General features: G+C 75.1%; 209 protein-coding genes, 1 tRNA gene and 2 pseudogenes (2 of these 212 only partly in view). 80 read left to right on the forward strand and 132 right to left on the reverse strand.

What is annotated here, in order from left to right; all coding sequences use genetic code 11:
- Positions 1-252: pseudogene (locus tag DMP15_RS19870) on the reverse strand (response regulator) (it extends 407 nt beyond the left edge of the window).
- Positions 253-524: 272 nt separating this feature from the next.
- Here DMP15_RS19870 and DMP15_RS19875 point away from each other — a divergent pair.
- The 4 genes from DMP15_RS19875 to DMP15_RS19890 all read left to right on the forward strand — a co-directional run bounded on the left by DMP15_RS19875 (position 525) and on the right by DMP15_RS19890 (position 4046).
- Entirely contained in the window at positions 525-1205 is a 681-nt protein-coding gene (locus DMP15_RS19875) for a GntR family transcriptional regulator (protein WP_073573879.1), read from the forward strand.
- Positions 1206-1240: 35 nt separating this feature from the next.
- Positions 1241-1558, forward strand: a complete 318-nt coding sequence (locus DMP15_RS19880; protein ID WP_083658011.1) for a hypothetical protein — start codon at positions 1241-1243, stop codon at positions 1556-1558.
- Positions 1555-3033: a sodium:solute symporter family protein gene (locus DMP15_RS19885; RefSeq protein ID WP_073573880.1), complete on the forward strand. Its 1479-nt coding sequence runs from the start codon at positions 1555-1557 to the stop codon at positions 3031-3033. Before DMP15_RS19880 ends, DMP15_RS19885 begins: the two co-directional genes overlap by 4 nt.
- Positions 3034-3128: 95 nt before the next feature.
- Positions 3129-4046: an oxygenase MpaB family protein gene (locus DMP15_RS19890; RefSeq protein WP_073573881.1), complete on the forward strand. Its 918-nt coding sequence runs from the start codon at positions 3129-3131 to the stop codon at positions 4044-4046.
- A 4-nt stretch (positions 4047-4050) separates the two neighbouring features.
- Here the strand turns inward: DMP15_RS19890 and DMP15_RS19895 are convergent, their stop codons facing one another.
- The 4 genes from DMP15_RS19895 to priA form a co-directional block, all read right to left on the reverse strand.
- Positions 4051-4254: a hypothetical protein gene (locus DMP15_RS19895; RefSeq protein WP_179760327.1), complete on the reverse strand. Its 204-nt coding sequence runs from the start codon at positions 4252-4254 to the stop codon at positions 4051-4053.
- Positions 4255-4338: 84 nt separating this feature from the next.
- Positions 4339-4722 carry a phosphoribosyl-AMP cyclohydrolase gene (hisI, locus tag DMP15_RS19900; protein ID WP_179760328.1) on the reverse strand — a complete coding sequence of 128 codons (384 nt, stop codon included), beginning with the start codon at positions 4720-4722 and terminating at the stop codon, positions 4339-4341.
- Positions 4719-5492: an imidazole glycerol phosphate synthase subunit HisF gene (gene hisF / locus DMP15_RS19905; RefSeq protein WP_100880268.1), complete on the reverse strand. Its 774-nt coding sequence runs from the start codon at positions 5490-5492 to the stop codon at positions 4719-4721. The genes hisI and hisF overlap by 4 nt, the downstream gene beginning before the upstream one ends.
- On the reverse strand, positions 5492-6241 hold the full coding sequence (gene priA, locus DMP15_RS19910; RefSeq protein WP_337826287.1) for a bifunctional 1-(5-phosphoribosyl)-5-((5-phosphoribosylamino)methylideneamino)imidazole-4-carboxamide isomerase/phosphoribosylanthranilate isomerase PriA: 750 nt from the start codon (positions 6239-6241) through the stop codon (positions 5492-5494). Before priA ends, hisF begins: the two co-directional genes overlap by 1 nt.
- Positions 6242-6278: 37 nt before the next feature.
- On the opposite strand from priA, the gene DMP15_RS19915 reads away from it, so the two are divergent.
- The 3 genes from DMP15_RS19915 to DMP15_RS19925 are packed head-to-tail and all read left to right on the forward strand — an operon-like array spanning position 6279 to position 8713.
- On the forward strand, positions 6279-7061 hold the full coding sequence (locus DMP15_RS19915; protein ID WP_073573886.1) for a DNA-formamidopyrimidine glycosylase family protein: 783 nt from the start codon (positions 6279-6281) through the stop codon (positions 7059-7061).
- A 37-nt stretch (positions 7062-7098) separates the two neighbouring features.
- Positions 7099-7785, forward strand: a complete 687-nt coding sequence (locus DMP15_RS19920; RefSeq protein ID WP_073573887.1) for an SDR family NAD(P)-dependent oxidoreductase — start codon at positions 7099-7101, stop codon at positions 7783-7785.
- 55 nt (positions 7786-7840) lie between these two features.
- On the forward strand, positions 7841-8713 hold the full coding sequence (locus DMP15_RS19925) for a DUF1707 SHOCT-like domain-containing protein (RefSeq protein WP_073573888.1): 873 nt from the start codon (positions 7841-7843) through the stop codon (positions 8711-8713).
- A gap of 13 nt (positions 8714-8726) precedes the next feature.
- Here DMP15_RS19925 and hisH read toward each other — a convergent pair whose 3' ends face one another.
- Positions 8727-9362, reverse strand: a complete 636-nt coding sequence (gene hisH, locus DMP15_RS19930; protein ID WP_073573889.1) for an imidazole glycerol phosphate synthase subunit HisH — start codon at positions 9360-9362, stop codon at positions 8727-8729.
- A gap of 61 nt (positions 9363-9423) precedes the next feature.
- A complete protein-coding gene (locus DMP15_RS19935; protein WP_337826288.1) occupies positions 9424-10317 on the reverse strand; it encodes an FtsX-like permease family protein in 894 nt (297 codons plus the stop codon).
- On the opposite strand from DMP15_RS19935, the gene DMP15_RS19940 reads away from it, so the two are divergent.
- Entirely contained in the window at positions 10301-10540 is a 240-nt protein-coding gene (locus DMP15_RS19940; protein ID WP_167379028.1) for a hypothetical protein, read from the forward strand. The two genes, DMP15_RS19935 and DMP15_RS19940, sit on opposite strands and share 17 nt — an antisense overlap.
- On the opposite strand, the gene DMP15_RS19945 is transcribed toward DMP15_RS19940, so the two are convergent.
- From DMP15_RS19945 to hisD, 4 genes are read right to left on the reverse strand one after another with little or no spacing between them, the layout of a single operon-like run.
- Positions 10507-11559, reverse strand: coding sequence for an LLM class flavin-dependent oxidoreductase (locus tag DMP15_RS19945; protein ID WP_253068972.1), 1053 nt, complete (start codon positions 11557-11559; stop codon positions 10507-10509). The two genes, DMP15_RS19940 and DMP15_RS19945, sit on opposite strands and share 34 nt — an antisense overlap.
- Before the next feature lie 36 nt (positions 11560-11595).
- Positions 11596-12195: an imidazoleglycerol-phosphate dehydratase HisB gene (gene hisB / locus DMP15_RS19950; protein ID WP_208623216.1), complete on the reverse strand. Its 600-nt coding sequence runs from the start codon at positions 12193-12195 to the stop codon at positions 11596-11598.
- Positions 12196-12206: 11 nt separating this feature from the next.
- Positions 12207-13328: a histidinol-phosphate transaminase gene (locus DMP15_RS19955; protein ID WP_073573894.1), complete on the reverse strand. Its 1122-nt coding sequence runs from the start codon at positions 13326-13328 to the stop codon at positions 12207-12209.
- Complete coding sequence (hisD, locus tag DMP15_RS19960) at positions 13325-14653, reverse strand: histidinol dehydrogenase (RefSeq protein WP_337826289.1); 1329 nt, start codon at positions 14651-14653, stop codon at positions 13325-13327. Before hisD ends, DMP15_RS19955 begins: the two co-directional genes overlap by 4 nt.
- Before the next feature lie 93 nt (positions 14654-14746).
- On the opposite strand from hisD, the gene DMP15_RS19965 reads away from it, so the two are divergent.
- On the forward strand, positions 14747-15949 hold the full coding sequence (locus tag DMP15_RS19965; protein ID WP_337826290.1) for a winged helix DNA-binding domain-containing protein: 1203 nt from the start codon (positions 14747-14749) through the stop codon (positions 15947-15949).
- 9 nt (positions 15950-15958) lie between these two features.
- Here DMP15_RS19965 and DMP15_RS19970 read toward each other — a convergent pair whose 3' ends face one another.
- The 4 genes from DMP15_RS19970 to nadA all read right to left on the reverse strand — a co-directional run bounded on the left by DMP15_RS19970 (position 15959) and on the right by nadA (position 21101).
- Positions 15959-17485 (reverse strand): hypothetical protein, encoded by a 1527-nt coding sequence (locus DMP15_RS19970; RefSeq protein ID WP_179760342.1) that lies wholly within the window; start codon positions 17483-17485, stop codon positions 15959-15961.
- A 120-nt stretch (positions 17486-17605) separates the two neighbouring features.
- A complete protein-coding gene (gene nadC / locus DMP15_RS19975; RefSeq protein ID WP_337826291.1) occupies positions 17606-18502 on the reverse strand; it encodes a carboxylating nicotinate-nucleotide diphosphorylase in 897 nt (298 codons plus the stop codon).
- The gene (locus tag DMP15_RS19980; RefSeq protein ID WP_337826292.1) at positions 18499-20106 is read right to left on the reverse strand and encodes an L-aspartate oxidase; all 1608 of its coding nucleotides are present in this window, start codon (positions 20104-20106) and stop codon (positions 18499-18501) included. The genes nadC and DMP15_RS19980 overlap by 4 nt, the downstream gene beginning before the upstream one ends.
- Entirely contained in the window at positions 20103-21101 is a 999-nt protein-coding gene (gene nadA / locus DMP15_RS19985) for a quinolinate synthase NadA (protein WP_073573899.1), read from the reverse strand. The genes DMP15_RS19980 and nadA overlap by 4 nt, the downstream gene beginning before the upstream one ends.
- 166 nt (positions 21102-21267) lie before the next feature.
- On the opposite strand from nadA, the gene DMP15_RS19990 reads away from it, so the two are divergent.
- A complete protein-coding gene (locus DMP15_RS19990; protein WP_073573900.1) occupies positions 21268-21978 on the forward strand; it encodes an NUDIX hydrolase in 711 nt (236 codons plus the stop codon).
- Positions 21979-21991: 13 nt separating this feature from the next.
- Positions 21992-22663: an LON peptidase substrate-binding domain-containing protein gene (locus DMP15_RS19995; protein ID WP_073574069.1), complete on the forward strand. Its 672-nt coding sequence runs from the start codon at positions 21992-21994 to the stop codon at positions 22661-22663.
- A gap of 2 nt (positions 22664-22665) precedes the next feature.
- Here the strand turns inward: DMP15_RS19995 and DMP15_RS20000 are convergent, their stop codons facing one another.
- Positions 22666-24294 carry an ABC-F family ATP-binding cassette domain-containing protein gene (locus tag DMP15_RS20000; protein ID WP_083658013.1) on the reverse strand — a complete coding sequence of 543 codons (1629 nt, stop codon included), beginning with the start codon at positions 24292-24294 and terminating at the stop codon, positions 22666-22668.
- A gap of 127 nt (positions 24295-24421) precedes the next feature.
- Positions 24422-24958 (reverse strand): type II toxin-antitoxin system PemK/MazF family toxin, encoded by a 537-nt coding sequence (locus DMP15_RS20005; protein WP_073573901.1) that lies wholly within the window; start codon positions 24956-24958, stop codon positions 24422-24424.
- An 81-nt stretch (positions 24959-25039) separates the two neighbouring features.
- Here DMP15_RS20005 and DMP15_RS20010 point away from each other — a divergent pair, with 81 nt between their 5' ends.
- A complete protein-coding gene (locus DMP15_RS20010) occupies positions 25040-26077 on the forward strand; it encodes a zinc-dependent alcohol dehydrogenase family protein (RefSeq protein ID WP_073573902.1) in 1038 nt (345 codons plus the stop codon).
- Between the two features lie 56 nt (positions 26078-26133).
- On the opposite strand, the gene bsaP is transcribed toward DMP15_RS20010, so the two are convergent.
- From bsaP to DMP15_RS20045, 7 genes are all read right to left on the reverse strand, one after another.
- Complete coding sequence (gene bsaP / locus DMP15_RS20015; RefSeq protein ID WP_073573903.1) at positions 26134-26355, reverse strand: biotin synthase auxiliary protein BsaP; 222 nt, start codon at positions 26353-26355, stop codon at positions 26134-26136.
- Positions 26352-27359, reverse strand: a complete 1008-nt coding sequence (gene bioB / locus DMP15_RS20020; RefSeq protein ID WP_073573904.1) for a biotin synthase BioB — start codon at positions 27357-27359, stop codon at positions 26352-26354. The genes bsaP and bioB overlap by 4 nt, the downstream gene beginning before the upstream one ends.
- Complete coding sequence (bioD, locus tag DMP15_RS20025) at positions 27356-28060, reverse strand: dethiobiotin synthase (protein WP_304580015.1); 705 nt, start codon at positions 28058-28060, stop codon at positions 27356-27358. The genes bioB and bioD overlap by 4 nt, the downstream gene beginning before the upstream one ends.
- On the reverse strand, positions 28057-29238 hold the full coding sequence (locus DMP15_RS20030; protein ID WP_073574072.1) for an 8-amino-7-oxononanoate synthase: 1182 nt from the start codon (positions 29236-29238) through the stop codon (positions 28057-28059). The genes bioD and DMP15_RS20030 overlap by 4 nt, the downstream gene beginning before the upstream one ends.
- A gap of 75 nt (positions 29239-29313) precedes the next feature.
- Positions 29314-29703: a thioredoxin family protein gene (locus tag DMP15_RS20035; protein ID WP_020623876.1), complete on the reverse strand. Its 390-nt coding sequence runs from the start codon at positions 29701-29703 to the stop codon at positions 29314-29316.
- Positions 29704-29752: 49 nt separating this feature from the next.
- Positions 29753-32062 carry a bifunctional SulP family inorganic anion transporter/carbonic anhydrase gene (locus DMP15_RS20040; RefSeq protein WP_337826293.1) on the reverse strand — a complete coding sequence of 770 codons (2310 nt, stop codon included), beginning with the start codon at positions 32060-32062 and terminating at the stop codon, positions 29753-29755.
- A 279-nt stretch (positions 32063-32341) separates the two neighbouring features.
- Positions 32342-33610, reverse strand: a complete 1269-nt coding sequence (locus tag DMP15_RS20045; RefSeq protein ID WP_161152359.1) for an adenosylmethionine--8-amino-7-oxononanoate transaminase — start codon at positions 33608-33610, stop codon at positions 32342-32344.
- Positions 33611-33720: 110 nt separating this feature from the next.
- Between DMP15_RS20045 and DMP15_RS20050 the strand changes: the two genes are divergently transcribed.
- Entirely contained in the window at positions 33721-34656 is a 936-nt protein-coding gene (locus DMP15_RS20050) for a PaaX family transcriptional regulator (protein WP_073573906.1), read from the forward strand.
- A gap of 145 nt (positions 34657-34801) precedes the next feature.
- On the opposite strand, the gene dnaE is transcribed toward DMP15_RS20050, so the two are convergent.
- Entirely contained in the window at positions 34802-38350 is a 3549-nt protein-coding gene (gene dnaE, locus DMP15_RS20055) for a DNA polymerase III subunit alpha (RefSeq protein WP_161152357.1), read from the reverse strand.
- 344 nt (positions 38351-38694) lie between these two features.
- Here dnaE and DMP15_RS20060 point away from each other — a divergent pair, with 344 nt between their 5' ends.
- Complete coding sequence (locus DMP15_RS20060) at positions 38695-39321, forward strand: HAD-IA family hydrolase (protein ID WP_161152358.1); 627 nt, start codon at positions 38695-38697, stop codon at positions 39319-39321.
- A gap of 466 nt (positions 39322-39787) precedes the next feature.
- Here DMP15_RS20060 and DMP15_RS20065 read toward each other — a convergent pair whose 3' ends face one another.
- Genes DMP15_RS20065 through DMP15_RS20085 form a run of 5 tightly spaced genes read right to left on the reverse strand, consistent with a single transcriptional unit; the run spans position 39788 to position 44346 of the window.
- Positions 39788-40510, reverse strand: a complete 723-nt coding sequence (locus tag DMP15_RS20065) for a hypothetical protein (RefSeq protein ID WP_083658015.1) — start codon at positions 40508-40510, stop codon at positions 39788-39790.
- Positions 40511-40515: 5 nt separating this feature from the next.
- On the reverse strand, positions 40516-41427 hold the full coding sequence (locus tag DMP15_RS20070; RefSeq protein ID WP_062404557.1) for an RluA family pseudouridine synthase: 912 nt from the start codon (positions 41425-41427) through the stop codon (positions 40516-40518).
- A gap of 10 nt (positions 41428-41437) precedes the next feature.
- Positions 41438-41986 carry a signal peptidase II gene (gene lspA / locus DMP15_RS20075; RefSeq protein ID WP_073573910.1) on the reverse strand — a complete coding sequence of 183 codons (549 nt, stop codon included), beginning with the start codon at positions 41984-41986 and terminating at the stop codon, positions 41438-41440.
- Positions 41987-42029: 43 nt separating this feature from the next.
- On the reverse strand, positions 42030-43508 hold the full coding sequence (locus tag DMP15_RS20080) for a potassium/proton antiporter (protein WP_073573911.1): 1479 nt from the start codon (positions 43506-43508) through the stop codon (positions 42030-42032).
- Positions 43509-43536: 28 nt separating this feature from the next.
- Entirely contained in the window at positions 43537-44346 is an 810-nt protein-coding gene (locus tag DMP15_RS20085; RefSeq protein ID WP_179760353.1) for a class I SAM-dependent methyltransferase, read from the reverse strand.
- Between the two features lie 277 nt (positions 44347-44623).
- Between DMP15_RS20085 and DMP15_RS20090 the strand changes: the two genes are divergently transcribed.
- Positions 44624-45013 (forward strand): hypothetical protein, encoded by a 390-nt coding sequence (locus tag DMP15_RS20090; RefSeq protein WP_073573913.1) that lies wholly within the window; start codon positions 44624-44626, stop codon positions 45011-45013.
- A gap of 23 nt (positions 45014-45036) precedes the next feature.
- Here DMP15_RS20090 and ileS read toward each other — a convergent pair whose 3' ends face one another.
- The 20 genes from ileS to mraZ all read right to left on the reverse strand — a co-directional run bounded on the left by ileS (position 45037) and on the right by mraZ (position 73017).
- The gene (gene ileS, locus DMP15_RS20095) at positions 45037-48222 is read right to left on the reverse strand and encodes an isoleucine--tRNA ligase (RefSeq protein ID WP_337826294.1); all 3186 of its coding nucleotides are present in this window, start codon (positions 48220-48222) and stop codon (positions 45037-45039) included.
- Positions 48223-48488: 266 nt separating this feature from the next.
- Positions 48489-50045 (reverse strand): hypothetical protein, encoded by a 1557-nt coding sequence (locus tag DMP15_RS20100; protein ID WP_337826295.1) that lies wholly within the window; start codon positions 50043-50045, stop codon positions 48489-48491.
- 88 nt (positions 50046-50133) lie between these two features.
- Entirely contained in the window at positions 50134-50988 is an 855-nt protein-coding gene (gene wag31 / locus DMP15_RS20105) for a DivIVA-like cell division protein Wag31 (RefSeq protein WP_073573917.1), read from the reverse strand.
- A gap of 47 nt (positions 50989-51035) precedes the next feature.
- Entirely contained in the window at positions 51036-51332 is a 297-nt protein-coding gene (locus DMP15_RS20110; protein WP_373324230.1) for a YggT family protein, read from the reverse strand.
- A gap of 3 nt (positions 51333-51335) precedes the next feature.
- Complete coding sequence (locus DMP15_RS20115; RefSeq protein WP_073573918.1) at positions 51336-52085, reverse strand: cell division protein SepF; 750 nt, start codon at positions 52083-52085, stop codon at positions 51336-51338.
- A 128-nt stretch (positions 52086-52213) separates the two neighbouring features.
- Positions 52214-52972 carry a YggS family pyridoxal phosphate-dependent enzyme gene (locus DMP15_RS20120; protein WP_073573919.1) on the reverse strand — a complete coding sequence of 253 codons (759 nt, stop codon included), beginning with the start codon at positions 52970-52972 and terminating at the stop codon, positions 52214-52216.
- A gap of 64 nt (positions 52973-53036) precedes the next feature.
- Positions 53037-53819: a peptidoglycan editing factor PgeF gene (pgeF, locus tag DMP15_RS20125; RefSeq protein WP_253069186.1), complete on the reverse strand. Its 783-nt coding sequence runs from the start codon at positions 53817-53819 to the stop codon at positions 53037-53039.
- 5 nt (positions 53820-53824) lie between these two features.
- On the reverse strand, positions 53825-55252 hold the full coding sequence (gene ftsZ / locus DMP15_RS20130) for a cell division protein FtsZ (RefSeq protein ID WP_337826296.1): 1428 nt from the start codon (positions 55250-55252) through the stop codon (positions 53825-53827).
- A 224-nt stretch (positions 55253-55476) separates the two neighbouring features.
- Positions 55477-56490: a cell division protein FtsQ/DivIB gene (locus tag DMP15_RS20135; protein WP_073573920.1), complete on the reverse strand. Its 1014-nt coding sequence runs from the start codon at positions 56488-56490 to the stop codon at positions 55477-55479.
- A gap of 34 nt (positions 56491-56524) precedes the next feature.
- Positions 56525-57889 (reverse strand): UDP-N-acetylmuramate--L-alanine ligase, encoded by a 1365-nt coding sequence (murC, locus tag DMP15_RS20140; RefSeq protein ID WP_202417275.1) that lies wholly within the window; start codon positions 57887-57889, stop codon positions 56525-56527.
- Between the two features lie 47 nt (positions 57890-57936).
- On the reverse strand, positions 57937-59013 hold the full coding sequence (locus DMP15_RS20145) for a UDP-N-acetylglucosamine--N-acetylmuramyl-(pentapeptide) pyrophosphoryl-undecaprenol N-acetylglucosamine transferase (protein ID WP_208623214.1): 1077 nt from the start codon (positions 59011-59013) through the stop codon (positions 57937-57939).
- A 2346-nt stretch (positions 59014-61359) separates the two neighbouring features.
- Positions 61360-62640: a putative lipid II flippase FtsW gene (ftsW, locus tag DMP15_RS20150; protein WP_100880234.1), complete on the reverse strand. Its 1281-nt coding sequence runs from the start codon at positions 62638-62640 to the stop codon at positions 61360-61362.
- Complete coding sequence (gene murD / locus DMP15_RS20155; protein WP_337826297.1) at positions 62637-64055, reverse strand: UDP-N-acetylmuramoyl-L-alanine--D-glutamate ligase; 1419 nt, start codon at positions 64053-64055, stop codon at positions 62637-62639. The genes ftsW and murD overlap by 4 nt, the downstream gene beginning before the upstream one ends.
- Entirely contained in the window at positions 64052-65122 is a 1071-nt protein-coding gene (gene mraY / locus DMP15_RS20160; RefSeq protein WP_062404548.1) for a phospho-N-acetylmuramoyl-pentapeptide-transferase, read from the reverse strand. The genes murD and mraY overlap by 4 nt, the downstream gene beginning before the upstream one ends.
- Positions 65119-66564 (reverse strand): UDP-N-acetylmuramoyl-tripeptide--D-alanyl-D-alanine ligase, encoded by a 1446-nt coding sequence (locus DMP15_RS20165; protein WP_337826298.1) that lies wholly within the window; start codon positions 66562-66564, stop codon positions 65119-65121. Before DMP15_RS20165 ends, mraY begins: the two co-directional genes overlap by 4 nt.
- Before the next feature lie 94 nt (positions 66565-66658).
- Entirely contained in the window at positions 66659-68269 is a 1611-nt protein-coding gene (locus DMP15_RS20170) for a UDP-N-acetylmuramoyl-L-alanyl-D-glutamate--2,6-diaminopimelate ligase (RefSeq protein WP_167410107.1), read from the reverse strand.
- A gap of 367 nt (positions 68270-68636) precedes the next feature.
- Entirely contained in the window at positions 68637-70463 is a 1827-nt protein-coding gene (locus DMP15_RS20175; RefSeq protein ID WP_100880231.1) for a peptidoglycan D,D-transpeptidase FtsI family protein, read from the reverse strand.
- Positions 70463-71128: a septum formation initiator gene (locus DMP15_RS20180; RefSeq protein ID WP_337826299.1), complete on the reverse strand. Its 666-nt coding sequence runs from the start codon at positions 71126-71128 to the stop codon at positions 70463-70465. The genes DMP15_RS20175 and DMP15_RS20180 overlap by 1 nt, the downstream gene beginning before the upstream one ends.
- 64 nt (positions 71129-71192) lie before the next feature.
- Entirely contained in the window at positions 71193-72191 is a 999-nt protein-coding gene (rsmH, locus tag DMP15_RS20185) for a 16S rRNA (cytosine(1402)-N(4))-methyltransferase RsmH (RefSeq protein ID WP_073574078.1), read from the reverse strand.
- 394 nt (positions 72192-72585) lie between these two features.
- On the reverse strand, positions 72586-73017 hold the full coding sequence (gene mraZ / locus DMP15_RS20190) for a division/cell wall cluster transcriptional repressor MraZ (protein ID WP_043276508.1): 432 nt from the start codon (positions 73015-73017) through the stop codon (positions 72586-72588).
- Positions 73018-73688: 671 nt separating this feature from the next.
- Between mraZ and DMP15_RS20195 the strand changes: the two genes are divergently transcribed.
- The 3 genes from DMP15_RS20195 to DMP15_RS20205 are packed head-to-tail and all read left to right on the forward strand — an operon-like array spanning position 73689 to position 78350.
- On the forward strand, positions 73689-74642 hold the full coding sequence (locus DMP15_RS20195; protein ID WP_073574079.1) for an AAA family ATPase: 954 nt from the start codon (positions 73689-73691) through the stop codon (positions 74640-74642).
- 1 nt (position 74643) lies between these two features.
- A complete protein-coding gene (locus tag DMP15_RS20200) occupies positions 74644-76002 on the forward strand; it encodes a DUF58 domain-containing protein (RefSeq protein WP_337826300.1) in 1359 nt (452 codons plus the stop codon).
- Positions 75999-78350 (forward strand): DUF3488 and transglutaminase-like domain-containing protein, encoded by a 2352-nt coding sequence (locus DMP15_RS20205; RefSeq protein WP_337826301.1) that lies wholly within the window; start codon positions 75999-76001, stop codon positions 78348-78350. Before DMP15_RS20200 ends, DMP15_RS20205 begins: the two co-directional genes overlap by 4 nt.
- Before the next feature lie 342 nt (positions 78351-78692).
- On the opposite strand, the gene DMP15_RS20210 is transcribed toward DMP15_RS20205, so the two are convergent.
- Positions 78693-79103, reverse strand: coding sequence for a DUF3040 domain-containing protein (locus DMP15_RS20210; protein WP_100880227.1), 411 nt, complete (start codon positions 79101-79103; stop codon positions 78693-78695).
- A 314-nt stretch (positions 79104-79417) separates the two neighbouring features.
- Entirely contained in the window at positions 79418-80176 is a 759-nt protein-coding gene (locus tag DMP15_RS20215; RefSeq protein WP_337826302.1) for a class I SAM-dependent methyltransferase, read from the reverse strand.
- Between the two features lie 128 nt (positions 80177-80304).
- Here DMP15_RS20215 and DMP15_RS20220 point away from each other — a divergent pair, with 128 nt between their 5' ends.
- Entirely contained in the window at positions 80305-81135 is an 831-nt protein-coding gene (locus DMP15_RS20220) for a ParA family protein (RefSeq protein WP_073573930.1), read from the forward strand.
- Between the two features lie 100 nt (positions 81136-81235).
- On the opposite strand, the gene DMP15_RS20225 is transcribed toward DMP15_RS20220, so the two are convergent.
- Together DMP15_RS20225 and DMP15_RS20230 are read right to left on the reverse strand one after the other, a co-directional pair.
- Positions 81236-82111, reverse strand: coding sequence for an SAV_6107 family HEPN domain-containing protein (locus tag DMP15_RS20225; RefSeq protein ID WP_337826303.1), 876 nt, complete (start codon positions 82109-82111; stop codon positions 81236-81238).
- 42 nt (positions 82112-82153) lie between these two features.
- Positions 82154-82474, reverse strand: a complete 321-nt coding sequence (locus DMP15_RS20230) for a hypothetical protein (RefSeq protein WP_051050348.1) — start codon at positions 82472-82474, stop codon at positions 82154-82156.
- Positions 82475-82799: 325 nt separating this feature from the next.
- On the opposite strand from DMP15_RS20230, the gene DMP15_RS20235 reads away from it, so the two are divergent.
- Positions 82800-83411 (forward strand): GNAT family N-acetyltransferase, encoded by a 612-nt coding sequence (locus DMP15_RS20235; RefSeq protein ID WP_073574082.1) that lies wholly within the window; start codon positions 82800-82802, stop codon positions 83409-83411.
- A 37-nt stretch (positions 83412-83448) separates the two neighbouring features.
- The gene (locus DMP15_RS20240; RefSeq protein WP_179760368.1) at positions 83449-84129 is read left to right on the forward strand and encodes an LppM family (lipo)protein; all 681 of its coding nucleotides are present in this window, start codon (positions 83449-83451) and stop codon (positions 84127-84129) included.
- A gap of 39 nt (positions 84130-84168) precedes the next feature.
- On the opposite strand, the gene DMP15_RS20245 is transcribed toward DMP15_RS20240, so the two are convergent.
- From DMP15_RS20245 to DMP15_RS20260, 4 genes are all read right to left on the reverse strand, one after another.
- Positions 84169-85158: an NADPH:quinone reductase gene (locus DMP15_RS20245; protein WP_179760369.1), complete on the reverse strand. Its 990-nt coding sequence runs from the start codon at positions 85156-85158 to the stop codon at positions 84169-84171.
- A gap of 56 nt (positions 85159-85214) precedes the next feature.
- Positions 85215-85835: a DedA family protein gene (locus tag DMP15_RS20250; protein WP_337826304.1), complete on the reverse strand. Its 621-nt coding sequence runs from the start codon at positions 85833-85835 to the stop codon at positions 85215-85217.
- A 78-nt stretch (positions 85836-85913) separates the two neighbouring features.
- The gene (locus DMP15_RS20255; RefSeq protein ID WP_337826305.1) at positions 85914-87323 is read right to left on the reverse strand and encodes an LCP family protein; all 1410 of its coding nucleotides are present in this window, start codon (positions 87321-87323) and stop codon (positions 85914-85916) included.
- 143 nt (positions 87324-87466) lie between these two features.
- A complete protein-coding gene (locus DMP15_RS20260; RefSeq protein ID WP_301549196.1) occupies positions 87467-87817 on the reverse strand; it encodes an ArsR/SmtB family transcription factor in 351 nt (116 codons plus the stop codon).
- An 86-nt stretch (positions 87818-87903) separates the two neighbouring features.
- On the opposite strand from DMP15_RS20260, the gene mgtA reads away from it, so the two are divergent.
- Positions 87904-90639, forward strand: a complete 2736-nt coding sequence (gene mgtA / locus DMP15_RS20265; RefSeq protein ID WP_337826306.1) for a magnesium-translocating P-type ATPase — start codon at positions 87904-87906, stop codon at positions 90637-90639.
- A complete protein-coding gene (gene tatA / locus DMP15_RS20270; protein WP_073573933.1) occupies positions 90636-90884 on the forward strand; it encodes a twin-arginine translocase TatA/TatE family subunit in 249 nt (82 codons plus the stop codon). Before mgtA ends, tatA begins: the two co-directional genes overlap by 4 nt.
- Before the next feature lie 45 nt (positions 90885-90929).
- Here tatA and DMP15_RS20275 read toward each other — a convergent pair whose 3' ends face one another.
- The 3 genes from DMP15_RS20275 to DMP15_RS20285 all read right to left on the reverse strand — a co-directional run bounded on the left by DMP15_RS20275 (position 90930) and on the right by DMP15_RS20285 (position 92630).
- A complete protein-coding gene (locus DMP15_RS20275) occupies positions 90930-91574 on the reverse strand; it encodes a vitamin K epoxide reductase family protein (protein ID WP_337826307.1) in 645 nt (214 codons plus the stop codon).
- Positions 91571-92218, reverse strand: a complete 648-nt coding sequence (locus DMP15_RS20280; RefSeq protein ID WP_062402120.1) for a DsbA family protein — start codon at positions 92216-92218, stop codon at positions 91571-91573. Before DMP15_RS20280 ends, DMP15_RS20275 begins: the two co-directional genes overlap by 4 nt.
- 82 nt (positions 92219-92300) lie before the next feature.
- Positions 92301-92630 carry a hypothetical protein gene (locus DMP15_RS20285; RefSeq protein ID WP_073573934.1) on the reverse strand — a complete coding sequence of 110 codons (330 nt, stop codon included), beginning with the start codon at positions 92628-92630 and terminating at the stop codon, positions 92301-92303.
- A gap of 164 nt (positions 92631-92794) precedes the next feature.
- Between DMP15_RS20285 and DMP15_RS20290 the strand changes: the two genes are divergently transcribed.
- On the forward strand, positions 92795-93295 hold the full coding sequence (locus DMP15_RS20290; RefSeq protein WP_073573935.1) for a cupin domain-containing protein: 501 nt from the start codon (positions 92795-92797) through the stop codon (positions 93293-93295).
- Here the strand turns inward: DMP15_RS20290 and DMP15_RS20295 are convergent.
- The 4 genes from DMP15_RS20295 to DMP15_RS20310 form a co-directional block, all read right to left on the reverse strand.
- Positions 93288-93965, reverse strand: a complete 678-nt coding sequence (locus tag DMP15_RS20295) for a response regulator transcription factor (RefSeq protein ID WP_304580018.1) — start codon at positions 93963-93965, stop codon at positions 93288-93290. The two genes, DMP15_RS20290 and DMP15_RS20295, sit on opposite strands and share 8 nt — an antisense overlap.
- Complete coding sequence (locus DMP15_RS20300) at positions 93962-95269, reverse strand: sensor histidine kinase (protein WP_202417238.1); 1308 nt, start codon at positions 95267-95269, stop codon at positions 93962-93964. The genes DMP15_RS20295 and DMP15_RS20300 overlap by 4 nt, the downstream gene beginning before the upstream one ends.
- Positions 95266-96678: a heparan-alpha-glucosaminide N-acetyltransferase domain-containing protein gene (locus tag DMP15_RS20305; RefSeq protein ID WP_139282670.1), complete on the reverse strand. Its 1413-nt coding sequence runs from the start codon at positions 96676-96678 to the stop codon at positions 95266-95268. Before DMP15_RS20305 ends, DMP15_RS20300 begins: the two co-directional genes overlap by 4 nt.
- A 249-nt stretch (positions 96679-96927) precedes the next feature.
- Positions 96928-98058 carry a hypothetical protein gene (locus tag DMP15_RS20310; protein WP_139282671.1) on the reverse strand — a complete coding sequence of 377 codons (1131 nt, stop codon included), beginning with the start codon at positions 98056-98058 and terminating at the stop codon, positions 96928-96930.
- A gap of 1065 nt (positions 98059-99123) precedes the next feature.
- Here DMP15_RS20310 and DMP15_RS20315 point away from each other — a divergent pair.
- The 11 genes from DMP15_RS20315 (at position 99124) to DMP15_RS20365 (ending at position 111076) form a co-directional block, all read left to right on the forward strand.
- Positions 99124-100104, forward strand: coding sequence for a tetratricopeptide repeat protein (locus DMP15_RS20315; protein WP_337826308.1), 981 nt, complete (start codon positions 99124-99126; stop codon positions 100102-100104).
- 118 nt (positions 100105-100222) lie between these two features.
- Positions 100223-100960, forward strand: a complete 738-nt coding sequence (locus DMP15_RS20320) for an SDR family NAD(P)-dependent oxidoreductase (RefSeq protein ID WP_100880943.1) — start codon at positions 100223-100225, stop codon at positions 100958-100960.
- A 23-nt stretch (positions 100961-100983) separates the two neighbouring features.
- The gene (locus DMP15_RS20325; protein WP_100880219.1) at positions 100984-101790 is read left to right on the forward strand and encodes an enoyl-CoA hydratase/isomerase family protein; all 807 of its coding nucleotides are present in this window, start codon (positions 100984-100986) and stop codon (positions 101788-101790) included.
- A 53-nt stretch (positions 101791-101843) separates the two neighbouring features.
- A complete protein-coding gene (locus tag DMP15_RS20330) occupies positions 101844-104705 on the forward strand; it encodes an FAD-binding and (Fe-S)-binding domain-containing protein (protein WP_337826309.1) in 2862 nt (953 codons plus the stop codon).
- A 121-nt stretch (positions 104706-104826) separates the two neighbouring features.
- On the forward strand, positions 104827-105231 hold the full coding sequence (locus tag DMP15_RS20335) for a hypothetical protein (RefSeq protein WP_073573941.1): 405 nt from the start codon (positions 104827-104829) through the stop codon (positions 105229-105231).
- Between the two features lie 181 nt (positions 105232-105412).
- On the forward strand, positions 105413-106915 hold the full coding sequence (locus DMP15_RS20340; protein ID WP_301549194.1) for an APC family permease: 1503 nt from the start codon (positions 105413-105415) through the stop codon (positions 106913-106915).
- Positions 106916-106962: 47 nt separating this feature from the next.
- Positions 106963-107661: a response regulator transcription factor gene (locus DMP15_RS20345; RefSeq protein ID WP_374210246.1), complete on the forward strand. Its 699-nt coding sequence runs from the start codon at positions 106963-106965 to the stop codon at positions 107659-107661.
- On the forward strand, positions 107658-108953 hold the full coding sequence (locus DMP15_RS20350) for a sensor histidine kinase (RefSeq protein WP_100880217.1): 1296 nt from the start codon (positions 107658-107660) through the stop codon (positions 108951-108953). The genes DMP15_RS20345 and DMP15_RS20350 overlap by 4 nt, the downstream gene beginning before the upstream one ends.
- 84 nt (positions 108954-109037) lie before the next feature.
- Positions 109038-109406, forward strand: coding sequence for a hypothetical protein (locus tag DMP15_RS20355; RefSeq protein WP_139282673.1), 369 nt, complete (start codon positions 109038-109040; stop codon positions 109404-109406).
- 111 nt (positions 109407-109517) lie between these two features.
- Positions 109518-110279, forward strand: coding sequence for a hypothetical protein (locus DMP15_RS20360; protein ID WP_157818531.1), 762 nt, complete (start codon positions 109518-109520; stop codon positions 110277-110279).
- Positions 110280-110461: 182 nt separating this feature from the next.
- Positions 110462-111076 (forward strand): C40 family peptidase, encoded by a 615-nt coding sequence (locus DMP15_RS20365; RefSeq protein WP_073573946.1) that lies wholly within the window; start codon positions 110462-110464, stop codon positions 111074-111076.
- 51 nt (positions 111077-111127) lie between these two features.
- Here the strand turns inward: DMP15_RS20365 and DMP15_RS20370 are convergent, their stop codons facing one another.
- Complete coding sequence (locus tag DMP15_RS20370; protein WP_073573947.1) at positions 111128-111532, reverse strand: STAS domain-containing protein; 405 nt, start codon at positions 111530-111532, stop codon at positions 111128-111130.
- A 313-nt stretch (positions 111533-111845) separates the two neighbouring features.
- Here DMP15_RS20370 and DMP15_RS20375 point away from each other — a divergent pair, with 313 nt between their 5' ends.
- Entirely contained in the window at positions 111846-112535 is a 690-nt protein-coding gene (locus tag DMP15_RS20375; RefSeq protein WP_157818530.1) for a TVP38/TMEM64 family protein, read from the forward strand.
- A 4-nt stretch (positions 112536-112539) separates the two neighbouring features.
- Here the strand turns inward: DMP15_RS20375 and DMP15_RS20380 are convergent, their stop codons facing one another.
- From DMP15_RS20380 to DMP15_RS20390, 3 genes are read right to left on the reverse strand one after another with little or no spacing between them, the layout of a single operon-like run.
- A complete protein-coding gene (locus DMP15_RS20380) occupies positions 112540-113331 on the reverse strand; it encodes an endonuclease/exonuclease/phosphatase family protein (protein ID WP_100880215.1) in 792 nt (263 codons plus the stop codon).
- 8 nt (positions 113332-113339) lie between these two features.
- Entirely contained in the window at positions 113340-114905 is a 1566-nt protein-coding gene (locus DMP15_RS20385; protein WP_337826310.1) for an FAD-dependent oxidoreductase, read from the reverse strand.
- The gene (locus DMP15_RS20390) at positions 114902-115831 is read right to left on the reverse strand and encodes a carotenoid biosynthesis protein (RefSeq protein WP_337826311.1); all 930 of its coding nucleotides are present in this window, start codon (positions 115829-115831) and stop codon (positions 114902-114904) included. The genes DMP15_RS20385 and DMP15_RS20390 overlap by 4 nt, the downstream gene beginning before the upstream one ends.
- Positions 115832-115957: 126 nt before the next feature.
- On the opposite strand from DMP15_RS20390, the gene DMP15_RS20395 reads away from it, so the two are divergent.
- On the forward strand, positions 115958-117097 hold the full coding sequence (locus DMP15_RS20395; RefSeq protein WP_301549193.1) for a glycosyltransferase: 1140 nt from the start codon (positions 115958-115960) through the stop codon (positions 117095-117097).
- The gene (locus DMP15_RS20400; protein WP_083658024.1) at positions 117094-118647 is read left to right on the forward strand and encodes a phytoene desaturase family protein; all 1554 of its coding nucleotides are present in this window, start codon (positions 117094-117096) and stop codon (positions 118645-118647) included. Before DMP15_RS20395 ends, DMP15_RS20400 begins: the two co-directional genes overlap by 4 nt.
- Here the strand turns inward: DMP15_RS20400 and DMP15_RS20405 are convergent.
- Positions 118547-119227 (reverse strand): CDP-alcohol phosphatidyltransferase family protein, encoded by a 681-nt coding sequence (locus DMP15_RS20405; RefSeq protein ID WP_073573950.1) that lies wholly within the window; start codon positions 119225-119227, stop codon positions 118547-118549. The genes DMP15_RS20400 and DMP15_RS20405 overlap by 101 nt on opposite strands.
- Before the next feature lie 36 nt (positions 119228-119263).
- Here DMP15_RS20405 and DMP15_RS20410 point away from each other — a divergent pair, with 36 nt between their 5' ends.
- Complete coding sequence (locus tag DMP15_RS20410; protein ID WP_157818529.1) at positions 119264-120076, forward strand: YhjD/YihY/BrkB family envelope integrity protein; 813 nt, start codon at positions 119264-119266, stop codon at positions 120074-120076.
- A gap of 24 nt (positions 120077-120100) precedes the next feature.
- On the opposite strand, the gene DMP15_RS20415 is transcribed toward DMP15_RS20410, so the two are convergent.
- Positions 120101-120895 (reverse strand): SDR family NAD(P)-dependent oxidoreductase, encoded by a 795-nt coding sequence (locus DMP15_RS20415; RefSeq protein WP_073573952.1) that lies wholly within the window; start codon positions 120893-120895, stop codon positions 120101-120103.
- Between the two features lie 154 nt (positions 120896-121049).
- Between DMP15_RS20415 and DMP15_RS20420 the strand changes: the two genes are divergently transcribed.
- On the forward strand, positions 121050-121682 hold the full coding sequence (locus DMP15_RS20420; protein ID WP_073573953.1) for a TetR/AcrR family transcriptional regulator: 633 nt from the start codon (positions 121050-121052) through the stop codon (positions 121680-121682).
- A gap of 9 nt (positions 121683-121691) precedes the next feature.
- On the opposite strand, the gene DMP15_RS20425 is transcribed toward DMP15_RS20420, so the two are convergent.
- The 6 genes from DMP15_RS20425 to DMP15_RS20450 all read right to left on the reverse strand — a co-directional run bounded on the left by DMP15_RS20425 (position 121692) and on the right by DMP15_RS20450 (position 128138).
- Entirely contained in the window at positions 121692-122447 is a 756-nt protein-coding gene (locus tag DMP15_RS20425) for an IclR family transcriptional regulator (protein WP_073573954.1), read from the reverse strand.
- Positions 122448-122590: 143 nt separating this feature from the next.
- The gene (locus DMP15_RS20430) at positions 122591-123364 is read right to left on the reverse strand and encodes an SDR family NAD(P)-dependent oxidoreductase (RefSeq protein WP_073573955.1); all 774 of its coding nucleotides are present in this window, start codon (positions 123362-123364) and stop codon (positions 122591-122593) included.
- A complete protein-coding gene (locus DMP15_RS20435) occupies positions 123361-124134 on the reverse strand; it encodes an SDR family NAD(P)-dependent oxidoreductase (protein WP_100880211.1) in 774 nt (257 codons plus the stop codon). The genes DMP15_RS20430 and DMP15_RS20435 overlap by 4 nt, the downstream gene beginning before the upstream one ends.
- Positions 124131-125441, reverse strand: coding sequence for an MFS transporter (locus DMP15_RS20440; protein ID WP_208623071.1), 1311 nt, complete (start codon positions 125439-125441; stop codon positions 124131-124133). Before DMP15_RS20440 ends, DMP15_RS20435 begins: the two co-directional genes overlap by 4 nt.
- A gap of 41 nt (positions 125442-125482) precedes the next feature.
- Complete coding sequence (locus DMP15_RS20445; protein ID WP_100880210.1) at positions 125483-127219, reverse strand: oxidoreductase; 1737 nt, start codon at positions 127217-127219, stop codon at positions 125483-125485.
- Positions 127212-128138 carry a dihydrodipicolinate synthase family protein gene (locus DMP15_RS20450; protein WP_073573959.1) on the reverse strand — a complete coding sequence of 309 codons (927 nt, stop codon included), beginning with the start codon at positions 128136-128138 and terminating at the stop codon, positions 127212-127214. The genes DMP15_RS20445 and DMP15_RS20450 overlap by 8 nt, the downstream gene beginning before the upstream one ends.
- 126 nt (positions 128139-128264) lie before the next feature.
- Between DMP15_RS20450 and DMP15_RS20455 the strand changes: the two genes are divergently transcribed.
- On the forward strand, positions 128265-129158 hold the full coding sequence (locus DMP15_RS20455) for a LysR family transcriptional regulator (RefSeq protein ID WP_167410052.1): 894 nt from the start codon (positions 128265-128267) through the stop codon (positions 129156-129158).
- On the opposite strand, the gene DMP15_RS20460 is transcribed toward DMP15_RS20455, so the two are convergent.
- From DMP15_RS20460 to DMP15_RS20475, 4 genes are all read right to left on the reverse strand, one after another.
- The gene (locus tag DMP15_RS20460; protein WP_073573961.1) at positions 129155-130360 is read right to left on the reverse strand and encodes a cytochrome P450; all 1206 of its coding nucleotides are present in this window, start codon (positions 130358-130360) and stop codon (positions 129155-129157) included. The genes DMP15_RS20455 and DMP15_RS20460 overlap by 4 nt on opposite strands.
- A 38-nt stretch (positions 130361-130398) precedes the next feature.
- Positions 130399-131346, reverse strand: coding sequence for a PDR/VanB family oxidoreductase (locus DMP15_RS20465; RefSeq protein ID WP_301549192.1), 948 nt, complete (start codon positions 131344-131346; stop codon positions 130399-130401).
- An 87-nt stretch (positions 131347-131433) separates the two neighbouring features.
- The gene (locus tag DMP15_RS20470; RefSeq protein ID WP_073573963.1) at positions 131434-133104 is read right to left on the reverse strand and encodes an FAD-binding dehydrogenase; all 1671 of its coding nucleotides are present in this window, start codon (positions 133102-133104) and stop codon (positions 131434-131436) included.
- A gap of 141 nt (positions 133105-133245) precedes the next feature.
- Positions 133246-134691: a CARDB domain-containing protein gene (locus tag DMP15_RS20475; RefSeq protein WP_100880208.1), complete on the reverse strand. Its 1446-nt coding sequence runs from the start codon at positions 134689-134691 to the stop codon at positions 133246-133248.
- A gap of 356 nt (positions 134692-135047) precedes the next feature.
- On the opposite strand from DMP15_RS20475, the gene DMP15_RS20480 reads away from it, so the two are divergent.
- Together DMP15_RS20480 and DMP15_RS20485 are read left to right on the forward strand one after the other, a co-directional pair.
- Entirely contained in the window at positions 135048-135509 is a 462-nt protein-coding gene (locus tag DMP15_RS20480; protein ID WP_073573965.1) for a hypothetical protein, read from the forward strand.
- Positions 135510-135562: 53 nt separating this feature from the next.
- Positions 135563-136474: an arsenic resistance protein gene (locus DMP15_RS20485; RefSeq protein WP_337826711.1), complete on the forward strand. Its 912-nt coding sequence runs from the start codon at positions 135563-135565 to the stop codon at positions 136472-136474.
- Between the two features lie 13 nt (positions 136475-136487).
- On the opposite strand, the gene DMP15_RS20490 is transcribed toward DMP15_RS20485, so the two are convergent.
- From DMP15_RS20490 to DMP15_RS20505, 4 genes are all read right to left on the reverse strand, one after another.
- Positions 136488-137687, reverse strand: coding sequence for a homogentisate 1,2-dioxygenase (locus tag DMP15_RS20490; RefSeq protein WP_073573966.1), 1200 nt, complete (start codon positions 137685-137687; stop codon positions 136488-136490).
- Positions 137662-139404, reverse strand: coding sequence for an FAD-dependent monooxygenase (locus DMP15_RS20495; RefSeq protein ID WP_073573967.1), 1743 nt, complete (start codon positions 139402-139404; stop codon positions 137662-137664). Before DMP15_RS20495 ends, DMP15_RS20490 begins: the two co-directional genes overlap by 26 nt.
- A 24-nt stretch (positions 139405-139428) precedes the next feature.
- Positions 139429-140388, reverse strand: a complete 960-nt coding sequence (locus tag DMP15_RS20500) for an MBL fold metallo-hydrolase (RefSeq protein WP_073573968.1) — start codon at positions 140386-140388, stop codon at positions 139429-139431.
- 175 nt (positions 140389-140563) lie between these two features.
- On the reverse strand, positions 140564-141811 hold the full coding sequence (locus DMP15_RS20505) for a TetR family transcriptional regulator (protein ID WP_337826312.1): 1248 nt from the start codon (positions 141809-141811) through the stop codon (positions 140564-140566).
- A gap of 383 nt (positions 141812-142194) precedes the next feature.
- Here DMP15_RS20505 and DMP15_RS20510 point away from each other — a divergent pair, with 383 nt between their 5' ends.
- Positions 142195-142797 carry a hypothetical protein gene (locus DMP15_RS20510; RefSeq protein WP_337826313.1) on the forward strand — a complete coding sequence of 201 codons (603 nt, stop codon included), beginning with the start codon at positions 142195-142197 and terminating at the stop codon, positions 142795-142797.
- 279 nt (positions 142798-143076) lie between these two features.
- On the opposite strand, the pseudogene DMP15_RS30360 reads toward DMP15_RS20510, so the two are convergent.
- Positions 143077-143619, reverse strand: a pseudogene (locus DMP15_RS30360) (alpha/beta fold hydrolase); the annotation flags it as partial.
- A gap of 166 nt (positions 143620-143785) precedes the next feature.
- On the opposite strand from DMP15_RS30360, the gene DMP15_RS20525 reads away from it, so the two are divergent.
- From DMP15_RS20525 to DMP15_RS20550, 6 genes are all read left to right on the forward strand, one after another.
- Complete coding sequence (locus DMP15_RS20525; protein ID WP_073573970.1) at positions 143786-144976, forward strand: FAD-dependent monooxygenase; 1191 nt, start codon at positions 143786-143788, stop codon at positions 144974-144976.
- A 110-nt stretch (positions 144977-145086) separates the two neighbouring features.
- Positions 145087-146007: a LysR family transcriptional regulator gene (locus tag DMP15_RS20530; protein ID WP_062401995.1), complete on the forward strand. Its 921-nt coding sequence runs from the start codon at positions 145087-145089 to the stop codon at positions 146005-146007.
- The gene (locus DMP15_RS20535) at positions 146004-147107 is read left to right on the forward strand and encodes a mandelate racemase/muconate lactonizing enzyme family protein (RefSeq protein ID WP_073573971.1); all 1104 of its coding nucleotides are present in this window, start codon (positions 146004-146006) and stop codon (positions 147105-147107) included. Before DMP15_RS20530 ends, DMP15_RS20535 begins: the two co-directional genes overlap by 4 nt.
- Before the next feature lie 26 nt (positions 147108-147133).
- A complete protein-coding gene (gene catA, locus DMP15_RS20540) occupies positions 147134-147973 on the forward strand; it encodes a catechol 1,2-dioxygenase (protein ID WP_073573972.1) in 840 nt (279 codons plus the stop codon).
- Complete coding sequence (locus tag DMP15_RS20545; RefSeq protein WP_073573973.1) at positions 147973-148257, forward strand: muconolactone Delta-isomerase family protein; 285 nt, start codon at positions 147973-147975, stop codon at positions 148255-148257. The genes catA and DMP15_RS20545 overlap by 1 nt, the downstream gene beginning before the upstream one ends.
- 214 nt (positions 148258-148471) lie before the next feature.
- Positions 148472-148906 carry a hypothetical protein gene (locus tag DMP15_RS20550; RefSeq protein ID WP_073573974.1) on the forward strand — a complete coding sequence of 145 codons (435 nt, stop codon included), beginning with the start codon at positions 148472-148474 and terminating at the stop codon, positions 148904-148906.
- Here DMP15_RS20550 and DMP15_RS20555 read toward each other — a convergent pair.
- Positions 148893-149525 (reverse strand): TetR/AcrR family transcriptional regulator, encoded by a 633-nt coding sequence (locus DMP15_RS20555; protein ID WP_073573975.1) that lies wholly within the window; start codon positions 149523-149525, stop codon positions 148893-148895. The genes DMP15_RS20550 and DMP15_RS20555 overlap by 14 nt on opposite strands.
- A gap of 117 nt (positions 149526-149642) precedes the next feature.
- Between DMP15_RS20555 and DMP15_RS20560 the strand changes: the two genes are divergently transcribed.
- Positions 149643-151685, forward strand: a complete 2043-nt coding sequence (locus DMP15_RS20560; RefSeq protein WP_083658030.1) for a fatty acid desaturase — start codon at positions 149643-149645, stop codon at positions 151683-151685.
- A gap of 90 nt (positions 151686-151775) precedes the next feature.
- On the opposite strand, the gene DMP15_RS20565 is transcribed toward DMP15_RS20560, so the two are convergent.
- The gene (locus DMP15_RS20565) at positions 151776-151979 is read right to left on the reverse strand and encodes a hypothetical protein (protein WP_139282678.1); all 204 of its coding nucleotides are present in this window, start codon (positions 151977-151979) and stop codon (positions 151776-151778) included.
- A 1052-nt stretch (positions 151980-153031) separates the two neighbouring features.
- Here DMP15_RS20565 and DMP15_RS20570 point away from each other — a divergent pair.
- Positions 153032-153724 (forward strand): ATP-binding protein, encoded by a 693-nt coding sequence (locus tag DMP15_RS20570; RefSeq protein ID WP_139282679.1) that lies wholly within the window; start codon positions 153032-153034, stop codon positions 153722-153724.
- 50 nt (positions 153725-153774) lie between these two features.
- On the opposite strand, the gene DMP15_RS20575 is transcribed toward DMP15_RS20570, so the two are convergent.
- Positions 153775-155265: an alpha/beta hydrolase gene (locus tag DMP15_RS20575; RefSeq protein WP_337826314.1), complete on the reverse strand. Its 1491-nt coding sequence runs from the start codon at positions 155263-155265 to the stop codon at positions 153775-153777.
- A gap of 193 nt (positions 155266-155458) precedes the next feature.
- On the opposite strand from DMP15_RS20575, the gene DMP15_RS20580 reads away from it, so the two are divergent.
- The 3 genes from DMP15_RS20580 to DMP15_RS20590 all read left to right on the forward strand — a co-directional run bounded on the left by DMP15_RS20580 (position 155459) and on the right by DMP15_RS20590 (position 157662).
- The gene (locus tag DMP15_RS20580; RefSeq protein WP_337826315.1) at positions 155459-155875 is read left to right on the forward strand and encodes a hypothetical protein; all 417 of its coding nucleotides are present in this window, start codon (positions 155459-155461) and stop codon (positions 155873-155875) included.
- Positions 155872-156855: an Acg family FMN-binding oxidoreductase gene (locus tag DMP15_RS20585; RefSeq protein ID WP_337826316.1), complete on the forward strand. Its 984-nt coding sequence runs from the start codon at positions 155872-155874 to the stop codon at positions 156853-156855. Before DMP15_RS20580 ends, DMP15_RS20585 begins: the two co-directional genes overlap by 4 nt.
- A 156-nt stretch (positions 156856-157011) precedes the next feature.
- On the forward strand, positions 157012-157662 hold the full coding sequence (locus DMP15_RS20590) for a response regulator (protein ID WP_179760412.1): 651 nt from the start codon (positions 157012-157014) through the stop codon (positions 157660-157662).
- A gap of 5 nt (positions 157663-157667) precedes the next feature.
- On the opposite strand, the gene DMP15_RS20595 is transcribed toward DMP15_RS20590, so the two are convergent.
- On the reverse strand, positions 157668-159365 hold the full coding sequence (locus DMP15_RS20595; RefSeq protein WP_337826317.1) for a sensor histidine kinase: 1698 nt from the start codon (positions 159363-159365) through the stop codon (positions 157668-157670).
- 161 nt (positions 159366-159526) lie between these two features.
- On the opposite strand from DMP15_RS20595, the gene DMP15_RS20600 reads away from it, so the two are divergent.
- The 3 genes from DMP15_RS20600 to cydB all read left to right on the forward strand — a co-directional run bounded on the left by DMP15_RS20600 (position 159527) and on the right by cydB (position 163092).
- Positions 159527-160531 (forward strand): Acg family FMN-binding oxidoreductase, encoded by a 1005-nt coding sequence (locus DMP15_RS20600; RefSeq protein ID WP_073573982.1) that lies wholly within the window; start codon positions 159527-159529, stop codon positions 160529-160531.
- 148 nt (positions 160532-160679) lie between these two features.
- A complete protein-coding gene (locus tag DMP15_RS20605) occupies positions 160680-162080 on the forward strand; it encodes a cytochrome ubiquinol oxidase subunit I (protein WP_073573983.1) in 1401 nt (466 codons plus the stop codon).
- A gap of 13 nt (positions 162081-162093) precedes the next feature.
- Positions 162094-163092, forward strand: a complete 999-nt coding sequence (cydB, locus tag DMP15_RS20610; protein ID WP_337826318.1) for a cytochrome d ubiquinol oxidase subunit II — start codon at positions 162094-162096, stop codon at positions 163090-163092.
- On the opposite strand, the gene DMP15_RS20615 is transcribed toward cydB, so the two are convergent.
- Positions 163020-163928 carry a helix-turn-helix domain-containing protein gene (locus DMP15_RS20615; protein ID WP_337826319.1) on the reverse strand — a complete coding sequence of 303 codons (909 nt, stop codon included), beginning with the start codon at positions 163926-163928 and terminating at the stop codon, positions 163020-163022. The two genes, cydB and DMP15_RS20615, sit on opposite strands and share 73 nt — an antisense overlap.
- 102 nt (positions 163929-164030) lie before the next feature.
- Here DMP15_RS20615 and DMP15_RS20620 point away from each other — a divergent pair, with 102 nt between their 5' ends.
- The 5 genes from DMP15_RS20620 to DMP15_RS20640 all read left to right on the forward strand — a co-directional run bounded on the left by DMP15_RS20620 (position 164031) and on the right by DMP15_RS20640 (position 168155).
- Entirely contained in the window at positions 164031-164756 is a 726-nt protein-coding gene (locus DMP15_RS20620) for an SDR family oxidoreductase (protein WP_073573985.1), read from the forward strand.
- 366 nt (positions 164757-165122) lie between these two features.
- Positions 165123-165878 (forward strand): GAF domain-containing protein, encoded by a 756-nt coding sequence (locus DMP15_RS20625; protein WP_083658031.1) that lies wholly within the window; start codon positions 165123-165125, stop codon positions 165876-165878.
- 31 nt (positions 165879-165909) lie between these two features.
- Complete coding sequence (locus DMP15_RS20630) at positions 165910-166680, forward strand: GAF and ANTAR domain-containing protein (protein WP_073573986.1); 771 nt, start codon at positions 165910-165912, stop codon at positions 166678-166680.
- A 199-nt stretch (positions 166681-166879) separates the two neighbouring features.
- Entirely contained in the window at positions 166880-167938 is a 1059-nt protein-coding gene (locus tag DMP15_RS20635) for a fatty acid desaturase family protein (RefSeq protein ID WP_337826320.1), read from the forward strand.
- A gap of 49 nt (positions 167939-167987) precedes the next feature.
- Complete coding sequence (locus tag DMP15_RS20640) at positions 167988-168155, forward strand: RGCVC family protein (RefSeq protein WP_202417104.1); 168 nt, start codon at positions 167988-167990, stop codon at positions 168153-168155.
- A 245-nt stretch (positions 168156-168400) separates the two neighbouring features.
- Here DMP15_RS20640 and DMP15_RS20645 read toward each other — a convergent pair whose 3' ends face one another.
- From DMP15_RS20645 to DMP15_RS20655, 3 genes are all read right to left on the reverse strand, one after another.
- Complete coding sequence (locus tag DMP15_RS20645; RefSeq protein WP_337826321.1) at positions 168401-168883, reverse strand: hypothetical protein; 483 nt, start codon at positions 168881-168883, stop codon at positions 168401-168403.
- Positions 168884-168939: 56 nt separating this feature from the next.
- A complete protein-coding gene (locus DMP15_RS20650) occupies positions 168940-169314 on the reverse strand; it encodes a hypothetical protein (protein ID WP_337826322.1) in 375 nt (124 codons plus the stop codon).
- A gap of 103 nt (positions 169315-169417) precedes the next feature.
- Positions 169418-170173: a WhiB family transcriptional regulator gene (locus DMP15_RS20655; protein ID WP_337826323.1), complete on the reverse strand. Its 756-nt coding sequence runs from the start codon at positions 170171-170173 to the stop codon at positions 169418-169420.
- Positions 170174-170951: 778 nt separating this feature from the next.
- On the opposite strand from DMP15_RS20655, the gene DMP15_RS20660 reads away from it, so the two are divergent.
- The 3 genes from DMP15_RS20660 (at position 170952) to DMP15_RS20670 (ending at position 172992) form a co-directional block, all read left to right on the forward strand.
- Positions 170952-171437, forward strand: a complete 486-nt coding sequence (locus DMP15_RS20660; RefSeq protein ID WP_139282680.1) for a CBS domain-containing protein — start codon at positions 170952-170954, stop codon at positions 171435-171437.
- Positions 171438-171586: 149 nt separating this feature from the next.
- Positions 171587-172375 carry a DedA family protein gene (locus DMP15_RS20665; protein WP_073573991.1) on the forward strand — a complete coding sequence of 263 codons (789 nt, stop codon included), beginning with the start codon at positions 171587-171589 and terminating at the stop codon, positions 172373-172375.
- Positions 172376-172719: 344 nt separating this feature from the next.
- On the forward strand, positions 172720-172992 hold the full coding sequence (locus DMP15_RS20670) for a hypothetical protein (protein ID WP_337826324.1): 273 nt from the start codon (positions 172720-172722) through the stop codon (positions 172990-172992).
- Between the two features lie 16 nt (positions 172993-173008).
- Here DMP15_RS20670 and DMP15_RS20675 read toward each other — a convergent pair whose 3' ends face one another.
- The 13 genes from DMP15_RS20675 to DMP15_RS20735 all read right to left on the reverse strand — a co-directional run bounded on the left by DMP15_RS20675 (position 173009) and on the right by DMP15_RS20735 (position 186670).
- Entirely contained in the window at positions 173009-173821 is an 813-nt protein-coding gene (locus DMP15_RS20675) for a mycofactocin-coupled SDR family oxidoreductase (RefSeq protein WP_073573993.1), read from the reverse strand.
- Between the two features lies 1 nt (position 173822).
- Entirely contained in the window at positions 173823-174914 is a 1092-nt protein-coding gene (locus tag DMP15_RS20680) for an agarase (protein WP_073573994.1), read from the reverse strand.
- A complete protein-coding gene (locus DMP15_RS20685; protein ID WP_237453857.1) occupies positions 174911-175828 on the reverse strand; it encodes an alpha/beta fold hydrolase in 918 nt (305 codons plus the stop codon). The genes DMP15_RS20680 and DMP15_RS20685 overlap by 4 nt, the downstream gene beginning before the upstream one ends.
- 13 nt (positions 175829-175841) lie before the next feature.
- Positions 175842-176711: a sugar phosphate isomerase/epimerase family protein gene (locus DMP15_RS20690; RefSeq protein WP_337826325.1), complete on the reverse strand. Its 870-nt coding sequence runs from the start codon at positions 176709-176711 to the stop codon at positions 175842-175844.
- Positions 176708-177550 carry a sugar phosphate isomerase/epimerase family protein gene (locus DMP15_RS20695; RefSeq protein WP_337826326.1) on the reverse strand — a complete coding sequence of 281 codons (843 nt, stop codon included), beginning with the start codon at positions 177548-177550 and terminating at the stop codon, positions 176708-176710. Before DMP15_RS20695 ends, DMP15_RS20690 begins: the two co-directional genes overlap by 4 nt.
- A gap of 10 nt (positions 177551-177560) precedes the next feature.
- On the reverse strand, positions 177561-178601 hold the full coding sequence (locus DMP15_RS20700) for a substrate-binding domain-containing protein (RefSeq protein WP_167379033.1): 1041 nt from the start codon (positions 178599-178601) through the stop codon (positions 177561-177563).
- Positions 178598-179629 (reverse strand): ABC transporter permease, encoded by a 1032-nt coding sequence (locus DMP15_RS20705; RefSeq protein ID WP_073573998.1) that lies wholly within the window; start codon positions 179627-179629, stop codon positions 178598-178600. Before DMP15_RS20705 ends, DMP15_RS20700 begins: the two co-directional genes overlap by 4 nt.
- A complete protein-coding gene (locus DMP15_RS20710; RefSeq protein WP_337826327.1) occupies positions 179626-180639 on the reverse strand; it encodes an ABC transporter permease in 1014 nt (337 codons plus the stop codon). Before DMP15_RS20710 ends, DMP15_RS20705 begins: the two co-directional genes overlap by 4 nt.
- The gene (locus DMP15_RS20715) at positions 180626-182134 is read right to left on the reverse strand and encodes a sugar ABC transporter ATP-binding protein (protein ID WP_337826328.1); all 1509 of its coding nucleotides are present in this window, start codon (positions 182132-182134) and stop codon (positions 180626-180628) included. Before DMP15_RS20715 ends, DMP15_RS20710 begins: the two co-directional genes overlap by 14 nt.
- A complete protein-coding gene (locus DMP15_RS20720; protein ID WP_337826329.1) occupies positions 182131-183708 on the reverse strand; it encodes a GMC family oxidoreductase in 1578 nt (525 codons plus the stop codon). Before DMP15_RS20720 ends, DMP15_RS20715 begins: the two co-directional genes overlap by 4 nt.
- A 129-nt stretch (positions 183709-183837) precedes the next feature.
- Positions 183838-184758 (reverse strand): sugar phosphate isomerase/epimerase family protein, encoded by a 921-nt coding sequence (locus tag DMP15_RS20725; RefSeq protein WP_337826330.1) that lies wholly within the window; start codon positions 184756-184758, stop codon positions 183838-183840.
- Entirely contained in the window at positions 184755-185798 is a 1044-nt protein-coding gene (locus DMP15_RS20730; RefSeq protein WP_161152089.1) for a Gfo/Idh/MocA family protein, read from the reverse strand. The genes DMP15_RS20725 and DMP15_RS20730 overlap by 4 nt, the downstream gene beginning before the upstream one ends.
- Before the next feature lie 14 nt (positions 185799-185812).
- Complete coding sequence (locus DMP15_RS20735) at positions 185813-186670, reverse strand: sugar phosphate isomerase/epimerase family protein (protein WP_337826331.1); 858 nt, start codon at positions 186668-186670, stop codon at positions 185813-185815.
- 130 nt (positions 186671-186800) lie between these two features.
- On the opposite strand from DMP15_RS20735, the gene DMP15_RS20740 reads away from it, so the two are divergent.
- Positions 186801-188093, forward strand: a complete 1293-nt coding sequence (locus DMP15_RS20740) for an ROK family transcriptional regulator (RefSeq protein WP_253067187.1) — start codon at positions 186801-186803, stop codon at positions 188091-188093.
- Between the two features lie 175 nt (positions 188094-188268).
- Here the strand turns inward: DMP15_RS20740 and DMP15_RS20745 are convergent, their stop codons facing one another.
- The 6 genes from DMP15_RS20745 to DMP15_RS20770 are packed head-to-tail and all read right to left on the reverse strand — an operon-like array spanning position 188269 to position 194788.
- Positions 188269-189426 carry an acyl-CoA dehydrogenase family protein gene (locus DMP15_RS20745; protein WP_073574004.1) on the reverse strand — a complete coding sequence of 386 codons (1158 nt, stop codon included), beginning with the start codon at positions 189424-189426 and terminating at the stop codon, positions 188269-188271.
- Entirely contained in the window at positions 189423-190217 is a 795-nt protein-coding gene (locus DMP15_RS20750; protein WP_161152090.1) for an NAD(P)H-dependent oxidoreductase, read from the reverse strand. The genes DMP15_RS20745 and DMP15_RS20750 overlap by 4 nt, the downstream gene beginning before the upstream one ends.
- Positions 190214-191434 (reverse strand): acetyl-CoA C-acetyltransferase, encoded by a 1221-nt coding sequence (locus tag DMP15_RS20755; RefSeq protein WP_337826332.1) that lies wholly within the window; start codon positions 191432-191434, stop codon positions 190214-190216. The genes DMP15_RS20750 and DMP15_RS20755 overlap by 4 nt, the downstream gene beginning before the upstream one ends.
- The gene (locus tag DMP15_RS20760) at positions 191431-193077 is read right to left on the reverse strand and encodes an AMP-binding protein (RefSeq protein WP_337826333.1); all 1647 of its coding nucleotides are present in this window, start codon (positions 193075-193077) and stop codon (positions 191431-191433) included. Before DMP15_RS20760 ends, DMP15_RS20755 begins: the two co-directional genes overlap by 4 nt.
- On the reverse strand, positions 193074-193895 hold the full coding sequence (locus tag DMP15_RS20765; RefSeq protein WP_073574008.1) for an alpha/beta fold hydrolase: 822 nt from the start codon (positions 193893-193895) through the stop codon (positions 193074-193076). The genes DMP15_RS20760 and DMP15_RS20765 overlap by 4 nt, the downstream gene beginning before the upstream one ends.
- The gene (locus DMP15_RS20770) at positions 193892-194788 is read right to left on the reverse strand and encodes a hypothetical protein (RefSeq protein WP_337826334.1); all 897 of its coding nucleotides are present in this window, start codon (positions 194786-194788) and stop codon (positions 193892-193894) included. The genes DMP15_RS20765 and DMP15_RS20770 overlap by 4 nt, the downstream gene beginning before the upstream one ends.
- Before the next feature lie 150 nt (positions 194789-194938).
- Here DMP15_RS20770 and DMP15_RS20775 point away from each other — a divergent pair, with 150 nt between their 5' ends.
- Positions 194939-195556 carry a TetR/AcrR family transcriptional regulator gene (locus DMP15_RS20775; protein WP_100880164.1) on the forward strand — a complete coding sequence of 206 codons (618 nt, stop codon included), beginning with the start codon at positions 194939-194941 and terminating at the stop codon, positions 195554-195556.
- Positions 195557-195709: 153 nt separating this feature from the next.
- A complete protein-coding gene (locus tag DMP15_RS20780) occupies positions 195710-197062 on the forward strand; it encodes an MFS transporter (protein ID WP_337826335.1) in 1353 nt (450 codons plus the stop codon).
- A 118-nt stretch (positions 197063-197180) separates the two neighbouring features.
- Here the strand turns inward: DMP15_RS20780 and DMP15_RS20785 are convergent, their stop codons facing one another.
- The 5 genes from DMP15_RS20785 to DMP15_RS20805 form a co-directional block, all read right to left on the reverse strand.
- Positions 197181-198461: an MFS transporter gene (locus tag DMP15_RS20785; RefSeq protein WP_174565840.1), complete on the reverse strand. Its 1281-nt coding sequence runs from the start codon at positions 198459-198461 to the stop codon at positions 197181-197183.
- Between the two features lie 75 nt (positions 198462-198536).
- Entirely contained in the window at positions 198537-199511 is a 975-nt protein-coding gene (locus tag DMP15_RS20790) for a PDR/VanB family oxidoreductase (protein WP_337826336.1), read from the reverse strand.
- Entirely contained in the window at positions 199508-200005 is a 498-nt protein-coding gene (locus tag DMP15_RS20795) for a hypothetical protein (RefSeq protein WP_139282683.1), read from the reverse strand. The genes DMP15_RS20790 and DMP15_RS20795 overlap by 4 nt, the downstream gene beginning before the upstream one ends.
- Positions 200006-200033: 28 nt before the next feature.
- The gene (locus DMP15_RS20800) at positions 200034-201323 is read right to left on the reverse strand and encodes a Rieske 2Fe-2S domain-containing protein (protein WP_073574015.1); all 1290 of its coding nucleotides are present in this window, start codon (positions 201321-201323) and stop codon (positions 200034-200036) included.
- 25 nt (positions 201324-201348) lie between these two features.
- Complete coding sequence (locus DMP15_RS20805) at positions 201349-202368, reverse strand: alcohol dehydrogenase catalytic domain-containing protein (RefSeq protein WP_161151469.1); 1020 nt, start codon at positions 202366-202368, stop codon at positions 201349-201351.
- Positions 202369-202555: 187 nt separating this feature from the next.
- Between DMP15_RS20805 and DMP15_RS20810 the strand changes: the two genes are divergently transcribed.
- Positions 202556-203308, forward strand: coding sequence for an IclR family transcriptional regulator (locus tag DMP15_RS20810; RefSeq protein WP_073574016.1), 753 nt, complete (start codon positions 202556-202558; stop codon positions 203306-203308).
- Between the two features lie 142 nt (positions 203309-203450).
- On the opposite strand, the gene DMP15_RS20815 is transcribed toward DMP15_RS20810, so the two are convergent.
- The 4 genes from DMP15_RS20815 to DMP15_RS20830 form a co-directional block, all read right to left on the reverse strand.
- A complete protein-coding gene (locus tag DMP15_RS20815) occupies positions 203451-204374 on the reverse strand; it encodes a universal stress protein (RefSeq protein WP_073574017.1) in 924 nt (307 codons plus the stop codon).
- Positions 204371-205261, reverse strand: a complete 891-nt coding sequence (locus DMP15_RS20820) for a universal stress protein (protein WP_073574018.1) — start codon at positions 205259-205261, stop codon at positions 204371-204373. The genes DMP15_RS20815 and DMP15_RS20820 overlap by 4 nt, the downstream gene beginning before the upstream one ends.
- Positions 205262-206028: 767 nt before the next feature.
- Positions 206029-206811: a phosphatase PAP2 family protein gene (locus tag DMP15_RS20825; protein ID WP_083658036.1), complete on the reverse strand. Its 783-nt coding sequence runs from the start codon at positions 206809-206811 to the stop codon at positions 206029-206031.
- Positions 206812-206897: 86 nt separating this feature from the next.
- Positions 206898-207809 carry a LysR family transcriptional regulator gene (locus DMP15_RS20830; protein WP_100880161.1) on the reverse strand — a complete coding sequence of 304 codons (912 nt, stop codon included), beginning with the start codon at positions 207807-207809 and terminating at the stop codon, positions 206898-206900.
- 273 nt (positions 207810-208082) lie between these two features.
- Here DMP15_RS20830 and DMP15_RS20835 point away from each other — a divergent pair, with 273 nt between their 5' ends.
- Positions 208083-209183 (forward strand): PrpF domain-containing protein, encoded by a 1101-nt coding sequence (locus DMP15_RS20835; protein WP_100880160.1) that lies wholly within the window; start codon positions 208083-208085, stop codon positions 209181-209183.
- Positions 209184-209256: 73 nt separating this feature from the next.
- Positions 209257-210546 (forward strand): SLC13 family permease, encoded by a 1290-nt coding sequence (locus tag DMP15_RS20840; RefSeq protein WP_100880159.1) that lies wholly within the window; start codon positions 209257-209259, stop codon positions 210544-210546.
- Positions 210547-210803: 257 nt separating this feature from the next.
- Here the strand turns inward: DMP15_RS20840 and DMP15_RS20845 are convergent.
- Positions 210804-210878 (reverse strand) — tRNA-Ile (locus tag DMP15_RS20845).
- A 96-nt stretch (positions 210879-210974) separates the two neighbouring features.
- On the opposite strand from DMP15_RS20845, the gene DMP15_RS20850 reads away from it, so the two are divergent.
- Positions 210975-211844 (forward strand): LLM class flavin-dependent oxidoreductase, encoded by an 870-nt coding sequence (locus DMP15_RS20850; RefSeq protein WP_100880158.1) that lies wholly within the window; start codon positions 210975-210977, stop codon positions 211842-211844.
- Between the two features lie 14 nt (positions 211845-211858).
- Here the strand turns inward: DMP15_RS20850 and DMP15_RS20855 are convergent, their stop codons facing one another.
- From DMP15_RS20855 to DMP15_RS20865, 3 genes are all read right to left on the reverse strand, one after another.
- Positions 211859-212560 (reverse strand): TetR/AcrR family transcriptional regulator, encoded by a 702-nt coding sequence (locus DMP15_RS20855; protein ID WP_100880157.1) that lies wholly within the window; start codon positions 212558-212560, stop codon positions 211859-211861.
- Positions 212561-212645: 85 nt separating this feature from the next.
- Entirely contained in the window at positions 212646-213401 is a 756-nt protein-coding gene (locus tag DMP15_RS20860) for an SDR family oxidoreductase (protein WP_100880156.1), read from the reverse strand.
- 76 nt (positions 213402-213477) lie between these two features.
- Positions 213478-214014, reverse strand: a complete 537-nt coding sequence (locus tag DMP15_RS20865) for a metal-dependent hydrolase (RefSeq protein ID WP_157818520.1) — start codon at positions 214012-214014, stop codon at positions 213478-213480.
- A gap of 120 nt (positions 214015-214134) precedes the next feature.
- On the opposite strand from DMP15_RS20865, the gene DMP15_RS20870 reads away from it, so the two are divergent.
- Together DMP15_RS20870 and DMP15_RS20875 are read left to right on the forward strand one after the other, a co-directional pair.
- Positions 214135-215445 carry a D-arabinono-1,4-lactone oxidase gene (locus tag DMP15_RS20870; RefSeq protein WP_100880155.1) on the forward strand — a complete coding sequence of 437 codons (1311 nt, stop codon included), beginning with the start codon at positions 214135-214137 and terminating at the stop codon, positions 215443-215445.
- Positions 215427-216437 carry an alanine racemase gene (locus tag DMP15_RS20875; protein ID WP_073574027.1) on the forward strand — a complete coding sequence of 337 codons (1011 nt, stop codon included), beginning with the start codon at positions 215427-215429 and terminating at the stop codon, positions 216435-216437. Before DMP15_RS20870 ends, DMP15_RS20875 begins: the two co-directional genes overlap by 19 nt.
- A 3-nt stretch (positions 216438-216440) precedes the next feature.
- On the opposite strand, the gene DMP15_RS20880 is transcribed toward DMP15_RS20875, so the two are convergent.
- The 4 genes from DMP15_RS20880 to DMP15_RS20895 are packed head-to-tail and all read right to left on the reverse strand — an operon-like array spanning position 216441 to position 219679.
- Complete coding sequence (locus DMP15_RS20880) at positions 216441-216881, reverse strand: SRPBCC family protein (RefSeq protein ID WP_073574028.1); 441 nt, start codon at positions 216879-216881, stop codon at positions 216441-216443.
- A gap of 22 nt (positions 216882-216903) precedes the next feature.
- Positions 216904-217659: a hypothetical protein gene (locus DMP15_RS20885; RefSeq protein ID WP_337826337.1), complete on the reverse strand. Its 756-nt coding sequence runs from the start codon at positions 217657-217659 to the stop codon at positions 216904-216906.
- Positions 217659-218492: a phosphoenolpyruvate hydrolase family protein gene (locus DMP15_RS20890; protein WP_073574030.1), complete on the reverse strand. Its 834-nt coding sequence runs from the start codon at positions 218490-218492 to the stop codon at positions 217659-217661. Before DMP15_RS20890 ends, DMP15_RS20885 begins: the two co-directional genes overlap by 1 nt.
- Positions 218489-219679 (reverse strand): Tm-1-like ATP-binding domain-containing protein, encoded by a 1191-nt coding sequence (locus tag DMP15_RS20895; RefSeq protein WP_073574031.1) that lies wholly within the window; start codon positions 219677-219679, stop codon positions 218489-218491. The genes DMP15_RS20890 and DMP15_RS20895 overlap by 4 nt, the downstream gene beginning before the upstream one ends.
- A gap of 126 nt (positions 219680-219805) precedes the next feature.
- On the opposite strand from DMP15_RS20895, the gene DMP15_RS20900 reads away from it, so the two are divergent.
- Entirely contained in the window at positions 219806-221002 is a 1197-nt protein-coding gene (locus DMP15_RS20900) for a hypothetical protein (protein ID WP_073574032.1), read from the forward strand.
- 73 nt (positions 221003-221075) lie between these two features.
- On the opposite strand, the gene DMP15_RS20905 is transcribed toward DMP15_RS20900, so the two are convergent.
- Positions 221076-222206 carry a DoxX family protein gene (locus DMP15_RS20905; RefSeq protein WP_100880152.1) on the reverse strand — a complete coding sequence of 377 codons (1131 nt, stop codon included), beginning with the start codon at positions 222204-222206 and terminating at the stop codon, positions 221076-221078.
- 81 nt (positions 222207-222287) lie between these two features.
- Between DMP15_RS20905 and DMP15_RS20910 the strand changes: the two genes are divergently transcribed.
- A complete protein-coding gene (locus tag DMP15_RS20910; protein ID WP_083658039.1) occupies positions 222288-223250 on the forward strand; it encodes an ROK family protein in 963 nt (320 codons plus the stop codon).
- Positions 223251-223293: 43 nt separating this feature from the next.
- On the forward strand, positions 223294-225015 hold the full coding sequence (locus tag DMP15_RS20915; protein WP_073574034.1) for an alkaline phosphatase D family protein: 1722 nt from the start codon (positions 223294-223296) through the stop codon (positions 225013-225015).
- A gap of 22 nt (positions 225016-225037) precedes the next feature.
- Here the strand turns inward: DMP15_RS20915 and DMP15_RS20920 are convergent, their stop codons facing one another.
- Positions 225038-225907 carry a maleylpyruvate isomerase family mycothiol-dependent enzyme gene (locus DMP15_RS20920; RefSeq protein ID WP_237453597.1) on the reverse strand — a complete coding sequence of 290 codons (870 nt, stop codon included), beginning with the start codon at positions 225905-225907 and terminating at the stop codon, positions 225038-225040.
- A 76-nt stretch (positions 225908-225983) separates the two neighbouring features.
- On the opposite strand from DMP15_RS20920, the gene DMP15_RS20925 reads away from it, so the two are divergent.
- Together DMP15_RS20925 and icmF are read left to right on the forward strand one after the other, a co-directional pair.
- Complete coding sequence (locus DMP15_RS20925) at positions 225984-226289, forward strand: hypothetical protein (RefSeq protein WP_073574035.1); 306 nt, start codon at positions 225984-225986, stop codon at positions 226287-226289.
- A gap of 113 nt (positions 226290-226402) precedes the next feature.
- Positions 226403-227942 carry the beginning of a fused isobutyryl-CoA mutase/GTPase IcmF gene (icmF, locus tag DMP15_RS20930; protein ID WP_073574036.1) on the forward strand. The gene runs 1724 nt beyond the window's last position, so only the first 1540 of its 3264 coding nucleotides appear in the window; it begins with the start codon at positions 226403-226405; its stop codon lies off the right edge, out of view.

Consider the following 227942-nt stretch of genomic DNA (forward strand, 5'->3'; position numbering starts at 1 on the left):
CAGCACCCGGGGCGGGCCGGGGCGGCGCAGCAGCGCCCGGGCCGCGGTGCCGCCGCCGACGGCGGGCATGCGGACGTCCATCACCACGACGTCCGGCGCCAGCCGACCGGCCAGGCCCGGCACCTCGGCGCCGTCGGCGCTCTCGCCGAGGACGGTGATGCCGGGGTCGGCATCGAGCACCGCGCGCAGACCGGTACGGATCGGCGCATCGTCGTCGACCAGCAGGACGCCGATGCTCGCGTCACCCGTCATCGCTCCCCCCGGGGCCCGTCCCCGCCCTACCGCGCCCGTCGGTGTGTCCCCGTCCCGCCACGCCGACGTGCCGGCGACGGGTCCGCCCCACATCCACGGCGACGATCGTCGCAGATCGAGACGGTCCCGGGACCCGCCGCGGAAGCGCGGCGGGCGGGAGCGACCGACGTCTCGTACACAATCGACGCCGCCGGCGCGGCGAAAGCGGCACCAGTCCCTTGATAAGGATCTTCCGCCCTCCTACTTTGTACACAATCACGAAGGGGTGGGTGATGACGGCGAACCACGGAGCACCCGCGGTCGACCGCGTGCACACCGCTCTGCGGGCCGAGATCCTCGACGGTGTGCGCCCCGCGGGGTCCCGGTTGCGGGAGGAGGAGATCGCCGAGGCCCACGGCACCAGTCGCACCCCCACCCGGGAGGCGATCCGTCGCCTCGCCGCCGACGGTCTGGCCGAGCTGACCCCACGACGCGGCGCCGTCGTACTGGCGTGGGACGACGACGACCTCGACGAGCTGTTCGACCTGCGCGTGCTGCTCGAGGGCCACGCGGCGGCCCGCGCGGCAGTCTCCGGGCGGGCCGACCTCGCGCGGATGCGGGATCTGTGCGCGGCGATGGAGGCCGTCGAGGACCCGCCCGATCACGCCGAGATCACCCGTCTCAATCTGGCGCTCCACCACGAGATCCACCGGGCAGGCGGGCGGCGCGCCCTGCGTGAGCTGGTCGGACGAGTGGTCGAGGCCCCGCTGGTACGGACGACCTTCCGCCGCTACACCGCCGAGCGGCTGGCCCGCAGTTTCGCCCAGCATCGCGAGCTCGTGGCAGCCCTCGCCGCCCGCGACCCCGAGTGGGCCCGCGCCGTCATGACCGCGCACCTCCGCGCGGCCCGCGAGGTCGTCCGCGACCGCGCAGGCCCTCCCGACCGGACCGCGGCCGCCGACCGGCGGCCGTGACCACCGACTCTCCGCCGACGACGACGAGGAGCACCGTGGACCAGCACCACCCCACCGCCGACAGTGCCGAGACCACACCACCCGATCCCGTCATCGTCCCCGGCGGCCGCGAACCGGTGCGCCGACCGTGGCTGTTCGCCGTGCTGCTGGTGATCGTGCTGGCCGGTACCCCGCTCTGGTACCCGACCGGGACGATCCGGCCCGTCGTTCTCGGGGTGCCGCTCTGGTTCGCGATCTCCGTGGCGAGCACGTTCGCCTTCGCGGCGTTCGTCTCCTGGATCTGCTTGCGGCAGTGGAACCTGGTCGAACCGGCCGAAGAGGCGGCCCTGCGGAGCGGGGAGGCCGACCGGTGACCGAGCTCGTCTTCGCCGGCCCGAGCGGGGTGGCCATCCTCTGCGTCTACGCCGTCGTGATGCTGCTGATCGGGTGGTACGCGGGCCGCGGCGGATCCACCGGCACAGCACGCGGCTACTTCACCGCGGGTGGCGGCCTCGGCATGGTGACGCTGTTCTTCACCCTCTACGCGACCCAGTACAGCGGGAACTCCGTCGTCGGGTACCCGCCCCAGGCGTACCGGTCGGGCTTCCTGTGGTGGCAGTCGGTCCCTTTCATGATCGCCGTCATCGCGGTGTACCTGCTGTTCGCACCCCGTCTGTACGTCGTGGCGAAGCAGAGGGGTTTCGTCACGCCGACCGACTTCGTGCGGGACCGGTTCGGCTCGACGAAGCTGTCACTGCTCACCGTGGCCCTGATGCTGTGGGGACTCGGCAACTACGTGCTGGAGCAGCTGGTCGCCATGGGCCACGGCATCGCCGGGCTGACCGGCGAGACGATCCCCTACGAGGTCGGCGTGATCGGCTTCATCGTCATCATGCTGGTCTACTCGTGGACCGGTGGGATGCGTGCCGTGGCCATGACCGACGTCCTCCAGGGCATCGCCATGCTGGTCGGGATCGGCGCCCTCCTGACCGGGGTGGTGACGCTGACCGGCGGGCTCGGCACCCTCACCACGTACCTGACCGAGACCTCACCGGAGCTGGTCGGCGTCCCGGGCACCACGGACGCCGTCAACTGGCTCGCGATGATCGTGATGATCGGTTTCGGGGCTGCGGTCTACCCGCACGCGATCCAGCGGGTGTACTCCGCCCGCAGCGAGCGGACGCTGAAGCGGTCCCTGGCGCTGATGGCCTGGATGCCGCTGGCCACGACCGGGGTCGTGTTCGTCGTCGGCATCGCCGGCCTGCAGCTGTTCCCCGGCCTGGACACCGGTGCGTCCGAACAGCTCGTCGGTCTGATCGCCAACGAGGTCGCGGCCCAGAACACGGTCTTCTACCTGCTGATGATCCTCCTGTTCGGCGGTGTCGTGTGCGCCATCGTCTCGACGGCGGACTCCGCGGTGCTGGCGTTCTCCTCGATCGTGGCGGGCGACCTCTACGGCCGCCACGTCGCACCCGGGGCCACCGACCGACGCAAGGTACTGGTCGGCAAGCTCGTCGGTGTCGCGATGGTGTTCGGCCTGCTCGCCATCGCCTGGAACCCGCCCGGCACGCTGTTCAGCATCTTCGTGCTGAAGTTCGAACTCATCGTCCAGCTCGCCCCGGTCTTCATCCTCGGGTTGTACTGGAGGCGGATGGCGCCCGGCCCCACGTTCTGGGGGATGCTCGCCGGGGCCGTCGTCGCGGGTGGCGCCACGCTGCTCGACCTCGGGCCGTTCGGGGGCGTCCCCGCCGGGCTGGTCGGGCTCGCCGCCAACGTCGTCATCTGCGTCGTCGGATCGATGGCGGTCACCCGCACCCCGCGCACCCAGCGGATGGGCGCCGTCATCTGACCGACGGTGCCGCGGCCGGCGGACGATCCGGGCACCGTCGGTCGGGTGCCGCGGGACCGGTGGCCGCCGTCCGGGCCCGGCCGCACACTGGACCCATGGTCGATCTCTCCGCCCGGCTCCCCGACGCCGTCACCGACCGGCTCGCGGCCCTGCGGTCGCGGGTCGGGTCGGCGGTGTTCAGCCGGGTCGCCGGGGACGAGGGCTCCGGCCGGCGCGCCCGCATCCTCGGCGCCGAGGGACCGCGCTGGTTCGCCGAGGACGCCGCCATCCGGACGGTGCACGGCGACGCGTCGATGTTCGTCGGCGGGCTGCGGGCGCTGCTGTTGCAGTCCCTGCACCCGCTGGCCATGGCCGGGGTCGCCGGGCACTCCGGGTTCCGCGGCGACCCGTGGGGACGACTGCAGCGCACCTCGTACTTCCTGGCCGCGACGACGTTCGGGCCGGCCGAGGAGGCCGAGCGGGTGATCGCGCGGATCAAGCGGGCCCACGTCCACGTCCGCGGGACCGCGCCGGACGGGCGCCCGTACTCGGCGTCGGACCCGCACCTGCTGCGCTGGGTGCACGTCGCCGAGATCGACAGCTTCCTCACCGCGCACGACCGCTACGGCAGCACCCCGCTCGACGCCGCGGGCCGCGACGCCTACGTGGCCGACACCGCACGCGTCGCCCGCGAGCTGGGCGTGCCGGACCCGCCCGAGTCCACCGCGGAGCTGCGGGCACAGCTCGACGGCTACCGGCCCGAGCTGGCCGGGACCCCCGCGGCCCGCGACGCCGCGCGGTTCCTGTTGTGGGAGCCGCCGCTGCCGCTCTCCGCGCGGGTGCCCTACTCGGTGCTGGCCGCCGCGTCGGTGGGACTGATGCCGCGCTGGACGCGGCTGCCGCTGCGGCTGCCGTGGCTGCCCGTCGCCGAGGCCACCGTGGTGCGGGCCGGGGGGCACGCGATCACCGCCGGGATCCGGTGGGTCACCTCGGCACCCGCCCAGCCGCCACCGATGCCGCCGGTGCACCCGTGAGCGGTCAGACCCCGCCCCCGCCTCCGAGCCGGGTCACGAGGTAGGTCCGTTCCTGCTCCTCGCGGCGTGCCTCGGCCTCGGCCAGCGACTCCGGGATCGGGTCCGTGTCGTGCTCGGCGACCCACTGCTCCGGACGGATCGGCTCGGGCATGGTCCGCCAGCGGGCACGCGGGTCGTCGCCGTCCTGCGCGTTCTCTTCGGGATCCATCTCCCGAGGGTGCCCGATCCGCCCCGTCGTCGCACCGGGGGACTCACACCCGGGCGCCGTCCCCGGCGAGCAGGACGTCGGTGCTCATGCGCCGTCCCCGGCGAGCAGGACGTCGGTGTCGAAGCAGGTCCGGGTCCCGGTGTGGCAGGCCGGGCCCTCCTGGTCGACGACCACGAGCACGGCGTCGCCGTCGCAGTCCAGCCGCACCTCGTGCACGTGCTGCACGTGCCCGGAGGTGCCGCCCTTGACCCAGTACTCCTGACGCGAGCGCGACCAGTACGTGCCCCGGCCGGTGGTCAGCGTACGGTGCAGCGCCTCGTCGTCCATCCAGCCGACCATCAGCACCTCACCGGCGCGGGACTGGACGACGGCGCAGACCAGGCCGTCGGCGTCGCGCTTGAGCCGGGCCGCGACCGCCGGGTCCAGCGCGGACTCGGCCGCGGAGACGCGCACGCTCTGTGCGGTCATCGGATCTCGACCCCCTCGCCCCGCAGCGCGTCCTTGACCTCGCCGATCCGGAGCTGTCCGAAGTGGAACACGCTGGCGGCGAGCACCGCGTCCGCCCCGGCGCGCACGGCCGGGCCGAAGTGCTCGACCGCGCCGGCACCGCCGGAGGCGATCACCGGGACGTCGACGACCTTCCGGACCGCGGTCAGCATCTCCAGGTCGAACCCGGCGCGGGTGCCGTCGGCGTCCATCGAGTTGAGCAGGATCTCCCCGACGCCGAGCTCCTGGCCGCGCCGGGCCCACTCGACGGCGTCGATCCCGGCGGAACGGCGCCCGCCGTGCGTGGTGACCTCCCAGCCCGACGGTTGCGGCTCCCCGCCCTCGGGGACGCGACGTGCGTCGACCGACAACACGATGCACTGGCTGCCGAAGCGCCGCGACATCTCGTGCAGCAACGTGGGCCGGGCGATCGCGGCGGTGTTCACCGAGACCTTGTCCGCGCCCGCGCGGAGCATCCGGTCGACGTCGTCGGGGGTGCGGATGCCGCCGCCGACGGTCAGCGGGATGAACACCTGCTCGGCGGTGCGGCGTACCACGTCGATCATGGTGCCGCGCTCCGACGACGACGCGGTGACGTCGAGGAAGGTCAGCTCGTCGGCGCCCTCGGCGTCGTAGACCCGCGCCATCTCGACCGGGTCGCCCGCGTCGCGGAGCTCCTTGAAGTTGACGCCCTTCACCACGCGCCCGGCGTCGACGTCCAGGCAGGGGATGACGCGGACCGCGACGCCCATCAGGCGCTCACCGCGTCGACGGCCTCGATCGCCTCGGGCAGGGTGAACCGGCCGGCGTAGAGCGCCTTGCCGATGATCGATCCCTCGATGTTCACCCCGGTCGCAGCGACCTCGGCCAGCCGCACCAGGTCGGCGACCTCGGAGATCCCGCCGGAGGCGATCACCGGGGCCGTGGTGGCCGTCGCGACCTCGGTCAGCAGCTCGACGTTCGGGCCCTGGAGGGTGCCGTCCTTGGAGACGTCGGTGACGATGTAGCGGGTGGCGCCGTCGGCGTCGAGGCGGGCGAGGACCTCCCAGAGGTCGCCGCCGTCGGAGGTCCAGCCGCGCCCCGCGACCCGGCGCCTGCCGTCGATCATCTTGACGTCGAGGCCGATCGCGATCTTCTCGCCGTGCTCGGCGAGGACCCTGCGGCACCACTCGGGCTGCTCCAGCGCCGCGGTGCCGAGGTTGAGCCGGGCCGCGCCGGTGGACAGCGCGCGCTCCAGGGACTCGTCGTCGCGGATGCCGCCGGACAGCTCGACCCTCAGGTCGAGCTTCCCGACCACCTCGGCCAGCAGCTCGGCGTTCGAGCCGCGGCCGAACGCCGCGTCGAGATCGACCAGATGGACCCACTCGGCGCCGCCGGACTGCCAGTTCAGGGCCGCCTCCAGGGCCGAGCCGTAGCCGGTCTCGGTGCCGGCCTCGCCCTGCACCAGCCGAACGGCCTGCCCGTCGACGACGTCCACCGCGGGAAGCAACGTGAAGCTCACCGCGCCAGGGTATCCGCGCCGCTCGTAGCCTCCGGGGGTGGCCGAGGGGGACAGCATCTTCCGGCTCGCGGCGCGGCTGGACGCGGCCACCGCGGGCGCGGTGATCGCACGCTCCGACGTGCGCCACCCCCGCTTCGCCGGCGCCGACCTCGCCGGGGAGGAGATCACCGGCTGGGCGCCGCGCGGCAAGCACCTGCTGGCCCGCACCGCGGGCGGCTGGACCGTGCACTCGCACCTGCGGATGTCCGGGCGGTGGTCGGTGCTGCGGCCCGGGAGGCGGCTCCCCCGCGCCGTCGCGGCCGACCTGCGGATCGCGCTGCACCTCGTCGACGGCCGCACCGTGGCCGGGATCGGGCTGCCGGTGCTGGCCGTACTCCCGACCCGCGACGAGCACACCGTCGTCGGGCACCTGGGCCCGGACCTGCTCGGCGGCACCTTCGACGGCGACGCGGCCCTCGCCCGGCTGCGCGCCGACCCCGGCCGGGCGGTGCTGGCGGCGCTGCTGGACCAGCGCGTCGTCGCCGGGCTGGGGAACATGTGGGCCCAGGAGCTGCTGTTCCTGGAGCGGATCTCCCCGTGGCGGGAGTGTTCCGCGGTCTCCGACCCCGGCACCCTCCTCGGGCGCGGCCGCGCGCTGCTGCGCGACGCGGTCGTCCGCAACCCCGCGCAGAACACCACCGGCCGGGTCCGGCCGCCGCACTTCGTCTACGGCCGTTACCGGCGGCCCTGTCTGCGCTGCGGGACCGCGGTGGCGTTCGCGCCGCCGGAGCGCACCCCGCACGGTCGCGAGACCTGGTGGTGCCCGCGCTGCCAGCGGTGAGCGCGCGGCCGTCGCCGGTTCGCCCTACCGTCGGATCATGGAACTCTCCGGGGCGCGGACGCTGGTGGTCGGGGCGACGGGTGTGCTGGGCGGCGCGCTCACCGAGGCGCTGCGCGACCAGGGCGCGACGCTCGCGCTGGCGGGCCGCACCGATCCCTCCGGGACCGGCGGCGAGCCCACGTTCACCGTCGACGCACTCGACCTGGAGCGCTGCGCCGCCGTCGTCGACGAGGCGGCGGACGCCCTGGGCGGGCTGGACCTGGTGCTCGTCGCGATCGGGGTGGCCGGGTTCGGGGAGGAGTCGGAGAACGACGTCGTCACCGAGCACCTGCTGACGGTCAACACACAGGCGCCGATGGCGATCGGCCGGGCCGCGCTCGCGCACCTCACCGACTCCGGTGGCACGCTCGCGATGATCTCGGCGATCCTGGCCGACGTTCCGACGCCGGGGATGGCGGCCTACTCGGCGTCCAAGGCGGCGCTGTCGGCGTGGCTGACCGCGACCCGCGGTGGCGTGCGCAAGCAGGGCGTGCGGGTGCTCGACGTACGGCCGCCGCACATCGAGACCGGGCTCGCCGACCGCGCCGTCGCCGGGACGGTGCCGTCCGGCATCAGAGCGGGTTCCGACGTCGCGACGCTCGTCGGACAGGTGCTCGAGGCGCTGCGCTCGGACAGGCGGACGGTGACCTTCGACCTGCGCTCCGGGGAGTACGCGCTGGGCTGAGGCGCGTTCCGCGGAACGGCCACGGTCGTCGTGCGCGGTCGTCACACTCGCCGCCGTGCCTTCCCTCCGTTCCCGCAAGCGGGCCCGTGACTCCGACCGGACCGCGACCTGCGACCGGCTCGACGTCGCCTTCGCCGAGGGCCAGATCGACGGCGTCGAGCACCGGACCCGGGTCGCCGCCGCGCTGCGGGCGGCGCACATCGGTGACCTCACCACGCTCACCGCTGACCTGCAGCTTCCCGGCGTCGCGCGAGTACGGCGAGGGCCGTCGCCGGCCCGGAGCGTGGCGGCCTCCCCCACACGGCCGGACCGGGACGCGCCGGGCTACTGGCCGGTGCGGATCGGGGTGGCCGTCGCGCTGGACGCGGCGATGGCCGTCGCGCACGCCGTCGTCTCCCGTCCGGTGCACCGGCCACCAGTGCCGCCTCCCACGGCGGCCGCGCCCGTCCCCGTCACCGCCCCGGTCGTCGTCGAGCCGGTCGATCTGCGGACCGACCGGGGACTGACCGAGTTGGTCGCGGCCGTCCGCCGCGTCTCGGGTGGCACCGTCGTCGACTCGCTGTCGGTACGCGGCCCCGACGACGGCGGGGTTCGGATCGCCGAGCCGGGGAACCCGCGCGCGGACCGGACCTACACCTGGACGCCGGGGGCCGGGCTCACGAGGCTCGACGTCGTGTCCGCGATCGCCCGTGACCCCGATCAGCGCACCGTCGACCTGGGCGACCTCGACACGACCGCCCTCGCGGGGCTGCTCGCCGGCGCACCTCGCGCGACCGGTGTGCCCGGCGCCCGCTCCGTGCGGCTGATGGTGTTCGACCCCGGCTCGGGCCCGGCCGTCGAGATCACCTGCACGGACGGCTCGGCACGGCGCGGCACGGTGACCGCGCGACCCGACGGCAGTGGGGTCGCGGTGTTCGCCGCGTCCTGACCGGGCGACCCGTTCAGCCCGTGACCGACCGCAGCCAGTTCTCCAGGACCGCGGCGCCGGCGTCACCGGACTTCTCCGGGTGGAACTGGGTCGCCGACAGCGGCCCGTTCTCCACCGCGGCGACGACGTCCTCGCCGTGGTGGGTCCAGGTGACCTTCGGCGGGGCGATCGCGTGCGAGGGCTCCAGGGTCCAGCGCCGGACGCCGAACGAGTGCACGAAGTAGAAGCGGGTGTCGGCGTCCATCCCCGCGAACAGGATGGACTCCTCCGGCATGCGGACGGTGTTCCAGCCCATGTGCGGCAGCACGTCGGCCTGGATCCGCTCGACCGTGCCGGGCCACTCGCCGCAGCCCTCGGTGTCCTCGTCGAACTCGACGCCACGCTCGAACATGATCTGCATGCCGACGCAGATCCCGAGGACCGGGCGGCCGCCGGCGAGCCGACGCCCGATGATCTGCGGGCCACGGACGGCGTGCAGGCCCTGCATGCACGCCGCGAAGGCGCCCACCCCGGGGACGACGAGACCGTCGGCCTCGGTCGCCGCGTCGAAGTCGGACGTCACGGTGACGTCCGCGCCGACGCGTTCGAGGGCGCGCTCGGCGGAGCGCAGGTTCCCGGAGCCGTAGTCGAGGACGACGATGCGTGCCACGCGACCAGCGTAGTCGCCGCCTCGCGCGGCTCCCCGCGGCCCGGGGGCGGCGCCGTGATCATCAGTACCTGTGCGCTGCTCGGCCCGACCGGTGACGGCGCTCAGGTACTGATGATGACGATCGGACCGCGCGCGCCGCGGTCACCGCACCGGCGAGGACGGCGACGAGCAGGCACGTTCCGGCGGCGAGGGCGGTCACGCCGACGTCGGGCACCGGGGCCACCGCGGTGCCGGTGGCCGTTGACAGCCCTGAGGCGAGGGCGGCCAGGGGCGGCACGGCCACCGCCAGGCCGAGCACGATCCCGAGCGTCGCGGCCGTACCGGTCTCGACGGCGACGGTCGCGACGATCCGGGCCCGGGTAGCCCCGGCCGCGACGAGGACGGCCAGGTCGGCCCGCCGGGTCCCGGTGGCGGCCACGACGCCCGCCGCCACGGCCAGCGCGCCGTGGCCCGCCGACACCGCGACCAGCAGCGTCGCCAGCAGGCCGGTCAGCCGGGCGTCGACGGCGTACCCGGCGGCCGCGTGGGCCGCCGCGTCCCGCACGGTGACCCCGGCCGGTGGCGGGTCGGGCACCGCGCCCGCCGGCAGGAACGCCGTGCGGGTGAGGGCCGCCGGATTGTGCGCGCGCACCTGGGAGCGGTCGACGACGAGGTCTCCGCGCTGCTCGTCGGGTGGCAGGATGCGCGCGACCCGCAGCGGAACGACACTGCCGTCGGCGAACCGGGCGTCGAGAATCGCGCCCCCGGCGAGGCCGAGCGCGGCGGCCGTCGGGCTGGACAGGACCACCTCCCCCGGCTGCACCAGGCCGGGGTCGGCGGTCCCGACCGCGTCGACGGCGGTCGGTCCCGCAGGTCCTCCGACGACGAGCACGGTCGGCAGCGGGATCCGGGCGCCGGGGACGGCGAGGGCATGGGCGACGTCGTCGGGCAGGCCGGGCGTGCCGTCGCGCTCCACGGTCACCTGCCCGGCGAGCTGTGCGGTCCGGGGGCTCGGGATGTTCGCCGCGTCGGAGGTAGCGGACCTGCCCCGGCCCGGGGCGGCCACCATCGGGCGGCACGCCGTCGACGGGCCGATGGGCCGGCTCGTCGAACCCGTGCTCCCCCTGGAGTTCGACGGCCGGCCCGCGCCGCTGCCCGGCCCGCCTCAGCTGCTGGGAACCGCCGCCGCCACCTGGTGACCGGCCGGCGCCCAGCCGATCGCCGGGGCGACCCGCTCGGCGATCGAGCGCAGCAGGTGCGCGTTGTACTCGACACCGAGCTGGTTGGGCACGGTGAACAGCACGTAGTCCGCCTCCCGCACGGCGACGTCCTCGGCGAGCTCGGCGGCGATCCGGTCCGGGTCGCCGACGTAGCTGCGGCCGAACCGGGACCGGGCGCCGTCGAGGACCCCGACCTGGTCGTCCTCGCCGCGCTCACCGAAGTAGCGGCGGTCGAGGTCGGTCGTGACCGGGATGACGCTGCGCGACACCGACACCAGCGGGGCGCGGTCGTGCCCGGCGGCGGCCCAGGCCTCGCGGTAGCGCAGGATCTGCTCGGCCTGCAGCCGGTCGAACGACTCGCCGGTGTCCTCGGTGAGCAGCGTCGAGCTCTGCAGGTTCATGCCCTGGGTCGCGGCCCACTCGGCGGTGGCCCGGGTCCCCGCGCCCCACCAGATCCGGTCGCCGAGGCCCGGGGACTGCGGCTGCACCGGCAGCGCGACGTGCCGCCCGCGGGTGCGGGACGGGTCGGCGGGTGCCACCCCGGCACCGCGGATCGCGGCGAGGAACACCTCGGCCTTGGCGCGGGCGGCGTCGGCGTGGGTCTGCCCGTCGGCGGGCCGGTACCCGAAGGCCTCGGCGCCGTTCAGCGCGATCTCGGGCGAGCCCCGGCTCACGCCGAGCTGCAGCCGCCCGCCGGAGAGCAGGTCGGTCGCGGCGGCCTCCTCGGCCATGTAGAGCGGGTTCTCGTAGCGCATGTCGATCACACCGGTGCCCATCTCGATCCGGCTGGTGGTCGCCGCGATCGCTGCGAGCAGCGGGAACGGCGCGGCCAGCTGGCGCTCGAAATGGTGCACGCGCACGAAGGCGCCGTCGATGCCGATGTCCTCCGCGGCACGCGCCAGCTCCACGGTCTGGCGCAGCGCGTCGGCGGCGGTGGGGGTCCGTGACCCGGGGACCTCTCCGTGGTGCCCGAACGACAGGAACCCGATCTTCGTCATGCCCTCTGCAACAGAAGTTGAGGGCTCAACATTCCGTCAGAGGGCGCCCTTGGTGGACGGCACCCCGGTGACCCGCGGGTCGGGCTCGGTCGCGGCCCGCAGCGCGCGGGCGACGGCCTTGAACTCGGCCTCGGTGATGTGGTGCGGGTCGCGGCCGTCGAGCACCCGGACGTGCAGGGCGAGGTGCCCGTGGAAGGCCAGGGACTCGAACACGTGCTTGTTCAGCACGGTCGGGTAGTGCCCGCCGACGACGAAGCCGCGCATCATCTCCGGCTCGCCGGTGCACACGGTGTAGGGCCGGCCGGAGACGTCGACGACGGCCTGGGCGAGGGCCTCGTCCATCGGGATCCAGGCGTCACCGAAGCGGCGGATGCCCTTCTTGTCCCCCAGCGCCTGGCGGATCGCCTGTCCCAGCACGATCGCGACGTCCTCCACGGTGTGGTGGGAGTCGATCTCGATGTCGCCCTCGGCGTGCACGGACAGGTCGAAGCTGCCGTGCTTGCCGAACGCGTCGAGCATGTGGTCGAAGAACGGGACCGTGGTGGTGATGTCGGTGCGCCCGGTGCCGTCGAGGTCGATCTCGACGACGATGCGGGTCTCCTTGGTGACGCGTTCGACGCGTCCGATGCGGCTCACCTTGTCGGTCATCACAACAGCTCCTGGGTGGCGAGGTCGGTGGCGGCGGTGAGGAAGGCGTCGTTCTCCTCCGGCGTGCCCACGGTGACCCGCAGCCGCTCGGGGATGCCGACGTCGCGGATCAGCACGCCCTGGTCGAGGAACCCCTTCCAGGCGCGGCCGGCGTCGGCGAAGCGTCCGAAGAGGATGAAGTTGGCGTCGGAGGCGACGACGTCGTAGCCGGCGGCGGCCAGCTCGCCGGAGATCCGGTCCCGCTCGGCGGCGAGCAGCGCCACCGAGCCGAGGGTGGCCTCGGCGTGGCGGAGCGCGGCCCGCGCGGCGGCCTGCGACAGCACCGACAGGTGGTAGGGCAGTCGCACGAGCTGGAGTGCGTCGATCACCGCGGGCGCGGCGGCGAGGTAGCCCAGCCGACCGCCGGCGAAGGCGAACGCCTTGCTCATCGTCCGCGACACCACGAGCTTGTGGCCGTGCGTCGCCAGCAGGGTCGTGGCGCTCGGGCGGCCGGTGGCCTCGGCGAACTCGGCGTAGGCCTCGTCGACGACGACCATGCCGGGGGCGGCGTCGACCAGCCGGGCCAGGTCGGCCGGGGCGACCGACTGCCCGGTCGGGTTGTTCGGGCTGGTCACGAACGTGACGTCCGGGGCCTTCTCGGCCAGGACGGTGACGGCCGCGTCGATGTCGAGGGTGAAGTCGTCGCGGCGCGGCACCGGGACGAACTCGGTCTGCGTACCGGAGGCGAGGATCGGGTGCATCGAGTAGCTGGGCACGAAGCCGAGCGCGGTCCGGCCGGGACCGCCGAAGGTCTGCAGGATCTGCTGGAGGATCTCGTTGGACCCGTTCGCGGCCCACAGGTTCGCCGTGGTCAGCTCGACCCCGGTCTGCCGGGACAGGTAGGCGGCGAGATCGCCCCGCAGCGCGACGAGGTCGCGGTCGGGGTACCGGTGCAGCTCACGGGCCGCCTCCTCCACCGAGGCGGCGACGTCGGCGACAAGCTCGGGCGGCGGCGGGTACGGGTTCTCGTTGGTGTTGAGCCGCACCGCGACGTCGAGCTGCGGCGCGCCGTACGGGCTCTTCCCGCGCAGGTCCTCGCGCAGCGGCAGGTCCGCGAGCCGGACCGTCGACCCGGCGGTCACGCCCCGGCCCCCTCGAACCGGGCGGTCACGGCCTCGCCGTGGGCGGGCAGGTCCTCGGCGTTCGCCAGGGTCACGACCCGGCCGGCGACCTCGGCCAGCGCCGCGCGTCCGTAGTCGACGACGTGGATGCCGCGCAGGAACGTCGCCGTCGACAGCCCGCCGGAGTGCCGCGCGCAGCCCCCGGTCGGGAGCACGTGGTTCGACCCGGCGCAGTAGTCGCCCAGCGACACCGGCGACCAGGCCCCGACGAAGACCGCACCGGCGTTGCGGACCTTCGCCGCGTCGCCCCCGGAGTCGGCGGTCTGGATCTCCAGGTGCTCGGCGGCGTAGGCGTCGACGACGGCGACCCCGTCGGCGGTCGAGGACACCAGGATGACCCCGGACTGCGGCCCGGTCAGCGCGGTGCGCACCCGCTCGGTGTGCTTGGTCGCGCCGACCCGGGTCTCCAGCTCGGCCTCGACCCGCTCCACCAGCGCGTCGGAGGTCGTGACCAGCACCGATGCGGCGTTCGGGTCGTGCTCGGCCTGCGAGATGAGGTCCGCGGCGACGTGCGCGGCGTCCGCGGTGTCGTCGGCGAGGATCGCGATCTCGGTGGTGCCGGCCTCGGCGTCGATCCCGACCAGGCCACGCAGCATCCGCTTGGCCGCGGTGACGTAGACGTTGCCGGGGCCGGTGACCATGTCGACCGGCTCCAGCTCGGCGCCGTCGGTATCGGTGCCGCCGTAGGCCAGCAGCGCGACGCACTGGGCGCCGCCGACGGCCCACACCTCCTCGACGCCGAGCAGCGCGGCCGCCGCCAGGATCGTCGGGTGCGGGCGTCCGCCGAACTCCGCCTGCGCCGGGGAGGCGACGACCAGCGACTCCACGCCGGCCGCCTGCGCCGGGACCACGTTCATGATCACGCTCGACGGGTAGACCGCCAGCCCGCCCGGGGCGTAGAGCCCGACCCGGCGGACCGGGACGAACCGCTCGGTGACGGTGCCGCCGGGGACGACCTGGGTGACCACGTCGGGCCTGCGCTGCTCGGCGTGCACGATCCGGGCGCGCTCGATCGAGGTCTCCAGTGCCGCGCGCACGTCCGGGTCGAGATCGCGCAGGGCGGCGGAGATCGCCTCGGCCGGGACGCGCACGGTCTCCGGACGGACCCGGTCGAAGCGCTCGGTGGCGTCCAGCGCGGCGGCGGCGCCGCGGTCGCGCACGTCCTCCACCAGCGGGCGGGCACGCTCCAGAGCGGCGTCGATGTCCAGCTCGGCGCGCGGCATCATGCCGCGCAGGGTGGCCGGACGGGGCAGCGGTTCGGCTCGCAGGTCGAGGCGGCGGAGCATGGCCCCCAGGATACGGCGGCGGTCCGGCACGGTCCCATCCCGGCGGGGTGAGCCACGTCCTCGCCGTCGGTGGGCCGTGGCAGTCTCCGCGGCGTGACCCGCCACGTGAGCGACGCCGAACGCCGGGCCCGGCTGGTGACCCGGCACCGGCTCGCCCCGCACACCCGCACCGACGACGTCGTCGCGATCAGCGACGACCTGGTCGCGCTGCACTCCACCGACCCGGTCTCGGTGTACCTGTCGGCGGCGGCCCGGATGGCGACGCCGTCGCTGGCGCCGGTCGCGGCGGCGCTGCACGAGGACCGGACCCTGCTGCGCCACCACGCGATGCGCCGCACGCTGTGGGTGTTCAGTCGTGCCCACGCCGCCCTGGCCCACCACGCGGCCACCGTGGACGTCGCCGCGGTGCAGCGCCGTGACCTGCTGCGGCAGCTCGCGGCGGACGGCGTCGACGACCCGCAGGCCTGGTACGCCGAGGCCGCCGACCGGGTGCTGACGCTGCTGCGCGAGCACGGCCCGACCCCGGCCCGCGCGGTCGGCGCCGCGCTGCCCGACCTCGCCGCCCGGCGGGTCACGCTGCCCGGCGGCGGGACCCAGCCCGCGCACGGCCGGGTGCTGCTGGTGCTCGGCTTCGAGGGGCGGGTGCTGCGCGGCGAGCCGGTCGGGACCTGGGTCAACGGGCAGTACCGGTGGGCCGCCGCCGACGACTGGGTGCCCGGCGGCATCGGCGCTCCCCCGCCCGCCACCGCCGACGACGGCGTGCGCCGCGCCGCGGCGGCCGGGCTGGCCCGTGCCCACCTGCGCGCGTTCGGCCCGGCCACCCGCGACGACCTGCGGTGGTGGGCCGGCTGGACGGTCGCCACCACCCGCACCGCGCTGGCCGACGTCGGCGCCGTCGAGGTCGGGCTCGACGACGGCGGCACCGGTCACCTGCTCCCCGACGACCTCGACCCGGTCGCCGACCCCGGGCCGTCGGTGGCGCTGCTGCCGAGCCTGGACCCGACGACGATGGGGTGGAAGGCCCGCGGCTGGTACCTCGACCCGGCGCACGCACCGCTGCTGTTCGACCGCAACGGCAACGGCGGCCCCGCGGTCTGGGTGGACGGCGCCGTCGCCGGGACCTGGGTGCAGCGGCCCGACGGCGCCGTCGTGACCCGGCTGTTCGGCGACGTCGACCCAGCCGCCCGCCGGGCGGTCGACGACGCCGCGGAGCGCCTGCGGGCGTTGCTGGGCGGGGCGCGGGTCTCCGCCCGCTTCCCGGCCCCGGTGCAGTCGGAGCTGCTGGCGGGGCCGTGAGCCGGGTGCTCACCGCGGGAGGACGACCAGGTTGCCGGCTCCGCTCCACGGTGTGGCGACGTCGACCCCGTCGGGAAAGGTCCCACGCCGCATCACCAGCGTGCTCGTCCCGGGGGTGTACCGAGCAGGGCGCACGAAGAGGTAGTTGACCCGCAGCACGGCGCCCAGGACAGGGCCCGAGCGGTCGATCCGGTCCCGGACCCGCCCCAGCAGGGCGGCACGTTCGGACAACGGATCGTCGATCGCGCACCGGTCCTCACAGAAGAAGGCCAGCGCCCCGACCTCCCCCGCGCTGACGACCTTGCCGTGCAGCCCGCCCGCCACCCGTGCGTACTCCTCGGACGTCGCGTGGTTGGTGGAGATCGGCGCGATCCGCCAGCGCGCCCCGTCGTGCCCCGCGTAACCCGCCGAGAGGAGCACGAGCAGGACGACCGCCCCGCACCCCGCGCGGACCACGACCGGGGCGATCTCGGGCGCGTGCGCCCAGGCCCAGCCGGACACCGCGGCGAGCGCGAACACGACCAGTACCGACAGCGCACCGACAGCGGGACCGTAGTACCAGTGGTACGGCGCCGTGCCGAGCAAGCAGAAAACCAGCAGGTGCGCGGCGGAACCCGCGCCCAGCACCAGTGCGGGAACCGCGCGCACTCCCTGCGCGAACACCCACAGCACCCCGGCGACCACCCCGGCGACCGGACCGATCAGCGCGAGCGGGGTCGCCACGGGGAACACCCGGAGATAGAGACCGAGACCGTTGAGGACGGTCGTGCCACCCCAGTCCGCCCCCACCTTCCACAGCATCGTGTCGGGCACCGCCGACCCCAGGAGGATCCAGGCCAGCACGAACCACGGCAGGGCGGTCGCCGCCGCGGCGGCGAACACGACCTGGGCCCGGCGCATCAGCGCCGGCACCGCGGCCGTCGCGGCAACGACGACCACGGCCAGATCCGGGCGGGTGAGCACGAGCAGCCCGCCCAGCACCCCGGCCGCACCGGGCCGTCCCGCGGTCGCCGCCCAGCAGAGCCCGACCAGGAGCGCGACCGCGAGGTGGGTCTCCAGCCCGACGGTGGACAGCAGCAGCGGGTTCACCAGCACGACCGCCGCGGCCACGGGCCCGGTCCACACCGGCCAGCTCCGCACGGAGGCGGTCCTCGCCGCCCACCAGCCCGTCGCCGCGACGCAGAGCGCGAACACGACTCCCGCCGCCACGACCGGTTGCCGCACCACCGCTGCCACGGCCGCGAGCAGCAGCACGTTCAACGGCGAGGTCGCGGTGTGGGCGACACCGTCGAGGTTCACCCCCCAGTGCGCGTGGAACGCGAGGTTCCGGGCGTAGGTGAGGGTGATGTAGGCGTCGTCAACCAACGCCCCGGACACCAGCGGGAACACCGCGAGCGTGGTGACGCCCGCACCCGCCGCCACGAGCAACGGCACGGACGGCACGAGCGGCCGGAACGGACGGCGACGGCGCCGTGCCGGTGCAGCTGCCGTCCGGTACCGCAACGGGTCGGCGAACTCGGGGGGAGCGATGGCCATGCGGGATTGTGACACCATCGCCCAAGATCACGGACGCGGTTCGCGACGTGTCCGCGATCCGTACCCGTCAGTGGTCCCACCTCGACGTTCCGTGACGCAGAGTCGCCGCGAGGTCGATCGTCAGGATCCGGGAACGAGGTCCAGCCCCAGATCCAGCGCGGTGACCGAGTGGGTCAGCCCGCCCACGGCCAGGAAGTCCACCCCGGTCGCCGCGTAGTCCCGCGCGACGTCGAGCGACAGCCCGCCCGAGGACTCCAGCAGCGTCGGTCCGGCGCCGCGCCGGCGCACCGCCTCGGCGGTCTGCGCGACGGTGAAGTTGTCGAGCAGGACCAGCTCGGCGCCGAGCGCGAGGACCTCGTCGAGCTGGTCGAGCGAGTCGACCTCCACCTCGCACGGCAGGTCCGGGGCCAGCTCCCGGGCCGCGGTCAGGGCGGCGGACACCGACCCCGCGGCGGCGACGTGGTTGTCCTTGACCAGCACCGCGTCGCCCAGGCCGAGCCGGTGGTTCACCCCGCCGCCGCACCGCACGGCGTACTTCTCCAGCAGCCGCAGGCCCGGCAGCGTCTTGCGGGTGTCCCGGATCCGGGCGCCGGTGCCCGCGACGGCGTCCACCCAGGCGCGGGTGGCCGTCGCGACCCCGGACAGGTGGGTGAGCAGGTTCAGCGCCGTGCGCTCGGCGGTGAGCAGCCCGTGCACGGGGGCCCGCACGGTGAGTGCCGGGGCGCCGGCGGTGAGCCGGTCACCGTCGGCGGCCTCGGCGAGCACCGCATAGCCGCCCGCCCCCAGCACCTCGTCGAGCACGGCGCGCGCGGCCGGGGCCCCGGCGAGCACGCCGTCGGCGCGCGGGGTGAACGAGGCGAGGGCCACGGCGTCGGCGGGGACGGTGGCCGCCGACGTCGCGTCCGGGCCGTAGCGCAGGTCCTCCTCCAGCGCCGTGCGCACCACGCGCCGCAGGTCCGCCGCGTCGGGGGCCCCGATGCCGGTGGCCCCGCCGACCCCGGCGGCGACCCGGGTCATGCCGCACCCACCAGGGCGTCGGCGACGACCACCGGCCGGCCGGCCGCGTCGAGGCGCACCCGCAGCGACGACGCCTGGTGCACGTCGTCGCGGTCCGGGAAATCGGTGCGCACGTGGCAGCCCCGCGACTCGCGCCGGGTCCCCGCCGCGGCCAGCACCGCCTGCGCCAGCAGGGTCAGCGCCGCGTCCTCCACCCCCGCGCGGCCCACCGGGACACCGACGACGGTGGCGGCCTCGACCGCGTCGGACGCGGCGGCCAGCCCGGTCGCGTCCCGTCCGATGGCGGCGTGGCGCGACAGGGCGCGCTGCAGGGTCGCGCGGTCCGCGACCGGCAGCGCCGGGGCGGGCTCGACCGGCGCGGTGAGCAGCGCGGGCCCGGCCGCGGCCCGGTCCTCGCAGACCGCGCGGACCACCCGCTCCCCCACGACCAGCCCCTCCAGCAGCGAGTTCGACGCGAGCCTGTTGGCCCCGTGCAGCCCGGTGCGGGCGACCTCGCCCGCCGCGTACAGCCCCGGGACGCCGGTGCGGCCCCAGGTGTCGGTGACGACGCCGCCGCAGGCGTAGTGCGCCGCCGGGTTCACCGGGATCGGCTCGGTCCGCGGGTCGATGCCCGCCTCCCGGCAGGAGGCGAACACGGTCGGGAACCGGGTGGCGAAGCCCGCCAGACCGGTCGCGTCGAGCCAGGCGCACTCGCTGCCGGTCTCGGCGGTGTGCCGGGTGATCGCCGCCGCGACGACGTCGCGCGGGGCGAGGTCGGCCAGCGGGTGCACCCCGGCCATGAACGCGTGCCCGGCCCGGTCGCGCAGGACCGCGCCCTCGCCGCGGACGGCCTCGGTGACCAGCGGGCGGCGCCCGACCGCCGGGCCGGTCCAGAGCACGGTCGGGTGGAACTGCACGAACTCCAGGTCGGCCGCCGTCGCCCCGGCACGCAGCGCGATCGCGACGCCGTCGCCGGTGGAGGTCGCCGGGTTGGTCGTCGAGGAGTAGAGCTGCCCGTACCCACCGGTGGCCAGCAGGACCGCGGGGGCGCGCAGCACGCCCGTCTCCGCACCGCCGTCCCCGGCCAGGACGGAGAGCCCGACGACCCGGCCGGTCACGTCGCGCAGCGCGTCGTCGGCCACGTGCCCGTCGAGCACGGTGACGCCCGCCTCCCGGGTCGACGCGACCAGCGCCCGCTCGACCTCGGCGCCGGTGGCGTCGCCGCCCGCATGCACCACCCGGAACGCCGAGTGCCCGCCCTCGCGGGTGCGGTCCAGGCGGGCGCCGCGCGCGTCGAACAGGGCGCCGCGCTCGCGCAGCCGCCGCACGGCGCCGGGCCCGCCGCGCACGATCACGTCGACCGCGTCGGCGTCGTTGAGCCCGCCGCCCGCGGCCCGGGTGTCCGCGACGTGCGCCCCGAGCGAGTCCCCGGCGACGTCGCCGAGCACGACGGCCACCCCGCCCTGCGCCCAGCGGGTCGAGCCCTCGCCGATGCCGTCCTTGGTGACCACCACGACGCGCAGCCCGGCCGCGGCCGCGTCGAGCGCGGCGGTCAGCCCGGCCACCCCGGACCCGACGACGACCAGGTCGGCGCCGGCCTCCCAGCTCACCCCCCGCGCCGTCACTCCCCACCTCCCGGCTGACCGATCTCGATCATCCGCTGCACGGCGGCACGGCCGCGGGCGGCGAGGTCGGGGTCGACGTGGACCTCGTCGGTGCCCTCGCGGACCGACCGCAGCAGCGCCTCGGCGGTGATCATCTTCATGTAGGGGCAGGACGCGTTCTCGTTCACCGCGCGGAACGCGATCTCCGGGGCGGCCAGGCGCAGCTGGTGCAGCATCCCGACCTCGGTCGCGACGAGCACCTCCGTCGCGCCGGTGGCGCGGGCCGCGTCGATCATCCCGCCGGTGGAGAGGATCCTGACCTGCTCGGCGGGCACCGCGCCGGTGCCCGCCAGGTAGAGCGCCGAGGTCGCGCAGCCGCACTCGGGGTGCACGAACAGGTCGGCGCCGGGGTGGGCCGCGGCCCGCTCGGTGAGCTGCTTGCCGTTGATGCCGGCGTGCACGTGGCACTCCCCGGCCCAGACGTGCATGTTCTCCCGCTCCAGGGTGCGCCGGACGTGCGCGCCGAGGAACTGGTCGGGCAGGAAGAGCACCTCGCGGTCGCGCGGGATCGAGTCGACGACCTCGACGGCGTTGGAGGAGGTACAGCAGATGTCGGTCTCGGCCTTCACCGCGGCGGTGGTGTTGACGTAGGAGACGACGACGGCGCCCGGGTGCTCGGCCTTCCACTCCCGCAGCTGGTCGGCGGTGATCGAGTCGGCCAGCGAGCAGCCGGCCCGCGCGTCGGGGATCAGCACGGTCTTGTCCGGGCTGAGGATCTTGGCGGTCTCGGCCATGAAGTGCACGCCGCAGAACACGATCGTCGACGCGTGGGACTCGGCCGCGATCCGGGACAGCGCGAGCGAGTCCCCCACGTGGTCGGCGACGTCCTGGATCTCGGGCAGCTGGTAGTTGTGCGCCAGCAGGACCGCGTCCCGCTCGCGGGCCAGCGCACGCACCTCGTCGGCCCAGCCGGGGTCGGTCCCCGTGCCGCCGGGTGCCGTCAGCGTTCCGGTCATTGCGCCCTCCCGGGCCGTGTCGGGTTTTCGCCTAGCGGGCGGAAACTGGTCGGATGGTAGCACCGCTCGCGCGCCACCGGCACCTCCGTCGTGACCGGGACCTCACCCGACGGACACCCCGCCGTCACGTCCCGGTGCCGCGGCCGGTCCGCCCTAGGCTGGCCCCGTGACACCGCCACCCGCCCTGCACGAGGTCCTCGCCGTCGTGCTCAGGATCCGGGAGGGCCGGGCGGGCGCCCTGCTCTGGCAGCGGGCCCTGGACCCGGACGCCGGACGCTGGGCACTGCCGGGCGGCACCCTGGGCCCCGACGAGGACGTCGAGACCTCCGTGCGCCGCCAGCTCGCCGAGAAGGTCGACGTCCGCGAGGTCGCCCACGTCGAGCAGCTGTCGGTCTTCTCCGACCCGGCCCGCGTGTCCGGGAAGCGCCGCATCGCCACCGCGTTCCTCGGCCTGGTCCCCTCCGACGCGGACCCCGAGCTGCCCGGGGACACCGCGTGGCACGACGTCGAGGACCTGCCCGCGACCGCGTTCGACCACGCCGCGATCGTCGCGGCGGGGCGGGACCGCCTGCGCGCCAAGCTGTCCTACACCAACCTCGGGTTCGCGCTCGCCCCCGCGGAGTTCACGATCTCGGCGCTGCGCGAGCACTACGTCGCCGCGCTGGGCCACGAGGTGTCGGCGACGAACCTGCAGCGGGTCCTCACCCGTCGCGGCCTGCTGGAGCCCACCGGGGAGGTCGTCCCGTCGGGCCGTTCCGGCGGCCGCCCGGCCGCGGTGTTCCGGTTCACCGACCGCGGGATGCGCGTCACCGACGCGTTCGCCGTGCTCCGGCCACCTGCGCGACCCGGCGGGCCCCGCGACGGCGTACTACCGTGAGCCGGTGTCCGCCATGCTTCCGCTGTTCCCGTTGGGGACGGTGCTGATGCCGGGTGCGGCGCTTCCCCTCCACATCTTCGAGCCCCGCTACCGCCAGCTCACCGTCGACCTCCTCACCGGTGCCGTCCCCGACCGCGAGTTCGGTGTCGTCGCGGTGCGCGAGGGCCATTCGCCGGACCGCTCCGGGGCCTCCGGGATGCACGCCGTCGGCTGCACGGCGGTGCTCATCGACGCCCGCCGGCTACCCGACGGCCGCTACGACGTCGTCACCCGCGGGGCCCGCCGCTTCCGGCTGCTCGACCTCGACACGGGCTCGCACTCCTACCTCAGCGGCGAGGTCGAGTTCCTGCCCGACGACACCGGCGACGAGGCCGACCCGCGGCTGGTGGCGATGCTGGAGCGTTCCGCCCGCGCGGCGCACCGCGAGTACTGCGACACCGCGTGGCGGACCGGTGACTGGTCCGAGCCCGCCGCCGACACCCCCACCGCCGACCTCGCGCACCTGCTGGCCGGGGACTGCCTGTTGCCCCTGGGCGACCGCCAGCTCCTGCTGGAGCAGACCAGCGCGGTGCAGCGGCTCCGGGAGATCCGCAGGCTGTTCGCCCGCGAGCGCGGCCTGCTGGAGACCCTGCGGGCGGTGCCCGCGCCGCTCGGGTCGTTCTCCGACGAGCACAGCCCGAACTGAGCTCACCCGCCGACGGCGAGGTGCGGCCCCTCCCAGCGCCGGCGCAGCCACCGGTCGTGCGAGGTGACGACGACGCTCCCCGGCGCAGTGCCGAGCGCCGACTCCAGCTCCCCGGCCAGCCGCAGCGAGACGTGGTTGGTCGGCTCGTCGAGCAGCAGCAGGTCCGGGGCGTCGGCGACGGCGACGGCCAGCGCCAGCCGCCGCCGCTGGCCGAGGCTGAGCTCTCCGACCGCGGTGCCGTGCTCACGCGGGTGCAGCAGCCCCAGCTCGCGCAGCGGGACGGTCTCCGCCCGCTGCACGCCGACGGCGTCGGCGTAGGCGGTCGCGGCGCTGCGGTCGGGCGGGCCGACGTCGGGGTCCTGGGCCAGCAGCCCGACCCGGCGCGCCCGCACGTCCACGGTGCCCGCGTCCGGTGCGAGGTCGGAGTGCAGGACCGCCAGCAGGGTCGACTTCCCGGCCCCGTTCGGGCCGGTGACCAGCAGCTTCTCCCCCACGGCCAGGTCGAGCAGGTCGAGCCGCAGCCGGCCGTCGACCCGCAGGTCCCGCACGCACACGGCGAGCCCGCCGGCCGCGGCGTCGCCGGTGAGGTGCCCGGCGAACTCCAGCGGCCGGGGCGGCCTGCGGACCGCCTCGCGCTCGGCGACCTCCAGGCGGCGCTGCGCGTCGTGGACCCGGCGGGCCCGGGTGCGTTCGACGCCCGCCCCCTTGAAGGCGTGGATGAACTTGTCGTTGTCGCGCGGCCCGCGCCCGGGGGCGATCGTCGACAGCCCGGCCCGCGCCTTCTCCCGCAGCGCGGCGATCTCCTCCTGCTCCGCGGCGAAGCGCTCCTCCCAGCGGCGGCGGCTCGCCGCGGCGGCGTCGAGGTACTCGGTGAACGAGCCTCCGAACCGGCGCCCGCCGTACCCGTCGGTGCCGAGCTCGCCGGCGTCGAGATCGAGCAGCTCGGTGCAGACCCGGTCGAGGAAGGTGCGGTCGTGGCTCGCTGCGACGACGACGCCGGGCAGCTCCACCAGCGAGCGTTCCAGCAGCTCCAGGGCGGCGTCGTCGAGGTGGTTGGTGGGTTCGTCGAGCAGCAGCACCGCGGGGCGGCGGACCAGGGCGGCGGCCATCGCGAGCCGGGTGCGCTCGCCCCCGGACAGGGTCGCGACCGGCCGGTCCCGCTCCAGGTCGGCGACACCGAGCGTGCCCGCGGTGACCTCGGCGCGCCGGTCGGCGTCCCACGCGTCGTGGGCGATCGCCCAGGCCAGCACCCGGTCGTAGGCGGCGGCGCCGCTGCCGTCGGCCAGACCGGCGGCCAGGCGCTCCAGCTCGGCGACGGCGTCGTGCAGCGGGCGCAGCGCCGCGTCGAGCAGGTCGCCCACGGTCCCCCCGTCGCCCAGGTCGGGTTCCTGCGGCAGGTACACCCGGTCCGCGGGAACCGTGAGCGTCCCGCCGTCCGGGGTGTCGACGCCGGCGAGCAGCCGCAGCAGTGTGGACTTGCCCGAGCCGTTCTCCCCGATCAGGCCGACCCGGGTGCCCGGCGCGGCGACGAGGTCGACGCCGTCGAGCACCGGCGGACGGCCGGCGCGGGTGGCGTGGGAACGGACCAGCCCGCGGGCGGTGACGGCGTGGACCTGCTCGGTCGATGACACGACGACGACTCCGGTGGAGACGGAGGAGGACCGCAGGGGCGTGTGCCGCGTCCGCGGTCGAGGGGGTCGTCAGTGCCTCATGATGACGGCGACGGTACCGGGTGCGCCCGTGCGGCGCACCCGGGTTTCAGCGCCAGCCGTAGCGCGCCCGCAGCTCGTCCGCGACCCGGTCGAACCGTGCCCGGTCCAGCACCGCGCCCTCCCGGCGGATGCCGTGCTCCTCGACCTCCAGCACCCGGTCGAGCCGGATGTAGGAGTCGCGGCCCTCGCGGTCCCAGGCGCCGGAGCCGATCCCGACCCAGTCCGGGTCGTGGGCCCGCTTGTCCTGGCTGGACAGCATCAGCGCGAGCAGCTCGCCGGCCGAGCGCCCGACGACCAGCAGCGGCCGGTCCTTGCCCTGGCTCGCGTCCTCCTCGTAGGGCACCCAGGTCCAGACGATCTCGCCGGGGTCCGCGGCCCCGTCGGGCTCGGGGGCGTAGGTGACCTCCCGGGCACGGTCGCCGGTGGGCGCGGTGCGTACCCGCCCGGCCGTCGGCGGCGGGCCGGGCCGGGCGCCGCCGCCGTGGCCGCGCCGCGGGGCCCGTCCGTCCTTCTGCGAGTCCTTCAGGAACTGCACCGCCAGATCCGCGGCCTTGCGCAGCACCGAGCCCCAGTTGATCGCCATGCCGCCCAGCCTGCCGCACGTGCGGCACGTCACGACCACCGGGCGCGCATGAACGGTTCCGCATACGGGAAGCCCGAGGGTATGAAGGCGACTCTGATCCACGGCACGCACGACATACGGGTCTCGTCCGACGTACCGGACCCGGTCATCCGTGACGACACCGATGCGATCGTGCGCGTGCTGCGCTCCTGCATCTGCGGCAGCGACCTGTGGCCGTACAACTCGGCCGAGGACAACCCGCAGGGCGACCGGATCGGCCACGAGTTCCTCGGCGTGATCGAGGAGGTCGGGTCCGGGGTGCGGAACCGCACTGCGGGCCAGCTCGTCGTCGCACCGTTCGTCTGGGCCGACAACACCTGCGACTTCTGCGCGCAGGGGCTGCAGACCTCGTGCCGGCACGGCGGCGGCTGGGGCTCCGACGGCACCGACGGCGGTCAGGGCGAGGCGGTGCGCGTCCCGTTCGCCGACGGCACCCTGGTCCCGATGCCGGGCGAGCCGGACGACGCGCTGCTCGCGTCGATGCTCACCCTGTCCGACGTGTTCTCCACCGGCCACCATGCCGCGGTCTCGGCGCGGGTCCGCCGCGGGGACACCGTGGCCGTCGTCGGCGACGGCGCGGTCGGGCTGTGCGCGGTGCTCGCGGCGAAGCGCCTCGGCGCCGAACGGATCATCCTGCTCGGCCGGCACACCGACCGCACCGACCTGGGCCGCGAGTTCGGCGCCACCGACGTCGTGGCAGAGCGTGGCGACGAGGCGGTCGAGAAGGTGCGCGAGCTGACCGGCGGCGACGGCGTGGACGCCGCGCTGGAGTGCGTCGGCTACGTGGAGGCGATCCGCACCGCCATCGAGGTGACCAAGGACGGCAGGCTGGTCGGTCGCGTCGGCGTCTCGCAGTACTCCGACATCCCGCTCGGCGTCGGCGAGTTCATGCGCAACGTCGGCGTGCACGGTGGCGTCGCCCCGGCGCGCGCCTACATCGAGGAGTTGCTGCCCGACGTGCTGGAGGGCCGCATCCAGCCCGGACGGGTCTTCGACCGCACCATCGGTCTCGACGAGGTCCCCGACGGCTACCGCGCGATGAACGACCGCGAGGCGCTGAAGGTCCTGATCAAGCCCTGACCTGCGCGGACACCGGCGCGGCCCCCGCCACCGCGGGGGCCGCGCGCGGCGGCGGGTCAGGACGAGGCGCGCTCGCCGTGCCGGCTGCACCGGGCCGTCCAGCCGACCGGGTGGACCTGCACCACCATCCGCCGTGCGCAGTCCGGGCAGAACCGCGGCGGCTCCAGCTCGCGGCGCGCCGCGCACCGGTCGTGCCCGGCCGCGGGGTCCGGCGACCCGCACTGGTCGCAGTACCGGTCCCCGTCCTCGCGGGTCGGCGTGCCCACCGGCGCCGTCACAGCGTCTCGTTGAGGGCCTTGATCGGCATCTCCAGCTCGCCGAGCAGGTCGATGTCGGACTCGGCCGGACGCCCCAGGGTCGTCAGGTAGTTCCCGACGATCACCGCGTTGATCCCGCCGAGCAGGCCCTTGCGGGCGCCCAGGTCGCCGAGGGTGATCTCGCGGCCACCGGCGAAGCGCAGGATCGTGCGCGGCAGCGCCAGGCGGAACGCGGCGACGGTGCGCAGGGCGTCCGGCCCGGACATCGGCTCCAGGTCCCCGAACGGGGTGCCCGGGCGCGGGTTGAGGAAGTTCAGCGGCACCTCGTCGGGCTCCAGCTCGGCGAGCTGCCCGGCGAACTCGGCGCGCTGGTCCAGGGTCTCCCCCATCCCGACGATGCCGCCGCAACACACCTCCATGCCGGCCTCACGGACCATGCGCAGGGTGTCCCAGCGCTCCTCCCAGGTGTGGGTGGTGACCACGTTCGGGAAGTGGCTGCGGGCGGTCTCAAGGTTGTGGTTGTAGCGGTGCACGCCCATCGCGGCGAGCTCGCCGACCTGCTCGGCCGTGAGCATCCCCAGTGAGCAGGCGATGTTGATGTCGACCTCGTCCCGGATCGCCGCGATGCCGGCGGCGACCTGGGACATGAGCCGCTCGTCGGGCCCGCGGACGGCGGCGACGATGCAGAACTCGGTGGCCCCGGTCTTCGCGGTCTGCTTGGCGGCCTCGACGAGCATCGGGATGTCCAGCCAGGCCGAGCGCACCGGCGAGGCGAACAGGCCCGACTGGGAGCAGAAGTGACAGTCCTCCGGGCACCCGCCGGTCTTGAGCGAGATGATCCCCTCGACCTCGACGTCCGGCCCGCACCAGCGCATCCGCACCTGGTGGGCCAGCTCGAGCAGGTCGTCGAGACGGTCGTCGGGCAGGTCGAGCACCTCGCGCACCTGGGTGACGGTGAGGCCGCGACCCTGGTCGAGGACCTGGTCACGCGCGACGGTGAGGACGTCGGTCCGGGCGGTCGTCATGCCCGTGGATCTTGCCAGTCACCCGGCTGGATCGGACCCAGTGTGTCCCGGGCCACCGCGGCGAAACGGTCCGGTGTCACCCGTCCGAGGCCCTCGGGCAGCAGGCCCCGGACCAGCACCCGGGTGATCATCGGCAGGTCCTGGAGGTTGCAGTGCTCGGCCAGGTCCGGCTCCGCCGGCCAGGACCCGATCACGATCCCCGCGCAGGTCAGGCCGCGCACCCGGAGCGCCTCGACGGTGAGCGCGGTGTGGTTGAGCGTGCCGAGCCCGGCCGCCGCGACCACCACGACCGGGGCGTCGAGCAGCCGGGCGACGTCGGCGAGGGTGCCGCCCTCGTCGGTGAACCGGACCAGCAGCCCACCCGCACCTTCGACGAGGACGAGGTCGTGGTGGTCGGCCAGCGTCCGCGCGGTCGCCGCGGCCTGCTCCGGGGTCACCGGGCGCGCCCCGCAGCGCCGGGCCGCGGTCGCCGGGGCCAGCGGGTCGGGGTAGCGGGCCAGCTCCCGGGTGGTGACCTCGGGGACGAGGCGGGCGACCTCGTCGACGTCGCCGGGGTCGTCCGGGCCGACCCCGGTCTGGGCGGGCTTGAGCACCGCCACCCGCTCCCCCGCCGCGACCGCGACGGCGGCCAGCGCGGCGGTGGCGACGGTCTTGCCGACCCCGGTGCCGGTACCGGTGACGACCACGAACCGCCCGGTCACGCCGGGGCCCCCGTCCGGGCGTCGGCGAGCACCTCGGCGAGCACGCCGGTCGCGAACGACAGCTGCGCCCCGGTCAGCCCGGCGCGGGCGGTGAGCCGCAGCCGGGACGTGCCCGGCGGGACCGACGGCGGCCGGAAGCAGCCCACCCGCAGACCGCGTCGCAGGCAGGCGGCGGCCGCGGCGACCGCGGGGCCGGGCTCGCCCAGCACCACCGGGACGACCGCGGACACCGGCACCGCCGCGTCGCAGGCGGCGGCGAGCGCACCGGCGACCCGCAGCACGTCCGCGGCCCGCTCGGGCTCGGAGGCGAGCACCCGCAGCGCGGCCAGCGCCGCGCCCGTCGCGGCGGGGGCGAGGCCGGTGTCGAAGATGAACGAGCGCGCGGAGTCGACCAGGTGCGCGGTGACCGCGGCCGGGCCGAGTACCGCACCGCCCTGGCTGCCGAGCGCCTTGGACAGGGTCACGGTGGCGACGACGTCGTCCGCCCCGGCCAGCCCGGTCTCGGCGAGCAGGCCACGCCCGCCCGGACCGCGTACCCCGAGACCGTGGGCCTCGTCGGCGAGCAGCACCGCGCCGCGGGCCCGGCAGACCCGGTGCAGCGCGGCGAGCGGGGCGAGGTCGCCGTCGGCGGACCCGACCGAGTCGGTGACGACGAGCGCGCGGGTCTCGGTGCGGGCGGCCAGCGCGGCGTCGACGGCGTCGACGTCGGCGTGCGGCACGACGACCACCCGGGCCCGGGAGAGCCGGCAGGCGTCGACCAGGGAGGCGTGCGCGGCGGCGTCGGACACGATCAGCGCGCCGGGGCCGGTGAGCGCGGTGACCACCCCGAGGTTGGCGGTGTAGCCGGAGGAGAACACCAGGGCGTCGTCGTGTCCGCAGAACGCGGCGAGCTCGGCCTCCAGCTCGGCGTGCAGCGCGGTCGAGCCGGTGACCAGCCGTGACCCGGTGGCGCCCGCACCCCAGGTACGCAGCGCCTCGGTCGCCCCGGCGACGACCCGCGGGTCGGTCGAGAGCCCGAGGTAGTCGTTGCCGGCGAGGTCGAGCGCGGGCCCGCCCGCGGGACCGGCCGGACGCGGGGACAGCCTGCGGCGCAGACCGGCCTCGGTTCGGGCGCGGGCGTGGGTGTCGAGCCAGGCCAGCGGGCGGGGTCCGGGCGGCGTCGGGTCGGGGCCGGTCACGCCCACACCCTAGGCACGACGGAGCCCCGCCCACCCTGGGGTGTGCGGGGCTCCGTGGGTCGTGCGGACGCCGGGTCAGGCCTGCGGCGCCTCGCCCTGCTGCTTCTCCTGCTCGGCGACGGCGGCACGGACCTCGTCCATGTCGACCGCCTTCACCTGACCGATGAGGTCCTCGAGGGCCTCGGCGGGCAGCGCGCCCGGCTCGGAGTAGAGCACCACGCCGTCGCGGACGGCCATCACGGTCGGGATCGAGGAGATCCCGAACGCGCCGGCCAGCGCCTGCTGGGCCTCGGTGTCGACCTTGCCGAAGGTCACGTCCTGGTGCTTCTCGGAGGCGGCGTCGTAGACGGGGGCGAACTGGGTGCACGGCCCGCACCAGGACGCCCAGAAGTCGATGAGCACGGTCGTCCCGGGCGCGCCCACGACGTCGTCGAAGTTGTCGGTGGTCAGTTCCACGGTGGCCATACGGTCCCCAACGACGTCGTGGGTGCGGATTGTTCCCGGATGCGCGGGCTCAGACCTTCAGCAGCCGGCGGGCGGCGGCGGTGGCCCCGTGCCCGTGCCCGGCGGCGATCCGGTCGAGGTCCGAGCCCCCGGCGCCGAGGTCGGCGCGGGGCTCGACGAACCGGCCCGCGGCCTCGTCGAGGACGAGCACACGGGCGCTGCGGATGTCGTAGAACAGGCCCAGCACCTCGGCGCCGGAGTCCTGCGCCCGCAGCATCTCCAGCTGCATCGTGACGTTCACCATCGCCAACTGGTCGGCCTCGCCGAAACCGTCCTGCGCGGCGGCGACAGCGACCGGGTGACCGTTCTCGTAGGCACGCAGCACCGGCCGCGCCTCGCGCAGCCACTGGCCGAGCGCGGAGTCCCCGTTCGCGCCGCCGGCGAGCAGCCCCTGCATCGCGCCGCAGCCGGAGTGGCCACAGACGGCGACGATCGGGACGTCGAGGGTGCCGGTGGCGAACTCGACGGCGGCCGCGGTGCCGGGCCCGACGACGAGATTGCCGACGTTCTGCACCGTGAACACGTCGCCCGGGCCGCTGTGGGTGATGACGTGCGGCAGCACCCGGGAGTCCGCGCAGGTGATCATCATCGCGGACGGGGACTGCCCGTCGGCGAGCCCGGTCATGGTCGGGAGGATCGCCTCGGAGGTGTTGTCGTGGTACGCGGCGACGCCCGCCATCAGCGTCCCCGACGCGTGCCCCTCGGTCTCCCCGCCCTGCCACTCGCCCCAGGTCAGAAAGCCGGCGCCGGGCGCGGCGGTGCGGCGGGCCTGCTCGGGCTCGATCACGGTCACGGTGGCGCCGGTGCCTTCGTGGCGGGCCTTCCAGGCGAGCAGGTGGTCGTAGGCGGCGTGGTCGAGGTAGTCGGTGACCAGCCGGACGGTGACGTCGCAGCCGCGCGGGACGGAGTTCAGCTCGCGGGACAGCCGCGGCACGGCCAGGAAGCTCAGCGAGCCCTCGACGACGAGCTCGCAGCTGCCGTCGTCGGCCTGCTCCAGGTGCGGGCGGGACCGGACGGCGCGCCAGAGCAGCATCAGCCCGGCCAGGACCAGCCCGAGGACGACGCCCTCGAGCAGGTTCAGGAACACGACGCCGAGCAGGGTGGCGGCGTAGATGGCCAGCTCACCGTGCTGCCGCGCGGTGCGGATCTCGGCCGGCTTGACCAGCCCGACACCCATCATGACCAGCAGACCGGCCAGCGCGGCCATCGGGATGAGCTCGATGACGCCGATCAGCACGATCGCGAACAACGCGATCCAGACGCCGTGCAGCACCGCCGACGCGCGGGTCTCGGCACCGGCCTTGACGTTCGCGGCGGACCGGACGATCACGCCGGTGATGGGCAGGCCGCCGATCATGCCGGAGACGGTGTTGGCCGCACCCTGGCCGAGCAGCTCGCGGTCGGTGTCGGTACGGGTCCCGGGCCTCATGCGCTCCACCGCGACGGCGGACAGCAGCGACTCGACGCTCGCGATCAGCGCGATGGTCAGCATGCCGAACAGCACGCCGCCCCAGTTCGACTCCGGCAGCGCTGGCAGCGACAGCGCGTCCAGGAGCGAGCCCCCCAGCTGCACCCGGACGACGTCGGCGAAGGCGAGGGAGACGACGGTGGCCGTGACGATCGCGACGAGCGCGGCCGGGACGACGGTCAGCTTCGCGGGCAGCCGGTTCCAGGTCAGCATGATCGCGATGACGATGCCGCCGAGGAGCAGTGCGGGCCAGGACAGGTTCGCGATCGCGCCGGGCAGCGCGGCGATCGAGTTGACGCCGCCGGTCTGCGCCTGACCACCGAACACGACGTTCAGCTGGCCGAGGGCGATGGTGGCGCCGATGCCCGCGAGCATGCCGTGCACGACGGCGGGCGGGATGGCCTGGGCGAACCGGGACAGCCGGGTCAGCCCGAAGACGATCTGCAGGACACCGGCGCCCGCGGTGATCAGCGTGGTGACCTGCCAGCCGAAGGTGTTGACCAGCTCGGCGACGATGACGGTCAGACCGGCGGCGGGACCGGAGACCTGGAGCCTGGAGCCGCCGAGCAGACCGGCGACGACGGCACCGACGACGGCGGCGATGAGGCCGGCCAGGATCGGGGCGCCGGAGGCGACGGCGATGCCCAGCGAGAGGGGCACCGCCACGAGGAACACGACGATCGAGGCGGAGAAATCCGCCCGGGCGTGCGGGAACGTGCGGCCGAACCAGGAGCCGCCCGGGGGCGAGTGCTCACCGCGGCCGGACTCGGCCGGGGCGTGCTCGTGGTCCTCCACACGGTGTTCGGTGTTACTGGTGGGGCTGGTGGTGCTGGAGTGACTGCGCGTGGGCACCGGATCCTCCGTGTCGGTCCGTGGGGGGCGCCGGACCGCGACGGTGCGGTCGACTGAGGCGGGTCGCGCGGTGCGCGACCGGCGGAGCGGGTGCGGCCGGCCGGACGAATGCGATCGGCCGACACCGTTTCACCCCGACCACGGAAACGGATCATGATGAGAGCGCTTCTCATCGTTTCGGACGTCCACGACGAAACGCCCGGTCAGCGCCGTTCACCTCTGCGTAACGTGAGGTGGAACACACCGAAGTCCACCGGATCGGTGGTCCGGATCACGGTCTCAGCGCTGGTCCCGCTGCCCGGCAAGGGCTGCGGCCCGCATCCCGGCGGCGATCAGCGCCACGTCGTCGCGGGTGCTGACGAACGGCGGCATCGCGTAGACGAGGTTGCGGAAGGGCCGTAGCCAGACCCCGGCGAGCACCGCGGCGGCGGTCGCGGCGGCGACGTCGACCTCCTCGGCCATCTCGACGACACCGATCGCGCCCAGGATCCGGACCTCCCGCACGCCCGGCAGCGACCGGGCGGGGGCCAGCCCGGCGCGTAGCCCGGCGGCGACCTCCTTCACCTCGCGCCGCCAGTCACGTTCGAGCAGCAGCGACACCGAGGCGTGGGCGACGGCGGCGGCGAGCGGGTTGCCCATGAACGTCGGCCCGTGCATGAGCACGCCGGCCTCGCCGTCGGTGATGCCGCGGGCCACCCGGGTGCTGCACAGGGTCGCGGCCATCGTCAGGTAGCCGCCGGTCAGCGCCTTGCCGACGCACATCACGTCCGGGGCGACGGCGGCATGGTCGGCCGCGAACAGCTCGCCGGTGCGGCCGAAGCCGGTGGCGATCTCGTCGAACACGAGCAGCACGTCGTGGGCGTGGCACAGCTCGCGCAGCACGTGCAGGTAGCGGGGGTCGTGGAAGCGCATCCCCCCGGCGCCCTGCACCACCGGCTCGACGACGACCGCGGCCAGCTCGTCGGCGTGGGTCTCGACGAGCTCGGCGAGGTGGGCGACGTAGTCGTGGGTGAAGTCCTCCGGCGGGGCGTCGGCGAACACCTGCTGCGGGAGGACGTCGGACCACAGCGAGTGCATGCCGCCGTCGGGGTCGCAGACGCTCATCGCGCCGAAGGTGTCGCCGTGGTAGCCGCGCCGCCACGTCATCAGCCGGTGCTTGCCGGGCCGGCCGCGGGACCGCCAGTACTGCAGGCACATCTTGATGGCGACCTCGACCGACACCGAACCGGAGTCGGCCAGGAACACGTGCTCCAGCCCCTCCGGGCTGACGTCCACGAGCAGCCGGGCCAGGTCGACGGCCGGGCCGTGGGTCAGGCCGCCGAACATCACATGGCTCATCCGGCCGAGCTGGTCGCGCACCGCCGCGTCGAGCCGCGGGTGACGGTAGCCGTGGATGGCCGACCACCACGACGACATCCCGTCGACGAGCTCACGGCCGTCGGGCAGCCTCAGCCGCACCCCCTGCGCGGACTCCACGACGATCGGCGCCCGGGTCGCCGGCATCGGCGCGTAGGGGTGCCAGACGTGGTCCCGGTCGGTGGCGAGCAGTGCCCCCGTGTCGAGCGGGGATCCGGAGAGGGTCGGGTCCGGGACACGCCCGGGGCCTGCGGTGGTCACGGACGCCCACGTTAGTGCCGACCCTCTACGCTGGCCCGACCATGGCCACGCCCGACTCCGTGTACGAGCCGGAGGGGCCCGACGGGTCGGCCCTGCGCCGTCGCGAGCTCGGGCAGACCTCCGCACGATCGTTGCTGCTCACCGTGCTGGGCGAGTTCGTCCTCCCGGCCGGGGAACCGGTCTGGACCCGGGCCCTGCTCGACGTGCTCGGAGCGCTCGGGGTGGAGGCCAAGTCGGCCCGCCAGGCGCTGGCCCGCACCGCGGGCGAGGGTCTGCTGACCTCCGACCGCGACGGCCGCCGGGTCCGCTGGTCGCTCACCCCCGCCGGGTCGGAGCTGCTGTCCGACGGCGCCGCCCGCATCTACGGCTTCGGCCGTCCGACGACCGGCTGGGACGGCCGCTGGCTGGTCCTGCTCGCCTCGGTCCCGGAATCCCGCCGACGCCTGCGCCACCGGCTGCGCACCCGGCTGGCCTGGGCCGGGCTGGGCTCCCCCGCCCCCGGGGTGTGGGTCAGCCCCGACCCCGGCAAGGAGGCCCGGGTCGCGGCGGTGCTCGACGAGCTCGACCTCGCCGGGTCCGGGTACTCCTTCGTCGGGCACTACGGCGGCATCGGCCGCGCCGACGACATCGTGGCCCAGGCCTGGGACCTCGACGTCGTGGAACGGGCCTACTCGGAGTTCCTCGACGAGTTCGGCCCCCACCTCGACCCGGCCTCCGACGCGTCCTCCGCAGCCGCCGCCACCTCGGCCCCGGGCGCCGCCGGGCCCGCCGCCCACGACGGCGGCGACGTCCTCGCCCGCCAGGTCCGCCTGGTCCACGCCTGGCGACGGTTCCCGTTCCTGGACCCCGAGCTGCCCGCCGAGCTGCTGCCCGAGCAGTGGGCCGGGTCCCGCGCGGCGGAGCTGTTCACCACGCTGCACGAGCGCTGGGACGCCCCCGCCCGCGCAGCCTGGGCCGACCTGGCCCGCCGGGCCTGAGCCCTGCCCACCGCGACACCCCGCCACACCCGGGCCACCCGTCGCGCGCCGGCGGCACGGACCGGTCGGCGCCGCACCCACAACCGTTGCCCGGCGCCCACACCCGTGGCAACGGGTGTGGACGCCCGGGGAGGGGTGTGGGCGGTCAGCCGCCGAGGCAGCCGGGGCCGAGCAGGGCCTTCAGGTCCCCCATCAGCGCCGAGGTGTGCATGACCTTGAGCGAGTCATCCAGCCGCAGGGCCGTCATCTTCGTGCCGTAGACCAGGGTCAGGTGCACCTCGGAGGTACCGGGGTGGTGGGTCAGCACCTCCTTGAGCTTCGCGACGCGCTCGGGGGTGCACTGGTCGGTGCGCAGGCTGACCCGGATCGGCAGCCCGGCCTCGCCGGTGGCCAGCTCGGGCACCGCGAGGTCGTTCGCGATCAGCGAGACGCGGTCGTCGCGCTTGTTGACCCGCGCCTTGACCAGCACGATCGCGTCCTCGGCGACGTCGACGCCGACCACCTGGTACGCCCGCGGGAAGAACAGCACCTCGATGCCGCCGGCGAGGTCCTCGATCTGCGCCGACGCCCACGGCTCGCCGTTCTTGTTCACCCGGCGGTTGACGTTGGCGAGGATGCCGCCGACGGTGACCTGCGCACCCTCGGCGACCGAGCCCTCGACGATGTCGGCGATCGAGGTGTCGGACTTCGCGGCGAGCGCCTGCTCGAGGCCCTGCAACGGGTGCCCGGACACGTAGAGGCCGAGCATCTCCCGCTCGACGGCGAGCTTGTGCTTGGTGTCCCACTCCTCGTCGGGCACCTTCACGTCGAAGATGCCACCGAGACCGCCGTCGTCGCCCTCGCCCGGGCCGTCCAGCGACCCGAACAGGTCGAACTGGCCCAGCGAGGCGGCCTTCTTGGTGCTCATCACCGCGTCGATGGCGTCGGCGTGCACGAGCAGCAGGCCCTTGCGGGAGTGGCCGAGCGAGTCGAACGCGCCCGCCTTGATCAGCGACTCGACGACCTTCTTGTTGCAGACGACCGCGTCGACCTTGCGCAGGAAGTCGGAGAAGTCGACGAAGTTCCCCTTCTCCCGCCGCGCGGCGACGATCGCGTCGACGACGTTGTGCCCGACGTTGCGGATGCCGCCGAGGCCGAAGCGGATGTCGTCGCCGACCGGCGCGAAGTTGCGCACCGAGTCGTTGACGTCGGGCGGGAGGACCGTGATGCCCATCCGGCGGCACTCCGCCAGGTAGACCGCGGCCTTGTCCTTGTCGTCGCGCACCGAGGTGAGCACGCCGGCCATGTACTCGGCCGGGTAGTTCGCCTTGAGGTAGGCCGTCCAGTAGGACACCACGCCGTAGGCGGCGGAGTGGGCGCGGTTGAAGGCGTAGTCGGAGAACGGGAGCAGGATGTCCCAGAGAGTCTTGACGGCGTCGGCGGAGTAGCCGTTGTCCTTCATGCCCTGGGCGAAGCCGGCGTACTCCTTGTCCAGGATCTCCTTCTTCTTCTTGCCCATCGCGCGGCGGAGCAGGTCCGCCTGGCCGAGCGTGTAGCCCGCCAGCACCTGCGCGATGGACATGACCTGTTCCTGGTACACGATCAGGCCGAAGGTCTCACCGAGGACGTCCTTGAGCGGCTCGGCCAGCTCCGGGTGGATCGGCGTGATCTCCTGCCGGCCGTTCTTGCGGTCGGCGTAGTCGTTGTGCGCGTTCGCCCCCATCGGGCCCGGGCGGTACAGCGCGCCGACCGCGGAGATGTGCTCGAACTCGCTGGGCGCCATGCGGCGCAGCAGATCCCGCATCGGGCCGCCGTCGAGCTGGAACACACCCAGGGTGTCCCCGCGGGAGAGCAGCTCGTAGGTCTTGCGGTCGTCGAGCTCGACCTCGTCCAGGTCGACGGCGGGCTTGCCGTTGAGCTCGATGTTCTCCAGGGCGTCGTCGAGGATGGTGAGGTTGCGCAGCCCCAGGAAGTCCATCTTCAGCAGGCCGATGGTCTCGCAGACGCCCATGTCGAACTGCGTGATGATCGCGCCGTCGGACTCGCGGCGCTGGATCGGGATCACGTCGATGAGCGGCGTCGAGGACATGATCACGCCCGCGGCGTGCACGCCCCACTGCCGCTTCAGTCCCTCGAGGCCCCGCGCGGTGTCGACGATCTCCTTGACCTGCGGGTCCGCCTCGTAGAGGGCGCGGACCTCGGTCGCCTCGGAGTACCGCTTGTGCGACGGGTCGAAGATGCCCGACAGCGGGATGTCCTTGCCCATCACCGCGGGCGGCATGGCCTTGGAGATGCGGTCGGCGACGGAGTAGCCGGGCTGGCCGAACAGCACCCGCGCCGAGTCCTTGATCGCGGCCTTCGCCTTGATCGTCGAGTAGGTGATGATCTGCGCGATCCGGTCCTCGCCGTACTTCTCGGTGACGTAGCGGATCATCTCGCCGCGCCGCCGCTCGTCGAAGTCCATGTCGATGTCGGGCATCGACACACGGTCCGGGTTCAGGAACCGCTCGAAGATCAGCTTGTGCCGGATCGGGTCGAGGTCGGTGATGCCCAGGACGTAGGCGACCAGCGAGCCCGCCGCCGAGCCACGGCCGGGGCCGCAGCGGATGCCGACCGACTTGGCGTGCTGGATGAGGTCCGCGGTCACCAGGAAGTAGCCGGGGTAGCCCATCTTGATGATGACGCCGACCTCGTAGTTGGCCTGCTGCCGGTACTTCTCGGTGACGCCGTCGGGGAACCGCATGTGCAGTCCCCGCTCGACCTCCTTGATCAGCCAGGACTCCTCGGTCTCCCCCTCGGGGACGGGCGCCTTGGGCTGGAGGTCCTGGCCGGTGGTGAAGTCGATGTTGCAGCGCTCGGCGACGAGCAGCGTGTTGTCGCAGGCCTCGGGGTGGATCGGGTCCCAGAGCTGGCGCATCTCGGCGGCGGACTTGAGGTAGAAGTCCTGCGCGTCGAACTTGAACCGGTTCGGGTCCGCGAGGGTCTTGCCGGTCTGGACGCAGAGGAGCACCTCGTGCGCCTTGGTGTCGTCGGGGTAGGTGTAGTGCAGGTCGTTCGTCGCGAGGCCGGGCAGGTCGAGCTTGTCCTTGAGCCGGAACAGGTCCTCCTGGACCCGCTTCTCGATCTCGATGCCGTGGTCCATCAGCTCCAGGAAGAAGTTGTCCTTCCCGAAGATGTCGCGGTAGTCGCTCGCGGCCTGGCAGGCGGCGTCGAAGTCGTGCTGCTGGAGCAGGCGCGCGACCTCGCCGGACGGGCAGCCCGTCGTCGCGATCAGGCCCTTGCCGTACTTCTCCAGCAGCTCGCGGTCCATACGCGGCTTGTAGTAGTAGCCCTCGAGGCTGGCCAGCGAGGAGAGCCGGAAGAGGTTGTGCATCCCCTCCGTGTTCTCCGCGAGCAGCGTCATGTGGGTGTACATGAGGTCGGGGTTGTTCTCGCTGCCGTTGCCCAGCGCGGTGCGCTTGCGCTCGTGCCGCGACCCGGGCGCGAGGTAGCCCTCCATGCCGATGATCGGCTTGACGTCGTGCGCCTTCGCCTTGCGCCAGAACTCGAAGGCGCCGTAGACGTTGCCGTGGTCGGTCATCGCGATGGCCGGCATCTCGTGCTTGGCGGCCTCGGAGAACAGGTCGTCGAGCCGGGCGGCACCGTCCAGCATCGAGAACTCGGTGTGCGTGTGCAGATGAACGAAGGAGCGACTCCCGGATCCGGCACTGCCCATGTGTGTCCCGCGCTCCTCTCCCGCGCCGCTGGGACGGCGCGGACCTCCGCTGGTGCGCACGCCCGTCGGGGCGGACGTGCCGACACCGGGCCGGCGGCGCGGACGGGCAGGGACATCGGCGCCGGTGCGCGGACCTGGCGGGGCCCGCTCGCCGGAGCCGGTGGACCCTGCGGGTCCGGACCGACCGGATCGGTGAGGGGCCCAGCGTAACGGTGGGGTCCGACGGTTTCGGCGACGGCGGCCGGGCACGATCGGGCTCCGCGTGTCGGGCCTGCTCACCCCCTGTCCACCCCGGACGACGGCGTGTCGCGGACGGTCCGGCGGCGGGTTAGGGTCGGGCCACGATGCCCACCGCCCCCGAGCCGACGACACCGCCGACCACGGTGGTGTTCGACCTCGGTGAGGTGCTGGTGCCGTCCGTGGGCCTGGAGCGCCGGCTGGCCGGGGTGTTCGCCGTACCCGAACCCGTGCTGCGCGAGGCGTACTGGCGCCACCGCGCCCGGCACGACCTGGGCGACCCGCCGGACCGCTACTGGACCGCCGTCTGCGCCGACCTGGGCCTGGCACCCGAGCGCGCCCGGATGGACGCCGCCGAGCGGGTGGACGTCACGTTCTGGTCGACACTGCCGCCGTCGTCGTCGATGCTGATCGCCGACCTCGCGCGGGCCCGGGTGCGCCTCGCCGTGCTGTCCAACGCGCCGCGCGGGCTGGCCTCCGCGGTGCGCGCCGCGGCCTGGAGCAGCCCGTTCGACCGGTTGCTGTTCTCCGCCGACGTGGGCGCCGCGAAACCGTCGCAGGACATCTTCCGGCGCGCCGACGTCGAGTTCGGCACCGCACCGGAGCAGGTGCTGTTCTTCGACGACCGCGTCGACAACGTCCGCGCCGCGTCCGCGCACGGCTGGGACGCCCACCGATGGGAGGGCGCCGCCCGGGCCGTGCGGGTGCTGCGCGAGCGCGGGGTGCTGGGCTGACCGGTCCCCCGGGACCCGGCGCCGGCGACCGCCGTGCACTGCGGCCAGGGGATCCGCGGACCCCGGGCACCGTCGGGCTCATGATCGCCACGCGTGCAGCGATCGGTGCCCCATCCGGCACCGATCACTTCCATCACGGCGATCATGGCCGGGCTGCCGGGCCGGGACCGGAGCAGCGACCCCGTGATCGACGTCTGTGCAGCGATCGGTGCCACGTCCGGCACCGATCGGCTCGGTCGTGCTGATCATGGGCGGGCAGCCGGGGCGACCGTGGCCGCGCGGCCGGACGGGCCCGGGCCCGGGCGGGTGGAAGCCCGGGGGGTGCCCGGAGGCCGGGGGCCGGCCGGAGACCGCGAGGCCGGACGAGGTCCGCGGCCGGCCGGGGCCCGGGTCGGACGAGGACCCGGGCCTGACGAGGGCCAGGACCTGACGAGGGCCGGGAACGCGGCCCGGGGACGAGCGCGGCTCAGGGGACGGGACCGTCGTCGGGCGGCGGGCTCGCGGTGGTGGTCTGCTCGGGCAGCAGCGGCGACAGCGCGAGTTCCGGTGCGCTGGTCCCGGCCGGCGCGGCTTGCACGCCGCGCACGCCCGGGCGCGCGGCGAGCGCCTCGAGCCCGGCCCGGTCGGCGGTCACGACCAGCGCGACCACGCAGGCGCAGCCCGGGTCGGCGAGCGCGCGTCGCTCGGCGGCGGCCACGGCGGCCCGCCGGGTCAGTGCCGCGCGGGCCTCCGGGGTGGCCGCTCCCCCACCGTCGCGGGTGGCGCGGTCGGCGTCGGCCTCGGCGGCGTAGGCGGCCCGCTCCCGGGCGACGCCGAGCGCGGCCGACGGGTCCCCGGTGCCGGTGACCGGCTCGAACCGCAGCGCGGTCTGCACCCGGTCGAACGGCACCCGGAACACCGCGGTCGTGGTCGTCGTCCCGGAGCCCGCGGCCGCGGCGTCGGACGGGGCCAGCGGGCGGGTGAACTGCACGAGCGCGGGCACGGACACCCCCGGTGCGGGCAGCGTCGCGGGCAGCCCGGCGAGGTAGCCGGCGACGTCCTGGCCGGGGTCGGGACCCAGCCGCACCGACCCCGTCGCCGCCGGGGGCCCGGCCGACGGCCCGGACCCGGCGGCCCAGACGGCGCCGAGGAACACCACCGCCATGACCGCGGCGATCCACGCGAGCGCGCGGGTGCTCAGCCCCCTCACGCCGCTCAGTCCCGCAGGACGTCCAGCGCCGCGTCGAGGTCGGCCGGGTAGGGGCTGGTGAACTCGACGTGCCGACCGTCGGCGGGGTGGGCGAACCCGAGCGTGCGGGCGTGCAGCCACTGCCGGGACAGCCCGACCCGCTTGGCCAGCGTCGGGTCGGCGCCGTAGGTGATGTCGCCGACGCAGGGGTGGCGGAGTGCGGAGAAGTGCACCCGGATCTGGTGGGTGCGCCCGGTCTCCAGGTGCACGTCGAGCAGGCTCGCCGAACGGAACGCCTCGATGGTGTCGTAGTGGGTGACGCTGGGCTTGCCGCTCTGCATCACCGCGAACCGGTAGTCGTGGCGCGGGTGCCGGTCGATCGGGGCGTCGATCGTGCCCGACGACGGGTCCGGGTGCCCCTGCACGACGGCGTGGTAGCGCTTGTCGACGGTGCGTTCCTTGAAGGCCCGCTTGAGCTCGGTGTAGGCGTGCTCGGAGGTGGCGACGACCATCACCCCGGTGGTGCCGACGTCGAGCCGGTGCACGATGCCCTGCCGCTCGGCGGCGCCGGAGGTGGACAGCCGGAACCCGAGCGCGGCGAGCCCGCCGGTCACGGTCGGCCCGGTCCAGCCCGGGGAGGCGTGCGCGGCCACCCCGACCGGCTTGTCGACGACGACGATGTCGTCGTCGGAGTGCAGCACCGTCAGGCCCGCGACGACCTCCGCCGGACCCTCGATGACCGCGGGCGCCGGGGCGTCGGGCAGCTCGACCTCCAGCCAGGACCCGCCGGGCAGCCGGTCGGACTTGCCGGCCTCGCGGCCGTCGACCGAGATCCGGCCGGACTCGGCCAGGGTCGCGACGACGGTCCGGGACAGGCCCAGCAGCCGGGACAGCCCGGCGTCGATCCGCATGCCGTCCAGCCCGTCGGGCACCGGCATGCTGCGTACCTCACCCACGTTCGCGGCTCCCGTCGATCTCGATGCCGCGCACGGCCATCAGCACCAGCAGGATGCCGCCGCACACGATGCCGGTGTCGGCGATGTTGAACACGGGGAAGACGCTCCCGTCCGGGGAGAAGAAGGCCAGCATGTCCACGACGTGCCCGCGCATCGGCCCGGGCGCGCGGAAGAACCGGTCGACCAGGTTGCCCAGCGCACCGCCGAGGACCAGGCCGAGGCCGATCGCCCAGCCGGTCGAGGCGAGCCGCCGCGCGATCCGGATGATCACGCCGACGACGACCACGGCGACGATCGTCAGCACCCAGGTGTAGCCGGTGGCCATGGACCAGGCGGCGCCCGGGTTGCGCAGCAGCGTGAGGTAGAAGAACCCGTCGATCACGGTGACCGGCCGCTGCCCCTCCAGCGTGGCGACGGCGGCGATCTTGGTGACGAGGTCGAGCGCCAGCCACACCGCGGCGATGCCCGCCAGCAGCGCCACACCGCGCCGTCGTACGGCGGGGTCGATCGGCGCGGTGGGGGGTGGGGGGTCGGCACTCACACCCGTGATTATGCGGGTCGCCCCGACACCGCCGACCGGCCGGTCAGCCGGCCCGCCCGCTCGGCCGGCCCCGGCCCTCGTGCCAGCGGACCAGTTTGCCGCCGCGGTCGACGTCGCGGATCCGCCGCTCGGTGTCCTCCCGGTTCTCCCGGGTGCTGACGACGAGGAACTGGTCCCCCTCGCGCAGCCGGGTGTCCCCGCCCGGGGAGAACGCCTCGGCGTCGCGTACGACCAGGCTGACCGTGGCCCCGCGGGGCAGCCGCAGCTCGCGCAGGTAGACGCCGTGCAGCCGGGACCCGGGGGGCACCTTCACCTGCAGGAGTTCGGCGTCGACCTCGTCGAGCGGGGCGGCGTCGACCTCGACGCCGCGGGTGTCGGTGCGCGAGACCACCCCGAGCAGCCGCGCCACCCAGGGCAGGCTGGTGCCCTGGACCAGGGTGAGCAGCACGACCAGCACGAACACGACGTCGACCAGCCGTTGGTTCTGGCCGCCGCCCTCGGTGACCGCGACGAGGGCGAGCACGATCGGCACGGCTCCGCGCAGCCCCGCCCAGGACAGGAACGCCTGTTCGCGCCAGGGCACCCGGAACGGCAGTGCGGCGGCGGCCACCGACAGCGGCCGCGCGGCGAGCAGGACGACCGCCGCGCAGATCAGCGCGGGCACCACGGCGGCGGGCAGCCGCTCGGGCACCGCGTACAGGCCGAGCAGCACGAACAGCCCGATCTGGGCGATCCACCCGGTGCCCTCGGCGAAGGAGACGACGCCGCTGCGGTGCGGCAGCCGGGAGTTGCCCAGCACCAGCGCGGCGCAGTAGGTGGCGAGCAACCCCGAGGCGTGCACACCCTGCCCGGCGGCGAAAGCCAGCAGGCAGGACGCGATCGCCGCGAGCGGGTACAGGCCGGTCGACGGCAGCGCGGCGCGGCGCAGCGCCCAGGCCGCGCCCAGCCCGAGCAGCACACCGACGACGGCGCCCGCGACGAGCTCGTAGACGACCAGCAGCGGCGTCGTCCAGCTGATGGCCTCGGTCCCGGCCAGGACGACGACGGCGATCACCACCGGCGCGTCGTTCATCCCGGACTCGAGCTCCAGGGTCCCGGCGAGCCGTTGCGGGACGGCGACCCCGCGCAGCACGGAGAACACCGCTGCGGCGTCGGTGGAGGACAGCACCGCGCCCCACAGCAGCGCGGTGCGCCACTCCAGGTCGAGCAGCAGGTGCAGCAGCCCGCCCGCGACGGCGATCGACACCAGCACCGACAGCGTCGACAGCAGCAGCCCGAGCCCGAGCGCGGGCCGCACCGCCGACCAGCGGGTGGTGAGCCCGCCCTCGGTGAGGATCAGCACGAGCGCGGTGAGGCCGAGGGACTCGGTGAGGCCGGTGTCGTCGAACCGGATGCCCAGCACGGACTCGCCGAGCAGCACGCCGATGCCCAGGTAGAGCAGCAGCGACGGCAGGCCGAGCCGCACCGAGACGCGCACCGCGAGCACGCCGAGCAGCAGCACCCCCGCGGAGATGCCGAGCATCAGTTCCAGACTCACCGGGGCCCCCCGCTCAGGGCGACCAGGTCAGGGTGACGGCGTCGGTGCGCCGCGGCGGGAGGTCCACCAGCGCGGCGGCGACCTCCTCGACGCGGTCGGCGGGCAGGCAGAGCCGACGGGTGACCCAGGCGGCGTCGTGCGGCAGGCGGGCCGCACGGGTCCAGGTCAGGACCTCCGGCGCGACGCCCTGCTGTTCGCGCAGCACCGCGACGGCGTCGTCGTGGGTCGCCGACGGCGGCCGGACCACGTCGTGGAAGCGCTCCCACAGCGGGTCCAGCCAGGCCAGCGGGTGCTCGGTCAGCATCTCGACCACGACGCCGCCGATCCCGCCGCGGGTGCGGACGGCGCCGGTCAGCGCGGCGAGGAACGGGGGCAGGTCGACGACGTTGTGCAGCACGTGGTGGCAGACGACGACGTCGTGCCGCCCGGCGTCCCCGGCCGCGTCGGGCCAGCTGCCGTGCACGGTGCCGTGGGGCAGGCCCCGGGCGCGAGCCGCCGCGGCGAACACCGCCAGCATGTCGGCCTGCCGGTCGACGCCGACCACCCGCGCCACCGGCGACGGCTCGGGCCACGCCGCTCCGAACACGGCGTCCCCGCCCCCGCAGCCGACGTCGAGCACCGACGCCCCGGCGCAGGTCCACGCGGCGGCACGCTCGGCGATCGCCCGCGCCGCCCGGTGCGACGGCGTGTCGGCCGGCTCCGCGGGCGGGGTGAAGTCGGCGGGGTCGTGGGTCCACGGGTCGGCGGGGGCGTACCGGAGGACGTGGTCGGGGATCCCGCGGCCGAGCTGGCGTTCCCGCCACCGTTCCGCCGCGTCACCCATGAGGTGAGGATAGGGCCCGGTGGTTCTGTGGAGTTCCGGCCGGTCCCGGTCGGCCGGACAGGCCGTCCCCGTGCACCATCGACCCCGCCCACCCCGGTGGTGGCTGCCGCTCACCGTCCTCGTCGTGGTCTCCCGACCGCGCTGGTGCTGTGGGCGCAGCGCGAACCGCTGCCGTCGCCGGCCGAGGGCGCGGCGCTGCCGGTCGAGGCGGCGACGGGCCGGGAGCACTCCGGCGGCACCGCCGACTGCCCGGTCCTGGACGGTCCTCGGCTGCCGGATGCACGACGACGAGGACCGCCACGGTTGGCGCACCGTGCGCGTCGACGGGACGTGGGTGGAGGGCTACCGCGGGCGCACCCCGCAGGAGGTCGTGCGGACCCGCTGGGACGTCCCGGTGTCCGCCGACGGCGTCGCGGAGCTGGACGTGGTCGTCCCCGGCCCCGGCCCGACCGGGACCGACACGTCGGCCGGGGTCCTGATGTCCGCCGTGCGCGACCCGCTGCGCGCTGCGGGCCAGGACGCGGTGCTCCTGTCCCCGCGCTGCCCGCCGGTGCCCGAGGGCGCGACGGTCGCGTGCCGGATCGACGGGGTCCCGGCGACCGTCGAGGTCACCCCGGTCTCCGGCGCCGACCACCGCGTCCGTCTCACGGTGGCACCCCGCCCCTGAGCGGTGGTCGGCGCCGGTACCGGTCAGGCCCGGGCGACCGCGGCCGACAGCGTGACCGACGCGCCGTCGGGGCCGACGACCTGCCCGCTCGACCCGCCGTCCCCGGCGGCGCCGTAGGCGACCGAGGTCGCCAGCACCTCCCCGGCGACGAACGCCTCGTGGGTCCGGACGGCGTCGAGCACCGCGTCCGGCCCGTCGAGGGTCAGCGCGATCCGGTCGGACACGTCCAGACCCGCGTCACGGCGGGCCTGCTGCACGACGCGCACGACGTCGCGGGCGGTGCCCTCCGCGGCCAGCTCCGGCGTCACCGTGGTGTCGAGGACGACGAGCCCCGCGTTCCCGGGCAGGGCCTGGGTCCGCTCCGGGTCGGCGGCGACGAGCTTCTCGGTGAACTCGCCCGGCTGCAGCGCGATCCCCGCGGCCACGACGGTGTCGCCCTCCTGGGACCATTCCCCCGCCTTGACCGCGCGGATGCAGGTCTGGACGTCCTTGCCCAGGCGCGGTCCGGCGACCCGGGCGTTGACGGCGATCTCGAACCGGCCGTGCGTGGCGACGTCGTCGGTCAGCTCGACCGAGCGGACGTTGACCTCGTCGGCGAGCAGCCCGGTGAAGTCCTCCAGCGCCGTGGCGTCGCTCGCGGCGACGGTCAGCGCGGGCAGCGGCTGGCGCACCCGCACCTTCGCGGACTTGCGCAGCGACAGCGCCGCGCTCGCGACCTGCCGGATCCGGTCCATCCCGGCGACGAGGTCGGCGTCGTGCGGCAGCCCGGCTCCGGCCTCGCGCTGCGAGACCGACGGGTCGGACCCGGCGGGCCAGTCGGTGAGGTGCACCGACCGCTCCCCCGTGAGACCGCGCCAGATGGCCTCGGTGGTCAGCGGCAGCAGCGGCGCCGCGACCCGGCAGGTCACCTCCAGCACGGTGTGCAGGGTGTCGACGGCGTCCTGCCGCACGGCCGCGTCCCCGGACCAGAACCGCTCCCGGGACCGCCGGACGTACCAGTTGGTGAGGGTCTCGGCGTGGTCGCGGATGCGGTCGCAGGCCCCGGCGATGTCGTAGGCGTCCATCGCCGCGGTGACGCCGTCGACGAGGTCGGCGGTCTTGGCCAGCACGTACCGGTCGAGGACGTGCGGGCTGTCGGTGCGGAACGTGCCGCGCTCCCCGCCGGCGTAGAGCGACAGGAAGTACCAGGTGTTCCACAGCGGCAGGATCGCCTGGCGGACGCCCTCGCGGATGCCCTGCTCGGTGACGACGAGGTTGCCGCCGCGCAGGATCGGGCTCGCCATGAGGAACCACCGCATGGCGTCGCTGCCGTCGCGGTCGAATACCTCGTTGACGTCGGGATAGTTCTTGCGCGACTTGGACATCTTCGCGCCGTCGTCGCCCAGGACGATGCCGTGCGCGACGCAGTTGCGGAACGCGGGCCGGTCGAACAGGGCGGTGGCCAGCACGTGCAGCGTGTAGAACCAGCCGCGGGTCTGGCCGTTGTACTCGACGATGAAGTCGCCCGGGTAGTGGTGCTCGAACCAGTCGCGGTTCTCGAACGGGTAGTGGACCTGCGCGAACGGCATCGAGCCGGACTCGAACCAGCAGTCGAGCACCTCCGGCACCCGGCGCATGGTCGAGCGCCCGGTCGGGTCGTCCGGGTTGGGCCGGGTCAGCTGGTCGACGTAGGGCCGGTGCAGGTCGGTCGGGCGCACGCCGAAGTCGCGCTCGATCTCGTCGAGCGAGCCGTAGACGTCGGTGCGCGGGTAGCGCGGGTCGTCGGACTGCCACACCGGGATCGGGCTGCCCCAGTAGCGGTTGCGGGAGATGCCCCAGTCGCGGGCGCCCTCGAGCCACTTGCCGAACTGGCCGTCGCGCACGTGCGCGGGCGTCCAGTCGATCTCCTGATTGAGCTCGACCATCCGGTCCCGGAACTGGGTGACGCGCACGAACCAGGAGTCGACGGCGCGCTGGATCAACGCGTTGCCGCAGCGCCAGCAGTGCGGGTACGGGTGGTCGTAGGTCTCGTGGCGCAGCAGGACGCCCTGCGCGTGCGCGTTGCCGTCCTTGAGGTCGCGGATGACCTGCGGGTTCGCGTCGAACACCTGCATGCCGGCGTACGGCGGGACCTCGGTGGTGAACTCGCCGCGGGAGTCGACCGGGTTGACGACCTCGATGCCGGCCGCGTCGGTGACCTCCTTGTCCTCCTCACCGAAGGCGGGGGCGATGTGGACCAGCCCGGTGCCGTCCTCGGTGGTGACGTAGTCCGCGGCGAGCACGCGGTGGGCGTTCTCGCGGCCGGTGAAGAAGTCGAACGGCGGGGTGTAGCTCGCGCCGAGCAGGTCCGACCCCGTCACCCGCGCCAGGACCGGCGGCTCCTCCCCCAGCTCGCGGGCGTACGCGGCGACCCGGGCCTCCGCGAGCAGCCAGCGCTCGGAGTTCGCCTCCACGACCACGTAGTCGACGTCGGGGTGCACGGCCACGGCGAGGTTCGACGGCAGGGTCCACGGAGTGGTCGTCCAGACCAGGGCGAGGGCGCCGTCGGTCTCCGGGCGGTCCGGCGTCGACAGGCGCAGCCCGACGGTGACGGCCGGGTCCTGCCGCTCGGTGTAGACGTCGTCCATCTTGGTCTCGGTGGCGCTCAGCGGCGTCTCGCAGCGCCAGCAGTACCAGAGCACCCGGAAGCCGGAGTAGACGAGACCCTTGTCCCACAGCGACTTGAACGCCCAGAGGACGGACTCCATGTAGTCCAGGTCCAGGGTCTTGTAGTCGTTGTCGAAGTCGACCCAGCGGGCCTGGCGGGTCACGTAGTCGCGCCACTCGCCGGTGTAGCGCAGCACGGACGTACGGCACGCCTCGTTGAACGCGGCGACGCCCATCTCGTCGATCTCGGACTTGTGCTTGATGCCGAGCTGGTTCTCGGTCTCGACCTCGGCGGGCAGGCCGTGGGTGTCCCAGCCGAAGCGGCGCTCGACCCGGTGACCGCGCATGGTGCGGTACCGCGGGACGACGTCCTTGACGTAACCGGTCAGCAGGTGGCCGTAGTGCGGGAGGCCGTTGGCGAAGGGCGGACCGTCGTAGAAGACGTACTCGTCGGCCCCGTTCTCGCCGGCGGGGCGCCGGTCGACCGACGCGCGGAAGGTCTCGTCGGTGTCCCACGACGCGAGCACGTCCTGCTCGAGCGTCGGGAACGACGGGTGCGCCGGGACGTCGGGATAGCCGCTCACGTGTGTCGCTCCTCGTGCGTGCTCTCGCTTCGCACGGGGACGACGACGGCTCTGGAGAGCCGGGCCGCGGTACCACCCCGCTTGCCCGTGCACGGGTGCACGGGCCTCTCTTTCGACGGCGATGACGGGCCGCACCCGTCCGGTTCTACTCCGGCCCGGGGCCGTTTCTTCCGGAGGCTCCCCGGTGATGGCCGGATCGGTGCCTGTGGAACCAGGGTAGCGCGCGGTCGCGCCCCGTTATTCCGTGGGGCGCGCCGCGCTGCTGGTCAGCGGGCCTGGGCGGGGTGGCGGTCGCCGAGGGTCCGGTTCGGTGCGCACCAGCCGCACGGCGTGAACCCGAGCTCGACGGCCTCGCTGACCGGCAGCGGGATCACCGGGCGACCGGTGAGGGCCCGGCAGGTCTGCACGTGGTACCGGGGGTGTTCGTCGATGACGAGCACCTCGTCGGGCAGGCGCGCGGCGAGTGCGGCGAGGGTCGGGTCACGCGGCTCCTCCGGGGAGTCGCCGTCGGTCCCGGTGGGCGCGTCGGCGCCGACGGCGTCGGCCGGGGTGCCGTTCGTGTCCACGCCGGCTCCGGCGGGCGTGCCCGCCGGTGTCCCGGCCCGGTCGTCGTCGGCCGGGGCCCCGGATCCGGCGGCCGCGGCGCCCACGGGGCCAGCGGCGTCGGGAAGGCCTGCGCCGGACGGGCCGCCCGCTCCGACCGGTCCGCCGGGGCTGCCCGCGTCCGGACCGCCGGCTGCGCCCGCGGCGCGGGTCGCCGTGGTGGCGTCGGCCGCTCCGGGGGTGCGGGTCGCAATGGTCGCGTCCGCCGCCCCCGGGACGTGGTCCGCCGTGGTGACGTCCGCCGCTCCCGGAGCGCCGTTCGCGGTGGTCGTGTCTGCCGTTCCCGGGGTACGGGTCGCGGTGGTCGCGTCGGAGGGGCCGGACCGGCCCTCCGGGCTGTCCGGCCGGTCGGATCCGGCGGCGGGCGGGGTGCCCGTGCCGGCACCTCCCGTGCCGTCGGCGCCCGAGCCGGTGCCCGACCCCGAGCCGAAGCCCGGGTCGTCGGCACCGGAACGTGCTGCCGGGTCGGAGCCCGACCCGCCGTCGCGGCCGGCTGCCACGGCACCGGCCGTCCCGGCGGCGACCGCGCCTGCGGCTGCCGCCGTCACGGCCGACGTCGTGCCGGCGGCGCCGGTTCCGGTCGGCCGCGAGTCCGTCGCCCGCGTCGTCGCCTCGGCGGGCGGTTCCGCGGTGCCGGGTTCGCCGGGGCCGGACCGTGCCGGGTCGCCGCCACGACCCGCACCGTCCTCCCCGTCCGGTCCCGCCGGGGCGCCCGCGTGCGACGCGGCCACCCCACTCGGGTCGGCCGCGTCCTCGGCACCGGATTCAGTCACCGTGCGTGACGAAAGTCCACCCGATCGAGATGCGCCGGGCGGTCCCTCCGCAGAGCCGGACGGCCTGACAACCGGCATCTGGATGGTCTGGTCGGTCGCGTTCTGCGCCGCCTCGGGCGTACCCGAGGCCGCGCCGCTGTCCGGCCGGACGACCGGCAGGACCTGCGTCGCGGGCTCCATGTCGGCGCCGTAGCGCGCCTCCATGTCGGCCCGGTCGGCCCGGTCCGGCGCCGCGGGGGCACCGGTGCCACGACCGGAGGCGTCGGCCTCCGCCCGGTCACCGGCCTTCACCGCGGCACGGGTCTGCCACCAGTCGTAGGCGAGCACCAGGCCCGCGATCAGGCTGATGACCACCGATGTCCACGCCAGTGCCACCACGTGCAGGAACCATCCTGCGAGCAGCAGCACCAGCGCGATGACCACGAGGATCAGGACCAGCACCAGCATCGGCGAACTCCGTCGGTCGGCAGCGGCACCTGTCCGCTACCCGGTCGTCGTCGGTCGTCCCCGGCACCTCGGAGGCGCCGTGGGGCGGTCAGCTCCCGGTGTCGGCCCGCTGGCCGTACCCGGAGGCGGCGTACCCGCCGTTCGAGCCCGACCTGGTGGCACCGGTGCCGTCCGACGGGGCAGCCGAACCGCGACCCTCCAGGTCACGCAGCTGCGACTCCAGGTAGGTCTTCAGACGGGTGCGGTACTCCCGCTCGAAGGTCCGGAGCTCGTCGATCTTCTTCTCCAGAACGGACTTGTCGCGCTGGATGGCGCCCATGATCTCGTTCTGCTTGCGCTCGGCCTCACTGACCAGGCCGGACGCCTTCTCGCGCGACTGGCGCTCGAGCGTCTCGGCCCGCGTGCGGGCGTCGTTGAGCATGGTCTCGGCACGCGAGCGCGCGTCGTTGACCAGGCCGTCGGCCTTCGTCCGGGCGTCCGACAGGAGCTGCTCGGACTTGTTCCGGGCGTCCGACAGCATCGTGTCGGCCTCGTTCTTGGCCTCCGCGGTCAGGCGGTCCGCCATCTCCTGGGCGAGGCCCAGGACCTTGGCGGCCTGCACGTGGTGGTCACCGCCGTCGGCATCGGCGGGGCCGGCACCGGCCAGCTGCGGAGCGGGAGCACCCGCACCACGGCCCATCGGCGACGGGGAGGCGGCCAGGGCCTGGGTCTGCGCCGGAGCCGGCTGGCTCCGTGCCTCCTCCAGGTCGGCCTCGGCATCGCCGAGACGCTGCTCCAGCTGCGCGACCTGGTCGCGCAGGTCGTCGTTCTCCCCGATCAGCCGGGCCAGTTCGGCCTCGACCAGATCGAGGAAGGCGTCGACCTCGTCCTCGTTGTAACCCCGCTTCCCGATCGGGGGTTTGCTGAACGCGACGTTATGAACGTCGGCGGGCGTCAGCGGCATCGGATCACCTCATGCGGTCCTCGGCGGCACTCCCGGGTGACTGGGGCTCATCCCAGGAGCTGTGATCTGACGGCGCTCATCGAGATGAACACCACCAGCAACAGAACCATAATCGACAGGTCCAGTCCTACGCCTCCGATACGGACCACAGGGATCACTCTCCGCAGCAACTTGACCGGAGGGTCGGTCACGGTGAAGACGACCTCGAGCGCCACGGCGGGCGCTCCGGCGGGTCGCCACTGGCGCGCGAACGACCGGACCATCTCGACGACGATGCGGGCCGCGAGCAGCAGCCAGAAGAAGAACAGGACGTAATAGATCAGCGTCAGGATCGGGTCGGCCACGACTCAATCCTGTCGGAAAGCTCCGCGCTCGGCGAGCCTCCGCGCGTCGTCCGCGGAGACCTCGACGTCGGCCGGCGTGAGAAGGAACACCCGATCGGTGACCTTGTCGATGCTCCCGCGCAGGGCGAACGCCAGGCCCGCGGCGAAGTCCACCAGGCGTTTCGCTGCCGCGCCGTCCAGATCCGTGAGGTTCATGATGACGGGCACACCGTCGCGGTAGCGCTCACCGATGGTGCGGGCCTCGTTGTAGCTGCGGGGGTGCAGCGTCGTGATCGACGCCGGTCCCGCGGCCGCCCGGTCGCGCTGCTCCGGCACCGGCGCGGGGGCCACGACGGGCTCGTTCCGCTCCTCGCGTGCCGGACCCCGGAGGGTCTCCGGGTCCATCGCCAGCGCCCCGCGGACGGCCGCTCCGGGGCCGCCTCCGAGGGGAGTGGGAAGGTTCCCGCGCTCCGGGACCAGCCCGAGCGTCTCCCGCTCGCCGCGCGGATCCTGCCGCACGGCGCGCGCCGGACGGAGTGCCTCCCGCGCCGGGCGGGCGCCCCATCCGTCCTCGTAGCGGACCGCGGTCTCGTAGCGGTCGCCGTCGTAGGACGCCTGGTCGGCGAACCGACCGGCCCCGGCGGACCAACGGTCACCGCGCGGGCCGGCGTGGTGCTCGTGGCCGCCCCGGTAGTGATCCGGTTCGTCCACATAGTCCATCTCGTCGGCCGGGACCATGCCGAAGTACGCCTTCAGCCGGTACATCGCGCTCATCCGCTGTCCCCTCGCAGTACTGCTCGACTCCGTACGCGTCCCAACCGCACGCGCACCCCGCGTTCTGGCGACGGTCTCGCCGACGGTGCGGTCTCCGCCACCTGCTCAGTACCCACACCCACCAGCGATTACTCGGAGGCTATCCGCCGATCCCCCACAAGGGCCGTACCGACACGCACCACCGTCGATCCGTGACCGATCGCCGACTCCAGGTCCCCGCTCATCCCGGCGGACAGGACCGTCGCCCCGGGGTGCCGCCCGACGGTCTCCCGGTGCGCCTCGGCGATCCGCTCGAACGCCGCATCGGGCTCCCAGCCCAGCGGCGCGACGGCCATCAGCCCGGCCAGTTCCAGCCCCGGCAGCTCCGTGACCAGGTCCGTCAGCTCGACGAGCCCCTCCGGGGCGACGCCGCCGCGGTCGGCGTCGCCGTCGACGCTGTACTGCACGAGCACCGGCAGCGGGCCGCCGCGCTCCCCCGCGTCGCGGGCCTTCGCGACCTCCTTGTCGATCGCGCGGGCCAGCCGGGGCGAGTCGACGGAGTCGATCCGTGTCACCCACGGGAGCACCGTCCGTACCTTGTTCCGCTGCAGCCCGCCGACGAAGAACCAGTCCGGGGAGGCGTCCGGGCGCAGCGCCCGGACCTCGTCCACCTTGGACGCCGCCTCCTGCGCGCGGTTCTCGGCGAAGGCGTCCAGCCCGAGGTCGACCAGCGCGGCCACGTCGGCGGCCGGGATCGTCTTGGTGACGGCGAGCAGCCCGACCTCGGAGGGGTCGCGGCCGGCGGCGCGGCAGGCCTCGGCCACCCGCTCGCGGACGGCGGCCAGTCGGTCGGTCAGTTCGCCGACACGGTCGGCGGTGGGGGTGCGGGGATCGGACACGGCGTCCATCGTTCCCGCCCGCGGGGGCGCCCGCGAGCCCCGCGTGGCGTGGATCGCCGGACCGGGCCGCCGGTCAGCGCGGGTCGAGCCAGGTGATCCCGGCCTGGCGGCCGCAGCGGCCGTCGCGGCGGTGGCTGAACAGGTCCGGGTCCTCGACGGTGCAGCGCGGGTCGGTCGCGACCTTCGTGACGCCGAGGTCGGCGAGGCGGCGGGTGAGCCCGGCGCGCAGGTCCAGGCCGGCGGTGCCGGTGCGGGTGGTGGACGCGCTGCCCGGCAGCGCGGCGTCGACCTCGGCGCGCATGGCCGGGGGCACCTCGTAGCAGCGGCCGCAGACCGACGGCCCGAGCAGGACCTCCAGCCGTGCGGGCTGCGCGCCCAGTGCGGTCATCTCGGTCACGACGGCGTCGACGACGCCCGCGGCCGCGCCGACGCGGCCCGCGTGGGCGGCCCCGACGACGCCGGCGACCGGGTCGCCGAGCAGCACCGGTACGCAGTCGGCCGCGAGCACCGCGATGCCGAGCAGCGGCACGTCGGTGACGACGGCGTCGACGTCGGCGATGTCCGGGGCGACACCACCGGTGCCGGGGCGGGCCCGCGGGGGCTCGCGCAGCACGGCGACGTCGCGGCCGTGGACCTGGTTCAGGAACACCAGTCCGGACAGGCCGAGCTCACGCACGACGCGAGCCCGGTTCCCGGTCACCGCGGCCGGGTCGTCCCCGACCCCCGACGACAGGTTGAACGAGGTGAACGGGCCCTCGGACCGGCCACCGGCCCGGGTGGTGGTGACCCGGCGGATCCGCGCGCGGCGGGTGCCGTCCGCGCGGGCCGCCGTGGCCGGTGTCGGTGAGTCCGGCACGCGGGTCAGCGCCGCATGAACGGCGGGACGTCCACCTCGTCCTCGACCGGCTCGGCCGGACGCGCCGCGGGGTTCCCGCCGACGGTCCCGTGCTGGGCCGGGGCCGACGTCGGCGAGGCCGGCGCGGACATCGGGCCGCTCGGAACGGCCACGCCGTCGCCGCCGTGGTGCTGGGTGTCGCCCTGGCGCGGGGCCGGGGCGGTGGGCTGCGCGGGCGGCAGCGTCCCGGTGCGCTCGGGGGCGTGCGCCGTGGCGGGCAGGTGCGGCGCCGACGGGGTGGTAGCAGTCGTCGCGGCCCAGCGGGACTGGCCCTGCGGCTGCTGGCCCTGGTGCTGCTGGGTCTGGTGCTGCTGGGTCTGGTGCTGCTGGGTCTGGTGCTGCTGGGTCTGCTCGGCCTGCTGCGGCGGCGCGGCCTGCGGGGCGGGCTCGGCGGACTTCTGGGTGCCGCGGGAGAACACGGCGGGCTCGAGCTTCTTGTGGGTCGGTGTGCCGCCCTCGAAGCCGGCCGCTATCACGGTGACCCGCACCTCGTCACCGAGCGAGTCGTCGATCACGGTGCCGAAGATGATGTTCGCCTCGGGGTGCGCGGCCTCCTGGACCAGCGACGCCGCCTCGTGGATCTCGAACAGACCGAGGTCCGAGCCGCCCGCGATCGACAGCAGCACGCCCTGCGCGCCGTCCATCGACGCCTCGAGCAGCGGCGAGTTGATCGCCTTCTCGGCGGCCTGCACGGCGCGGCCCTCGCCGCGTGCGGACCCTATTCCCATCAGCGCCGACCCGGCCCCGGACATGACCGACTTGACGTCGGCGAAGTCGAGGTTGATCAGTCCGGGGGTGGTGATCAGGTTGGTGATCCCCTGGACACCGGAGAGGAGCACCTCGTCGGCGGAGCGGAAGGCGTCCATCAGCGAGACGCCGACGTCGCCGAGCTGCAGGAGCCGGTCGTTCGGGATGACGATGAGGGTGTCGCACTCGTTGCGGAGCGCCTGGATGCCCTCCTCGGCCTGCCCCGCGCGACGGCGCCCCTCGAAGGTGAACGGGCGGGTGACGACACCGATGGTCAGCGCGCCGAGCTTGCGGGCGATCGAGGCGACGACGGGTGCGCCGCCGGTGCCGGTGCCGCCGCCCTCGCCCGCGGTGACGAAGACCATGTCGGCCCCCTTGAGGACCTCCTCGATCTCCTCGGCGTGGTCCTCGGCGGCCTTGCCCCCGACCTCGGGGTTGGCGCCGGCACCGAGGCCGCGGGTCAGCTCACGACCGATGTCGAGCTTCACGTCGGCGTCGGACATGAGGAGGGCCTGGGCGTCGGTGTTCACCGCGATGAACTCGACGCCCTTGAGGCCGACCTCGATCATCCGGTTGACGGCGTTGACGCCGCCGCCACCGATGCCGACCACCTTGATCACTGCCAGGTAGTTGTGCGGGGGCGTCATGCGCGGCACCTTCCAGTCGCTCGGGGTCCGGGGTTCGGGTGGGTCAAGCTCCGGGTGCCCCGGGCCTTCGGGTGCGCACGCTAAGTGGAGTGCGGTGCCCGGGTCCAGCAGGCGCGCCGCACGACGACAACACCCCGCCCGGGTGGTTCGACCTCGCTGCCGGTGGAAACCCGTACGGTCGTCGTACGGTCACCCGCCGCGACCATCGGGTCGGGTGCGGCGGGTCAGCGCTGCCGGACGGTGACCAGCGACGGGCTGGAGACGTCGTAGACGGCGCCCTCGCGCTGCAGCACCGGTCCGAGGACCCGGGCCCGGGCGGCGGTCCGGTCGGTGTCCGGCCACGGGCCCCACAGGACCCGCCGGTCCTCGGTGAGCCCCAGCTCGAAAGTGGATCCGCCCCCGCCGAGCGACAGCGACTGCACCTGGTCGCGGACCGGGACCGGCAGTGCCTGCAGGACACCGACCGCGGCGAGGGTGGCGGGGTCGTCCGGGGCGACGCGCGGCAGCTGGAGCCGGGGCAGCCGCACGTCGGGCGGGGCGTCGCGGTAGACGAATCCCGTGACGTCGACGAGCTTCGGTCCGTCCGGGGTGTCGAGCAGCGCGGCCGGGGTGCGTTCGGTCACGGCCACCACCAGGGTGTCCGGCCAGGACCGGTCGACCTCCACCGCGGCGACGCCGGGGATGGCCGACACGCGGGCGGCGACGCCGTCGGTGTCGACCGCGGCGAGCGGGACACCGGTCTGGTCGCCCGCGGCGGCCTCGACGTCGCGGACGGGGATCTGGCGGGTGCCGTCGACCCGCACGGTGGCCACCGGGGGGCCGTACCGGCCCAGCGCCCACCAGCCGGCCGCGGACACCCCGAGGAGCACGACGGCGGCGGTGGCCAGCAGAGCGACGAGGCGACGGCGCCGGTAGCGCGGGTCGCGGCTGCGGGACCGTTCGGCCGCGCGGGCCGCCGTGCGCTCCCGGACCGCGGCAGCCGCGCCGCGTCCGCTCCCCCGGTCCGCCGGCTCGGCCACCTCGCCGGTGTCGGCGGCCCGGTCGCCGGCGTCCTCGGGCTCGTCGGGGCCGTCGGCGGCGGGGGTCCCGGCGGCGGCACGGCGTTCGGCGGCGCGGCGCTCCCGGATGCGACGGGCGCGCTCGGCGGCGCGCCGCTCCTGCTCGGGATCACGGCGGCCCGGCGAGCGGGCACCGTCCCGGGCCCGGTCGTCGCCGGTGTCCTGCTCGTCGCTGCTCATCGTGCCCCCGCTGTGCCGCCGCCGTGTCGCGCGCTCACCCCTCGCCGGCGAGCTCCCGCAGGATCTCCGGCCCGAGCGCGGTGACGTCACCGGCGCCCATGGTGAGCACAACGTCGCCGTCGGTCGCGAGCGCGGCGATCGCCGCGGGTGTCCGCTCCCACGAGGGGGCTCGGTGCACCCGCCCGGCCGGCAACGTCACCGCGTCGGTGATGAGCGCCGGACCGACGCCGGGTTCGGGATCCTCCCGGGCACCGTAGACGTCGAGCACCATCACCTCGTCCGCCAGCGACAGCGACGCGCCGAACTCGGCGGCGAACAGCCGGGTGCGGGAGTACAGGTGCGGCTGGAACGCGACCAGGACGCGGCCGCGTCGCCCCTCGCGGACCGGCGCGGCCTCGCGGGCGGCGCGCAGGGTGGCGGCGACCTCGGTGGGGTGGTGGGCGTAGTCGTCGTAGACCGACACGCCGCGGGCGCGGCCCTTGAACTCGAACCGGCGCTGCACCCCGCCGAACCCGGCGAGGCCCTCCAGCAGCACGGCCGGGTCGGTCCCGACGGCGACGCCGGCGAGGAACGCACCGAGCGCGTTGAGGACCATGTGCTCGCCCGGGACGCCGAGGGTGAGCTCGTGCTCGGCGTCGCCGGTGCGGAACCGCGCACGGCAGCCGGTGCCGTCCGGGGTGAACTCGAGCAGCCGGGCGTCGTGCGGGCCGGTCGCGGTGCGGCCGTAGCGCAGCACGGTGACGCCCGACTCCTCCGCTCGCACCGCGACCTCGGCGGACCCCGGGTCGTCGGCGCAGGCGACCAGCGTCGCGCCGGGAACCAGCCGGTCCAGGAACCGCTCGAACACCGCCCGGTAGGCGGCCTCGTCGCCGTGGTGGTCGAGGTGGTCGGGCTCGACGTTGGTGACGATCGCGACCGACGGGGCGAACGCGGTGAACGAGCCGTCGCTCTCGTCGGCCTCGACGACGAACACGTCGCCGCTCCCGTGGTGGGCGCCCGACCCGGACACCGACAGGTCGCCGCCGATCGCGAACGACGGGTCGGCCCCGGCGTGCTGCAGGGCGACGGTGACCATCGACGTCGTCGAGGTCTTGCCGTGCGTCCCGGCGACGGCGACCAGCCGCCGTCCCTCGGTGAGCGCGGCCAGTGCGACCGCCCGGTGGACGACGTCGTAGCCGCGCTCGCGGGCGGCGGCCAGCTCCGGGTTGGTCTCCCGGATCGCGGTGGAGACGACCACGGTCGGCGGGGTCTCGCCGTCGTGGCGCAGGTGGCCGGCGTCGTGCCCGGTCTCGACGCGTGCGCCGAGCGCGCGCAGCGCGGTGACCGTGCGGGAGTCCCGCGCGTCGGACCCGGAGACGGTCGCTCCGCGGGCGAGCAGGATCCGCGCGATCCCGCTCATCCCGGCGCCGCCGATCCCGATGAGGTGGACGTGGTCGGAGAGCACGCTCACCGGCCCGCCACCTCCATGACGATGCGGGCGATCTTCTCGTCGGCCTCGCCGTGCCCGGCGGCGCGGGCGCGGCGGCCCATCGCGAGGGCCAGGTCGGGGTCGGTGAGCATCGGCATCAGCTCGTCGATCGCGCGTTCGCCGTTCATGTCCTCGTCCTGCACGAGCTTGCCGCCCCCGGCCTCGACGACCGGGCGGGCGTTGAGCGCCTGCTCACCGTTGCCGTGCGGCAGCGGCACGTACACCGCGGGCAGCCCGACGGCGGTGAGCTCGGCGACGGTGGTCATGCCGGACCGGCCGAGGACGACGTCCGCGGCGGCGTAGGCGAGGTCCATCCGCTCGATGTAGGGCACCGGCACGTAGCCGGGCCGCGGGTCGGCGGGGGTGCCGTTCTTCCCGTACGCGTGCAGGACCGAGATGCCCCGCTCGGTGAAGGCGGGCAGGGCCCCGGCGACCGCGTCGTTCAGGGTCCGGGAGCCCTGGGAGCCGCCGAAGACCAGCAGCACAGGGCCGTGCGGGGGGAGGTTGAAGTACGTCCGGGCCTCCGGCCGCAGCGACGCCCGGTCCAGGGTGGTGATCGAGCGGCGCAGCGGCATCCCGACCACCTCCTCGTTCGCGAGTCCGGTGCCGGGCACCGCGACGCAGACGGCGGAGGCGAACCGCGCACCGACCTTGTTGGCGAGCCCGGCGCGGGCGTTGGCCTCGTGCACGACGATCGGCACCCGGCCGCGGGCGCCGAGGTAGGCGGGCAGCGAGACGAACCCGCCGAACCCGACGACGACGTCGGCCTCCGCCGCCTCCAGCACCTCCCGGACCCGCTTCACCGCGCCCCGGACGTTGCCGGGGAGCTTGAACAGGTCGGCGGTGGGCTTGCGGGGCAGCGGCACCGGCGGGATCAGCTCGAGCGGGTAGCCGCGGGCCGGGATCAACTGGGTGTCGAGGCCCTTCTCGGTGCCGAGCGCGGTGACCCGGGCTCCCGGCACGAGCCGCCGGATCGCGTCGGCGACGGCCAGCGCGGGCTCGATGTGCCCGGCCGACCCACCCCCGGCGACGACGACCGACAGGCCGCCCCGCACCGGCGCCGGCGCCTGCTCCCCCGCGGGTCGCGTGGTGGCGGGGCCGAAGGTGCGGGTCGCGTCGGGGCCGGTGGGTCCGGGCACGCCGGGCCCGGGCACGCCATCGCCCTGCGGGATCTGCTGCGGGCCGTTCGGCTGAGGGCCGGGTCCCTGGGGGCCGGGTCCCTGAAGGCCGTGGGGCTGCGGACCGCCGGGCCCCTGGGGGGCAACCGGGCTCTGCGGTCCGGGTGCGACCGGGCCACCGGGGCCCTGCCACCCCGGTGCACCGGGCCCGCCGGGGCCGTACGGCGCGGGGGTGCCGGGGGCGGCCGGACCGAACCCGCCGGGGCCGACCGGGCGGAACGGGCCGGTTCCCGCCGGCCCCGGTCGGCCGGGGCCCGCGTACCCGGGCCCCTGACGTGCGGGGCCCTGCGGACCCGGCGCCTGCGGACCGGGACCCTGCGGACCCGGGCGGGCGGTGCCGGGGCCCTGCTGTCCGGGGCCCTGCTGTCCGGGGCCCTGCCGTCCGGGGGCGGCGGGGTGGTACGGGCCGGTGCCGGTCAGGGCGTTCGGGCCCGCCGGGCCGGGACGCCCGAACTGCTGCGGGCCGGGGCCACCGGGGACGGGGCCGTGGGGACCGGCGCCGGGACGTCCGGGCGCGTACGGACCGGGGGCGGACCTGCCGTGCGGCGGGACCGGGCCACGGGGACCGGTCGCTGCCAGCGCGCCCGGCTCGGGCCCGCTCTGCGGACCGGTGGCGGTGACGCCGGCGTGCTCACGCTCGCCGGGCTGCGCCGGGCGCTGCTGCGGGGCCGACGGGGTCCGGGCCTGCTGCCACCCGGTGCCCGACGGCGCGTCCGCCGAGGCGGCGGCCGGGAGCGCGGCGGCGTCGCCCGCGGGGTGCGCGACGGTCGGCGGCTCGCCGGCCGACTGTTCCCGGCGGGCCGGGGTGGATCCGGTGGAGTCCGGACCCGGGGTCGCCGGGCCGGTCTGCCGGGGCTCCTGCGGGCCGGTCCGCTGCGGGGTGCTCCCACCGGGGTCGGTCGCCGTGGGGTCCTCGGCCCCTGCGGTGCCCCGGCCGTCGGCGACGGGCTGCTGCGGGCCCGTCCCGGCGTCCGGTCCGGTCGTGTCGACCGTGTCCGGGCCGGTGGCGGCGTCGCTGCGGCCGCCGGGGGTCCGGGTGCCGTCGGTACCGGCGCCGGAGGGCGCAGCACCGTTCAGGGCGGCACCGTTCACGCCGGCGCCGTGCGGGGCCGCCGCGTGTGGTCCGGTGGTGTGCGGCGTGGTGACGGTGGGTCCGGTGTCCGTCGTCGGGGCGCCGGGGACGTGTGGCCCCGGACCGGCGGGGGCGGGGCCGACGGCGGGGCCGTCCTCCCCCGGGCCGGTGCGCGGCACGCCGTCCGCCGGGGCACCCGACCGGGTCGGGTCCGGGCCCCTGCGTCCGGTGCTCCCGCGAGGGGTGAACAGGTCGTCGGCCGCGCGGGGACGCGACGGCATCGCTCCGGGCGGCACCGGCCCCCCGGGCCGGCGGCGCGGCAGGCCGCCCGGCTGCTCTCCGGCGTCCTCGGTGGGTCGCGGTGCGCCGTCCAGGCCGCGCGGACCACCGTCCGGGGCGACGCCGTCCGGTCCGTGGGACACGCCGTTCGGGCCCTGCGGAGCGCCCTGGTCCCCGCCCTCGGCAGCGCCGCGCGGGACACCGTTGCGCGGGGCGCCGTTCCGGGAGCCGCCGCTCCGGGGGGCACCGTTCTGCGGAGCGGCGCTCTGCGGGGTGCCGTTGCGCAGGTCACCGTTGCGCGGGGCGTCGTGGCGGTCGGCACCGTTGCGTGCGATGCCGTTCCGCGGGCCGTCGTGGCGGTCGGCGCCGTCGGGCCCGAGGCCCTCGTGCGGGGCGCCGTTCGCCGGCCGGGCCGCGCTGCGGTCGCCGTGCGCGACGCCGTTCGTCCCCTGCGGCCCGTCGCCGCTGCGGGGGGCGCCCGGCCGGCGGGACTGCGCGTGCGGGTCCCACCCGGTACCGGGCAGCCGCTGCGGGCCACGCGGACCCGGCTCCACGGACGGCTGCGACGCGGGGACCTGCGCCGACGGGGTCTCCGGAGCAGCGGAGGCATCGAACAGGTCGGCACCCGACGGGGACTCCGTGGGCCAGCCCGGCCGGCCGCCCGTGCCGCCCGCCCCGTCCGGGCCACCGAAGACCACACCGTCCGGCCGAACCTCGTGGGGCCCGGGAGCACGGCCGCCCATGGTCGGACGCCGGCCGGGCTCCCGGCCCGAGCCGGTGCCGTCGTTCCCGCCGGTCTGATCCGTACCCGTCACGCTCTCGTGCCCCTTGCGTCGTCCGTCGTGTCCGCTCCCACTCGGAGTGGGAGCGCCCTAGCGCGCCGCCCACCGCGACACCGGTGCCGGTGCGCGGTAGGGCTGCGGCAACGGCAGGCGCAGCAGCTTCGCCAGCCGCCCCTGCCCGTCCTTCCGGAGCGCGGCGACCGCCTCCGGCTCGTGCCGGGCCGCGTTCGTGAGCAGCCCGAACAGGAACATGGTCACCACCAGCGAGGTACCGCCGGAGGAGATCAGCGGGAGCTGCAGCCCGGTCACCGGCAGCAGTCCCACGACGTACCCGATGTTGATCGACGCCTGCACGACCATGCCCGCCGTCGACGTCGCGACGACGATCCGCAGCCACGGGTCGGTGTTGCGGGCGGCGATCCGCATGCCGGTGTAGGCCAGCGTCGCGAAGAGCGCGAGTACCGCACCCGCCCCGACCAGGCCCAGCTCCTCGCCGATGATCGCGAAGATGAAGTCGTTGTGGGCGTTGGGCAGGTAGTCCCACTTCGCCCGGCCCTGGCCGAGGCCGACGCCGAACAGGCCGCCGTCGGCGAGCGCGTACAGCGCCTGCGTCGCCTGGTAGGCCGGGCCCAGCGGGTCCGCCGACGACGACAGGAACGCCGTGATCCGGCTGGCCCGGTACCCGGCGGTCAGCCCGAGGATCACCGCGCCGGCCAGGCCGCCGCCCGCGATCAGCGCGAGCAGCTTCACCGGGGCGCCGCCGAAGTACAGCAGCGCGAGCATGATGATCCCGACCGAGATCGTCATACCGAGGTCGGGCTCCAGCACGAGCAGCGTGAAGATCACCAGCGTCACCGGGACGACCGGGTTGAGGGCGTGCTTCCAGCGGTGCATCACGGCGCGGCGGGCGGCGAGCACGTGGGCGCCCCACAGCGTCAGCGCGATCTTCACGCCCTCCGACGGCTGCAGCGAGACCGGGCCGAACGCGAACCAGGACCGGGCGCCGCCGCGCAGCGCACCGATCCCCGGGATCAGCACCAGGACCAGCGCGACCAGGCCGATGATCAGCAGTACCGGTGCCGCGGCGCGCAGGCGACGCGGGGGGACCCGCAGGCCCACGTAGAACAGCACCAGCCCGACCGCGCAGAACATCAGCTGACGGGTGAACACCGAGTACGACGAGCCGTCGCCGACCGACGACGCGGACAGCACCATCACCAGCCCGAACAGGGTCAGCAGCCCGAAGACGCCGAGGATCAGGTGCAGCGAGGTCAGCGGGCGGCGCAGCCAGCGCCGCAGCCGCAGCACGGCCCCGCGGGTGCCGGTCACGGCGGCCTGGCCGAGCGTGCGGTCCGGCGCGGCCGGGCTCACCGGGACACCCCGGCGGCGGCCAGGCCGGCGACGGCGGCGGCGAACGCGTCGCCGCGGTGGGCGTAGTCGCGGAACTGGTCCATCGAGGCGGCGGCCGGGGCGAGCAGCACGACGTCGCCGGGGCGGGCCAGGCCGGACGCGCGGCGGACCGCGGCCGGCATCGGGTCCTGCGGGTCGGAGGGCGCCATCGGACCATCGTGTCCCGGCGCGACCTCCTCGACCGGGAGGCCGGGCGCGTGTCGCGTCAGCGCCTCGACGATCGGTGTCCGGTCCGTCCCGATCACGACGATCCCCGCCAGCCGCTCGGCGTGCGCGGCGGCGAGCCTGCCGAGCTCGGCCGGGTCGACACCCTTGAGCAGCCCGCCGACCACCCAGACGGCGCGGGCACCGGGCCGCCGGGCGGCGACGGCGGCCAGCGCGGCCCCGGCGGCGTGCGGGTTGGTCGCCTTGGAGTCGTCGAGGTAGGTGACACCGGCGTGCTCGCCGGCCGGGGCGCTGCGGTGCGGGCCGGGGGTGAACGCCGCCAGGGCGGCGCCGATGTGCTCCGGGTCCACGCCGTGCGCGCGGGCCAGCGCGGCCGCGGCGAGCGCGTCGGTGATCCCGGGCGGCCCCGGGGGGACGACGGCGTCGGCCGCCAGCAGTGCCCCGCCGCCGAACGCGCGGTCGGTCAGCACCCCGTCGGCGACGCCGAGCTGGTCCGGTCCGGGCCGGCCGAGGGTGACCCCGACGCGTCGCGGTGCCGGGGACTCCCCGAGCAGCCGTGCGGCCACCGGGTCGTCGACCCCGCCGACCGCGACGTCGCCCAGCAGTGCGCGTGCCTTGGCCGCGGCGTAGGCGTCCGTCCCGCCGTGCCAGTCCAGGTGGTCCTCGGCGACGTTGAGCACCACGCCCGCGGCCGGGCGCACCGACGGCGACCAGTGCAGCTGGAAGCTCGACAGCTCGACCGCGAGCACCGCGTGGCCCCCCGCGACCGCGGTGACCACCGGGTGGCCGATGTTGCCGCAGGCGACGGCGTCGACCCCGGCGCGCGCGAGGATCGCGGCGAGCATCTCGGTGGTGGTGGTCTTGCCGTTGGTGCCGGTCACGACCAGCCACGACGGCGGTGTGTCGCGCAGCGCGCCGAGCCGCCAGGCGAGCTCGGGCTCCCCGATGACCTCGACGCCGAGCCCGGTGGCCTCGGCGACCAGCGGGTGGTCCGGCCGGCGCCCGGGCGAGGTGACGACGGTGCGGACCCGCTCGGGGATCCCGCCGCCACGCCACGGCTCGACGCCGTCGGGCAGCGCGGCCAGCGCGTCCGCGCGGTCGTCGGACAGGAGCACCCGGGCCCCCGCATCCACCAGGGCCGTCGCGGCCGCGAGACCGGAGACACCGGCCCCCGCGACCAGGACCGGGTCCCCGCCGAACGGGCCGCTCACCCGGAACCCGACATGGACAGCCACTCGGAGTAGAAGATGCCCAGCCCCATCGCCGCGCAGATCGCGGCGAGCAGCCAGAACCGGATGATGACGGTGGTCTCGGCCCATCCGGCGAGCTCGAAGTGGTGGTGGAACGGCGCCATCCGGAACAGCCGGCGGCGCGAGGTGCGGAACACGATGATCTGCAGCGACACCGACAGCGCCTCGACCACGAACACGCCGCCGATGACGACGAGCAGCAGCTCGGTGCGGGTCACCATGGACAGCCCGGCGAGCAGGCCGCCCAGCGCGAGCGACCCGGTGTCGCCCATGAAGATGCGGGCCGGGGCGGCGTTCCACCAGAGGAACCCGATGCAGCCGCCCATCGCGGCGGCGGCGACCAGGCCGACGTCGAGCGGGTCGCGGACCTCGTAGCAGCCCGCGGTCGCGGCGATCGCGCAGTTGTTGCGGAACTGCCAGAACGCGATGATCACGTAGGTGCCGAGCACCATCGCGGCGGTACCGGCGGCCAGGCCGTCGAGGCCGTCGGTGAGGTTCACCGCGTTCGACCAGGCGGCGACGATCAGGTTGCACAGCAGCACGAACCCGACGACGCCGAAGCTCAGCACCGTGATGTCGCGGACGAACGACAGGCTCTCCGAGGCGGGCGCGAGGTTGCGCTCGTTCACGAAGCGCACCGCGAGCACACCGAAGATCGTCGCGGTCAGGACCTGGCCGACGATCTTGGAGGTCTTGTTCAGCCCGAGGTTGCGCTGACGACGGATCTTGAGGAAGTCGTCGAGGAACCCGACGACGCCCAGCGCGGTGGTCAGGAACAGCACCAGCAGCGCCGAGGCCGTGATCGGCTCCCGGGTGAACGCGTGCGAGCCCAGGTAGCCCACCCAGATGGCGAGCAGGATCGCCACGCCGCCCATCGTCGGCGTACCGCGCTTGGACTGGTGGCTCTGCGGGCCCTCCTCGCGGATCTCCTGGCCGAAGCCCTGCCGCGCGAAGAAGCGGATCAGGTACGGGGTGAGCAGGATCGACACCGCGAGCGCGAGACCCGCGGCCAGGAACAGGCCCCTCACCGGCACACCAGTCCTTCGGTCGTCAGCAGGCCGGCGGCGAGCCGCTCGAGCCCGGCGCTGCGGGAGGCCTTGACCAGCACGACGTCGCCGGGCCGGGTCCGCTCCCGCAGCAGGGTCAGGGCGGTGGGCACGTCGGCGACGTGCTCGGCGCCGGGCCCGTAGTCGGGTGCGCCGACGGCGACCACCCGGGCCCCGGCGGCGCGGGCGTTCTCCGCTGCCGCGGCGTGCTCGGCGGCCGCGCCGTCCCCGATCTCGGCCATCGGGCCGAGGACCGCCCAGGCCCGGCGGTCCGGGCCGGCGATCTGCCCGAGCGCGACGATCGCGGCACGGACGGACTCGGGGTTGGCGTTGTAGGCGTCGTTGACGACGGTCACCCCGTCGGCGCGGTCGGTGACCTCCATCCGCCAGCGCGACGCCGGTGTCGCGGCGGACAGCGCCGCCGCGATCCCGTCCGGGGTGCCGCCCAGCTCGAGGGCGACCGCGGCGGCGGCGAGCGCGTTGGAGACCTGGTGCTCCCCCACCAGCCGCAGCGCGACGTCGGCCGAACCGGCCGGGGTGACCAGCCGGAACGACGCCCGGCCCGCGGTCAGGGTGACGTCGGTGGCCCGCACGTGGGCGTCCGCGGCGCGTCCGAAGGTGACGACCCGGGCGGGGGTGCGGGTCGCCATGGCGGCGACCAGCTCGTCGTCGGCGTTGAGGACGGCGACGCCGCCCCGCCCGCCGGGCAGGTCACCCGGCGGCAGCGCCTCGACGAGCTCGCCCTTCGCCGTGGCGATCGCGGCGCGGGAGCCGAACTCGCCGAGGTGGGCGGACCCGACGTTGAGGACGACCCCGATCCGCGGTGGCGCGACCGCGCACAGCGCGGCGATGTGGCCGATCCCGCGGGCGGAGAACTCCAGCACGAGGTTGCGGGTGCCCGCGTCGGCGCGCAGCGCGGTGTACGGCGTCCCGAGCTCGTTGTTGAACGACTCCGGCGGCGCGACGGTCGGCCCCAGCGGGGACAGCACCGCGGCCAGCAGGTCCTTGGTGGAGGTCTTGCCCGCCGACCCGGTCACGCCGACGACGGCGAGCCCCGGCAGGGCGCCCAGCACGTGCCGGGCCAGGCGGCCCAGCCCGGCCAGGACGGCGGCGCCGGTCCCGTCGGGGTCGACCGCACCGAGGTGGGTGTGGCTGTCGCGGACCTCGACCGGCGGCACGACGACCGCGGGGGCGTCGACCTCGCGGCCCGCCAGCACCGCGGTCGCACCGCGGGTGACGGCCTGCGCGGCGAAGTCGTGGCCGTCGGCCCGCTCCCCCGGCAGCGCCAGGAACAGTCCGCCCGGCCCGATCCTCCGGGAGTCGAACTCGACGGCGGTGACCGGCGCGGCGGCGGTCCCGGTGTCGATGCGGTGCAGGCGGCCGCCGGTCACGGCCGCGATCTCCGCCGGCGTCATCTCGATCATCGCCCGCTCGCCTCCACCGGTCCGATCCGTCCTCCTGCCCGTGCGCAGCGCGTGCCGGGTGCCGGCACGCCCTGCCCTCCCGCCCCGCGGCGCGTCACGTCGCCGCCCGGATCGCCGCCACCAGCTCGTCGGTGTCGTCGAACGGGTACTTGACGCCGTTGATCTCCTGGCCGGCCTCGTGGCCCTTGCCGGCGACCACCACCGCGTCGCCCGGGCGGGCCGAGCGGACCGCGTAGACGATCGCGCTGCGCCGGTCGCCGATCTCGATGACGTCACCGCGGGCGGGCTCGCCGAACGCGCCGTCGAGCATCGCGCGGCGGATCGCGCCGGGCTCCTCGCTGCGGGGGTTGTCGTCGGTCACGACGAGCACGTCGGACCGGATCGCGGCCGCGGCGCCCATCAGCGGGCGCTTGCCGGTGTCGCGGTCCCCGCCGCAGCCGAGCACGGTGATCACCCGCGCGTGCGGGCGGACCTGGCGGCGCAGCGCGTCCAGCAGCGCGGCGACGGCGGCCGGCTTGTGCGCGTAGTCGACCACGCCCAGCCAGGGCTGACCGGCGTCGACGCGCTGCATCCGGCCCGGCACCGACGCCCGGGCGAACCCGGCCGCGGCCACCTCGGGGTCGATCCCGTCGGCGTCGAGCACGGCCAGCGCGACGAGCGCGTTCGCGACGTTGTAGCGGCCGGGCAGGCTCAGCGTGACCGGCACCGCGAGCCCGCCGGGGCCGACCGCGGTGAAGGTCTGGGTGCCGTCGGGGTGGGCGGTGAGGTCGCGGACCGTCCAGGTGGCGGGCGCGCCGCGCGGGTCGGAGGAGACGGTGACCGCGTCCCGGTGGCGGGCCGCCAGCCGGCGGCCCCACTCGTCGTCGACGCAGACGACGCCGTGCCGCGCGGCCTCCACGCCCGCCCCGCCGCCGCCGAACAGCCGGGCCTTGGCCTCGAAGTAGTCGGTCATCGTGGGGTGGAAGTCCAGGTGGTCCTGGGACAGGTTGGTGAAGGCCCCGGCGGTGAACCGGGACCCGCCGACCCGGCCGAGCGCGAGCGCGTGACTGGAGACCTCCATGGCCACGTCGGTCACGCCGGCCTCGACCATGACCGCGAACAGCGCCTGCAGGTCCGGTGCCTCGGGGGTGGTGAACGCGCTGGGCAGTGCCCGGGCCGGGTGGCCGGGGACCTGGACCCGGGTCCGCACGGTGCCGAGCAGACCGGTGGCCCTCCCGGCCGCGGTCAGGCCCGCCTCCAGCAGGTGGGCGACGGTCGTCTTGCCCGAGGTGCCGGTCACCCCGAGCACCCGCAGGCGGGCGGTGGGCTCGCCGTAGACGGCGGCCGAGACCGGGCCGAGGACCTCGCGCGGGTTCGGGTGCACCAGCACCGGGAGCCGGGAGTGCCGGATCTCGGGGCGGTCCGCGCCCGCGCCGTCGGTGAGGATCGCGCCGGCGCCCGAGGCGATGGCCTGTGCGGCGAAGTCGGCGCCGTGGGCGCGGGCGCCGGGCAGGGCCGCGAACAGGTCGCCGGGGCGCACCGAGCCCGCCCGCAGGGTGGCGCCGGTGACGGTGTGCGGTCCGGCCGCGGGGTCGAGCAGCGGGCCGGGCCCGCTGCCCGCGGTGCGCGGGTTCAGCTCGGCGCCGGCGAGCCGCCCGAGCAGGGCGACGTCGACCGGGCGCACCTGCGACGGGCGGTCCGGCAGCGACTCGAGGGATCCCGCCACGTCACCCGTCCCCGTCCGGTCGCCCTGCACGCCACCCGGCCCGCCGCCGAGCGCGGATCCGCCGGTGCTCCGGGAGCGGGCGGTGGCTGCGGTGTGGAGGTCGGGCACAGGCCGGAGGTTACCGACCGGCGCGGGCCGCCCCTCGTCCCGGTCAGGCGCCCGCGACCGCTCGCGGAGGCGGTCGCGGCGGGCGGCGGAACGACGACCGGCACACGGCCGTCCGACGAGCCGGATACGGCCATCCGGCGCAGGTTCCGGGCCGGTGGGCGGCTCGTCGGGCGGGGTGCACGGCGGCCCGGCCGGGCCCCGTACGGGTGGGCAGCGGCCGGGACCGTCCGACGCAGCCGGACCGCACCCGGCCGCGCCGTCACCGGATCTGCAGGGTCTGCACCGGCTGCGGCGCGGTCTGGACCGGCACGGCGTCGCGCTGGGCCAGGTAGGAGGCGATGTCGTGGAACAGCGGCGCTGCGCTCGTCCCGCCCTTCGGGGCGTCGAGCATGATCCCGATCACGAACCGCGGGTCCTGGGCCGGGAGCATCCCGGCGAAGGTGATCCAGTACTGGGAGCGCGAGTAGGCCCCGGTCGCCGGGTCCACCTGCTGGGCGGTGCCGGTCTTGCCCGCCACCTCGTAGCCGGGCACCGCGGCGGCGGGCCCGGTGCCGGACTGGCCGTGCGCCTTCTGGGTGACGGCGGTGAGCATCGTCCGCAGGGTCTGCGCGGTCTGCGGCGACATCACCTGTACCGGCTCGGGCGCCTCGGTCGGTACCCGGACGCCGTCCGGGCCGGTCGTCGCGGCGACGATCCGCGGCGGGACCCGGACGCCGTCGTTGGCGATGGCCTGGTACATCCCGGCCATCTGCAGCACGGTCATCGACAGGCCCTGCCCGATCGGCAGGTTGCCGAAGGTGGAGCCGGACCAGGTCGCGCGGGCCGGGACCCGTCCGCCGCTCTCGCCGGGCAGCCCGACACCGGTCTTCTGCCCGACGCCCATCTTCGCGAGCATGTCCGAGAAGCGGTCCTCGCCGACCTTCTGCGCGGTCATCAGGGTGCCGACGTTGGAGGACTTCGCCAGCACACCGGTCAGCGTGTAGCGGTCGACGCCGTGCGCCCAGGCGTCCTTGATCGTGCGGTCGGCGACCTCGATGCTGCCGGGCACGTCGAGCACGTCGTCGGGCTTGGCGACGCCGGCCTCCAGTGCGGCGGCCATGGTGACGACCTTGTTGACCGAGCCGGGCTCGAAGGGCGTGGTGACGCCCTTGTTGCCCAGCGAGTTCGGGTCCGCGGACAGCAGCTGGGCCGGGTCGAACGAGGTGTTGTCGGCGAGCGCGAGCACCTGCCCGGTGGCCCGGTCGAGGACGACGGCCGAGCCGCTGCGCGCCTCGGCGCGGCCCGCGTAGTCGGCGAGCATCCGCTGCACCTGGAACTGCAGGTCGGAGTCGATCGTCAGCTGCACGTCGGAGCCGGACACCGCGGCCTGCTCGGAGCGCACGCTGCCGGGGATGACGGTGCCGCTGCCCTCGGCGGTGTCGGCGATCTGGAAGCCGTCGCGACCGGCGAGCAGTTCGTCGTCGGAGGACTCCAGGCCGATCCGGCCGATCAGCTTCTGCGCGTCGGCGCTCCAGGTCGCTGCGCCGATGATGTTCGAGGCCAGCGTCCCGTTGGGGTACTGGCGCGCCTCGCGGCTCTCCTCGGCGATCTCCGGGAACTGCGTCCGGAGGTCACGGGCGGGCCCGGGGTCGACCGCGGTGGCCATCACGACGTAACCGCGGTCGCTGTTCAGCGCCCGCTTCAGCTCCTCGGGGTCGCCGTGGGTCACCGCCGCGACGGCGTCGGCCATCCGGTTCTTGTAGGCGACCGCGTCCGCGCCCTTGGTGGAGTTGATCAGGCGCGGGTTGGTGACGAGCGCCTTGGACTCGGTGGAGAACGCCAGCACGGCGCCGTTGCGGTCGCTGATCGCGCCGCGCTCGGCCGGGATGACGATCCGGCTGGCGCGTTGCTTCTCCGCGTCCGCGGTCAGCGTGCCCGCCTGCACCGTCTGGACGACGACGAGCTTCGCCCCGGACACCAGCAGCAGGGCGGCCAGCGCCACCCAGGCCAGGCGCAGCCGGAACCGCGGGTCGTCGGCCGGGGACCGGCGCCGGCCGCCCCGCGGACCCTGCCCCCGCGGCCGGGGGCGCGGCGGCGCGTAGACCATCAGTTCCCGCCCGCCGCCCGGGTGTCGGCCGGGACCTCGTGCTCGGTGCCCTCACCGGCGCCGGCGGCGCCCGGAGCGGCGTCGCCGCCCTCGGCGGCCGGGTCGGTGGTGGCCGCGCCCGGCTGCTGCGTCTGCTGCGCGGGCGGGGCCTGCGGGGCGTCGGCGGCGGGCGGGGCGGGCGGCGCCGCGGCGACGGCGGCACTCGGCTCCCCGACGACGTCGACGCGTCCGTCCGGTGCGACCACCAGGCGTGCCGGGTCGGTCACCCGGACCATGCCCTGGGCCGCGGCGCGGTCGGCGAGCGAGCCGGGGCTCTGCAGCACCGTGACCTCCTTGCGGAGCGCCTCGGACTGCTCGGTGAGCGACGCGGTCCGTTCCCGGGCCGCCTGCAGCGAGTAGGAGTCGGCCGCCGCGGCGGTCGACAGCCACAGCGTCGCGATCAGGCCCGAGACCAGCAGGACCATCACGACCAGCACGAACTTCGCGCGGCCGGTGTTCTCCCTGGCCGCGCTACGGCGGCGCTGGTCGGCCACCCGTCGGGCGTCGCCGGGGCCGCGCTGGGCCGGGATCCGCGGAGGTGCCGCGGTACGACGGCTCTGGCGGGTGTCGGGCCGCTGCCGGCCACCGCCCGGGGTGCCCGGGCGCTCGATGACGGGTGTGCTCATCGGGGGTTCCTGCCTCTCCGCCGTGCCGGTGCTGCCTGCGTGCTCGGATCCGTGCCACGGGTGCTCACGGCCCGTCCTCCACGCGTTCCGCCGCGCGCAGCCGTACCGGGGCGGCCCGCGGGTTGCGGGCGATCTCGGAGTCGGACGCCTGCTCGGAGCCCCGGCTGAGCAGCCGGAACTCCGGTCCGTGTCCGGGAAGCTCCACCGGCAGGTCCACCGGGGTCCGCGAGCGGACGCGCTCGGCGAGCACGCGCTTGGTGATCCGGTCCTCCAGCGAGTGATAGGACAGGACGACGATCCGCCCACCCGGGGCGAGCGCGTCCAGTGCCGCGGGCAGCGCGTCGCGCAGGACCTCGAGCTCGCGGTTCACCTCGATGCGCAGTGCCTGGAAGGTCCGCTTCGCCGGGTGCCCGCCGGTGCGCCGGGACGCGGCCGGGACCACGCCGTAGAGCAGCTCGACGAGCTCGGTGCTGCGGGTGAACGGGCGCTTCTCCCGGGTCCGGACGATCGCGTTGGCGATCGGTCCGGCGAACCGCTCCTCGCCGTACTCCCGCAGGATCCGGCGCAGTTCGCCGGCGGCGTAGGAGTTCAGGACGTCGGCGGCCGTCGGCCCGGTGGTCGGGTCCATCCGCATGTCGAGGTCGGCGTCGCGGGAGTAGGAGAAGCCACGGGCGTCCTCGTCGAGCTGGAGCGAGGAGACTCCCAGGTCGAACAGGATGCCGTCGGCGGCGGGCACGCCCGCCTGCTCCAGCGCGCCGGCGACGTCGTCGTAGACGGTGTGCACCCGGTGCAGCCGGTCGGCGTAGGCGGTCAGCCTGCGGCCCGCGAGCTCGAGGGCCTGCGGGTCGCGGTCCATGCCGACGACGGTCAGCCGGGGGTGCGCGGCCAGCAGCGCCGCCGCGTGGCCGCCCATGCCGAGAGTGGCGTCCACGTAGACGGCGTCGCGGTCGCGCAGCGCGGGGTCGAGCAGCTCGGAGACGCGGTCCAGCAGGACCGGGGTGTGCCGGTCACCGGGCGCGCGCTCGTCGCGCGGGGTGGCGCCGTCGCCGGAAGTACCGTCCACGTCCCACCCCCCGGTGCGCCGTCCGTCCCCGTGTGGTGCGTGCGTGTCGTGCGGGCCGCCGGTGCGGCGGCCGTACCCGGTCCCGGCCACGGGGGCCGGGACCGGGAGGGTCGATGTCCGTGGGTGTGGCGTGCCGGCTCCCACAACCGGTCCGCTCCACGCCCGAAGACGCGCGGGCGCCACCGCGCCACCCGAACTCCCCAGTCGGGGTGGGCGCCGGCGCCGTCCCCACCCGGGGGCCGTGCCGAGACGGACCTGGCACCGGGGAAGGTGTGCCAGGGCCGACTCGATCACGGCACCCGGGTCGGGGCGGCGACGGTGGTGTCGTCCGCTGTCGGTCGTACTGTCCTGCTCAGGTACTGCCGCCGTCCGTCGTCCCGCCCGCCAGCGGAACTCAGAACAGCCCGGGCAGAACCTCCTCCTGGGCCTTGGCGAACTCGTCCTCGTGCCGCTCCTGGTACTCCTGCCAGGCCTGCGCGTCCCAGATCTCGGCGCGCGTGAACGCGCCAATCACCACGCAGTCCTTGGACAGTCCGGCGTACCGGCGCAGCTCGGACTGGATCGCGATCCGGCCCTGGCCGTCGGGGTTCTGCTCGTCGGTGCCCGAGAAGAGGTTCCGCTGGAACACCCGCGCCGACTCGTTCGTCAGCGGGGCCGCGGCGATCTTGCGCGCCATCTCGGTGAAGGCGTCACGGGTGAACACGTAGAGGCAGTGGTCCTGCCCTTTCGTGATCATGCAGCCGCCTCGCAACTCGTCGCGGAATTTTGCGGGCAGCGTCAGCCGCCCCTTGTCGTCCAGCTTCGGGGTGTAGGTGCCGAGGAACACCGACCCCACCTCCACCTGGGACCCCTGTTCGTCCCAGCGATCACCACACTACCCCACACTCACCCACCGTCAACCCGAGACGGGCGGATCTCCGACCACCGGTCCGATGTTTTCCCAGGTCAGAGGTGGTGGGGGACAGTGGGGGCGCGCGACGCGCCACCCGGTCGCGCGACGCCCGGAGGCCGTTTCCGGCCGCTCCGGCCGCACCTGCGCCCCACCGCTCCCCCGCCGGCGTCGTCCCTGGTCAGAGACGTTTCCCGGGCCGATCGGGTCATCCGGTGCGGGAACGGGTGGGGAGACGGTGGGGGACCGTGGTGAGCCCGGGTGGGGGGCGGTGGGGGATCGGCGGCCGCGCGGCGGAGCGGCGTGGGGAACCACCGTGGGGCGCCGCGGGGGGACCTCGTGGGGACCTTCCGCCCGGGGCCGCCGGCGAGACCCGGAGCGCGTCGCGTTCGGCCGTACGGGGCAGCGGGTCGAGGCCGGGTGGCGGCGCCCGGTCCCGATCGGGGGACGTTTGACAGACTGGGGTCACCCGAGCCGTCTCCTGAGGAGGCCCGTTGTCGTCGAGCGCGCCGTCCGCGCCCTCCGTGCCACCCGTCCCGTCGCCGTCCGGTGGTCCCCTCCGCCGGGCCGAGGCCGGCGGTGCGCACCCCGGTTACGCGCCCGAGCCGATGGACGCCGCCGCCGTCGCCGACGCGGCGGGCCGGATCGCCGCCGCGATGGCCCGGATCATCGTCGGCAAGCCCGACACCATCCGGCTGGCCCTGGTCGCGATGCTCGCCGAGGGGCACCTGCTCGTCGAGGACGTGCCGGGCGTCGGCAAGACCACGCTGGCCAAGGCACTCGCCCGGGCCGTCGACGGGGCGGTGAGCCGGGTGCAGTTCACCCCGGACCTGCTGCCCGGCGACATCACCGGCTCGTCGGTCTACAACCGGCAGACCTCGGAGTTCGAGTTCCGGCCCGGCCCGGTGTTCGCCAACGTCGTGATCGCCGACGAGATCAACCGGGCCTCGCCCAAGACCCAGTCGGCGCTGCTGGAGTGCATGGCCGAGCACCAGGTCACCGTCGACGGCGGCACCTACCCGCTGGGTGACCCGTTCATGGTCGTCGCCACCCAGAACCCGGTGGAGATGGACGGCACCTACCCGCTCCCCGAGGCCCAGCAGGACCGGTTCACGGTCCGCGTCTCGGTCGGCTACCCGGACCCGGCGGCCGAGCTGGCGATGCTGGAGGAGCACGGCTCGACCGACCCGCTGGAGCGGCTGCGGCCGGTGACCGACCTGCGCACGCTGCGGTCGATGATCGCCGGGGTCCGCGGCCTGCACACCGCGGCGGAGGTGCGCCGCTACTGCGTCGAGGTCGTCGGGGCGACGCGGCGGCTGCCCGAGGTCCGCCTCGGTGCGTCGCCGCGCGCGACCCTGCACCTGCTGCGGGCCGCCCGCGCCTGGGCGGCGACCGCCGGGCGCGGCTACGTCGTGCCCGACGACGTCCAGGCCGTCGCCGTCCCCGTCCTCGCGCACCGGCTGGTGCTGGGCCCCGAGGGGGTCGCGGCCCGCCGGACACCGGCGGACCTGGTGCGGGCCGCCGTCGCGCGGGTCGCGGTGCCGTCCCCGCCGCGGAGCTGAGGTGGCGCCGACCGCGCCGTCCGGGTCACCGGCTCCCACCGAGCCCGGTGACCCGGCGGCACCCGGGTCGTCCGGGTCGTCGGCGCCGCTCGCGGCCGGCGGCGCGCCGCGCCGGGAACGGCGGGCCGGGCTGACCGTGCGCGGGCGCTGCCTGCTCGCCGGCGGCGCCGCGATGGTCGTCTCGGCGATCGTGCTCGACGAGCGCGACCTCGTCCGGATCGGGGCGTTCGTGCTGTTGCTGCCGCTGCTGGCACTCGTCGTCGCGTTGCGGTCGCGCCGCTCGCTGCAGGTCGGGCGCACCCTGGAGCCGGCGCGGCTGGAGGCGGGCAGCGGCGGCACGGTGCTGCTGCGGATCGCCGGCGGCGCCCTGCTGGGCGCACTGCGGATCGCCGACCACGTGCCCGACGCCGCCGGTCCCGCCGACCGCTACCCGCCGCGGTTCACCGTGCACCGGCTCGGCCGGCGCGGTGCCCGGGTCGGCTACCCGGTGCGGCCCGCGGTCCGTGGCGCGTACCGGATCGGTCCGCTGCGCGGTCGCGGCACCGACGCGCTCGGCCTCGCCGAGTTCCGCCACGACCTGCTGCCCGCCGACCGGCTGCTGGTCCTCCCCCGGGTCACCCCGCTGACCGGGCGCCCGGCCCTGACCTCCACCGCCGCCGGGCGCGGCGCCGAGGGCGGCAGCCGTCCCGGCCCCGGCACCCCGGACGTGCTGATCCGCCCGTACCGCCAGGGCGACGAGCTGCGCCGTGTGCACTGGCGCTCCAGCGCCCGGCGCGACGAGCTGATGGTCCGCCTCGACGACCGTCCCGACCCGTCCGGCGTGACCCTGCTGATCGACCGGCGCGACAGCGCCCACCGCGGACACGGGCCCGCCTCCAGCCTGGAATGGGCGGTGGCGTTCACCGCCAGTGTCGCGGTCCATCTGCTGCAGCGCGGCGAGGCCGTCGCACTCGTCGACGAGTCCGGCGACACCGTCGGCGACGTGCCGCCCGGTGTGACCGGTGCGGACGCCGTCCCCCCGCGGCTGGAGTCGCTCGCGCTGCTGCGGCCCTCGGCGAGCACCGGGTTCACCGCGCCCGGCCCCGGTCCCGGGCACCCGGAGGGCGTGCTCGCGGTGCTCGGCGGGACCGCGCCGCAGGACGTCACCGCGCTGGTCTCGGCCTGGCCGCGCGGCGGGCACGCCGTCGTCCTCGACGTCGACACCTGGTCGGCCGCGACGCGGTCCCGCCCGGCGTCGGTCGCGGCGGCCGCGCTGCGCCGTGCCGGGTGGCACGCCACCGTCGTCACCTCCGACATGACCGTCCAGCGGGCCTGGGCGGACGCCTGCGGCTCGCCCGGTATCGCGGGGGCGACCGGATGAGCGCGCCGACCCGGCCCCCCGTCCGGCCCGCGCCGCCGCCCGACGCGCCCGTCCCCGACGCCGCGCCCGCGGGCCGGACGCCGGGTGCCCCGGCCTGGACGGTCGTACTGGGACCGGTCGCGACGGCCGTCGCGGTGCTGCTCGCCGGGACGGCGATGAGCTCGGTCGTGCAGGGCGCGGCCTGGTTCGCCCACGCCGCCGTCGCGGTCGTGCTGGTCTCGCTGGTCGGCGGCCTGCTGCTGCCGCTGCGGGCCTGGTTGGTCGCGCCCGGCCAGCTGCTGGCCCTGGTCCTGCTGGTGACCGCGTGGTTCACCGGCAGCGGCGTGCTCGGGGTGCTCCCCGGGCCGTCGGCGTTCGCCGAGCTGTCGGGGCTGCTCGGCGGGGCCGGGCAGCAGATCGACAGCGGCCTGCCGCCGGTCGCGGCGAGCCCGGAGATCCTGCTGCTGGTCACCCTCGGGTTCGGCACGATCGCGATCGCGGTGTTCGGGCTCGCGGTGACCGTGGCCGCCCCGGCCGCGGCCGGGGTGCCGCTGCTGGTGGTGTTCGCGGTGCCGACGGCGCTGCAGCCGGGCCTGCTGCCCTGGTGGACCGTGGTCGCGGCGACGCTCGGCTACGGCGTGCTGCTGCTCCTGCGTCCGGACCGGCTGCGGCAGATCCCGGCCGGGGCCGCGGTCGTCGCGGTCGCCGTCGTGGGCTCGCTGCTGGCCGGACTGCTGGCATCGTCGGTGGGGACCTCGGGTCGCTTCGACGCCACCGGCGGGACCGGGGGCGACGCCGACGGCTCGATCGGGCTGAACCCGTTCACCTCGCTGCGCGGGCAGCTGACCCGCAGCGAGCCGCGGCCGCTGTTCGGCGTCCGTGGACTCCAGACCCCGACCTACCTGCGCGCGCTCACCCTGCAGACCTACGTGCCGCAGGAGGGCTGGAAGGCGGGGCGCCCGCTGCCGGGCGTGCCGCTGACCGGGCCGCTGCCGCCGTCGACGTCCGGGCCGGCTGCGTCGCAGGACGTGCAGGTCGAGAACCTGGGCTTCCGCGACTACTGGCTCCCGGTGTTCGGCGACCCGACCCGGATCGCGGTGAACTCACCGAGCTGGGCCTACGACACCGACGGCGGCATCGTCTACAGCGAGCGCGCACAGTCCGAGGACGGCTGGACCCAGTCGATGCGGCTGCCGGAGCCGTCGGCCGACCAGCTGCGCGCGGCGTCCGGGCCGACCACGGTCGACCGGGCCTACCTCGACGCCGACGGTGTCGACCCGCGGGTCACCGCGATCGCCCGGGAGGTGACCGCCGGGGCCACGACGCCGTTCGACCGGGCGATGGCGCTGGAGGACCACTTCACCGGGCCCGGCTCCCCGTTCACCTACAGCCTGGCGACCGCGCCGGGTGGAAACGGCGACGCCCTGGTCGACTTCCTGACCCGCGGCCGGACCGGCTACTGCGAGCAGTACGCCTCGGCGATGGCGGTCATGCTGCGCGCCGTCGACGTCCCGGCCCGGGTGGCGGTCGGTTTCACCGCAGGCGACGCCGACGGCTCCGGGGCCCGCACGATCACCACCGAGGACGCCCACGCGTGGGTCGAGGCGTGGTTCCCCGGCTACGGCTGGATGACCTTCGACCCGACCCCGCTCGCCGACGGCCGCACCATCGACCCGGCCTACGTCCAGCAGGCCCGGGAGCAGGACGGCGGCACGACCGCCGCCGAGCAGACCCCGCAGCCCGAGCCGTCCGCGACGCCGCCGCCCCCCGAGGCCGGTGGCCCCACCCCCGAGCCTCCGCCCACCGAGGAGCAGGCGGCCGACCAGCCGTCGGCCGCGACCGGGTCCTGGTGGCCGCTGGTCGTGGCGCTGCTGCTGGCGGCCGCGGTGCTCGCCGTCGTGCTGACCCCGGGCCTGTGGCGCCGGCACCAGTACTCCCGCCGGGCCGGGCTGGCCCGGGCGGGCGGCGACGGCGCTGCGGCGGCGGCATGGGACGAGGTCCTGGCCGCCTCCCGCGACCACGGGGTCCCGGTGCCGCCCGGGGACACCGTCCGCGCGGCCGCCGACCGCATCACCGAGCGGCACGGCCTGTCCGGGCGCCCCGCCGAGGCGCTGCGGGAGCTGGCGGGCCGGGTCGAGGCGAGCTGGTACGGCGGGATGCTGCCCGAGCCCGGCACGCTCGACGGCCCGGTGGACGAGGTGCGGACGGCGATCGCGGCCGGCGGGACGTCGTTGCGGGCCCGGGTGCTGCCGGCCTCGGTGGTTCCGGAGGCGGTCCGGCGCGGGCGCCGTCCGTCCGACGACGACCCGACGGCCGACGACGGCGCCGCCGACATCGACACGGCCGGAGAGCCCGCCGAGCGGGGCTGACCCGCCCGGCGAGCGCCGCCGGCCCGCCCACCGTCCGCGCGATGATCCGCTCCGCGCGTGCGTCCGGACGCACGCGGGCCGCGGATCTCCGCGCGGGCGCGGGGATCGCAGCCCCCAGCGCCCCGACCAGCGGCCGGCGTCCGGTCGGCGGCGTCATCCGGCCGGGGGCGGTCGACGGCGCCGGTCCGGCCCGTGCGGCGGCTCCCGTCCACCGGCGACCGCTGGTGCCGACGGTCGGCACATCGGGCAGCCGGTGCCGGGCACACGACAGCGGGGCGGGTCACCGAGTCGGTGTCCCGCCCCGCCGGGCGTCGTACGGGCGGCCGGGTAGGCCGCCCGGTGTCACTCCTGCTCGAAGCGGCGCCGGAAGCGCTCCTCCATACGGCCGGTGAAGCCACCGCCGCTCTCGCCGGACTGCTTGTCCTTCGGGGCGGCCCCGCCCTGACCGGTCGTCTCTTCGCCGCCGCGACGGGCGCCGATCGAGGTGACCGCCAGCAGCGCGCCGCCGAGCATGGCGAGGAAGCCGACGATGCTGAGGATCGGCAGGTCGCCGAGCCAGAGTGCCCGGAAGGGGATCCCGGCGACGAGCAGCACGAGGCCCACCACGAACAGGACGGCGCCCTGGATGCGGCGGCGCCGGGCGGGCTTGCTCCGCCGGCTACCGCTGACCGAGGACGCGAACTTGGGGTCCTCCTGGTAGAGGGCGCGTTCGATCTGTTCGAGCAGGCGCTGCTCGTGCTCGGAGAGCGGCATGCCTTCACCTCCGGCACACGTAATCGGACGGTAGGCCGCAGTCGACCCGGGCCTCCTCGCCCCGGCCGGTACGACGGGCGCCCCAACCTGGGCGTCTGATGTCCAGAGTACGAGGCGAATCGTGCCGCGACCACCCGGACCGTCCAACCCGCTCGGCTGATCGTCGAGCGGACGGCGTGGCGCGGCGTGTCGTCGCTCACCCGGACTGTCGCAGACCCACCCGGACGGGGGTGGGCAGCCGGGTGAACGTCGGACGACCGGTCACCGACGGCAGCCGGAAGGCGACCGTCGGTCACCGGCGACGGGGACGGGTGTCAGTACCGCCGGGCGAGCAGATGCAACCGCGGGGCGACCTCGGCGAGGGCGCCGACCTGCGACGCGAGCGCGTCCAGCTCGTCACGCTCGTCGCGGCCCGCCGTCTCGCCCTCCTGGCCGGGACCGGGCAGCCACGCCTCGAGGGTGCCGTCACCCTGCAGGATCTCGGTCCGCAGCCGTCCGGTCTCGGCGGTGAGCTCCTGCAGCCGGTGCGCGTCGAACCGGCGCAGCAGCCGGTCGTCGGTACCGGTGCGGCCCTCGTGGTCGGTGAGCAGGGCACGGGCCTCGGCGAGCCGGCCCGTGGCCAGTCGCCCGATGAACGCGCCGTAGCGCCCGACCGTCAGCACCGACACCGCCCCGCCCGGGGCGGCGGCCGCGGCGAGCGCGGCGAGCACCCGGCCCGGGCCGTCGACGACCTCGAGCAGCCCGTGGCCCAGGACGAGGTCGGCGCCGTCGGCCGGGGCGACCTCGGCGAGGGTGTCGACGTCGCCGTTCACCGGGGTGATCCGGTCGGTCACGCCGGCCTCACCGGCGCGCCGGGCCAGCGTCGCCAGCGCGTTGGGACTGGTGTCGACGACGGTCACCGCGCAGCCGGCGATCGCCAGCGGCACCGCCCACGTGCCGCTGCCCCCGCCGACGTCGAGCACCCGGGGCGCGGCCCCGGTGTCCCGGCGGACACGGTCGATCTCCCTGTCCAGCACCCGGAACACGGCGGCCCCGCGCGCTGCTCCGGCCTGCTCGCGTGTCGGCGATCCCACGGCACCGAGACTAGTGGCCCCCGCCGGTGCCCGGCCCGCCCGCCCGCCGGGACGCCCACGACCGGGCGCCCGACGATCACCTGCACTCCGCTCGGCGACCGTGCCGGACCGCACGGTACGTTGGGTGGGTGCAGGTCGTCGCCACGCTCAGTCTCAAGGGTGGCGTCGGCAAGACCACGGTCGCACTGGGTCTGGCCGGCGCGGCGCAGCGGCACGGCGTCTCCACCCTCGTGGTGGATCTCGACCCGCAGGCCAACGCCACCACCGCGCTCGACCCGGAGCCCACCACGGCGACCGTCGCCGACGTGCTGGACGAGCCGCGCCGCGCGGTGGTCGAACGGGCCATCGCGCCGTCGGCGTGGGGCGAGGGCCTCGACGTGCTGGTCGGCGCGGAGCAGACCGAGCGGCACAACCACCCCGACCCGGGGGCGGCGCAGCTGTACCGGCTGGACCGCGCCCTGCAGCGGCTGGCCGGCGAGCTGATCACCGACGACTCCGGTGGCTCCGAGCACGCCGAGGAGCGCTACCGGCTGGTGATCGTGGACTGCCCGCCGTCGCTGGGGCAGCTGACCCGCAGCGCGCTGTCCGCCGCGGACCGGGCGATCCTGGTGACCGACCCGACGATGTTCTCGGTGTCCGGCGTGCAGCGCGCGTTCGACGCGGTCCAGACCGAGCGCGAGCGGTCCAACGACCGCCTGCAGCCGCTGGGCGTGCTGGTCAACCGGGTGCGGCCGCGCAACACCGAGCACGAGTTCCGGATCTCGGAGCTGCGCGAGCTGTTCGGCCCCCTGGTGTTCAACAGCGTCCTGCCCGACCGCTCGGCGGTCCAGCAGGCCCAGGGCGCCTGCCTGCCGATCCAGGCCTGGGACACCCCGGGCGCCCGGGAGATCTCCGCGGTGTTCACCGCGCTGCTGGGCAGGGTGCTGCGCAGCGCCTCGCGCCCCGCCGCCTCGGCCTGACCGGCCCCTCCCGGTCCGTTCCTCGGCCCCGCCCGCTCCCGCTCTCCTGCCGTCCGCCGATCCGCTCCCCCGTGCGGCCCGCCGCTCCGGCGGACGGACCTCACCGGGGCAGCAGCAGCTGCACCCGGGTCACGAACTGCTCGGCCTGGCGCAGCAGGTCGTCGGCGGCACGCCGGTCGATGTGCCGCCCGATCCCGGCCTCGGCCTCGATCCGGAGCCGCGAGCACCCGGCGAAGAACGCCGCCCACTCCTCCAGCTCCGGAGCGACCTCGGCGAGGAGCCGCCAGACGTCACGCGGGGCGCCCCGGCGGGTCCGGGGCCGGGCCCGCATCGCCAGCACCGCCGCCCCGGCACGCAGCGCGGCGAGGTAGGCGGCCGGGTAGCGATGCAGCGGCTCGGTCTCCCGGTGCGCCTCGGCGAGCTGCTCGGCGGCCTGGCGCAGCAGCCCGAGCGCATCCCGCGACGGCGGGGCGGGCGCGGGCGACCGGAGGGGCACCGGCCCGGCCGGACGGGCCGCGCCCTCGTCCGACCCGGCAGCGCTCCCGGCCTGGCGGGCCGTGCCCCCGGCCGGACGGGCCGTGCCCCCGGCCGACCCCGCGGTGCTCCCGGTCCGCTGCGGGGTGCCCCCGTCCGCCGGCACGGATGCGCCCGGCAGGGGGATCACCTGCCCGGACCGGCCGGCGGCGCCGGTCTCCCCGGCCCGACCGGGCCGGCCGGTGCACCCGGTCCCGGCCGGGTCCGCACCGGTCCGGCCGCTCCCCCGCCGGGACGGCGCCGCCCCGGCGGCGGCCCCCGTACGGTCGGCGGCGCCCCGTCCCGCGCCCCGGGCCGCGCCGCAGTCCAGCGGCCACAGCCCGTCGGCGACCGGCCGCACCCGGCCGGACCGCCGCTCCGGCCGCGCGGCGCCCGCCGGGGCGTCGCCCGGCCGTCGCGCCCCGGCGGACCGCGGCGACGGCAGCGCCAGGTCCAGTTCCATCGTCCTGCTCCGCACGCGCACCTCCCGCATCTCCCGCACCTCTCAGTCGACCTTCACCAGGTCCCACACGCCCGGACCGGACCGCATCCGCAGCACCACCTCACGCGGCGGTTCCTGCGGGTCCTGCACCGACCGGGCGAGCACCCGCCAACAGCTCAGCCGATCCCCGCCCACCGGCATCGGCGACGGGAACGGCCACGGGGACTCCTCGATCCACTGGTCCCGAACCCCGGTGACCAGGAAATGTTCCCCGCGGCGCGACGGACGCCGCGAGAACTCGACCGGCTCACCGTTCTGCCAGCGCACGTCGATCGCCGCCGGCTGGCGGGACCGGAACAAACGCGAGAAGCCGCCCACTGGCATCACCACGCCCTCCACCCGGTGGCCGGGCCTCGGTTCCCACCACCGGAATCGGTCTCCGGGACGCCCGGCGACGGGGTGCTTCCCCCACTCCGCCCACCGGACGCCCGGCGTCGAACACGCGTTCGATGTACGCCAGTAGAACGCGTGTTCGATCGTCGCGTCAAGTCGGGTGACCGGGTGGCGCCACTCACCCACCGGCACCGTGGCGGGGTGCGCGGTCCGGACCCGCCGGGACCGGCCGGGCGTGGTGTGATGGGGACATGTACCCGGACACCGACCCCGCCCCGGCGCGGGCGTGCGGTCCCCGCCGGGGCCGGTGCTCGCGGTGACCGCCGCACCGTCACGGGCGCGCCTGGTCGGCCTCGGCCGCAGCGAGTTCGCCGACCGGCTGGGCGAGGCGATCGACGTCTACGTCACCGCGATGGGCTACCCGCGGTCGACCGCACGCCAGCGCCGCTCGCTGTGGCTCGAGCACTCCTACCGGCCGGGCTGGCGCTCGGTCGGCTGGCTCGACGAGCAGGACCGGCTCACCGGCATCGGCTACGGCTACTGGGGCGGCCCCGGGCAGTGGTGGTTCGAGGAGGTCCGCCGCGGGCTGCGTGCCCGTCGCGGGGAGCCCGGGGCCGTGAGCGCCGACTGGCTGACCGACTACTTCGAGCTGACCGAGCTGCACGTCCACCCGCAGGCACAGGGCTCGGGCATCGGCGAGTCGCTGCTGCGGGCGCTGGCCCGCGACGCCGCCCGGGCCCGGATGCTGCTGTCCACCCCCGAGTACGGCCGCGCCACGCCCGGCCGGGCGTGGCGGCTCTACCGTCGTGCCGGGTTCGTCGACGTGCTGCGCGAGCACCTGTTCACCGGGGACCCGCGCCCGTTCGCCGTGCTCGGACGCGAGCTGCCGCTGCTTCCCACGGATCACCCGACACACGCCCCCGAGTGACGCCGGGACCGTCGTACCCGGGTGGCACGATGACGCCATGCCGCCGCACCGCACCGCGCCGCCCGCACGCCGTCGATCCCGGACGCGTGCGCTCGTGCTGCTCGCGGTGCTGGCCCTCCTCGCGCTGACCGGTTGCACCCGGGTCCAGGTGGCCCTCGCCGTGCAGCCGGACGACACCGTCGACGGCACGATCGTCGTCGCGACGCCCGAGGGCGCACCGGACGGCCGCGGCCCGCAGATGGCGGTCCCGGCCGACCTCGCGGGCGAGGTCGAGCTGTCGCCGTACGACCAGGACGGCTTCGTCGGCACCCGTGCGGCCTTCGAGAACCTGACCTTCGCCCAGGTCTCGCAGCTGAACCTGCTCGGCGGGAACGCGTCGGGGCGGGCGAACCTGGAGCTGCGCCGGGTCGGGGAACGGATCGCCGTGCAGGGCCGGGCCGACCTGACCACGATGCCGGTGGACCGGGCCGACGTGCGGCTCGCGATGAGCTTTCCCGGCGAGGTCGTCGAGTCCGACGGCGAGACCGACGGCGGCACCGTCACCTGGGAGTTCGTCCCCGGAGAGGTATCGCAGATCAACGCCTCGGTGATCTCGACCGATCCGAACGCGCCGTCGATCCTGGGCTGGTCGCTGCTGCTGGCCGGGCTCGTCGTCGTCGCGGCGGGGGCGGCCGTGCTGCTGGCCCGGCGCGACCGGAACCCGCCGATCCGGCGCTGAGGGCGCGCCGGACCGGCGGGGGTGGCCGACCGGAACAGGTCAGAGGTCGACCACGACCTTGCCCGTCGTCCCCGCCTCGACGGCCTCGTGCGCGGCGACGACATCGTCGATCCCGAACCGGGTGACCGGCAGCGGGGTCAGCGCTCCGTGCGCGGCCGCGACGCCCAGCCCGTGGGCCGCGTCGGCCAGCACCGGGCGGGGCACGGTGTAGAGCAGCGCGAACCGCAGCACCGCGTTCGCCCCCATCAGCGCGCGGACCGGGATCGACGGGTCCTGCGGGGTGGCGGCGTAGGAGACGACCGCGCCCCCGTTGCGCAGCACCGCGAGGTCCTGGGCCAGGTTGTGGGCGAGCGAGACCTCGACGATCCGGTCGACCGGTCCGGCGGCGTCGAGGATCGCGGCGCCGGGATCGCCGTCGCGGTAGTTGACGACGTGGTGCGCGCCGGCGGCCCGGGCCAGCTCGGCCTTCTCCGGACCGGACACAGTGGTCACCACGGTCGCCCCGGCCCAGCGGGCGAGCTGGATGCCGTAGTGCCCGACCGCGCCCGCACCGCCGGTGACCAGCACCGTCCGTCCGGCGACCGGGCCGTCGGCGAACAGGCAGTGGTAGGCGGTCATCGCCGGGACACCCAGGCAGGCGCCGAGGTCGTCCGGCGCGCCGTCGGGCAGCACCGTGGCCTGCTCGGCCGGCAGCACCGTGTACTGCGCGCAGGTGCCCCACTCGGCGAGCGCGGCGCCGCCGTCGCCGCCCGGCGACGCGAGCCAGGTCCAGACCCGCTGCCCGATCCGAGACGGGTCGACCCCCTCCCCCACGGCGTCGATCTCGCCCACGCCGTCCTGGTGCGGGATGCGGACCCCGTCGAAGGGCCGTGACGTGGTGCCGTCGCGGGTCTTGGTGTCGGTCGGGTTGACCGCCGAGATGCGGACCCGGACCCGGACCTGGCCAGGACCGGGCTCCGGGGTGTCGATCTCACCGACGGTCAGGACGTCGCGGGCGGTGCCCTCACGGGAGTAGCCGGCTGCCTTCATCCGGGCCATCCTGCCGTCGCCGGTCCGGGCCCGCACCCGGTGCGGCACGACCGGCGTCAGGCGGCGTCGCGGCGCTCCTCGGCCAGGGCGGCGACGGTCTCGCGGGCGGCGGCCCGGCGGGCCTCGGCGCGACGACGCCGCACCCGCCACCCGACAACGCCGGCGACGACCACGACCGCCAGGACCACCCAGCCGGCGATCCCGAAGGCCTTCTCGAACTGCTCGGCGGCCTCGCGCAGCAGGAACCCGGCGGTCACGTGCACGGCCGACCAGACCGTCGCCCCGACGACGACGGCGGGCAGGAACCGCCGCAGCGGCAGCCCGGACGCCCCCGCCGCGGCCGGGGTCATCGTGCGCACCACCGGCAGGAACCGGGCGCCGAGCACCGCCCACGGACCCCAGCGGCGCAGGGTGCGGGCGGCGTCGTCCCAGGCGTCGCGGCCCATCCGGCCGATGACCCGCGACTCGCGCAGCCGCGGGCCGAAACGGCGGCCGATCGCGTAGCCGATCGCGTCGCCGCAGGCGGCGGCGACCGCGACCACCCCGGTGACCAGCACCGCGGCCGGGACGTCCGGGACGGCCATCGCGGCGGCGATGAGCACGGTCTCGCCGGGCAGGACCAGCCCGACACCGATCGTGGTCTCGCCGAGGGTGACCAGCCCCGCGACGAGCACCACCACCCACAACGGGACGGAGGTCAGGAAGTCGATGATCTCGGTGATGGGAGGCTCCTCGGCCGGGGTGACGGGGCCGCGTCAATCGACGCAGGGCACCCCGTCGGCGGTCAGCTCGGGCTGGGTGTCGGCGGCCGGGGTCGGGTCGCCCCGGGGCGCCGCGGCCCGTCCGGTCCCGCTCTCCGCCGGGGCCGGTGTCGCCGGCGCGGCGCTGTCCGCGTCGTCGCCGCCCCGGGGGTCGGCCGGTGCCCCGGGCGCGGCCAGCCCGGCGAAGAACGCCGTGACCTGCCCCGGGTCGACCTCCACCGCGACACCCTCGCTGCCGGTCCGGTAGTCGGCCCGGCCGGTGGGGATGGTGCGGAAGGTGACCCGGTCACCGCGCAGCTGCGCGGCGTGCGCGAGCATCGAGGTGAGGTCCCAGCCCTGGTCGAGCACGACGGCACCGTTGACCGCCTGCATCAGGTCGGCGACGGCCGTCGGGTCGGTGAGGGTGCCCGCCGAGAGGAGCCGGTGGGTCAGTCCTGCGAGGAACGCCTGCTGGCGGCGGACCCGGTCGAGGTCCCCCTCGGGCAGCCCGTGCCGCTGCCGGACGAACTGCAGGGCCTGGGCGCCCTGCACGGTCTGCGGGCCCGCGGCGAAGTCGGCGCCGGAGTAGCTGTCGCGCACCGGGGCCCTGAGGCACACCGGGACGCCGCCGAGCGCGCGGGTGATCTCGGCGAACCCGGCCAGGTTGACCTGGGCGTAGTGGTCGATCGAGACGCCGGTGAGCTCCTCGACGGTGCGCACGAGCAGCCTGCTGCCCGCGGCGTTGGCCTCCCGCTCCAGGTCCGGCCCGCTCAGCCCCCGCCGGATCAGGTCCGGCCGGGCGATCGCGGCACCGCGCGCCAGCGCAGAGTTGATCTTGTGTGTGCCGAGGCCGGGGACGTCGACCCAGGAGTCGCGCGGGATCGACACCGCGGAGGCGCCGAGGTCGGGGTCGTCCGGGATGCGGACCAGCATCAGGGTGTCGGTGTTGTCCTGGCCGTCGGCGTCGCCCGCGTCCAGGGCGTCGAGGACCTCGCGGGGCAGCGGGTTGCCGCGGGCGTCGACCCGGGAGTCGCTGCCGACCAGCAGGATGTCGGTCGCGCCGTCGGCGACGTGCGGTCCGGTCACGTCCGCGGTGGTCAGACCGCTGGTGCCGCCGACCATCGCCCAGCCGGCGCCGGTGGCGAGGAAGACCGCGACCGACAGTGCCGCGACGAGACCGCGGGCGCGGTGCCGCAACGGGGCGGGGGCGCGCTGCTCGGCGCGGGGCCAGGGGGCGACCGGGCGGATCGGGGTGGTGGGGCGGGTGCCGGGGTCGGCGGGCCGGGCCCGCGGGCCGGCCGACGCGGGGCGTCCGGCGGGCCGGGCCGGGCCGCCCGACGGAGCACCGGGGACCGCGCGCGACGGACGGGGGCCGGCCGGGGCGCCGGGGCGGGCCGCCGGCGGGCCGCCGGAGCGGGGCCACACGCCCGGCGACCGGGTGTCCCGCGGCGCCGTACCCCGGGTCCCGGCCCGCGGCGCGCCCGGAGCCGGCGGGACGCCGGGGACACGGGGTGCCCCGGCCCGGTCCGGACGCGGACGGTCCGGGGGCACCGGGCCCGGCGGCGGCGTCACGCGATCCCCCGCCCGCGGACGGCGCCCGGCTCACGCCTGCGGTCCTGCGCGGCCACCACGGTCCGGACCACCTCGACCACGCCGGCGTCGGCGATGACGTAGATCTGGTGGCGGCCCTCGCGGCGGGCACGGACCAGCCCGGCGAGCTTGAGCTTCGCCAGGTGCTGGCTCACCGTCGCCACCGGCTGGCCGAGGGTCGTCGCGAGGGTGCCGACGTCGCGCGGGCCGTCGGCGAGCAGCCAGACGATCTGCAGCCGCGAGGTCGCGGCGAGCATCCCGAACGCCGCGGCCGCGTCTGCCAGCAGCTCGGGGTCGAGGGGCTGCGGGTCCTCGGGGGCGGTCTCCACCGGGCCTCCAGACAGTTGCGTCACTTACGCAACTGTTACCGTACCGGGCGGCGCCGGGCGCGGTGCCGGGGACCGGAGGGGCACCGTTGGACCGGACGATCGGGCGCGACGGTGCCGCGGCGCGGCCACCGCCCCCGCCGGCCGATCCGCCCGTCACGCCCGGCGGGCCCGCACTGCGGCACTGGGCGGGCGCCGACGCGTTCGCGCTGCTCCGGGGCCTGGAGTCCGCGCGCCGCGGACTGTGCGAGGACACCGCCGCACTGCGCCTGCACGCCCACGGTGACAACGCCACCGATGCCGTCCGGCGCCCGGGCGCGGCCGTGTGGGCCCGCCGCGCGCTCGCCGGCCCGTTCTCCGGCCTGATGACCGTGCTCGGGGTGCTGCTCGCCGTCGCGGGCAGCCCCGGCAGCGCGACGCTGGTGCTCGTCGTCGCCGCGCTCGGCGTCGGGCTGCGCCTGTGGCACGCCGCCCGCAGCGACCGGCTGTCGCGGGAGCTGCGCGCGCACGCCGCGACCACCGTGACGGTCCGCCGCCGCCCGGCGCCCGGGACCGCACCGCGGGACAGCGAGGTGCCGCCGGAGGACCTGGTGCCCGGCGACGTCGTGCTGCTCGGCGCGGGCGACCCCGTCCCGGCCGACGCGCGGCTGCTGCACGCCCGGGACCTGCTGGTCGACCAGTCGTCGCTGTCCGGGGAGCTGCTGCCGGTGACGAAGGCGCCCCCGTCGTCGCGGGAGCCGCGCCCGGCGCCGCGGCGACGGCCGTCGCGGGCAGGGACCGACGACCGCCCGCTCACCGCGCTCCCGGCGCTGCTGTTCGCCGGGAGCACCGTGGTCCGCGGCACCGCGACGGCGGTCGTGCTGGCCACCGGGGCGCACACCCACACCGAGGAGCTGGCCGGGCGCGGCCGCCGTCCCCGTCCGGAGTCCGAGGTGGACCGGGGACTGCGGTCGGTGCGGCGGGCGCTGGTGCGCTGCATGCTGCTCGCGGCGCCGCTGGTGCTGCTGGTGAACGTCGAGGTGTCCGGTGACGTGCGGCAGGCGCTGCTGTTCGCCGTCGTCGTGACGGTCGGCCTGGCCCCGGAGCTGCTGCCGTTGATCGTCGGGACCACGCTGCTGCGCGGCGCGGCCCGGCTGCGCGAGTCCGGGGTACTGGTGACCCGCCCGGAGGCCATCCACGACCTCGGCTCGATCGACGTCGCCTGCCTGGACAAGACCGGCACGCTCACGGAGGACCGGGTGGTGTTCACCCACTCCGTCGACGTCGACGGCCGCCCCGACCCCGCCCCGGCCGACGCGGCCGCGGTCGCGGTGCGCTTCCAGACCACCCCGCGCGACGGCCTCGACGACGCCGTGTCCGCCGCCGACCGGGACGGGTCGGCGCTGCTGGCCCACGGCCTGCTCACCCGGGTCGAGGAGCTGCCGTTCGACCACTCCCGGCGGCGCTCGGCGATGGTGCTGCGCGACGCGCACGACCCCGGTGAGCTGGTGATCGTGCGGGGCGACCCGGACACCGTGCTCCCCCGCTGCACCCGGGTCGCCCGCGACGGCGGGGCCGTGGAGCTGACCGCGTCGCTGCGGACCGCGGCCGCCGACGCCGCGGCCGGGCACCGCGCGACCGGGCTGCGGGTCGTCGCCGTCGCCACCCGCCGGACGCCGCTGCTGCGTCCGCTCGGCGCCGGTGACGACGACGACCCCGAGCGCGACCTGCTGCTGCTGGGCTTCGTCGGGATGGTCGACCCGGTGCGGGAGTCCGCGGCCCGCGCGGTGGAGCGCTTCGCCGAGCAGGGCGTCGCGGTGAAGGTCCTGACCGGCGACGACACCGCCGTCGCCGAGCAGGTGTGCGCGCGGGCCGGGATCGCCGTCACCGGGGTGCTCGACGGCGCCGGGCTCGACGCACTCAACGACGTCGCGCTGGCCCGAGCGGTGGCGCGCACCACCCTGTTCACCCGGCTCGGGCCGTTGCAGAAGGAGCGGGTCGTCGCCGCACTGCAGGCCCGCGGGCACACCGTCGGGTTCCTCGGCGACGGCCTCAACGACGTCGGCGCGCTGCGGATCGCCGACGTCGGGATCGGCGTCGACGGGGCGGTGCCCGCCGCCCGGGCGGCCGCGGACATCGTGCTGGCCGACCGCAGCCCCGACGTCGTCGTCTCCGCGGTCGAGGAGGGCAGGCGGACCCTGGGCCGCGCCACCCGCTACCTGACCGTGACCGCGGCGCTGAACGTCGGCAACGCCCTGTCGGTGCTGGTCGCCTCGGCGGTGCTGCCGTTCCTGCCGCTGCTGCCCGCACAGCTGCTGCTGCAGGGCGTGCTGTTCGGGGTGGCCGCGCTGTCGCTGTCGTTCGACCGGGTCGAGCCGGGCTGGACGGCGCGGCCCCGGCGCTGGGACACCCGCGGGATGCTGTGGTGCATGGCGGTCCTCGGGCCGCTGGCCTCGGCGTTCGACCTGGTCACGTTCTGGGCGGTGTGGCGCTTCCTGGGCCTGGACACCCCGCAGGAGCAGGCGGTGTTCCAGGCCGTCTGGTTCATGGAGGGGGTGCTGTCCCAGGTACTGGTGCTGCTCCTGCTGCGGACGCGGGCCGGGCGCGCCGCCCGGCCGGTGGTGGCGACGGTGACGGCCGTGGTCCTGGCCGGGCTGGCGATGCCGTTCACCCCGCTCGCCCCCCTGTTCGGGATGGCGGCGCCACCGCCCGCGGTGTGGCCGCTGCTGGCCGCCGTCGTGCTGCCGTTCCTGTCGTGTGTGGCCGCGACGCGGCCGCTGTACCTGCGTCACGTGCTGGGGATCCGCGCCGCGGACTCCCGGCAGGAGAAGGAGAGGATCCGATGACCCCACCCGGACCGACCCAGCTGCTCGTCGTCCTGCTGGTCGTCGTGCTGCTGTTCGGCGCGAAGAAGCTGCCCGACCTGGCCCGCTCGGTGGGCCGGTCCACCCGCATCCTGAAGTCCGAGCTGGGCGGGACCCCCGACGACGGCGCGGCCCGCTCCGAGGACCGGGCCCTCGAGGAGCGGCCCGCCGGGGAGCCGGCGGCCCGGGAGCGGGTCGCGGAGGAACGGACCACCGGCGAGCGCTGACCGTCGCGGGGCCGGGGACGCACGTCCCCGGCCCCGCGGGCCGGTTCAGAGCAGCGAGGACCAGTAGGTCCAGAAACGCTGCAGGATCAGCCCGACGACCACCAGGAACCACAGCACCACCGGCACCGCGTGGTAGCCGGTGAGCCGGGCGTGCAGCGCACGCGCGCCGCCGCCGAGGGCGTCCAGGGTCGCGAGCAGCGCGTACCAGAAGATCGGGATCGTCACGGCCCACACGACCATGCAGTACGGGCAGAGCGCGCCGATCCGGTACAGGCTCTGGACGATGAGGTAGTGCACGAAGAGGACGCCGAGCGCGGACCCGGCCGTCAGCCCCACCCACCACCAGCGCGGGAAGCGGGCCCCGGCCAGCAGGGCCGCACCCGTCGTCACCACGACCGCGAACGCCCCGATCCCGAGCAGCGGGTTCGGGAACCCGAAGAACGCCGCCTGCGGGGTCGTCATGACCGACCCGCAGGACAGCACCGGGTTGATGCTGCACGACGGCGTGTAGGCCGGGTCGATCAACAGCTCGATACGCTCGACGGTCAGCGTGAACGCCGAGATCAGCCCCAGCACGCCGCCGACGACGAGCAGCCACGGCAGGAACCGCGGTACCGGCCCCGGCACGGCCGGGGCGCCGGTGGTGACACGGGAGAACTCCTCGGTCCGCGCCGTGGAGGGGACGCTCACCGGTTCACCGCGGCGTCGAGGGCGTCGGTGATGTCCTGCACCGAGCGGAGCTGCACCTTCTCACCGTTGACGAAGATCGTCGGGGTGCCCTCGACGCCCGCGGCGAGCCCGGCGTCCTTGTCGGCCTGGATCTTCGCGGCGGTCGCCGGGTCGGCGACGGCGGCGTCGTAGGCGTTCAGGTCGAGGCCGAGATCCTGGGCGTAGCCGCGGAACACCGTCGCCGCGTCCGGGGACTCGGACCAGTCGCGCTGGGTCTGGAACAGGCGCTCGTACATCGGGTGGAACGCGCCCTGGGCGCGGGCGGCCTCGCCGGCGAGCGCGGCGGCCTCGGCGTTCTGGTGCATCGGCAGCGGGAAGTTGCGGAACACGAACTGCACGCGGTCGCCGTACTGCTGCACCAGCTGGTCCATGATCGGCTGGACCTGGCCACAGGCGGGGCACTGGAAGTCGGCGAATTCGACCAGGGTGGCCGAGGCGTTCGGGGCGTCGTTGAGGCGGGCGGCGTCGGCGGTGACGAGGCTGTCGGGCGCACCGGCGGCGGCGCCGGTCTCCGGGGTGCCGGGTCGCGTCGCGAACAGCAGCGCGGCCACGATCAGCGCGAACGCGCCGACGACGGCCAGGGAGATCTTGACGTTGCGGGTCATCGGGAGTCTTCCTCCACGGGGCCCGGCGCGGTGGCCGGGTCGGAACGGGTGCGGGGACGCGGTGGCGGGGTGACCGCACGCCTCAGTTGCGGTCCACGCAGAGGTGTTCCACCGGCGACGGCGCGCACAGCGTCCGTTCCGGTGCGGCGGGCGGCGCGGTGCCGGTGTGCCCGGCCGCCAGGACGGCGACCACGGCGACCGGCAGCAGCGACGGGGCGGGCACGTCGTCGTCGCGGCGGGGGGCCTGCTCGCAGTCCCCTGCGTGCATCAGCGTGAGCGGGTGCTGCGAGCAGTCCGAGCCGACGACGACCGCCGGGGCGGCGCCGTGGGCGCCCGGGGCGGTCGCGACGGCGGGGCCCGCGCACAGCACCAGGGCCAGGACCAGCAACGCCATCGGGGCGAGGACGCGCACGTGCTCACCCCACCTCTCCGCTCCGACCACGGCCGGACGCCTCCGGCAGCGCCCACGACGATACCGAGGGGCCCTCGCCGCCCCGGTGCTCCCCCACGGCCCGCGCGGGTGGCGACCGGCCGCCGCGCCGGGACGCCCGGTCGCCGGACCGCTACGTTCGGTGCGTGAGCTTCCCCGAGCCCGGCGCGGTGTGGCGCCCCGCCACGACCACCGAACGCGCCGTGACCTCCCCGACCGGCTCGTGGACCCGGTTCGCCGCACCCGGCGCGGAGGTCGGTGGCGGGTTCGGGCTGTTCGAGTCGTGGATCCCGGCGGATTCCCCCGGTGCGCTGCCGCACCTGCACACCGGGTTCACCGAGAGCTTCTACGTCCTCGACGGTGCACTGCGGGTCATGACCGGCGACACCTGGACCGAAGCCGGGCCGGGCGACCTGGTGCACGTCCCGCACCGGGGGGTGCACGCGTTCCGCACCGGCCCGGACAGCGACGCGCGGTTCCTCATCCTGTTCGTGCCCGGCGCACCGCGGGAGCGCTACTTCCGGGGGCTGGCGGAGTTCGCGGCGCGGGCGACCCCGCCGTCGGCGGAGGAGGTCGACGCGTTCGCGCTGACCTGCGACCAGGTCAACCTGCGCGACCACCCCGGCTTCACCACGCCGCTCAGCTGACCAGGCCGGCCCGGAACGCCAGTGCGACGAGCTGTACCCGGTCACGCGACTGCGTCTTGGCGAGCAGGTGTCCGATGTGGGTCTTCACCGTCGCCTCGGAGACGACGAGGTCGGCCCGGATCTCGGCGTTGGACCGGCCGTTGCCGACGAGCACGAGCACCTCCCGCTCCCGCGGGGTCAGGTCGGCGAGCGCGGCGACGGCGTCCACCGACGGCTCCGCGGCGGCCGGCTCGGGTGCGGTGAGCAGCGGCCGGGTGGCGCGCAGCAGCCGCCGGGTGGAGACGGGGTCGACGACCGAGTCGCCGCGGTGCACGGTGCGGACGGCCTCGATCAGGTCCTGCGGGGACACGTCCTTGAGCAGGAAGCCGCTGGCACCGGCGGCGATGGCCTCGGTGACGGACTCGTCGAGGTCGAAGGTGGTGAGCACCAGGACCCGCACCCCCGGGTGCTCGGCCACGACCCGGCGGGTGGCGGCGATGCCGTCGAGGCGGGGCATCCGTACGTCCATCAGCACGACGTCGACCTCGGTGCGGTCCAGCTCGGCGAGCGCGGCCTCGCCGTCACCGGCCTGGACGACGACGGCGAGATCGTCACACGAGTCGAGCACCATCGCGAAGCCGGTGCGGACCAGCTCCTGGTCGTCGACGAGCATCAGTCGTACGGGATTCACCGTTCTCCTCGAGCCGGGGGTGTGAGGGGCAGGCGCAGCCGGACCGTCCAGCCGCCGTCGGCGTGTGGACCGGCCTCGACCGAGCCGCCGTGCAGGGCGGCGCGCTCCCGCATGCCGGTCAGGCCGTGGCCGCCGCGCGGTGGGGTGGGGACGGGGCCGCGGGCTCCCTCGTCGTGGACGCGCACGGTCAGCTCGTCGGTGGTCCACCGCAGGTCGACGTGGGTGGGCACGCCGGGCCCGGCGTGCTTGATGACGTTGGTCAGCGATTCCTGCACGATCCGGTAGACGGTCAGGCCGGGACCGGTCGGGAGCTCCCGCGGGGTGCCGATGGTCCGCAGGTCGACCGGCAGCCCGCCGGTGCGGACCTGCTCGACGAGTGCGGGGACGTCGCCGGCGCCGGGCTGCGGACGCGCCGGGTCGGTGTCGGTGTCGTCGTCCGGGCCGGTGTCGCGCAGCATCGACAGCAGCCCGCGGACGTCGGACAGCGCGGACCGGCCCGTCGACGCGATGCCGGAGAGCACCTCGACGGCCTTCGCCGGGTCGCGCTGCGCGGCGAACTGGCCGCCGTCGGCCTGGGCGATGATCCCGGACAACGAGTGGGCGACGACGTCGTGCACCTCGCGGGAGATCCGCGACCGCTCGGCCAGCAGCTCGAGGCGGACCTCCTGGCGGCGGGCCTCCTGCAGCAGCCGGTTGCGTTCGCGCAGGTCCAGGGTGCGGCGGTGGGCGGCACGGCGCAGCGACCCGAGCAGCCACACCAGCAGCGGGACCGTCGCCATCGCGCCGAACAGGGCCAGTACCACCAGCGGGGTCATGTCCGGGGAGGCGAACAGCGCCGCGGGACCGCGCGCCACGAACGGTCCGAACACCCCGACCGTGAGCACGACCAGCGCCAGCCAGCCGGCCCAGCGGGGCCCGTAGGCCACGGCCGAGTACCCCATGACCAGCGACGGCAGCAGGAACGCGGCCATCGTGCCGGGCAGCGCGAAGGAGCAGACCAGTGCGACGACCGCGGTCGCGATCGCGGCGGGCATCGGGTACACGCGGCGCAGCGGCACCGGAAGTGCCGCCAGCACCGAGACGACGAGCGCCTCGATCCGCATGTCCGAGCGGACACCCTTGCCCTCGAGGGTCCAGCTGACCGCGACCCAGATGAGCAGCGCGGCCAGCACGGCGTCGACGACGACGGGGTTGCGCCGCCCGAGGGCCACGGCCCGCTCGACCAGCGTGGGTGCCTCCGACGGGCTCGACCGGAGTGCGGGCAGGCGACGCAGGGAGTCCCGCATCCGGGTCGCGATGCTCATCGTGCCTCCTCCCGCGCCGGGTCCGATGATCCCCGGTACCCGATCGTGTCGGGCGCGCGGCCCGTCGTGCCGTTCTGCATGTCCCGAGCCTCCCGCGCGGCGGACCCGCCGGGCATCGGAGCGGGGTCCGATCCCCGGTCTCCGACCGTGGGCGGAGAACCGGCCGCGCGCACGGAGACGCTGTGCACCAGTGCCTCCAGCGGACCGCGCCCGACGAGCCCGCGCCAGGCCCACGCGGAGGCCACGGCCAGGCCCGCGACCAGCGCCGTCGCCGCCCACGGCGCGGTCTGCGGCCACTCGCCGAGCGAGGCGAGCAGCGCGATGTGCCCGGCGTAGAGGGTCAGCGCGAGCGCGCCGGTCACCGTGAGCGGGGCGAGCAGACGGCCCCCGTACCGGGCGGCGAGCAGGCACAGGCCGAGCACGGCGACCGCGACCCCGGCGGCACCGACGACGTCGAACGGGCTGCCGCTGTGCGGGGTCGCGGCGAGCAGCCAGGCGGGCGTGGTGGTGGCGACCGTGCCCAGGGCGCTGCCGCCGAGCAGCTGCAGCGCGAGCTCGGCGGGGACACCGAGCCGGTCGGCGACGGGCGCGACCGACGCGAGGAGCGCGTCGCGGCCGCCCAGGACGTCCAGCGCCAGCCAGGACCCGCCGTAGCCGAGCACCGCGCCGGCGGCCCCGCCGGCGAGCAGCCGGGTGCCAGCCGTACGCAGGTCGAGCCTGCCGACCGCCACCCCGAGCAGCAGGAACGGCATCCAGGTCAGGACCGGGTAGGCGCCGCTGAGCAGCACCGTGTCGAGCGCGTGCACGAGCCCGGCGGCCGAGGTGAGGTCGGACAGGTGCACGGTCGCGCCGAGCACCGTCTGCCCGCCGGCGTCGGTCGGTGACCCGAACCGGGCGCGCAGCACCCATGACAGCAGCGGCCCGGCGACCGCCCAGACCGCGGCGGCGACCGCCAGCGCCCGGGCCGGGGCGAACAGCACCGGCAGGAGCAGCCAGAACAGCACCCCGTAGACGACGAGGATGACCATCGGCCCGCTGCTGATCTCGGCCAGGAGCAGCCCGAGGACCACCAGGAGCAGTCCGCGGACCGCGATCCGGCGGCGCAGCCACACCCGGTTCCGCGCGGTCGGCGCGGCGAGGACGGGCGCGGCCATCAGGGCCAGCGACACCCCGCCGAGCACCGCGAACAGCACCGCCGCGCGCCCGTTCACCGCCTGGACCGGCCAGGACGACCCCGCGGCGACGGCGACGTGCGCGACGATCATGCCGAGCACGGCGAGGCCGCGGGCGGCGTCGACACCGGCCACCCGGGCGCGCCCGGGACGGTGCCGGCCGCGCGGCCACGACCCGCTGCCCGGTCCGGCAGGTGGCGCCGACGGTGGGACGGGGGCCCGGTCTGTCGTAGTCATGCCGCAACGGTGCGGGCCGGGGCGCCCCGGGCGCGTCGGAGCGGGGAACGATCTGCGCTGTCCGACCACGGTCCTAGGGCCGCCCTCGTGGGCGACCCCTCCTCCGTGATGGTCGTCGCGCCCGGTCACTGTGCGCCGGCTGCACCGGCAGGCCCTGCGCACCGCCGCGGGCACACCGCCGTCCCGCGGGAACAAGTGCCGGCGGCGGGCCGAGTCGCCCGCCGCCGCACGTCCGTCGGCCCTCCGGACTCAGGATCCTGATGGGGTCGTGGTGCCGCGGCCGCCGGTGCTGCCGCTGTCGACGCCGCCGCCGGTCCTGTTGTCGCCGTCCCTGCCGCCGCCGTCCCTGCCGCGGCTGTCGACGTTGCCCGCCTGCGGGGTGCCGGTCGACGGGCCGCCGCTGCCCGCGCCCTCGTCCGGCCCGGTGCCGGTCGCGTCCGGGGCACCGTTCCCGGTACCCGGGCCGGATCCCGACCCCGATCCCGGTGCGGTGCCCGGACCCGAGGTGGGACCGGATCCCGCCGTGGGCTCGGGACCCGGCGCGGTGCCGGGTCCCGCGCCGCCGTCGGAGGGCTGACCCGCGCCGGAGCCGCCGGGGTCCGACGGGCTCGTGCCCGCACCGGGTGTGACGGGCCCGCCCGGGTCCGAACCGCCCGGTGGGGTGCCGGGCGACCCCGGGGGCGCACCCCCGGCCGGGGCGCCGGGCTCTGCCGGGACGGTCCCGGAACCGCCGGGCGCCGGAGCGACCGGGCTACCCGGGCCGCCCGGGGCCGCAGGGCCGCCCGGGGCCGGTGCATCCGGTGCCTGCGGAGCGGCGGGTGCCGCCGGGGTACGGCCGACGCCCGGCGCCGGGCGCGGTGCCGTGGGATCGGCCCGCCGCTCCCCCGGCCCCGCGGACGGGCCCGGGCGGGACGCGCGGTCGGTGTCCGGGTCGGTCCGGCGCGGCTCCGGCGACACGGCCCGGTCGCGCTCCCCGGCCCCGGAGGAGCCCTCGGGCACCGGGACGAGAGGAGCCGGGGCCCCCGGGAGGCCGGCGGTCACCCCGTCCGGGCGGGTCACCGCGGTCGGGTCGGTCGTGCCGGGCCAGCCTGCGCCGTCGCTCTGCCGGGAGGCCAGCGCGACCGCGCCCGCGGCCGCGCCGGCGGCCGCGAGCAGCGACCCGACCAGCACCACGGCCGTGAGCCGGGGGATCGGGCGCGGCGTGACCGCGGGGACACCGTGCAGGGTCGGGTCGGGGTCGGTCGTGGGTGGCCGGGGCGGGATCGCGTCGGGAGGTGGGACGGCCGTCGCCACGGTCGCGCCCGTCCCGGTGCTGTCCGGCGCGGCGGCCGCCGATGCCTCGCTCCCGGTCGACGGGATCGGGTCCGGGTCGGCGGGCACCGTCGTCCCGCTGTCCGGTCCCGTGGAACCGCCGCCCGATCCGGTGGAGCCGCTGCCCGGTCCCGTGGAGCCGCTGCCCGATCCGGTGGAGCCGCTGTCCGGCGCCGTCGGCCGGCTGTCCGCCGTGGGGGAACCGCTGCCCGGCACCGGGGGATCCGTCGTCGCGACGCCCGGGGGCGCACCGTCCGGCACGACGGCACCCGACGGTGGGGCACCCGGGTGCTCCACGTCCGGATCCGGCGCCTGCGGGCCCGGGTCGACGGACCCCGGCGCGGTGGCCGGGCGGGCCGGCGTCGGCACTGCGGACATCGGATGCGCGGACGCCGGGTCGTCGGCGTCGGGTGCGAGGGCGTCCGGCGCTGCGGCGTCCGGCGCCGGGCCTGCCGAAGCGAAGGTCGCCGGGTCCGGGGTTGCCGGGGCCGGCGTTGCGGCGCCCGGGGCCGCGGACACCGGGTCGGCAGGGGCCGGAGCACCGGGCACCGCCCGGGGTCGCGTCCCTCCCGCCCCGAAGGCCTCGGTGCCCGGAGGACCGGGCTCGTCCGCGGGCGGTGCGACGGGTGGCGCCACCCCCAGGAACGGCGAGGTCGGCCGCAGCGGGGGCCGCGGAGGCGGCGGCCGGGACGGTCGGCGCGCGGGCCGTCCCGCTGGGTCTCCGGTGGCGGGGTCGGCGCCGGTGTCTCGACGCCTCACCGCCCCTGCGTCGTCCGCGACCTCACCATCGGTGTGGTCGGCGTCCCCCTGCCCCGACACGAGGCCCCCTCTCCGCACGGCGTGCGCGCGATTGTCGAGCCCCCGGACACCGCACTCCAGGCCCCGCGACGGACGTGCACCCGTCCGGGGGCGTGGACCGCACGGCCGGGTGACCCCGTCCGGACGGGCCCGCCGACCTCGGACCGTCGGTACGCCTCCTGCGACGCACAGTGATCGGTAAGGGTGGCCTTCGCGTCGGATGCTCGTTCGGAGCGCGCGATACCGCCGGTTACAGGTACGTTCGGTCACGACTCAGTGGGCCGTCCGGGTGAGTCCGGACGGTTCGTCGCGGTGAGGAGGGGAGGTCGGGTGTCCGTGGCCGACCGGCGAGTGACCGTCCCGCACCACGGTGCGGAGCGGTCGACGACCGCCGACCCTCTGCGCGAGGCCCTGCGCTCCCGTCACGACCGCGCCGCGACCGACGTGCGCGCCGCGGGACGCAGCGGCGACATGCCCGCGCTGCTGGACGCGACCCGTCGCGTCCAGCAGGTCCTCACCACCGCCCGTCGCGACCTCGGCCCGGACGACGCCGACACGCTCGTCGCCGAGGGGAGCCTCGCCGTCGCGCTGCTGCTGGGCTACGACCGTACCGGCGGGCTGGAGATCGCCACCCGCAACCTCGCTGCCCGCGAGGCGCTGCTGGGCCCGGACCACCCGGCGTCGCTCGCGGCCGCCGACGCCCTGGCCGCGGCCCACCGGGTGACCGGCGACGCCGAGGAGGCGGTCCGCCGGCACGAGGACGTGATCACCCGGCGGGCGCGGGTGCTCGGCGGGACCCACCCCTGCACGATCGCGTCCCGGGCCGCGCTGGCGCTCGCCCGTGCCGACACCGGCGACCTGCGCGGCGCGGCCGGCCTGCTCGCCGCCACGCTCGAGATCGCCGAGCGGGTGCTCGGCGCCGGGCACGCGGTGACCGACGACGTGCGGGAGCTGCTCACCGACTGCCGCGCCGCGGCCGACTCCGCGGGACACGTCACGGCACCCACCACGGCGACCACCGATGGTCCCGCCGTGCGACCGGCCGCGGGGCCCACCGCCGGTCCCACCGCCGGTCCCGCCGTGCGGCCCGCCGGGGACCCCGCCGACGGACCCGAGCCGCCCACGGGCGTCCTGCCGCGGATGCGCCCGCCGTCCGAGGAGCCCGAGCCACCGACCGGCGTCCTCCCGCGGATGCGTCGTCCGCGCCGGGACGCCGAGCCCACGACCGGGGTCCTCCCCCGGACCCCCGACCCGCGCGAGGAGACCCTCCCGCTGTTCTTCGACCGGCCCTCCGGCCCGCTGCCCGTGGTGCGCTGACCCGGCCCGGCGTCACGGACCCGCCGGCGAAGATTGACCAAGGGGGCCGGTGTCGTCATCGTGGGCGGGGTCCGACACCGGTGTCGGCGACCAGGAGGTGGACCGGCCCGTGGGCAGGATGGACGACCGGACGGTGCTCGTCACCGGGGCCGGGCGCGGCATCGGCCGCGCCACCGCACTGCGGCTCGCCGGGGAGGGCGCCCGGGTCGCGGTGACCGACCTCGACGGCGACACCGCCGCCGCGACCGCCGCGGAGCTGGGCGGGGCCGGGACCGCGTACGCCCTCGACGTCGCCGACCCCGACGCCGTGCGCGACACCGTCGAGCGGGTCCGCGGCGACCTCGGCCGGATCGACGTGCTGATCAACAACGCCGGCTGGGACAAGGTCGGCGCGTTCGTCGACTCCGACCCGGCCGACTGGGACCGGATCGTGCGGATCAACCTGTTCGGGGTGCTGCACACCGCGCACGCCGTCGTCCCGCACCTGATCGCGCAGGGGTCCGGGACGGTGGTGAACCTCGCCTCCGAGGCGGGCCGCGTCGGGTCCAGCGGCGAGGCGGTCTACTCCGCCGCCAAGGGCGGGGTCATCGCGTTCACCAAGACCCTCGCCCGCGAGGTCGCCCGGCACGGTGTCAACGTCAACTGCGTGTGCCCCGGGCCCACCGACACCGCGCTGTTCGCCGACGTCGTCGAGGGGAACGACCGGCTGCGCGACGCCCTGGTGAAGGCGATCCCGTTCCGCCGCCTGGCCCGCCCCGAGGACGTCGCCGCCACCGTCGCCTTCCTCGCCTCCCCCGACGCCGACTACCTCACCGGGCAGACCGTCAGCGTCAGCGGCGGCCTGTCCATGCTCTGACCGCAGCCCCCGGGAGGACCCCCATGACCCTCGACCCGAGCACCTACACCCAGCTGCGGTTCGAGCGCCGCGACGACGGCGTCCTGCTCATCACCATCGACAACCCGGCCAAGTACAACGCCGCCGACGAGGTCCTGCACGGCGAGCTCGCGCGGGTCTGGCGGGACGTGTCGTCCGACGCCGCCACCCGGGTCGCGGTGATCACCGGGGCCGGGAGGGCGTTCTCCGCGGGCGGGGACCTCGGCATGGTCGAGCGGATGGCCGGCGACCACGAGCGCGTCGCCCACATGCTCCGGGAGATGTCCGACCTGGTCTGGAACATCATCGACTGCGAGAAGCCGGTCGTGTCGGCGATCAACGGGGTCGCCGTCGGCGCCGGGGTGGTCGTCGCGCTGCTCGCCGACATCGCGATCGCCGCCGAGGACGCGAAGCTGGGCGACGGCCACGTGAAGCTCGGCGTCGCCGCCGGGGACCACGCCGCGATCATCTGGCCGCTGCTGGCCGGGATGGCGAAGGCCCGCTACTACCTGCTGACCGGCGAGATGGTCACCGGCGCCGAGGCCGAGCGGCTCGGGATGGTCGCCAAGGCGGTGCCGCGCGAGCAGGTCCTCGACGAGGCGCTGCGGGTCGCGCACGCCCTGGGCACCGGCTCCCAGCAGGCCATCCGGCTCACCAAGCGGGCGCTGAACTCGTGGCTGCGCAGCGCCGGACCGGCCTTCGAGCAGTCCGCCGCCTACGAGATGTTGACCTTCATGGGCCCCGACGTGGTGGAGGGCGCCGCCGCGCTGCGCGAGAAGCGTCCCCCGAACTTCCCCTCGGCACGGGGCTGACCCTGGGGCAGGGTGGGTGCACGCGCGTCCCACCACACGCCAGGAGCACCACCGTGACCCTCACCGGATCGCCCGCGGAGACACCGCCCACCGACCCGGCAGGCCGCCCGGCCCTGCACGCCCTGCACGACCGGCTCGCCGCCGCGGTCCGGCCCGCCGCCGTCGCCACCCGGGCGATCGACCGGCTCCGGATGGCGCACGACGCGTCGCACTTCGCCCGCACCCCGGCCGCGGTGGTGACGGCATCGAGCGCCGCCGAGGTCGCCGCGCTGTTCCGCGCCGCGGGCGGGGTGCCGGTGACCTTCCGCTCCGGCGGGACGAGCCTGTCCGGCCAGGCCGTCACCGACGGCATCCTCGTCGACGTCCGCCGCCACTTCCGCGGCATCGAGATCGAGGGCGACGGCGCCCGGGTGCGGGTCGGGCCGGGCGCGACGGTGCGCTCGGTCAACACCCGCCTGGCCCGGTACGGCCGGATGCTCGGCCCGGACCCGGCCAGCGAGGTCGCCTGCACCCTCGGCGGGGTCGTCGCGAACAACTCCTCGGGCATGGCCTGCGGCACCGCCGCGAACAGCTACGCGCTGCTGGACTCCGTCGAGTTCGTCCTGCCCTCGGGCACCACGCTGGACACCGGTGCCCCCGGCGCCGACGACGAGCTGCGCGCCCGCGAGCCCCGGCTGTGGGCGGGTCTGGCGCGGCTGCGCGACCGGCTCCGCGGCGACGCGGCGCTGCGCACCGAGATCGAGCGCCAGTTCTCGCTGAAGAACACCATGGGCTACGGCCTGAACTCCTTCCTCGACCACCACGACCCGGTGCAGATCCTGGCCCGGCTGCTCGTCGGCTCGGAGGGGACGCTGGCGTTTCTCGCCTCGATCACCATGCGCACCGTCCCGGTGCTCGCCCACACCCGCACCGGGCTGCTGGTGTTCGACGACCTCGCCGCCGCCAACCGCGCGCTGCCCGGCCTGGTGGACTCGGGCGCGGCGACGATCGAGCTGCTGGACGCGACGTCGCTGCGGGTCGGACAGGGCGATGGGGCTGCGGTCGACGCCGTCCCCCTCCTCGGTTCGCTGACCGTCGACGAGCACGCCGCGTTCCTCGTGGAGTACCGCGGGCACACCGTCGAGGAGGTCACCCAGCTCGCCGGGGACGCCTCCGGGCTGATCTCCGGGCTGCCGCTGCGGGGCCCGCGGGAGCTGTCCGCGGACCCGGTCGCGAAGGCCGGGCTGTGGACGCTGCGCAAGGCGCTCTACGCCAAGGTCGCCGGCGCCCGCCCGCCGGGCACCGCGGCGCTGCTGGAGGACGTCGCCGTACCCGTCCCGGACCTGCTCGCGACCTGCGAGGGCCTGATCGCGCTGTTCGCGAAGCACGACTACGACCACGCCGTGATCTTCGGGCACGCCAAGGACGGCAACGTCCACTTCATGCTCACCGAGGACCTCGACGACTCGGGCACGGCGGGCGGCCGGGACCGCTTCGGCCGGTTCACCGACGACATGGTCGACCTCGTGCTGGCCCACGGCGGGACGCTCAAGGCCGAGCACGGCACCGGCCGGATGATGTCGCCCTTCGTCCGCCGCCAGTACGGCGACGAGCTCTACGAGGTCATGCGGGAGATCAAGCGGCTCTGCGACCCGCAGGGGATCCTCTCCCCCGGCGTCGTCCTCGACGACGACCCGACCGCGCACCTGGCCGGACTCAAGTCCGCCCCGGCAGTCGAGTCCGAGGTGGACCGCTGCGTGGAGTGCGGGTTCTGCGAGCCGGTCTGCCCCAGCCGTGACCTGACCACCACCCCGCGGCAGCGGATCGTGCTGCGCCGCGAGATGGCCGCCGCCCGGGCCGCGGGCGACGAGGCCCTGCTCGCCGAGCTGGAGGCCGACTACGCCTACGACGGCGTCGACACCTGCGCCGTCGACGGCATGTGCGGCACCGCCTGCCCGGTCTTGATCAACACCGGCGACCTGGTGCGACGGCTGCGCGGCGAACGCGACCACGGCGCCGCGGGCGCGGGCTGGACCCTCGCGGCGAAGCACTGGGGCGCCACCACCCGGGCCGCCGGGCTGGCCCTCACCGTCGCGCGGGCCGTACCCGGCGCCGCACCCGTCTCGGCCGCGCTGCGCCGGGTCGCCGACCGCGAGCAGGTCCCGCAGTGGAGCCCCGACCTGCCCCGTGGCGGCGGGAACCGGGTCCCCGGCGGGCTCGTGTCCACCGACGCCGACCTCGTCCTGTTCTCCTCCTGTACCGGCGCCATGTTCGGCTCGGCGGGCACCGGCGCGGGCGAGGCGTTCGCCCGGCTCTGCGCGCGGGCGGGCCTGCGGGCGAGCGCACCCGCCGGCCTGGGGTCGCTGTGCTGCGGCACGCCGTGGAAGTCCAAGGGGCTCACCGAGGGCGCCGCGGCGATGGCCGAGCGGGTCCTCCCCGCGCTGTGGACGACGACCCGCGCCGGGGCGCTCCCGGTGGTGTCCGACGCGTCGTCGTGCACCGAGGGGCTGCGGGTGATGGTCGCGGCCGGGCCCGAGCGCTACCGCGGCCTGCGGGTCCTCGACGCCGTCGAATTCACCGCCGACCGGATCCTGCCCGCGCTCACCGTGCCCGCCCGGCTGGCCCGGCTCGTGCTGCACCCGACCTGTTCGGCCACCCAGCTCGGCCTGCTGGACCCGCTGCGGCGCCTGGCCGGGGCCGTCGCCGACGACGTCGTCGTCCCCGACTCGTGGAGCTGCTGCGGGTTCGCCGGGGACCGCGGGATGCTGCACCCGGAGCTGACCGCGGCGGCCACCGCACCGCAGGCCTGGGAGCTCGCCGGGGTCGACGCCGACGCCCACGCCTCCTGCAACAGGACCTGCGAGCTCGGCATGAGCCGTGCTACCGGGCGTGACTACGAGCACGTCCTGGAGGTGCTCGAACGGGTGACTCGATGAGCGATTCTCGTGATCCTGAGGCGTCTTTTTCGGTCAAGTCCTTGTTTAGACCCCCCGGGACCGGGGATGAATGTCCGTGATGCGCGTTCCGTCGGGGGTGACGCGCACCCGGAAGGAGTCCATGACCGTGACCGTGGTGACAGGTGGGGCCGCGGCGAACGCCGTGATGGCGGTCGTCCGGGTCGAGGCACCCGCGGGCGTCGAGGCGGACGTCGTGGAGGCAGAGCTGACCCGTGCCCTGTACACGCACCGCAAGCGTCCGATGACCGTCGAGCTGTCCCTGGCCGACGGCACCGGCCCCTGGCCGCGGCGCGGACCCGCCCGGTACGCCTTCGTCGCCGTGCTGACCATGTCCGGGTGCTCCGAGCCGGAGCGGCTCGCCGCCCGCATCGAGAAGACGGCCCGCAAGGCGATCCGGCGCCGTTTCGGCCGTCCGGCCACCGCCGAGGTCCGCACCGGGATCTCCGGCGCCGAGGCGGGCGCCTACTGGTTCAGCGTGCGGGGCACGCCGCACCGGCAGTGCTGACCCCCGCGGCGGGGTCGCGGCGTGAGACGGGCCACCGCTGTTTCCGTTCGGGCGCGCCCGTGCCGCATCCTGTGTGCCGCCGCCGGCCCGGGCGGGAGCCGACGAGACGGGGAACGACCACCGTGCTGACCATCCTCACCTCCGAGAACGGCGGTTGACCGCCGCCGCACCGCCTCCCCTCGTGGAGGCCGGCCCGAAGGGTCTCCGCACCGGAGCGCTGGGTCTGTGGGGCAACACCGTCATCGGGCTCGGCGCCACCGCGCCGGCCTACAGCCTGGCCGCGACGCTCGGCTACGTCGTCCTCGCCGTCGGCGAGAAGGCGCCCGCGATGTTCCTCGTCGCGTTCGTGCCGATGCTGTTCGTCGCCGTCGCCTACCGCGAGCTGAACCGCGCGGTGCCCGACTGCGGGACGACGTTCACCTGGGGCACCAAGGCCTTCGGGCCGTGGGTCGGGTGGATGGGCGGCTGGGGCGTCGCGGTGTCGGCGATCATCGTGCTGGCCAACGTGGCCGAGATCGCCGCCGTGTACACCCTGCGCGCGCTCGGGTTCGTCGCCGCCGCCGAGAACACGCTGGTCAAGGTCGGCGTCGGGGTGCTGTTCATCCTGGTCATGACCTGGGTCAGCCATCGCGGGATCGTGCTGTCCGAGCGGTTCCAGAACGCGCTGATCGTCTTCCAGATCGTGGTGCTCGCCGTCCTGGCCGCCGGGGCGCTGTGGCTCGTGTACTCCGGCGACGCCGGCCCGCAGGCCGTGCTGCCGAGCTGGAGCTGGTTCGACCCGACCGGGATCACCGGCTCCGCCGCCGCGCAGGCGCTGATCCTGTGCATCTTCGTGTACTGGGGCTGGGACGCCTGTCTGGCCGTCGGCGAGGAGACCCGCGGCTCGACGAGCACCCCCGGCCGGGCGGCGCTGCTGGCCACGGTGATCCTGCTGGCGATCTACGTCGTCGTCGCCGTCGCGTTGCAGTCCTACGCCGGGTTCGGCGCGACCGGGATCGGCCTGGCGAACCCCGAGCACTCCGAGGACGTGCTCACCCTGCTCGGCGCCCCGATGGGCGGCACGGTGCTCACCGCGGTGCTGCTGCTGACCGTCGCGGTGTCGGCGGCGTCGTCGACCCAGACCACAATCCTGCCCACCGCGCGCGGCGCGCTGGCGATGGCCGTCTACGGGGCGGTCCCGCGCCGCTTCGGCAGCGTCCACCCCCGCTACGCGACGCCCGGGTTCGCCACCGTCGTCATGGGGCTGTCCGCGGTGGTGTTCTACCTGGTGCTGGGACTGGTCAGCTCCGACGCGCTGCTCGACACCGTCGCCTCGCTCGGCCTGGCCGTGGCGTTCTACTACGGCATCACCGCCTTCGCCTGCGTCTGGTACTTCCGGCGCACCCTGCTCCGCTCGCCGCGCGACCTGCTGCTGCGCGGCCTGCTGCCGCTGCTCGGCGGCGTGGTCATGGTGTGGGCGTTCGTGCAGAGCTCGGTCGACATGCTCGACCCCGCCTACGGCGAGACCTCCTTCGGTCCGGTCGGCGGGGTGTTCGTGATCGGCGTCGGCATGATCGCGCTCGGTGTGCCGCTGATGCTGGCCTGCGCGGTGCGGCTGCGGCCGTTCTTCCGCGGCGAGACCCTCGACGAGGACACCCCGGTGCTCGTCCCGGAGACGGGGGAGCCGCCCTACGGCGGTTCCTAGGCCGCACGGGGTGCGCCGGCCCGGCCGGAGGGACGATGATCGGGCCGGTGAACGCCCGCATCCTGCTCGTCGAGGACGACCGCACGATCGGTGACGTCCTGCGCGGCAGCCTGACCGGGCACGGCTACGACGTCCGGTGGGAGCAGGCGGGCGGCCCGGCGCTCGCGGCGGCCGGGCACACCCCGTTCGACCTGGTCCTGCTCGACCTCGGGCTGCCCGACCTCGACGGCGTCGAGGTGTGCCGTCGGCTGCGCACGCTGCGCCCCGACGCGGTGCTGGTCGTGCTGACCGCCCGGACCGCGGAGATGGACGTGGTGCTCGGACTGGAGGCCGGCGCCGACGACTACCTGACCAAGCCGGTACGCCTGGCCGAGCTGCTCGCCCGGATCCGGGCGCACCTGCGGCGCGCCGGCGGCGACCGCACCGGGGACGTGCTGGAGGTCGGGGACCTGCGCGTCGACACCGGGGCGCGCCGCGCCACCGTCGCCGGGCGGGAGCTGGTCCTGCGCACCCGCGAGTTCGACCTGCTCGCCCGGCTCGCGACCGACCCGGGCACCGCGCTGAGCCGCGAGGTGCTGATGACCGACGTGTGGGACGCGCACTGGTTCGGCTCCACCAAGACCCTCGACGTGCACGTGGCCGCGGTGCGCCGCCACCTCGCCGCGCACGACGGCCCCCGGGTCCCGCTGATCACCACCCTGCGCGGGCACGGGTACCGCCTGGAGCTGCCCGGGGGCCTCCGGTGAGACGCCGCATCGTGCGCCTCACCCTCGTCGCGGTCGGGGTGACGCTGGTGCTGTTCGGGGTCCCGCTGGCCGTCGGGCTGGAGCGCTACACCGTCGCCCAGCAGCGCGAGTCGCTGCAGCGCATCGCGGACTTCGCCGCCCGCTCGGTCTACGACGACGTCGTCCACGACCGGGTCCCGGCCCGGCTGCCCGACGGCCGCGACGACGACACCGCCGTCGCGCTCTACGACTCCGACGGCGACCGCACCACCGGCGACGGCCCGCCGGAGGGCGACGAGGGCGTCGACCGGGTCCTGGACCGGGGTCTGTCGTCGTCCCCGCCGGGGCAGCTCGTCGCGGTGTCCCCGGTGACCGACGGCGACGACGTCGTCGGGGTGGTGCGCGCGGCCCGCCCGGCCTCGGCGGTGTGGTCCTCGCTCGTGCCGCTCTACCTCGGCATGGTCGCGCTGGCCGGGCTGGTGCTGGTCGCGGTGTGGGCGCTCGCGATGCGCCTGGCCGCGCACCTGTCGGCGCCGCTGGAGTCGATGGCCCGCGACGCGGCCCGGCTCGGCGAGGGCGACTTCGGGGTCCGTCCCGCGCCCACCGGCATCGGGGAGCTCGACCGTGTCGGGTCCGCGCTCGGCCACACCGCAGGCCGCCTCGACGACCTGCTGGCCCGCGAGCGGGCGTTCTCCGCGGAGGCCTCGCACCAGCTGCGGACGCCGCTGGCCGGGCTGCGGCTGCGGCTGGAGTCCGCGCTCGACGACCCGGCGCTGCTGCGGCCCGCGACCGTGGAGGACGGGCTGGCCTCGGTCGACCGGCTGGAGCGCACCATCGACGAGCTGCTGCTGCTCGCCCGCGAACGCAGCCGTGACGCCGTTCCGGTCGACCTCGCCCGGCTCTTCGACGAGGCGCAGGCCGAGTGGGGCGACCGGCTGTCCCGCGCCGGGCGGTCGTTCTCGGTGTCCCGCGACGGCGCCCTGCCCGATCCGCCCGCCTCCGCCGCGGCGGTCCGCCAGATCGTCGCCGCCCTGCTCGACAACGCCGTCCAGCACGGGGCCGGCGCGGTCGCGCTGACCGCGCGGGAGGCCGGGCCGGACGCCGTGGCCGTCGACGTCGCCGACGAGGGGCCCGGGGTGGCCGAGGAGGACCTGTCGGGCAGCGACGGCCGGCGCGGCCTCGGGGTCGCCCTCGCCCGGCGGCTCGCCGAGGCCGAGGGCGGACGGCTCACCGCCCGCCGGTCGCCGTCGGTGGTCACCCTGCTGCTGCCGCTGGAACCGGCCCGGGACGGCCGATCGCTTACCTCCTTCTAACCTCCACCTCATTCCCCGTGGCACACGGGCTCCCTACCGTCGGTACCGGACATGATCGACGACGGTCGGCACCGGGAGGCCCGCATGACCACGACGCCCGACCAGCGGATCCGCGACGCCCTCACCGCCGACCCGGTCCTGCGGACCCTCGGGTTCGACCACCGCTCCGTCGGGTCCGCGTCCCCGCCCGCGGGGCCGGGCATCGTGCTCGGCTGGTCCGGGCAGTGGGCGGCGTCGGGTTCGGCGGCGCTCGGCACGGTGGTCGTCGACGTCGTCGGCGTCGACGGACGCACCCGCACGGCGGTGCTGGCCCGGATCGAGGTCGTGCTGTCCGGGCTGCGCGACGGCCCCGTGCGACGGGTCGGGGCCGGGTCCCCCGCGGACGGTGTCACCGTGCTCGCCGGCACCGGCGAGCCCGCCGGCCGGACCGCAGCCGGCGCGACCGTCGGGTAGCGACCGGTCACCGCCCCCATCCGTGACGGGCCCGGCGGAACGGACACGACGGCGTATCCGCCCAGGTGGGGGGCCGTCACGGCGATCTTGACCTCGCGTACGGTGCGGCCCATGGCTTCCGACACGAGCAGGCCCACGGACGGCAGCACGGCGACCGGTACCCCGGAGACCGACGATGCGGCCGGCTCCGTCGCGACGGACCGGGCGACCGCCGACGGCCCCGCCACGACCGCCACCGACGCCGCCGACGGCGCGGCCACCGGCACGACGGCCACCGGCTCCACCACGGCGGGCTCCACCGTCACCGACGGCACCGCCACCGACGGCACCGCGACCGACGGCACCGCGACCGGCTCCGCCGCGACCGCGGGCGCGGCCACCGACGACTCCGCCACCACCGGCCGCGCCGCCCCCGTGCGCACCGCGGCCGCCACCCCCGCCGGGCCCCCGGCCGACACCGCCTCCGGCGGCGGCCTCGCCGGTGCGGGCGCCGTCGTCGCCGCGGGGCTCGGTCTCGCCTCGCTGACCGGCACCTCCGTCGGCGACATGCTGCGCGAGCGCGAGTCGCTCGTCGGGCAGATCCAGGCCGCGACCGGCAGCCCGGGCGACACCATCGAGTCCTTCTACGGCGCGCCCTGGGACGTCGCCGCCGTGGTCAACGGCGTCGTCGCGCTGGTCGCGGTCCTCGTCGGGCTCGTCCTGGTCCTCGGCCCGGCCGCCCGGCCCGCCGCGGGCGCCTGGGTCCGGCCGGTCGCCCTCGGCGGCCTGGTGCTCGGCGTCCTGGGGCTGCTGGTCTCCGGCGGCATGTACCTGGACCTGTTCGCCTCGACGCCGGTCCTCCCGCAGATGCCGGGCATCCCGGGCCTGGGCTGACCCGCCCCGGTCGGTGACCCGCGCCGGTCCCCGGACCCACCGCGGCACCGACCGGGTCACCCCGTTCACCCGCTCGATCGCTTCCGCTTCCGGTCGCCGCGGTCCCGTCCCTAGGTTCGGCGCAGGTCACCGCCCGGTGGCCCCGTCGCACCCGCCGACCGCGGGCGACCGGGAGGAACGCCGTGCCGCTTCGGTCCCCGTTCGCGACGACGCTCGTCGCCGTGGTCCTGCTGCTCGTCACCGGCGGTGTTGCCGCGGCCGGGCCGGCGGCGACGCCCGAGCAGCGTGCGGCCACCGCGGTCGAGGCCGCACTGCGCCAGATCGGGCTGCCGTTCGTGTGGGGCGGCAACGGGCCGGAGAACGGCGACCGCGGCTTCGACTGCTCCGGGCTGACCGCGTTCGCCTACGGCAAGGCCGGCGTCGTCCTGCCACGGACCGCGCACGCCCAGTACCGCCGCGGCCCGCGGGTCCCCGCCGGCTCCCCGCTGCGCCCGGGTGACCTGGTCTTCTACGGCACCGTCGACAAGGTCCACCACGTCGGACTGTTCGTCGGGCAGGACCGGATGGTGAGCGCTCCGACGTTCGGGCTGCCGGTGCAGACCTCCTGGTACCGGTGGCGCGGCGACGACTACCTCGGCGCGACCCGACCGGCGCAGGCCACCGACGGCGTCCCGGACCCGGCGGTCCGGGAGACGCCGGACCCGTCGATTCCGGACGAGCCCTGGTTCGACGCCCCCGCCGCACCGCGACTGCCCACGTCGCCGACGGCCCCGCGGCGGGCCCCGGCGACCCGCTGACTCCGCCGGTGGCACCGGGGGCGTGGAGCGGCGACGCCGGCACCCGCCCCGTCAGGACGCGTCGGCCACCGGGGTGTCGACCGCGACCACGGTGAGACCGAGGGAGGGCACCAGCCTCAGGGCCCGGGCCGCAGGCGCCGCCGGGTCCAGTACCACCACGACCGCGGTCCCGTGGGCACGGGCGCGGTCGGCGGCCGCGCGCAGGATCGTGACCCCGCGCAGTCCGAGGAAACGGACGGCGTTGAGGTCGAGTACGACCCGGCCACCCGCCGCGAGGTCGACGGCGGCGAGCACGCGCACCTCGACCGCGGGTCCGGTGGCGAGGTCGAGGTCGCCGGACACGCCGATGACGACGGTCGCGGCGGGACCGCACCCGACCTCGACCTGCGGGCCGGCGTGAGCGGGCTCGGGCTCGGGGACGAGGAGGAGACGACGGGATGGCGTGGGCGCGGTCATGGGTCCGCCAGGAGGGAGGTGGCCGGTCCCGTTGCGGGAACGGTCGGCCCGTGGTGCCGTCGGGGCACTGAGCTGTACCGGACGGCCGAACGGCGACGGCTCCGAGGAGGCGTCGCCCGAAGATGTGTCGAGCTGGACCGGGGTCGTCACGGTCGACGGCCCGGTCCGTCACCGTAGCCGTCGCCGGCACCGGGTGTCCAGGGTGCGGTCCGCTCCCCCGGCGGGCCGGCGCCCCGGCGGGGATACTCACGACGATGCCGACCGCACCGGAGATCCCCCGGGCTGCCGGGCCCCGACCGCCCGCCGGAGCCCGGTGACCGGGCCCGTCGTCGCCCGCCTCTGGCGTCCCGTCCTGCTCGTGGCGCTGGTGGGCGTCGCGGTCGTCGTCGCGATCGCCGTCGGGGTGCCCTCGGTGGAGCAGCTCCACGACGGCCTGGCCGGGACCGGATGGGCGGGACCGCTGCTGTGGGCGGCACTGTACGCCGGACTGTCGCTCACCCCGGTGCCGGTCAGCCTGCTCGCCGTGCTCGGCGGGGTGCTGTTCGGGTTCGGCGAGGGGCTGCCCGCCACGCTCGCCGGGAAGTTCGTCGGCGCGGCGGTCGGGTTCGCCCTGGCGCGGCGGCTGGGCCGGGACACGGTGCTGCGGCTGGTGGACCGCTCGGGCCGGGGCGCGGAGCGGATGGCGGTGGTCGACGACCTGGTGCGCCGTCGCGGCGTCCTGGCCGTGGTGGGGGTCCGGCTCGCGCCGGTCCTGCCGTACTCGGTGCTGAACCTGCTGTGGGGGCTGACCGCGGTCCGGTTCCGGCACTACCTCCTCGGCACCGTCCTGGGGGTCACCCCGGGCACGACGGCGCTGGTCGCGGTCGGCGCGTTCGGCACCGACCCCGGGTCGCTGCCGTTCCTGGTCTCGGTGGCCGGGCTCGGGGTCGTCGTGCTGACCGGGGTCGTCCTGGCCCGGCGCCGGCCGACCCGCTCGCGCGCCGACCCGCCCGCGAACGGCTGAGGGCTCAGCCGGGCCCGACCGTCGCGGCGACGGCGCGGTGGTCACCGACGTCGAGTGGCAGCACGGCCGGGTCCCGCCCGGTCAGGCGGCCGAGCGCGATCAGGTGGTCGAGCTGGGCACGCGGCGTCGCCGCCGGGAACGTCCGCCCGTCGACGAGCCGCCGGCCGCCGGTCACCATCGCGGGGAGCGAGCCGGGCAGGTTCAGGTCCCCGGCGACGACCACCGGCCCGGGCAGCCCCGCCGCCCAGCGCCGCAGCGCCCGGAGCTGGCGGACGGCCGTCGGCGGGGCGAAGGACAGGTGGGTCGCCACCACCGTGAGCGTCCCCAGCTCCGCGGCGACGGCGACGCGCGGCTCGTCGGGGAACCAGGCGAGCCGGGTCCCCCCGCCGGGGGCGGGCACCGGCACCGGCAGCCGGCCCCGTCCGGCCTCGAACCCCAGCACGTGCCACCGGCGCACCGGGAGCCGGGAGAACAGCGCGACGCCGTAGCGCGGCCCGGTCGCCGGGTCGCCGGGGCCGCGCAGGACCGGGGGGTCGAGCGGGGTCCACGACGGCAGCGGGTCCGGACGCGGCTCGCCGTGCATGGTCGCGGCGGAGCGCCAGTCCACGGCACCGAGCCCGGCCGCGAGCAGCGACGGCTGGTCGTCACCCGCCGAGCGGGACTGGCCGGTGTCGACCTCCTGCACCGCGACGACGTCGGCGCCCACCCCGGCGACGGCCGCCCCGAGCGCGGGGCCGGTCAGGCACCGCCCGTCCGCCCCACGTCCGGAGGCGAGGTTCAGCGACGCGACCCGCACGGCCGCGGTCAGCGGGCCGCGGCGTGGCGTCCGCGGGCCCCGCGCAGCGCCGGGACACCGGCGAGGAGGCCGCGCTGCGGGATCCCGTCGACCGGTTCGGCGGCCGCCCCCAGCTCGGCGAGCACGTCGTTCGCGGCGAGCACGCCCGACATCGACGAGCGCTCCATCAGCCCGGCGAGGTAGGGCGTCTCCACGAAGTCACCGGCCACCCGCAGGCCGCGCGCGTCGGTCCGCACCCCCGGCCGGGTGCCCGCCGTCCCGGGCGGGAACGCGGGCGCGGTGGCCTCCAGCCGGTCGTACCGGTCGAGGACGGTCGCGTCCGCGGTCTCGGGCCACAGCACGGCCAGCTCGGCGCGCAGCGCGGCCGCGGCGGACCCCACGTCGGGCTCGGCGCAGGAGTAGGAGTGCAGCTCCACCACCGACCCGCCGGTCCCGGCGGCCCACCGGGACGAGGGCTCCTCCAGCCGGGAGTAGACGGTGACCGAGTCCAGGGTCGGCTGCCCGCTGACGGCGCTGAACACCGCCCGTCCCGGGTCGACGTCGCGGTCCAGCCACAGTCTGCTGACCGCGAACGGGGGCGCGACGCGCAGCGCCGCGCACTGTGCGTGCAGCCGCGGCGCCGTCGTCGCCAGCGCGGGTGAGCCGGTGACGACCGCACGCAGCGCGCCCGGGTCGAGGGCGAGCACGAGGTGCCGGGTGGTGGTCGCCGCGGGGCCCTCGATCCGCCAGCCGGCGCCGTCGGGGTGCACCGCGGTGACCCGCGCCCCGGTGCGGACCTGCGCCCCGAGGGAGGTGAGGTATCGCCACAGCGGCTGCCAGACGGCGGTGGCGTGGTCGGTGCACGGGGCGTCGAAGGCGATGCCCTCGGGGTTGCCGAGGAAGTAGTAGTGGAACATCGCGACGAGCTCGGCGGCGGACAGGTCGCCCTGGTTGCAGAAGAACGACCGGGCGAACGCCTCGAACAGCATGCTGCGGGTGCGCTCGGTCATCCCGAGCCGGTCGAGGAACGACGCGGCGTCGACGCCGTCGAGCTCGGCGGTGGTGGTGGCCCGGTCGTAGGCCAGCAGGGCGCGTCCGGCGTCGGGGTCGGCGGAGGTGAGCTCGCGGCGCGACAGGCTCCGGCTGCGCAGCGCCAGCGCGAGCAGGTTGAACGGCGGGGCGGCGGGCAGCCCCGACAGGTCCTCGTCGGGCCACCGCGCGGAGATCACCGGGTAGTGCCCGACCGGCCGCAGGAACGACAGCTGCGGGTCGGCGCGGCGCAGGATCGACCGCCAGGTGTAGTACTGCCGGAAGAAGGCGTGGAAGCCGTGCTCGACCTGCGCGACGGTGCCGTCGGACAGGGTGTGCGGCCAGGCCCCGAGCCGTCCGCCGAGGTGGTCGGCCGCCTCGAGCAGGGTGACCCGCACCCCGCGTTCGGCCAGCACCACCGCCGCGGACACCCCGGCGATCCCGCCCCCGACGACGACCGCCTCCGACCCGGCGGGCACCTCACGCGGCAGCAGCGGGTCGGGTGTCACCAGCCGTCGTCGGCGCATGCGCAGCGGTGCGGCGCGGCGCCGCAGCGGGTCGGTCACAGGGTCCCTCCGGGACGGACGTGCGGACCGTGTCCGCCGGGGTGGCGGGCAGCGGATTCGTGGGCAGCGGATTCGTGGGCAGCGGAGTCGTGGGCAGCGGAGTCGTGGGCAGCGGAGTCGTGGGCACCGCGGTGACGGGCCCCGGGGCGGTGGGCCGCGCGGTCGCGGCGCAGGACGAGCGCGTACGGGACCGCGACCAGCCCCATCAGCACCCCGCCGACCAGGGCCGAGCCGGGCAGGCCGAAGAACACCAGGTGGGCGAGCACCGAGGAGGCGTAGACCCACAGGTACAGCGCGGCCGCGGGCCCCGAGCGTCGTGGGCCGCCGGGCAGCGCACGGTGCAGCGTCCCGACGATCAGCAGCGAGACGACCAGCCAGCCGGCGTAGTTGGTCAGCGGGATGCCGGGCACCAGCGGGAGACCCGGGTCGGGGCGCGCCCAGACCCAGTGGCCCGCGTCGACCATCTGCGGGTCGAGGAACACGTCCCAGGCGGCCAGGGCGAACGCCCCGACGGCGACGACCCCCGGTCCGCGCCGGGCCAGCGCCCGGCCCACGACGAGCGCGGGCCAGGCCATCATCGTCCACGCCATGGGCACGACGAGCGGGACGCCTGCCACCTCGGCGCCGAGGGTGCCGGTGTAGGCGTAGTCACCGAACGGCCACCCCGTGGCGAGCCCGACGGACTCGGCGACCAGTCCCCCACCGCCGGCGACGCCGAGCAGCACCAGCCCGCCCCGGGTGCCGTGCACCCGGACGACGTCGGCGACCGCGGCCAGGAAGAACACCGCCACGCTCAGCACCGTCACCGACGTCCGCAGCGGGGCGGGGGTGAGCGGGTAGAGGATCTGTACGGTCACCGCTCCGGCGACCAGCACCCAGGCGGGCAGGGCCGTGCGCAGTGCCCGGGGGGAAGCGGCCAACGCCACGCGGGAACCTCCACACGGTCCGGTCGGGGGTGGTCCCACGGTGCCACCACCCGGGCACGCCCGCGCGTCGTCCGCGGCCGCGGCGACGTCGCGCGGCCGGGCCGCCCCCTCCGTAGGGTCGCCTGCGTGCTCCTCCGCCGGCCGCTGCGCGCCGTCCGTCCGCTCGTGGCCGCCGGGTCCGTCCTCGCCGCGGCCGGGACGGTGCAGGCCTGGGTGAACCGGGCCGGGCTGCGTCGCCCGCCCGCCGCGCCGCCCACGGTGACCGTGCCGGTGTCGGTGCTGGTCCCGGCCCGCGACGAGGCACACCGGATCGCACCGACGGTGCGGGCGCTGACCGGGCAGCGCGGGCTGGCCGACGTCGAGATCCTCGTCCTCGACGACGGCTCCACCGACGGGACCGCCGACGTCGTGCGCACCGCGGCCGCCGGCGACCCCCGGCTGCGCGTGCTCACCGGTACCCCGCCCCCGCCCGGCGTGGTCGGCAAGCCGCACGCCTGCGCCGCGCTGGCCGCCGCGGCCCGCGGCGAGATCCTGGTCTTCGTCGACGCCGACGTCGTCCTCGTCCCGGACGCCGTCGCGGCCGCGGTGGCGCTGCTGCGCGACCGGGACCGGCCGCTGGACCTGCTGTGCCCGTGGCCGCGGCAGGTCGCCTCCGGCCCGCTCGGCCGGCTGGTGCAACCGCTGCTGGCCTGGTCGTGGCTGACGACGCTGCCGCTGTCGGTCGCCGAGCGGTCCGGACGGGCGTCGATGGCCGTCGCGAACGGACAGTTCCTGCTGGTCGAGACGGCCGCACTGGCCCGGGCGGGCGGCTGGGCCGCGGTGTCGGGCGCCGTGCTCGACGACATCGGGCTGGCCCGGGCGGTCCGCGCCGCCGGGGGCCGGACCGGCATCGCCGACGGGTCGCAGGTCGCGTCCTGCCGGATGTACGCGTCCGGCGCGGAGCTGCGGGCGGGCTACCGCAAGTCGCTGTGGGCGGCGTTCGGCTCGCCCGCCGGGGCGGTCGCGGTCGGCGCCGGGCTGGTGCTGGTCTACGTGCTGCCCGCGCTCGCCGCGCTGACCGGGTCGCGGGCCGGGCTGCTCGGGTACGCCGCCGCCGTCGCCGGGCGGGTGCCCGCCGCGCGGTGGGTCACCGGGCCGTCGGGCGGCGGCGGCGCGGTCGACGCGCTCGCCCACCCGGTGTCGGTGCTGGCCCTGCTCGGGCTACTCGCGTCGTCGTGGGCGGGCAGGCTACGCGGCACGCTGAGCTGGAAGGGGCGTGCGCTGTGAGCCGGGTCGTGGTGGTCGGCGCCGGGCTGGGCGGGCTCGCGGCGGCGGCGCGGCTCGCCGCCGCCGGGCACGCGGTCACCGTGTTCGAGCGGGCCGACACCCCGGGAGGGAAGCTCGGCGTCGTCACCCGGGACGGGTTCACCTTCGACACCGGTCCGTCGCTGCTCACGATGCCGGACCTGCTCGACGACCTGTTCGCCGCGACCGGCGGTCCCGCGGACCTGCCGGTCACGCCGGTCGACCCGGCCTGCGGCTACGTCTTCGCCGACGGCACCCGGCTGGACCTCCCGCACGCCGTGGCCGCGGTCCCGGCCGCCCTCGACGCCGCCCTGGGCGACGGCGCCGGCGCGTCCTGGACGGCGTTGCACGAGCACTCGCGACGGCTGTGGGACCTCGTCGGGGAGCCGGTCCTGCGCCGCCCGCTCACCACGGCCGCGCTCGCCCGGATGAGCGCCCGCCCGGCCGACCTGCGCGCGGTCGCGCCGTGGCGGACCCTCGACGGGCTGGGCGCGCGGCTGCTGCCCGACCCGCGGCTGCGGACCTGGCTGAACCGCTACGCCACCTACTCCGGTTCCGACCCGCGCCGCACCCCCGCGGTGCTGGCGGTGACCGCCTTCGTCGAGCAGGAGTTCGGCGCGTGGTGGGTGCCGGGCGGGCTGCGCCGCATCGTCGACGCCGTCGTGGACCGCTGCGTCGCCCTCGGCGTCACGCTCCACCCGGGCACCCCCGTCGACGAGGTCCTCGTGGAACGCGGCCGTGCCGCCGGGGTCCGGGCCGGGGGCCGCGAAGTGCGGGCCGACGTCGTCGTGTCCGGGGTCGACGCGCACGTGCTGCACGAGCGGCTGCTCCCCCGCGACGTCGCGCGCCGGGCCCGCAGGCGGCTGCACCGCACGCCCCGCTCGACCGCCGGGTTCGTGCTGCTGCTCGGGCTGTCCGGCCGGGAGCCCGGGCCGGCGCACCGGGTCTGGTTCCCGCGCGACCAGCACGCCGAGTTCGACGCGATCTTCGGTCGCGAGCCCCGCCCGGTGCCCGACCCGACGGTGTACGTGCACACCCCCGACGACCCGGCGCTGCGCCCCGACGACGCCTCCGAGGGCTGGTTCGTGCTGGTCAACGCGCCCCTGCACGCCCCGGGGCGCGGTGTCGACTGGGACGCCCCCGGGCTCGCGGAGCGCTACCGGGACCGGGTGCTCGGCGTGCTCGCCGCCCGCGGCGCCGACGTGCGAGACCGCCTGCGGTTCGCCGAGGTCCTGACCCCGGCCGAGCTGGAGCGGCGCACCGGTTCGCCGGGCGGCGCGATCTACGGCACCGCCTCGCACGGCCCCCGGGCCGCGCTGCGCCGGCCCGCCAACCGCGGCCCGGTGCCGGGCCTCTACCTGGTGGGCGGGTCCGCGCACCCGGGCGGCGGCATCCCGCTGGTGCTGATGTCGGCCGAGATCGTCGCCGGGCTCATCGGCCCGGCGGGGACTCCGGGAACCGCGGCGGGGTCGTCCGGACCACGCCCACCGCGAGCTGCACCAGCCCGACCGCACCCAGGACCGTCCAGGTGAGGGCGAAGACGGTCCCCCACGACACCCCGACCAGTGGCGGGCCGGCCGGGAGCACCGCCGCACCGAGTGCGGGCAGGGCGACCACGACCAGCCGGGTCGGCCGCTCGGCGACGGTCACCGCGCCCACCCCCGGCATGCCGACCGACTGCGCGCGGGCCCGCAGGAACTCGTGCACGAAGACCAGCGCGAGCGCCGCGAGGACCCAGCCGGGCGCGGCGCCGAGCGCGACCAGCACCGCCCCGAGCAGCAGGTCCCCGAGGCGGTCGGCGACGGCGTCGACCACCGCACCCAGCGGCCGGGCCCGCCCGGTGCGCAGCGCGACGGCACCGTCGAGGCCGTCGAGCACCCCCGCCGCGACCACGAGCAGGGCTGTCACCGCCGTCCACGGCGCCCCGGCCGGCGCGACCGCCCATGCCCCGGCCAGCACGACCACGCCGGACAGCGACAGCACGTCCGGTGGGACCCGGGCGACCGGGCCCGCGGAGAGGACCCGCACCATCCGGAGCCAGCCGCGTACCACCGGGGAGGGCCGGATGCCGCCGTGCAGGGCCGACCAGCCGTCGTCGTCCCCGGTCGTCATCGGACCAGCGTGCCAGCGCCGCACGGGGGGCGCGCCGTGAACCGGGCCCGCGCCCTCGCCCGCCGGCTCGGGAACACCTTCCCCGGCAGCGACATCGCGCTGTGGGCCGCCGGTGCGACCTACTTCGGGGTGATCGGGCTGGTCCCGCTGGCGATGGTGGCGTTGTGGGGCGTCGGCGCGCTGGCCGGGCCGGGGACGGTGACCACGGCGATGGAGGCGGCGATCGGCGGGCTCCCCGGCGGGCACGGCACGCCCGAGGCGCTGCGCACACTGGCCGCGGTGTCGCTGTCGATGGCCTGGTGGCAGGCGCTGGTCGTGCTGTTCCCGGCCAGCCTCTACGGCGAGGGCCTGCGCCGCGCGTTCGTCCAGATGTCCGCAGCCCGCGACCGTCTCACCGGCTGGCGCGGCCGCGCCGGGCTGCTCGGGGTCGCGGCGGTCGCGCCGTTCCTCGTGCTGGTCGTGCTGGGCGCGGCGCCCTACGTCGGGCCGCTCTACGCCGCGGGTGGCTGGTCGCTGGTGTGGGGCGTCGTGGTCGCGTTCCACGTGGTGTGGGTGACGCTGTCGACCGCGCTGCTCGCGGTGTTCGGGCTGGTCGGGCCGGGGCGGCTGGGCCGGCGCGCGCTGGTGCTCGGCGCGTTCGGCACCGGGTCGGTGCTGGCCGGGTTCCTGCAGGGTTTCCTGCTGTTCCTGGCCATCCCGATCGAGTGGTCGGCGCCGTTCGCCGGGCTGCCCGTGGTCGGGACGGTGTCGGCGCTGGCGCTGTGGCTCTACCTGCTGCACATCCTGGTGCTGTGCGGGTTCCGCGCCACCGTGGTGCTCGACGAGGTCCTCACCGCCCGGGACCGGTGATCCCGGGCGGTGCGGACCTGCCGGTCACATGCCCATGCCGCCGTCGACCGGCAGGCCGGCGCCGTTGACGAACCGGGCGGCGTCGGAGGCGAGGAAGGTGACCGCGTCGGCGATGTCGGCGACCTCGCCGAGCCGGCCGGACGGGGTCAGCTCGACCACCGCCCCGACCGCGGCCTCGGGGCTCTCGAACAGTCCGAGACCGGCGGTCTCGACGGCGAGCTTCTGCCCCATCGCGGTCGGCACCAGCCCGGGGTAGACGCAGTTGACGCGTACCCCGTAGCCGAGCTTGCCCGACTCCATCGCCGCGACCCGGGTGAGCCGGTCGACGCCGGACTTGGTCGCGGAGTAGCCGGCGATCGCGGGGAACGCGATGGTGGCGGCGACCGAGGACACGTTGATCACGGCGCCGCCACGGCCCGCCGGGCCACCCGGGCGCATCGCCCGGAACGCGTGCTTGATGCCGAGCATCGTGCCGAGCAGGTTGATCTCGAGCATCCGGCGGACGTCGTCGGGCTCGGTGTCGACCAGCAGCTGGGTGACTTCGACGCCCGCGTTGTTGACCACGACGTCGAGGGCGCCGAACCGCTCCACGGTCTCGGCGACCGCGGCGGTCCAGGACGCGTCGTCGGTGACGTCGAGGTGCACGAACCCGTGCTGCTCGCCGAGGGACTTCGCCAGTGTGGCGCCTGCCTCGTCCTGCAGGTCGGCGACGACGATCCGGCCGCCGGAGTCGGCCATCGCGCGGGCCATCCCCTCGCCCAGTCCCTGTGCTCCTCCGGTCACCAGCACGGTGCGTCCGGTCAGGTCGATCTGCGTCACGGCGACTCCAGTGTCGATCGGTGATGGGGGCCACACCCTGCCGCGATCTCTGACCAGTTGTCAAGATATCGTCGGGCGGGCGTCCAGAACGAGGGCGTCGGAGGCGCAACGGTCGGTTACAGTGGCTGTCGAGCGGACGACGGGAGGGGGCCGCGTGGCACGGGCGAACCCGGTCGACAAGCACGACGCGCGCCGGCGCGCGCTGGCGGACTCGGCCCTGCAGACCCTCGGCGAGCTCGGCTACGCCCGGGCGTCGCTGCGCGAGATCGCGCAGAACTCCCCGTACAGCCACGGCGTCGTGCACTACTACTTCGCCGACAAGCTGGAGCTGATCGTCTACTGCGTGCGTCAGTACAAGGCGGTGTGCGTGACCCGCTACGACGGCGCCGTCGCCGACGCGACGACGGCCGACGGCCTGGTCACCGCGTTCGCGGACAAGCTGTGCGAGACGGTCGTCGACGAGGCCCCGATGCACCGCCTCTGGTACGACCTGCGCGCCCAGAGCATGTTCGAGCCGAACCTGCGCGAGGCCGTCGGCCAGATCGACCGCACCCTGGAAGACATGGTGTGGCGGGTCGTGACCCGCTACGCCGAACTCGCCGGCACCGAGGTCGCGCTGGGCCGGCACGCCGCCTACGGGATGGTCGACGGGGTGTTCCAGCAGGCGCTGCTCGGGTTCCTGAGCGGCGAGGACCCGCACGCGCTGGACACGCTGCGCACCGAGGTGCGCGACCTGCTGCCACTGACCCTGCGCCCGGCGCCGGTCGGCGCGGGCGCCGGGGCCTGAAGCCGGCACTCAGTCCGGCGCGGTGTCTTTCCCGCCGTGTGCCCGGGCGATGCCGTGCGCTGCGGCGCGCAGCGCCGGGACGAGGGTGCGGGCCCGGCCGTCGTGCGGCTGCACCGTCGACAGCGCCGCGACGACGGCCCCGTCCCGGCCGCGCACCGGGACCGCGACACCGGTCGCGTCGGGGTGCACGTGGCCCTCGGTGACGACGTGGCCGTCGCGCCGGACGCGGGCGAGTAGGACCCGCAGCCGGTCCGGGTCGGTCACCGTGGCGGGGGTCCGTCGTTCCAGGGGCGCCGCGAGCACCCGTTCCTGCTGCTCGGGCGGCGCGTGGGCGAGCAGCACCAGCCCCGATGACGAGACGTGCAGCGGCAGCCGCCCGGCGATCCGGGTCAGGTTGACCACCGCCCCGGGCGCGGAGAGCCGCTCCAGGAAGATGACCTCGTCGCCGTCGAGGACACCCAGCTGCACGTGGTGCCCGACGACCGCGTGCAGGTCCCCGAGGAACGGCAGGGCCGCGGCCCGCAGGGTCAGCGTCGGCGACGCCCGCTGCCCCAGCTCCCACAGCCGCATCCCGATCCGCAGCCGCCCGGAGCCGGTGCGGGTGAGCAGCCCCTGCTCGACGAGCTGCCCGACCAGCCGTGACGCGGTCGCGACGTGCAGCCCCGAGGCGCGGGCGATCTCGGCGACGCCCAGCTCGGCCCGCCCGGGCTCGAACACCGACAGGATCCGCACCGCCCGGGCCAGCACCGGTTCGCCCCCGACCACGGGTCGAGTCTGCCCCAGGGTGCCTCCCCGGTCACGCGGCCCGGTGGCGATCACCTGCCCGTGACGCCGCGACGGGCGGGCCGGCCCGGGCCCGTCGTCGCGGGTGCCCCGTACGGACCGTCGGACGGATACCGCCCCGTGGCTCAGCCCTGCGGGACGCGGAGGCCCGACATCCCGCCGTCGACCGCTAGGACGGCGCCGGTGAGAGAGCGCTGGTGCGGGTCGGCGAGGTGGAGGATGGCCCGCGCGACCTCCTCCATCCCCACGAGGCCCCCGGTCGGCTGGCGGCTGCGCAACGCCGCGAGCTCGGTGTCGGGGTCGGCGGCGGCGTCGAGCAGCCGGCCGATCCACGGGGTGTCCACGGTGCCGGGGCACACGCAGTTGACGCGGATGCCGTCGCGGACGTGGTCGGCGGCCATGGCCCGCGTCAGGGACAGCACGGCCCCCTTGCTCGCCGAGTACAACGCCCGGTCGGGCAGTCCGGCGGTGGCCACGATGGAGCCGACGTTCACGACCGAGGCCGAGCCCGCGCGGCGCAGTGCGGGTAGCGCGGCCCTGGTCGTGCGCACCAGCCCGAGCAGGTTCACGTCGAGAACCCGACGCCACTCGTCGAGGTCGTTGGCCTCGACGGTGCCGGCCGCGCCGACACCGGCGTTGTTGACCAGGATGTCGATCCGGCCGAACGCCGTCATGACCTCGTCGACGGCGGCGGTGACGGAGTCGTCGTCGGTGACGTCGGCGCGCACGCCGAGCAGCGGGCTCGGCACATCGCCCGGATCGAGGTCGAGCACGGCGACCCGGGCGCCGCGCGCCGCGAACAGGGCCGCCGTGGCTGCGCCGATGCCGGAGGCCCCGCCGGTGACGACGGCGGTCAGCCCGGCGAAGTCCGCGCGGGGGTCGGTGGTGGTGTCGGTCATGGCAGGGTCTGTCCTCCGTCGACGTGCCAGGACTGCCCGGTGACGAACCGGCTGGTGTCCGAGGCGAGCACCAGGGCCAGGTCGGCGACGTCCTGCGGGGTGGTGAGACGTCCCATCGGGATGCCGGTGCGGTACTTCGCGGGGTCACCGTGGATCTGGCGCTCCGGGCCGACGCCGAGCTCACGCCACTGGGCGCGTTGCAGCTCGGTGTCGCAGGAGCCGGGGCACAGCGTGTTGACCCGGATCTGCTCGGCGGCGAGTTCCAGCGCCAGGCAGCGGGCCATCATGTCCGTGGCCGCCTTGGACGCGCAGTACGCACCCAGGTCCATCCGCGGGGTCCGGGCACAGTTCGAGGTGACCACGACGATCGAGCCGGGCCCGCCGCGGGCACGCATGTGGCCCGCCGCGGCGCGCACCGACAGGAACGCCGCCCGGGTGTTGACGGCGAACTGGGCGTCCCAGTCCTCGACGGCGGAGGTGACCAGGTCACCGGCCCGCAGGATGCCGGCGTTGTTGACGAACACCTCGGGTGCCCCGAGCCGCTCGACGACCTCGGCGAACGCCCGGTCGACGGCGTCGGCGTCGGTGAGGTCGGCCGACACCGGGACGCCGCCGAGCTCCTCGGCGACCAACCGCGCGCCGTCGGCGTCCTTGTCGATCACCGCCACCCGGGCCCCGGCGTCGGCCAGCGCCGTGGCGATGGCCCGGCCGATGCCGCGGGCCGCGCCGGTGACGGCGGCGGTGCGACCGGTGAGATCGAGTGCGGTCACGACGCGACCTCCCCGGTGGTGTGGTCGGCGTACCGGGCCCGCATGGTGAGCAGGGACGCCAGGCTGATCACGGCGGTGGCGACGAGGAGCGCGGCCATCGGCCAGGACGCCTGGTCGTAGGCGACCAGCAGTGCGCTGGCCACGAGCGGGACCAGCCCGCCGAGCATGCCGCCGATCTGGTAACCCAGGGAGGCACCCGAGTAGCGGAGCGCGGGCGGGAACATCTCCGAGTACAGCGCCGCCTGCGGCCCGTACATCAACGGGTGCCCGATGCCCATGATCACGATGACACCGAGGAACAGCAGCGGTGTCGACATCGTCTCGATCAGCCAGAACAGCGGGAACGCGAACACCGCCACCAGGATCGCCCCGGCCGCGAACACCGGTCGTCGGCCGACCCGGTCCGACAGCGCGCCGAACAGCGGGACGGTGCCGCACATGATCACGGCGGCGACCAGGACGGCGGCGAGGAACGTGCCGCGCGGGATGCCCAGGTGCGACGTGGCCCAGGACAGCCCGAGCACGGTGACCAGGTAGAAGACCGTGTTGATCACGATGAACGCGCCGGCGGCGCCGAGCACACTGCCCGGGTGCCGGGCCAGTGCGTCGCGCACGGGCAGCCGTGCGGTCTCCCCGGCCGACTGCATCTGCGCGAACACCGGGGACTCCATCAGCCGCAGCCGCACGACGAGCCCGACGACGATGAGCAGCGCGCTGGCCAGGAACGGCACCCGCCAGCCCCAGGACAGGAAGTCCTCGTCGGGCAGGCTGCTCACCGCGGAGAACGCCGCGGTGGACAGCACGAGCCCGAGCGGGCTGCCGACCTGCGGCCACGACCCGTACCAGCCTGCTCTGCCGGGCGGCGCGTGCTCCACGGCCATCAGCACCGCACCGCCCCATTCGCCGCCGACGGCGACGCCCTGCACGAACCGGAGCGCCACGATGAGGACCGGGGCCAGGATGCCGATCTCGGCGAAGCCGGGGACCAGACCCATCGCCAGGGTCCCGAGGCCCATCGCGAGCAGCGAGACCACCAGCATCTTCTTGCGGCCGACCCGGTCGCCGTAGTGACCGAACACGATGCCGCCGAGCGGGCGGGCGGCGAAGCCCACCGCGTAGGTGGACAGCGAGGCGAGCAGGCCCGCACCCGGCGAGAACTCGGGGAAGAACAGTTTCGGGAACACCAGCGCTGCGGCGGTGCCGTAGATGTAGAAGTCGTACCACTCGACGGTGGTGCCGATCAGGCTGGCGAAGGCGACCTTGCTGCTCTGCCGCCGGTTGCCCGGTGGTGCGTGTACTGCGCTCACTGACGGCTCTGTCATGGCACGGGACCTCTTGTCGATCGATGTCAGGGGGTGGGGGCGGATCGAGCGCTGGGCGCCAGGGCGGCGTCGAAGGCGCTGGTGATGGCCTCGCGGGCCTTGCCGGCCCGGGCGGCGTCGCCGACGACGAGCACCGTGCTCCCGGGGTCGACGGGCAGTCGGCGGGCCAGTTCGGCGCCGCGTCCGGTGCGGAGCCGGTAGTAGAGCGCGTCCCGGATCCGCGGGGAGGCGAACAGGCGGGCAGCCGCCCGCGAGCGGGCGGCACGGGTGCGCAGCAGTCGGGGGACGACGGCGCCGAGGCCGAACCGGTAGTGCGCGCCGGTGGCCACGACCACCAGGTCGGCGCCGCGCAGGTCGTCACCGGCGGCTTCGGAGCCGTAGCGGAACCGGACGCCGCCGAGCCGGCAGGTCCGTTCCAGCTCGTCGATGTAGGCGGTGAACGTCGGTTCGGCCGCGGCGACGTCGTTGAACCGTGGGGCGAGCCCGGTGAGCCGGAACGCCCCGCCGGGGCGCTCCGCCCTGTCGATCACCGTGACGTCGTTGCCCTCGGCGACCTGGGAGGCGTAGGTCAGCCCGGCCGGTCCGGCGCCGAGCACCACGATCCGGCGGCCTCCCGGGGCGCTCGTGCCGGCGTAGACGTCCTCCCGGCCGGTCGCCGGGTTGACCACACAGGACAGCTGCGCGCCGGAGCGCATGTTCGTGATGCAGTGGTTGCAGGCCAGGCAACGCCGGACGGGGACTCCGGCCTGCGCCTTGGCCACCCAGCGCGGGTCCGCGATCAGCGGGCGGCCCAGGGCCACGATGTCGAGCTTGCCGTCGGCCACGGCGCGGGCGGCGAGGTCGGGGTCGCCGAGCCGCCCGACCCCGATCACCGGGACGTCGACGAGCTGCTTCATCCGTGCCGCGTACTCGACGAACGTCGCCGCGGGGTACGCCATCGGTGGGATCATCCGCTCGGCGGCGGGCAGGGAGCGGTAGTGCCCGGCGGTCACGCTGACCGCGTCGGCACCGTTCTGCTCCGCCCACCGGCCGACCTGCATGCCCTCGTCGGCGGTGAGCCCCCCCGGGAAGAAGTCCTCCACCCCGATCCGGAAGATCACCGGCAGGCCCGGGACCTCGGACTTGATGCGGCGCAGGATCTCCAGCCCGAACCGTGCCCGGTTCTCCAGCGACCCGCCGTAGGCGTCGGAGCGGGTGTTCTCCAGCGGGGACAGGAACTGCGAGATCAGGTAGCCGTGTGCGCCGTGCAGCTCGACCATGTCGAACCCGGCCCGCTGTGCGCGGGCCGCCGCGGCCACGTAGGCGTCGACCGTCTCGCGGATCCGGGCGGCCGACATGGCTTCCGGGACGGCGAGCTCGGCGTCGATCTCGAAGACCGGGGTGGGCACCGCCGACGGCGCCACGGGGGTGGTGCCGGAAACGACGGACCGCGCCCGGCTGCCGCCGTGCCCGAGCTGGATCGACGCCCGCGCCCCGGCCTCGTGCAGCGTGTCCACCAGCCGGCGCAGGCCGGGCAGGAACATGTCGTCGTAGATGCCCAGCTCGCGGAACCGGTGCTTGCCGGCGATCTCGGGTGAGGCCATCTCGACGGTGACCAGGCCGACACCACCGTCGGCGCGGGCCCGGTAGTAGGCGAGCGTCGCCTCGGTGACGTGCCCGGCGTCGTCCGCGAGGCGGGTGGTCATCGAGGGCAGCAGCGTGCGGTTGCGGAGCCGCACGCCCCCGATCTCGATCGGGTCGAACAGGCCGGGGACCTCAGCCACGGGGCAGCTCCGCCCGCTCGACGGCCGCCCGCAGCGTGGCCCGCTCGGTGTCGGGCACCGGCTGCAGGGGTGGGCGGACGTGCGCGGCGTCGATCCGGCCCAGCTGCGCCAGCGCCACCTTCATCCGGTTGTGCCCGTCCAGGAACGGATCCGCGTAGCAGGCCTCGGCGAAGGGCTGGATGCGGTCCCAGACCCGGCGTGCCTCACCCAGGTCCTGCTTCTCCACCGCGCGGAACAGCTCCACCTGCAGGTCCACGACGACGCTGCCGTGCCCGGAGAGGATCCCGTCGGCGCCGAGCACCAGGGAGGCGAGCAGCGAGCGGCTGAAGCTGGACAGCAGCGACACCGGCCGGTCCAGCGCTCGCAGCGCCCGCAGGTTGCGCTCGTAGGCGACGATGTCGTTCGACCACTCCTTCACCGCGACCACGCTGTCGATCTCGGAACAGATCCGGACCAGCGTGTCGGTGTCCAGCCGGAGTCCCGACGTCGCCGGGTAGACGAACGCGATCATCGGGAGCGACGTGGCATCGGCGATCGTGGCGTAGTGGCTCACCGCCATCTCCGGGCGCAGCTGTGCCCCGCCCTCGAACACGACTGTGGGGAACACGAGCAGCCCGTCGGCTCCGGCGGCTTCGGCATCCGCGGCGATCCGCGCGGCCTTGGCCGAGCCGTCCTGGTACACCCCGGAGATGACCGGGACCCGCCCGGCGACCTCGTCGAGGACGATGTCGAGCTGGCGGCGCTGCTCGTCCGCGGTCAGCGTGGCCACCTCGGAGGCGTGCGCGTTGGTCGTGATGCCCGCGACGCCCTCGACGTCGAGCAGCGCACGCAGGTGGCGGCGGAGGTTGGTCTCGTCGATCTGCAGGTCGTCGGTGAACGGGAGCAGATGCGCCGGGATCACCCCGTGGAAGGAGACCATCGTCGGTTCCGTCCTCTCGTCGTCGGCTCGGCTTCTCCTCGTCGGATCAGCGCGCTGACACCGACGCTAGGCCGGTCGACCATGCGGGATGAAATGCCGTTTCAGCACCGCTTATGCTTCCGGTGCATGACAGAGATTCCTGCGGAGCACGGAGTGGAGTTCCGGCATCTCCGCGCCTTCGTGGCCGTTGCCCGGGAGCGGAACTTCACCCGCGCTGCGCACCATCTCCGGATCACCCAGCCTGCTCTGAGCCGCACCGTCGCCTCGCTGGAACGACTGCTCGGCACCACGCTCCTGGCACGGAACCGCCGGACGGTGCAGTTGACCGCCGCCGGTCAGCAGGTCCTGCCACACGTGCACCGGGTGCTGGCGGCGCTCGACGAGGCGGTCGGCGCCGCGACCGGCGCACCTCCCACCCTGCGGGTCGGCTTCACCTGGGGCTCCACGGCCGAGTACACCGCGCCGATCGTGCGCGACTTCGAACGTGCCCACCCGGACGTGACGGTGGAGATCCGGCGTTACGACGACACCGTGGCCGGTCTGGCAGACGGGCGTACGCACGTGGGTTTCCTGCCGGGTGACCCCGGTGACCCCCGGTTCGGGACGCTGGTGCTCGCCGACGAGCCCCGCGTCGTGGCCCTGCCGGCGGACCACCGGCTGGTGGACGGCGGGACCGTGGTGCTGGACGACCTCGCCGACGAGGCGATCGTGATCAACGTGGTGTCGGGCACGACCACGCTCGATCTCTGGGAGCCGGCCCGGCGCCCGGACACCGTCGTGCATGTGCGGAACGTCGACGAATGGATGGAGGCGATCGCGGCCGGGCGGGGCGTCGGGCTCACCCCCGCGTCCACCGGACGGCTCTACACCCACCCGCAGATCCGCTACCGGCTCGTCTCCGACTCGCCACGGGTACCGATCACGCTGGCCTGGCCCCGGTTGGCCGCGCACCCGCTGGTCGCGGACTTCGTCGCCAGCGCCGAGCGCCTGCGACACCTGTCCGATCCCACCACCACCTAGGCCGGCGTGACCCGCAGCGGCATCGACGCCCAGGCGCGCATGGTGTTGTTCGGCCGTCGGCGCGGTGGCCCGGCGGGGGTGATCGTCGCGACCCGCGCGGCGAGCGCGGCCAGCACCGCCTCGGCCTCCAGCCGGGCGACGTGCTGGCCGACGCACTGGTGCAGCCCCATCCCGAACCCGACGTGGCCCGACGGGTCACGGTCGAGGTCGAAGGTGCCCGCGCCGGGGCCCCAGTGCCGAGGGTCCCGGTTCGCCGAGCCGAGGAACATCAGCACCTTGCGCCCGGCCGGGACCCGCACGCCGGCGAGCTCGGTGTCGGTCGCCGTCGTGCGGAAGAAGGTCTGTACCGGTGACTCCCAGCGGACCGCCTCGTCGAACGCGACCCGGGCGAGCCCGGGGTCGGCGCGCAGCCGCGCCCACTGATCCGGGTACCGGGCGACGGCGTGCAGCACCGCCGCGAGCCCGGTGACGGTGGTGTCGACCCCGGCCGACAGGAGCGACCGCACGACCAGCGGAGCCTGCTCGGCGGTGATGTCGCCGCGGTCGGCGGCGGCCCAGATGTCGGCACCGAACCCCTCCCCGGCCAGGGCGTCGCGGGCGCACTGGGCGTTCACCCAGGCCGAGAGCTCCCCGAGCCGCGGAAGCTTCTCCTCCAGCAGCGCGTTGCGCGGGCCGAAGGCGTTGAACAGCAGGTCGCCGTAGGGCAGCAGGTTCTCCCGGCCCTGCTCGGGCAGCCCGACGGCGTCGGGGAACACGCGCAGCGGGAACGCCTCGGCGACGGCGGGGACGGCGTCGAACTCGTACCCGCCGGCCAGCACCTCGTCGACGAGGATCTCGGCGTCGGCCGCCCAGCGCTCCCGCAGCACGCGCAACGCCCGGGGGCCGAGGACCTTCCCGAGCACGCGGCGGGGCGCGTCGTGGTGCGGCGGATCGGCCTCCAGCAGCAGCGACGGCGGCCGCCACGGTGGTTCGGTGTGGAAGTTCAGCATCCCGACCCCGGCCCCGGAACGGAAGGACTGCCAGTCGACGAGCGCGGCCCGGACATCGGTGTAGCGGCCGAGGGCGAGCACGTCGTAGCGGGTGAGCCGGACCAGCGGGCCCGCGGCGCGGAGTTCCTCGTGGAACGCGAGCGGGTCGGTGAGGACCTCGGGGGCGAACGGGTCGACGTCGGTGGTGGGCAGGTGGTCGAGCGCGGCCGTCATGGGCGCTGCCTTCCGGTCGGATCGGGTCGGGGTACGGCTCAGAGGTCGAGGACCAGTCGCGGGCCGACCGAGCGCGAGACGCAGACGAGCATGCAGTCGGCGGCGGCGCGCTCGTCGTCGTCGAGGACGGAGTCGCGGTGGTCCGGCTCGCCCGCCAGCACGGTCGTCTCGCAGGTCCCGCAGGTGCCCTGCCTGCAGGAGGACAGGACGTCGACGCCGGCGTCGGCGACCGCGTCGAGCACGCTGCGCCCGGGCGGCACGGTCACCTCGGTCCCGCGGCGGGCGAGGTGGACCGCGAAGGCGGTGTCGCGGACCGGGCCGGTCGCGCGCGGGACGAAGCGCTCGGTCCGCACCGTGTGCGACGGCCACCCGGCCGTGGTCTCGGCCAGCGCCGCGAGCAGCGGGGCGGGACCGCAGCCGTACACCCGGGTGTCCGGGGTGGGCCGCCCCAGGAAGCCGGGGAGGTCGAGCAGGCCGTGCTCGTCCTGCGGAACGATCCGGACCCGGTCCGCGTGGACCGCGAGCTCACGGGTGAACGCCATCGATGCGCGGGTACGGCCGCCGTAGAGCAGCGCCCAGTCCGCGCCGAGCAGGTCCGCCGTGGTGATCATCGGCAGGATCGGGGTGATCCCGATGCCGCCCGCGACGAACAGGTAGCGCGGGGCCGGGACCAGCGGGAAGTTGTTGCGCGGCCCGCCGAGACCGATCTCGTCCCCGACCGCGAGGCGGTCGTGGACCCAGCCCGAGCCGCCGCGTCCGGCGGGCTCGCGCAGTACGGCGACGCGGTAGCGGTGGGCGTCCCACCGGTCCCCGCACAGCGAGTACTGGCGGGTGTGCCCGCCGGGCAGGACGAGGTCGACGTGCGCACCGGGGGTCCAGTCCGGCAGCCGCCCGCCGTCGGCGGCGACCAGCTCCAGCGACACCACGCCGTCGGACTCCCGGTGGCGGCCCGCCACCCGGACCGTGCGGTTCTCGGCACCGGTCACCGCTGCTCCCCTCGTCGTCGAGGAGCCGAGCATCCGTCGCGAGGCCACCGTCCGGGAAGGCGACTCTCGCTCAGTGAGAGACCGGGTTCAGGCGGTTCCCGCCAGGCTCCGGCCGGCGGCCCGGCCGGAGAAGATGCAGCCACCGAGGAACGTGCCCTCCAGCGCGTTGTACCCGTGCACCCCGCCCCCGCCGAACCCGGCGGCCTCCCCCGCCGCGTAGAGCCCGGGGATCGGTTCGCCGTGGGCGTCGAGGGCGCGGGAGTCGAGGTCGGTCTGGATCCCGCCGAGGGTCTTGCGGGTCAGCACGTGCAGCTTCACCCCGATCAGCGGACCGGCGGCGGGGTCGAGGATCCGGTGCGGCGCCGCGACCCGCCCGATCCGGTCACCGAGCGAGCGGCGGGCGTTGTGGATGCCCTGGACCTGGGCGTCCTTGCTGTAGGGGTGGGCCAGCTGCCGGTCACGGGCCTCGATCTGGCCGCGGATCAGGGCCGGGTCGAGCGGCGGGGCGTCGGTGAGGGCGTTCATCCCCGCGACGAGCTCGTCGAGGGTGTCGGCGACGACGAAGTCCTCCCCGTGGGTCGTGAACGCCTCGACCGGGCCGGGCGCACCCCGGCTGAGCAGCCGTTCGCGGAGGAAGGCACTGCGGCGACCGGAGGTGATGTCGGGGTTCTGCTCGGAGCCCGACAGCGCGAACTCCTTCTCGACGATCTTCTGGGTGAGCACGAACCAGGAGTGGTCGTAGGGCGCGATGTCCGGGGTGGTGCGCAGGTGGCGCAGGGTGCCGAGGGTGTCGTAGCCGGGCAGGTACGGCGCGGGCAGCCGCCGCCCCAGCGCGTCGAACCACATCGACGACGGCCCGGGCAGGATGCGGATGGCGTGGCCGGGCCAGACCGGGTCCCAGTTCACGACGCCCTCGGTGTAGTGCCACATGCGGTCGCGGTTGACCAGCCGCACACCCGCGTCGGCGGCGATGTCGAGCATCCGGCCGTCCACATAGGCGGGCACCCCGGTGATCATCGACGACGGCGGGGTGCCCATCCGCCCGGGCCAGTACCGGCGGACCATCTCGTGGTTCGCGCCGATCCCGCCGGTGGCCAGGACGACCGCGGGCGCGGAGAGGGTGAACTCCCCGGTCACGTCGCGGTTGCTGGGTGCGCCGCGCGGCGAGTCGTCCGGGGCGAGGACGGCGCCGCGGACGCCGGTGACGGCGCCGTCGGTGCGGACCAGCCCGTCGACGCGGTGCCGGTGGTGGAAGGTCACCAGCCCGGCCTCGGCGGCGCGCAGGGCGGAGTCGACGAACGGTCCGACGACGCCCGTACCGGTCCCCCAGCTCACGTGGAAGCGGGGCACGGAATTGCCGTGGCCGGTGGCGGTGAGGTCGCCGCGCTCGGCCCAGCCGACCGTGGGGAGGAAGGAGATGCCCAGCTCGGTGAGGTAGGCGCGCTTCTCCCCCGCGGCGAACTCGACGTAGGCGCGGGCCCAGCGCGCGGCGTGGGTGTCCTCGTCGTCGAGGCGGTCGAAGCCGGCGCTGCCCTGCCAGTCGCTCCAGGCCAGCTCGACCGAGTCGTGCACCCGCATGCGGCGCTGCTCGGGGCTGTCGACGAGGAAGATGCCGCCGAAGGACCACCACGCCTGCCCGCCCAGGTCGACCGGCCCCTCCTGGTCGACGACGGCGACCCGGCGGCCCCGCCGGGTCAGCTCGTGGGTGGCGACCAGACCGGCCAGCCCGGCCCCGACGACGATCACGTCCGCGTCCATGCCACTCCCGTTCGTCGCCGGCCCACCGCACCCCGGCAGGGGCGGCCGGTACGCACAGAGGTATCAGATCCGCACCCGGGAACGGGTGACGGGCGGGTCGCGGCACCCGTGCGCCGCGACCCGCCCGCCGGGGCCCCGGGGTCAGCGCACGACGGTCGTGGTCACCCGTGTGGCGTTGTTGGCGAGCTTCGGGTCACGGACCTGCGACGGGGCGACGCCCGCGTCGAGGGTCCGCACCCCGGCCGCCGTGCGGTCCACGGTCACGGTGATCGTGAAGGTCCGCTCGGTGCCCGCGGCGATGCTCGGGACCAGGTAGGCGACGCTGCGGCCGCCGCTGACGATCCCGCCCTGGGCCGCGGTGGCCCGCAGACCGGTCGGGAGGGTGACGGCACCGGCGACCCGGGTCGCGGTGGCCGGGCCCGCGTTGCGGATGGTCACGGTGACGGGGGCGGTGGTGCCCGCCTTCATCGTGCCCGGCACGCCGAGCCTGATCGAGAGGTCGGCCTCCCGCGGGATCACCGGCGCGGGGGTCACGGTGAGGGCGAACGTGGTGCTCATCGTGCCGGCGGTGGCGGTGACCGTCACCGGGCCCGCGGTGTCACCGGCGGACAGTGCCGGGCCGGTGGCGACGCCGTCGGCGCCGGTGGTGGCGGTGGCGGTGGCCCCGCCGGGGAAGGCGGCGCTGCCGCCGGTCACCGTGAAGGTGACGTTCTGGCCCGCCACCGGGGCGTTGCCCGCTCCGGTGAGGGTGGCCGACAGCGGCTGGGCGAAGACGGTGCGGACCTGGGCGCTCTGCCCGTTGCCGCCGGTTGCGGCGAGCGCGGTCGGGACGACCGGGTTGTCGAAGTCCACCGTGGTGCCGTTGATCCGCAGGTTGTCGACGCCCGAGCGCAGCCCCGGGTTGCCGCTGCCCTGGTTGATCCCGATCCCGCCGATGACGACGGCGTCGGGCAGCGCGGCCTTCACCGCGGCGAAGTCGGCGGTGTAGGTGTCGAAGCCGTACCGGTTCGGCGTGCCGGTGCCGGTGATGCTGCCGCTGGCCCACCAGCCGCCGCTGCCCGCGGGGGTGCTCGACGCGGGCCACGTCTGCCACGCCCCGGTCTGCACCGGGGCGGTTCCGGTGTAGACCGGCTCGAACACCAGGGTCGTGAAGGTCGAGCCGTCCTTCATCGGGTTGACCGGGATGTTCAGGGCGGGTGCCTGCTGCGGGCCGCCCACCTGCTCGACGAGGGTCTGGTACTCGAGGTCGGTGATCTCCGAGAGCTTGCGCCCGTCGAAGGCCTGGGCGTACACGGTGACCTTGTCACCGCCGCCGGGGGTGTCCAGGCGCAGGTAGCCGTGTCCGGTGCGGGCCCTGGCATCGTCGACGACGGCGGCCGTACCGGCGTTGCGGACAGCCGTGCAGTACCCGGTCGGGCTCACCGTCGCGCCGCACGCCGGGATCTGGTCGTCGGAGACCCGGACGCCGTCGGCGGCGGCGGCGGTCCCGGCGACGAGCGGGACGAACCCGACCGCCGCCACCAGCGCGGCCGCCAGCAGGCGCCGTCCGCCCACCCGTGCTCCGTGCTCCCCGATCCGACGCGCCATGACTGCCTCCACCGCTCCGCCCGTCCCCGGGCCGTCGTCGCCGGGGCCTCTGCGCTCCCGACGGCCCCTGTGTCGTGGCGGCGGCTACGGTCGCTACACGACCTCATCAGAGCTGATGACCCACTCGGAGCATCACCAGGTGAGCCGGTCGGGGCACGGTCGGCTCCCACCGTCGACGCAACGACGACACGCAGACGGACACGCCGGACCGGTCGTCGGACACCGGCCACCGGTCCGCCCGCGGGCGGGGCCGGCCACCGACCGGACCGGGATTCGCAGCGCGTCACAGCGGTCCGGCCGACGGATCACAGGAGTGCCCTCTACCGTTGATCCGGTCAGCGGGACGAGCGTGGGAGGTGGACGTGCGGACCGACACCCGGCCCGGCCACGGCCCCTCCCGCCCGCGGTGGCACGTACCCGGGCTGCTCGGCGCCGCGCTCGCGCGGCCCGCGACCGGCGCCCTGTTCGACGGGCCGGCCGAGGACCCCGGTGACCACTTCTGCTCCGCCTCGGTGGTCGAGTCCACCACCGGCGACCTCGTCGTCACCGCCGCGCACTGCGTCGCCGACGGCGACGCGGACGCGACGACGGTGTCCGGCACCGCCGGGACGCTCGACGAGGACCAGTGGCAGCTCGACCGGCCCGGCCTCGACCAGGGTTCCAGCGGCGGCCTGTGGCCGACCGGCCCGGACGACTCGGAGATCCTGGCCGTCACCGGTGGCTACCAGCAGGGCGGGGACTCCCCCGACGTCTCCCACGGCGCCGACCTCGGCCCGGCCGTGCAGTCGGCGTACCGCTCGGCCGGGGGCACCGACTGAGCCGGCTCGTCGCCTGGTGGGACCGCCACCAGGTCGCGCTGTACCTGGCCGCGATCCTCGCCGGGGCGCTCCTCGGTCTCCTCGCGCCGCGGGTCGCGCCCGCGCTCGCCGCGTCGGTCACCCCGCTGCTCGCGCTGCTGCTGTTCGCGACGTTCCTCGCGGTCCCGCTCGTCGACCTCGTGCGGGCCCTGACCGGCACCCGATTCCCGGTCGTCGTGCTGGTGGCGAACGCCGTGGTGGTCCCGCCGGTCGCGATCGGACTGTCGCGATGGGTCGCCGACGACCGCGGCCTGCTCGTGGGCGTCCTGCTCGTGCTGCTGACGCCGTGCATCGACTACGTCGTCGTGTTCACCGGGCTCGCCGGCGGCGCCCGCGCGCAGATGCTCGCCGCGACGCCGCTGCTGATGGTCGCGCAGATGCTCCTGCTGCCCGGCTACCTGTGGCTCGCGGCCGGACCGGAGGTCCTCGCCGTGGTCGAGGCCGGGCCGTTCCTGCACGCGTTCCTCGTGCTGGTCCTGGCCCCGCTGGCCGCGGCGGCCCTGGTCCAGGGCCTGCGACGACGGCGCCCGACCGGCCGCGCAGCCCGTGTCGAGGGCGCCGTCGCCGGGGCGATGGTGCCGCTGATGGCGGCGACCCTGACCGCGGTCGTGGGCTCGCAGATCGCCGCCGTCGGGGCGCAGGCGCTCACCCTGGTGCGGCTGGTGCCGCTCTACCTGGCGTTCGTCGTCGCGGCCGTGGTGATCGGTCTGCTCACCGCCCGGGTGGCCCGCCTGGACGTGCCGGCCACCCGGGCGGTGGTGTTCTCGGTGACGACCCGCAACTCGCTGGTCGTCCTGCCGCTCGCGCTGGCGCTGCCCGGCGCGCTCGCCCTCGCCCCGCTCGCCGTCGTCACCCAGACCCTGGTCGAACTCGTCGCCCTGGTCGTGCTGGTACGGCTGGTGCCGGTGCTCGTCCCCGCCCGGTGAGCGGTCGGCCCGGTCACCGGGCCGGACCGCGCCCCGCCCAGCTCCACGCGTACGACGGGTCCTCGCAGGCCCGTCCGCCCTCACCGAGGGCCAGCGGCCGGAACGTGTCGACCATGACCGCGAGCTCGTCGAAGGACTCCGCGCCGAGCGCCCGCTCGACCGCGCCGGGCTGCGGGCCGTGGCTGTGCCCGCCCGGGTGCAGCGAGATCGACCCCTGCCCGATCCCGGAGCCCTTGCGGGCCTCGTAGTCGCCGCCGCAGTAGAACATGACCTCGTCGGAGTCCACATTGGCGTGGTAGTAGGGCACCGGCACGGCGAGCGGGTGGTAGTCGACCTTGCGCGGCACGAAGTTGCAGATCACGAAGCCGGAGCCCTCGAAGACCTGGTGCACCGGCGGCGGCTGGTGCACGCGGCCGGTGATCGGCTCGAAGTCGGCGACGTTGAACGTGTACGGGTACAGGCAGCCGTCCCAGCCGACGACGTCGAACGGGTGGGTGGGCACCACGTAGCGGGTGCCGGTGATCCCGTCGGGCCCGCCGCGGTGCTTCACCAGCACCTCGACGTCGGTCTGCTCGACGAGCAGCGGCGCCCCCGGTCCGTGCAGGTCGCGCTCGCAGTACGGGGCGTGCTCGAGCAGCTGGCCGTAGCGCGACAGGTACCGCTTGGGCGGGGCGACGTGCGACGACGCCTCGATCGCGTAGGCGCGCAGCGGCTCGGACCCGGTGGGGACCCAGCGGTGGGTCGTCGCCCGCGGGAGGACGACGTAGTCGCCCCCGGCCACGTCCAGCGCCCCGAACACGGTCTCCACGATCGCCGCCCCGGACTCCAGGTAGACGACCTCGTCGCCGACGGCGTTGCGGTAGAGCGGGCTGGTCTCCCCCGCCACGACGTAGGAGATCCGCACGTCGGCGTTGCCGAGCACCAGCCGGCGCCCGGTCACGACGTCGACCGACTTCCAGTCCGGGGTGCCGAGGTCGTGCAGCCGCAGGTGGCGCGGGAGGAGCGGCCGGTTGTCGGTCAGCGACTGGTCGCCCGGGTCCCAGGGGGTGGCGTCGACGATCGCCGACGGGACGCCCGCGTGGTAGAGCAGCGAGGAGTCCGAGGAGAAGCCCTCCTCCCCCATCAGCTCCTCGTAGTAGAGCGTCCCGTCGGGACGCCGGTGCTGGGTGTGCCGCTTCGGCGGGACGTCACCGGCTCGCCTGTAGTACGCCATCGTGGCCCTCCTCCGGTCCGTTCGATGTCCGTGCCCGTGGCGGTGGCGCCGTCGTGCCGCGGGCGGTCGCGCGGGCGAGGGCGGCCGCGACGTCGTCGCGGGACGGGGCGGCGAGCACGGCGGCGACGTGGGCGTCCGGGCGGAGCAGCCATACCTCGTCGGGCCGGGCGGCCAGGGCGGCCGTCACCGTCGGACCGCGTCCGTCTCCGTCCCCGTCTCCGTCCTCGTCCCCGTCCTCGTCGAGGGCTCCGGTGCCCGTGCGGCCGTCCAGCTCGGCGAGGGCGAGCACCCGGACCGGGCCGGGCGCACCGGCCGCCGCTGCGGCGACCGCGTCCGCGTCCGCCAGTGGGCCGGTGAGCAGCAGGAACCCGTCGCGGGCCAGCGCGCGCAGCCGTCCCGGACCGGCTGGGGAGCGCACCGGGGCGTCCGGGACGAGCACCCCCGGTCCCGCGGGCGGGACCTCGCCGCGGGCGGGGCGCCCGGCGAACGGGCGACGCGCGTCGGCGGTGGTCAGGGCGGAGTCGACGTACCAGAACGGCTCGGCCAGCCGGCCCGAGTCGACCCGCGCCCGGGCCGCGGGGTCGGTCGCCGCCGCGGCGAGGACCTCGGCGCGGGCCCGCACCCGCTCCGCGTCCCGCGGGACCAGGAAGTCCATCGTCGCGGTCGTGACGGCGACGTTCTCCCGGGCGGCCGCGTGCCGCTCGGCGTGGTAGCTCTCCAGGAGCTCCTCCGGCGCCCAGCCGCGGCCGACCCAGGCGATCTTCCAGGCGGCGTTCTCGGCGTCGGCGACGCCGGAGTTCAGCCCGCGGGCACCGAACGGGGACACCAGGTGTGCCGCGTCGCCCGCCAGCAGGACCCGGCCGCACCGCATCCGGTCCACCACGCGCGAGTGGAACCGGTAGACCGAGGACCAGACCACCTCGTGGTCGACGTCCCCGATGACCGCGCGGATCCGGGCGTCCAGCGCGCCGGACGCGGTCTCGGCGTCGAGGTCGTACCCGGCCGGGACCTGCCAGTCGATCCGGAACGTCGAGTCCGGACAGGGGTGGACCAGCACCTGGCGGCCCGGGTTCGCGGCCGGGTCGAAGTGGAAGCGGCGCTCGGTGGCCCACCCCGGGAGGTCGGCGCGGACGTCGCAGATCAGGAAACGGTCGTCGAAGCTGGTGCCCTCGAAGGTGACCCCGAGCAACTCGCGCAGCGCCTCGCCGCGGGCACCGGCACAGACGACCACGAAGCTCCCCGCGACCCGTCCACCGCCGTCGAGGGTGACGGCGACACCGTCGGCGGACTGCTCCACGCCGACGACGTCGTGCCCCCAGCGCAGGTCCACCAGGGCCTCGTCAGCGATCCGCTCGTCGAGGATCTGCTCGGTCCGGGCCTGCGAGAGGTTCACGAACGGCGGAAACGCGGGCCGCCCCGGCTCGGCGAAGGTGTGGGCGAACAGCTCGGTGTCGCGGTGGAAGGTGCGCGCGGTGGTCCAGGTGACGCCCTCGTCGGCGATCCGGCGCCCGGCGCCGACGGACTCCCAGACGTCGAGTACGTCGCGCTGCTGACAGATCGCCTTCGACCCGGCCCGGTCCCGCTCCGGGCGGCGGTCCAGCACGACCGTCGGGACGCCGTGGCGGGCCAGCAGCAGCGCGGTGGTCTGCCCGACCGGCCCGGCGCCGAGCACCAGGACGGGCGACGACGGCCAGGCCGGCGCGGCGGGCGTCGACATGGGTTCCCTCCCCTCGCCGGTGCCTCAGCCCTGCAGCCGGGCCCAGACCTCCTGGTCGCGTTCCGCGGTCCAGATCACCGGACGCTCCACACCGGACAGCTCGTCCCACAGCCGGGAGACGTCGAACGGCAGACAGTGCTCGAAGATCGGCCAGTGCCCGTAGTCGTCGACGAGTGCGGCGTGGGTCGCCTCGAACGCCTCCTTCAGCGTGCCGCCGCGCCCCTGCACCGCGCCGACCTCCCGGATCATGACCTGCAGGAACCCGCGGGTCTGGGCGATCGCGGCGTCGACCTCGGCGCGGACGCGGCTGACCGCGCCGCGCCCGCCGACGAGCTGCTCGGCGCCGAGCGCGGCGAGCCGGTCGAGGGTGCCGCCCGCCCAGTCGCGGTGGAACGCGTCGCCGGTGTAGAGCGCGGCCCGGGCCTCCACGAGGTCACCGGCGAACAGGATCCGGTGCCGCGGCAGCCAGGCGGTGATGTCGCCCTCGGTGTGGCCGCGGCCGTGGAACTGCAGCACCAGCTCGCCGCGGTCACCGCCCAGGTCGAGGGTGAGACGGTCGGCGAAGGTGAGCGTCGGCCAGGTGAGTCCGGGCACGGAGTCGGCGGCCTCGGCCAGCCGCGGCATCCGCGCGAACTCCGAGGCCCAGTCCTCCATGCCACGCTCGGCGATCAGGGCCGCGGTCGTCTCGTGCGCGACGACGGTCTGCGCGTCGAACGCGCTCGCGCCCAGCACCCGGACCGCGTGGTAGTGCGACAGCACGAGGTACCGGACCGGCTTGTCGGTGTGCTCGCGCAGCATCGCGAGCCACTTCCGGGCGGCGACCGGGGTGGCGAGGGCCTCGAAGCAGACGACGAAGTCCTCCCCCTCGATCGCGCCGATGTTCGGGTCGCCCTCGGCGGTGAGGGCGTAGACGCCGTCCGCGAGCACCTCGAGGGTCTGCTCCTTGGCGGCGGTGTCGGCGGAGGAGGCGAAGGGCTTGGCCACGGCGGGTGTCCTCTCGGAGCCGGAAGACGGGCGGCGACCGCGGCGACCCGTCGTCGGGACCTCCGACCGGCCGGGCACGCCCGACGATCAAAGGTTGAATCACTTGGCAGGACCGTAGAGGGCCGCGCCGCCCGGCGCCAGGGCCGATCCGGCGGCGCGCGCCGAGTAGTTCAGTTCAGGTCCGCCGGTTGATCCAGTCCGCCCGGTGCGCCGCCCGGGCGAGGCGGACGAGCAGAGTGTTCAGGGCGGCGAGGTCGTCGGCGCCGAGCAGCGCCGCCCACTCCGACTCACGGCGGTTGTGGGTGCCGAACGCGGCGACCAGCCGGTCGGTCCCCGCGTCGGTCAGCGACAGGTGCACGGTCCGCCGGTCCCCGGCGGTGGGCGTGCGCCGGACCAGCTCACCGGCGGCGAGGGTGTTGGCCAGGCTGGACACCGCGGCCCGGCTCATCCCGCACAGCTCCGCCGCCCGGCCCGCCTCCTGCCCGCCCGCGACCCACAGCGTGAACAGCAGCCGGAACGCCGACCAGCTCCATCCGGCGGGGCGGTGCACGGTCGACTCGAGGTCGTAGACCAGGGAGCCGGCGATCCGGTGCAGGTTCAGCACCAGCGCCATGGCCTCGCGGTCGGTACCGGGGAGCCGATCGCCGGCGCGGGCGAGCGCGACGTCGGTGAAGGCGAGGAACCCGTCCGCGCCGTTCCCGCTGCCGTCCACGCTGCCGTCCACGCTGCCCATGCTGTTGTCGGCCCCGCCCCGTGCGATCGCCGCCCGGCCCGGTGACCGCGCCCCGGCTGCCGGCGGGTCCCCGCCCGGCCCGGCGGTCCCGGCCCGGGCCGCGCCGCCGCCGAGCCCCGCGAGGAACGCGGCCACCACCTCGCCCGGCGCCGCCCCCGCTCCGCCCGACCCCGGCGACGTCCCCGCTCCGCCGGACCCCGGCTCGGCCAGTGCCTGCACCCCGTGGAGCAGGGCCAGCAGCTGCTCCACCAGCACCCCGTCGGGGGCCGGGGCGACGATCCCGCCCGCCCGCCGGCCCTCCTCGATCCGGGCCGCCAGCCGGGTCCGCCACCGCGCGGTCACCTCCGCGAGGACCGCGGCCGGCCCGGGGCCGGACGCCGCGACCCGGGCGAACGGCGTCCCGGTGTGCGCGATGACCTCCTCGCAGAACACGTGCAGCGCCGCCACCCCGGACAGCCCGGCCGCACGCCGCGCCACCCGGGCGTCGAGGTCGTCGAGGGCCCGCCGGAACGCGCACTCCACGATCGCGGCGCGGCCGGCGAAGTAGTGCGCCGGCGCCCCGTGGGCAACCCCCAGTGCCGCGCTGACCTCCCGCAGCGTGACCGCGTCCGGACCGCGCTCGGCGATCAGCCGCCAGGCGGCGTCGGCGATCTCGCCCCGGCGCTGCTCGTGGTCCACCCGCTTCGGCACGGTCGCTCCTCGTGTCAGCTCACGTTTTTTCTACACCAGGAGAACCATGCTGGCCGAACCAGATCCGGACGATCCTAGTCCATTCGGGCTAACGATAAGTCGTCGTCGCACGTCACCGGGCTGCTCGGTCTGACCCTCGCGCTCGGCGGCTCGGACACCCCGCGCGAGGCCCCGCACGGCGCGAACACCGTCATGCCGGCCCGGCGGTTCGTGACGGTGCACGGCAGCGGGGGCGACATCGTCGACGCGCCCACCGGGCGGCCCCACCCCGACGCACCACAGGTGCACGTCGACGTCGAGCGGCGCCAGGTCGGGATCCGCGTGCCGCACTCCGCGTGGGACCCCGCCGACGGGGCGCAGCGACTCGCCGCCGCGACCGGGCTGTGGGACAGCGACGCCGACGCCGACCTCCTCCGCAGGTCACCGCGGACGCGACGCACCCCGGCGGCGCCGTCGTCGGCGACCCGACGCCGTCGGCGTTCTCCGACGCGGCCTTCCGGTTCCGGTTCTACGAGCCCTTCGAGGCGCCCTATCGGAACCAGAAGCGCGCGATCGCGGACGACGACCTCTCCGGGACGTTCTCGCCGGTCAACCCGTACCTGCGGGAGTTCCACCACCTCGACGCGCCGGTCGACGCCGACGCCGAGGACGTGCTGGAGATCCGATCGGCCGGGGTCGGCACCGTGACCGTCGATCCGGAGCGCGCCGGCGTCGGGTGCGACGCCCGCCTCGACGTGCACACCGACGGCCCGCTGACCGTCATGCTCGACGGCTGCGGCCGGACCGAGTCCTTCGACGGCAGACTCCGGTGGCCTGGCGAAGCCGGCGACGTTCGCGCCCGCCGACCCGCTGGCGCCGCTCGGCAACCCGGCGCAGGGCACGCCGCTCCCGCCGGAGGTGGGCAACGCCCCGCAGGCGCCGCTGCAGGAGCTCCCGCCCCTGCGGTTCCCGCCGAACCAGCTCGGCCAGGACCCGGCGCCCGATGACGGCGCGCAGGAGTCCCCGACCGGCTGACCCTCCGCACGGGCACGGGCACGGGAGCGGGCCCCCGGGACACCCGGGGGCCCGCTCCGGTGGGTCGGGACGCGGCTCAGGCCTTCAGCAGGGCCTCGGCCAGGGCGTCGGGGCGGGTGAAGCAGCCCTCGTGGCTGCCCGGCACGGTGACCGGGGTGACCCCGAGCCGCTGCGGGAAGCGATCCCAGCCGTACTCGCCGGGCGGCAGCGCGACGTCCTCGGTCGAGAGCACGTAGGCCACCGGCACCCCGAGCGTCGCCGGGTCGATCGGTTCCACGGTCTCGGTGAAGTACTGCAGCGGCTGCGGCACCAGGAGCTCGTGCACCAGGCGCTGGACCGGCTCGTCGGCGTCGTTCATGAATGCGCCCTGCCACACCTCGAACGGCAGCGCCACGGAGTTGTCGCCCGAGGCGGCGGCCTGGCCCTCGAACAGCTCGCGGTACTGCGGGGGCACCTCGTCGTTGAGCGAGCGGCCCGCGGCGGGCACGAACGCGCTCCAGTAGACGAGCTTGCGCAGCCGGGGGGGAGACCCGGTGCGCGGCACCGGTGATCACGTAGCCGCCCCAGCTGTGCCCGACGAGAGTCACGTCGGTCAGGTCGTGCGACTCGATCAGGTCGACGACCGCGTCCACGGTGTCGGACAGCCGGTCGCGGGTCGGGTCGTCACCGTCGTGCAGCCCCGGCAGGGTGGGGGTCAGCACGCGGTGCCCCGCCGCACGCAGCCGCTCGGCGACCGGGCGCCAGGCCCAGCCCCCGTGCCAGGCACCGGTCACCAGCACGAACGTCTCGGACATCGCTCACTCCTCGTCGAGGTCGGAACGGGGAAACGGCCCCCGGCGGGTGAGCCTGGCGGACCGGCGGGGCCCGGAGAAGAGGCCGTGCGGGTCGTGCCGAAAGGGGTCCCGACTGAGACGATCCGTGGAGAGATACCCCCTCGGTATCCGTGTCAGGATCAGAGTCATGGACGAATCAGTGGTGATCGTCGGTGCCGGGATCGGGGGCCTCTCGCTGGCCCTCTCGCTGCACGCCCGCGGCGTCCGGGTCACCGTGCTCGAGCGGGCGGCCGAACTGCGCGAGGTCGGCGCCGCCGTCGCGCTGTCGGCGAACGGGCTGCGCCCGCTGGACGAGCTCGGCCTGCTGGGCGAGCTGGAGAAGGTGTCCGCCCAGCCGACCGCGCTCATCCACCGCGGCTGGCGCGACGACGAGCGGGTGACCGCCTTCCCGGTCGGCTCCGACGGCAGCTACCGGCGCCGCTTCGGCGCCCCCTACCTGGGCATCCACCGCGCCGAGTTCCAGCGGGTACTCGCCGGCGCCTGTCCCGCCGGGATGGTGCGGCTCGGCTGCGAGGTGACCGCGGTCGACCCGGACGGGACGGTCACCCTCGCCTCCGGGGAGCGCGTCCGGGGCCCGGTCGTCGTCGGTGCGGACGGGGTGCACTCCCGGGTGCGCTCGGTCGTCGACCCCGCGGCCCGCCCCCGCTACACCGGGACGTCGGCCTTCCGCGGGATCGTCGACGTCGCCGACGCCCCGCTGCTGCCCGACCCCGGCGCGATCCAGTTCTGGATGGGCCCGGACGCGCACGTGCTGCACTACGCGATCGGCCCGCACGCCGAGCAGATCAACTTCTTCGCGGTGCTGGAGGGCCCCGACCCGTGGACGGGCGAGACCGGGCCGACCGACACCGACCCCGGCACTCTGGCGCGGGCCTTCGACGGCTGGTCCCCGGGCGTCGTGCAGATGCTGACGGCGGTGCCGCAGTCCCCGCGCTGGCCGCTGTACACGCTTCCCCCGATGACGCGCTGGTCCCGCGGCCGCGTCGTCCTGCTCGGCGACGCCGTGCACACGATGCTGCCGCACCACGGTCAGGGCGCGAACCAGTCCATCGAGGACGCGGCCGTGCTCGCCGACCTGCTCGCCGCCCCCGGTGCGCTCGACGGCGGCCACACCGCGGTGTTCGACCGCTACCAGCGGCTGCGCCGGGCGCGGACCCGGTCGATCCAGCGCAGCTCGCTGGTCACCAGCGGACTGCTGCACCTGCCCGACGGCCCGGCGGCCGACGCCCGCAACGCGGGGCTGACCGGGCTGGACCCGTGGTTGACCTGGATCCACGGCGTGGACGCGCGGGCCGACACCCGGCCCGTACCGGCCTGACCCGGGATTCAGCTGATTCACCTCTGAATCGGACCCTTTCCGGTCTTTGTGTCTACAGAGTCGCGCGCCTACCGTCAGATCACGCGCCGGATGCGAGGGAGGTGACGGGAATGGATCTGCGGCAGCTCCGCTACTTCGTGGCGGTCGCGGAGACGCGGCACTTCGGCCGCGCCGCCGAGCGGCTGCACATGGCCCAGTCCCCGCTCTCCCAGGCCATCCGTCAGCTGGAGAGCCAGGTCGGCGCCACCCTGTTCGAGCGCACCACCCGCCGGGTCGACCTGACCCCGGCGGGGACGTCGCTGCTGGAGGACGCGCGGCGGATCCTCGCCGGCGTCGAGGACGCGCGCCGCCGCGTCGAGCAGGTCGCCGCGGGCACCGAGGGCGTGGTGACCGTGGGTGCCACCGACCTCGCCGCCTACCGGCTGCTGCCGCGGCTGGCCCGGGTCGCCGCCCGCCGGATGCCGGGCGTCTCGCTGCGGTTCCTGCCCGGGCTCCTCACCGCCGCCCAGGAGGACGCGCTCGACGAGCGCCGCATCGACCTCGCCGTGCTGCGCCCGCCGGTGGTGCGCCCGGAGATGTCGGTCCGCCCGATCGCCCAGGAACGGCTCCTCGCGGCGCTGCCGGCCACGCACCGGCTCGCCGGGGCCGGGACGGTCGCGCTGGCCGAGCTGCGCGGCGACGACTTCGTCGCCTACGGCGCCCCCGGGTCGGTGGTCGACTCGGTCGCCACCCAGGGCTGCCTGGACTCCGGGTTCCTCCCGCGGCGCCGCACCGAGGCCCGCGACACCCCCATCCTGCTCACCCACGTCGCCGCCGGTGCCGGGGTCGCGTTGCTGCCCGAGTCGGTGCGCGCCCTGGGCACCGAGGGCGTCGTCTACGCCGACCTGGACCGCGAACTGCGCGTCGACCTGGCCCTGGCCTGGCGCACCGACGACGACTCCCCCGCCCTCGTCCGGCTGCTCGACGTGCTCGCCGAGCGCGCCCACGAGCTGGACCCCCGCCCCGCCACCGTCCCCGGAGGACCGCAGTGAAGATCGTGGCCGTCGAGGCGATCCCGTTCGCCGTGCCCTACCGCAAACCGCTGCGGTTCGCCTCCGGCGAGGTGCACACCGCCGACCACGTGCTGGTGCGGGTGCACGCCGAGGACGGCGTCGTCGGCGTCGCCGAGGCCCCGCCCCGCCCCTACACCTACGGCGAGACCCAGGCCTCCATCCGCGCTGTGGTCGACACCGTGTTCGCCCCGGAGATCGTGGGCCTGAGCGTGTTCGAGCGGGAACGGATCCACGCCGTCCTGGACCGCACGATCGGCAACCCCACCGCGAAGGCCGCGATCGACATGGCCGTCTGGGACGTCATCGGGCGCCGGCTCGGCGTCGGCGTCTCCGAGCTGCTCGGCGGATACACCGACCGGATGCGGGTCTCGCACATGGTCGGCTTCGCCCCCGACGACGTGATGGTCGCCGAGGCGCAGCGGATGCGCGACGAGCACGGCGTCACCACCTTCAAGGTCAAGGTCGGCCGCCGCCCCGTCGCGCTGGACACCGGCGCCTGCCGGGCGCTGCGCGAGGCGCTGGGCCCCGACGTGGAGCTCTACGTCGACGGCAACCGCGGCTGGACCGCGTCGGAGGCGGCGCGGGCCCTGGACGAGATGGCCGACCTCGGCCTGACCTTGTCCGAGGAGCTCATGCCCGCCGACCAGGTGCTCGGGCGACGCTGGCTCACCGCCCGCACCACCGTCCCGACCGTCGCCGACGAGTCCGCAACCCGACCCGGCGAGGTGACCCGCGAGCTGCTCGACGGCGCCGCCACCATGATCAGCATCAAGACCGCGCGGACCGGGTTCACCGGCTCGCAGCGGGTGCTGCACCTGTGCGAGGGACTCGGCACCGAGGTGGTCATGGGCAATCAGGTCGACGGTCAGCTCGGCACCGCCTGCACGGTCGCCTTCGGCGCGGCGCACCGCCACACCAGCGCCCGCGCCGGGGAGCTGTCGAACTACCTCGACATGAGCGACGACCTGCTCACCGAGCCGCTGCGGATCAGCGGCGGCGAGCTGCGCGTCCCCGGCGGGCCCGGGATCGGCGTCGACGTCGATCCCGACAAGCTCGCCCACTACCGCACCGACACCTGAGTACCGCCCCACCACAGGAGAGAGACATGTCCGAGACCGCCACCGCCGCCGGCTCCGGCGCGAACGCCACCGCCACCTTCGCGAAGAAGGAGCGCATCGGCGCCGCCGCCGACCCGGCCCGGGTGTCCGCCATCGCCACCGACACGCTGCAGGCCCTGCACGAGGTCATCCGCAAGCACGAGGTGACCTACGCCGAGTACGACGCGCTCAAGGCGTGGCTGATCCAGGTCGGCGCCGACGGCGAGTGGCCGCTGTTCCTCGACGTGTTCGTCGAGCACGTCGTGGAGGAGGTCGCCAACGCCGACCGCCGCGGCGCCGTCGGCACCATCGAGGGCCCGTACTACGTGCCGGGCGCCCCGGTCATCGAGTCCGGGTCCGCGATGCCGATGCGTCCCGACGAGAAGGGCACCCCGCTGCTGTTCCAGGGCACCGTCACCGACCTCGACGGCACCCCGGTCGCCGGCGCGACGGTCGATCTCTGGCACGCCGACGACGAGGGCTACTACTCCCAGTTCGCCCCCGGCATCCCCGAGTGGAACCTGCGCGCGGTCGTCCACACCGGCGCCGACGGGCGCTTCGCGTTCCACACCATGCAGCCCGCGCCCTACCAGATCCCGACCGACGGCTCGACCGGCGCGTTCATCGACGCGGCGGGCTGGCACCCGTGGCGGCCCGCGCACCTGCACCTCAAGGTGTCCGCGCCCGGCAAGCAGCCCGTCACCACCCAGCTCTACTTCGACGGCGGGGACTACGTCGCCGACGACGTCGCCCAGGCCGTCAAGCCCGATCTGATCCTGCACCCCGGCCCGGCCGCGAGCGGCACCGGCAACGAGGTCACCTACGACTTCGCGCTGGACCCCGCCTGATGGCCCGCTTCGCCGTCCGGATGGAGGTCGACCTCCCCGCCGACATGGACCCCGACGCCAAAGCCGACCTGCTGGCCCGGGAGAAGGCCTGGTCCCAGCAGTGGCAGCGATCGGGTGAGTGGGTGAGCATCTGGCGCTGCGTCGGTGAGTACGCCAACCTCTCGATCTTCGAGGTGCGCGACAACGAGCAGCTCCATGAGATCCTGTGGGGTCTGCCGCTGTTCCCGTACATGACGATGCAGGTGACCCCGCTGGCCACGCACCCGTCGGACATCCACGCCTGAGCCCCGCCGGGGCGCCCGGACCCGGTGACGGGCGCCCCGGCGGCCACGCCGACGGCTTCACCGCCTCCGGGCGCCCGGCCCGGGACCGGTTCGGCGAGCACCTGCTCGGCTGAGCCCGGCCCGTTTTTACCGTCGGCTTCCCCAGGGCTGTCCGCGGGCTGAGGTGGGGCGTCCTAGCGTCGGGGACACAGCGACGACCGTCCCCGGAGGCCCGATGATCCAGCCGGATCTGCAGCTCGTCGGACCCGCCGAGTTCGCCCGCGACCAGACCCTGCTTCTTCTCGCCGGCGACCCGGCCCTCACCCGGTCCGGTGTCACCTTCGCGAGCGTCGTCGCGCTGCCGGGGATCGGCGGGTCGTACGCCGTGCCTGCCCGCGCGACCGAGGACGTGCTCGCCCTGACCTGGTCGCCGCCGCGCGCCGCCGCCGCCGGCACGGTGTGCCAGCGCGTGTGCCTGTCGGTGGTCCCGTCCCGCGACGGGCACCGGCGCGGGGGCGCAGCGGTCCTGCGGGCCGCCGGGCGGGCACTGCTCGGTGCGGGCGGCTCGGTGCCCGGCGTCGCAGCGATCGGCGTCGCGCGGCCGCACATCCAGCGCTGCGTCGGCGACGGCGTCGTCACGACCGGGTTCGACGTCCTCAGCCGGGGCTGACCCCGGCCCCGCCCGGCCCGGCGGCGCCGCCGAGGAAGCCGCGGAGCAGCCACCCGGCCTGCGCGACCGCCGGCTCGGTGGAGTCCCCCGGTGACGTGGCGTGGCTGACCACCAGCCGCACCACCCCGTCGACGAGCCGGGGCAGGTCCGCGACCCCGGCCAGGGCCGGGTGGAGCGCGGAGATCTCGCGCAGCAGCGCCGTCGCCGCCCGGTCGCGCACCACGTCGGGCCGGGCCGTCACCAGCGGGAGCAGGCTCTCCCCCACGCCCTCGTCGACGGTGAGGATCGACGTCAGGAGCGCGTTGCGCGCCCCGTACTCCAGCACGTCGCGGACCGCGGCCACCACGCCGGCGACGGCGTCCGCGGGGTGGGCGCGCATCTGTTCGCACATCACCGCGACGAACCCGTCGGTCTCGCGGCCGACCAGTGCGCTGCCCAGCTCCGCCTTGGTGCCGATCTCGTTGTAGAGGTGCTGGCGGCTGATTCCCGCACGCCCGGCGACGGCGCTCATCGTCAGCGACGACCACCCCGACTCCGTCGTGATGTCCCGCGCGGCGTCGAGGAGCCGCGTGCGGAGAACCTCCCGCCGCTCCCGCCGGAACGCACCCGAGCCCGCCACGCCTGCACTGTACAGAGCAACCACCGATGACTGATCTGTTGACAGATGACCCGTGATTGTCAACTATTCCTACGGGCGGTCGACGACGACCGCGCTCCGTCCGGTCAGGAGGCAGCCATGAGCACGGCGGCGGGAACCACACGCGAGGGAGCCGGCGGCGACCGGCCCGCGGACCCCGGGCGGCCCGTACCCACCCCGGGGATCACGCTCCCCGTCGTCGCACTGCCGACCCTGGCGTTGTTCCTGGGCTCGCTCGCGGCCTGGGTGGGGGCGACCGCCCTGGTCCTGACCGGGACCGACCCGTGGCGCTACCTGGTCACGGTGCCGGTGCACGCCCTGGTCACGTTCGCGATGTTCACGGTGCTGCACGAGACCGTCCACCTCGCGGGCGGACGCCTGCGGTGGGTCAACGAGGTGCTCGGCCGGCTGTCGATGCTGTTCGTGGTGGCCTGGGCCGCGTTCCCGATGCTGCGTTACCTGCACATCGAGCACCACCGCAACACCAACGAGGACACCTCCCGCGACCCCGACGCGTGGACCGAGTCGGGCCCGGCGTGGAGCTGGCCGCTGCGCTGGATGACCATCGACCTCTGGTACGTGCGCTTCTACCTGCCCCGGATCCCGAGCAGGCCGCGGGCCGAGCTCGTCGAGCAGGCCGTGGTGTTCCTCGTCGTGGTCTCCGCGTTCGTCGCGACGGCGGTGACCGGCCACGGCTGGGAGCTGCTGGTGATCTACCTGATCCCGCAGCGGCTGGGCATCGCGCTGCTCGCCTGGTGGTTCGACTGGCTGCCCCACCACGACCTCGGGGAGACCGCCCGGTCCGACCGGTTCGCCGCGACCCGCATGCGGGTCGGCTGGGAACGCCTGGTCACCCCGTTGATGCTCGGCCAGAACTACCACCTGGTCCACCACATCCACCCGACCGTCCCGTTCTACCGCTACCAGGACGTGTGGCGCCGGGCGATGTCGGACTGGCTCGACCGCCCGGTCCCGATCACGACGGTCCTCGGCTCGGACCTGTCCCCCGCCGAGTACCGGGCGTGGCGACGGCTGACCTCCCACACCGACCGCGACGCCGACCTCCCGACCCGCCCGCACCCGCTGCGCGTGACCGCGGTGGACCGGCTCACCCCGGACGCGGTCGCGGTCACCCTGGAGGTGCCCGGCGAGCTGCGCGACGTGTTCGCCCACCGCCCCGGCCGCCATGTCACCGTGGGCGCGCGGATCGACGGCGAGCTCGTGCGGCGCAGCTACTCGATCTGCTCCACCGACGGGTCGGCGCTGCGCATCGCCGTGCGCCGCGTCGACGGCGGACGGTTCTCGACGTGGGCGGGCTCCGCGCTCGCCGTCGGCGACACCCTCGAGGTCACGCCGCCCTCGGGGCAGTTCGTCCTGCCCGCCGGCCCCCGCGGGGGCCGCACCGTCGCCGCGGTCGCCGCGGGCAGCGGCATCACCCCGGTCATCGCGATCCTCACCGCCGCCCTCGACGAGGACCCCGACCGCCGCGCCGTCCTGCTCTACGCCAACCGCGACACCGAGCACACGATGTTCGCCGACGAGCTCGACGAACTCGTCCGTCGCTCCGGGGGGCGGCTCACCGTCGTGCACCACCACTCGCGGTCCGGTGCCGCCGGGTCCGCCGACGGGTCCGCACCGGACGGCACGACGCGCACCGTCGTCCCGGGCCGCCTCGGCGCGGACCGGTTCGCCGAGCACCTCACCACGCTGCCGGTGGACGACGCGGACTGGTTCCTCTGCGGGCCGCCGCCGATGCTCGACGAGCTCGTCGGCGTCCTCGACGCCCACGGCGTCACCCCGGACCGGATCCACCGGGAGTTCTTCGTCGCCCCCACCGGCGACGACGGCGACGCCGTCCCGACCCGTCCGGCCGTGGTCACCGTGCGCCGCGGCGGGCGGGAGACCGTCACCCGGAGCCGGGGCACCGCGTCGCTGCTGGAGACCGCACTCGAGGCCGGGGTCGAGGCCCCGTACCTGTGCGCGGGCGGCATCTGCGGCACCTGCCGTGCGCAGGTCGTCACCGGCGCGGTGCACATGCAGCAGAACTACGCCCTCACCGACGACGAGGTGGCCTGCGGCGCGATCCTCACCTGCCAGTCCCGGCCCACCACCGACGAGGTGACCATCGACTACGACCGGTGACACGCGCACTCCGGTCGATTCCCGGGAACCCGGCGGCACCGGCGACCGCGGCACCGACCGGGGGGTGAGCGCGGTCCGCCGACCGGCCGGTCAGATCGCGCCGGTCAGCTCCCCGGTGACCACGCGGCGCTCGTTCTCCGTCCGCCAGGCGCGGTAGTCGGCATCGTCGGCGGCCGTCCCGATCCGGGCGATGCAGTCGGCGCAGAGGTCCGCGACCTGCAGCAGGCAGTCCTGGCCGCAGTCCCGGCACGCGATGAGTTCGGCGATGGGGTCGTTCACGGTCGCTCCGGACATGACCCCGAGCCTACCGAGGGCGCCCGGCAGCCCCGGCGTGGCCGGTCCGACACGCGGGACCGGCCCGGCGTCGACGTCGGTCCACGAGCCGGTCCGGCAGCGTCCCGGCGGGCGCGTCCACGACCGCTCGGTCGCCACGGAGGCGCTCCTAACGAGGTGGTCGTGGGCGGGCGTCGGCGAACGGCCCGTCCGCCGCGTGGTCGAGCGGGCTGTCGAACGGCCCGTCGACGAGCCCGTTCACCTGGACGACGGCGTCGCAGATGCTGTCGCGCCGCGGAGACGAGTGGCGCACGTCCGGACGGGGTCGGCTAGATTTCCCACGACCGCCCGACGGGGCCGAGGAGGTGGTTCGTGCGCGGCGACGACGACGCGGTCGAGAGCACGCGGTCCGACCTCGTCCACGCCGCGATGGCGGCCCACGACTGGTCCTCCCACCCGCTCGGCCCGCCCGAGCGCTGGTCACCGGACCTGCGCAGTGTCGTCCGGATGCTGCTCGACTCCCGGTTCTCGATGTGGATGGCGTGGGGCCCGGACCTCACGATGTTCTACAACGACGCCTACCGGGGCGACACGCTGCGCGACAAGCACCCGTGGGCGCTCGGCCGCTCCGCGCGCGAGGTGTGGGCCGAGGTCTGGGACGACGTCGGCCCGCTGATCGGGTCGGTGCTCGCCGGCGGCGGGGCCACCTGGGACGAGGACCTCCTGCTGTTCCTCGAACGCAGCGGCCACCCCGAGGAGACCTACCACACCTTCTCCTACAGCCCGCTGCACGAGGACGGCGCCATCGCCGGGATGCTGTGCGTGGTCACCGAGAACACCGACCGCGTGCTCAGCGAACGGCGCATGCAGACCCTGCGCGACCTCGCCGCCGACCTGGGGCCGACCCGCACCGGGGCGCAGGTGTACGCGGCGGTCGGGCGCGCGCTGGCCGGCAACCTCGCCTCGGCGCTCGACGAGTTCGCGACCTGGATCCCCGGCGACCGGCATCATGATTGCGCTGGCTGCCCGGCCCGTACCTCACCGTCCCCGGGTCCGCCCGGGAGCTGCCGGCGATGCGCCGCCGGGTCCGGCGCTGGGCCGGCCACGTGGGCCTGGGCGAGGACCTCGGCGACGACCTGGTCCGCGCGATCGACGAGGCCGCCGCCAACAGCGTCGAGCACGGCTACGCCGAGTTCGACCCGCCCGGTGAGGTGCACCTGCGTCTCGGGTACACCCCGCACGACGGTGTCCGGGCCCGGGTCGCCGACACCGGCCGCTGGCGGCCGCCGCCGCCCGACCCCGGCTACCGCGGGCGCGGCCTGCAGATGATCCGCGCCATCGCCACCACCGCCGAGATCGACACGGCGGGCGGGGGCACCGTGGTGCGCATGCAGATCACCCCGGACCCGCGCACGCCCGCCGTGGCGCAGCAGCCCGCGCCGCCCGTACGGCCCTCCCCCGGACGCCGGCGCACCGAGCTGCACGACGACGGCCGCAGCGGCGACGCCCGCCGCCTCACCCTGGCCGGCGACCTCGACCTCGCCGGGGCCGCTGAGATCCGCGACCGGCTCCTGGAGCTGGTCGCCGCCGGGCCGGTGCTCCTCGTCCTCGACGGACCGACCTACGTCGCGAGCAACGGCGCCGCCCTGCTCGCCGAGGCCGCCGACCGGGCGGGCGCCCGCGGGCACCGGCTGCGGGTCGAGGTGCCGCCGGGCCCGGCGCGGCACGCGCTGGAGCTCTCCGGGCTGCTCACGCTCCTGGGGTGAGGGCCCCGGCGGCCCGGCACACAGCTGCCTGCCGAGCCGTCGCGAGCGGGTCAGCGGCAGACCACGTCGTCGGGCGGGAGTGTCCCGTCCACCAGGTACGACGTCGTGACCCCCAGCGCGCACGGGGTGTCCCCGACGCCGGCGTAGACGCCGTGGCCGCTCCCGTTCTCGACGACGAGCCGGGCCCGGTCGCCGAACTTCTCCCGGAGGAGCTCACCGCCGCGCAGCGGGGTCACCGGGTCGTGGCGGTTCTGCACGACCAGCACGTTCGCCGGGCCCTCGTCGAGCACAGCGACCGGCGGCTCGGCAGGGTCGTACGGCCAGAAGGCGCAGGGCAGCACGTTCGCGCTCGCCGCGCCGTACACGGGGAACCGCTCGCGGTCCTGCGCCACCGCCCGCTGGTAGACCGCGACGTCCCGCGGCCAGGCGACGTCGTTGCAGGTGGTGGCGAGGAACGCCGAGTACGCGTTGTCCTGCGGCGACGGGCCCGGGGGCGGCGCCAGGGCGGGCGGCGCCGGGGCGGGCGACGCGTCGCCGGACAGCAACGACTGCCAGGCCGCGGCGGTGCTGCCGTAGAGCGTCGGGCCGTACAGACCGACGAAGGTGGCCGCCCGGAACACCCGTCCGTCGACCCCGCCCGATGGCCGGTCGTCGAGCCGCGCGGCGAGCCGGAGATAGGTCTGCCGCACCTCCTCCGGGGTGGCGCCCAGCCCGTAGGTGCCGTGCCGGTCGGCGGCCCAGCGGGCGAAGTCCCCGAAGGTCTCCTCGGCGCCGAGTGCGTAGCGGCGGATGCCGTCGGGGTCAAGGTGGGTGTCACCGACGTTGCTGTCGAGTACGACGCGGTCGGAGCGGTCGGGGAACAGGGAGGCGTAGGCCGCCCCGAGCGCCGACCCGTAGGAGAAGCCGAGGAAGCTCGCCTTCTCCTCGCCGAGCGCGGCCCGGATGCGGTCCATGTCCCGGGCGACGTTGGCGGTCGTGACGTGCCGCAGGTGCCCGTTGCGGTCGTTCGCCGCGCACCGCTGCGCCACCTCCCGCGCGACCTCGGCCGTCCGCAGGACCGCCGCGTCGTCGGCGGCGTACGGCGGGATGTTGCCGATGTAGTCCTGGTCGGTGGTGAACCCGCAGCTCACCGGGTCCGAGTGGCCGACCCCGCGGGTGTCGAACCCGATGATGTCGTAGCTGTCCTGCACGCTCGCCGGCAGACCGCGCTTCGCCAGGTCGTTCGCGAACGCCAGCCCGGACCCGCCCGGCCCCCCGGGGTTCAGGATCAGGATCCCGCGGCGCTTCTCCGGCTTCGTGCTCGCCAGCCGCGACACCGTGATCGTGATCTGCGCGCCGTCGGTGCTGCCGTGGTCCAGCGGCACCGGGATCCGCGTGCACTGCAGCGCCACCAGCGGCGCCACCACGTCCGCGGGGCAGGGGCCCCACTCCGGCCCCGCCGCGGGTTCCGCCGCCCCCGCGGGTGCGGCGACCGCCGCACCGGTCAGCCCGGCCAGCAGCGCCGGCACCGTCGCCCGTAGGAGGCTCCGTCGTCCTCGCATCGTTCCCGTCCCCTCGTCGCGGTCGGGACGGACGCTAGGAACGCCGTCCGGCTCCGCACATCGATCGAACGGCCACGGGCTCCGACCGAAGTCGTAGTGCGGGACCTTCGGCAGGGCCGGGCGTGCCGCCCGGCCCTGCCCTGCACCGGGCGCCCGGCGGAGCATCGGATCGGGGACGGCGGAGGAGGTCACCATGGTCGAGGCCGGGGTGCGCGAACAGTTCACGGTGATGGTCGCGCTGGCCGGTGCCGACCGTCGGTCGCTGGGCACCGCGGCCGCGATCGGTGGCGAGCTGGCGGGGCAAGGGCTGCGACCACTCCTCGTCCGGGCGGGCGACGCGGACACGCTCGCCGGGGTCGCCGGGGTCGTGCTCGTCGGGGCGTGGGGCAGGCCGTGGGCCCGCGCCGCCGCGAGCCGGTTCCTGCACCGGCACGCGACCGTGCTGCGGGTCCGTCCGCTGTGGATGGTCGACGCCGCGCCCGCCGGGGACGGGCACCCCCACCCGGTGCCGGCGTCGGATCTGGAGCTCCCGGTGCGGCTGCACACCGCCCGGACACACGGCGGGCGGGAGAGGGCGGTCGGGCCCGCCGCCGCGGCGGTGTCGCGGTGACGGCGTCGCCGGCCGGGCCGGAAGTGTTGCGGCGTGCGCTCGCGGCGGCGGTGCGCGCGCCCTCGGTGCACAACACCCAGCCGTGGCGCTGGCGGGTCACGACCGACCGGCTGGAGCTGCACGCCGACCCCGACCGACGACTGCCCTACACCGACCCCGACCGGCGCGACCAGCTGGTCAGCTGCGGGTCCGCGCTGGGCTTCCTGCACGTCGCGCTCGCCGCGCTGGGGGCGGGCCACGAGGTCGTCCGGTTCCCGACCGGGGACCGGAACCACCTGGCGACGGTCCGGCTCACCGGGGCGGCCCCGGACCCCGCCGACCACACCGTCGCGGCGCTGGCCCGGGCGATCCCGCACCGGCGCACCGACCGGCGGCCCTTCCGCGAGGGCGTGGCCTCGCGGCACGCGCGCGCGGTCCTCGGCGAGCACGCGGCGCGCTACGGCACCACCCTGCACACCGTGACCGACGCGGTCGCCCGCGAGCACCTCGCCGCGCTGGAGGACACGGCCGCGCGGGAGATCCGTGCCCGCCCCGGCCAGGCCGCCGAGCTGCTGGTCTGGACCCACCGCTACCCGGGTTCCCACGACGGTGTCCCGGCCGGGTCGCTCCCCCGCGGCGCCCCGTGGCGGCCGGGCCCCGACCTGGGCGTGCGCTTCCCGGGCGGCTCGCTGCCGGCCCGGGCCGCCGTCCGCGACGAGGCCACGATCATGGTGCTGACCACCCACGCCGACGACGACCCGGCCCGGCTCGCCGCCGGGGAGGCGGCCGGGGTCGTGCTGCTCGCCGCCACCGCACTCGGTCTCTCGACCTGCCCGCTCTCGCGGGTGCTGGAAACCTCGCGGACCCGGGCGGACCTTGCCCGGCAGGTCCTGCGCACCACCGACCACCCGCAGCTGCTGCTGCGCGTCGGCCGGCCCCAGGACGACGCGGAGCTGCCGGAGACACCGCGCCGGAGCCCCGCCGACGTCCTGCTGCACTGACTGCTGCACCGACTGCGGCACCGGCCGCGCCACCCGACCGCGGCACCGGCGTCGCCGTGACCGGGGGCACCCGGGCCCCGGGACCTTCGACCCGCCCGGTGCCCGGAACGCCCGTTAGCCTCGGGGCCGACGACGGACCGGCCCCGGAGGACGACCATGACGATCTCGGTGTTCCTGCTCGACGACCACGAGATCGTCCGCCGCGGGCTGGCCCAGCTGCTCGGCATGGAGGACGACATCGAGATCGTCGGCGAGGCCGCGACCGCGGCGCAGGCCCTCGCCCGTGTCCCCGCGCTGCGACCGGACGTCGCCCTGCTCGACGTCCGGCTGCCCGACGGCGACGGCGTCTCGGTGTGCCGCGACCTGCGCTCCGCGGTCGTCCCGCCGCCGGCCTGTCTGATGCTGACCTCGTACTCCGACGACGAGGCACTGTTCGGCGCGATCATGGCCGGGGCAGCCGGATACCTGCTCAAGCAGGTCGCGGGCGTCGACCTCGTGGGTGCCGTGCGCACGGTCGCGGACGGCGGCTCACTGCTCGACCCGCGGGCGACAGCCGCGGTGCTGCAGCGGCTGCGCACCGGCGGCTCCGACGCCGACACCGACCCCCGCTACGACACCCTCAGCCCACAGGAACAGCGGATCCTCGGGCTCGTCGCCGACGGGCTCACCAACCGTCAGATCGGCGCCACCCTGCACCTGGCCGAGAAGACCGTGAAGAACTACGTGTCCTCGATCCTGCACAAGCTCGGGTTCTCCCGGCGCACCGAGGCCGCCGTCTACGCGGTCGAGCGCCGCCACGGGCACTGACCCGCTCAGTCCAGCGGGACCCGCCACCGCAGCCGGGTGCCACCGGTCGCGACACTCTCGGCGACCGAGGTGCCGCCGAGCTCGGCGGCGCGGTCGGCGAGGTTGCGCAGTCCGCCGCGCCGGCCGGTGGGCGCGATGCCGCAGCCGTCGTCGGTGACCTCCACGGTCAGCTCCTGACCGGCGTCGACGGACACGTGCAACGTGCTCGCACCGGAGTGGCGGACCGCGTTCGACACGGCCTCGCGCACCACGGCCATCAGGTGCACGGCGACCTGCGCGGGCACGACGGTGTCGATCGGTCCCGCGGTGTCGACGGTCGCGTCGATCCCCGATGCGGCCGTCGCGTGCGCGACCGCGTCGAGCAGCTGCCGCCGCAGACCGCCCTCCTCCTGATCCGCGGTGTGCAGGTCGAAGATCGAGGTGCGGATGTCGCGGACCGTGCGGTCCAGCTCGCCGACGGCCTGCTCGACCTGCTCGCGCACCCCGCCGCCCGCGGGGTCGTGGCCGAGGCGGCGCAGCGAGCCCTGCAGCGTGAGGCCGACCGCGAACAACCGTTGGATGACGTGGTCGTGCAGGTCGCGGGCGATACGGTCGCGGTCGGCGAGCACCGCGACCTCGCGCTGGGTCCGTTGCTTCTCCTCCAGCTCCAGGGCCAGCGCCGCCTGCTCCGCGAACGACACCAGCAGCGGCACCTCCGACGGCCGGAACGGCGGATCGCCGGGGGCACGGCGGGCGACCAGGACCCCGCTCACCCGGGCCATGGCCCCCATCGGCACTGCGACCACCGGCCCGCTGGCGCCGTCACCGCTGACCGCGGTCTCGGAGACGTCGGCCAGGACCGGCTGACGGAGCTCGACGGCCCGGTGCAGGAGTGCGTTCTCCGGGCCGCCGACGAGCGGCGGGCGGCCCGCGGTCGCGCCCTCCCGGAAACCGCCGTCGTGGTCGGGGCCCAGCGCGAGCAGCGTCCCGTCGGCGCGGGACAGCTCCAGGCTGCGCCGGGCGATGAGCGCGAGCGTGTCGGCCTCGCCGGTTCCGGCCAGCACCTCTCCGCGGATCTCGGCCAGCGCCTCCAGCCACTGCTGCCGGAGCAGGCCCTGTTCGAACAGGTCGGCGTTCTGCACGGCGATCCCGGCCGCGGCGGCGAGCGCCATCAGGATCAGCTCGTCGTCGGCGGTGAACTCGGTGCCGGTGCGCTTCTCGGTGAGGTAGAGGTTGCCGTAGACGGCGTCACGGACCCGCACGGGGACGCCGATGAAACTGCGCATCGGCGGGTGGTGCGGCGGGAAGCCGACGGAGGCCGGGTGCGTCGACAGGTCCTGCAGGCGCAACGGCCGGGGGTCGGCGATCAGCTGGCCGAGCAGGCCACGGCCCTCGGGCGGGCGCCCCAGCGCGGTACGGGTCGCCTCGTCCAGGCCGACGTCGATGAAGCGGGCGATGCTGCCGTCCGGGGCGAGCACCCCCAGCGCACCGTAGCGGGCGTCGACCAGGTCGACCGCGGACTGCACGATCCGCTGCAGCGTGGTGTCCAGCTCGAGGCCTGCCGCGACCCCGAGCACCGCGTCGAGCAGCCGCTGCGTCCGGCGCCGGGTGGAGGCGATCTCGGCGAGACGCTCCTGCACCTCGGCGATGAGGTGGTCCAGGCGCAGCCCGGCCAGGATCCCGGAGATCTCCCCGGTCCCGTCACCGGCGTCGTCGGTCGTCACTGGCACCGCCTCCCCGGGGAGGCCGCGTCCCGGGCCGCCCCACCCCGACGATACGGCCGTCGAGGACCGGGACCTTCGCACCTGTCCGACCGGAACCGGCAGCGCCGACCATCGCCCCCGCAGGCACCGGTGAACGCCCGGTCCCGGGAAGGACGCACACCATGGACACCGTCGATGCGGACGCGCCGGTCACCCCGATCCTCGGTCTCGACGCCGCGACGACCGCCCGGGTGCTGGCCACGGCGGGTCGGGCGCCGTCGCTGCACAACGCCCAGCCGTGGCGGTTCCGGACCGGCGCCGACCACGTCGAGCTGCGGGCCGACCCCGCGCGACGGCTGCCGGTCGCCGACCCGACCGACCGCGAGCTGCGGATCGGCTGCGGGGCGGCGCTGTACTCGCTGCGTCTCGCGCTGGCCGGGGCCGGGATCCGCCCGCTCGTCACCCGCCTCCCCGACCCGTCGGACCCGGAGCTGCTGGCGGTGGTCCGTCGTGGCGCGGCGATGCCGCCCACCCCCGAGCAGCGACGGCTGCTGGAGGCGGTGCCGCGCCGGCACACGAACCGGCGACCGTTCTCCGACGTCCCGGTGCCGGGCCCGGCCCGCACCGCGCTCACCCGCGCCGCGTACGAGGAGGGCGCCTGGCTGCAGCTGGTGACCGACCCGGACGACCTCGCCGTACTGGGCCGCCTCGCTCGCGAGGCGCACGCCCGCCAGTCCGCCGACCCCGCGTTCGTCGCGGAGATGGCGGCCTGGACCGGGCGGCACGGCGGCCACGACGACGGTGTACCCGCCTCCGCGGGCGGACCGCTGCCGGCCCCGAACCACCCGTGGGTGACCCGGGACTTCGGCGGCCCCGCCCACCCGCGGCCCGCGCCGGCCGCGTTCGAGTCGGCGCCGCTGATCGCGGTGCTGACCTCGCACCTCGACGGCCCCCGCGACGACCTGCGTGCCGGCGAGGCCCTGGCGCGGGTGCTGCTGACCGCGACCGCCGAGGGCCTGTCGGCCTCGCCGGTGTCCCAGCTGGTGGAGGTCCCCGACGTGCGGGAGCGGGTGCGCCGCTCGCTCGCCCGGGACCGGCCCCCGCAGGTCGTCCTGCGCCTGGGCCACGGGGTCCCCGTCCCGGCGACTCCGCGGCGTCCGGCCGCCGACCTGATCGACCCGGGCTGACCCGGAGCACCGGCCCGGGACCTTCGTCCCGGGCCGGCGGGCCCTCCGGTGGGCCGCGGACCGCCCTTCGCCCGGAGCCCCGTCCACCCGTCGCGGACGACGATCGGGTGACGGGTCCACACGGGACCCGCCGGCTCCGGAGGGCGTGATGGACCTCGACCTCGCGCGGTGGCAGTTCGCGATCACCACCGTCTACCACTTCCTGTTCGTCCCGCTGACGATCGGCCTGTCCCTGCTCGTCGCGGGCCTGCAGACCACCTGGTACGCCACCCGCGACGAGCGCTGGCTCCGCGCCACGAAGTTCTGGGGGAAGCTGTTCCTGATCAACTTCGCGATGGGCGTCGTCACCGGCATCGTGCAGGAGTTCCAGTTCGGGATGAACTGGAGCGACTACAGCCGCTTCGTCGGCGACGTCTTCGGTGCCCCGCTGGCGATCGAGGGGCTGCTCGCCTTCTTCCTGGAGTCGACCTTCCTCGGTCTGTGGATCTTCGGCTGGGACAGGCTGTCGAAGGGCGTGCACCTGGCCTGCATCTGGCTGGCCGCGACCGGCACGGTGCTGAGCGCCTACTTCATCCTCGCCGCGAACTCCTGGATGCAGCACCCGGTCGGGTCGGCGGTGAACCCCGTGTCGGGCCGGGCGGAGCTGACCGACTTCGGCGCGCTCCTGACCAACTCCACCGCGGTCGGCGCGTTCACCCACACCCTCACCGCGTGCCTGGTGACGGCCGGGATGTTCCTCGTCGCGATCAGCGCCTGGAACCTGGTGCGCGGCCGCCACCCGGAGGTGTTCCACCCCTCCATCCGGGTCGGGCTGTGGACGACGCTCGCCGGGAGCCTCGGCGTCGCCCTCACCGGGGACCTGCAGGCCCGGCTGATGACCCAGCAGCAGCCGATGAAGATGGCCGCGGCGGAGGCGCTCTACGACACCGCCGCGCCGGCGTCGTTCTCGGTGTTCACCATCGGCTCCCTCGACGGCACCCGCGAGCTGTGGAGCCTGCGGGTCCCGCGGCTGCTGTCGTTCCTGGCCACCGGCACCTGGGACGGCGAGGTGGAGGGCATCCACCAGCTGCAGGAGGAGGCCGTCGCCGCGTTCGGGCCGGGTCTGTACACACCGGACATCCCGCTCAGCTACTGGATGTTCCGGCTCATGATCGGTTTCGGGGTGCTGGCGGGGCTGCTCGCCGTCACGGGGCTCTGGCTGACCCGGCGTTCGCGGGCGACGCGGCGGCTGCCGCGCTGGTTCGGCCCGGCCGCCGGCCTGGGGTTGGCCGCACCGCTGCTCGCGAACACCGCGGGCTGGATCTTCACCGAGGCGGGCCGCCAGCCCTGGGTCGTCTACGGCGTGCTCCGGACCGCCGACGGGGTCTCGCCGAGCGTCGGCTGGGCGTCGGTGCTCACCTCGCTGGTCGTGTTCACGCTGCTCTACGGCGCGCTGGCCGTCGTCGAGGTCGTCCTGCTCGTCCGGGCCGTACAGGCCGGTCCGCCGCCCCCTGCGGCCCCGGCCGTCCCGGAACCGTCCGGCACCTCCGCCCCCGTGGCGACCTACTGAGGAGGAGAGCGCCATGGCACTCGTCGACGTCTGGTTCGTCCTGATCGCGGTCCTGTGGACCGGGTACCTCTGCCTGGAGGGCTTCGACTTCGGGGTGGGGATGCTGCTGCCCGTCGTCGCCCGCGACGAGGCCGACCGTCGCGTCGCGCTCGGCACGATCGGCCCGGTGTGGGACGGCAACGAGGTGTGGCTGCTCGTCGCGGGCGGGGCGACCTTCGCCGCGTTCCCCGAGTGGTACGCGAGCCTGTTCTCCGGCTTCTACCTGGCGTTCCTGCTGCTGCTCGTCGCGCTGATCCTGCGCGGGATCGCGCTGGAGTACCGGTCCAAGGAGCCGCGCTGGGCCCCGGTGCTGGACCGCGTGCTGACCGGCTCGTCGCTCGCCGCGGCACTGCTGCTCGGGGTGGCGCTGGCGAACATCGTGCACGGTGTCCCGCTCGACGCCGACCACGAGTTCACCGGCACGCTGCTCACCCTGCTCCACCCCTACGCGCTGCTCGGCGGCGTCACCACGGTCCTGGTCTTCGCCCTGCACGGAGCCGCCTTCCTGGCGCTGAAGACCGACGGCCCGGTGCGCGAGCGCGCGGCCACCGTCGCGGTGACGGCCGGGCTGGGCGCGATCCCGGCGGGTGCGGCGTTCCTGGTCTGGACGCTGGTCGACGGCGCCCCGGTGTGGATCGTCGCCCCGGTCCTGGTCGCGGCCCTCGGTCTGGCGGGCGGGACCCTTGCCGCCGTCCGGGGCCGGTCGGGCCGGTCGTTCACCGCGACGACGGTCGCGATCGTCGCCGTTGCGGTGACGCTGTTCGGGTCGCTGTACCCGGACGTGCTGCCGTCGACGACCGACCCGGCCTTCTCGCTGACCGTGGTGAACGCGGCGTCGACGCCCTACACGCTGACGATCATGACCTGGGTGGCCGCGGTCGTCACGCCGGTCGTGCTCGCCTACCAGGCCTGGACGTTCTGGGTGTTCCGGCGGCGGCTGACCCGCGAGGACGTGGTGGACGCGGCGCACTGAGGCCCCGGGCCGGCGACGGTGTCAGGCGCGGGACGCGGCGGCGATCCCCAGCAGCTCCAGCCGGTCCGCCGTCTCCGACCCGGCTCGCACCCGTAGACGACGAGCTGCTGTCCCGGCGCCGACCGGACGTCGAACGACTGCAGCTGCAGGTCCAGCGCGCCGACGTCGGGGTGCACCAGCCGCTTGTGCTCGGCACCCTTGCCCCGCGCGTCGTGCCGGGCCCAGTGCTCGGCGAACTCGGGGCTGCGGTCCAGCACCGCCGTGAGGACCTGCCGGACACGGGGGTCGTCCGGGGCCTGGCCGTGCAGCACCCGGAACCCGGCGACGGTGTTCGCCGCCGCGGCGGTCCAGTCGGCGTAGAAGGTGCGGGAGGCCGGGTCCTCGAAGACCTTCTCGACGAGGTTGGTCCCGGGGGCGAACCCGAGCGCCGCCCCGAGCCGGTTGGCGCCCAGCACGTCGTAGGCGCGGCCGAGGACGATCGCGGGCCGGCCCGGCCAGCTGTCCAGCAGGGCAGCCAGTTGCGGGTCGAGCCGCTCGTCCGCGATCGGGGCCCGGGGCCGCGGCGCCGCCCCCGCCAGCCGGAACAGATGCATCCGGGCGTCGTCGTCGAGCCGCAGGACGGCCGCGAGCGCCTCCAGCACCTGCGCCGACGGGTTCCGCTCGCGGCCCTGCTCCAGCCGCACGTAGTAGTCGGCGCTCATCCCGGCCAGCAGCGCGACCTCCTCACGACGCAGCCCCGGGACACGACGGGCCCCCGCCGCGACCAGGCCGACGGCGTCGGGGGTCACCCGTGCGCGCCGGGTCCGCAGGTACTCGCCGAGCGGTGTGGCCACCATGGACGCGACCCTAGGCGACCCCGCGCCGGCCGGGGTGGGTGTGGCACTCCCACGACCGTCGCGCCCTGCCGCGCCGTCGCCGCGGCTCGTAGGAAGGAGGCCATGAACGACACGAACCCCACCCCCGTGGCCCTGGTGACCGGCGCGAGCAGCGGCATCGGCCGCGCGATCGCGACCCGGCTCGCCCAGGACGGCCACCACGTGATCGCCACCGCCCGGCGCGCCGACCGGCTCGCCGACCTCGCCGCGCAGGTGCCCGGTGTCGAACCGCACCCGGTCGACGTCGTGGACCGCGACGCCCTCGTCACGCTCGTCGACGACGTCGTCGCCCGGCACGGCCGGATCGACGTCGCCGTCGCCAATGCCGGGGTGATGCCGCTGTCGCGCCTCGACGCCGGCCTGGTGCAGGAGTGGGACCGCATGGTCGACGTGAACATCCGCGGGCTCCTCCACACGATCCACGCCGTCCTGGGGCACTTCACCTCCGCGGACCGGGGCCACTTCGTGACGACGGCCTCGGTCGGCGCCCACGAGGTGGATGCGACGGCGGCGGTCTACGCCGGCACCAAGCACGCGGCGTGGGCGATCACCGAGGGCCTGCGTCTGGAGTCGTCGCCGGGCATCCGGGTCACCACGGTGTCCCCCGGTGTCGTGACCTCCGAACTCGCCGCCGGCATCACCGACCCGACCGCCCGCGACGCCATGGCCGTCTACCGCAGGCACGCGATCGCACCGGAGGCCGTCGCCGACGCCGTCGCCTACGCGGTCGGCACCTCCCCCGAGATCGACGTCAACGAGATCCTCGTCCGGCCGGTCCGGCAGCGCTGAGCGCCCGCCGGACCATGTCAGTGCCCGGTGACCTCGACGACGGGCGGTTCGACGCGGTGCGCGCGGCCCGTCCACGCCCGGCCCCACTTCGGTGAGCGACGACCGGCCGGCCCACCCGGACGCCCGCGGGCCGCGACGACCACGCCCCCGGCGCAACGGCTACGGTGAGCGCCCACCGAGGTCATCACGGCTCCACGGCGCCCGGCGCCGGTCGTGAGCGGCGCCCGCCGTCCCCGGCGAACGACGATCGACCCCCGGCCGTGCTCCGCACGGGCGTGGTCGGAGAGCCGGTGCTGATGCCCGACCGTCGACCCCATCCGTGCCCTGCTCCACGCTCCGGCCCGGCCGCTCCGATCGCCGACCGGCGTGGGTGAGCGCGGGGCGGTGACCCGCGCCGTCGTCGCGAACGCCCCGGGTGCCGCCGACGAGCGCGAGCTCGCCGAGCAGGTCTGCCGGGCCTGCGTCGACGGCCTCGACGTGGACGGTGCGGCCATCTCGCTGCTGCCCACCGCCGCCACCCGGACCATCCTGGCCGCAACCGACGCGACCGCCCGTCTGCTGGAGGATCTGCAGTTCAGCCTCAACGAGGGCGCCTGTATGGAGGCCGCCCACAGCGGCCGCCCCGTGCTGGTCCCGGACCTGCACCACGACCACCACACGGCCCGGTGGCCGCTGTTCGCCGCCGCGGTCGCCGAGCGGACCGCGGTCGGCGCCCTGTTCGCGCTGCCCCTGCAGTGGGGGGCGGTGACCCTCGGTGTGCTCGACCTGTACCGGATCGCGCCGGGACAGCTCACCGACGACCAGTGGAGCGACCTGTCCGCAGTCGCCGACACGACGACCTGGCTGTTCCTGGGGAACCGCACCATGCCGGTGCCCGCCCGGGAGGTCCCGGTGGCACCGGACGGCTCCGTCGGTCACACCGAGCGCTGGCTGGACGAGACCACCGGGTACCGGGCCGAGGTGCACCAGGCGACCGGCATGGTGCTCGCCCAGCTGGGGTGCTCGCCCACCGAGGCGCTCGCCCGCATGCGGGGTTACGCCTTCGGCCACGACATGTTGCTCGCCGACGTCGCCCGCGAGGTCGTCGCGCGACGGCTCGCGTTCACCGAGGAGACCCTGTGACCATGCCGCGCACACACCCAGGAGGACCGTCATGAGCACACCGGACCGCGAGCAGGACGTGGCCCTCGCCTTCGTCGCGCTCGCCGACACCCTGGTCGACGACTACGACGTCATCGACCTTCTCGACCGCCTCGCGGCGCACTGCGTGTCGCTGCTCGACGCCGAGGCCGCCGGGATCCTGCTCGGCGACTCCCGCCGTGAGCTGCGCGCCGTCGCCGCCTCCAGCGAGGACGCCCGGACCATGGAGCTGCTCCAGCTCCAGTCGGACCAGGGGCCGTGCATGGACTGCTTCAGCACCGGCATGCCGGTGCTGATCCCCGACATCGCCGGCTCCACCGAGGCCGCCCGTCGCTGGCCGCGCTTCGTCGAGGCCGCGCAGGCCGACGGGGGGTTCCGGTCGGTGCACGCGCTGCCGCTGCGGCTGCGGCACCGGGCGATCGGCGCCCTGAACCTGTTCCACCGCAGGCCGGGCCCGCTGCCCGAGGCCGACCTGCGGCTGGGCCAGGCGCTGGCCGACGTCGCCACCATCGGGATCCTGTCCGAGCGCACGATCCGGCAACGCGAGACGGTGCAGGAACAGCTCCAGACCGCGCTGAACAACCGGGTGACCATCGAACAGGCCAAGGGTGTCCTCGCGCACGCGCTGCAGCTCGGGATGGACGAGGCGTTCGACCGGCTCCGGCGGTACTGCCGGCGGCAGAACCTGCGCCTGTCCGAGGTCGCAGGCCGGATCGTCACCGGGGAGCTGTCACCGTCGACGTTCAGCACGGAGGTCCCGTCGAAGCCCCGGAACAGGCCGTGACGCCCGGACGTGCGGCCCGACCCGCCGTGTGCCACATTACGGAGGCGTGACCGTCCCGTCCCGTGGCGCGGTTCCGATCGTTCCCGGACCGGCTCCGGTCCCGTGGTCGCCCCTGTCCCCGGCGGCTCGTTCCGACGCGCGACCGAGCGGTCGTCAGGACCGCCCGCCACGTGCCCCGAGGGTCGACCGGAGAACACGCATGACGACGTCCCCATCCACCGAACCGTCCACCCGCGGCACCCGTCCGACGACGGCGGGCGGGTTCGGCGAGCTGGCCGCCCTGGTGTCCGGGGCAGGGCTGCTGCAGCAGGCCCGCCGCACCTACCTGCTCCTGTTCGCGGCGAACGCGGTCCTGCTCGCCGGCGGCCTCACCGTGTTCGTGTGGCTCGGCCCGTCCTGGTGGCAGCTGCTGCTCGCGGTGTTCTTCGCGGTCGTGACCACGCAGCTGGCCTTCATCGGCCACGACGCGGGCCACCGTCAGATCTTCACCGGCCGGCGCGCCAACGACGTCGTCGGCTACCTGCACGGCGGGCTCGTCGGGCTGAGCTACGGCTCCTGGGTCACCCAGCACACCGCCCACCATGCCCACCCCAACCACGCCGACGACGACCCGGACATCGACATCCCGGTCCTCGCCTTCAGCCCCGAGCAGGCCGCCGCCACACGCGGCCCGGTCCGCTGGATGGTCGGCCACCAGGCGTACCTGTTCCTCCCGCTGCTGCTCCTGGAGGGCTGGAGCCTGCACATCACCGCCGTCCGGGCGGTCGTCCGTCGTGAGGTCCCCCGCCCGCGGCTGGAGGCGACGCTGCTCCTCGCGCACGCCGTCGGCTACCTGGGCGCGGTGTTCTGGGTGCTCGACCCGCTGCAGGCGGTCGTCTTCGTCGTCGTCCACCAGGGGCTGTGGGGCGTGTACATGGGGCTGGCGTTCGCGCCGAACCACAAGGGCATGCCCGTCATCCCGGCGGGCCGGCGGCTGGACCACCTGCACAAGCAGGTGCTGACCTCGCGCAACGTGCTCGGCGGCCGGGTGCTCGACCTCGCGATGGGCGGCCTGAACTACCAGGTCGAGCACCACCTGTTCCCGCGGATGCCGCGCCCGCACCTGCGCCGCGCTCAGCCGATCGTGCAGGCGTTCTGCACCGCCCACGACCTGCCCTACACCCGGACCGGGCCCCTGCGTTCCTACGCCGAGGTCCTGCGTCACCTGCACGCGGTCGGCGCCCCGCTGCGCCGCCCCACCGGGCCACCTGCCCCCTGACCCGTCCCCGGGTCCGCTCGGGGCGACCCCCCGAAGGAGCACCACCAGCATGGACGACCGGCAGCCCGCACCCGACACCGACGACACCCGCCCGGACGACCTCTGCCCGGTCTGCCCGCACCCCTGGGCGGACCACGACGCCATCGACCGGAGGTTCTGCTCGGCGAAGATCGCGGGCGGGTCCTCGCAGGGGTGCGTCTGCGCCAAGAACCGCTGAGCACCACACGCCCGGCACCGGGCACGGGGAGCCCTACGGCCTCCCGTGCCCGGCTCAGGCCGCGCCGCTCGGCGAGCGCGACGCGCACCGCGTCGTCGTAGCCCATGCGGTCGAACGGGACGAGCTCCCGGACGGTGTCGTCGTAGACGACGACCTCGTTCCCCATCGAGTCGATCAGCGACCGACCGGTCCGGACGTCGGCGACCGCGATCGGCCGGGTGCGGGTCCGGACCAGCGGGGGCAGATCACGACGGGCAGGTGGTCGACGAGCTGACGGGTCGTCTCCAGGAGATGCCGCTGTGGCCGACGATGATCCCGGCGCCGGCCGCCGCGGCGGCCAACGCACTCGCCGCGAGGGCGTCGCGGTCGGCAACGTCGGCGTGGTCCAGCGACTGGGCCACGTGGTAGGCGACCTGTGGTCGCGGACGTCCTCCGACGGCCTCGCCGGCGCCCGGGTGGTCCCCCGGGGCGGCGGGTCGGGCCCCGGGCCCGGCGTGGCCGACCGAGCCGGGGATGTCCCGGTCCGTCGTCCTGATCCTGATCGTGCCGTCGAGCTTCCAGGTCGCCCACCCGGCGTCCGGACCGGTCGTCGTCGGCACCGCGACCGACCGGTGGTCGAAGCCGTACTCGACGACCGCGCCCTTCCCCGTGAGGTAGGACCGGAGTTCGTGTCCGAACTCGGCGACGTCCATGGTACCGCTGCGGCCGTTCGACTGCGTGCTCGTCACGGCTCTCCTCGTCGGTGGAGAGGGGGCGTGCACGGTTCTCCTGGGCGGGGCCGGTCTCAGCCGTCGTCCCCGAGGCGGGTCCGGCGCCGCCCGGCGGTCCGGTCCTCCCCCCGCCCGGTCGCCCCGGTCCCGGTGACGCCGTCGCGGTCCTCCCCGGGGCGACGTTCCCGGCGGTACGGGTTCCCCGGCGGCAGCCCGCCGGTGAACCGGCCCCACGCACCCAGGACCAGCAGCAACGCACCGGACACCAGGCTGAACACGACGTTGGACGTGCCGAAGGCGAGGATGTTCCACGAGGTGGGCAGCACCAGGACACCGACGACGCAGAGAACCAGCCCGGACACGGTGGCCGCCACCCGGTGCAGCGCGCCGAACCGCCCCGGTCTGCGGGACCACGGCCCCGGTGCCGGGTCGAACCACACCCGGCTCACGCCGGGACCTTCCGCAGGACCGGCGCCGGTACGCGGCGGGGCGGTGGCGCAACGGTCACAGGACTACCTCGCATCGGTCGGGCCCGGACGGGGACGGGGACGCTCACGTGCTCGCGTAGTGCTCCTCGGCCAGCGCTCCGACCGCGGCGACGGTCGCGTCGAGAGCGCCCTGGACGATCCCGTCGTGCTCGGGGACGCGCGTGGTGTGCAGCCACACCGTCACCTGCGAGCCCGGCCCGCCGGCGGTCCCGATATCGGTGACCTCCAGGGAGCCGCGGTAGTCGCTGGGGCCCTCGAAACCCCAGGCGATGCGCAGGGCGTCCCGGTCGACGTCGAACCAGGCCTCGCCCTCGGCGCGGGTGCCGTCCGGCGTCTCCGACTCCGTGAGCACCTCGTTCCCGTCGCCGGTCCGGGCCGCGGTCATCCGGGAGACGTAGCGGGGCAGGTTGCGGACGTCGGACAGGAACGCGAACAGCGCCGCGGCGTCGGCGTTCACGGTGGTGCTCGCACGGAACTCGGCCGTCAGCGGTACGCGCTCCTCGGGGCGGGTACGGGTCCGGCCCGCCAGGCGCCGGAGGGCACCCCGCCCGGCGCGCAGCAGCTCGTGGCGCTCCCCGGCGGTGAGACCGCCCCACACGCCGTAGGGCTCCTGCACGAGCAGGGCGTACAGGCCGCATTCCTCGATCACCGGGCAGACGGCGCACACCCGCTTGGCGGCGGCGTCGCGGGCGGCCGCGGCCGGACCGCGCTCGCGGGACGGGTGGAAGAACACGCCGGCGTCGGTCTCGCGGCAGGCGGCGTGCATCTGCCAGTCCCACATGGTGGTGACCGGAGCAGGGAGCCGCCGGAGCTCAGCCATGACGCCGCCGGAGACGACGTGCTCGATCCAGGACGGAGATCATGGGACTGCCCCCTCGTCGCCGGACGCGGCAGGAGCCGGCCGGTCGGTGACGGGCGGGTGCCGACGCACGGCCCCCGAACCCGGGTCCGCGCCGCGGGACGGATGTCGTCCAGGCACGTCACGGACACTGCTGACGGGTTCGCCGGGGGCAGGGGCGAGATGTTCCGGGGCACGGTACGACGTTCCGGAGCCGACGACCAGCCTCGTCGTCACGACGACGGCGCACGTGGTCGCGTCGGCGCGCTACGCCGACGGCGCCCGGCGGGCTCACCCCTGGCCGGGGGCGACCGGCAGACCGGTCCGGAACAGCTCCTGTTCCAGCCACACCGCCGCGGCGACGCCGCTCCCGGCGCCCACGCCCACCAGAGTCACGCCGTCGGGCAGCCCGGGCTGACGGGCCGCGTCGCCGGCGGCGGAGCCCCCGGGACCGAGGTCCGGCCGCACTCGTCGACGGCGATCGTGCCGTCGACGAGCACGGTCGCGCCGAGGCTCCCGGCCGGCGCGGTGCCGGGGCGGGTCGGGGCGCGGTGGTAGATGCCGTCGCGGGCGAGGGTGGTACCGACGGCCCGGCCCGGCCGACGACGGAGGAGACACAGTAGCGAATGTCGTTATCGACTTGACGGTGGTCGGTGGCCCGGTACAGGGGCCGGACCGAGGGGCGCAGCGGGACCTCCGGCCCGTCCCCCCGGGGCGGTGACGGGGCAGGCTGCGCGTGTCGGCCGACGGAGGGATCACGATGAGCCAGCACGACGACCGCGCGGGATTCCGGCTCGACGCCCCGCCCGAGACCGTCGACGACGACCCGCCGCTGCACGCGGTCGTCGCCTCACGCCTGGTCGCGGTCACCCCGCAGACCCCGGTCCGGACCGCGCTGGACCTGATGCTGGCCCACGACGTCCACCACCTCCCCGTCTTCGCAGGTCCGCACTGCATCGGCCTCGTGACCGAGTCCGACCTGCTCCGGGGCGTCGCCGCCCAGTGGGGTCCGCTGGGCCCGGCCGTCCTCACCGTCGCCGAGGTCCACGGCCCGGTCGCGGTACTGCCGTCCTCGGCGCCCCTGTCGGCGGCCGCCGCGGCGATGGCGGCCGACGGTCGGGACGCCGTCCTCGTCGCGGACGGCGACCGGATCGACGGCATCGTCACCGCCTCCGACGTCGTCGGCGTCGTCGCGCGCCGGGCCGGCGGTCGCCCACGCACGACACCGCTGCGGCCCCCGTCCTGACGCACCGGGCCGGCACCCGCCGGCGGCGGCCGACCACGTGGAGAGGGTCCCGCTCGACGCCGGAGCGCCCTGCTAGCGTCCCGCCCGATGTCCGAGCGCGACGCGGGCCGGCGGCCGGGGAACCGCGGGGCAGCGTGATCGCGGAAGGCATGGCGGTGCTCGCGGGCGAGCTCGGGACGGGTCTGCTCGTCGTCGCGGCGGTCGCGCTGGTCGTGGAGTCGGGTCTGCTGATCGGCGTGGTGCTGCCCGGCATCAGCGTGACGGTCGGACTCGGCGTGCTCGCCGGCACCGGCACGGTGCCCGGTGTCGCCGCGGGTCTCACCGCCGCCGTCGCCGGCGCCGCCGGACCGAGCGTGGGCTACTGGCGGGGTCGCCGGGGCGGCCCGGCGGCGCTGCACAGCAGGCGCGGCCTGCCGGCCGCGGCCGGCCGGGCGCTCCCGCTGGCCGAGCGTCGCCCGCTTCTCGCGGTCGCGCTCGGACAGTGGTTCGCGGTGGTCCGCACACTGGTCCCGCGCGTCACGAGCGGTGTCCTCCCGTACCACCGGTTCGCGGCGGTCAGCATCCCGGTGGCCTCCGTGTGGGGGCTCGCCACGTTCGCCCTGGGGGGTCTGCTCGCCCGTGGCTCGGCGACCGCCGCCCGGCTGGTCGCGGCGCAGGAGGCGACTGCGCACCTGTTCCTCCTCGCCCTGCTGCCGGTGGTCGTCGGGATGCTCGTCGGCGGGTTGCGGCGGCGACGGCTCGGACAGCCGCCGGACTCGCCCCGTCCCTCACGCCGGCGGAAGCCGGACGCCGCCGACCACCGGGCGGGACGGGCGACGACGTCGACGGCCTCGGAGCCGTCCGCGGCCGGACCGGTCCCGTCTCGGGCGGGGTCCCGGGACCACCGATCCAGCTTCGGTCCGTCCGCGACGACGACCGGCGGCGCACCTCGGAGATGACGCCGCGACGAGGCAGGAGAGCAGGTGACGAAGCGACTGGGCATCCTCGTCGGTGGGGCGGCGATCGCCATGGGCGCATCGCTCGCCGTGGCCGCACCCGCGTTCGAGGAGACGGTCGGCTACTACAACAACAAGACGGTCTGTCAGCAGCAGGGCGCCAAGATCGTCAACGCGGCGCCCGGGGCCCTGACCACCTTCACCTGCATCGGGAACGGCAACCCCACCACCGACTCCCCCGCTGGGAGCTGCGGGTCTACTGACCCCCTCCCCGCGGCCCCGGGTGCCGGGGAGACGACGTGCCCCCGCCGGTCGCTCCCGGGGGCTCTCGACTCGGAGTGCTATCGGTGGTGCCCCCGAGCACCGCCCCGTTCCTCGACCCCGGTCGCCCCGGTGGACCGACCGACTACGGGTACGGGTGGCCCGGGCCGCCGAGCCGGACCACCCCGTGGTTCACCGACCCGGCCGGGGGGCCACCCAGGCCGACGGTCTCGCTGACCGTCGAGGCGGCCCAGCACGGCATCGCCCTCCACGGCGGCAAGGCCTGCGTCGACCGGGCCGTCATCGACTACCCGATCGATCTCAGGACGCCACAGCAGGACGCGCGGTCCGGTGGCTGAGCACCACCGGTGCGGCCTACTTGAGCAGGAAGCCCGCGTCCACGGGGACGGTCGTCCCCGTGATCCACTTCCCGGCGTCGGAGCAGAGGAAGGCGATCACCTCGGACACGTCGGTCTCGGCCAGGGCGTCCACCGGCATCAGGTTGAACCGCATGGCGTTGCCCAGCTCCTCGTGCTCGGTCAGCCACTGCGGGAAGAAGTCGTTGTTCGACATCGGCGACGCGACGCCGGTGGGGTGGATGGTGTTCACCCGGATCGACTCCGGCGCGAGCTCCGTGGCCAGCGTGCGCATCAGGCCGACGATGCCGTGCTTGGCCGCCGTGTAGTGCGTGCAGCCGGCCACGCCGCGCAGCCCCGCGATCGACGACGTGATCACGATCGAGCCGCCGACGCCGCCCGCCCGGATGTGCGGGACCACCGCCCGGCAGGCCTTGAACACGCCGGTCAGGTTGATGTCGATCATGTCGTCCCAGGCCTCGTCGGTGAGCTCCCAGGTGTTGTCCGACAGGCTCAGGATCCCGGCGTTGGCCAGCAGGATGTCGATGCGGCCGAACTCGCTCATCGCCGTGTCCGCCAGCCGGGCCATGTCCGCGGTGCGGCGCACGTCGCCCTCGAGCGCGATACAGCGACGACCCAGCTCCTCCACCTGCGCGACGGTCTCCTCGAGGTCGCCGGGGCGCCCGGTGGCGAACGGGACCGTGGGCACCTGCTCGGTGATGTCGCAGGTGACGATGTCGGCGCCCTCGCGGGCGAGACGGAGCGCGTGCGCCCGTCCCTGCCCGCGCCCACCGCCGGTGATCACCGCGACCTTGCCGTCCAGCTGTCCCATCTCAGTTCCCCTTCCGGTACGCCGCGGCGCGGCGGTTGTGTTCGGTGATCGCGTCGGTCAGGGGCCGGTAGGGCTCGTCCCACGGGTCCTTGAGCCCCCAGCCGCGCCCACCGGTGTTCTCGACGTAGCCGCACCAGTGCCACCCGGCGAACCAGGGCTCGTCGAGCAGGACCTCCATCGCGGCGCCGTAGTCCGCGCCGCGGGCGGCGTGGTCGGGCAGGCCCTCGCGGTGCGGGTCGAGCTCGGTCGGGGTCCAGTTCCCGATGTCGGCGACGATCACCGGCTTGTCCCCGCACTGGGCACGCCAGCGGGCCAGGTCGTCGCGCATCCCCCGGCGCGACGCGTCGGTCGGCTCGGTGAAGTACTGCACGGACAGGACGTCGACGTGCGGGGCCATGGCCCGCAGCACCGGCTCCGGGATCCCCTTGTTCCCGTTGAACCGGTCGCCGAGGATCAGGTGGTGCGGGTCGTAGCGGCGGAGGGCCGTCGCGATCGTCTCGTAGTAGCGGCTGGCGACGTCGTAGAGCGCGCGTTCCCGTGCGCCCGGCTCCAGGCCGGCGAGCTCGGCGAAGTCCCGGCCGGACGCGTGCGGCAACCAGGCCGGGATGTCGACCAGGAAGTAGCCGAGCAGGTCCGGCGAGTCGGCGTGCTCCGCAGCGATCGCGCGGCCAAGGTGGTCGCACCAGTCGACGAAGTCGTCGTCGAGCGGCCGGAACGCCGGGTGACCGTTCCAGTCCTCGATCTCGGCCACCCGCACCTGGGCGACGTAGGGCATCCCCGCGCCGCGCAGCTCGGCAGCGGTCCACTGCTCGGAGTGCTTGAGGTCGATCGGGTCGCCGAACCAGTCCAGCGCCTCGCCCCAGCCGCCCGCGACGTACTCGCTCGTCCACCCCAGCGTGTTGAACCCCCACCCGCGCAGGTCCGCGACGACGCCGTCACGGATCCAGCGCTGCCGCGACCCGTAGCGTTCGCGCCACACGTCGACGGCGCGGGGGAACTTCAGTGCCGCCTCGTCGGTGTGGTTGAGGCCGAGGGACAGGAACGGGTTCCCGTCCGGGCCGACGAGCCGGCCGTCGCGGACCGCGTAGGTCATGCCGTCTCCCCGGCGAAGAAGCGCAGGTAGTGCCCGGCCAGCTCCGCGGGCGACTCCTCGGCGAGCTGGTGGCCCCACGGCAGGATCACCGCGCGGACGTCATCGGCGACCTCGCGCATCTGCCGCTCGTTGTCGGCACCGATGAAGTGCTCGCTGCCCACGGCCAGCACCGGCATCGGGAGCCGGGTCCGCGCGGACTCCCGGTTCTGGTCGCCGTCGGTGAGCGTCGCCCGGTAGATCTCGCACATGCACCGGACGCCACCGGGCGAGGAGTAGCAGCGCACGTACTCGTCGAGCGCGTCGGGGGTGATCGCCGACGGGTCGTGGGTCTCGTGCTTCATGAAGTAGGAGAAGTACTCCCGCTCGTGGCCGCTGATCAGCATCTCGGGGAACTCGGGCACGGAGTAGAAGTTGATGTGCCACAGCCACACGTAGCTGCGCACGTTGTCCGGGGTCAGGAACGAGTAGTCCTCGAGCCCGAACCCGGGGAGGATCATCTCCTGGTAGACGAGCTGCTGGACGCGGTCGGGGTGGTTGGCCGCGAGCTGGTACGCCGCCGCGGCGCCCCAGTCCTCACCGACCACCCGGAAGCGGTCGTGGCCGAGCTCGGTCATCAGCTCCGCGAAGTCCTCGGCGACGTTCGCCATGTCGTAGCCACCGACGGCGTGCTCGGAGTCGCCGAGGCCGCGCATGTCCGGCACCACGACCCGGTGGTGCGGGGTCAGCAACGGAATCACGTGCCGCCAGTGGTAGGAGGTCTTGGGCACCCCGTGCAGCAGCAGGACGGGCTCGCCCTCGCCCGCGGTCAGGTAGTGCAGACGGACGCCGTTGACCGTGGCCCGGCCGTGCCGGACCCGTTCACCGTGGTGGTCGACGATCTCCATGGGGTTCGCTCCCTCGTAGGTGGTGGTCATTGCTCCGGGGCCGTCACGACCGGGCCCGGCGGACGTCCGCCGAGCGCAGGAATGCGATCGCGTCGCGGGCCAGTGCGTGCGGCGAGTCCGCGACCGGGCGCCACAGCGACACGGCGCGGGCGATCTCGGCCACGGTGGGCAGGAACGACTCGACGACGACCTGGCCGCGGTAGCCGATGTCGTCGAGCGCGCCGAAGAACTCCGCCCACGGCACGTGCCCGCTGCCCGGCGTCCCCCGGTCGTTCTCGGCGACCTGGACGTGGAACACCCGGTCACCGGCGAGCCGTACGGCGTCGCCCAGGTGCTTCTCCTCGATGTTCATGTGGAACGTGTCCAGCAGCAGGCCGACGTTGTCCCGGCCGGTGGCGGCGCACAGCTCCAGGCCCTGCTCGACGGTGTTGACCAGGTCGGTCTCGAACCGGTTCAGCGGTTCGACCGCCAGCGCGACGCCGCGCTCCGCGGCATGGTCGGCGGCCTCCCGGATGCTGTCCGTGGCCCACCGGAACTGCCGGGCACGCTCGTCCGGCGGGAGCATCCGGGCCCTGCCGGTCGTCGCATACATCGGCCCGGCGACGTGCGGCGAACCGACCTCGGCGGCGAGGTCGATGCAGCCGCGCAGGTAGTCCACCCCCTGCCGGCGCCGGGCCGGGTCGTCGTGGGACAGGTCGCGCTCGGGCCCGAACGCGCCGCACACGCCCACGGCCAGACCGGTCTCCCGGGCGGCCGCGCTCAGCACCGGTGCCGACAGGACCGCCGGGTCCTCCACGCACACCTCGACGAGGTCGTAGCCGAGCGCCGCGACCTGCTCGAACGCCGGCCGCACGGCGTCGTCGGAGAACGGGGACGCCAGCAGGAACGTGCTCAGACCGAGTGGACGGCTCACGTGCGCTCCCCCAGCCCGGCCAGGACGGCCCTGGTGTGGGCGATCGCGGCCCCGGTGTAGAGGTCGCCGAACTCCGGGGCGCCCGCACCGGAGAGCACCCCCCACACGTCGCCGGCCGCGGGCAGCAGCTCGTAGGAGATCCAGCCCTCGTAACCGATGTCGGCGATCGCGGCGAGGACCGGGGCGAAGTCGAGGTGCCCGTAGCCCGGGGCGGCGCGGTTGGAGTCGGCCAGATGCACGTGGGTCAGGCGGGCCCCGGCACGGCGGATCGCGGCCGCGATGTCGGTCTCCTCGATGGCCATGTGGAAGGTGTCTGCCATGACGCCGACGGCCGGGCGGGCGACCTCGTCGACGAAGGCGACGGCCTGGTCCATCCGGTTGATCAGGTAGGTCTCGTAGCGGTTCCACGGCTCGACCGCGATCCGCACCCCGCGCTCCCCCGCGTGGTCGCCGACCGCGCGTGCGGCCTCGACCGCCCACTGCCACTCCCGAGCGCGATCGGCGCCGGGGACGATCTTCATGCAGGCCGTCGGGGTGAACGTGACGACCTCGGCACCGAGCGCGGCGGCGTGGTCGACGTTGCCGCGCACGTAGTCCACGGCACGTCGTCGCACGGCGGGATCGGTGCTCACGATGTCGCGCTCGGGCGTGAAGATGCTGATGATCGAGGATGCGACCAGGCCGTGCCGGTCCAGGTCGGCGCGGATCCGTCCGGGGTCCTGCTCGGCGGGTTCCCCGACGAGCTCGACGCCGTCGTAGCCGTACCGGGCCAGCCGGGCGATCCCCTCCGACAGCGGCTCCCGGCCGTAGGCCAGGGTGTTGTACGTGTAGCGGAACATGTCTCCTCGCTCAGCCGGTGGTCTCGAAGTCATGCAGGTGGCGACCGACGTTGTCCCGGGTGAACGTGATCGGGTGGCCCATCACGATCTCCCCGCCGGGCCCGACGGTCCGGCGCCCCAGGCGCCCGGCGTCGAAGGTCTCGCCCGGCCGGCCGGTGATCTCGCCCGCGGTGTAGGCGGCGGCCGCGTAGTAGGTCAGGTAGCCCAGGTCGCGGGGGCTCCACAGCACGTAGGCCGGGACCCGGCCGCTGGTGAGCAGCTGGGCCTGGGTGCCCGGGTTGCCCAGGCCGGTGACCACCACGCGGTCGGCCACACCCAGGTCGGTGGCGGCCTTGACCGCGGCCTCCATCGCGATCGGGGTCGGCGCCATGATCCCCCGCAGGTCCGGGTGGGCCCGCAGCAGCGCGACGGCGGCGTCGTAGCTCTTCTTCGCGTCGTCGTCGCCGTAGGAGGTCTTGACCAGGCGCATGCCGCGGTACTGCGGTGTGGCGAGCTGGGCCTTCATGACGTCGATCCAGCCGTTGGTCACCTCGGCCGTGCTCTGGGAGGACACGATGCCGAACTCGCCGGTGCCGCCCATCGCTCGGGCGAGGATGTCGAACTGGGCGCGGCCGAGCTCGTCGGCCGTGGCCATGTTGACGAACAGGCCCCGAGAGCCGTCGCTGACGTCGGCGTCGTAGCTGATGACCCGCGACCCGTCGGCGCGGGCGGCGTCCAGCGCCGGCGCGACCGCCGACGAGTCCACCGCGGAGATGCCGATCACGCAGGAACCGCGCTGGCGTCCACTCTGGATGCGCTGGATCTGCCCGGTGACGTCGCCGGCCGCGGGGCCGACGAACGACAGGTCACCGCCGAGCTCGCGCTGGGCGTCGACCATCCCGGTGCGCACCGCGGCGAAGTACGGGTTGTCGGTGCTCTTGGGGATCATGGTCAGGTTGCAGTCCGCGACCGGCCGCGGCGGCGGTGGTCCGGACGGCTCGGCGGCCGCGCACGCGGTGAGCGTCAGCAGCGCCGCCACCGCGACGGCGGCTCCCACGCCGGGGCGCCTCACCGGACGCTCCCGGCCGCGCGGCGGCGTTCCCGCCACGCGGTCACCCGCCGGGACACCGCGGGCACGACGACCGCGCCGACCATCAGCAACCCGGTCACCATGTACTGCACGGCGGTCTCGGCGTCGGCCAGCGTCATCCAGCTCGTGAGGACCGTGACCAGCAGCAGGGCCAGCAGCACCCCCACGAACGAGCCCTTCCCGCCGTACATGCTGATCCCGCCGATCAGCACGATGCCCACCACGATCAGCTCCAGGCCGGTGCCGTTGCTGGCACGGACGGTGCTGACGTATCCGGCGTAGGCGATGCCCGCCACCGCGGCCACGACGCCGGAGACCACGAACAGGCCACGCTTGACCGCGCCCACCCGCAGCCCGGAGAAGCGGGCCACCCGGGCGTTGCTGCCGATCGCGAACACGGCCCGGCCCACCGTGCCGCGGTGCATCAGCACCGCCGCCGCGACGGCCAGCACGACGAAGGCCACGAAGCCGTAGGGCACCAGGGTGCCGGGCAGGTTCTCCTGGGCGAAGGTGGTCAGCCCGGGCGGCAGGTCGCTGATGCCCCGGTTCTCCAGCAGCACGTAGGACAGCCCGCGGTACAGGCCCAGCGTCCCGATCGTGACGATCAGCGACGGCAGCCCGACGTCCACCACGAGCAGTCCGTTGACGAGCCCGGCCAGCGCCCCGGTCAGCACACCCAGCCCGATCGCGGGCCAGGTGCCCAGGCCTCCGGACACGGCCAGGCCGAACACCGTCGCGGAGAGCGCGAACGTCGACGCCACCGAGAGGTCGATCTCCCCGGCGACCATCAGCCACGCCATCGGCACGACCATCAGGCTCAGCCCGAGCGCGCCGGTCGCCGAGATGGAGAAGTTCTGGCCGGTCGCGAAGTACGGGCTGGTGACCGAGGCGGCCAGCAGGGCCAGGACCACCAGTGCGGAGAGCGTGATCTCCCAGGTGCCGAACCAGGTCGGGAGCCGTCGTCGCACGGGGGTGGCGACGGGTCGCAGCTCGGTCGTCTGCGCGGTCATGTGGACACTCCTCGGGATTCCAGGCGGCGCCGCAGGACCAGGTCGAGGGTGATGGCCAGGATGATCACCAGTCCCTGGACGGCCTGCAGCCAGAACGCGGAGACGTCGGCGAGCGCCAGTCCGGTGCCGATCACGGACAGGATCGCGGCGCCCAGCACGACCCCGCCGACGGTGCCGACCCCGCCGGTGATGCTGACGCCGCCGACGACGACGGCGGCCAGGACGACGAGCTCGAAGCCGGTCGCCACGGAGGAGTCGACCGTGCCGTAGCGGGCGCCCCAGAGGACCCCGGCGAGGCCGCAGAGCAGCCCGGTGGCGGTGTAGGCCCCGAACACCAGCCGCTTCGAGGCGATGCCGGTCCGTTCGGCCGATGCGGGGGCGCTGCCCACGGCGAGCATCGCGCGGCCGGTGACGGTGTGCCGGACGACCAGGTGCGCCAGCGCGGCGACGGCCAGCGCGTAGAGGACCATCAGCGGGATCCCGAGCACCGTCCCGGTGGCGATCGCCGAGTAGGAGGCCGGCAGGTTCTGCGCGGTGATCTGCGAGCTGCCCGCCCATGCGGAGTTGAGCCCGCGGAAGATGTAGAGCGTGCCCAGTGTGACCATGATCGAGGGCACCTTGAGCGTCGCGACCAGGGCGCCGTTCACCGCACCCAGGGCCGCCCCGAGCAGGCAGGCGGCCAGTACCGACAGCGCTACCGGCAACCCGGGGACGGCTGCGGTGAGACCGGCCGCGAGGTAGGCGGTGAGCCCGACCGTGGACCCGACCGAGACGTCGATGTTGCGGGTGAACAGCACGAGGGCCTGGCCGACCGCGACGATGAGCACGATGGCCAGGTCGGTGCCGATCTGGGCGAACGTGTCACCGGTGGCGAACCGGGGTGTGAACGTCGCGAACGACACCACGAGCACGACCAGGACGACGCCGAGGCCCGCCTCCCGGGGGATCCGCCGCCGGATCCCCGGCGTGGGTCCCGCCTCCGGCGCGGTGCGCGTGTCAGATGTGGACATCGGCCACCTGCCCGGTCATCGCGGCGAGAACCTGTCCCGCGTCGAACGGACGCCGGTCGAACCCGGGCCCCTGGGCACCGCGGTAGAACGTGACCACGCGATCGGACACCGACAGCAGCTCCTCGAGCTCGTTGCTGATCAGGAGGATGGTCAGGCCGCGTCCGGCCAGCTCGGAGACGAGCCGGTGCACCTCGGCCTTGGCACCGACGTCGATGCCCTTGGTCGGGTCGTCGAGGATCAGCACCGACGGGTCGGTGGCCAGCCACTTCGCGATGACGACCTTCTGCTGGTTGCCCCCGGACAGCTGGCCCAGCAGCTGGTCCGGACCGCTGGTGCGGATGCCGAGCCGCTCGATGTAGTCGTCCGCGAGCGCCCGGTCGGCGCGCGGGGAGAGCAGACCGAACCGGGGCCGCCGCTCCAGCAGCGCCAGCGGCAGGTTGAAGGCGATCGAGTGCTCCAGCACCACGCCCTCGGACTGCCGGTCCTCGGGCACGTAGGCGATCCCGTGGCGCATCGCCTGCTGCGGCGTCGCGATGTCCACCGGGATGCCGTCGAGCAGGATCTCGCCGGTGTCGGCCGGTTCGAGTCCGAACAGCCCATGGGCGATCTCCGTCCGACCGGCGCCGACCAGCCCGGCCAGGCCGAGGATCTCGCCGCGGCGCGCGGTGAACGACACGTCGGTGTAGGCGCCCCGCCTGCCCAGGCCGCGCACCTCCAGGCGCACCGGCCCGAGCTCGACGTCGGTCTTCGGGAACACCGTCTCCACCGAACGGCCGACCATGTGCCCGACCGCCGACTCCGGGGTGAACTCGTGCGCCGGACCGGTGACGACCGTGGCCCCGTCGCGGGAGACGCTCACCCGGTCGGCGAGCGCGAACACCTCGTTCAGCCGGTGGCCGACGAACAGCACCGCGACGCCGTCGGCCTTGAGCCGGGCGATGATCTCCATCAGCCGGTCCACCTCCCGGGTGGACAGCGCCGCGGTGGGCTCGTCGAGTACCAGCAGCCGGGTGTCCGCGTCGAGTGCCTTGGCGATCTCGAGCAGCTGCTGGTCCGCCGCGGACAGGAGCTTGACCTCGGCCGAGATGTCGAGCCGGACGTCCAGGCGGGCCAGTGCCTCGCGGGCGTGCCGGCGGACCGCGCCCCGGTCCAGCAGCCGGGTGCGCCTGCGGGGCGCGGGACCGGCCAGCATGATGTTCTCGGCCACCGTCAGGTCGGGGAACGTCACCGGGTGCTGGTGCACCACGGAGATACCCAGGGACCGCGAGACGCGCGGGTTCGGGATCGTCACCTCGGTGCCGTCCACGGTGATCGTGCCGGCGTCCGGCCGGTGGATGCCCGCCAGCATGTTGACCAGCGTGCTCTTGCCGGCGCCGTTCTCCCCGAGCAGCGCGTGCACCTCACCGGGAAACAGCGCCAGGTCGACGTGGCGGACCGCGACCACGCCGCCGAAGCGCTTCGCGACTCCGGACAGCTCGACCACCGGGGTGCTCACGACGCCTCCGGGAAGGAGCGCCCGCGAGCCGCGGCGGCCAGCCGCTCTGCGGTCATCACGGTGGGCAGCATCGTGTTGGCCGCCGGCTCCACCGGGATCACCGACGCGTCGGCGACCCGCAGCCCGGTCAGTCCGTGCACCCTGCCGTCCTGGTCCACCACACCACCGCGCTCGGCCGGCGCCATGGCACAGGTTCCGGTGAAGTGGTAGCCCGACGCGGTCATGGTCTCGATCGCAGCGTCCAGGGCGGTGTCGTCGGCGACGGTGGCGGCGTCGAGCCCGATCGGCTCGTGCAGCATCCCGGCCAGCGGCTCGCCCGTGATGACGGCCCAGCCGAGCCGGACGATCTCGCGGATCGCGTCCCGGTCGACCTGCTCGGTCAGATAGCCCGGTGCGACCCGGGGCAGCACCGTCGCGTCGGTGGAGGTGATCCGCACCGTGCCGACCGAACGGGGCTTGTTCAGCACGCACCCCATCCCCGCGAGCTGGCCGTGGCCCGTCCCGCCGGTGCCGGCCAGCCCCCGCGCACCGGCCTCGGTGGTGGACACGTCGAGGTAGGTGAACATGGTCAGCTGCGCGTCGAGGGCGCCCGGCTGCGCCGCGGTCGAGGTGCGCAGCACCGTCTGCAGGCTGAAGTCCTCCGGAGCCCAGGTGCCCTCGCGCGGCGCGGCCAGCAGGGGCACCGAGAAGTGGTCGCCCAGGTTCTCCCCCACCGGAAGGTCCGCGACGACCGGGACGTCCAGCCCGGACAGCAGCGCCGCCGGACCCACCCCGGAGCGCTGCAGCAGGGCCGGGGTCTGGATCGCGCCGGCGGTGAGCACCACCTCGCCCGCGTCGATCACCGTGCCGTCGGTCAGCTCGACGCCGGTCGCGGTGGTGCCCCGGAGGACGACGCGCCGGACGTGGAGGTCACCGCGCACCGTCAGGCCGGGCCGTCCGCGGGCCGGCGCCAGGTGGGTCGCCGCGGTGGACATCCGGGTGGTGCCGACCCGGTTCATCGGGGCGGGACCGACGCCCTCGGCGTCCGGGGCGTTGAAGTCCGGCTGGTACCCGGCCCCGAGCGCCCGGCAGCTCCGCACGAACGCGGCCTGCAGCGGGGCGAACTCGTGTTCCTCGGCGCGTGCGATCGGGAACGCGCCGCCGCGGCCGTGGATGTCCGGGCCGGGGGCCGGGTCGTCCTCCAGCGCGCGGTAGGCGGCCAGCACGTGCGCCCAGTCCCAGCGCGGGTTGCCCCGCTCGGCCCACTCCCGGAAGTCGGCCGTGGCGCCGCGCAGCGAGATCATGCCGTTGATCGCCGAGCCGCCCCCGATCAGCCGGCCCTGCGGCACCGAGATCGGTGCGCCGCCGGCCCCCTCCGCGGCCAGCCCCCAGTCGTGGCGGGGGTCGACGTCCGCCGCGTGTCCGCGCATCGGGACCACCCGGCCCTCGAGCACGGCGGCCGGTACCGCGGTGGCGTAGTCGGGCCCGGCCTCGATCAGCAGCACCCGCCGGCCGGGGTCCTCACTGAGCCGGGCCGCCACGATGCAGCCGGCCGTCCCGCCGCCGACCACGACGACGTCGAAGGTCTCGCCCATCTCCCTAGCTCCTTTGCTGCGGGCAGTGCACGGGTGGGGGCCGGCCCCGGACGGGGCCGGCCGTGGTCCCGCCCTTCTCATCGAGGTGCGGGGGTGCAGGCGGGGCCCGGCCGGGCCCCGCCGAGCGACTCAGGCCACGATCAGCGGCCGCAGGGTGCGGTGGGCGACCTCCAGGCCGGTGTGGATCCGGTCCTCGGTGCCGCCCCAGACCGGGTCCTCGTGCTCGACCGAGAGCACGCCGTCGAAGCCGCCCTCGTAGAGGGTGTCGACGACCCGGCGCCAGTCCACGTCGCCGAGTCCGGGCACGCGGTAACGCCACCAGCCGACGTCGAACGGGTCCTCGCGCCGCACGGCCTTGCCCGGCCAGCCGTAGCGGTGGCGCCGCTCCGGGAAGAGCTGGATGTCCTTGGCCTGGGCGTGCGGGATCCTGTCGACGTAGGGACGCAGGGCCTCGACCGGGTCGATGCCCATCCACACCAGGTGGCTGGGGTCGTAGTTGAGGTAGAGCCCGAGCGAGAACATCCACTCCCACAGCTCCGGGGAGTAAGCGAGGTTGCCCGGGTAGCCGTCCGGGTGCCAGCCCTCCATCACGCAGTTCTCGACGATCAGCTTGACGCCGTGTTCGCCGGCCCGCTCCACCAGCGGTGGGAAGATCTCCTCGGCGTCGCGCAGGTTCTCCGCCACCGTCCGGCCGGGATGGCGCCCGACGAACGTCCCGACGGTCGGGCAGCCGAGCAGCGCGGCGGCGTCGATGCAGGCCGCGAGGTGGGCGTGCACGGCGGCGCGTTCGGCCGGGTCGGGGTGCAGGTTGTTGTCGTAGAACGCCAGCGAGCTCAGCGTCAGACCGTGCTCGTCGAACAGCGCGCGCGTGGTGTCGGCCTCGCGCTCGCCGAACGCGGCGACGTCGAGGTGGCTGGCGGTGAACGGCCGGTCGCCGATCGCCGGCCAGGCCGCCACCTCGAGGGCCTCGTAGCCCGCTCCCGCGGCCCATCGGGCGATCTCGTCCAGCGGCCGGTCGGGCAGACAGGCGGTGAGCATTCCGAGTTTCACGAGGGCACCTCCACCCAGGTCGAGGACTCCGACGAGCGGATCACCGCGTCGGTCAGTGCGGCAGCACGCAGGCCGTCGGCGAACGTGGGCAGCCCGTCCGGTGCATCGCCGTGGACCGCGGAGTAGGTGTCGGCCACGAACGCGTTGAAGCAGTCCTGGTAGCCCTGCGGGTGGCCGGGCGGGAGCAGTGAGTACCGTGCCGCGGCCGGCGAGTACGCGGGCGCGCCGCGGTGCAGCACCCGGTCGCCGTCGCGGTCACCGATCCACAGCTGTTCGGGCGACTCCTGGTCGAAGCGGTAGGCCGCCCGCTCGCCGTCGAGGGAGATGCGCAGCGCGTTGCGCCGGCCGAGCGCGGTCTGGCTGACCACGACCGAGCCGGTGGCGCCGCTGTCGGTCTCGAACTGGACGGTGCTGGCCGTGCCCCCGCCCGCGGTCGCGGCGAGCAGGCGGGTGATCCGGTGCCCGCTGGTGAACTCGACCAGGTCGCACCAGTGCACACCGACGTCGGCGAACGCACGGTGCGCGCCGCCCTCGGCGGCGTCGCCGCGCCATCCGGCCGGCGCTCCGGCCGCCTGCCAGTCCTGGAGGTAGGCACCGTGCAGCAGGTGCAGCGGCCCGGCCCCGCCCGCGTGGACCCGGGCCCGGATCTCCCGGGCCGCGGGGTGGAAGCGGTAGACGAAGGGCACCGTCGCGACCCGGCCTCGGGCCGCGGCGACCAGCGCCCGCGCGTCGTCCAGCGTCGTCGCGAGCGGCTTCTCGCAGACCACCGTCTTGCCCGCGGCCAGCGCCCGGCGGGCCAGGGCGACGTGGGTGGAGTTCGGGGAGCACACGTGCACCACGTCGACGTCGTCGGCGTCGATCAGGGCGTCGCCGCTCACGGCCGCGGTGCGGGCACCGAGGCGGACGGCGGCCTCCTCCGACCGGTCGGGGCGCGAGGCCGCGACGCGGGTCACCTCGCCCCCGGCCGCCCGGACGGCGTGTGCGTGCACGCCGCCGATGAACCCGGCGCCGATGATCCCGGCGCGGAGCCTGTCCGCCATCGGTTGCTCCTGTCTCAACTCGTCGTCACGGTCAGCCCGGCCCGGTCCAGCGCGCCGTCGAGCCAGGCGCGGCTGATCCGTGCCGCCTCGGCCGGGTCGCCGTCGTAGGAGTCCAGCTCGACGACCAGCCAGTCGTCGTAGTCGACCTCGGCGACGGCGGCGAGCACACCGTCCAGGTCGAGCACGCCGCGGCCGAGCGGCAGGAACGTCGCACCGTCGGCCCCGAGGTCCTTGAGGTGCACGTGCCGGATCCGGTCCGCGTGGCGACGGATCAGCGCGGCCGGGTCGCCACCACCGGCGGCCAGGTGGGCGGTGTCCGGGCAGAAGCCGATCGTGGACCGGGAGAACACGGCCTCGATCTGTTCCGGGGACTGGCCGATCGTGCCCAGGTGCGGGTGGTAGCAGGCGGACAGGCCGTGTTCCGCCGCGATCCCGGCGACCGTGTCGAGGGCCCGGGCGAGCCGGTCGTGGTCGCCGTCGGCGATCCCCTGCGCTCGCGGCGCACCGCCACCGACCACCAGCTGTGCCGCGCCGAACCGGGCGGCGTCCTCAGCGGCCCGGCGCACCCGGTGCAGTTCGTCGGGCAGGATCTCGGGGTAGACGAAGTTCCCGCCCGTGTAGACCCCGACCAGCGACAGCCCGGTCTCGTCGAGCAGCCGGTGCAGTGAGCCGGGGTGGTCGTCGCGGACCTCGGCGAACTCGCGCACGTTCCCGTCGAACATCTCGACGCCCCGGTAGCCGGCGGCGGAGATCTCGCGCAGCGCCCGGTCCATGTCTCCGGGGACCCGGTAGACGAGGTCCTTGACGCTGGTCACCCCGGCCGCGGCGCCAGTGACGCCGCCCCAGGTGATCGAGTGATAGCCGAGACGCACGACCCACCTCCTTCGGTGCGGCCACGGCGCCGCACTTGCGATCGATGCGATGACAGTAAAGTTTGATCTACACAGAAGTCAATGGACTATCCTCGGAAGCCTGGCCGAGGCGAAACGAGGAGGTCGCCGAGTGGGACCGTCCGTGCAAGGGGTCGCGCCGGACCAGCTGGACACGCTGGTCACCGTGCTCGACCTGGTTCGTTCCGGCGGCGCGCGCACACGTCCGGAGCTGGCCCGTCGCTCCGGGCTGGGGCGCACGGTCGTCTCGCAGCGGCTCGGGCAGCTGGAGGCAGCGGGTCTGGTGACCGAAGGCGACCTCGGCACGTCCACCGGCGGCCGAGCGCCGCGCGAGCTGCGCTTCCGTGCCGATGCGGGGGTGCTGCTGGTGGCCTCGCTCGGGGTGACCGGATTCGACGCCGGTGTGGCCGACCTGAGCGGACGTCTGGTCGACCACCGGAGTCGCGCCTGGGACATCGCCACCGGGCCGGAGGCCAGCCTGAGCCGGGTGGAGAGCCTGTTCGACGAGCTGCTCGCCGACCGGGGCGCTCCCGCCGTCTGGGGCGTCGGTCTGGGGGTGCCGGGCCCCGTCGAGTTCGCCTCCGGCCGTCCGGTGGCGCCACCGATCATGCCGGGCTGGGACGGCTACCCGGTCCGCGACCGGCTGGCCACCCGCTACGACGCGCCCGCGTTCGTGGACAACGAGGTCAACCTGATGGCGCTGGGCGAGTACCGGGCGGGCCGGGGGGTCGGATCCCCGGACCTGGTCCTGGTCAAGATCGGTACCGGGATCGGGGCGGGACTGATCTCCGGCGGACGGCTGCACCGCGGTGCGCAGGGCTCGGCGGGCGACATCGGACACGTCGGGTTGACCGGATCGGTCCCCGGCGCGGAGCAGGTGGTGTGCCGTTGCGGCAACGTCGGCTGCCTGGAGGCGTTCGCGGGCGGCGCCGCACTGGCCCGGGATGCGACGGCGGCCGCCCTGGACAACCGGGGGGAGCACCTGACCGAGCGGCTGGCGAAGGCGGGCGAGATCACGTCCGACGACGTCGTGCGCGCCGCCGAGTTCGGCGATCGGGTCGCGGTCGAGCTGTTGTCGCGTGCCGGTCGCCTGGTCGGCGACACCGTGGCGGCCATCGTCAACTTCTTCAACCCGTCGACGATCCTGCTCGGCGGCCGGGTCGGGACCTCCGGCGATCTGCTGTTGGCCGGGGTTCGCCAGTCGGTCTACCGCCGGTCTCTGCCGCTGGCCACCCGCGACCTGCAGATCGCGCGGGCGTCGCTGGGCGAACGAGCGGGCCCGACCGGAGCGGGCTGCATGGTCGTCGACGAGCTGTTCGGCCGGGACCTGCTGGCCCGGTGGATCCCGCACGGCAGCCCCGCCGGGATGCCTGGGCTGCATCCGAGCTCGCGCGCAGACGCCTGACGGGACAGCGGTCCACGGCCCAGCCGGCGCCGAACCGTCGGGGCCCGCGGCTCGCGCCCTGGCCCACCGCGCAGTCTGATGGCGAACCGGGCGTCGTGCATCGGTGGGCGTGCCCCACCGATCCGGTTGCCGCGGCGGAGGGACGACGGGCGGTGTGTCTCAGGAGCGGTGCGTCTCAGGCACGGTCGGTCCTCCCCAGCAGAGCGTCGGAGATGATCCGCAGCTGGATCTCCGACGTCCCCTCGAAGATCGTGGTGAGCCGCGCGTCCCGCCAGTAGCGTTCGGCCGGGAAGTCGGTGGTGTAGCCGGCGCCGCCGTGGATCTGCAGGCCCTCGCTGGTCACCCGCTCGGCCATCTCGGAGGCCACGAGCTTGACCATCGAGGCCTGCGTCGGGCTGGGCCGGCCGGCGTCGACCGCGGTGCACACCTGGTACATCAGGGCCCGCGCGGCCTCGACCTGCGCCGCCATGTCGGCGATCGTGAACCGCAGCGCCTGGTTGACGCCGATCGGGCGGCCGAACTGGACCCGCTCACCGGCGTAGGCGATCGAGTCCTCCAGCGCCCCGCGGGCCAGCCCGATCGCGCGGGCCGCGGTGTGGATGCGGGCGGTGTCGAGGTCACCCATGGCGATGCGGAAGCCCTTGCCCGGTTCGCCGACGATCTCGCTCGCCCAGGCGCCGTCGAAGGCGAGCTCCCAGGTCCTCCAGCCGTGGTACCCGATCTTGCGGACCGGGGTGCCGGTGACGCCCTCGGGCAGGGTGCCTCGTTGCTTGGGCATGAGGAAGCAGGTCACCCCGCGCGAGCGGTGCGCCGGGTCGACGGGCTCGGTCCGCGCGAAGACCTGCAGATAGTCCGAGCCGTCGGCGAAGGTGCACCACATCTTCTGACCGGTGATCCGCCAGCCCTCGCCGTCCGGGACGGCGCGGCAGCTCAGGTTGGCGACGTCGGAGCCCGCCTCGGCCTCGGACAACGCGAACGCGCTGAGGAACTCGCCGCGCGCCATGGCGGGCAGGTAGCGGGCGCGCTGGTCGGCGTCGAAGCCGGCGGTGAACTGCTGCCCGCGGGCGATCAGGCTGGCCACGCTCATCCAGGCGCGGGCCAGCTCCTCGACGATGATCGCGTACTCGGACAGGCCCAGGCCGAGCCCGCCGTACTCCTCCGGGATGAGGATGCCGAAGAAGCCCAGCCCGGCCATCTTCTCCCGCAGGGCCATCGGGATCTCGCCGTGCTCGGGGTCGAGCTCGTTGGCGACGGGCAGGACCTCCTTCATCGCGAACTCGCGGGCCATCGCCTGGATCGCCAGGCGGTCCTCGGTGAGGAACGGTTCGGTCATCTCTCCGTCTCCGTGGGTCGATCGCGCCGGTGGATCCCGAGCCCGGCCCGGCCGGGGGCGAGGTGGTCGCGCAGGACGAGGTCGTCGTCGTAGTCCCCGCCGTTCTGCCTGCGGAACGGGAGCGGGGTCGTGTGCGGGACGGCGAGCACCCGCTCGCACAGCTCCCTCGCGGCCGTGGCGAACTCGTCGTCGGACACCCGGTTCGCGCCCGTGACGACGACGGGCGGCAGGACCTCGTAGCCCACGTAGAACAGGGTGCCGTGCTGCAGGGGGAAGAGCAGCTCCTCGAGGTGCCCGTGGACGCCGCGGGGTCCGAGGTCCGGTCCGCGCCCGCCGACGGTGGTCAGGACGAGGGCCCGCTTGCCGGCGAGCGGGCCCTCGCCGTAGCGCAGCGTGCGGCCGGGGTGGTCGGGATCGACGACGCCGTAGGCGAAGCCCTTGAGGAACACGCGGTCGAACCAGCCCTTGAGGATCGCGGGCATGCCGTACCACCACAGCGGGAACTGGACGACGAGCGTGTCGGCGGCCGCGACCTTGTCCTGCTCGGCGCGCACGTCCGCGCTCAGCGTCCCGGCGGTGCGGGCCTGGGCCGACACCGGCCCGACCCGGAACCGCTCGTCCGGGTCGTGGCCGTAGTCCGCCGCCGTGACCACCGGGTTCCAGGCCATGGCGTGCAGGTCGGAGACGACGACCTCGTGCCCGGCCCGCTCGAGCGCGGCGACGCCCGCGTCCTTCAACGCACCGTTCAGCGAGCGGGGCTCGGGGTGGGCGAGGACCCAGAGGACCTTCACGCCACGAGCTCGACGATCGCGGCCAGGCCCTGGCCGCCGCCCATGCACATCGTCTCCAGGCCGTAGCGGCTCCCGCGGCGACGCATCTCGTACGCCAGGGTGGTGAGGATCCGGCAGCCGGTGGCGCCTGCGGGGTGACCGAGGGAGATCCCCGAGCCGTTCACGTTGAGCCGCGGCTCGTCCGAGGGGAGTCCCCATTCCCGCAGGCAGGCGATGACCTGGGCCGCGAACGCCTCGTTGACCTCGATCAGGTCGATGTCCGCCCACTCCAGCTCGGCGCGCTGGAGCGCCGTGGCGACCGCGGGCACCGGCCCGATCCCCATCGTCCGCGGCGGCACCCCGGCCAGCGCGGAGGTCACGATGCGGAGGAACGGGGTGAGGCCCAGCTCGGCCGCCCGCGCGGCGGTGGTCACCACACAGACCGACGCCCCGTCGCTCTGCCCGCAGGCGTTGCCCGCGGTCACCGTGGCGTCCGGGTCCTCGTGGCGGCGGACCGGCCGCAGCCGCGCCAGGTCGTCCAGGGTGAGACCGGCGCGCGGGTGCTCGTCGAGGGTCACCACGGTCTCCGGCGTGCGGCGGGTGCCGGGCACCGTGACCGGCACGATCTCCTCGGCGAACCGGCCCTCCTTCGTCGCCGCGACGGCCTTCTGCTGCGACCGGAGCGCGAACTCGTCCTGCTCGGTGCGGCTGATCGCGTACTCGGCGCGCAGGTTCTCGGCGGTCTCGAGCATGCCGCCGGGGACCGGGAAGTGCACCCCGCCCGCGGTGGTGCGGCCCCGGGTGATCCGGTTGACCATCCGCAGCTCGTCGCCGCGGATCCCTTCCTGCAGGCCCAGCGCGTAGTACTCGGCCTGGCTCATCGCCTCGACACCGCCGGCGACGACCAGGTCCGCCCAGCCCTGCCCGACGGTGAGCGCCGCCTGGAGGACGGCCTGCAGCCCGGAGCCGCAGCGGCGGTCGAGCTGCATGCCGGCCACGCCGACGCCGAGGCCCGCGTTCAGGGCGGCGACCCGGCCGATGGCGGGCGCCTCGCTCGTCGGGTAGCAGTAGCCGAGCACGACGTCGTCGACGTCGCCCTCCTCCAGCCCGGTCCGGGCGATCAGCCCCCGCAGGGCCTGGGTGGCCAGGTCCGCGGCGGTCAGGGTGGCGAACACCCCGCCGTCGACGCCGACCGGCGTGCGCACCGGGTCGCAGACGACCACATCGGACGGGCTCACGTCGGGACCTCCGTGCTGCTGTACAGCCGCGCCGCGAGCTCGCGCAGCGCGGCAGCCTTGATCTTGGAACCGTTGGTGCCGACGGTGGTCGGCATCTGCTCGACGAGGTGCACGGAGTCGGGCACCTTGAACGTCGCGAGGGCCTGGGCACACCAGGCCCGCAGCGCGGCCGGGTCCGGGGTGGTGCCGGGCACGGCCTCGACGAACGCGACGGCCCTGGTGTCCCCGTCCACGGTGACGCCGACGACCTTGCTCCGGGCCACGTCCGGGTGCTCGGCCAGGCGGATCTCGATCTCGGCGGGCTCCACGAGGAAGCCGCGCAGCCGGAACGAGTCGCCCATCCGGCCCGCGTAGTCGAACGCGCCGTCCGGGTGGACCGTGCCCAGGTCGCCGGAGCGGAACCAGCCGTCGGCGGTGAACGAGCGCGCGCGGATCGCACCGTCGGTGTCGCCGAGGTAGCCGTCGACCACGGCGTAGCCGCGGAACTGCAGCTCACCGGGCTCGCCCGCGGGCGGCGGCCCGCCCGTGGCCGGGTCGACGGCGCGCACCTCGATGTCCGGGGACACGGGTCGACCGCCCGCCCGCCAGCGCGCGGGCGCCGGGTCGTGCTCGAGCCAGAACGACAGCAGCGAGAACAGCTCGCTGGAGCCGAAGATCCCCATGGTCGGGGTGCCGGTCTCCTTCTCGGCCCATTCCGCGACCTGGATCGACTTGCCGTAGAAGTCCCCGATGAGCAGGCGGCGGCACGCGGACAGGTCGCCGCCGTGGGCGCGGTGGCTCTCCATCAGCCGCCCGGCCACGTCGTCCGCGCAGGCCAGGTGCGTCACCCCGAACTCGCCCATGTGGGCCACGACCAGGTCGTCGTCGAACGTGGGCTCCAGCAGCGCCGCCCCGCCAGCGGCGATCGCGGCGAGCGCCGGGACGTAGCCGAAGACCCCGGACAGCGGCAGCACGACCAGGCTGACCGACTCCGCGTCCCAGCCGCCCGCGGCGGCGACGTTCCGGGCGTGGCTGGCCACGCCGCTGCCGAGGTGGGCAGCGAGCTTCGGCATACCCGTCGAGCCGGAGGTCGTGAACGCCACGGCCAGGGCGTCCCGGGTGCCGCGCAGCGCCTGCGGGTCGGCCGCACCCGGCGGCGGGCTCGGCACCCAGGCCCCCGCGCCGACGTCGTAGGTCGCGGCGGCGGCCTGGTCCGCGGGCGGGCGGCCGGGTCCGGTCACGACGGCGATGCCGGGGGCGGGCACGTCCGCCTCGGCGACCGCCTCGCGCAGCCTCGCCCGCAGGTCCAGGCCGAGGAAGTCGTGGGCGATCAGCACCACCCGCGGCCGGGCCCGGTCCAGGACGTGCGCGACGTCCGCCACGCCGTAACGGGTGTTGATGCCGATGACGTGGGCGCCGAGCGCGGCCGCGGCGAACTGCGCCACCAGCGACTCGGACCAGTTCGGCAGCCATACGCCCACGCAGTCGCCCTCGCCGACGCCGTGGGCCCGCAGGTCCTCGCGCAACGTGAGGACGCGTGCGACCAGCTCCGCCCGGGTGACGCGGCGCGGCGCGGGCCCGCCGTCGATGACCACGGTGCTCTCCGGGGCGGCCGCGGCGGTGTCGGCCAGCAGGTCGGCCAGGGTGGTCGTGTGGCCGGTCATGCGGCACCCCGGCTCTCGCGGGCGCCCAGCTCACCGAGCCAGCCGTGCAGGACGTCGGCGAAGCCCTCGACCTCCTCCATCGGGTAGTGCCCGATGCCCTCCAGCAGGGTGTAGCGGGAGTCCGGGATGAGCTCGGCGGCGCGCCGGACGTCCGCGGGGTCGAGCCACAGGTCGTCGTCCCCGACGACGAGGTGGGTCGGGCAGGCCACGCCGTCGAGCTCCGCCAGCACGTCGTGGGTGGCCCAGCCGATGAGGTCGCTGGTGGAGATCTCGGGGTCCTCGCGGCGGTGCATGCGCGCGATCAGCTCCGCCCGCTCGGCCGCCACCCGCCGCCCGACGACGGCGAGCGTCCCGAAGTAGGTCCGGTCCGACCGGCTGGGCGCGGCCGAGTCGACCAGCTCACGTTCCAGCCCGCGCACGCTCAGCATCGTCGAGTCGGTGCCGCCGTGCGCCGCCAGCGCGACGGCGCCGGCCAGGCGCTCGCCGCGGCGCACCGCGAGCTGCAGGGTGATGGCGCCCCCGATGGAACAACCCACCACGAAGGGCCGGTCCATCCCGAGCCGGTCCATGAGCTCCTCGCACCACTGGGCGTAGACACCCAGGTCCCGCACCGGGCCGCCGGGGGCGGGCTCCGAGCGACCGTGCCCCGGCAGGTCCGGGACCACCACCCGGTAGCCCAGCTCGGCGAGCCGCGGCTGGACCTCCCGCCACTGCACACCGTTCTGACCCGCCGTGTGCAGGCACAGCACCGGCCGCCCCGCGCCCTCCTCCAGCACGAAGGCGCGGGTCCCGCCCACCTCGACGTAGTCGGCCCTCATCGTGTCCCCTCCGTGCGGGCGAACGCCCGCGCCTCGTCGACCAGCGCGACGACCGCCGCGGTCAGCCGCAGGTACTCGTAGGCACTGCCCTCGACCTCGAACTCGTCGCGCAGGGTCCGCTCGGTGAAGTCGTTCCGCGGACCGGTCAGCAGCCCGGCCCACACGACGTCGGGCGCGGAGACGACGAACGTCGGCCCGTCCGGTGTCCGGGTCCCGGCCTCGAGCACCCGTCCCTTGTAGACACGGAACACCACCAGGTCGCCGCCGAGGCGCAGGCCGAGGGTGCCGTCCCAGGTGCCGGTGGCCCGGGTGAACGCGGCCGACTCGCCGAGCGCGGGGGCCAGTGCCCGCGCCCACTCCACGGACGGGAAGGACCGGCCGAGCCGGGCGCGGCGGTCGTCGACCGCCTCGCGCGCCGTGACCAGCGCAGCCGACCGGCCCACCTGCACGATCTCGTCGTGCTGGTTGCGGACCACCACGTGCCTGCCGACGACACCGTTGCGCAGTGCCGACGTGCGACGGGTGCGGGTCACCGTCATCTCGTAGGTGACCGAGTCGCCGACGTGGATCGGCGCCACGAACTCCCAGTGCGTGTCGAACGCCGCCTCGACGTGCCCCGACAGGCCGCGCTCGTGGTGCCAGCCGAAGAAGCCGGCCAGGCCCAGCGGACCGTGGACCAGCGGGCGGCCGTCGGCGGACCGGCCGTGCTCGGTGTGCAGCGCGGCCCGGTCCCCGCTGACCTCGGCGAAGGCCGCGACCACCGCCGCGGAGAAGCTCCGTGCCGGGCCGGTGTAGACCTGCCCGACCTCGAAGTCCTCGAAGTGGGGCGCGGCCGCCCCTGCCCCGGGCCCACCGGCGTACACCGGCGACCCGGTGGTGGCACTGGTGCTCATCGACCGTCCTCTCCGACGGGCCGTCGCGATCGTCGTACCCGACGAGCTCGCGACGACACGAACGAACGTTCTTACGCCTGCCATGCAATCAGCAGCTTCCCGGCCCGTCAAGAGCAGGAGCGCCGTAGCGGGTGCGCTACCGTGAGCGACATGAACGACCGTTCCCCGACCCTGGTCGCCGAGACGGGGCGGCGGAACGAGGCCGCGATCCTCAACGCCGCGATCCACGCCTTCGGCACCCAGGGCTTCAACGGCGCCTCGATGCGCGACGTGGCCCGCGGCGCCGAGACCAGCCTGTCCAACCTCTACAACTACTTCCCGTCGAAGTCGAAGCTGCTCGCCGCGGCGCTGCAACACGCCAACGCCGAGTTGCGCAGCCGCGTCCTGTCGGCCGTGGAGCTGGCCGGCGACGACGCCCCGTCCCGCATGCGCGAGGCGGTCCGCGCGCACGTCGGGTTCGTCGTCGAACACCAGACGGCGACCCTGGTGGCGACCAACGAGCTCCGCTACCTCGACCCCGAGGACCGCGCCGCACTGGTGGAGGACCGGGACGCCACCCAGGACGCCTTCGAGCGCATCGTCGCCCAGGGCGTCGCCGACGGAGCCTTCCGCACGCCCTACGCCACCGACGCGGCACGCACGATCCTCGGTGCCGTCGCGGCGATCGCGAGCTGGTACCGCCCGGACGGCGCACTGGGCCGCGGCCAGCTCGCCGAGCAGTACGCGCGCTACGCCCTCGCCCTGCTCGAGGCCCCCCTCACGCACTGACGCCCGCCGCGGGGGGCGACCCGGCGAGATGCCTCTTGTCCGCTGTGACCCGAGTCGCTAGCGTCTTAAGAACGATCGTTCGTACTCGTGTCGGAGCCCCTCGTTCTCCGGCACCCTCACCGCCGCACCGTTGCGGCCTGGAGGTGGACCCGGATGGACCAGCACGCTCCCCCGAAGAAGATGGGCCGGCTCGCTGCCGCGGCGGTCTTCGCCACCGCGCTCGAATGGTTCGACTTCCTCATCTACGCCACGGCCGCCGCCCTCGTGTTCGGGCACCTGTTCTTCCCCTCGGTCAGCCCGGTGGCCGGCACCCTGGCCTCCTTCGCGACGTTCGCCGTCGGCTTCGTCGCGCGACCGCTCGGCGGCATCATCGCCGGGCACGTCGGCGACCGCTTCGGCCGCAAGCCCCCGCTGGTCGCCGCCATGCTGCTGATGGGCGTGGCGACGTTCGCGATCGGCGTCCTGCCCGGGTACGCGACCATCGGGATCTGGGCACCGATCCTGCTGGTGGTCGCCCGCCTGGTCCAGGGCCTGGGCGTCGGCGCCCAGTGGGGCGGCGCCGCGCTGCTGCTCACCGAGCACGCCCCGGTCGAACGGCGCGGGTTCTACGGGTCGCTCGTGCAGACCGGCGCCATCGCAGGAGCGGTCGCGGGCAACCTCTTCTTCCTCCTGCTGACCACCATCCTGTCCGAGGAGCAGTTCATCGCCTGGGGTTGGCGCGTCCCGTTCCTCTCCGGCCTCGCCCTGGTCCTGATCGGCGCCTACGTGCAGCTCAAGATCGAGGACACCCCGGTGTTCCACGACCTGCAGCAACGGTCGGCGGAGTCCCGGCGCGACGCCGGACTGCGCAAGGCACCGCTCGTCCAGGCCGTGCGGCACTACTGGCGCGAGATCCTCCAGGCCGCGGGCGCGTTCTTCGTCGTCAACGCCACCTTCTACATCCTGATCAGCGGGATGCTGAGCTACGCCACCACACAGGTCGGCATGTCCCGGTCGGCGATCCTGTGGTGCGTCATGGGCGCGGGCCTGACACAGGTCGTGTCGATGCCGTTCTTCGGCGGTCTGACCGACCGGATGGGCTCGCGGAAGAAGCTCTACCTCACCGGCACGGTGCTGATGGCGGTCTGGGCCTTCCCGATGTTCCTGCTGATCGACACCGGCTCGCTGCCGCTGGTGTTCCTCGCCCTGCTGGTCGGGTTCACCATCCACGCGACGATGTACGGCCCCCAGGCCACCCTGTACGCCGAGATGTTCCCGGCGGACGTCCGCTACTCGGGTGCCTCGCTGGGCTACCAGTTCGCCTCGGTGTTCGCCGGCGGTCTCGCCCCGTTCATCATGACCGCGTTGCTGGCGGGCACGGGTGCCTCCTGGTCGGTCGCGCTCTACATCATCGCCACGGCCGTGGTCACCTTCGTCGCGGTGGTGACGCTGAAGGAGCGCTACCGCCGCGACCTCTACGAGACCTCCGACGCCGAGGCGGCCGGAACCGTCGCCGCCTCTGGCTGAGCGCTCCGCCCGGCTTCCGGGCCCACCGCGCACGACCCGGCGCCGAGGCTCGTCGGGCTCGCCCGGTCTCGCTACGACCCGCAGTGCCTGCTCAGGTCCGGCACGACGTGGCCCTCCGTCAGTTCAGGCGTTCCCGCCGCGCCACGGTGGTGACACCGGCAGGATCAGGGCGTTGCTCCCGGACCGCGAGCATGACCAGCGCACCCAGTGCCGGCCCGGCGGCGAGGGTCAGGAACGCGACGGTGAAAGAGCCGGTGGCGGCGAAGGCTCCGCCGACCGCCAGCGGGACGATGACGCTGCCGAGCTGCCAGAACGCGTTGGCGAACCCGGACGCGGTACCGGTGACGGCACTGGGCACCAGCCGCGGCACCAGCGCCACGAGCAGCGTCGTCCAGCCGTAGGCGGCGGCGCCCAGCAGCGGTGCGAGCCAGAGGAAGGCCGTCGCGGAGGTGAGGTTGCCGAAGACGAGCAGCGTGACGACGAACAGGACCAGGATGAGGACGGCGGGCATGCGGCGGGCGCCACCGTAGAACCGGTCGCTGACGAAGCCGACGATCGGCTTCACGACGACCGCGGTGATCGCGAAGATCGCCACGACTGCTCCGGCGGTGCCGGGCGTGATGCCGTGCCCCTTGATCATGAGTGCATTGGCCCAGGTGATGAACCCGTAGAGCCCCCAGAACCCGCCGAAGCCTGCGATCGCGGTCAGTACCAGGTTGCGGTTGGCAAGCATCGCGATCCAGCTCGAGTCCGACCGCTGCCCCTTCGCGAGGGGCACCTCCGCCGCGGCCGGGTCGAGCATCGGGCCCGGTCGCAGGATGAAGAAGAGCAGTACGGCGAGCACCATCGAGACGACGCCGAAGAAGTGGTACGAGGTGCCCCAGCCGTGCCAGGCGATCATCGCCGGGACGACGGAATTGGCGATCGCGGTGCCCAGTGATGTGGCGGTGACGAAGATGCCCATCGGCAGCCCGAGCTGGGTCGAGGGGAACCAACTGGCCACAAGCCGGATTCCGGCCGAGTAGTCGGCCCCGGCGAAGAGACCGACCAGGGCCTGGACCGCGATACCGACCGTGGCCGAGGTGGTGGAGCCGAACAGCGTCATGAACGCGCCGGCGCCGAACAGCGAGATGGACAGCATCCAGCGCCCGCCGAGTCGGTCGGTCCCGACCCCGCCGAGCGCGTTCGAGATGACGTAGCCGACGTAGTAGGCCGTGGCGAAGACACCGAGGCTGGCAAGCGGAACGGCCAGATCCTCACCGACGAAGACCGACGCCGGACCCCAGGTCGAGCGATCGACCGACGTCAGGGTGAACGAGAGCCAGCAGGCGAACAGGACCACCCAGCGGTAGGGCGACAGTGTCGCCGTGCCCGCCGGGCTGACAGGGACAGTGCTCATCGTTGAGCCTCCGTGGTGGGAGTGGGGGCGGAACACGGCGCCGCGTTCAGCTGTGCGGTCACGGTGCGGCCGTGATCAGAGGTCGAGCACGAGTCGTGGCGACGAGCAGCTGCCGACACAGATCATCATCGAGGTGCCGCGGGCGCGTTCCCGTGGGGACAGGATCGTGTCCCGGTGGACTGGGGTTCCGTCGAGGACCTGTGTCTCGCAGGTCCCACAGAATCCCTCCTCGCAGGAGGCCATGACGTCGGGGCGGACCGTGCGCACGGCATCGAGGATCGATCGGCCCGCTGCAACCGGGACTGTCTCGCCGGTGGAGGCCAGCACGACCTCGAAGGCGCCGGCCGGGTCTGCGACCGGGTCCGTCGCACGGTCGGGGCCCGGGTCGGCGACGAAGCGTTCGATGCGGACCGGCAGCTCGGGACGGGAGGCTTCCGCGACGTCGGCGAGAGCTCGCAGCATGCCGGGTGGCCCGCAGCTGTAGACGGCAGCGCCGGCGGGAGCGGCGGCGAGGATCTCCGCAAGTGGTAGCGGACCGTCGACGTCGTCACTGTGCAGGGAGACCGCTCCTGCCGACACGCCCGCGAGCCGCTGCACCTCCTCGGTGAACGCGAGCGTGTCCGCCCGCCGGCCGCCGTAGTGCAGCGTCCAGGGCGTTCCGTCGTCGACGGCGGTGCGGATCATCGCGAGCAGCGGGGTGATCCCGATGCCACCCGCGACGAACACGTAGGAGGTGGCCGGTCCGAGAACGAATCGGTTACGGGGTCCGCGGATCTGCAGACGTCTCCCGACCAGGCCGGTGGTGTGGATCTCCGCGGAACCGCCGCGCCCGTCCGCCTCGTGGAGTACGGCCACGGTGTAGTCCGGGTCGGCGGTGTCGCCGCACAGCGAGTACTGGCGGACCAGCCCCGACGGCAGCGTCAGATCGACGTGGGAACCCGCCGTCCAGGCCGGGAGGGGGATGGCGCCGCGCAGTCGCAGCGACAGCACACCGTTCGCTTCGTGGCGAGCCTGCGTCACGAGGACGTCGAACGTATCGTCGCTGTTCACGACTGTGTCCCTGCAGGTTCGCCGTCACGGGCACCGCCGCGCAGGACCTGAAGGAAGGGTACGGTGAACCGGGTGTCGCCGAGAACGACGACGCTGTCGGCGGCCTCGCGGATCGTGGTCGCCGACCGTTCCGCCTCCGGCTCGTCCCATCGGGCACCGGGTCTCACGATGACCGCCCCGAGGAGGACCCCGTTCGCCCTGGTGGCGTCGCCGATCCGGGTGACCGAGTCGCGGTCGACCCGGGCGAGGTCGTGGGTGAGGAACACGACCACGTCGGTGGCGTGCACGGTGTGCTCGAGCGGGTTGCCCACCGGTGGTCCGCCCGTGTCGGAGCCGGCCCCGTCCGTGCACGCCGTGGCCGGTTGCGAGCCGGCCACGGTGATGCCGGCGAGCTCGAGGTCGTCGCGACCGTCGACCCAGAGCCGGGCGGTGTGATCGAGCGGAACCAGCAGAACGGCCGCTTCGTAGGACCGTCGGGTGGGGATCGGCGCCATCGGCACGACCCTCCTTTCCGGGGACAGGTCAGATGGAGACGAAGTCCTGACCGGGCTTCACGACGAGGGCGTCCTGCGCACCTTCCTGGAAGGGGACCGACTTCGGCAGCAGCACCGAGGCGGACCGGACCCTGTGGTGCTCGGCGTCGTCGCCGGGCAGGTCCGCGGTGTTTCCGGCGGCGTCCTCGGCGGCTGCGAGAAGGCGCCGGCGAGCCAGGATGATCGCGGCGTCGCTGGTGCCCAGACGCTCCTTAGTGCGGTCCACGATCGGGCCCATGCTCTCCTGCAGGGAGAAGTCCTGGGCCGCGATGCCCTCGACGCCGGAGAAGCTGCGCTTCGCGCGCTGGGCCTCACGGTCGATGAGGTAGTCGTTGGACCTGTTCGCGACCGTGCGGAAGGTACCCGGGATGTTGCGGGAGTGGATCCCGTCGCCGCGGCGCATCGACTCCAGCTCGTCGTCACGCAGGTCGCGGGTGGGGTGGTAGTTGATGCTCCACGCCCAGCAGGTCTCGTCGTCGATCGGTACCCAGGCGTGGGCGCCCAGCGGGTTGTGAGTCCCGAACGGAGGGATGATCGTGTACCACGGCATGATCCACTGGGTGATGCGCCAGTAGTAGCGCTCGTCGTCGACGTTACGGCGGGCTCCGATCAGCAGACCGCCGTTGGACTCGATGACCTCGAACTTCGGTCGGGTGTCGGCCTTGAGGTAGGTCAGGCCCTCGGTGCCGGCGTGCATGGGGTCGTCGTCCATGTTGAAGCGGTGCGCGAACGACACGTGGCTGGAGTCGATGCCTCCCTCCATGGCCTGCATGTAGTTGGTCTCCTGCAGGCGCTTGGACACGAACACCTGGGAGCCGGGCAACATCGCCCATTCCAGTTCGGGGAGGTCGGGTCGGTGCTCGGCCGGGCCCATGTAGGTCCACACGACCCCGCCGCGCTCGATGCACGGATAAGCCTTCTGCTTGATCTTCTCCCGGAACCTGCTCTCGGGCGGCTCCGAAGGCATGTCCACACAGTTTCCGTCGACGTCGTACTTCCAGCCGTGGTAGGCGCACCGCAGGCCGCATTCCTCGTTGCGACCGAAGAACAGTGATGCCGTCCGGTGGCTGCAGAACTCGTCGAGCAGGCCGAGCCTGCCCTCGCTGTCCCGGAATGCGATCAGGCGTTCCCCGAGCAGCTGCACCCGCACCGGGGGGCAGTCCGGCTCCGGGAGCTCCTCGGTCAGCAACGCCGGGATCCAGTAGCGACGTAGCAGGTCACCCATCTCGGTGCCCCGGTCGGTCCGGATAAGTCGTTCGTTCTGCTCGCGCGTCAGCACGGTGGTGGTTCCTTCCAGCCGGGTGTCAGGACGTCGTGTGGTGGTGGGGACGGACAAGGACGTGCGGGGATCGCGGCCCGTCGCCGAGGGCGAGCCGGGCCAGCATGTCCCCGACACCGTCGAGAGGGACCGTGGCGACGGGGACCCGATCCAGCCGGGAGTCGCCGCCGGCCAGGGCTGCGATCGCGGCTCCGACCGCCTCCGGCGAGCGCCCGCGGACCCCGTGCACCGAGACGCCGCGACGGATCATGAGGGCGGTGTCGACCGGGACCGCTGCGGGCGACTTGGGTGAGGTCAGGACGAGACGGCCGCCGTGGCCGAGCAGCCCCATCGCGGGATCGACGACACCGGGAGCGCCCCCGGTGGTGTCCACCACCAGATCAGGGCGTTCGCTCTCGAGCCGGGCCGGGTCGTCGGTGACGACCGGGACCGCGCCGAGAGTCTCGACGATGCCCAGCCGTTCGGCGTCACAGGGCAGTCCGGTGACGATCACGCGCTCCGCTCCCCCGGCCAGCGCGGCCGCCGCGACCGCCACACCGTGGTATCCGGGGCCGAGGACGACCACGGTCTCGCCGGAGCGCAGCCGGCCCGCACCGAGCGTCCAGTCGAGGGCGTTGGCATAGGGCAGCACCCAGGTCGCCAGCTCGTCGCCGAGTGCGTCCGGCAGGTGGTGCAGGACGGCGTTGGCGGGGAGGTGGAGGTACTCGGCGTTGCCGCCGAACAGACCAGGGGCCTCGGCGACCGGCACGGTCCCGATCCGGCGGCCACCACCCCAGATGTCGGTCTCGGGACAGAGCCGGTACGGCCCGGTACGACACGTCGGGCAGGCACCGCACGGCAGGTACTCCTCGACCACCACACGGGACCCCGACCCGACCTCCCAGCGCCCGGCGGCCCTCTCCCCGACCGCGGCGATCGCCCCGACCACGTGGTGACCGAGAACCGTCGGCTCGGCGACTCCCCTGGCCTGCAGCGCGACGTCGGTGCCGCAGACCCCCGACGCGGCGACCCGCAGCCAGCCGGAGTCCGGGCCGGGTGTGGGCACGGGCAGCTCCTGCACTTCGCAGCCGCCGCCGGGCACGGCGACGCTCGCGCGAGCCGTGGCGGGCAGGAACCGTGTCACCTCGCTGAGACCCATGTTTGCCCTTACTATCGCTGTGTGATATTTTGTTATCATCTGACGATACAGACACTAGGGCGCCACCCGACGGGCGTCAACGGAGGGAACGACGATGGCTGCGGCACGAGGCGCAGACAGCGGCCGGAGGGCTCTGGAGGTGCTGTTCGCCTTCACCGAGCAACGACCGGTGCTATCCGTGCGCGAACTCGCCGAGACCCTGGCGATCCCGGTCCCGTCCGTGCATCGCTACGTCTCACTGCTGCGGGACATGGGGTTGCTGGAAGAGGCGTCGCGGGGGCGTTACCACCTGTCGATGCGGGTGGCCGCCCTCGGGCGGTCTGCGCGCCGGGCCGCCCCGATCGTGGACACCGTGGAGCCGCTGATGCGAGGGCTCTCCGAGCGGATCGGGGAGTCGGTGCTGTTGATGCGGCTGGTCCAGGGCGCCCCGGTCTGCATCCACAGGATCGAGACGCCGAGCCGGTTCAGACTGTCCTTCGAGCCGGGCCAGCTGCTGCCGGCCCTCCGCGGCGCGAGCGTCCGCCTGCTCCTCGGATCCCTCGCTCCGGAGGACCGTCGGCGTTATCTGGACCAGGCGCTGGAGTCCGGCGCGCTGCCCCCGGTGAACGGACCGGAGGTCTTCCTCGACGACGTCGAACGCGACGTGGCACGCGGGTGGTCGGTCAGCAACGAGGAGATCGACGAGGGGGTCTGGGCACCTGCTGCAGCGGTGTACGAGGACGGGCACGTCGTCGCCGCGATCTCTGCGCCGTGCCCGGCGTTCCGGGTCGACGAGGTCCGCCGCACCGAGATCATCCAGATGGTCCGTGACGCCGCCTCGGCGGCATCGGACGCGCTCGGGCGCTGAGTCCCCGCCGTCGCCGAGACCGTCCCGCAGCGCGCGGGGTTCCTGACCATCGGGCGCTCCACCCGGGGCCGAGGCGGCGCTGCGGGTGCGGACCGCCCCGCGGGCGACGGAGACCTGGCCCCGGCGGGGCGGGCCGAGCGGTTCAGCTGCTCTCCGCGCCCGACCCGACCGGCTCGGCACCGCAGGTGACCCGTGCCGCCGCCGGAACCACCAGCACCGGGACGTGGGTACGCCGCAGCACGGCCAGCGCCGTGCTCCCGAGCAGCTCCGTCCGCCAGGTGGACCGCCCCCGAGACCCCACCACGACGACCGACGCCGCCTCCCGACGGGCCGCCTCGGCCAGGGCGCGGGCGGTCGCCCGCGCCGGGCCGGGCACCGGGTGCGGGGCCGGCACCCGCCGCAGGGTCACCCCGCGGCCGTCGCCGTCGAGCGGCACCGCGCCCCGATCGTCGTCGCCGACGACGACGGCGACCCGGGGCCGTCCGGGGAGCAGCGCCTCGGCCTCGTGCAGCGCCTGCGCCGCCCCCGGCGACCCGTCCCACCCGACGACCACCGGCCCCGTCCGGGCCCGCTCGCGTTCGTCGACGAGCATCGGGAACGGCACGACGAGCACCGGAACGGGGCTGTGCTGGACGACGAGGTCGGTCGTGCTGTCCAGCACCGCGGAGACGCCGCTCAGGCCGCGGGCCCCGACGAGCACCAGGTCCGCACCGCTCTCCTGGGCCACGGCCGCGAAGCGCAGGCCGTCGCCGCCGTAGCTGCGTGCCACCCGCGCCGTGGCCGTCCACCCCTCCGCCCGGGCGACGACGCAGCCGAGCCGTGCCACCCGTTGGGCCTCGGCGGCACCCTCCTGCTCGACGAGCCCCATCAGCTCGTCGACGGTGCGGGCCCGGTCGACGAGCCGGCGTCGCAGGACGTCCCCGGCGAAGGGTGGCGTCCACAGGTGCAGCACGGTCGCGTCGGCGCCGGGCAGCAGGTCGGCGGCCACCCCCAGTGCGGCGATCGCGGCAGGCGACCCGTCGAACCCGACCAGCACGCGGGGGCCGGCCGCCGCCGGACCCGTCATCCCGCCACCCGCCGGGAGACCTCGGGACGGACGACGGCCACCGGGCAGGCGGCGTGGTGCACCAGGGACTGGGCGACCGAGCCCAGGACGAGACCGGCGAGACCTCCCCGTCCACGCGCACCGACGACGACCATCCCCGCCTCGGCCGAGGCCCCCTTCAGGGCCGCCGCGGGCGAGCCGTGGGTCACGTGCGTCGTGACCGGTACGTCCGGGTACTTCTCGCGCAGCGCCGCCACCGCCTGCTCCAGCTCCTCGGCCTGCGCGCGGCGCAGCTCCACCGTGTCGAGCAGCACCGCGACCGCCGGATCCATGGCCGGTTCCCCCCAGGCCCGTACGGCGACCAGTGCGGTCCGCCGCTGCGCGGCCGTCTCGACGGCGTAGGCGAGTGCCGCCTCGGAGCCGTCCGACCCGTCCACCCCGACGACGACGGGGCCGTCGGCGGCCTCGTTCCCCCGTACGACGACGAGCGGGCAGTGCGCCGACGCGGTCAGTGCGACACCCGTCGACCCCAGCAGCAGACCGCGGAAGCCACCTCGTCCGCGGTTGCCGACCACGACGGCCGCGGCGTGCCGTGACTCGTCGGCGAGCACCGCGGCCGGTCTCCCGTCCCGGACGACGGTCCCGACCCGCTCGGGGGGCAGGAGCGGGGCCACCGCCGCGGCCGCCGCCCGGAGGTGGTCCTCGGCCGCCGCGACGGTGGCCGCCCTCAGCTCGGCCCACACCTGGGGTCCGGCGTCGGCAAGCAGCGGCGGGTCCGTGGCCACCGCGACCAGGCGCAGGGGGCGTCCGGCCGCGGCCGCGTCCCGGGCCGCCCACCGCACCGCCTTCAGCGCGGACTCCGACCCGTCGACACCGACGACTTCGGGGGACTCGTTCGCATCGTTCATCGGGCTCCCTCCCTCGTCCCCCAGGCTGGCCCACTGCCCGCCGTCCGCGCCCCGGCCGAAGGGCCCCCGCGGCCGGGCCGGAGGGCGCGTCCGGCGACGGACGGTGGCGCCGGGCTGAGCCGTCGGGACGCCTGCGGTCCGGCCACCACCGACGTCGAGGTCCGCCGGCTCCGACGGATCTCCGCGACGACGGTGTGGACGCCGGCGTAGCTGCCCTCGGGGAGGTCGGTCAGCCAGAGACGGAGGCTGCCGCCGACCCTCAGGCGTCGGCCTGCGCGAGGACGCGCCGGCGCGGCACCGGGGAACCGCAGCCCGTCGAGCACCCGGTACAGCGTCCACCCCAGGTGCGCGTCGAGTGCGACGTCAGCACCGGACGTGTCGTCCGTGGTGGTGCCGATCCGTCCCGGAGAAATGTCGCCGGAGAATCGTCGCGACCGGCTTGCACGGAACACATACCTCACGCCGTGCTGCAATCTCGGAATCGGAGAGAGCCGTTCCCCCGGCGCTCAGGGGAACACCGGGGCCGGCCACTCTCCCTGAGCGTGGCCGGCCCCGGCCCTCGTCCACCCGCCTGCTCCCCAGCGGCGGGTGGACGGCATCCCCCCGATGCCTCCATGGTGCTCGGGGCCGGCGGGGAGGCGAAGGGCCGAAAGGCCCGGGCCCGGTGGCGTCGGCCCGGAACCCTCTACCGGGGACCCGGGCGGCAGGGAGCGCGTCGGTACCCGGCAGTGAGTCGGCCGCTCACCTCGTCGACGAGGATCTGCAGGTCAGGGTCGTTCGGAGCCCCGTCCGGTCACCCACATCAGACCCGTGACGACGACCGCGAGCCAGGCTCCGCCGAGCGTCCAGCTGGTCGCGACGTCGGTGACCCAGTGCACCCCCAGGTAGAGCCGGCTGAGGCTGATCGTGAGGATCGCGGCGGCGGCGACGGCGCCGACCACGACCCGCCATCCGGGGGACCGCACCGCGCGCCCCAGGACCACGGCGACGATCCCGATGACCACGATCGCCCCGAGGGCGTGGCCGGAGGGCAGCGACAGGTCGGGCTCGACGACCAGCTGGGTCGCCACCGGTGGTCGGGTGCGGCCGTAGACGTCCTTGAAGGTCGGCACCAGCACCGCCACGCCGCCGGTCGCGACGGCGACGGCCACTGCGTCCCACCAGCGACGCATCACCAGCAGGACGGCGACGGCCGCCGCCGCGAGCAGCAGCGTCCCGTTCGTCCCCCCGTAGCGGCTGACCGCCTCCATCAGCGACGTCAGGTCCGGGGTGCGGTGGGCGACCATCCAGTCCAGCACCGGCCGGTCGGCCCCGGCGACGATGCGGTTCGGGGCGTCCTCCACCGCGTCGACGACGACGGCCTGCGCCATGTAGAACGCCACCGCCGCACCCGACCCCCACAGCACCGGGCCGGGGACACGGACGTCGCGACCGATCAGCGGGCCCGACGTCACCAGGCCCACCCGGTGGGCGAACAGGACGGCCGCGACGAGCAGCCATCCGAGTGTCAGGACGAGTCCCGCGGCCTGCTGTGCATCGGCGGTGTTCACCGCGCAACTGTCCCGCGCCGGTGCTGTGGCGGCGCTGAGAGCGCCGGCCCGGGACGTACGGGGACACCGGACGCGACCGTCCGGGCTCACGGCTGCGTCTGGTACTCCCGCGCGACGTCGACCAGCATCTGGTGCATCGCCAGCTCCGCCGGCGCCCGCAGCCGGTCCGGCCGGTGCGCCAGCAGCACCCGCCGCGACGGCGCCTCCCGTCCGAGGCCGAGCACCCGCACGTCGGGGCGGGGTGCACTGACCGCCGTCCGCGGGGCCAGCGCCACTCCGACGCCGACGCTGACCATCGCCTGCGCCTCCTGGTAGTCGTTCGCCTCGAAGGCGATGCGCGGTGAGAACCCGGCGGCCCGGCAGCTGCGTTCCAGCACCTCGGCCACCGGGTGGTCGTGCGCGCGGACGATCCAGTCCTCGTCGGCAAGCTCGGGCATGGTGACGCTGCGGCGGCGGGCGAGGCGGTGGTCGTCGGCGACGACGAGGACGGTCGGGTCGTCGAGCAGCGGGGTGAGCGAGAACTGCCCCGGGTCGACCCGGTCCCAGGCGTAGTCCCAGAGCAGCGAGATCCCGACCCGGCCGCTCTCCAGCATCGCGATGAGCTCGTCGTGGCGGGCGCTGCGGACGTCGAGCCGGATGTCGGGGTACTGGCGGCGGAAGCGGCTGACGACCCGCGGCATCAGCGCGCTCGCGATCGTCGGGAACGTACCGATCGCGAGCGTCCCGCGGCGCAGCCCGGCCAGCTCGGCGAGGTCCGCCTCGGCGGCCTCGAGGCGGCGCAGCACGTGCCGGGCGTGCCCGGCGAGCACCGCGCCGGCCTCGGTGGGGAGCACCCCGCGGGCCTGGCGCTGCAGCAGCGGCTGGCCGGCCTCCTTCTCCAGGCGGCGCAGCTGCTGCGACACCGCCGACGGTGAGTAGCCGAGCTGTTCGGCGGCCGCGGTCATGGAGCCGGAGTCGAGCACCGCGGCGAGCAGCGCGAGCCGTCGGACGTCGAGCACGGGGCCTCCGGGGGCCGGTCGGCCGCTCGAAGCGACCGATGACGAGGGGTCGGTGAATCGGCGTTGTACTGGGGGTCGTGCAGTTCTGCTTCACACAGCGGAGCTGGACGGTCTCGATCTGATGCCGGTCTGTCGCTCCGTTCCGGCCGTCACCAGCATGAAGCAGGACTTCACGAGGGTGCCACAACTCGTGATTGTGCTGCACGTCGGTCGGCGTCACCGTCGACGACGTCGCCGACCTCCGGCGGCCGCGCCGTAACTCCGGGAGCAGCCATGCGAGACATCTCCGCCACGTGGATGCGCGGTGGGACCAGCAAGTGCTGGGTCTTCGCCGCCGACGACCTCCGGGTCGACGGCCGCACCGCGGACGAGGTGCTGCTCCGGCTCTACGGCAGCCCGGACCCGCGCCAGATCGACGGCGTCGGCGGCGCGACGTCCACCACCAGCAAGGCCGTCATCCTCTCCCGCAGCACCCGCCCCGGCGCGGACGTCGACTACACCTTCGCCCAGGTCGGCATCGCCGACGGCCGGGTGGACCGGACCAGCAACTGCGGGAACTGCTCCGCGGTCGTCGGGCCGTGGGCGCTGCGCCGCGGGTGGGTCGTCCCCACCGGGGACGTCACCGAGGTCCGCGTCCACAACACCAACACCGGCCAGCTGATCGTGCTGGAGGTGCCGACCCCCGGCGGGCGCGTCGTCGAGGAGGGCCACGAGCACATCCCCGGGGTCCCGACCCCCGGCGTCGGCATCCGCATGTGGTTCGTCGACCCGGCCGGTCGCACGACCGGGTCGCTGCTGCCCAGCGGGAACCCGGCCGACGTCGTGCACGGCGTGCCGGTCACCCTCGTCGACGCCGGCGCCCCGGTCGTCGTCGTCCCGGCGGCGGCCGTCGGGATCACCGGGCACGAGTCGCCCGCCGAGATCGACGCGCTGCCGGGCCTGCTGGACCGGCTGGACGTGCTCCGCCGGGCCGCGGCCGTCCGCATGGGCCTGGCCGACACCCCGCGCGACGCCGCCCGCGCCGTCCCCAAGCTGGCGCTGGTCGCCGAGGGCGCGCCGGGCCGGTCCGACGTGGCCGTCCGCATGCTGTCGATGGGGCGCACCCACCCGGCACTCGCCGTGACCGGCAGCATCGCGCTCACCCTTGCGACCCGCACCGCCGGTACCGTCCTGCACGACCTCGTCGCGACGGAGCGGGAGGACCTGCTGATCGACACCCCGGCCGGCGTGATCGCCACCGTGTACGGCTGCCGTGACGGTCTGCCCGCGGTCGCGGTCCGCCGCACCGCGCGCCGGATCGCGGACGCGCTCCTGGCCCTGCCGGAGCCCGCGCCCGCCGCCACCGTCTCGACCGCCGCGGTGCACGCCGCCTGACACCGCCCCGGGACCGGCACCACCGGCCGGATCCCGCCCACACCCGGACCGCTCCGAGCCACGAAGGACAACGATGTCTCCGCAACTTCTCTCCATCCTGGTCCTGGCCGGCATGTTCGTCGTCGCGACGATGCTGCCGATCAACATCGGGATCCTCGCCTTCGTCGCCTCGTTCGTGGTCGGGACGTTCGCCCTCGGCCTCGACGAGAAGGAGATCTTCGAGGGCTTCCCGGTCTCGCTGTTCATCACGGTCGTGGGTGTCACGTACCTGTTCTCCGTGGCGAAGCTGAACGGCACCATCGACCTGCTCGTCGACGCCGGGATCCGCCTGGTGCGGGGCCGCGCGATCCAGGTGCCCTGGGTGCTGTTCGCCGTCGCCGCGGTGCTCACCGCACTCGGCACCTTCACCCCGGCCGCCGTCGCGCTGCTCGTCCCGGTCGGCATGAACTTCGCGTTCAGGTACCGCATCAGCCCGCTGATGATCGGCATGATGGTCATCTGCGGCGCGCACGCCGGGGCGTTCTCTCCGATGGCCGTCTCCGGGGCGCTGGTCTTCGGGATCGTCGCCGACTCCGGCCTCGCCGTGTCCCAGGCCGTGCTGTTCTTCGCCAGCCTCGCGTTCAACGCCCTGCTCGGCGGCATCACCTACCTGCTGCTGCGCCGTCGTGGCGAGGAGAGCTTCGTCGAGCGGCCCGAGCCCGCCGCCGACGAGCTCCCCACCGGGGGCGGCGGTGTGGCGACGATGGTCCGCACGCAGCCCCGCGTCGTGACCTGGCAGCAGCGCGCCACGCTCGTCGCGCTGGTCGGCCTCGTCGTCGGCGCCCTGGCCTTCCACCTGCAGATCGGCTTCCTGGCCCTGGCCGCCGGTGCCGTGCTGGCCCTGATGGACCGCGACAACCTCGGCAAGGCGATCGACGGCATCAGCTGGCCGACGATCCTGCTGGTTGCGGGCATGGTCACCTACGTCGGTGTACTGGAGCACGCGGGGACGATCGAGTGGGTCTCCGAGGGTGCCGTGCACCTGGGCGCCCCGCTGCTGGTGGCCCTGGTCCTGTGCCTGGTCGTCGGCATCACCTCGGCTTTCGCGTCCTCGACGGCGATCCTGACCGCGGTGATCCCGATGGCGATCCCGCTGCTGCTGACCGGGTCGCTGCCCGCGGCGGGCGTGATCGCGGCGATGGCCATCTCCACCACGATCGTCGACGTGTCGCCGTTCTCCACCAACGGCGCCCTGGTGCTGGCCAACGCCCGGGGTGTCGACCGCACCCGCTTCTACCGCCAGGTCATCACCTACACCTGCGGAATCGTGGCCCTCGGCCCGCTCGCCGCGTGGGCGGTCCTGGTCCTGCCCGGGGTGTTCTGACCCCGCAGGCCAGGACCCCCGACGACGTCGGGACGGGACCCCACCCACGCGACCGGGGCGTCCCTGACCGACCTCCGTGTGCCGGTACCCGCTCCCCGCGGGTGCCGGCACACGGCGTCCCGGGGCCGGGGCTGCCTGCCCGCCGACGACGACCACGCCGTCCGCGCCCGGCTGACGTCCGACGGATGTCCATCGGTGTCGATCGTCGAAGGCCGCCGCAACGGGGCAACAGCACCGGCCTCTGAGCTGCACCTCTGTGCGGCGGGCCGGGCTCGAACCGGCAACCTGACGGGTTATGAGTCCGCTGCTCTGACCAATTGAGCTACCGCCGCGGCGAGCCGGAGAGTACCGGAGCCGGGACACCCCGCACCCGCGTCACCCCGGTCCTCCGCCAGGGCCGCAGGGGACCCGGCCTAGGCTGCGACGCCATGCGGCTCGGTTACCTCACGCACGTCACCGGTGACGATCCGTCACGCGCCTACCGCGAGACGATCCGGTTGGCGGAGCGGGCCGAGGAGCTCGGGTACGACTCGTTCTGGGTGGCCCAGCACCACGACGGGCATCTCGGTGGGCGGCTGCCGTCGCCGCTGGTCCTGCTGGCCGCGGTCGCCGAACGCACCCGGCTGATCCGACTGGGGACGGCCGTCGTCGCGTTGCCGCTGGAGGACCCGCGCCGGCTCGCCGAGGACGCCGGCGTGCTGGACGCGCTCTCCGGCGGGCGCCTGGAGCTCGGCATCGGCGCGGGTGCCGACCCCGACGCGGCGCGACGCTTCGGGCGTCACCACGACGACCGGCACCGTGACACCGTCGCCGCGCTGGACGTCCTGCTGGAGATGCTGCCGCCCGCGCTCGCCGCGCAACGGGTGTGGTGGGCGACGGCGACGCCGTCGTCCGTGGACGCCGCCGCGGCCCGCGGGGTGGGTGTGCTGTCGGGCAGGCCGCCGTCGTCGGACGGCGACGTCGTGTCCGAGCTGGCCCGGTACTGGACCTACGCCCGCGGGGTCCCGCGCGTCGCGCTGTCCCGGCCGCTGCCGGCGGGCCACTCGACCGGCCGGATCATCGACGACCTGCTGGCCGACCCCGCCCTGCCGTGGGCGGGCGAGATCGTCGTGCAGGCTCAGCCGTCGACCGTGCGCGCCGACGTGCACGACGAGGTGATGGAGCGGGCCGCGCGCTTCGTGCGGCCGTTCCTCGGGGTGGCGGGGCCGGCGCACGGGCCCTCGGTCGTCGAGGAGGTCGACACCGACGAGCCCACGCCCGCGATGCGACCGCGGCCGGTGGTGCGGCCGCACCGGTAGGTCGTGGCGACCGCTCACCCCCGTCGCGCGAGCTCGGCCAGCCACTTCTTGAGCAGCACCGTCTCCGGCGCCCCGAGGACGTCGTTGTCGTCGGGCAGCGCGAGCAGGGCGGCCGCGGCGTCGCCGACCCCCGGCCCGCCGGGTGCGTGCTCCGCATGCCCACCGGTGATCGCGGCGAGGGTGGCCTCGCGCATGTCGGCCGACAGCCCGGGGTCCGGGCGCGCGGTGATGATCTGCCGCAGGGTGACGCCGACGTTGGCGGCGAGGACGTGGGCCGCGGCGCGTTCCGGGCGCACGGTGAGCCGGCCCCGGCGGTCGGCCTCCCGGGTCAGGCCGAGCAGGGCGGCGGCGGTTCCGTCCTGGGCGGACGGCCGCCGCCCGGGGGTGACCTGCCCGTACATCAGGGCGTAGAAGCCCGGGTTGGCGAGGCCGAACTCGACGTGGGCGTCCCACCCGTCGCGGATGTCCTGGATCGGGTCACCGCTGGACTCCTGGGCCCGCTTCGCGGACAGGTACTGCTCGAACCCGTGCTCGACCACGGCGTCGAGCAGGCCCTCCTTGCTACCGAAGAAGTGGTACAGCGTGGGGAGGCGGACGCCGGCGGCGTCGCAGATGGCCCGCAGCGGGACGGTCTCCCCCGGCGACGCCGCGATGAGGTCGGCGGCCGCACGCAGGAGCCGGTCCCGGGTCCCGACCTCGGCCGGTTGATCTGCCACGGGCCCACTGTAGGACGCCCGGCCGGGGCCGGGGCGCGGACCGTGGGCCGGCCACCGCCCTCCCCCGGCGCCCACCGGATCACCCTCAGCGCGTGGTGTAGCCGCCGTTGGCGAAGATCGTCTGGCCGGTGATCCAGCGCCCCTCGGTCGCGAGGAAGCGCACGATCGGCGCGATGTCCTCGATCTCGGTGAGCCGCCCGCCCATGGCCATCGACTTGTGGAACTCGACCCGCTCCGGAGTCTCCTGCGGGTAGAAGAACGGCGTGTCCATCGGGCCGGGAGCGACGTTGTTCACCGAGATGCCGCGGTCCGCGAACTCCTTGGCGGCCGCACGGGTGAAGTGCTCGACCGGGGCCTTGCCGCCGGCGTAGGTGGAGTAGCCGTCGGTGAAGGCCGCCAGCAACGACGTGACGACGGTGATGATCGCGCCGTTGTCGGCGAGACTGCGGCCCGCCTCCTTGATGAAGAAGTACGCGGCCTTGGAGTTGATGTCGAACATCGCGTCGTACTCGGCCTCCGTGGTGTCCACGATCGGCTTGCGGAGCACCTTGCCGACGGCGTTGACGGCGACGTCGATCGGCCCGAGCGACCCCGTCGCGTCGGCGAAGAGCTGCTCGACCTGCGCCGGGACGGTCAGGTCGCCCTGCAGGAGCACCCCTTCGCGACCCGCCGCCTCGACCGCCTTCAGCGTCTCCTCGGCCTCGGCGCGCGAGGACGCGGAGTTGTAGTGGATCGCGACGTTCGCCCCCGCCTCGGCGGCCTGGCGGCTGATGAGGCCACCGAGGTTCTTGCCGCCCGCGGCGACGAGCACGTTCCGGCCCTGCAACGACTGCGTGGTCATGCGTCCTCCCAGATCGAATGTATCGCTTGTATATTCCTGTGTATCAGTCATACAGAGCGATGTCGACCGGGGCCGCTCAGAACGCCCAGGTGCCGGTGATCAGCGCGACCCCCGTGACCGCCAGCAGCCCGACGACGACGTGCTCCCCCGTCCCACCCGTGCGGAACCGCAGCGCCCGCGGCCAGCGGATCCCCTCCAGCGGCCAGAAGGCGAACCGGTTGCCGTTCGAGGTCAGCTCGTCGCCGATCGCCCCGACCCAGCAGCCCGCGCCGGCCGCGACACCGGTCCAGACCGCCGTCTCCCCGGACAGCAGGAAACCGGTCCCCCACCACGCCAGCAGCCCGACCGCGGCCGCGAAGACCGGCGAGTGCGACAGGCCACGGTGCGAGACCCCGGTCGTCACCCGGGACAGCCACCGGATCGCCCGGCACAGGAGCCAGGTGACCGGTGGCAGCGACCGCGCGGCAACGCTCGACGGGTGGTCGAGGTCGGGCGCGAAGGCCGCCAGCGCGCACACCACCACGACCACCGGCACCAGTACCGGGGGCGGCGGGACCGCCGAACAGACCGCGAGCCCCAGCACCGCGCCCGACAACGCGTGCGTACGCCCCATCATCGTGACCCCAACCCCTTCCGAACGAACACGGAGGGTAACCGCGCGACACCGTGACGCCGGGCCGCCGACACGCGTGCCGGTCTTGACCGTGCCCGCCGGGCCGCGCAGGCTCGCAGCGTGACGGACCGGTGGCGCAACTGGGCGGGCAACCAGCGCACCCGTCCGATCAGGACGGTCCACGCCCGCGACGCCGACGACGTCGTCCGGGCGGTGCGCGACGCCGCCAGGAGGGACCTGCGGATCCGCCCGCTCGGCAGCGGCCACTCCTTCACCGGCATCGGCGTGCCCGACGGCGTCGCCCTCACCGTCCCCGCCGACCCCGCCGCGATCCGGCTCGACGGCGGGCTCGTCACCGTCCCGGCCGGGATCACCCTGCACACGCTGAACCGGTGGCTGTGGGCCCACGGCCGCGCCCTGCCCAACCTCGGCGACATCGAGGCCCAGACCGTCGCCGGCGCGATCTCCACCGGCACCCACGGCACCGGCGCCGGGTACCTCGGCATCGCCGACGGGGTGCGCGGGCTGCGCCTGGTCGACGGGCTCGGGGAGCTCCACGAGCTGGGCCCGGCCGCCCACCCCGACCTGTTCGACCTGGCGCGGGTGGGGCTCGGGGCGCTCGGTGTCCTGGTCGAGGTGACGCTGGCGACCGTGCCCGCGTTCCACCTGCACGCCCGCGAGTCCGCGCGCCCGCTCGCCGAGGTCCTCGACGGCCTCGACGACCTCGCCGCCGGCCACGACCACGTCGAGTTCTACTGGTTCCCGCACACCACGACCGCGGTGCTCAAGACGAACGACCGGACGGAACGGCGCTCGCCCGGGCGCGGCCGGGTCGCCGCGCTGGTCGACGACGAGGTGCTCGGCAACGGCGCGTTCGGGCTCGTCCAGCGCGTCGCCGCGCTCGCCCCACCGCTGGTCCCGCGGCTCAACCGGGTCATGGCCGGGCAGATGGCCGCCGGGGAGTACGTGGCCCCGTCGTACGCGGTGTTCTGCAGCCCGCGCCATGTCCGGTTCCTGGAGATGGAGTACGCCGTGCCGCGGGCCGCGCTGTCCGAGGCGTTCGACGGGCTGCGGGCCGCCGCCGCGCGGCACGCCCACGACGTCGCGTTCCCGGTCGAGGTGCGGATCCTGCGCGGCGACGACATCGCGCTGTCCACCGCGTACGGACGGGACACCGCCTACCTCGCCGTGCACGTCCACTCGGGACGCCCGCACGAGGCGTACTTCGGCGCCGTCGAGTCGGTGCTGTCCGCACTGGACGGACGGCCGCACTGGGGCAAGCTGCACACCCGCACCGCGGATCAGCTGCGGCCCCGCTACCCGCGGTTCGACGCGTTCGTCGCCGCACGTGACCGGCTCGACCCGGCGGGCCGGTTCCGCAACCCCTACCTCGACCGGGTCCTGGGAGTGCCGTGCACGTCGACGACCTGACCACACCCGCGCTGCTCGTCGACGCCGCCGCGCTGGAGGCGAACCTCGCCGACATGGCCGCGCTGCTGCCCGGCCCGCGGCTGCGCCCGCACGTCAAGGCGCACAAGACGACCGAGCTGGCCCGGCGGCAGGCCGCCCACGGCCACACCGGGTTCACCTGCGCCACCGTGCGGGAGGTGGAGGGCATGGCGGCGGCCGGGCTGGGCGCGGACCTTCTGCTCGCCAACGAGGTGCTCGACGCCCGCCGGCTCGGCGCCGTCGTCGGGTCGGGCGCGCGGGTCACCGTCGCGATCGACTCGGAGCAGACGTTGCGGGCCGCCGTGGACGGCGGCGTCCGCGAGGTGCTCATCGACGTCAACGTCGGCCTGCCCCGCTGCGGCATCGCGCCCGCGCGGGCCGGGGCGCTCGCCGACGCCGCCCGCGCAGCCGGGCTCGTCGTGCGCGGCGTGATGGGCTACGAGGGCCACCTGCAGATGCTCGACGACGCAGCCGAACGCGCCCGGCTCACCACCGAGTGCACCGACCGGCTGCTGGCCGCGCACGCCGACGTCGGCGGCGAGGTGGTCTCCGGCGGCGGCACCGGCACGCACGCGATGAACACCGCCTGCACCGAGATCCAGGCCGGGTCCTACGCCCTGATGGACACCGCCTACACCGCCGCCGGGCTGCCGTTCCGCCAGGCGCTGACGGTGCTGTCCACCGTGGTCTCGACGACCGCACCCGACGGCGACATGCCCGGCTGGGCGGTCGCCGACGCGGGCCTCAAGGCGTTCGGCATGGACCACGGCAACCCCACGGTGCCCGGTGGGAACGTGTGGTTCTGCTCCGACGAGCACCTGGTGTTCGCCGCCGACGCCCCGCCGCGCACCGGTGACCGGGTGCGGGTCGTGCCGGCGCACGTCGACCCGACCGTCGCGCTGCACGAGCGGATGCACCTCGTCGACGGCGACGAGGTGCTGGAGACCTGGGCGGTCGACCTGCGCGGCTGGTGAGGCCTACCGGCCGAACCTCTCCCCCAGCGCCGCCAGGCCCGCACCGAACACGCCGTTCGCGAACAGGCCCGCGAGGTCGCCCTCGTCGGTGCCGTCGGCGTCGAACTCGGTCCACCACTCGCCGAAGGTGTGCCCGACCGCGGTGACCGGGGCCAGCCGCACGGTGGAGACGTAGCGGCGCACCGGGAACGGCGACTCGAGGATCTCGTAGGTGAGGGCGTGGCCGCGCTCGTCGAGTGCGGTCAGCTCCTCGACGACGGTGCCGCCGCCGTCGGCGAGGGTCAGGCGTCGCTGCGCGCCGATCTCGCTGCCGGAGGCGCCGCGGATCAGCTCGCAGGTCGCGATCGCCGGGTGCCAGCGGTGCAGGCCACCGAAGTCGCGGACGTGCGGCCACACCTCGGCCAGCGGTGCCGTGATCACGGCACTGGAGTAGGGACGGGGCATCGGGGACTCCTCCTCGGGAGTGTCAGGACTGCCGGCGCAGGTGGGGGGCCTGCGCCGCGAGCTGGTCGAGCTGGCTGCGGACGTCGTCGAAGCCGCTGTCGACCCGCAGGTCCAGCGCGATCGACGCGGCCAGCTCCGCGGTGTCGTGGAAGGCGGTGCGGGCGACCTCGAGGCGGGCGCCCACGGTGCGGGCCACCTCGCTGCCCTGGCCCGCGCCCTCCAGGCTCTCCCCCATCCGCGCGGTGCGCAGGGCCTCGGCGAGCTCGGCGTCGAGGTTGCGGCCGATGTCGTGCAGCCAGTCCTTCGCCGGGCCGTCGGGCACCGTGCGCACGACGCCGTGGAAGGCGGTCACCGAGCCGACGCAGCCGGAGTAGGCGCGGGCCCAGCGCGACCCCGCGACGAGGCCGTCGGGCACGGAGGCGGGGGCGTTCCCGGCGGCCCGTCGCATGGCCTCGCGCTCGGCGGGGCTCGCGGAGCGCAGGTAGGAGCGGGCCAGCGCCTGGGCGGGCAGCCCGACGAACAGCACCGCCGGGACCGCGCAGAACACCGCCGAGGCGATCGCGTAGCCCAGCGTCCGGCCGAGCAGTTCGTCGGCCGGGTACTGCCCCACCTGCGTGATGCCGACGATCACCCCGATCAGCACACCGAGGGCCGCCCCGGCCAGCAGGAGCCCCAGCCACCCGTGCGCGGCGAGTGCGTGCGACACCCTGCCCCCGCGCACCGCCGTCCGTCGCCGCCAGTCCCCGCCGGGCGGCGGAGCGTCCATCCCGCGCGCCATCACCGCTCCAGCACGTTCTTGAAGGCGCGCGTCTGCTCGGTCAGCGCGGTCTCGGTCGGCAGCCGCTCCATCGACGAGGCCCCGTAGAAGCCGTGGCAGACCTTCGCCGTGCGGAGCACGTGCGCGGCGTCCTCGGGCATCGCGACCGGCCCGCCGTGGACGAGCACGAGCACGTCGTCGCGGACCTCCAGCGCCGCCTGCGCCCACTCGTCGACGAGCGCGACGCAGTCGTCGAGGGTCTTCGCGGTGCCCGCCCCGATCGCGCCGCCGGTGGTGAGCCCCATGTGGCACACCACGATGTCGGCGCCGGCCCGGGCCATGGCGCGGGCGTCGTCGGCGGAGAAGACGTACGGCGTGGTGAGCATGTCCTTGGCCCGCGCAGCGGCGACGAGGTCGACCTCCAGCGCGTAGCCCATCCCGGTCTCCTCCAGGTTGGCCCGGAAGGTGCCGTCGATCAGCCCGACGGTCGGGAAGTTCTGGATGCCGGCGAAGCCGAGCGAGGACAGCTCGTCGAGGAAGCGGTCGGTGAACAGGAACGGGTCGGTGCCGTTGACCCCGGCCAGCACCGGGGTGCGGCGGACCACCGGCAGCACCTCGGCCGCCATCTCGACGACGATGTCGTTGGCGTTGCCGTAGGCCAGCAGCCCGGCGAGCGAGCCGCGGCCCGCCATCCGGTAGCGCCCGGAGTTGTAGATGACGATGAGGTCGATCCCGCCGGCCTCCTCGCACTTGGCCGACAGCCCGGTGCCCGCGCCGCCGCCGACGATCGGCTCGCCGCGGGCGGCCATCCCGCCGAACCGCTCCATCAGCTCCGCGCGGCTGAACCGCCTCATCGCCGTACCTCCTGCCAGGCCGAGAGCACCGCGTCGGCGAACTCCGGGTCGTTGACGTGGTGCGCGACCCGCCGGACACCGTCCGGGGAGTCCACACCGGCCTCGATCGCGGCGAACAGCGCCGCGTCGGCCTCGGGATCGTGGAACGCCGCGCCCGGCGCGTCCAGTGCGGACACCCCGCCCAGCGGGAGCAGGAACCGCCACGGCCCGGTCAGCGCGTTCAGCTTCGCCGCCAGCCAGGCCCCGATCTCCCGGTTCTCGTCGACGGTGGTGCGCATCAGGGTGACGTTCGCGTTGTGCTCGTGGAACAGGCGGCCGGCGAAGCGTTCCGGGACGGTCGCGCGTGCGCCGAAGTTGACCATGTCCAGGGCGCCGCAGGAGCCGACCCACGGCACCGCGGTGCGGGCGATCGCGTCGAGCCGGTCGGGGCCGCAGGCCATCACCCCGCCGACGAGCAGGTCCGCGACCTCGGTGGTGGTCAGGTCCAGCACCGAGTCGACCAGGCCGGAGTCGACGAGCTTCTCCATCGACGGCCCGCCCGAGCCGGTGGCGTGGAAGACCAGGGCGTCGACGTCGTCGCCGAGCCGTTCGCGGACCGCGGTGACCAGCGGCGTGGTCACCCCGAACATGGTCAGCCCGACGGCGGGCAGGTCGGCACCGGTCTCCGGCGGCGGGGCGGTGACGGCGGCGGCCAGCATGTGCGCGGCGTTGCCCAGTACCCGTCGCGAGATGCGGTTGAGGCCCGCGACGTCGGTGACGGCGTTCAGCATCGCGACGTCGCTCGCCCCCACGTAGGGCGCGGTGTCGCCGGAGGCGACCGTGGAGACCATCAGTGTGGGCACCCCGACCGGGAGGTCGCGCATCGCCGGGGTGACCAGCGCGGTCCCGCCCGAGCCGCCGAGCCCGAGGACGCCGCCGACGTCGTCGCGGCCGGCGAGGAAGGCCCGCAGCGCCTGCGCCATCGCCCCCACCGCGCTGCCGCGCTCGCCGGTGAACACCGCCTCGGCGCCACCGGGGTGGCAGGCGGCGACCTCGGCCGCGGTGACGTCCGGACCGGGGCACGCCGCACCGGAGGTGGACACGTCCACCCGGCGCACGTCGGCGCCGTCGGCGGCCATCAGCTCGGCCACCCAGGCCAGCTCGGCGCCCTTGGTGTCGAACGTGCCGATCACGTATGCGGTCCCCACACAGGAGTTCTACCCGGACCCGGGCACCCGGGGCGAGAGCCGGAGCCCGGACGGCGCAGGGCACCATGGACACGCCCCCTTCCGCCGGGCTCGTGACCTCGGGGCCCGTGACGTCGTTGGAGAGACATGCTCGGTCAACCGGACGACCCGCGAGGCATCGTGCTCCCGCTCGACGGGCGGCCCGGCGGAACGGAGACCGGCGCCCCCGACCGCAACGGTGGCCCGCGTCCCCTCCGCAACGGCGCCCCTCCCCCCGGCCCGGCACTGCTGCTGAGCTGGACCCCCACGCCGGCCGTCGACGACGACCGCACCTGGGCGACGCTGTCGGCGTCGAGCGAGCTGGCTCGGCGGCTCGCGCCCGACGCCGGCCGCGCACCCGCCGCCGGGCTCACCTTCCGGCTCGCGCTGCCCGAGGCGTTCGGCGCCGAGCCGCTGCTGCGCCTGGCCGGCGGCGAGACGGCCGCGGCGGCCCCCGGGTCGTCGGCGCTGGTACCGGTCGCACCCACCGCACCCGGTGACCGGCACGGCGCCGGGCTGGGCCTGCTCACCCTGACCACGGCGGCCGAGATCGCCGCGACGGGCACCCAGACCCGGGTGCTCGACGAGCTGACCGCCGCGGTCGACCAGCTGGCCCCGGCGTGCGTGATGCGGCTGGACTCGCGGCTCCGCGCGGCCGAGGAGTCGCTGCGCGAGGCCCAGACCGAGCTGCTCGAACGCGGCTCGCTCGTCGTCGACGGCGACGCGACCGGCAGCGGCTCCCCGTCGCGCGGGCTCGAGACGGCCGTCGCGAACCTGTCGGTCCTGCGCCACCAGACGCACGCCTGGATCGCGGGCTGGGAGCGGGTCGTCGCCGGGGCGGACCCGTCGGGCACGCCCGGCCTGGCGCTGCGCGACGCGCTCGGTGAGGTCGGCAAGCTCGGCTGGACCGGGTTCCCGGCCGCGGTGCACGGCGCCTACCAGGCACTCGTCCTGGACGCCCGGCGCATCCTGCTCACCGCGGCCGACCACCTGCTGCGCGCCCCGAACCGGCCGCTGACCGCGCTGCGGCCCCTGGTCGAGAGCGACCTCGCGGGCCGGGCCGCTGACGTCGCGCGGCTGCACCGGCTGCTGACCACGCTGTCGACGCTCCCGCAGACCGTGCGCAAGCGCTCCGGCGGGATGATGCCGAACCTGATCGCCGACCAGGCGGCGGCCAACGCACGCAGCCAGGCGCTGTTCACGCGGATGGCGAACGCGCTGCGCTCCCCGGTGTGGGACGGCCGGGTCGTCGTCGAGGTGCGGTCGCTCGACTCGGGCGAGCTGCAGGTGCTGCGCCCGGTCTGACCCCGGACACGTCACGGCCCCCCCGTCCGGCGCGGAGCCGGACGGGAGGGCCGTGGACGGGTGTCGCGGTGGGTCAGCGGGCGACGGCCTTGGCGCGCTTGCGCGCGTCCTTCGCCGACGCCTTGGCCTGCTTGGCGGCCTCGGCACCGGCCACCGACGCGCGGTCGGCCAGGTCCGAGCCCAGCTTCGCGGCCTGCGACTGGGCCTGGGTGACCAGGGTGGAGAAGCGGTCGGCGTACTCGGGGGCGCGCTTCTCCGCGCGGGCGGCGGCCTTGCGGGCCTGCTTCTCCCAGCGGACGCGGCGCTTCTCGGCCTCGCGCACCCACCTGTCACCGGTGCGCCCGGCGGCCTTGCGGTACCGGGCGCCCTTCTTGTCCACGACCTTCTCGAGCTGAGCACCGCGCTTCTCGGCCGCCTTCGCCAGCTTGGCGCCGCGCTTCTCGGCGGCCGCGGCCTGCTTCTGGGCGGCCTTCGAGGTGCGCTCGGCGGCGGCCGAGAGCTGCTCGGACCAGGTGGACGCCTTGTCCGAGGCGACCTCGGACAGGTGCGCGGCCTGCTCGGAGGCCTTGCCGCCCCACTCGGTGGCGCGCTCGCGCACGACCGGGCCGTACTCCTCGACGGCCCCGGTCAGCTTCTCCCGGCTGCCCGCGGCGGCCGCGGCGATCGAGGTGCCCGCGCCGGCCAGTCCCGCGGCGAGCTGGGCACCGGTGTCGGAACCGGAGCCGGACAGCCGGGCCTGGGCCCGCCCGGCGGCCTGGCGCGTCCGGTAGGCGTGCGACGGCTTGCCGTGGGTGTCGGCGGCCGCGATGAGCAGCCCGCCGAGCAGGCCGACGTTCTTCAGGAAGTGGATCTGCTGGTCGGCGCGCTTCTGCTGGTCGGTCTCCTCCCAGAAGGGGTGCCCGGCCAGCGTGGTCGGGACGAGCGAGGCGGCCAGCGCGGTGGCCGACAGGCGGGGGAACTTGCCCAGCGCGAGCAGCGAGCCTGCCACGATCTTGACCCCGGCGTCGACCTTGATCAGCGTCTCGTTGTCCGGGCGACGGTCCAGCGGGGCGTTCTCCACGACCTTGTCGATGGCCGGGGCGGCCTGGTCGAGGACGGGCTGTGCGGCGGGAGTCAACGCGTCGGCGTTCCGCAGCTCGTTGATTCCGCCGTAGATGAACACGGCCGCGAGGGCGGGTCGGGCTACACGTCGCAAGACTGGCATGGGGCACCTTTCCCCGGCTCGTCCGTCCGCAAACCCGGGGTGGGTGTGGCGTCACCGCCGTGGGATGGCAATCATGCCCGGGTGACGAACGGACGGCGGGCCATCGGGCTCGACATCGGAGGAACGAAGGTCGCCGGAGCGATCGTGGGCGAGGATGGCACGGTCCACGCCGAGCTGCGGCGCAACACCCCGGACACGTCCGATGCGGACACGATGACCACCCTGTTGCGGGAGATGGTCGAGGAGCTGCGCGGCGACGCCGAGGGGGCGGACGTGTCCGCGATCGGCGTCGGTGCCGCGGGGACCGTGGAGTGGCCGGTCGGCCGGATCCGCTGGGCACCCAACAACAACTACGAGAACTGGGACGTCCGCGGCCTGCTGGAGTCCGCGTGCGGGCTGCCGGTGGTCGTCGACAACGACGGCAACGTCGCCGGTCTGGCCGAGGCCCGGCTCGGCGGGACCCGCAACGACCACATGGTGCTGCTGACCGTCGGCACCGGCGTCGGGGCGGGGATCGTGCTCGACGGGAAGATCTACCGCGGCCCGCACGGGCTCGGTGCCGAGGTCGGGCACATGAACGTCAACCCGGACGGCCCGCAGTGCGGCTGCGGCAACTACGGCTGCCTGGAGGCGGTCGCGTCGGGGACCGCGCTGACCCGGATGGGCCGCAGCGCCGCCCTGCACGACCCGCGGGGCATGATCGCGACCCTGGCCGCGGAGGCCGGGGGCGAGGTCACCGGCCAGCACGTGACGATGGCTGCGATGGCGGGCGACAGCACGGCGGCGTCGCTGTTCCAGCGGCTCGGGCGGTCGCTGGGGATCGGCATCGCCAGCATCAACGCGATCTTCGAGTTCGAGGTCGTGCTGATCGGCGGCGGCCTGGTCGACGCGGGCGAGCTCCTGCTCGAGCCGGCGCGCCGGGCGGCCCGGGAGTTCCACTACGGCCCGCCCGAGGTCCGTCCGATCCCGCCGGTGCTGCCCGCCACCTACAAGGGCGACGCCGGGAAGATCGGCGCGGGGCTGCTGGCCCTCGAGGAGACGTGATCTCGCTCCGCGACCGGTTCGGGACACGACTACGCTCGGACGGGTGACACTCCTGCTCGGACCGGTGCTGCGGCACGTCGACGAGACCAGCGCACTGGTCTGGGTGCAGACCTCCGACCCGTGCCGCGTCTCGGTACTCGGCTGCGACGCCGCGACCTTCGAGGTGGCCGGCCACCACTTCGCCCTGGTGCAGGTGACCGGGCTGACCCCGGGCACCCGCACCGCCTACGAGGTCCACCTCGACGGCGAGCAGGTCTGGCCGCTCCCGCACTCGCCGTTCCCGCCGAGCCTGATCGCGACGCGCGGCGCGGACACCGACGCACACCAGCGGATCGTCTTCGGTTCCTGCCGCTACGTGAAGCCGGCCGACCCGAAGCTGGCCCGGCAGTACGGCCTCGACGCGCTCGACGCCTACGCCGGCCGGATGGCCGGGCTGCCCCCGGAGACGTGGCCGACCACGCTGCTGCTGCTCGGCGACCAGGTCTACGCCGACGAGCTCACCCCACAGACCCGGCGGCGGATCGCCGGGCGGGGGGAGCGGCACCCGGACTGGCCCGACGACGAGATCGTCGGCTTCGACGAGTACTCGGGCCTCTACCGCGACACCTGGTCGGACCCCGAGGTGCGGTGGATGCTCTCCACCGTCCCCACCGCGATGATCTTCGACGACCACGACGTCCGCGACGACTGGAACACCTCCGGCGCCTGGCGCGAGCAGATCGCCCGCACGCCCTGGTGGTCCGAGCGCATCTGCTCCGGCCTGGCCTCCTACTGGGTCCACCAGCACCTGGGCAACCTGTCCCCCGGCGAGCTCGCCGCCGACCGGACCTGGCAGGAGGTGCAGGCCGCGGAGGGCGACGTCTGGCCGCTGCTGTCCGAGCGGGCCGCCCTGTGGGACCGCGAGACCGGCGACGGCGACGACACCCACAAGGACGAGCGGTTCTCCTTCTGCTGGGAGCTGGGCCGCACGCGGCTGATCGTCATCGACTCCCGCAACGGGCGGATCGTCGAGTCCACACCGCGCCGGATGGTGTCCGACGCCGAGTTCGACTGGATCTCGGCGAAGGCGCTCGCCCCCGGCGACATGGACCACCTCGTCCTGGGCACCTCGGTGCCCTGGCTGATGCCCCAGGTCATCTCCGACCTGGAGGCCGCGACCGAGAAGGGCGCAAACGGGTCCGGCCGGGTCGCCGCCGTCGCCGAGTGGGCCCGCCAGGAGGCCGACCTGGAGCACTGGCCCGCGTTCGGGCACTCCTTCGCCCGGCTCGCCGAGCTGATCCGCGAGGCGTGCCGCCCGCGCGCCGGGGACGCCCCGCCGGCCACGGTGTCGGTGCTGTCCGGCGACGTCCACCACTCCTACGCCGCGGTCGCCGACGTGCACACCCACACCCCCGGGGACCGGCCGGGCCGCGGTCCGGAGGGCACCCGGGTCCACCAGCTGACCTGCTCACCGGTGCACAACGTGGTCCCCGCGGTGATGCGGGTGATGTTCCGGATCACCTGGTCGCGTCTGCTGGGCAGGATGACGACCCGCTGGACCCGCCGGACCGGGACCGGCGGCGCGGGCGTGGCCTGGGAGCGGACGACCGGTCCGCTGTTCGGCAACCTCGTCGCGACCCTGGAGACCGACGGACGACGGGCGTCGTGCCGGTTCGAGCGGCCGCGCTCGGCCGCGGTGCTCGACACCGCGGCCGAGGTCGTGCTGACCCCGCAGGCCCCGCCCTTGGCGGCGCGGCAGCGGAGGGGGACCACCCCGGCGGTCTGACCGGGGCGGCGGCGACGGCCCGTCAGTACCCGGTACGGGCCAGCCAGCCCGTCCAGACCTCGGCGTCGCCGAGGACCTGGAGACGGTCGTCGTCGGCGGGGATGCGGCGGGTGACGCCCCGGAGCAGGTCGGCGGCGGTGCCTCGGACGGCGGCGTCGCCCTTGCCGTGCCCGTGCTCCCAGACCACGCGCCCGCCCGCGCCACGCACCATCCACTCCCCCGCCGCGTCCGGCACGTCGTCGGTGGAGTGCAGGTGCAGCGTGGCGCCGTCGGCGAGCGGTGGCTCGTCGGCGGCGGGGCGGGCGGCGAGCAGGCCCAGCCACTCCGAGACGCCGTCGGCGGCGACCTGCGGGTCGATCGGGAACGGAACCCCGAGTGCGACGGCGGCGTCGGCGCGGTGCACCGTCGCCTCGTGCAGCCGCCGCCGCACCCACCACGCCGAGGGCTGCGGACCGGTGAAGGTCCACACCGGCGCGGTCGGCCCGGCCGCGACGACGGCGTCGAGCAGCTCGGTCGCACCGTCGCGCAGCCACTGCGCCGCGACCTCCGGGCCGCCCTCTGGCGGCTTCCCGCCGGGCACCTCGCGGGGGTCGAGGGCCTCGGTGGCGCCGGTGGCGACCATCCGGGCCGCCCACCGGTGCCCGCGCCCGACGTGGCGGAGCAGCTGCAGCAGAGACCAGCCCGGACAGGTCGGGACCGGGGTGGCCGGATCGGCCGTCGTCAGGAGGGTGGCCAGCCGGTCGTTCTCCGCGAGGAGGACGGCGGCGTACGGGTCGACCGCGGTGCGGTCCGGTGTCGTGGTCATGAATTCGTACCCCCGGTCGCGGAACATGTGGGCGGGTTGCGGCGAGTCGTGCATGACGATCGCGGAGTTCGGGTAGGTAAGGATCATGCCGCCTCATCGCGACTGGACGCGACGGGGCGCGGGGCGGGCACTGCTGTACTGGCCGTTGACGGCCTTCTTGTTGGTGGCCGCATTCCCCGCGTACTCCGTGGTGCTGGTCATCGCCTCCGGGATCCTGCTGCCCACCCTCGGGCTCGTCGCCGGGCTGGCCGGGAAGCGCTGGCGGGCGCGCAAGCTCGCCCGGGCGCGTCGCGCGCTGTCCGACGTCGTGGACCCCCCTCTACCCGCCGACGACGACCTCGTCGCGCACGAGGACGAGCCCGACGCGATCGGCTCGGAGACGTCCTGGCCGACCGGCCGGCACGCCCGCCGGGTCCGCGAGCAGCCTGCTCCGGCCACCGGGGAGCCCGCGGCACGCGACGCGGCCTGATCCGCACGTACGGCCCCTGTGACGCTCGCCGAGTTCCTTGTACGTCCGATACTAGGATGTCAAACTAAACCGGCCGGGACACCGCCGTCCGCCCGGCGGGAGGAACGTCCCCGATGAGCACGGACACGAACGCACAGGCCGAGCTGCACGTCCCCACGCACCCGGTCCGTTTCGTGACCGCGGCCAGCCTGTTCGACGGGCACGACGCCGCCATCAACATCATGCGCCGGATCCTGCAGCGACAGGGCGCCGAGGTGATCCACCTCGGCCACAACCGCTCGGTCGACGAGGTCGTGACCGCCGCGATCCAGGAGGACGTGCAGGGCATCGCCATCTCGTCCTACCAGGGCGGGCACGTCGAGTACTTCTCCTACCTGGTCGAGCTGCTGCGCGAGCGCGGCGCCGGCCACATCAGGGTCTACGGCGGGGGCGGCGGCGTGATCGTCCCCGAGGAGATCGAGCTGCTGCACTCCCGCGGTGTCGCGCGCATCTTCTCCCCCGAGGACGGCCAGCACCTGGGCCTCCCCGGAATGATCAACATCATGATCCGGGAGTGCGACACCGACCTGACCGCCGAGGGCGCGTCGTCGGCGTCCGCGGTCGGCTCCGCCTTCGCAGACGGGGTGTTCTCCGGCGAGACCGCAACCCTCGCCCGCGCGCTCACGATGGCCGAGACCGGGACGCTGCCCGACGAGGTCCGCGAGCGCATCGCCGCCTCCGAGCGCCCGGTGCCGGTCCTCGGCATCACCGGCACCGGCGGCTCCGGCAAGTCCTCGTTGACCGACGAGCTGGTCCGCCGGTTCCGGCTCGACCAGGAGGACAAGCTCCGCATCGCGGTGCTCGCGGTGGACCCGACCCGACGCAAGGGCGGTGGCGCACTGCTCGGCGACCGCATCCGGATGAACGCGCTGTCCGGTGACCGGGTGTTCTTCCGCAGCCTCGCCACCCGCGGCAACGACGGCGGCTCGCTGCCCGAGCGGCTCGGCGACACCATCGCGGTGCTCCGCTCCGCCGGGTTCGACCTGGTGGTCGTCGAGACGCCCGGCATCGGCCAGGGCGACGCGGGCATCGTCCCGTTCGTCGACCACTCGCTGTACGTGATGACGCCGGAGTTCGGTGCCGCCTCCCAGCTCGAGAAGATCGACATGTTGGACTTCGCCGACGTCGTCGCGATCAACAAGTTCGAGCGCCGTGGCGCCGAGGACGCCCGCCGCGACGTCGGCCGCCAACTCGTCCGCAACCGCGAGGAGTTCGGCGCGACCTGGGAGGACATGCCGGTCTACGGCACCTCGGCCGCCACCTTCAACGACGACGGCGTCACCGCGCTCTACCAGCACCTGCGCGACCTGCTCGCCGAGGGCGGCCTGACCGTCGGCGAGGGACGTCTCCCCCGCGTCGACACCAAGACCTCCAGCGACTACGCGGCCGTCATCCCGCCGGAGCGGGTCCGCTACCTCGCCGACATCGCCGGTGCGGTGCGGGACTACCACGCCGACACCGAGACCCACGCCCGGGCGGTCCGCACCGCGCAGCACCTGCGCACCGCCGCCGAGCTGGTCGGCGGCGACGACCTCGACGAGGCGCTGCGCGCCGCGGAGAAGAAGGTCCCCGCCGAGTCCGCCGAGCTACTGGAGTCCTGGCCGTCGCGGGTCG

Origin of the sequence: Pseudonocardia sp. UM4_GMWB1 (assembly GCF_017312155.1) — a bacterium.
In the GTDB taxonomy this organism is placed as follows: Bacteria; Actinomycetota; Actinomycetes; order Mycobacteriales; family Pseudonocardiaceae; genus Pseudonocardia; species Pseudonocardia alni.

Coding starts and splice junctions, on each gene's coding strand:
- DMP15_RS20210 (WP_100880227.1), bottom strand. CDS start 79,103: ATGCCGCTCTCCGAGCACGAGCAGCGCCTGCTCGAACAGATCGAACGC.
- murC (WP_202417275.1), bottom strand. CDS start 57,889: ATGAGCGGGATCGCGCGGATCCTGCTCGCCCGCGGAGCGACCGTCTCC.
- DMP15_RS20600 (WP_073573982.1), top strand. CDS start 159,527: ATGGACACCGTCGATGCGGACGCGCCGGTCACCCCGATCCTCGGTCTC.
- DMP15_RS20580 (WP_337826315.1), top strand. CDS start 155,459: ATGGTCGAGGCCGGGGTGCGCGAACAGTTCACGGTGATGGTCGCGCTG.
- DMP15_RS20685 (WP_237453857.1), bottom strand. CDS start 175,828: ATGACCACCACCTACGAGGGAGCGAACCCCATGGAGATCGTCGACCAC.
- DMP15_RS19995 (WP_073574069.1), top strand. CDS start 21,992: ATGCTTCCGCTGTTCCCGTTGGGGACGGTGCTGATGCCGGGTGCGGCG.
- DMP15_RS20060 (WP_161152358.1), top strand. CDS start 38,695: ATGCCCACCGCCCCCGAGCCGACGACACCGCCGACCACGGTGGTGTTC.
- DMP15_RS19920 (WP_073573887.1), top strand. CDS start 7,099: ATGGAACTCTCCGGGGCGCGGACGCTGGTGGTCGGGGCGACGGGTGTG.
- DMP15_RS20305 (WP_139282670.1), bottom strand. CDS start 96,678: ATGACTACGACAGACCGGGCCCCCGTCCCACCGTCGGCGCCACCTGCC.
- catA (WP_073573972.1), top strand. CDS start 147,134: ATGTCCGAGACCGCCACCGCCGCCGGCTCCGGCGCGAACGCCACCGCC.
- DMP15_RS20710 (WP_337826327.1), bottom strand. CDS start 180,639: ATGTCCACATCTGACACGCGCACCGCGCCGGAGGCGGGACCCACGCCG.
- DMP15_RS20760 (WP_337826333.1), bottom strand. CDS start 193,077: ATGACCGGCCACACGACCACCCTGGCCGACCTGCTGGCCGACACCGCC.
- DMP15_RS20450 (WP_073573959.1), bottom strand. CDS start 128,138: ATGGTCTCCTTCCACGGGGTGATCCCGGCGCATCTGCTCCCGTTCACC.
- DMP15_RS20470 (WP_073573963.1), bottom strand. CDS start 133,104: ATGGACGCGGACGTGATCGTCGTCGGGGCCGGGCTGGCCGGTCTGGTC.
- bioB (WP_073573904.1), bottom strand. CDS start 27,359: ATGACGACCGCCCGGACCGACGTCCTCACCGTCGCGCGTGACCAGGTC.
- DMP15_RS20785 (WP_174565840.1), bottom strand. CDS start 198,461: ATGAGCACTGTCCCTGTCAGCCCGGCGGGCACGGCGACACTGTCGCCC.
- DMP15_RS20920 (WP_237453597.1), bottom strand. CDS start 225,907: ATGATCCTTACCTACCCGAACTCCGCGATCGTCATGCACGACTCGCCG.
- DMP15_RS20455 (WP_167410052.1), top strand. CDS start 128,265: ATGACAGAGATTCCTGCGGAGCACGGAGTGGAGTTCCGGCATCTCCGC.
- DMP15_RS20840 (WP_100880159.1), top strand. CDS start 209,257: ATGTCTCCGCAACTTCTCTCCATCCTGGTCCTGGCCGGCATGTTCGTC.
- tatA (WP_073573933.1), top strand. CDS start 90,636: ATGACCCCACCCGGACCGACCCAGCTGCTCGTCGTCCTGCTGGTCGTC.
- DMP15_RS20795 (WP_139282683.1), bottom strand. CDS start 200,005: ATGGCGCCGATCCCCACCCGACGGTCCTACGAAGCGGCCGTTCTGCTG.
- DMP15_RS20665 (WP_073573991.1), top strand. CDS start 171,587: ATGGCGGTGCTCGCGGGCGAGCTCGGGACGGGTCTGCTCGTCGTCGCG.
- DMP15_RS20765 (WP_073574008.1), bottom strand. CDS start 193,895: ATGAGGGCCGACTACGTCGAGGTGGGCGGGACCCGCGCCTTCGTGCTG.
- DMP15_RS19945 (WP_253068972.1), bottom strand. CDS start 11,559: ATGACGAAGATCGGGTTCCTGTCGTTCGGGCACCACGGAGAGGTCCCC.
- DMP15_RS20810 (WP_073574016.1), top strand. CDS start 202,556: ATGGCTGCGGCACGAGGCGCAGACAGCGGCCGGAGGGCTCTGGAGGTG.
- DMP15_RS20780 (WP_337826335.1), top strand. CDS start 195,710: ATGGACCAGCACGCTCCCCCGAAGAAGATGGGCCGGCTCGCTGCCGCG.
- DMP15_RS20630 (WP_073573986.1), top strand. CDS start 165,910: ATGAGCACACCGGACCGCGAGCAGGACGTGGCCCTCGCCTTCGTCGCG.
- DMP15_RS20010 (WP_073573902.1), top strand. CDS start 25,040: ATGAAGGCGACTCTGATCCACGGCACGCACGACATACGGGTCTCGTCC.
- ftsZ (WP_337826296.1), bottom strand. CDS start 55,252: ATGACGCCCCCGCACAACTACCTGGCAGTGATCAAGGTGGTCGGCATC.
- DMP15_RS20865 (WP_157818520.1), bottom strand. CDS start 214,014: ATGGGGCGTACGCACGCGTTGTCGGGCGCGGTGCTGGGGCTCGCGGTC.
- nadC (WP_337826291.1), bottom strand. CDS start 18,502: ATGACCCGGGTCGCCGCCGGGGTCGGCGGGGCCACCGGCATCGGGGCC.
- DMP15_RS20175 (WP_100880231.1), bottom strand. CDS start 70,463: ATGGTCTACGCGCCGCCGCGCCCCCGGCCGCGGGGGCAGGGTCCGCGG.
- DMP15_RS20135 (WP_073573920.1), bottom strand. CDS start 56,490: ATGAGCAGCGACGAGCAGGACACCGGCGACGACCGGGCCCGGGACGGT.
- DMP15_RS20560 (WP_083658030.1), top strand. CDS start 149,643: ATGAGCACGGCGGCGGGAACCACACGCGAGGGAGCCGGCGGCGACCGG.
- DMP15_RS20475 (WP_100880208.1), bottom strand. CDS start 134,691: ATGGCGCGTCGGATCGGGGAGCACGGAGCACGGGTGGGCGGACGGCGC.
- DMP15_RS19875 (WP_073573879.1), top strand. CDS start 525: ATGACGGCGAACCACGGAGCACCCGCGGTCGACCGCGTGCACACCGCT.
- DMP15_RS20355 (WP_139282673.1), top strand. CDS start 109,038: ATGACCACGACGCCCGACCAGCGGATCCGCGACGCCCTCACCGCCGAC.
- DMP15_RS20225 (WP_337826303.1), bottom strand. CDS start 82,111: ATGGAACTGGACCTGGCGCTGCCGTCGCCGCGGTCCGCCGGGGCGCGA.
- DMP15_RS19895 (WP_179760327.1), bottom strand. CDS start 4,254: ATGGATCCCGAAGAGAACGCGCAGGACGGCGACGACCCGCGTGCCCGC.
- DMP15_RS20050 (WP_073573906.1), top strand. CDS start 33,721: ATGGCCACGCCCGACTCCGTGTACGAGCCGGAGGGGCCCGACGGGTCG.
- DMP15_RS20705 (WP_073573998.1), bottom strand. CDS start 179,629: ATGACCGCGCAGACGACCGAGCTGCGACCCGTCGCCACCCCCGTGCGA.
- DMP15_RS20745 (WP_073574004.1), bottom strand. CDS start 189,426: ATGACCGAACCGTTCCTCACCGAGGACCGCCTGGCGATCCAGGCGATG.
- DMP15_RS20835 (WP_100880160.1), top strand. CDS start 208,083: ATGCGAGACATCTCCGCCACGTGGATGCGCGGTGGGACCAGCAAGTGC.
- DMP15_RS20545 (WP_073573973.1), top strand. CDS start 147,973: ATGGCCCGCTTCGCCGTCCGGATGGAGGTCGACCTCCCCGCCGACATG.
- DMP15_RS20165 (WP_337826298.1), bottom strand. CDS start 66,564: ATGATCGAGATGACGCCGGCGGAGATCGCGGCCGTGACCGGCGGCCGC.
- DMP15_RS20080 (WP_073573911.1), bottom strand. CDS start 43,508: ATGCTCGGCATCTCCGCGGGGGTGCTGCTGCTCGGCGTGCTCGCGGTG.
- DMP15_RS20620 (WP_073573985.1), top strand. CDS start 164,031: ATGAACGACACGAACCCCACCCCCGTGGCCCTGGTGACCGGCGCGAGC.
- DMP15_RS19970 (WP_179760342.1), bottom strand. CDS start 17,485: ATGGCCATCGCTCCCCCCGAGTTCGCCGACCCGTTGCGGTACCGGACG.
- DMP15_RS20325 (WP_100880219.1), top strand. CDS start 100,984: ATGACCCTCGACCCGAGCACCTACACCCAGCTGCGGTTCGAGCGCCGC.
- DMP15_RS20070 (WP_062404557.1), bottom strand. CDS start 41,427: ATGCCGGTGCCCGACGGGCTGGACGGCATGCGGATCGACGCCGGGCTG.
- DMP15_RS20035 (WP_020623876.1), bottom strand. CDS start 29,703: ATGGCCACCGTGGAACTGACCACCGACAACTTCGACGACGTCGTGGGC.
- DMP15_RS20590 (WP_179760412.1), top strand. CDS start 157,012: ATGACGATCTCGGTGTTCCTGCTCGACGACCACGAGATCGTCCGCCGC.
- DMP15_RS20820 (WP_073574018.1), bottom strand. CDS start 205,261: ATGAACGATGCGAACGAGTCCCCCGAAGTCGTCGGTGTCGACGGGTCG.
- DMP15_RS20815 (WP_073574017.1), bottom strand. CDS start 204,374: ATGACGGGTCCGGCGGCGGCCGGCCCCCGCGTGCTGGTCGGGTTCGAC.
- DMP15_RS20085 (WP_179760353.1), bottom strand. CDS start 44,346: ATGGGTGACGCGGCGGAACGGTGGCGGGAACGCCAGCTCGGCCGCGGG.
- DMP15_RS20205 (WP_337826301.1), top strand. CDS start 75,999: ATGAGCGCGCCGACCCGGCCCCCCGTCCGGCCCGCGCCGCCGCCCGAC.
- DMP15_RS20695 (WP_337826326.1), bottom strand. CDS start 177,550: ATGTTCCGCTACACGTACAACACCCTGGCCTACGGCCGGGAGCCGCTG.
- DMP15_RS20880 (WP_073574028.1), bottom strand. CDS start 216,881: ATGCCCCGTCCCTACTCCAGTGCCGTGATCACGGCACCGCTGGCCGAG.
- DMP15_RS20300 (WP_202417238.1), bottom strand. CDS start 95,269: ATGAGCATCGCGACCCGGATGCGGGACTCCCTGCGTCGCCTGCCCGCA.
- DMP15_RS20115 (WP_073573918.1), bottom strand. CDS start 52,085: ATGAGCGCGATGTACCGGCTGAAGGCGTACTTCGGCATGGTCCCGGCC.
- DMP15_RS20860 (WP_100880156.1), bottom strand. CDS start 213,401: ATGACCACGCAGTCGTTGCAGGGCCGGAACGTGCTCGTCGCCGCGGGC.
- DMP15_RS20180 (WP_337826299.1), bottom strand. CDS start 71,128: ATGAGCACACCCGTCATCGAGCGCCCGGGCACCCCGGGCGGTGGCCGG.
- DMP15_RS20720 (WP_337826329.1), bottom strand. CDS start 183,708: ATGGGCGAGACCTTCGACGTCGTCGTGGTCGGCGGCGGGACGGCCGGC.
- DMP15_RS20460 (WP_073573961.1), bottom strand. CDS start 130,360: ATGACGGCCGCGCTCGACCACCTGCCCACCACCGACGTCGACCCGTTC.
- DMP15_RS20550 (WP_073573974.1), top strand. CDS start 148,472: ATGATCCAGCCGGATCTGCAGCTCGTCGGACCCGCCGAGTTCGCCCGC.
- DMP15_RS20490 (WP_073573966.1), bottom strand. CDS start 137,687: ATGGCGTACTACAGGCGAGCCGGTGACGTCCCGCCGAAGCGGCACACC.
- DMP15_RS20495 (WP_073573967.1), bottom strand. CDS start 139,404: ATGTCGACGCCCGCCGCGCCGGCCTGGCCGTCGTCGCCCGTCCTGGTG.
- DMP15_RS20900 (WP_073574032.1), top strand. CDS start 219,806: ATGCTCGGTCAACCGGACGACCCGCGAGGCATCGTGCTCCCGCTCGAC.
- DMP15_RS20890 (WP_073574030.1), bottom strand. CDS start 218,492: ATGAGGCGGTTCAGCCGCGCGGAGCTGATGGAGCGGTTCGGCGGGATG.
- DMP15_RS20770 (WP_337826334.1), bottom strand. CDS start 194,788: ATGAGCACCAGTGCCACCACCGGGTCGCCGGTGTACGCCGGTGGGCCC.
- DMP15_RS20320 (WP_100880943.1), top strand. CDS start 100,223: ATGGACGACCGGACGGTGCTCGTCACCGGGGCCGGGCGCGGCATCGGC.
- DMP15_RS20660 (WP_139282680.1), top strand. CDS start 170,952: ATGAGCCAGCACGACGACCGCGCGGGATTCCGGCTCGACGCCCCGCCC.
- DMP15_RS20850 (WP_100880158.1), top strand. CDS start 210,975: ATGCGGCTCGGTTACCTCACGCACGTCACCGGTGACGATCCGTCACGC.
- hisF (WP_100880268.1), bottom strand. CDS start 5,492: ATGGGCGTCGCGGTCCGCGTCATCCCCTGCCTGGACGTCGACGCCGGG.
- DMP15_RS20905 (WP_100880152.1), bottom strand. CDS start 222,206: ATGCCAGTCTTGCGACGTGTAGCCCGACCCGCCCTCGCGGCCGTGTTC.
- DMP15_RS20430 (WP_073573955.1), bottom strand. CDS start 123,364: ATGACCGACACCACCACCGACCCCCGCGCGGACTTCGCCGGGCTGACC.
- DMP15_RS20730 (WP_161152089.1), bottom strand. CDS start 185,798: ATGGCGGACAGGCTCCGCGCCGGGATCATCGGCGCCGGGTTCATCGGC.
- DMP15_RS20405 (WP_073573950.1), bottom strand. CDS start 119,227: ATGACGACCGGGGACGACGACGGCTGGTCGGCCCTGCACGGCGGCATC.
- DMP15_RS20360 (WP_157818531.1), top strand. CDS start 109,518: ATGGCTTCCGACACGAGCAGGCCCACGGACGGCAGCACGGCGACCGGT.
- hisD (WP_337826289.1), bottom strand. CDS start 14,653: ATGCTCCGCCGCCTCGACCTGCGAGCCGAACCGCTGCCCCGTCCGGCC.
- DMP15_RS20245 (WP_179760369.1), bottom strand. CDS start 85,158: ATGAAGGCAGCCGGCTACTCCCGTGAGGGCACCGCCCGCGACGTCCTG.
- DMP15_RS20240 (WP_179760368.1), top strand. CDS start 83,449: ATGCCGCCGCACCGCACCGCGCCGCCCGCACGCCGTCGATCCCGGACG.
- DMP15_RS19890 (WP_073573881.1), top strand. CDS start 3,129: ATGGTCGATCTCTCCGCCCGGCTCCCCGACGCCGTCACCGACCGGCTC.
- hisI (WP_179760328.1), bottom strand. CDS start 4,722: ATGACCGCACAGAGCGTGCGCGTCTCCGCGGCCGAGTCCGCGCTGGAC.
- nadA (WP_073573899.1), bottom strand. CDS start 21,101: ATGACCGGAACGCTGACGGCACCCGGCGGCACGGGGACCGACCCCGGC.
- DMP15_RS20195 (WP_073574079.1), top strand. CDS start 73,689: ATGGACGCCGCCGCCGTCGCCGACGCGGCGGGCCGGATCGCCGCCGCG.
- DMP15_RS20230 (WP_051050348.1), bottom strand. CDS start 82,474: ATGCCAGTGGGCGGCTTCTCGCGTTTGTTCCGGTCCCGCCAGCCGGCG.
- DMP15_RS20640 (WP_202417104.1), top strand. CDS start 167,988: ATGGACGACCGGCAGCCCGCACCCGACACCGACGACACCCGCCCGGAC.
- dnaE (WP_161152357.1), bottom strand. CDS start 38,350: ATGGGCAGTGCCGGATCCGGGAGTCGCTCCTTCGTTCATCTGCACACG.
- wag31 (WP_073573917.1), bottom strand. CDS start 50,988: ATGCCGCTGACGCCCGCCGACGTTCATAACGTCGCGTTCAGCAAACCC.
- DMP15_RS20885 (WP_337826337.1), bottom strand. CDS start 217,659: ATGGCGCGCGGGATGGACGCTCCGCCGCCCGGCGGGGACTGGCGGCGA.
- DMP15_RS20565 (WP_139282678.1), bottom strand. CDS start 151,979: ATGTCCGGAGCGACCGTGAACGACCCCATCGCCGAACTCATCGCGTGC.
- DMP15_RS20655 (WP_337826323.1), bottom strand. CDS start 170,173: ATGGCTGAGCTCCGGCGGCTCCCTGCTCCGGTCACCACCATGTGGGAC.
- DMP15_RS20370 (WP_073573947.1), bottom strand. CDS start 111,532: ATGACCGCGCCCACGCCATCCCGTCGTCTCCTCCTCGTCCCCGAGCCC.
- DMP15_RS20570 (WP_139282679.1), top strand. CDS start 153,032: ATGCGCCGCCGGGTCCGGCGCTGGGCCGGCCACGTGGGCCTGGGCGAG.
- DMP15_RS20635 (WP_337826320.1), top strand. CDS start 166,880: ATGACGACGTCCCCATCCACCGAACCGTCCACCCGCGGCACCCGTCCG.
- DMP15_RS20335 (WP_073573941.1), top strand. CDS start 104,827: ATGACCGTGACCGTGGTGACAGGTGGGGCCGCGGCGAACGCCGTGATG.
- DMP15_RS20675 (WP_073573993.1), bottom strand. CDS start 173,821: ATGGGACAGCTGGACGGCAAGGTCGCGGTGATCACCGGCGGTGGGCGC.
- DMP15_RS20525 (WP_073573970.1), top strand. CDS start 143,786: ATGGACGAATCAGTGGTGATCGTCGGTGCCGGGATCGGGGGCCTCTCG.
- DMP15_RS20280 (WP_062402120.1), bottom strand. CDS start 92,218: ATGACCCGCAACGTCAAGATCTCCCTGGCCGTCGTCGGCGCGTTCGCG.
- cydB (WP_337826318.1), top strand. CDS start 162,094: ATGGCACTCGTCGACGTCTGGTTCGTCCTGATCGCGGTCCTGTGGACC.
- DMP15_RS20615 (WP_337826319.1), bottom strand. CDS start 163,928: ATGGTGGCCACACCGCTCGGCGAGTACCTGCGGACCCGGCGCGCACGG.
- DMP15_RS20775 (WP_100880164.1), top strand. CDS start 194,939: ATGAACGACCGTTCCCCGACCCTGGTCGCCGAGACGGGGCGGCGGAAC.
- DMP15_RS20680 (WP_073573994.1), bottom strand. CDS start 174,914: ATGACCTACGCGGTCCGCGACGGCCGGCTCGTCGGCCCGGACGGGAAC.
- DMP15_RS20100 (WP_337826295.1), bottom strand. CDS start 50,045: ATGCTGGTGCTGGTCCTGATCCTCGTGGTCATCGCGCTGGTGCTGCTG.
- DMP15_RS20575 (WP_337826314.1), bottom strand. CDS start 155,265: ATGCGAGGACGACGGAGCCTCCTACGGGCGACGGTGCCGGCGCTGCTG.
- DMP15_RS20605 (WP_073573983.1), top strand. CDS start 160,680: ATGGACCTCGACCTCGCGCGGTGGCAGTTCGCGATCACCACCGTCTAC.
- DMP15_RS20120 (WP_073573919.1), bottom strand. CDS start 52,972: ATGGACGCCGTGTCCGATCCCCGCACCCCCACCGCCGACCGTGTCGGC.
- DMP15_RS20530 (WP_062401995.1), top strand. CDS start 145,087: ATGGATCTGCGGCAGCTCCGCTACTTCGTGGCGGTCGCGGAGACGCGG.
- DMP15_RS20005 (WP_073573901.1), bottom strand. CDS start 24,958: ATGGCGATCAACTGGGGCTCGGTGCTGCGCAAGGCCGCGGATCTGGCG.
- DMP15_RS20090 (WP_073573913.1), top strand. CDS start 44,624: ATGCACGACGACGAGGACCGCCACGGTTGGCGCACCGTGCGCGTCGAC.